The organism is Bacillus sp. NS1 (genome assembly GCF_058248265.1).
In genome coordinates, this window is record NZ_JBZAZF010000003.1 from 533,898 (window position 1) to 759,940 (window position 226,043).

General features: G+C 43.7%; 259 protein-coding genes, 1 tRNA gene, 3 pseudogenes, 3 riboswitches and 1 other annotated feature (2 of these 267 cut by a window edge). Of the genes and pseudogenes, 218 read left to right on the forward strand and 45 right to left on the reverse strand.

The genetic code is table 11. The features are described from left to right. Positions 1-252, forward strand: the 3' portion of a protein-coding gene (locus AC4CV5_RS13145; RefSeq protein ID WP_222143173.1) for a YitT family protein. It extends 630 nt beyond the left edge of the window; the window shows 252 of its 882 coding nt (coding positions 631-882); the start codon falls outside the window, past its left edge; it ends in the stop codon at positions 250-252. A gap of 138 nt (positions 253-390) precedes the next feature. Beyond that, entirely contained in the window at positions 391-828 is a 438-nt protein-coding gene (gene zur / locus AC4CV5_RS13150; protein WP_004398578.1) for a zinc uptake transcriptional repressor Zur, read from the forward strand. 42 nt (positions 829-870) lie between these two features. On the opposite strand, the gene AC4CV5_RS13155 is transcribed toward zur, so the two are convergent. Then, positions 871-1,452: a hypothetical protein gene (locus tag AC4CV5_RS13155; protein ID WP_490922971.1), complete on the reverse strand. Its 582-nt coding sequence runs from the start codon at positions 1,450-1,452 to the stop codon at positions 871-873. Between the two features lie 133 nt (positions 1,453-1,585). On the opposite strand from AC4CV5_RS13155, the gene AC4CV5_RS13160 reads away from it, so the two are divergent. Continuing rightward, a complete protein-coding gene (locus tag AC4CV5_RS13160) occupies positions 1,586-1,975 on the forward strand; it encodes a DUF308 domain-containing protein (RefSeq protein ID WP_166850743.1) in 390 nt (129 codons plus the stop codon). 24 nt (positions 1,976-1,999) lie between these two features. Here AC4CV5_RS13160 and ispG read toward each other — a convergent pair whose 3' ends face one another. From ispG to AC4CV5_RS13175, 3 genes are all read right to left on the reverse strand, one after another. After that, the gene (gene ispG, locus AC4CV5_RS13165; protein WP_222143172.1) at positions 2,000-3,133 is read right to left on the reverse strand and encodes a flavodoxin-dependent (E)-4-hydroxy-3-methylbut-2-enyl-diphosphate synthase; all 1,134 of its coding nucleotides are present in this window, start codon (positions 3,131-3,133) and stop codon (positions 2,000-2,002) included. Positions 3,134-3,254: 121 nt separating this feature from the next. Beyond that, positions 3,255-3,554 carry a LysM peptidoglycan-binding domain-containing protein gene (locus tag AC4CV5_RS13170; protein WP_490922973.1) on the reverse strand — a complete coding sequence of 100 codons (300 nt, stop codon included), beginning with the start codon at positions 3,552-3,554 and terminating at the stop codon, positions 3,255-3,257. Between the two features lie 93 nt (positions 3,555-3,647). Next, positions 3,648-4,409 carry a DUF1189 domain-containing protein gene (locus AC4CV5_RS13175; RefSeq protein ID WP_490922975.1) on the reverse strand — a complete coding sequence of 254 codons (762 nt, stop codon included), beginning with the start codon at positions 4,407-4,409 and terminating at the stop codon, positions 3,648-3,650. Between the two features lie 110 nt (positions 4,410-4,519). Between AC4CV5_RS13175 and AC4CV5_RS13180 the strand changes: the two genes are divergently transcribed. The 9 genes from AC4CV5_RS13180 to pstB (AC4CV5_RS13220) all read left to right on the forward strand — a co-directional run bounded on the left by AC4CV5_RS13180 (position 4,520) and on the right by pstB (AC4CV5_RS13220) (position 14,015). After that, positions 4,520-5,002, forward strand: coding sequence for a DUF456 domain-containing protein (locus AC4CV5_RS13180; protein ID WP_166850758.1), 483 nt, complete (start codon positions 4,520-4,522; stop codon positions 5,000-5,002). A gap of 178 nt (positions 5,003-5,180) precedes the next feature. After that, positions 5,181-5,789, forward strand: coding sequence for a superoxide dismutase SodA (sodA, locus tag AC4CV5_RS13185; protein ID WP_014114427.1), 609 nt, complete (start codon positions 5,181-5,183; stop codon positions 5,787-5,789). Between the two features lie 106 nt (positions 5,790-5,895). Further along, positions 5,896-7,188, forward strand: a complete 1,293-nt coding sequence (locus AC4CV5_RS13190) for an MFS transporter (RefSeq protein WP_456520328.1) — start codon at positions 5,896-5,898, stop codon at positions 7,186-7,188. Between the two features lie 113 nt (positions 7,189-7,301). Beyond that, entirely contained in the window at positions 7,302-9,452 is a 2,151-nt protein-coding gene (pbpA, locus tag AC4CV5_RS13195) for a penicillin-binding protein 2A (protein WP_490922976.1), read from the forward strand. A 155-nt stretch (positions 9,453-9,607) separates the two neighbouring features. Then, positions 9,608-10,510: a phosphate ABC transporter substrate-binding protein gene (locus tag AC4CV5_RS13200; protein ID WP_222143166.1), complete on the forward strand. Its 903-nt coding sequence runs from the start codon at positions 9,608-9,610 to the stop codon at positions 10,508-10,510. Positions 10,511-10,576: 66 nt separating this feature from the next. After that, positions 10,577-11,506, forward strand: a complete 930-nt coding sequence (gene pstC, locus AC4CV5_RS13205) for a phosphate ABC transporter permease subunit PstC (RefSeq protein ID WP_166850771.1) — start codon at positions 10,577-10,579, stop codon at positions 11,504-11,506. Further along, a complete protein-coding gene (pstA, locus tag AC4CV5_RS13210; protein ID WP_490922977.1) occupies positions 11,506-12,390 on the forward strand; it encodes a phosphate ABC transporter permease PstA in 885 nt (294 codons plus the stop codon). Before pstC ends, pstA begins: the two co-directional genes overlap by 1 nt. Positions 12,391-12,412: 22 nt before the next feature. Next, positions 12,413-13,222: a phosphate ABC transporter ATP-binding protein PstB gene (gene pstB / locus AC4CV5_RS13215; RefSeq protein ID WP_490922978.1), complete on the forward strand. Its 810-nt coding sequence runs from the start codon at positions 12,413-12,415 to the stop codon at positions 13,220-13,222. A 10-nt stretch (positions 13,223-13,232) separates the two neighbouring features. Then, positions 13,233-14,015: a phosphate ABC transporter ATP-binding protein PstB gene (gene pstB / locus AC4CV5_RS13220; protein WP_490922979.1), complete on the forward strand. Its 783-nt coding sequence runs from the start codon at positions 13,233-13,235 to the stop codon at positions 14,013-14,015. A gap of 29 nt (positions 14,016-14,044) precedes the next feature. Here the strand turns inward: pstB (AC4CV5_RS13220) and AC4CV5_RS13225 are convergent, their stop codons facing one another. Both AC4CV5_RS13225 and AC4CV5_RS13230 read right to left on the reverse strand, forming a co-directional pair. Then, positions 14,045-14,509: an endolytic transglycosylase MltG gene (locus tag AC4CV5_RS13225; RefSeq protein WP_490922980.1), complete on the reverse strand. Its 465-nt coding sequence runs from the start codon at positions 14,507-14,509 to the stop codon at positions 14,045-14,047. Then, positions 14,506-14,859 carry a hypothetical protein gene (locus tag AC4CV5_RS13230; RefSeq protein ID WP_003226272.1) on the reverse strand — a complete coding sequence of 118 codons (354 nt, stop codon included), beginning with the start codon at positions 14,857-14,859 and terminating at the stop codon, positions 14,506-14,508. The genes AC4CV5_RS13225 and AC4CV5_RS13230 overlap by 4 nt, the downstream gene beginning before the upstream one ends. Before the next feature lie 179 nt (positions 14,860-15,038). Here AC4CV5_RS13230 and AC4CV5_RS13235 point away from each other — a divergent pair, with 179 nt between their 5' ends. The 12 genes and pseudogenes from AC4CV5_RS13235 to AC4CV5_RS13290 all read left to right on the forward strand — a co-directional run bounded on the left by AC4CV5_RS13235 (position 15,039) and on the right by AC4CV5_RS13290 (position 25,302). Continuing rightward, a complete protein-coding gene (locus AC4CV5_RS13235) occupies positions 15,039-15,509 on the forward strand; it encodes a hypothetical protein (RefSeq protein ID WP_166850783.1) in 471 nt (156 codons plus the stop codon). Then, the gene (locus tag AC4CV5_RS13240) at positions 15,506-16,585 is read left to right on the forward strand and encodes a glycosyltransferase family 4 protein (RefSeq protein WP_166850786.1); all 1,080 of its coding nucleotides are present in this window, start codon (positions 15,506-15,508) and stop codon (positions 16,583-16,585) included. Before AC4CV5_RS13235 ends, AC4CV5_RS13240 begins: the two co-directional genes overlap by 4 nt. Before the next feature lie 83 nt (positions 16,586-16,668). Beyond that, positions 16,669-16,818 carry a 50S ribosomal protein L33 gene (gene rpmG / locus AC4CV5_RS13245; RefSeq protein ID WP_003153056.1) on the forward strand — a complete coding sequence of 50 codons (150 nt, stop codon included), beginning with the start codon at positions 16,669-16,671 and terminating at the stop codon, positions 16,816-16,818. 84 nt (positions 16,819-16,902) lie between these two features. Next, a complete protein-coding gene (locus tag AC4CV5_RS13250) occupies positions 16,903-17,466 on the forward strand; it encodes a 5-formyltetrahydrofolate cyclo-ligase (protein WP_490922981.1) in 564 nt (187 codons plus the stop codon). A gap of 66 nt (positions 17,467-17,532) precedes the next feature. Beyond that, the gene (locus AC4CV5_RS13255; protein WP_087990719.1) at positions 17,533-17,706 is read left to right on the forward strand and encodes a hypothetical protein; all 174 of its coding nucleotides are present in this window, start codon (positions 17,533-17,535) and stop codon (positions 17,704-17,706) included. An 88-nt stretch (positions 17,707-17,794) separates the two neighbouring features. Then, complete coding sequence (yqgP, locus tag AC4CV5_RS13260) at positions 17,795-19,315, forward strand: rhomboid protease YqgP (RefSeq protein ID WP_490922982.1); 1,521 nt, start codon at positions 17,795-17,797, stop codon at positions 19,313-19,315. 111 nt (positions 19,316-19,426) lie between these two features. Continuing rightward, a pseudogene (locus AC4CV5_RS13265) lies at positions 19,427-19,643 on the forward strand (YqgQ family protein). A gap of 10 nt (positions 19,644-19,653) precedes the next feature. Beyond that, positions 19,654-20,619 (forward strand): glucose kinase GlcK, encoded by a 966-nt coding sequence (glcK, locus tag AC4CV5_RS13270; RefSeq protein ID WP_166850797.1) that lies wholly within the window; start codon positions 19,654-19,656, stop codon positions 20,617-20,619. A gap of 115 nt (positions 20,620-20,734) precedes the next feature. Continuing rightward, a complete protein-coding gene (locus tag AC4CV5_RS13275) occupies positions 20,735-22,651 on the forward strand; it encodes an LTA synthase family protein (RefSeq protein ID WP_490922984.1) in 1,917 nt (638 codons plus the stop codon). Between the two features lie 81 nt (positions 22,652-22,732). Further along, positions 22,733-23,863 carry a M14 family metallopeptidase gene (locus tag AC4CV5_RS13280; RefSeq protein ID WP_222143413.1) on the forward strand — a complete coding sequence of 377 codons (1,131 nt, stop codon included), beginning with the start codon at positions 22,733-22,735 and terminating at the stop codon, positions 23,861-23,863. Positions 23,864-23,929: 66 nt separating this feature from the next. After that, complete coding sequence (locus tag AC4CV5_RS13285) at positions 23,930-24,985, forward strand: YqgU-like beta propeller domain-containing protein (protein ID WP_456520324.1); 1,056 nt, start codon at positions 23,930-23,932, stop codon at positions 24,983-24,985. Positions 24,986-24,987: 2 nt separating this feature from the next. Next, the gene (locus AC4CV5_RS13290) at positions 24,988-25,302 is read left to right on the forward strand and encodes an MTH1187 family thiamine-binding protein (protein ID WP_019714973.1); all 315 of its coding nucleotides are present in this window, start codon (positions 24,988-24,990) and stop codon (positions 25,300-25,302) included. Between the two features lie 31 nt (positions 25,303-25,333). Here the strand turns inward: AC4CV5_RS13290 and AC4CV5_RS13295 are convergent, their stop codons facing one another. Continuing rightward, positions 25,334-25,507, reverse strand: coding sequence for a DUF2759 domain-containing protein (locus AC4CV5_RS13295; protein ID WP_014114408.1), 174 nt, complete (start codon positions 25,505-25,507; stop codon positions 25,334-25,336). Positions 25,508-25,662: 155 nt separating this feature from the next. Between AC4CV5_RS13295 and AC4CV5_RS13300 the strand changes: the two genes are divergently transcribed. After that, positions 25,663-26,298: an MBL fold metallo-hydrolase gene (locus tag AC4CV5_RS13300; RefSeq protein ID WP_490922986.1), complete on the forward strand. Its 636-nt coding sequence runs from the start codon at positions 25,663-25,665 to the stop codon at positions 26,296-26,298. A gap of 39 nt (positions 26,299-26,337) precedes the next feature. On the opposite strand, the gene AC4CV5_RS13305 is transcribed toward AC4CV5_RS13300, so the two are convergent. Beyond that, complete coding sequence (locus AC4CV5_RS13305; protein WP_003226300.1) at positions 26,338-26,583, reverse strand: DUF2626 domain-containing protein; 246 nt, start codon at positions 26,581-26,583, stop codon at positions 26,338-26,340. A gap of 232 nt (positions 26,584-26,815) precedes the next feature. Between AC4CV5_RS13305 and mgsR the strand changes: the two genes are divergently transcribed. Beyond that, complete coding sequence (mgsR, locus tag AC4CV5_RS13310; protein WP_003226302.1) at positions 26,816-27,193, forward strand: transcriptional regulator MgsR; 378 nt, start codon at positions 26,816-26,818, stop codon at positions 27,191-27,193. 70 nt (positions 27,194-27,263) lie between these two features. Here the strand turns inward: mgsR and AC4CV5_RS13315 are convergent. Then, positions 27,264-27,334: transfer RNA gene (locus tag AC4CV5_RS13315), tRNA-Gln, on the reverse strand. Positions 27,335-27,423: 89 nt separating this feature from the next. Between AC4CV5_RS13315 and AC4CV5_RS13320 the strand changes: the two genes are divergently transcribed. Next, positions 27,424-28,263 (forward strand): STAS domain-containing protein, encoded by an 840-nt coding sequence (locus tag AC4CV5_RS13320; RefSeq protein WP_166850806.1) that lies wholly within the window; start codon positions 27,424-27,426, stop codon positions 28,261-28,263. Positions 28,264-28,314: 51 nt separating this feature from the next. Here the strand turns inward: AC4CV5_RS13320 and AC4CV5_RS13325 are convergent, their stop codons facing one another. After that, the gene (locus AC4CV5_RS13325; RefSeq protein ID WP_166850809.1) at positions 28,315-29,643 is read right to left on the reverse strand and encodes a hemolysin family protein; all 1,329 of its coding nucleotides are present in this window, start codon (positions 29,641-29,643) and stop codon (positions 28,315-28,317) included. A gap of 143 nt (positions 29,644-29,786) precedes the next feature. Between AC4CV5_RS13325 and corA the strand changes: the two genes are divergently transcribed. The 10 genes from corA to AC4CV5_RS13375 all read left to right on the forward strand — a co-directional run bounded on the left by corA (position 29,787) and on the right by AC4CV5_RS13375 (position 35,610). Next, positions 29,787-30,734, forward strand: a complete 948-nt coding sequence (gene corA, locus AC4CV5_RS13330) for a magnesium transporter CorA (RefSeq protein WP_490922988.1) — start codon at positions 29,787-29,789, stop codon at positions 30,732-30,734. Positions 30,735-30,796: 62 nt separating this feature from the next. Then, positions 30,797-31,207, forward strand: a complete 411-nt coding sequence (locus AC4CV5_RS13335) for a CBS domain-containing protein (RefSeq protein ID WP_166850815.1) — start codon at positions 30,797-30,799, stop codon at positions 31,205-31,207. 212 nt (positions 31,208-31,419) lie between these two features. Then, positions 31,420-32,490, forward strand: coding sequence for a competence protein ComGA (gene comGA / locus AC4CV5_RS13340; RefSeq protein WP_166850818.1), 1,071 nt, complete (start codon positions 31,420-31,422; stop codon positions 32,488-32,490). Further along, complete coding sequence (gene comGB / locus AC4CV5_RS13345; RefSeq protein ID WP_166850821.1) at positions 32,477-33,514, forward strand: competence type IV pilus assembly protein ComGB; 1,038 nt, start codon at positions 32,477-32,479, stop codon at positions 33,512-33,514. The genes comGA and comGB overlap by 14 nt, the downstream gene beginning before the upstream one ends. Before the next feature lie 13 nt (positions 33,515-33,527). Then, positions 33,528-33,824 carry a comG operon protein ComGC gene (comGC, locus tag AC4CV5_RS13350; protein WP_490922989.1) on the forward strand — a complete coding sequence of 99 codons (297 nt, stop codon included), beginning with the start codon at positions 33,528-33,530 and terminating at the stop codon, positions 33,822-33,824. After that, on the forward strand, positions 33,814-34,245 hold the full coding sequence (gene comGD, locus AC4CV5_RS13355; protein ID WP_166850843.1) for a competence type IV pilus minor pilin ComGD: 432 nt from the start codon (positions 33,814-33,816) through the stop codon (positions 34,243-34,245). Before comGC ends, comGD begins: the two co-directional genes overlap by 11 nt. Further along, a complete protein-coding gene (gene comGE, locus AC4CV5_RS13360; RefSeq protein ID WP_166850846.1) occupies positions 34,229-34,576 on the forward strand; it encodes a competence type IV pilus minor pilin ComGE in 348 nt (115 codons plus the stop codon). Before comGD ends, comGE begins: the two co-directional genes overlap by 17 nt. Before the next feature lie 25 nt (positions 34,577-34,601). Then, positions 34,602-34,985 carry a competence type IV pilus minor pilin ComGF gene (gene comGF / locus AC4CV5_RS13365; RefSeq protein WP_248602000.1) on the forward strand — a complete coding sequence of 128 codons (384 nt, stop codon included), beginning with the start codon at positions 34,602-34,604 and terminating at the stop codon, positions 34,983-34,985. After that, positions 34,986-35,360 carry a competence type IV pilus minor pilin ComGG gene (gene comGG / locus AC4CV5_RS13370; protein WP_166850848.1) on the forward strand — a complete coding sequence of 125 codons (375 nt, stop codon included), beginning with the start codon at positions 34,986-34,988 and terminating at the stop codon, positions 35,358-35,360. A 70-nt stretch (positions 35,361-35,430) separates the two neighbouring features. Next, positions 35,431-35,610 (forward strand): YqzE family protein, encoded by a 180-nt coding sequence (locus tag AC4CV5_RS13375; RefSeq protein WP_166850851.1) that lies wholly within the window; start codon positions 35,431-35,433, stop codon positions 35,608-35,610. Between the two features lie 42 nt (positions 35,611-35,652). Here the strand turns inward: AC4CV5_RS13375 and AC4CV5_RS13380 are convergent, their stop codons facing one another. Further along, on the reverse strand, positions 35,653-35,979 hold the full coding sequence (locus tag AC4CV5_RS13380) for a YqzG/YhdC family protein (RefSeq protein ID WP_222143412.1): 327 nt from the start codon (positions 35,977-35,979) through the stop codon (positions 35,653-35,655). Positions 35,980-36,250: 271 nt separating this feature from the next. Here AC4CV5_RS13380 and tapA point away from each other — a divergent pair, with 271 nt between their 5' ends. The 3 genes from tapA to tasA all read left to right on the forward strand — a co-directional run bounded on the left by tapA (position 36,251) and on the right by tasA (position 38,414). Beyond that, positions 36,251-37,009 carry an amyloid fiber anchoring/assembly protein TapA gene (gene tapA, locus AC4CV5_RS13385; protein WP_248601999.1) on the forward strand — a complete coding sequence of 253 codons (759 nt, stop codon included), beginning with the start codon at positions 36,251-36,253 and terminating at the stop codon, positions 37,007-37,009. Continuing rightward, complete coding sequence (gene sipW, locus AC4CV5_RS13390) at positions 36,993-37,565, forward strand: signal peptidase I SipW (RefSeq protein WP_166854631.1); 573 nt, start codon at positions 36,993-36,995, stop codon at positions 37,563-37,565. Before tapA ends, sipW begins: the two co-directional genes overlap by 17 nt. Before the next feature lie 63 nt (positions 37,566-37,628). Then, positions 37,629-38,414, forward strand: a complete 786-nt coding sequence (gene tasA, locus AC4CV5_RS13395) for a biofilm matrix protein TasA (RefSeq protein WP_166850876.1) — start codon at positions 37,629-37,631, stop codon at positions 38,412-38,414. Between the two features lie 91 nt (positions 38,415-38,505). On the opposite strand, the gene sinR is transcribed toward tasA, so the two are convergent. From sinR to AC4CV5_RS13415, 4 genes are all read right to left on the reverse strand, one after another. Then, positions 38,506-38,841 carry a transcriptional regulator SinR gene (gene sinR, locus AC4CV5_RS13400; protein WP_166850894.1) on the reverse strand — a complete coding sequence of 112 codons (336 nt, stop codon included), beginning with the start codon at positions 38,839-38,841 and terminating at the stop codon, positions 38,506-38,508. Positions 38,842-38,874: 33 nt separating this feature from the next. Then, complete coding sequence (gene sinI, locus AC4CV5_RS13405) at positions 38,875-39,048, reverse strand: anti-repressor SinI (RefSeq protein ID WP_166850897.1); 174 nt, start codon at positions 39,046-39,048, stop codon at positions 38,875-38,877. Between the two features lie 184 nt (positions 39,049-39,232). Then, on the reverse strand, positions 39,233-40,027 hold the full coding sequence (locus AC4CV5_RS13410; protein WP_222143151.1) for a YqhG family protein: 795 nt from the start codon (positions 40,025-40,027) through the stop codon (positions 39,233-39,235). A 20-nt stretch (positions 40,028-40,047) separates the two neighbouring features. Next, positions 40,048-41,721 (reverse strand): DEAD/DEAH box helicase, encoded by a 1,674-nt coding sequence (locus AC4CV5_RS13415; RefSeq protein ID WP_326221571.1) that lies wholly within the window; start codon positions 41,719-41,721, stop codon positions 40,048-40,050. A gap of 166 nt (positions 41,722-41,887) precedes the next feature. Further along, positions 41,888-41,989, forward strand: a riboswitch (glycine riboswitch). 172 nt (positions 41,990-42,161) lie between these two features. Here AC4CV5_RS13415 and gcvT point away from each other — a divergent pair. Genes gcvT through gcvPB form a run of 3 tightly spaced genes read left to right on the forward strand, consistent with a single transcriptional unit; the run spans position 42,162 to position 46,085 of the window. Next, a complete protein-coding gene (gcvT, locus tag AC4CV5_RS13420) occupies positions 42,162-43,250 on the forward strand; it encodes a glycine cleavage system aminomethyltransferase GcvT (RefSeq protein WP_326221573.1) in 1,089 nt (362 codons plus the stop codon). Positions 43,251-43,279: 29 nt separating this feature from the next. Continuing rightward, positions 43,280-44,626 carry an aminomethyl-transferring glycine dehydrogenase subunit GcvPA gene (gene gcvPA / locus AC4CV5_RS13425; RefSeq protein WP_222143148.1) on the forward strand — a complete coding sequence of 449 codons (1,347 nt, stop codon included), beginning with the start codon at positions 43,280-43,282 and terminating at the stop codon, positions 44,624-44,626. Then, positions 44,619-46,085, forward strand: a complete 1,467-nt coding sequence (gene gcvPB / locus AC4CV5_RS13430) for an aminomethyl-transferring glycine dehydrogenase subunit GcvPB (RefSeq protein WP_490922993.1) — start codon at positions 44,619-44,621, stop codon at positions 46,083-46,085. The genes gcvPA and gcvPB overlap by 8 nt, the downstream gene beginning before the upstream one ends. A gap of 37 nt (positions 46,086-46,122) precedes the next feature. On the opposite strand, the gene AC4CV5_RS13435 is transcribed toward gcvPB, so the two are convergent. Next, positions 46,123-46,503 carry a rhodanese-like domain-containing protein gene (locus tag AC4CV5_RS13435; RefSeq protein WP_166850914.1) on the reverse strand — a complete coding sequence of 127 codons (381 nt, stop codon included), beginning with the start codon at positions 46,501-46,503 and terminating at the stop codon, positions 46,123-46,125. A gap of 189 nt (positions 46,504-46,692) precedes the next feature. On the opposite strand from AC4CV5_RS13435, the gene lipM reads away from it, so the two are divergent. From lipM to AC4CV5_RS13450, 3 genes are all read left to right on the forward strand, one after another. After that, positions 46,693-47,529, forward strand: coding sequence for an octanoyltransferase LipM (gene lipM / locus AC4CV5_RS13440; protein WP_490922995.1), 837 nt, complete (start codon positions 46,693-46,695; stop codon positions 47,527-47,529). 99 nt (positions 47,530-47,628) lie between these two features. Next, positions 47,629-48,057, forward strand: a complete 429-nt coding sequence (gene mntR / locus AC4CV5_RS13445) for a transcriptional regulator MntR (protein WP_166850920.1) — start codon at positions 47,629-47,631, stop codon at positions 48,055-48,057. Positions 48,058-48,182: 125 nt separating this feature from the next. Beyond that, a complete protein-coding gene (locus tag AC4CV5_RS13450) occupies positions 48,183-49,058 on the forward strand; it encodes a patatin-like phospholipase family protein (protein ID WP_166850923.1) in 876 nt (291 codons plus the stop codon). Here the strand turns inward: AC4CV5_RS13450 and AC4CV5_RS13455 are convergent. Both AC4CV5_RS13455 and AC4CV5_RS13460 read right to left on the reverse strand, forming a co-directional pair. Continuing rightward, on the reverse strand, positions 49,055-49,450 hold the full coding sequence (locus AC4CV5_RS13455; RefSeq protein WP_003226367.1) for an SA1362 family protein: 396 nt from the start codon (positions 49,448-49,450) through the stop codon (positions 49,055-49,057). The two genes, AC4CV5_RS13450 and AC4CV5_RS13455, sit on opposite strands and share 4 nt — an antisense overlap. A gap of 39 nt (positions 49,451-49,489) precedes the next feature. Continuing rightward, positions 49,490-50,446, reverse strand: a complete 957-nt coding sequence (locus AC4CV5_RS13460; RefSeq protein ID WP_222143145.1) for a DUF1385 domain-containing protein — start codon at positions 50,444-50,446, stop codon at positions 49,490-49,492. Between the two features lie 225 nt (positions 50,447-50,671). On the opposite strand from AC4CV5_RS13460, the gene AC4CV5_RS13465 reads away from it, so the two are divergent. The 28 genes from AC4CV5_RS13465 (at position 50,672) to AC4CV5_RS13600 (ending at position 73,801) form a co-directional block, all read left to right on the forward strand. Further along, a complete protein-coding gene (locus AC4CV5_RS13465) occupies positions 50,672-51,208 on the forward strand; it encodes a YqhR family membrane protein (protein ID WP_166850929.1) in 537 nt (178 codons plus the stop codon). Positions 51,209-51,295: 87 nt separating this feature from the next. Further along, complete coding sequence (gene aroQ / locus AC4CV5_RS13470; protein WP_166850932.1) at positions 51,296-51,736, forward strand: type II 3-dehydroquinate dehydratase; 441 nt, start codon at positions 51,296-51,298, stop codon at positions 51,734-51,736. Positions 51,737-51,738: 2 nt separating this feature from the next. Then, complete coding sequence (gene papA / locus AC4CV5_RS13475) at positions 51,739-52,800, forward strand: aminopeptidase PapA (RefSeq protein ID WP_166850935.1); 1,062 nt, start codon at positions 51,739-51,741, stop codon at positions 52,798-52,800. Between the two features lie 24 nt (positions 52,801-52,824). Beyond that, entirely contained in the window at positions 52,825-53,382 is a 558-nt protein-coding gene (gene efp / locus AC4CV5_RS13480; RefSeq protein WP_003226377.1) for an elongation factor P, read from the forward strand. 143 nt (positions 53,383-53,525) lie between these two features. Further along, positions 53,526-53,807, forward strand: a complete 282-nt coding sequence (locus tag AC4CV5_RS13485) for a YqhV family protein (protein WP_003226379.1) — start codon at positions 53,526-53,528, stop codon at positions 53,805-53,807. Positions 53,808-53,882: 75 nt separating this feature from the next. Next, entirely contained in the window at positions 53,883-54,806 is a 924-nt protein-coding gene (gene spoIIIAA / locus AC4CV5_RS13490) for a stage III sporulation protein AA (RefSeq protein ID WP_166850938.1), read from the forward strand. After that, positions 54,800-55,315, forward strand: a complete 516-nt coding sequence (gene spoIIIAB, locus AC4CV5_RS13495) for a stage III sporulation protein SpoIIIAB (RefSeq protein ID WP_248601998.1) — start codon at positions 54,800-54,802, stop codon at positions 55,313-55,315. The genes spoIIIAA and spoIIIAB overlap by 7 nt, the downstream gene beginning before the upstream one ends. Before the next feature lie 22 nt (positions 55,316-55,337). Further along, entirely contained in the window at positions 55,338-55,544 is a 207-nt protein-coding gene (gene spoIIIAC, locus AC4CV5_RS13500; protein WP_003153142.1) for a stage III sporulation protein AC, read from the forward strand. A gap of 6 nt (positions 55,545-55,550) precedes the next feature. Next, on the forward strand, positions 55,551-55,952 hold the full coding sequence (gene spoIIIAD, locus AC4CV5_RS13505; protein WP_166850944.1) for a stage III sporulation protein AD: 402 nt from the start codon (positions 55,551-55,553) through the stop codon (positions 55,950-55,952). An 18-nt stretch (positions 55,953-55,970) separates the two neighbouring features. Beyond that, positions 55,971-57,170: a stage III sporulation protein AE gene (spoIIIAE, locus tag AC4CV5_RS13510; protein ID WP_222143144.1), complete on the forward strand. Its 1,200-nt coding sequence runs from the start codon at positions 55,971-55,973 to the stop codon at positions 57,168-57,170. 13 nt (positions 57,171-57,183) lie between these two features. Then, positions 57,184-57,804, forward strand: coding sequence for a stage III sporulation protein AF (spoIIIAF, locus tag AC4CV5_RS13515; protein ID WP_222143143.1), 621 nt, complete (start codon positions 57,184-57,186; stop codon positions 57,802-57,804). Then, on the forward strand, positions 57,797-58,486 hold the full coding sequence (gene spoIIIAG / locus AC4CV5_RS13520) for a stage III sporulation protein AG (protein ID WP_490922998.1): 690 nt from the start codon (positions 57,797-57,799) through the stop codon (positions 58,484-58,486). The genes spoIIIAF and spoIIIAG overlap by 8 nt, the downstream gene beginning before the upstream one ends. Next, positions 58,487-59,143 carry a stage III sporulation ratchet engulfment protein SpoIIIAH gene (gene spoIIIAH, locus AC4CV5_RS13525; RefSeq protein ID WP_166850956.1) on the forward strand — a complete coding sequence of 219 codons (657 nt, stop codon included), beginning with the start codon at positions 58,487-58,489 and terminating at the stop codon, positions 59,141-59,143. It begins immediately after the preceding gene. Positions 59,144-59,299: 156 nt separating this feature from the next. Continuing rightward, positions 59,300-59,782: an acetyl-CoA carboxylase biotin carboxyl carrier protein gene (gene accB, locus AC4CV5_RS13530; RefSeq protein WP_166850959.1), complete on the forward strand. Its 483-nt coding sequence runs from the start codon at positions 59,300-59,302 to the stop codon at positions 59,780-59,782. A gap of 11 nt (positions 59,783-59,793) precedes the next feature. Next, on the forward strand, positions 59,794-61,146 hold the full coding sequence (gene accC / locus AC4CV5_RS13535) for an acetyl-CoA carboxylase biotin carboxylase subunit (protein ID WP_166850962.1): 1,353 nt from the start codon (positions 59,794-59,796) through the stop codon (positions 61,144-61,146). 20 nt (positions 61,147-61,166) lie between these two features. Continuing rightward, on the forward strand, positions 61,167-61,574 hold the full coding sequence (gene yqhY / locus AC4CV5_RS13540; protein WP_490922999.1) for a fatty acid biosynthesis protein YqhY: 408 nt from the start codon (positions 61,167-61,169) through the stop codon (positions 61,572-61,574). Positions 61,575-61,838: 264 nt separating this feature from the next. Beyond that, positions 61,839-62,234 (forward strand): transcription antitermination factor NusB, encoded by a 396-nt coding sequence (gene nusB / locus AC4CV5_RS13545; RefSeq protein ID WP_222143139.1) that lies wholly within the window; start codon positions 61,839-61,841, stop codon positions 62,232-62,234. Positions 62,235-62,245: 11 nt separating this feature from the next. Then, entirely contained in the window at positions 62,246-63,097 is an 852-nt protein-coding gene (folD, locus tag AC4CV5_RS13550; protein WP_490923001.1) for a bifunctional methylenetetrahydrofolate dehydrogenase/methenyltetrahydrofolate cyclohydrolase FolD, read from the forward strand. Positions 63,098-63,234: 137 nt separating this feature from the next. Next, positions 63,235-64,581, forward strand: a complete 1,347-nt coding sequence (xseA, locus tag AC4CV5_RS13555) for an exodeoxyribonuclease VII large subunit (protein WP_166850971.1) — start codon at positions 63,235-63,237, stop codon at positions 64,579-64,581. Further along, positions 64,578-64,832 (forward strand): exodeoxyribonuclease VII small subunit, encoded by a 255-nt coding sequence (locus AC4CV5_RS13560; protein WP_003226409.1) that lies wholly within the window; start codon positions 64,578-64,580, stop codon positions 64,830-64,832. The genes xseA and AC4CV5_RS13560 overlap by 4 nt, the downstream gene beginning before the upstream one ends. After that, positions 64,822-65,712, forward strand: a complete 891-nt coding sequence (locus AC4CV5_RS13565) for a polyprenyl synthetase family protein (protein ID WP_166850974.1) — start codon at positions 64,822-64,824, stop codon at positions 65,710-65,712. Before AC4CV5_RS13560 ends, AC4CV5_RS13565 begins: the two co-directional genes overlap by 11 nt. 179 nt (positions 65,713-65,891) lie before the next feature. After that, positions 65,892-67,793: a 1-deoxy-D-xylulose-5-phosphate synthase gene (gene dxs, locus AC4CV5_RS13570; RefSeq protein WP_326221589.1), complete on the forward strand. Its 1,902-nt coding sequence runs from the start codon at positions 65,892-65,894 to the stop codon at positions 67,791-67,793. Beyond that, positions 67,790-68,635 (forward strand): TlyA family RNA methyltransferase, encoded by an 846-nt coding sequence (locus AC4CV5_RS13575; RefSeq protein WP_326221591.1) that lies wholly within the window; start codon positions 67,790-67,792, stop codon positions 68,633-68,635. Before dxs ends, AC4CV5_RS13575 begins: the two co-directional genes overlap by 4 nt. 96 nt (positions 68,636-68,731) lie before the next feature. Beyond that, positions 68,732-69,181, forward strand: coding sequence for an arginine repressor ArgR (argR, locus tag AC4CV5_RS13580; RefSeq protein ID WP_124072962.1), 450 nt, complete (start codon positions 68,732-68,734; stop codon positions 69,179-69,181). A 35-nt stretch (positions 69,182-69,216) separates the two neighbouring features. Continuing rightward, positions 69,217-70,947, forward strand: a complete 1,731-nt coding sequence (recN, locus tag AC4CV5_RS13585) for a DNA repair protein RecN (RefSeq protein WP_490923003.1) — start codon at positions 69,217-69,219, stop codon at positions 70,945-70,947. 174 nt (positions 70,948-71,121) lie between these two features. Then, complete coding sequence (spoIVB, locus tag AC4CV5_RS13590) at positions 71,122-72,402, forward strand: SpoIVB peptidase (RefSeq protein WP_166850987.1); 1,281 nt, start codon at positions 71,122-71,124, stop codon at positions 72,400-72,402. A gap of 276 nt (positions 72,403-72,678) precedes the next feature. After that, on the forward strand, positions 72,679-73,482 hold the full coding sequence (gene spo0A / locus AC4CV5_RS13595; protein ID WP_003226427.1) for a sporulation transcription factor Spo0A: 804 nt from the start codon (positions 72,679-72,681) through the stop codon (positions 73,480-73,482). A 79-nt stretch (positions 73,483-73,561) separates the two neighbouring features. After that, positions 73,562-73,801 carry a hypothetical protein gene (locus tag AC4CV5_RS13600; RefSeq protein WP_490923004.1) on the forward strand — a complete coding sequence of 80 codons (240 nt, stop codon included), beginning with the start codon at positions 73,562-73,564 and terminating at the stop codon, positions 73,799-73,801. A 216-nt stretch (positions 73,802-74,017) separates the two neighbouring features. Here AC4CV5_RS13600 and AC4CV5_RS13605 read toward each other — a convergent pair whose 3' ends face one another. Further along, a complete protein-coding gene (locus AC4CV5_RS13605) occupies positions 74,018-75,136 on the reverse strand; it encodes an NADH-dependent flavin oxidoreductase (protein WP_222143133.1) in 1,119 nt (372 codons plus the stop codon). A gap of 531 nt (positions 75,137-75,667) precedes the next feature. Between AC4CV5_RS13605 and AC4CV5_RS13610 the strand changes: the two genes are divergently transcribed. From AC4CV5_RS13610 to prpB, 9 genes are all read left to right on the forward strand, one after another. After that, positions 75,668-75,964 (forward strand): lipoprotein YqiH, encoded by a 297-nt coding sequence (locus tag AC4CV5_RS13610; protein ID WP_166851027.1) that lies wholly within the window; start codon positions 75,668-75,670, stop codon positions 75,962-75,964. A gap of 19 nt (positions 75,965-75,983) precedes the next feature. Next, positions 75,984-76,604 carry an N-acetylmuramoyl-L-alanine amidase family protein gene (locus AC4CV5_RS13615; RefSeq protein WP_166851030.1) on the forward strand — a complete coding sequence of 207 codons (621 nt, stop codon included), beginning with the start codon at positions 75,984-75,986 and terminating at the stop codon, positions 76,602-76,604. A gap of 78 nt (positions 76,605-76,682) precedes the next feature. Continuing rightward, positions 76,683-77,414, forward strand: a complete 732-nt coding sequence (locus AC4CV5_RS13620; protein WP_490923006.1) for a glycerophosphodiester phosphodiesterase — start codon at positions 76,683-76,685, stop codon at positions 77,412-77,414. A gap of 127 nt (positions 77,415-77,541) precedes the next feature. Beyond that, positions 77,542-78,723, forward strand: a complete 1,182-nt coding sequence (locus AC4CV5_RS13625; RefSeq protein ID WP_166851036.1) for an acetyl-CoA C-acetyltransferase — start codon at positions 77,542-77,544, stop codon at positions 78,721-78,723. A 25-nt stretch (positions 78,724-78,748) separates the two neighbouring features. Further along, a complete protein-coding gene (locus AC4CV5_RS13630; RefSeq protein WP_490923008.1) occupies positions 78,749-79,612 on the forward strand; it encodes a 3-hydroxybutyryl-CoA dehydrogenase in 864 nt (287 codons plus the stop codon). Positions 79,613-79,639: 27 nt separating this feature from the next. Then, positions 79,640-80,779 carry an acyl-CoA dehydrogenase gene (locus tag AC4CV5_RS13635; protein WP_490923009.1) on the forward strand — a complete coding sequence of 380 codons (1,140 nt, stop codon included), beginning with the start codon at positions 79,640-79,642 and terminating at the stop codon, positions 80,777-80,779. Positions 80,780-80,811: 32 nt separating this feature from the next. Continuing rightward, positions 80,812-81,930, forward strand: coding sequence for a citrate synthase (gene mmgD, locus AC4CV5_RS13640; RefSeq protein ID WP_490923010.1), 1,119 nt, complete (start codon positions 80,812-80,814; stop codon positions 81,928-81,930). Positions 81,931-81,951: 21 nt separating this feature from the next. Further along, entirely contained in the window at positions 81,952-83,370 is a 1,419-nt protein-coding gene (locus AC4CV5_RS13645) for a bifunctional 2-methylcitrate dehydratase/aconitate hydratase (protein WP_490923191.1), read from the forward strand. 19 nt (positions 83,371-83,389) lie between these two features. Continuing rightward, complete coding sequence (gene prpB, locus AC4CV5_RS13650) at positions 83,390-84,295, forward strand: methylisocitrate lyase (protein ID WP_166851047.1); 906 nt, start codon at positions 83,390-83,392, stop codon at positions 84,293-84,295. A gap of 42 nt (positions 84,296-84,337) precedes the next feature. Here the strand turns inward: prpB and AC4CV5_RS13655 are convergent, their stop codons facing one another. Continuing rightward, entirely contained in the window at positions 84,338-84,574 is a 237-nt protein-coding gene (locus AC4CV5_RS13655; protein ID WP_166851049.1) for a DUF2627 domain-containing protein, read from the reverse strand. 152 nt (positions 84,575-84,726) lie between these two features. Here AC4CV5_RS13655 and AC4CV5_RS13660 point away from each other — a divergent pair, with 152 nt between their 5' ends. From AC4CV5_RS13660 to AC4CV5_RS13695, 8 genes are all read left to right on the forward strand, one after another. Next, entirely contained in the window at positions 84,727-86,805 is a 2,079-nt protein-coding gene (locus AC4CV5_RS13660) for a sigma-54 interaction domain-containing protein (protein WP_166851052.1), read from the forward strand. A 124-nt stretch (positions 86,806-86,929) separates the two neighbouring features. Next, a complete protein-coding gene (gene yqiS, locus AC4CV5_RS13665) occupies positions 86,930-87,829 on the forward strand; it encodes a phosphate butyryltransferase (protein ID WP_166851055.1) in 900 nt (299 codons plus the stop codon). Between the two features lie 11 nt (positions 87,830-87,840). Beyond that, on the forward strand, positions 87,841-88,935 hold the full coding sequence (gene bcd / locus AC4CV5_RS13670) for a branched-chain amino acid dehydrogenase (RefSeq protein ID WP_166851058.1): 1,095 nt from the start codon (positions 87,841-87,843) through the stop codon (positions 88,933-88,935). An 18-nt stretch (positions 88,936-88,953) separates the two neighbouring features. Then, a complete protein-coding gene (buk, locus tag AC4CV5_RS13675) occupies positions 88,954-90,045 on the forward strand; it encodes a butyrate kinase (protein ID WP_166851061.1) in 1,092 nt (363 codons plus the stop codon). A gap of 21 nt (positions 90,046-90,066) precedes the next feature. Further along, the gene (gene lpdA, locus AC4CV5_RS13680) at positions 90,067-91,491 is read left to right on the forward strand and encodes a dihydrolipoyl dehydrogenase (RefSeq protein WP_490923011.1); all 1,425 of its coding nucleotides are present in this window, start codon (positions 90,067-90,069) and stop codon (positions 91,489-91,491) included. A gap of 21 nt (positions 91,492-91,512) precedes the next feature. Next, positions 91,513-92,505 (forward strand): 3-methyl-2-oxobutanoate dehydrogenase subunit alpha, encoded by a 993-nt coding sequence (gene bfmBAA, locus AC4CV5_RS13685; protein WP_166851066.1) that lies wholly within the window; start codon positions 91,513-91,515, stop codon positions 92,503-92,505. A 13-nt stretch (positions 92,506-92,518) separates the two neighbouring features. Then, positions 92,519-93,502 carry a 3-methyl-2-oxobutanoate dehydrogenase subunit beta gene (gene bfmBAB, locus AC4CV5_RS13690; protein WP_490923012.1) on the forward strand — a complete coding sequence of 328 codons (984 nt, stop codon included), beginning with the start codon at positions 92,519-92,521 and terminating at the stop codon, positions 93,500-93,502. Between the two features lie 21 nt (positions 93,503-93,523). Continuing rightward, positions 93,524-94,801: a dihydrolipoamide acetyltransferase family protein gene (locus AC4CV5_RS13695; protein ID WP_490923013.1), complete on the forward strand. Its 1,278-nt coding sequence runs from the start codon at positions 93,524-93,526 to the stop codon at positions 94,799-94,801. Between the two features lie 56 nt (positions 94,802-94,857). On the opposite strand, the gene bmrR is transcribed toward AC4CV5_RS13695, so the two are convergent. From bmrR to AC4CV5_RS13710, 3 genes are all read right to left on the reverse strand, one after another. Next, entirely contained in the window at positions 94,858-95,697 is an 840-nt protein-coding gene (gene bmrR, locus AC4CV5_RS13700; RefSeq protein ID WP_166851074.1) for a multidrug efflux transcriptional regulator BmrR, read from the reverse strand. A gap of 72 nt (positions 95,698-95,769) precedes the next feature. Continuing rightward, on the reverse strand, positions 95,770-96,939 hold the full coding sequence (bmr, locus tag AC4CV5_RS13705) for a multidrug efflux MFS transporter Bmr (protein ID WP_166851077.1): 1,170 nt from the start codon (positions 96,937-96,939) through the stop codon (positions 95,770-95,772). A gap of 100 nt (positions 96,940-97,039) precedes the next feature. Next, positions 97,040-97,933 carry a YegS/Rv2252/BmrU family lipid kinase gene (locus AC4CV5_RS13710; RefSeq protein WP_248601983.1) on the reverse strand — a complete coding sequence of 298 codons (894 nt, stop codon included), beginning with the start codon at positions 97,931-97,933 and terminating at the stop codon, positions 97,040-97,042. A gap of 160 nt (positions 97,934-98,093) precedes the next feature. On the opposite strand from AC4CV5_RS13710, the gene brxB reads away from it, so the two are divergent. The 6 genes from brxB (at position 98,094) to AC4CV5_RS13740 (ending at position 102,648) form a co-directional block, all read left to right on the forward strand. Further along, positions 98,094-98,531, forward strand: a complete 438-nt coding sequence (brxB, locus tag AC4CV5_RS13715) for a bacilliredoxin BrxB (RefSeq protein WP_148981947.1) — start codon at positions 98,094-98,096, stop codon at positions 98,529-98,531. Positions 98,532-98,799: 268 nt separating this feature from the next. Continuing rightward, entirely contained in the window at positions 98,800-99,567 is a 768-nt protein-coding gene (artP, locus tag AC4CV5_RS13720) for an arginine ABC transporter substrate-binding protein ArtP (protein WP_166851085.1), read from the forward strand. Positions 99,568-99,647: 80 nt separating this feature from the next. After that, positions 99,648-100,307, forward strand: coding sequence for an arginine ABC transporter permease ArtQ (gene artQ / locus AC4CV5_RS13725; protein ID WP_003236829.1), 660 nt, complete (start codon positions 99,648-99,650; stop codon positions 100,305-100,307). Next, complete coding sequence (artM, locus tag AC4CV5_RS13730; protein ID WP_166851088.1) at positions 100,300-101,022, forward strand: arginine ABC transporter ATP-binding protein ArtM; 723 nt, start codon at positions 100,300-100,302, stop codon at positions 101,020-101,022. Before artQ ends, artM begins: the two co-directional genes overlap by 8 nt. 72 nt (positions 101,023-101,094) lie before the next feature. Further along, positions 101,095-102,063, forward strand: coding sequence for an aromatic acid exporter family protein (locus tag AC4CV5_RS13735; protein WP_166851090.1), 969 nt, complete (start codon positions 101,095-101,097; stop codon positions 102,061-102,063). 51 nt (positions 102,064-102,114) lie between these two features. Beyond that, the gene (locus tag AC4CV5_RS13740) at positions 102,115-102,648 is read left to right on the forward strand and encodes a L,D-transpeptidase (protein ID WP_166851093.1); all 534 of its coding nucleotides are present in this window, start codon (positions 102,115-102,117) and stop codon (positions 102,646-102,648) included. Between the two features lie 20 nt (positions 102,649-102,668). Here AC4CV5_RS13740 and prli42 read toward each other — a convergent pair whose 3' ends face one another. Beyond that, positions 102,669-102,761, reverse strand: a complete 93-nt coding sequence (gene prli42 / locus AC4CV5_RS13745) for a stressosome-associated protein Prli42 (protein ID WP_041521370.1) — start codon at positions 102,759-102,761, stop codon at positions 102,669-102,671. An 89-nt stretch (positions 102,762-102,850) separates the two neighbouring features. Here prli42 and mce point away from each other — a divergent pair, with 89 nt between their 5' ends. From mce to AC4CV5_RS13760, 3 genes are read left to right on the forward strand one after another with little or no spacing between them, the layout of a single operon-like run. Continuing rightward, positions 102,851-103,273 carry a methylmalonyl-CoA epimerase gene (mce, locus tag AC4CV5_RS13750; RefSeq protein WP_166851096.1) on the forward strand — a complete coding sequence of 141 codons (423 nt, stop codon included), beginning with the start codon at positions 102,851-102,853 and terminating at the stop codon, positions 103,271-103,273. Continuing rightward, on the forward strand, positions 103,266-104,789 hold the full coding sequence (locus AC4CV5_RS13755; RefSeq protein ID WP_490923192.1) for an acyl-CoA carboxylase subunit beta: 1,524 nt from the start codon (positions 103,266-103,268) through the stop codon (positions 104,787-104,789). Before mce ends, AC4CV5_RS13755 begins: the two co-directional genes overlap by 8 nt. Before the next feature lie 17 nt (positions 104,790-104,806). Further along, a complete protein-coding gene (locus tag AC4CV5_RS13760) occupies positions 104,807-105,922 on the forward strand; it encodes a tripeptidase T (RefSeq protein ID WP_248601981.1) in 1,116 nt (371 codons plus the stop codon). A gap of 48 nt (positions 105,923-105,970) precedes the next feature. Here AC4CV5_RS13760 and AC4CV5_RS13765 read toward each other — a convergent pair whose 3' ends face one another. The 3 genes from AC4CV5_RS13765 to AC4CV5_RS13775 all read right to left on the reverse strand — a co-directional run bounded on the left by AC4CV5_RS13765 (position 105,971) and on the right by AC4CV5_RS13775 (position 108,012). Further along, positions 105,971-106,699 carry a YqjF family protein gene (locus tag AC4CV5_RS13765; protein WP_222143121.1) on the reverse strand — a complete coding sequence of 243 codons (729 nt, stop codon included), beginning with the start codon at positions 106,697-106,699 and terminating at the stop codon, positions 105,971-105,973. A gap of 167 nt (positions 106,700-106,866) precedes the next feature. Continuing rightward, a complete protein-coding gene (locus tag AC4CV5_RS13770; protein ID WP_222143120.1) occupies positions 106,867-107,694 on the reverse strand; it encodes a membrane protein insertase YidC in 828 nt (275 codons plus the stop codon). Positions 107,695-107,724: 30 nt separating this feature from the next. Continuing rightward, complete coding sequence (locus AC4CV5_RS13775; RefSeq protein ID WP_166854636.1) at positions 107,725-108,012, reverse strand: hypothetical protein; 288 nt, start codon at positions 108,010-108,012, stop codon at positions 107,725-107,727. 71 nt (positions 108,013-108,083) lie between these two features. Between AC4CV5_RS13775 and AC4CV5_RS13780 the strand changes: the two genes are divergently transcribed. Together AC4CV5_RS13780 and gnd are read left to right on the forward strand one after the other, a co-directional pair. Further along, the gene (locus AC4CV5_RS13780) at positions 108,084-109,328 is read left to right on the forward strand and encodes a DNA polymerase IV (protein ID WP_166851105.1); all 1,245 of its coding nucleotides are present in this window, start codon (positions 108,084-108,086) and stop codon (positions 109,326-109,328) included. A gap of 109 nt (positions 109,329-109,437) precedes the next feature. Continuing rightward, positions 109,438-110,847 carry an NADP-dependent phosphogluconate dehydrogenase gene (gene gnd / locus AC4CV5_RS13785; RefSeq protein ID WP_490923017.1) on the forward strand — a complete coding sequence of 470 codons (1,410 nt, stop codon included), beginning with the start codon at positions 109,438-109,440 and terminating at the stop codon, positions 110,845-110,847. A 124-nt stretch (positions 110,848-110,971) separates the two neighbouring features. Here gnd and zwf read toward each other — a convergent pair whose 3' ends face one another. After that, on the reverse strand, positions 110,972-112,441 hold the full coding sequence (zwf, locus tag AC4CV5_RS13790; protein ID WP_166851109.1) for a glucose-6-phosphate dehydrogenase: 1,470 nt from the start codon (positions 112,439-112,441) through the stop codon (positions 110,972-110,974). Between the two features lie 225 nt (positions 112,442-112,666). Here zwf and rnz point away from each other — a divergent pair, with 225 nt between their 5' ends. Together rnz and rpmG (AC4CV5_RS13800) are read left to right on the forward strand one after the other, a co-directional pair. Continuing rightward, positions 112,667-113,590, forward strand: coding sequence for a ribonuclease Z (gene rnz / locus AC4CV5_RS13795; protein WP_166851111.1), 924 nt, complete (start codon positions 112,667-112,669; stop codon positions 113,588-113,590). Positions 113,591-113,670: 80 nt separating this feature from the next. Then, positions 113,671-113,820 carry a 50S ribosomal protein L33 gene (gene rpmG, locus AC4CV5_RS13800; RefSeq protein ID WP_003226511.1) on the forward strand — a complete coding sequence of 50 codons (150 nt, stop codon included), beginning with the start codon at positions 113,671-113,673 and terminating at the stop codon, positions 113,818-113,820. Between the two features lie 42 nt (positions 113,821-113,862). Here the strand turns inward: rpmG (AC4CV5_RS13800) and AC4CV5_RS13805 are convergent, their stop codons facing one another. Next, positions 113,863-114,624 carry an alpha/beta fold hydrolase gene (locus AC4CV5_RS13805; protein ID WP_166851113.1) on the reverse strand — a complete coding sequence of 254 codons (762 nt, stop codon included), beginning with the start codon at positions 114,622-114,624 and terminating at the stop codon, positions 113,863-113,865. 110 nt (positions 114,625-114,734) lie between these two features. Further along, positions 114,735-115,751 carry an NADPH dehydrogenase NamA gene (namA, locus tag AC4CV5_RS13810; RefSeq protein ID WP_326221626.1) on the reverse strand — a complete coding sequence of 339 codons (1,017 nt, stop codon included), beginning with the start codon at positions 115,749-115,751 and terminating at the stop codon, positions 114,735-114,737. 172 nt (positions 115,752-115,923) lie between these two features. Here namA and AC4CV5_RS13815 point away from each other — a divergent pair, with 172 nt between their 5' ends. Continuing rightward, on the forward strand, positions 115,924-117,558 hold the full coding sequence (locus tag AC4CV5_RS13815) for a M20/M25/M40 family metallo-hydrolase (protein WP_166851115.1): 1,635 nt from the start codon (positions 115,924-115,926) through the stop codon (positions 117,556-117,558). Between the two features lie 51 nt (positions 117,559-117,609). Here AC4CV5_RS13815 and proC read toward each other — a convergent pair whose 3' ends face one another. After that, positions 117,610-118,446, reverse strand: coding sequence for a pyrroline-5-carboxylate reductase (gene proC, locus AC4CV5_RS13820; protein ID WP_222143114.1), 837 nt, complete (start codon positions 118,444-118,446; stop codon positions 117,610-117,612). Positions 118,447-118,490: 44 nt separating this feature from the next. Then, positions 118,491-118,693, reverse strand: a binding site (T-box leader). A 154-nt stretch (positions 118,694-118,847) separates the two neighbouring features. Here proC and AC4CV5_RS13825 point away from each other — a divergent pair. From AC4CV5_RS13825 to AC4CV5_RS13845, 5 genes are all read left to right on the forward strand, one after another. Continuing rightward, positions 118,848-119,807, forward strand: a complete 960-nt coding sequence (locus tag AC4CV5_RS13825; RefSeq protein ID WP_166851119.1) for an MBL fold metallo-hydrolase — start codon at positions 118,848-118,850, stop codon at positions 119,805-119,807. A 5-nt stretch (positions 119,808-119,812) separates the two neighbouring features. Next, positions 119,813-120,592 carry an SDR family NAD(P)-dependent oxidoreductase gene (locus tag AC4CV5_RS13830; RefSeq protein ID WP_490923020.1) on the forward strand — a complete coding sequence of 260 codons (780 nt, stop codon included), beginning with the start codon at positions 119,813-119,815 and terminating at the stop codon, positions 120,590-120,592. 75 nt (positions 120,593-120,667) lie between these two features. Then, positions 120,668-122,014: a D-serine ammonia-lyase gene (gene dsdA, locus AC4CV5_RS13835; protein WP_490923022.1), complete on the forward strand. Its 1,347-nt coding sequence runs from the start codon at positions 120,668-120,670 to the stop codon at positions 122,012-122,014. 71 nt (positions 122,015-122,085) lie between these two features. After that, positions 122,086-123,045, forward strand: coding sequence for a type I pantothenate kinase (gene coaA, locus AC4CV5_RS13840; RefSeq protein ID WP_003236785.1), 960 nt, complete (start codon positions 122,086-122,088; stop codon positions 123,043-123,045). Positions 123,046-123,049: 4 nt separating this feature from the next. Next, complete coding sequence (locus tag AC4CV5_RS13845) at positions 123,050-123,436, forward strand: VOC family protein (RefSeq protein ID WP_085186446.1); 387 nt, start codon at positions 123,050-123,052, stop codon at positions 123,434-123,436. Here AC4CV5_RS13845 and AC4CV5_RS13850 read toward each other — a convergent pair. Both AC4CV5_RS13850 and AC4CV5_RS13855 read right to left on the reverse strand, forming a co-directional pair. Next, the gene (locus AC4CV5_RS13850; RefSeq protein WP_490923024.1) at positions 123,433-123,591 is read right to left on the reverse strand and encodes a hypothetical protein; all 159 of its coding nucleotides are present in this window, start codon (positions 123,589-123,591) and stop codon (positions 123,433-123,435) included. The two genes, AC4CV5_RS13845 and AC4CV5_RS13850, sit on opposite strands and share 4 nt — an antisense overlap. A gap of 51 nt (positions 123,592-123,642) precedes the next feature. Next, positions 123,643-124,875, reverse strand: a complete 1,233-nt coding sequence (locus AC4CV5_RS13855; RefSeq protein WP_490923025.1) for an MDR family MFS transporter — start codon at positions 124,873-124,875, stop codon at positions 123,643-123,645. A 295-nt stretch (positions 124,876-125,170) separates the two neighbouring features. Between AC4CV5_RS13855 and AC4CV5_RS13860 the strand changes: the two genes are divergently transcribed. Then, the gene (locus tag AC4CV5_RS13860; RefSeq protein ID WP_373923166.1) at positions 125,171-125,350 is read left to right on the forward strand and encodes a hypothetical protein; all 180 of its coding nucleotides are present in this window, start codon (positions 125,171-125,173) and stop codon (positions 125,348-125,350) included. Between the two features lie 228 nt (positions 125,351-125,578). Here AC4CV5_RS13860 and AC4CV5_RS13865 read toward each other — a convergent pair whose 3' ends face one another. After that, entirely contained in the window at positions 125,579-125,785 is a 207-nt protein-coding gene (locus tag AC4CV5_RS13865) for a YqzH family protein (protein ID WP_003226541.1), read from the reverse strand. 166 nt (positions 125,786-125,951) lie between these two features. Here AC4CV5_RS13865 and AC4CV5_RS13870 point away from each other — a divergent pair, with 166 nt between their 5' ends. From AC4CV5_RS13870 to ftsW, 10 genes and pseudogenes are all read left to right on the forward strand, one after another. Beyond that, on the forward strand, positions 125,952-127,190 hold the full coding sequence (locus tag AC4CV5_RS13870; protein ID WP_166851133.1) for a DNA polymerase IV: 1,239 nt from the start codon (positions 125,952-125,954) through the stop codon (positions 127,188-127,190). Continuing rightward, entirely contained in the window at positions 127,187-127,525 is a 339-nt protein-coding gene (locus AC4CV5_RS13875) for a YolD-like family protein (RefSeq protein WP_166851135.1), read from the forward strand. Before AC4CV5_RS13870 ends, AC4CV5_RS13875 begins: the two co-directional genes overlap by 4 nt. 189 nt (positions 127,526-127,714) lie before the next feature. Beyond that, the gene (locus AC4CV5_RS13880) at positions 127,715-128,185 is read left to right on the forward strand and encodes a GNAT family N-acetyltransferase (RefSeq protein ID WP_166851137.1); all 471 of its coding nucleotides are present in this window, start codon (positions 127,715-127,717) and stop codon (positions 128,183-128,185) included. Positions 128,186-128,194: 9 nt separating this feature from the next. Next, positions 128,195-128,540, forward strand: a pseudogene (locus AC4CV5_RS13885) (antibiotic biosynthesis monooxygenase family protein). Beyond that, on the forward strand, positions 128,533-129,564 hold the full coding sequence (locus AC4CV5_RS13890; protein WP_490923028.1) for a GNAT family N-acetyltransferase: 1,032 nt from the start codon (positions 128,533-128,535) through the stop codon (positions 129,562-129,564). The pseudogene AC4CV5_RS13885 and the gene AC4CV5_RS13890 overlap by 8 nt, the downstream one beginning before the upstream one ends. Further along, positions 129,561-129,884 carry an iron-sulfur cluster biosynthesis family protein gene (locus tag AC4CV5_RS13895; protein WP_490923029.1) on the forward strand — a complete coding sequence of 108 codons (324 nt, stop codon included), beginning with the start codon at positions 129,561-129,563 and terminating at the stop codon, positions 129,882-129,884. The genes AC4CV5_RS13890 and AC4CV5_RS13895 overlap by 4 nt, the downstream gene beginning before the upstream one ends. 13 nt (positions 129,885-129,897) lie before the next feature. Further along, positions 129,898-130,137: a YqkC family protein gene (locus AC4CV5_RS13900; protein ID WP_003226554.1), complete on the forward strand. Its 240-nt coding sequence runs from the start codon at positions 129,898-129,900 to the stop codon at positions 130,135-130,137. A gap of 490 nt (positions 130,138-130,627) precedes the next feature. After that, positions 130,628-131,272 (forward strand): helix-turn-helix domain-containing protein, encoded by a 645-nt coding sequence (locus AC4CV5_RS13905; protein WP_490923030.1) that lies wholly within the window; start codon positions 130,628-130,630, stop codon positions 131,270-131,272. 15 nt (positions 131,273-131,287) lie between these two features. After that, positions 131,288-132,445: a rod shape-determining protein RodA gene (gene rodA, locus AC4CV5_RS13910; protein WP_166851148.1), complete on the forward strand. Its 1,158-nt coding sequence runs from the start codon at positions 131,288-131,290 to the stop codon at positions 132,443-132,445. Next, positions 132,441-133,586: a putative lipid II flippase FtsW gene (gene ftsW / locus AC4CV5_RS13915; protein ID WP_373923437.1), complete on the forward strand. Its 1,146-nt coding sequence runs from the start codon at positions 132,441-132,443 to the stop codon at positions 133,584-133,586. Before rodA ends, ftsW begins: the two co-directional genes overlap by 5 nt. A 40-nt stretch (positions 133,587-133,626) precedes the next feature. On the opposite strand, the gene AC4CV5_RS13920 is transcribed toward ftsW, so the two are convergent. Continuing rightward, entirely contained in the window at positions 133,627-134,544 is a 918-nt protein-coding gene (locus tag AC4CV5_RS13920) for an alpha/beta hydrolase (protein WP_222143107.1), read from the reverse strand. Positions 134,545-134,707: 163 nt separating this feature from the next. Here AC4CV5_RS13920 and AC4CV5_RS13925 point away from each other — a divergent pair, with 163 nt between their 5' ends. Continuing rightward, positions 134,708-134,932: a YqkE family protein gene (locus AC4CV5_RS13925; protein ID WP_373923170.1), complete on the forward strand. Its 225-nt coding sequence runs from the start codon at positions 134,708-134,710 to the stop codon at positions 134,930-134,932. Positions 134,933-134,962: 30 nt separating this feature from the next. Here the strand turns inward: AC4CV5_RS13925 and AC4CV5_RS13930 are convergent, their stop codons facing one another. Together AC4CV5_RS13930 and mciZ are read right to left on the reverse strand one after the other, a co-directional pair. Next, complete coding sequence (locus AC4CV5_RS13930) at positions 134,963-135,883, reverse strand: aldo/keto reductase (RefSeq protein WP_166851155.1); 921 nt, start codon at positions 135,881-135,883, stop codon at positions 134,963-134,965. A gap of 62 nt (positions 135,884-135,945) precedes the next feature. Continuing rightward, a complete protein-coding gene (gene mciZ / locus AC4CV5_RS13935; protein WP_014114281.1) occupies positions 135,946-136,068 on the reverse strand; it encodes a Z-ring formation inhibitor MciZ in 123 nt (40 codons plus the stop codon). A 73-nt stretch (positions 136,069-136,141) separates the two neighbouring features. On the opposite strand from mciZ, the gene nudF reads away from it, so the two are divergent. Together nudF and AC4CV5_RS13945 are read left to right on the forward strand one after the other, a co-directional pair. Next, the gene (gene nudF / locus AC4CV5_RS13940) at positions 136,142-136,699 is read left to right on the forward strand and encodes an ADP-ribose pyrophosphatase (protein WP_166851157.1); all 558 of its coding nucleotides are present in this window, start codon (positions 136,142-136,144) and stop codon (positions 136,697-136,699) included. Beyond that, complete coding sequence (locus tag AC4CV5_RS13945) at positions 136,696-137,859, forward strand: TIGR00375 family protein (protein ID WP_166851160.1); 1,164 nt, start codon at positions 136,696-136,698, stop codon at positions 137,857-137,859. Before nudF ends, AC4CV5_RS13945 begins: the two co-directional genes overlap by 4 nt. Positions 137,860-137,867: 8 nt before the next feature. On the opposite strand, the gene ansR is transcribed toward AC4CV5_RS13945, so the two are convergent. Continuing rightward, a complete protein-coding gene (gene ansR / locus AC4CV5_RS13950; protein WP_166851162.1) occupies positions 137,868-138,218 on the reverse strand; it encodes an HTH-type transcriptional regulator AnsR in 351 nt (116 codons plus the stop codon). Between the two features lie 181 nt (positions 138,219-138,399). On the opposite strand from ansR, the gene ansA reads away from it, so the two are divergent. From ansA to lysA, 23 genes are all read left to right on the forward strand, one after another. Further along, the gene (ansA, locus tag AC4CV5_RS13955; RefSeq protein WP_166851164.1) at positions 138,400-139,389 is read left to right on the forward strand and encodes an asparaginase; all 990 of its coding nucleotides are present in this window, start codon (positions 138,400-138,402) and stop codon (positions 139,387-139,389) included. Positions 139,390-139,433: 44 nt separating this feature from the next. Continuing rightward, positions 139,434-140,861, forward strand: coding sequence for an aspartate ammonia-lyase (aspA, locus tag AC4CV5_RS13960; protein WP_166851166.1), 1,428 nt, complete (start codon positions 139,434-139,436; stop codon positions 140,859-140,861). Between the two features lie 141 nt (positions 140,862-141,002). Further along, entirely contained in the window at positions 141,003-142,409 is a 1,407-nt protein-coding gene (gene mleN, locus AC4CV5_RS13965; RefSeq protein WP_166851168.1) for a malate-H+/Na+-lactate antiporter MleN, read from the forward strand. A 17-nt stretch (positions 142,410-142,426) separates the two neighbouring features. Continuing rightward, positions 142,427-143,746, forward strand: a complete 1,320-nt coding sequence (locus AC4CV5_RS13970; protein WP_490923033.1) for a malic enzyme-like NAD(P)-binding protein — start codon at positions 142,427-142,429, stop codon at positions 143,744-143,746. A gap of 101 nt (positions 143,747-143,847) precedes the next feature. Next, entirely contained in the window at positions 143,848-144,063 is a 216-nt protein-coding gene (brfA, locus tag AC4CV5_RS13975; protein ID WP_166851172.1) for a ribosome rescue factor BrfA, read from the forward strand. Between the two features lie 101 nt (positions 144,064-144,164). After that, on the forward strand, positions 144,165-144,809 hold the full coding sequence (gene spoIIM, locus AC4CV5_RS13980; protein WP_166851174.1) for a stage II sporulation protein M: 645 nt from the start codon (positions 144,165-144,167) through the stop codon (positions 144,807-144,809). A gap of 112 nt (positions 144,810-144,921) precedes the next feature. Then, positions 144,922-145,371, forward strand: coding sequence for a ferric iron uptake transcriptional regulator (gene fur, locus AC4CV5_RS13985; protein ID WP_003223972.1), 450 nt, complete (start codon positions 144,922-144,924; stop codon positions 145,369-145,371). 124 nt (positions 145,372-145,495) lie between these two features. Continuing rightward, on the forward strand, positions 145,496-145,723 hold the full coding sequence (locus tag AC4CV5_RS13990) for a YqzK family protein (protein WP_003223970.1): 228 nt from the start codon (positions 145,496-145,498) through the stop codon (positions 145,721-145,723). A 7-nt stretch (positions 145,724-145,730) separates the two neighbouring features. Continuing rightward, on the forward strand, positions 145,731-146,621 hold the full coding sequence (gene xerD, locus AC4CV5_RS13995; protein WP_222143101.1) for a site-specific tyrosine recombinase XerD: 891 nt from the start codon (positions 145,731-145,733) through the stop codon (positions 146,619-146,621). Positions 146,622-146,781: 160 nt separating this feature from the next. Beyond that, complete coding sequence (gene deoB, locus AC4CV5_RS14000; RefSeq protein WP_166851179.1) at positions 146,782-147,966, forward strand: phosphopentomutase; 1,185 nt, start codon at positions 146,782-146,784, stop codon at positions 147,964-147,966. 12 nt (positions 147,967-147,978) lie between these two features. Next, the gene (locus tag AC4CV5_RS14005; RefSeq protein ID WP_490923037.1) at positions 147,979-148,794 is read left to right on the forward strand and encodes a purine nucleoside phosphorylase I, inosine and guanosine-specific; all 816 of its coding nucleotides are present in this window, start codon (positions 147,979-147,981) and stop codon (positions 148,792-148,794) included. Positions 148,795-148,958: 164 nt separating this feature from the next. Beyond that, the gene (dacF, locus tag AC4CV5_RS14010) at positions 148,959-150,128 is read left to right on the forward strand and encodes a D-alanyl-D-alanine carboxypeptidase DacF (protein ID WP_166851184.1); all 1,170 of its coding nucleotides are present in this window, start codon (positions 148,959-148,961) and stop codon (positions 150,126-150,128) included. Between the two features lie 95 nt (positions 150,129-150,223). Continuing rightward, complete coding sequence (gene spoIIAA, locus AC4CV5_RS14015) at positions 150,224-150,577, forward strand: anti-sigma F factor antagonist (protein ID WP_003223957.1); 354 nt, start codon at positions 150,224-150,226, stop codon at positions 150,575-150,577. Then, positions 150,574-151,014 (forward strand): anti-sigma F factor, encoded by a 441-nt coding sequence (gene spoIIAB, locus AC4CV5_RS14020; RefSeq protein ID WP_166851186.1) that lies wholly within the window; start codon positions 150,574-150,576, stop codon positions 151,012-151,014. Before spoIIAA ends, spoIIAB begins: the two co-directional genes overlap by 4 nt. Before the next feature lie 11 nt (positions 151,015-151,025). Further along, positions 151,026-151,793 (forward strand): RNA polymerase sporulation sigma factor SigF, encoded by a 768-nt coding sequence (sigF, locus tag AC4CV5_RS14025; RefSeq protein ID WP_003223952.1) that lies wholly within the window; start codon positions 151,026-151,028, stop codon positions 151,791-151,793. Between the two features lie 126 nt (positions 151,794-151,919). Next, positions 151,920-152,540: a stage V sporulation protein SpoVAA gene (gene spoVAA, locus AC4CV5_RS14030; protein WP_166854638.1), complete on the forward strand. Its 621-nt coding sequence runs from the start codon at positions 151,920-151,922 to the stop codon at positions 152,538-152,540. Next, the gene (gene spoVAB, locus AC4CV5_RS14035; RefSeq protein WP_014114266.1) at positions 152,530-152,955 is read left to right on the forward strand and encodes a stage V sporulation protein SpoVAB; all 426 of its coding nucleotides are present in this window, start codon (positions 152,530-152,532) and stop codon (positions 152,953-152,955) included. The genes spoVAA and spoVAB overlap by 11 nt, the downstream gene beginning before the upstream one ends. A 12-nt stretch (positions 152,956-152,967) precedes the next feature. Further along, on the forward strand, positions 152,968-153,420 hold the full coding sequence (gene spoVAC / locus AC4CV5_RS14040; RefSeq protein ID WP_014114265.1) for a stage V sporulation protein AC: 453 nt from the start codon (positions 152,968-152,970) through the stop codon (positions 153,418-153,420). A gap of 12 nt (positions 153,421-153,432) precedes the next feature. Next, positions 153,433-154,449 carry a stage V sporulation protein AD gene (spoVAD, locus tag AC4CV5_RS14045; RefSeq protein ID WP_166851189.1) on the forward strand — a complete coding sequence of 339 codons (1,017 nt, stop codon included), beginning with the start codon at positions 153,433-153,435 and terminating at the stop codon, positions 154,447-154,449. A 1-nt stretch (position 154,450) separates the two neighbouring features. Further along, the gene (spoVAE, locus tag AC4CV5_RS14050; RefSeq protein ID WP_166851191.1) at positions 154,451-154,801 is read left to right on the forward strand and encodes a stage V sporulation protein AE; all 351 of its coding nucleotides are present in this window, start codon (positions 154,451-154,453) and stop codon (positions 154,799-154,801) included. A gap of 7 nt (positions 154,802-154,808) precedes the next feature. Continuing rightward, positions 154,809-155,426 (forward strand): stage V sporulation protein SpoVABEA, encoded by a 618-nt coding sequence (spoVAEA, locus tag AC4CV5_RS14055; RefSeq protein ID WP_166851194.1) that lies wholly within the window; start codon positions 154,809-154,811, stop codon positions 155,424-155,426. Next, complete coding sequence (spoVAF, locus tag AC4CV5_RS14060) at positions 155,371-156,852, forward strand: spore germination protein SpoVAF (RefSeq protein WP_166851197.1); 1,482 nt, start codon at positions 155,371-155,373, stop codon at positions 156,850-156,852. Before spoVAEA ends, spoVAF begins: the two co-directional genes overlap by 56 nt. Positions 156,853-156,958: 106 nt before the next feature. Continuing rightward, positions 156,959-158,278, forward strand: coding sequence for a diaminopimelate decarboxylase (gene lysA / locus AC4CV5_RS14065; RefSeq protein ID WP_222143409.1), 1,320 nt, complete (start codon positions 156,959-156,961; stop codon positions 158,276-158,278). Between the two features lie 29 nt (positions 158,279-158,307). Here lysA and AC4CV5_RS14070 read toward each other — a convergent pair whose 3' ends face one another. Further along, positions 158,308-159,180: a DUF1002 domain-containing protein gene (locus AC4CV5_RS14070; protein ID WP_222143097.1), complete on the reverse strand. Its 873-nt coding sequence runs from the start codon at positions 159,178-159,180 to the stop codon at positions 158,308-158,310. A gap of 257 nt (positions 159,181-159,437) precedes the next feature. Here AC4CV5_RS14070 and AC4CV5_RS14075 point away from each other — a divergent pair, with 257 nt between their 5' ends. Continuing rightward, the gene (locus tag AC4CV5_RS14075; protein ID WP_003223931.1) at positions 159,438-159,869 is read left to right on the forward strand and encodes a peptidylprolyl isomerase; all 432 of its coding nucleotides are present in this window, start codon (positions 159,438-159,440) and stop codon (positions 159,867-159,869) included. 171 nt (positions 159,870-160,040) lie between these two features. On the opposite strand, the gene AC4CV5_RS14080 is transcribed toward AC4CV5_RS14075, so the two are convergent. Beyond that, complete coding sequence (locus AC4CV5_RS14080; RefSeq protein WP_490923043.1) at positions 160,041-160,253, reverse strand: spore germination protein; 213 nt, start codon at positions 160,251-160,253, stop codon at positions 160,041-160,043. A 233-nt stretch (positions 160,254-160,486) separates the two neighbouring features. Between AC4CV5_RS14080 and AC4CV5_RS14085 the strand changes: the two genes are divergently transcribed. After that, positions 160,487-160,693 (forward strand): zinc ribbon domain-containing protein, encoded by a 207-nt coding sequence (locus AC4CV5_RS14085; protein WP_003223929.1) that lies wholly within the window; start codon positions 160,487-160,489, stop codon positions 160,691-160,693. On the opposite strand, the pseudogene AC4CV5_RS14090 reads toward AC4CV5_RS14085, so the two are convergent. Further along, positions 160,636-160,837, reverse strand: a pseudogene (locus AC4CV5_RS14090) (hypothetical protein). The gene AC4CV5_RS14085 and the pseudogene AC4CV5_RS14090 overlap by 58 nt on opposite strands. A gap of 158 nt (positions 160,838-160,995) precedes the next feature. On the opposite strand from AC4CV5_RS14090, the gene AC4CV5_RS14095 reads away from it, so the two are divergent. The 8 genes from AC4CV5_RS14095 (at position 160,996) to ribT (ending at position 166,707) form a co-directional block, all read left to right on the forward strand. Further along, positions 160,996-161,145, forward strand: coding sequence for a hypothetical protein (locus AC4CV5_RS14095; protein ID WP_248601970.1), 150 nt, complete (start codon positions 160,996-160,998; stop codon positions 161,143-161,145). Positions 161,146-161,238: 93 nt separating this feature from the next. Then, complete coding sequence (gene sipS, locus AC4CV5_RS14100) at positions 161,239-161,793, forward strand: signal peptidase I sipS (protein ID WP_490923046.1); 555 nt, start codon at positions 161,239-161,241, stop codon at positions 161,791-161,793. A 235-nt stretch (positions 161,794-162,028) separates the two neighbouring features. Further along, positions 162,029-162,373, forward strand: coding sequence for a hypothetical protein (locus AC4CV5_RS14105; RefSeq protein WP_326221663.1), 345 nt, complete (start codon positions 162,029-162,031; stop codon positions 162,371-162,373). Positions 162,374-162,493: 120 nt separating this feature from the next. Beyond that, a riboswitch (FMN riboswitch) is annotated at positions 162,494-162,638 on the forward strand. Positions 162,639-162,767: 129 nt separating this feature from the next. Next, positions 162,768-163,853, forward strand: a complete 1,086-nt coding sequence (gene ribD, locus AC4CV5_RS14110) for a bifunctional diaminohydroxyphosphoribosylaminopyrimidine deaminase/5-amino-6-(5-phosphoribosylamino)uracil reductase RibD (RefSeq protein ID WP_166851214.1) — start codon at positions 162,768-162,770, stop codon at positions 163,851-163,853. Between the two features lie 10 nt (positions 163,854-163,863). Further along, complete coding sequence (gene ribE / locus AC4CV5_RS14115; protein ID WP_019258793.1) at positions 163,864-164,511, forward strand: riboflavin synthase subunit alpha; 648 nt, start codon at positions 163,864-163,866, stop codon at positions 164,509-164,511. A 14-nt stretch (positions 164,512-164,525) separates the two neighbouring features. Continuing rightward, complete coding sequence (locus tag AC4CV5_RS14120; protein ID WP_166851217.1) at positions 164,526-165,722, forward strand: bifunctional 3,4-dihydroxy-2-butanone-4-phosphate synthase/GTP cyclohydrolase II; 1,197 nt, start codon at positions 164,526-164,528, stop codon at positions 165,720-165,722. Between the two features lie 33 nt (positions 165,723-165,755). After that, positions 165,756-166,220, forward strand: coding sequence for a 6,7-dimethyl-8-ribityllumazine synthase (gene ribH, locus AC4CV5_RS14125; RefSeq protein WP_024121911.1), 465 nt, complete (start codon positions 165,756-165,758; stop codon positions 166,218-166,220). Positions 166,221-166,332: 112 nt separating this feature from the next. Next, complete coding sequence (gene ribT, locus AC4CV5_RS14130) at positions 166,333-166,707, forward strand: GNAT family N-acetyltransferase RibT (protein WP_003223910.1); 375 nt, start codon at positions 166,333-166,335, stop codon at positions 166,705-166,707. A gap of 216 nt (positions 166,708-166,923) precedes the next feature. Here the strand turns inward: ribT and AC4CV5_RS14135 are convergent, their stop codons facing one another. After that, positions 166,924-167,448 carry a DUF309 domain-containing protein gene (locus AC4CV5_RS14135; protein ID WP_166851219.1) on the reverse strand — a complete coding sequence of 175 codons (525 nt, stop codon included), beginning with the start codon at positions 167,446-167,448 and terminating at the stop codon, positions 166,924-166,926. 291 nt (positions 167,449-167,739) lie between these two features. Here AC4CV5_RS14135 and AC4CV5_RS14140 point away from each other — a divergent pair, with 291 nt between their 5' ends. The 15 genes from AC4CV5_RS14140 (at position 167,740) to aroD (ending at position 181,616) form a co-directional block, all read left to right on the forward strand. After that, positions 167,740-168,495, forward strand: coding sequence for a segregation/condensation protein A (locus tag AC4CV5_RS14140; RefSeq protein ID WP_166854640.1), 756 nt, complete (start codon positions 167,740-167,742; stop codon positions 168,493-168,495). Next, entirely contained in the window at positions 168,485-169,078 is a 594-nt protein-coding gene (gene scpB / locus AC4CV5_RS14145; RefSeq protein WP_166851222.1) for an SMC-Scp complex subunit ScpB, read from the forward strand. The genes AC4CV5_RS14140 and scpB overlap by 11 nt, the downstream gene beginning before the upstream one ends. Positions 169,079-169,132: 54 nt before the next feature. Further along, positions 169,133-169,672 carry a YpuI family protein gene (locus tag AC4CV5_RS14150; protein ID WP_222143094.1) on the forward strand — a complete coding sequence of 180 codons (540 nt, stop codon included), beginning with the start codon at positions 169,133-169,135 and terminating at the stop codon, positions 169,670-169,672. Positions 169,673-169,794: 122 nt separating this feature from the next. Further along, positions 169,795-170,943 carry a D-alanyl-D-alanine carboxypeptidase DacB gene (dacB, locus tag AC4CV5_RS14155; RefSeq protein ID WP_490923049.1) on the forward strand — a complete coding sequence of 383 codons (1,149 nt, stop codon included), beginning with the start codon at positions 169,795-169,797 and terminating at the stop codon, positions 170,941-170,943. Continuing rightward, the gene (gene spmA, locus AC4CV5_RS14160; protein ID WP_014114249.1) at positions 170,931-171,521 is read left to right on the forward strand and encodes a spore maturation protein SpmA; all 591 of its coding nucleotides are present in this window, start codon (positions 170,931-170,933) and stop codon (positions 171,519-171,521) included. The genes dacB and spmA overlap by 13 nt, the downstream gene beginning before the upstream one ends. A 4-nt stretch (positions 171,522-171,525) precedes the next feature. Continuing rightward, positions 171,526-172,062: a spore maturation protein gene (gene spmB, locus AC4CV5_RS14165; RefSeq protein WP_222143092.1), complete on the forward strand. Its 537-nt coding sequence runs from the start codon at positions 171,526-171,528 to the stop codon at positions 172,060-172,062. 91 nt (positions 172,063-172,153) lie between these two features. Continuing rightward, positions 172,154-172,888: a 23S rRNA pseudouridine(2605) synthase RluB gene (gene rluB, locus AC4CV5_RS14170; RefSeq protein WP_166851230.1), complete on the forward strand. Its 735-nt coding sequence runs from the start codon at positions 172,154-172,156 to the stop codon at positions 172,886-172,888. A 94-nt stretch (positions 172,889-172,982) separates the two neighbouring features. After that, on the forward strand, positions 172,983-173,522 hold the full coding sequence (gene resA / locus AC4CV5_RS14175) for a thiol-disulfide oxidoreductase ResA (protein ID WP_003223892.1): 540 nt from the start codon (positions 172,983-172,985) through the stop codon (positions 173,520-173,522). Continuing rightward, a complete protein-coding gene (resB, locus tag AC4CV5_RS14180) occupies positions 173,519-175,147 on the forward strand; it encodes a cytochrome c biogenesis protein ResB (protein WP_490923050.1) in 1,629 nt (542 codons plus the stop codon). Before resA ends, resB begins: the two co-directional genes overlap by 4 nt. A gap of 19 nt (positions 175,148-175,166) precedes the next feature. Beyond that, positions 175,167-176,342: a cytochrome c biogenesis protein ResC gene (resC, locus tag AC4CV5_RS14185; RefSeq protein WP_222143090.1), complete on the forward strand. Its 1,176-nt coding sequence runs from the start codon at positions 175,167-175,169 to the stop codon at positions 176,340-176,342. Between the two features lie 81 nt (positions 176,343-176,423). Continuing rightward, a complete protein-coding gene (resD, locus tag AC4CV5_RS14190; RefSeq protein ID WP_004398187.1) occupies positions 176,424-177,146 on the forward strand; it encodes a DNA-binding response regulator ResD in 723 nt (240 codons plus the stop codon). Further along, a complete protein-coding gene (gene resE / locus AC4CV5_RS14195; RefSeq protein ID WP_166851239.1) occupies positions 177,143-178,912 on the forward strand; it encodes a sensor histidine kinase ResE in 1,770 nt (589 codons plus the stop codon). The genes resD and resE overlap by 4 nt, the downstream gene beginning before the upstream one ends. A 203-nt stretch (positions 178,913-179,115) precedes the next feature. Next, a complete protein-coding gene (gene sigX / locus AC4CV5_RS14200) occupies positions 179,116-179,700 on the forward strand; it encodes an RNA polymerase sigma factor SigX (protein WP_166851242.1) in 585 nt (194 codons plus the stop codon). Further along, positions 179,636-180,742, forward strand: coding sequence for a sigma-X negative effector (locus AC4CV5_RS14205; protein ID WP_490923052.1), 1,107 nt, complete (start codon positions 179,636-179,638; stop codon positions 180,740-180,742). The genes sigX and AC4CV5_RS14205 overlap by 65 nt, the downstream gene beginning before the upstream one ends. 112 nt (positions 180,743-180,854) lie before the next feature. After that, positions 180,855-181,616, forward strand: coding sequence for a type I 3-dehydroquinate dehydratase (gene aroD / locus AC4CV5_RS14210; protein ID WP_490923054.1), 762 nt, complete (start codon positions 180,855-180,857; stop codon positions 181,614-181,616). Between the two features lie 49 nt (positions 181,617-181,665). Here aroD and serA read toward each other — a convergent pair whose 3' ends face one another. Further along, a complete protein-coding gene (gene serA / locus AC4CV5_RS14215; protein ID WP_014114240.1) occupies positions 181,666-183,243 on the reverse strand; it encodes a phosphoglycerate dehydrogenase in 1,578 nt (525 codons plus the stop codon). A 206-nt stretch (positions 183,244-183,449) separates the two neighbouring features. Then, positions 183,450-183,584, forward strand: a riboswitch (FMN riboswitch). Positions 183,585-183,736: 152 nt separating this feature from the next. Between serA and fmnP the strand changes: the two genes are divergently transcribed. Beyond that, on the forward strand, positions 183,737-184,309 hold the full coding sequence (gene fmnP, locus AC4CV5_RS14220; protein WP_490923056.1) for a riboflavin transporter FmnP: 573 nt from the start codon (positions 183,737-183,739) through the stop codon (positions 184,307-184,309). A 38-nt stretch (positions 184,310-184,347) separates the two neighbouring features. On the opposite strand, the gene AC4CV5_RS14225 is transcribed toward fmnP, so the two are convergent. After that, complete coding sequence (locus AC4CV5_RS14225; protein ID WP_003225461.1) at positions 184,348-184,596, reverse strand: ferredoxin; 249 nt, start codon at positions 184,594-184,596, stop codon at positions 184,348-184,350. Between the two features lie 265 nt (positions 184,597-184,861). Here AC4CV5_RS14225 and AC4CV5_RS14230 point away from each other — a divergent pair, with 265 nt between their 5' ends. From AC4CV5_RS14230 to fni, 17 genes are all read left to right on the forward strand, one after another. Beyond that, the gene (locus AC4CV5_RS14230) at positions 184,862-185,920 is read left to right on the forward strand and encodes a YpbB family protein (RefSeq protein ID WP_490923194.1); all 1,059 of its coding nucleotides are present in this window, start codon (positions 184,862-184,864) and stop codon (positions 185,918-185,920) included. Continuing rightward, positions 185,913-187,403 (forward strand): RecQ family ATP-dependent DNA helicase, encoded by a 1,491-nt coding sequence (locus tag AC4CV5_RS14235; protein ID WP_166851255.1) that lies wholly within the window; start codon positions 185,913-185,915, stop codon positions 187,401-187,403. Before AC4CV5_RS14230 ends, AC4CV5_RS14235 begins: the two co-directional genes overlap by 8 nt. A gap of 26 nt (positions 187,404-187,429) precedes the next feature. Continuing rightward, positions 187,430-188,032 (forward strand): CPBP family intramembrane glutamic endopeptidase, encoded by a 603-nt coding sequence (locus tag AC4CV5_RS14240; RefSeq protein ID WP_490923058.1) that lies wholly within the window; start codon positions 187,430-187,432, stop codon positions 188,030-188,032. Next, on the forward strand, positions 187,983-188,735 hold the full coding sequence (locus AC4CV5_RS14245) for a LysM peptidoglycan-binding domain-containing protein (protein ID WP_490923060.1): 753 nt from the start codon (positions 187,983-187,985) through the stop codon (positions 188,733-188,735). The genes AC4CV5_RS14240 and AC4CV5_RS14245 overlap by 50 nt, the downstream gene beginning before the upstream one ends. 62 nt (positions 188,736-188,797) lie before the next feature. After that, positions 188,798-189,241, forward strand: coding sequence for a YpbF family protein (locus AC4CV5_RS14250; RefSeq protein WP_373923196.1), 444 nt, complete (start codon positions 188,798-188,800; stop codon positions 189,239-189,241). An 83-nt stretch (positions 189,242-189,324) separates the two neighbouring features. Further along, positions 189,325-190,104 carry a metallophosphoesterase gene (locus AC4CV5_RS14255; RefSeq protein ID WP_166851268.1) on the forward strand — a complete coding sequence of 260 codons (780 nt, stop codon included), beginning with the start codon at positions 189,325-189,327 and terminating at the stop codon, positions 190,102-190,104. A gap of 159 nt (positions 190,105-190,263) precedes the next feature. After that, positions 190,264-190,848: a genetic competence negative regulator gene (locus tag AC4CV5_RS14260; RefSeq protein WP_003225475.1), complete on the forward strand. Its 585-nt coding sequence runs from the start codon at positions 190,264-190,266 to the stop codon at positions 190,846-190,848. A 156-nt stretch (positions 190,849-191,004) separates the two neighbouring features. Beyond that, positions 191,005-192,279, forward strand: a complete 1,275-nt coding sequence (gene gudB, locus AC4CV5_RS14265) for an NAD-specific glutamate dehydrogenase (protein ID WP_166851271.1) — start codon at positions 191,005-191,007, stop codon at positions 192,277-192,279. Between the two features lie 109 nt (positions 192,280-192,388). Continuing rightward, positions 192,389-193,363: a YpdA family putative bacillithiol disulfide reductase gene (locus AC4CV5_RS14270; protein WP_490923062.1), complete on the forward strand. Its 975-nt coding sequence runs from the start codon at positions 192,389-192,391 to the stop codon at positions 193,361-193,363. A gap of 118 nt (positions 193,364-193,481) precedes the next feature. Next, positions 193,482-194,138: a glutamic-type intramembrane protease PrsW gene (gene prsW, locus AC4CV5_RS14275; RefSeq protein ID WP_222143083.1), complete on the forward strand. Its 657-nt coding sequence runs from the start codon at positions 193,482-193,484 to the stop codon at positions 194,136-194,138. A 152-nt stretch (positions 194,139-194,290) separates the two neighbouring features. Beyond that, positions 194,291-195,205 (forward strand): spore cortex-lytic enzyme, encoded by a 915-nt coding sequence (gene sleB / locus AC4CV5_RS14280; protein WP_166851280.1) that lies wholly within the window; start codon positions 194,291-194,293, stop codon positions 195,203-195,205. Positions 195,206-195,240: 35 nt separating this feature from the next. After that, a complete protein-coding gene (gene ypeB, locus AC4CV5_RS14285; RefSeq protein ID WP_373923197.1) occupies positions 195,241-196,593 on the forward strand; it encodes a germination protein YpeB in 1,353 nt (450 codons plus the stop codon). 93 nt (positions 196,594-196,686) lie between these two features. Continuing rightward, positions 196,687-197,340, forward strand: a complete 654-nt coding sequence (dgrA, locus tag AC4CV5_RS14290; RefSeq protein ID WP_166851287.1) for a cyclic di-GMP receptor DgrA — start codon at positions 196,687-196,689, stop codon at positions 197,338-197,340. A gap of 44 nt (positions 197,341-197,384) precedes the next feature. Further along, the gene (locus AC4CV5_RS14295; protein WP_166851290.1) at positions 197,385-197,561 is read left to right on the forward strand and encodes a YpfB family protein; all 177 of its coding nucleotides are present in this window, start codon (positions 197,385-197,387) and stop codon (positions 197,559-197,561) included. Positions 197,562-197,639: 78 nt separating this feature from the next. Next, positions 197,640-198,314: a (d)CMP kinase gene (gene cmk, locus AC4CV5_RS14300; protein ID WP_166851292.1), complete on the forward strand. Its 675-nt coding sequence runs from the start codon at positions 197,640-197,642 to the stop codon at positions 198,312-198,314. A gap of 243 nt (positions 198,315-198,557) precedes the next feature. Next, positions 198,558-199,706, forward strand: coding sequence for a 30S ribosomal protein S1 (rpsA, locus tag AC4CV5_RS14305; protein ID WP_003225495.1), 1,149 nt, complete (start codon positions 198,558-198,560; stop codon positions 199,704-199,706). A 12-nt stretch (positions 199,707-199,718) separates the two neighbouring features. Continuing rightward, the gene (fni, locus tag AC4CV5_RS14310; RefSeq protein WP_166851295.1) at positions 199,719-200,768 is read left to right on the forward strand and encodes a type 2 isopentenyl-diphosphate Delta-isomerase; all 1,050 of its coding nucleotides are present in this window, start codon (positions 199,719-199,721) and stop codon (positions 200,766-200,768) included. 42 nt (positions 200,769-200,810) lie between these two features. Here the strand turns inward: fni and AC4CV5_RS14315 are convergent, their stop codons facing one another. Beyond that, positions 200,811-200,942 (reverse strand): YpzI family protein, encoded by a 132-nt coding sequence (locus AC4CV5_RS14315; RefSeq protein ID WP_003225499.1) that lies wholly within the window; start codon positions 200,940-200,942, stop codon positions 200,811-200,813. Positions 200,943-201,019: 77 nt separating this feature from the next. Between AC4CV5_RS14315 and AC4CV5_RS14320 the strand changes: the two genes are divergently transcribed. The 28 genes from AC4CV5_RS14320 to aroA form a co-directional block, all read left to right on the forward strand. Beyond that, positions 201,020-201,619 carry a YphA family membrane protein gene (locus AC4CV5_RS14320; protein WP_166851298.1) on the forward strand — a complete coding sequence of 200 codons (600 nt, stop codon included), beginning with the start codon at positions 201,020-201,022 and terminating at the stop codon, positions 201,617-201,619. Then, entirely contained in the window at positions 201,616-202,509 is an 894-nt protein-coding gene (locus tag AC4CV5_RS14325) for a YIEGIA family protein (protein ID WP_166851301.1), read from the forward strand. The genes AC4CV5_RS14320 and AC4CV5_RS14325 overlap by 4 nt, the downstream gene beginning before the upstream one ends. Next, positions 202,506-202,700, forward strand: coding sequence for a capping complex subunit for YIEGIA (locus tag AC4CV5_RS14330; RefSeq protein ID WP_004398137.1), 195 nt, complete (start codon positions 202,506-202,508; stop codon positions 202,698-202,700). The genes AC4CV5_RS14325 and AC4CV5_RS14330 overlap by 4 nt, the downstream gene beginning before the upstream one ends. A 153-nt stretch (positions 202,701-202,853) precedes the next feature. Continuing rightward, positions 202,854-204,164, forward strand: a complete 1,311-nt coding sequence (gene der / locus AC4CV5_RS14335; RefSeq protein WP_166851303.1) for a ribosome biogenesis GTPase Der — start codon at positions 202,854-202,856, stop codon at positions 204,162-204,164. 17 nt (positions 204,165-204,181) lie between these two features. Further along, entirely contained in the window at positions 204,182-205,219 is a 1,038-nt protein-coding gene (locus tag AC4CV5_RS14340) for an NAD(P)H-dependent glycerol-3-phosphate dehydrogenase (protein WP_373923202.1), read from the forward strand. Between the two features lie 338 nt (positions 205,220-205,557). Next, the gene (locus tag AC4CV5_RS14345; RefSeq protein WP_003225508.1) at positions 205,558-205,761 is read left to right on the forward strand and encodes a DUF2768 domain-containing protein; all 204 of its coding nucleotides are present in this window, start codon (positions 205,558-205,560) and stop codon (positions 205,759-205,761) included. A gap of 21 nt (positions 205,762-205,782) precedes the next feature. Then, positions 205,783-206,511, forward strand: a complete 729-nt coding sequence (locus tag AC4CV5_RS14350) for a YphF family lipoprotein (RefSeq protein ID WP_248601961.1) — start codon at positions 205,783-205,785, stop codon at positions 206,509-206,511. Positions 206,512-206,699: 188 nt separating this feature from the next. Continuing rightward, positions 206,700-208,178 carry a stage IV sporulation protein A gene (gene spoIVA / locus AC4CV5_RS14355; protein ID WP_166851312.1) on the forward strand — a complete coding sequence of 493 codons (1,479 nt, stop codon included), beginning with the start codon at positions 206,700-206,702 and terminating at the stop codon, positions 208,176-208,178. A gap of 374 nt (positions 208,179-208,552) precedes the next feature. Continuing rightward, positions 208,553-208,831 (forward strand): non-specific DNA-binding protein Hbs, encoded by a 279-nt coding sequence (gene hbs / locus AC4CV5_RS14360; protein ID WP_003153447.1) that lies wholly within the window; start codon positions 208,553-208,555, stop codon positions 208,829-208,831. 188 nt (positions 208,832-209,019) lie between these two features. Beyond that, complete coding sequence (folE, locus tag AC4CV5_RS14365) at positions 209,020-209,592, forward strand: GTP cyclohydrolase I FolE (RefSeq protein WP_019714786.1); 573 nt, start codon at positions 209,020-209,022, stop codon at positions 209,590-209,592. A 21-nt stretch (positions 209,593-209,613) separates the two neighbouring features. Next, positions 209,614-209,841: a trp RNA-binding attenuation protein MtrB gene (gene mtrB, locus AC4CV5_RS14370; RefSeq protein WP_003230576.1), complete on the forward strand. Its 228-nt coding sequence runs from the start codon at positions 209,614-209,616 to the stop codon at positions 209,839-209,841. A gap of 163 nt (positions 209,842-210,004) precedes the next feature. Beyond that, entirely contained in the window at positions 210,005-210,760 is a 756-nt protein-coding gene (gene hepS / locus AC4CV5_RS14375) for a heptaprenyl diphosphate synthase component 1 (protein ID WP_064812849.1), read from the forward strand. Positions 210,761-210,766: 6 nt separating this feature from the next. After that, positions 210,767-211,468 (forward strand): demethylmenaquinone methyltransferase, encoded by a 702-nt coding sequence (menG, locus tag AC4CV5_RS14380; RefSeq protein WP_166851315.1) that lies wholly within the window; start codon positions 210,767-210,769, stop codon positions 211,466-211,468. Positions 211,469-211,493: 25 nt separating this feature from the next. Beyond that, positions 211,494-212,456 (forward strand): heptaprenyl diphosphate synthase component II, encoded by a 963-nt coding sequence (gene hepT / locus AC4CV5_RS14385; RefSeq protein ID WP_490923196.1) that lies wholly within the window; start codon positions 211,494-211,496, stop codon positions 212,454-212,456. A 115-nt stretch (positions 212,457-212,571) separates the two neighbouring features. Beyond that, positions 212,572-213,021, forward strand: a complete 450-nt coding sequence (gene ndk / locus AC4CV5_RS14390; protein WP_079287909.1) for a nucleoside-diphosphate kinase — start codon at positions 212,572-212,574, stop codon at positions 213,019-213,021. A 236-nt stretch (positions 213,022-213,257) separates the two neighbouring features. Continuing rightward, a complete protein-coding gene (cheR, locus tag AC4CV5_RS14395) occupies positions 213,258-214,028 on the forward strand; it encodes a protein-glutamate O-methyltransferase CheR (RefSeq protein WP_490923070.1) in 771 nt (256 codons plus the stop codon). A 74-nt stretch (positions 214,029-214,102) separates the two neighbouring features. Further along, complete coding sequence (gene aroC / locus AC4CV5_RS14400; protein WP_166851337.1) at positions 214,103-215,275, forward strand: chorismate synthase; 1,173 nt, start codon at positions 214,103-214,105, stop codon at positions 215,273-215,275. Further along, complete coding sequence (gene aroB, locus AC4CV5_RS14405; RefSeq protein WP_166851340.1) at positions 215,275-216,363, forward strand: 3-dehydroquinate synthase; 1,089 nt, start codon at positions 215,275-215,277, stop codon at positions 216,361-216,363. The genes aroC and aroB overlap by 1 nt, the downstream gene beginning before the upstream one ends. Further along, entirely contained in the window at positions 216,360-216,743 is a 384-nt protein-coding gene (gene aroH, locus AC4CV5_RS14410) for a chorismate mutase (protein WP_019258756.1), read from the forward strand. Before aroB ends, aroH begins: the two co-directional genes overlap by 4 nt. A 215-nt stretch (positions 216,744-216,958) precedes the next feature. Next, on the forward strand, positions 216,959-218,506 hold the full coding sequence (gene trpE, locus AC4CV5_RS14415) for an anthranilate synthase component I (RefSeq protein ID WP_490923071.1): 1,548 nt from the start codon (positions 216,959-216,961) through the stop codon (positions 218,504-218,506). Next, entirely contained in the window at positions 218,478-219,494 is a 1,017-nt protein-coding gene (trpD, locus tag AC4CV5_RS14420; RefSeq protein ID WP_222143070.1) for an anthranilate phosphoribosyltransferase, read from the forward strand. Before trpE ends, trpD begins: the two co-directional genes overlap by 29 nt. Then, entirely contained in the window at positions 219,487-220,239 is a 753-nt protein-coding gene (trpC, locus tag AC4CV5_RS14425) for an indole-3-glycerol phosphate synthase TrpC (RefSeq protein WP_222143069.1), read from the forward strand. Before trpD ends, trpC begins: the two co-directional genes overlap by 8 nt. 4 nt (positions 220,240-220,243) lie before the next feature. Then, on the forward strand, positions 220,244-220,891 hold the full coding sequence (locus tag AC4CV5_RS14430) for a phosphoribosylanthranilate isomerase (RefSeq protein ID WP_490923072.1): 648 nt from the start codon (positions 220,244-220,246) through the stop codon (positions 220,889-220,891). After that, the gene (trpB, locus tag AC4CV5_RS14435; RefSeq protein WP_166851356.1) at positions 220,872-222,074 is read left to right on the forward strand and encodes a tryptophan synthase subunit beta; all 1,203 of its coding nucleotides are present in this window, start codon (positions 220,872-220,874) and stop codon (positions 222,072-222,074) included. Before AC4CV5_RS14430 ends, trpB begins: the two co-directional genes overlap by 20 nt. Then, positions 222,067-222,870, forward strand: a complete 804-nt coding sequence (gene trpA / locus AC4CV5_RS14440) for a tryptophan synthase subunit alpha (RefSeq protein ID WP_166851359.1) — start codon at positions 222,067-222,069, stop codon at positions 222,868-222,870. The genes trpB and trpA overlap by 8 nt, the downstream gene beginning before the upstream one ends. Before the next feature lie 11 nt (positions 222,871-222,881). Further along, entirely contained in the window at positions 222,882-223,964 is a 1,083-nt protein-coding gene (gene hisC, locus AC4CV5_RS14445) for a histidinol-phosphate transaminase (protein ID WP_166851362.1), read from the forward strand. Positions 223,965-224,012: 48 nt separating this feature from the next. Then, entirely contained in the window at positions 224,013-225,128 is a 1,116-nt protein-coding gene (locus tag AC4CV5_RS14450) for a prephenate dehydrogenase (protein ID WP_490923075.1), read from the forward strand. An 11-nt stretch (positions 225,129-225,139) separates the two neighbouring features. After that, positions 225,140-226,043, forward strand: the 5' portion of a protein-coding gene (gene aroA, locus AC4CV5_RS14455) for a 3-phosphoshikimate 1-carboxyvinyltransferase (protein ID WP_490923076.1). The gene runs 383 nt beyond the window's last position; the window shows 904 of its 1,287 coding nt (coding positions 1-904); its start codon is at positions 225,140-225,142; the stop codon falls past the right edge of the window.

A 226,043-nucleotide genomic window follows, 5' to 3' on the forward strand; every position in this document is an offset into this window, starting at 1 on the left:
GTCATTATCGTGTCTGACCAGTATGATGAGATTTCCGACGCGATTTTGCACCGTCTCGGTCGCGGAACAACCAAGCTGAAGGGGAAAGGCGGATATACGGACGAAGAAAAGGACGTGATTTACGCGGTTGTCACAAGGCTGGAAGTGACTAAGCTAAAATCGATCGTGTTTGAAGTCGATCAAAATGCATTCATAACAATTATGAATACTCATGAAACGAGAGGCGGGAAATTCAAAAACGCAATCCACTAGGCTTTCATTTACTTTTATTCATTTTATGGGTATAATTTTACCTGCAGTAAAGAAAATGGCTTGCTGGTCAGACAGCTGCCATTTTCTTTTTCAATACATGTGATACGTTCTTAAGCAAAGCGAAAAGGGGGAACCTTCATGAACGTACAAGAAGCGCTGAACCTACTGAAAGAAAACGGATATAAATATACAAACAAACGGGAGGATATGCTGCAGCTTTTTGCTGATTCAGACAGATATCTTACCGCTAAAAACGTACTGTCTGCATTAAATGATGATTATCCCGGCTTAAGCTTTGATACAATCTACAGAAACCTTTCTTTATATGAAGAACTTGGTATTTTGGAAACAACCGAGCTGTCCGGTGAAAAGCTCTTCAGATTTAAGTGTTCATTTACCCATCATCACCATCACTTTATTTGTCTGGCGTGCGGTAAAACAAAGGAAATTGAATCATGTCCGATGGACAAGCTTTGTGATGATTTGGATGGTTATCAGGTTAGCGGGCATAAATTTGAGATTTACGGCACATGCCCTGATTGTACAGCGGAAAACCAAGAAAACACGACTGCATAATTGCATATATTTGAGAAAAAGGAGCCCAATTTGGCTCCTTTTTCAGTTATTGACACGTATGAAGTGATATTTGTTGTTATTTATCCATTGAACGGCTTCTAGCCAGTTGTTTACTCTGATGATGTTTGAATCAATCGGAAGCTGATTATAAGGGGAATTGAATAAAATCACCGGTATACCAGCTTCTTTCGCGATCATCATCGCGTTTCCGTGATGATCTTCAAAAAACAAGTCGATGTTGTGATTTTTGACTGCCTCAACTTTATGATGACCGCCAACAAGTTCGATGTGGTCGTAGTGAATATTTTGTCTGTCAAACCATTCATAGGTAATATCAGTTAAATGAGTCCGTCTTGCTGTAATATAAACTAGCTTGTGCTCCTCTTTGAGGAGGTCAAGTGACTGTTTTGCATGCTGTGCAAGCAATGCTTCCTTATATATGATTGCTTCATTTTGATTCATCCAATCCCAAAATTCTTCCTGCGTAATGTTTAACAGCTTTGTTAAATCATAATCCGTCATATCGTTTAATGAAATGGAAAGATTAAACGAGCGGTTTAAATAAGGGACGAATGTATCCTGAGCCGTAATTGTGCCGTCAATATCTATTCCTAAGCGTAACATGCCCACACTCCTTCAGTTTCATCCCTTCAAGTGTAACATAAACAATTGACATTAACAGAAAAGTTTAGCAAACATGAATCAGGCAAAATAGATCAAACTATAAAAGCTCCTTTAATAAAAACAGAAGGGGGAATTGAAGGTGGCAAACGATTACGAAAAACGTGATAACAACGGCTACTATGTTGATCATGGTTCTGAAGGAACAAATATAACCCGTGACAATGATGGTTTTTTTGAGGAAACGGCTGCTGAAATCGCAGAGCCTTACCGTGCTGCTGACCGCAGCAATGACCAAGACAATGACCGCAGCGGCGGCAATGTCAATGAAGGACGGGGAATAGGGTATATTGCTTTAGCCTTGTCCATTATTTCATTGTTTGTACTGCCTGTTTTATTGGGAGCTGCCGGTATTATTGTCGGCTATATCGCAAGAAGAAGAGGCGCTCAGGGCCTTGGAGCTTGGGCGATGGGTATCGGTATCGTCTCATTAGTGCTTGGAATATTTATTATTCCATTTTTCTAACACAAAAAGCTTGACGGGTTCCCGTCAAGCTTTTTGTGTTTCTTCTTTTGATTTTGCTTTTTCAGCTTCAAGTTTTGCATAGTGTTCCTCAGCAAGAATGTCGATTTCTTTCTTGAGTTCCTCTACCATTGTTTCCTCTGGAACCTTACGGACAATTTTCCCCTTCCGGAATAACAGCCCTTCACCGCGTGCTCCGGCGATACCAATATCAGCTTCTCTGGCTTCACCAGGTCCGTTTACTGCACAGCCGAGAACAGCGACTTTAATCGGCGCTTTAATTTTAGAAATATATTCTTCCACTTCATTGGCGATACTGATCAAATCAATCTCAATACGGCCGCAAGTCGGACATGAGATGAGTGTGGCAGCATTGGAGGCTAAGCCGAAAGATTTCAGAAGCTCTCTTGCTACTTTTACCTCTTCCACAGGATCTGCGCTTAATGAAATACGCAAGGTGTTTCCGATGCCCTTGCTTAAAATCGCGCCTAGTCCTGCGGCGCTCTTAACTGTGCCGGCAAACAGCGTACCTGATTCTGTGATCCCGAGGTGTAGCGGGTAATCAAATGCTTTCGACGCTTTTTCATAGGCCTCGATCGCAAGGTTGACGTCAGATGCCTTCATGCTGACAATAATATCGTGAAAGTCAAGATCTTCAAGAATTTTAATGTGATGAAGTGCGCTTTCTACCATTCCGTCGGCTGTCGGATAACCGTATTTTTCTAAAATCCGTTTTTCAAGTGAACCAGCGTTAACTCCGATTCTGATCGGAATCCCTTTTTCTTTAGCCGCTTTAACGACCGCTTCGACTTTTTCGCGGCGGCCGATGTTGCCAGGGTTGATTCGGATTTTATCTGCGCCGCCCTCAATGGCTTTTAACGCAAGTTTATAATCGAAATGTATGTCAACAACGAGCGGAATGGAAATGCGTTTTTTAATATCCGCAATGGCGTTTGCTGCCCGTTCATCCGGACATGCTACCCGGACGATTTGGCATCCGGCTTCAGCCAAACGGTTAATTTCCGCAACCGTTGCTTCTACATCATGTGTTTTTGTTGTTGTCATGCTTTGGATGACAACTTCATTGTTGCCGCCTATTGTTAAAGGTCCCACTTTGACGGGACGCGTTTTTGTACGATGTGTGATTTCACTCACTTGCAATCGCTCCTTAATTGTAGTTGCCGCTTCTAGATATAACAATTCTAGTATGGTTTATGTGAATTTATTTTACAAATTACATTGTAACAGTGTCTTCGCCGAACTGACAAGAAATTAACGTTAATTAAGGATAGACCGGGAATTTGTACGCTGTTCCAGCTTGAATGGTGTTAGCTTTCACATTCGGATTCAGTGCTTCAAAATCCTTTACAATGTCGTCGGGAGAACCTGCTGATCCGACAATTGACATAACCGTGTCACCCGGCTTTACCTTCACCGTTTTATACGCTGGTTCTTGTACAACCGTTTTTGTTGATGCTTCATAGACAGGGAGGTCCTGAATGGGTATCGTTCCAATTTTAAGATCATAAAAAAGAATAAATAGAATAAAAACAATGCTGCATACAAAAGTGAGACGCTTCATCGCTTTTCCTCCCGCATACTAAATTTATACCATAGTATGCTTGTCCAATTAGTTTCATGACAAAAGAAAAGAGACTGCGAAGGCAGTCTCGGGTTATACAGGAGCTTTTTTGGAAGGAATCTCTTTTAAAACGAGAAACAGGATGACAAAGTTGACAAACCAGTTCAGCAAAAATTCACTTGGAACTGTCACTTCTAACGCACGCATGATTGTAAAGAATACAGTCGATAGGGTGATGGAATAGGCAGAAAGCTTCCAGAGCTGGTGATAGGACAGATGTTTTTTCTGTGAATTCTTAATGATTACTCCGATAAGCGCTAAGAATGATACTTCAATAAATTTTCCTGCGGCTGTTACGAGGAAAATGAGAGCTGAGAGAACAGTTACAATCATCGCTTTATTTTGATTTAAACCTGCAATGACATCTTTTTTCTTTAACTCAGATGGCATCATTGAGTAAGGCATCTCTTGGGCTTGTCCGTCAATGGCCAAAACAAATTTGTTCTGAAGGATGCCAATCGCGTTTTGCTTTGCTTCAATTTGTTCGGTACCGTAGGCGTCTGTCGGATCAAACACGATAACGAAACCATTTGCCTGTGATTCCGTGGCTTTTTTCTCCTCAGTTTGAAGTTTGCCGTTTGAAATTGTGAAATCAGGGAAATCTTTGTTTAAAACGGTTTTAAAGCCGTTCATTGATTTTACTGTCCCTGAGCTTACATAATAAGCGGTTGGAATTGCAAAAAGGACAGAGAGCAAAAATACATAAAGAATCGCTTTTCCGATTCCTTGAAATCTTGTTTTTGCAATATCACGGGGAGAGTATGTACTTTTGATGAAAAGCTGAAATACATTCACTATCTTCACTTCCTAGCTATACTAATATATGTTGCTTATTGTATCGTTGCCAACGTGTAAATACAAGGAAGACATGAAGAAGATGGATGTAAAAAGGGAGGATGGATGCTATGGATTTGTTGTATTGGCTGGTGATTGCGGCGGTATTTATCATCGCCTTTATCGGACTGGTGTACCCAATTATTCCGAGTGTAGTATTTATTGTTGCCGGCTTTGTATTGTACGGATTTTTGTTTTCATTCAGTCCGTATTCTTATATGTTCTGGCTCGTTGAAGCTGTTTTTGCCGCAGTATTATTCGCCGCAGATTACGTGTCTAATCTGCTTGGAGTAAAAAGGTTCGGCGGAAGCAAAGCCGCCATATGGGGAAGCACGATCGGTTTATTAATCGGGCCTTTCGTCATTCCAGTTGCGGGTATCATATTAGGGCCGTTTATCGGGGCAGTTTGTGCAGAACTTATCGTCCATCAAAAGGACTTAAAGTCAGCGTTTAAAATCGGTCTTGGCTCGCTCATTGGCTTTTTAACAGGGGTTATTGCTAAGGGTATCATCCAGCTTTTGATGATCGGATATTTTTTGTGGACGGTCCTATAAGAATGTCGGGCAGCAGGTTTAATGGGGCGGATTATCGGTTAAAGTGAAATATGTCCGCTGAAATGAGCCAAAATGTGAGCATTTTCATTGATTACAAAGCATTCTTTTGTTACATTGAATGAAGAAAGGCTCGCTGTGAAGCGGCATTTCAGTACATATATATTAAGGAGGAATTATCATGGCTTACGAACTTCCAGAATTACCTTATGCGTACGATGCTTTAGAACCGCATATCGACAAGGAAACTATGACTATTCACCATACGAAACACCACAACACATACGTGACAAATTTAAACAAAGCGGTTGAAGGAAACACTGCTCTTGCAAACAAATCAGTTGAAGAACTTGTTGCAGACCTTAATTCTGTCCCTGAAAACATCCGCACTGCAGTTCGCAACAACGGCGGCGGACACGCGAACCACAAATTATTCTGGACACTATTATCTCCAAACGGCGGAGGCGAGCCGACTGGCGCGCTTGCTGACGAGATCAACAGTGTATTTGGAAGCTTTGACAAATTCAAAGAGCAATTCGCAGCTGCAGCAGCTGGACGCTTCGGTTCTGGCTGGGCATGGCTTGTTGTGAACAACGGCAAACTTGAAATCACAAGCACGCCAAACCAAGATTCTCCGCTTTCTGAAGGCAAAACGCCTATCTTAGGTCTTGACGTTTGGGAGCATGCTTACTACCTTAACTATCAAAACCGCCGTCCTGACTACATTTCAGCGTTCTGGAATGTTGTGAACTGGGACGAAGTGGCTCGTCTATACAGCGAAGCAAAATAATGACACAAACAAGGTCCTCAATATAGGGCCTTGTTTTTTTATGTCTTCTTTTTACATATCTCGGTTTGAGTGAGACAGACTAAGGGATAGTAAAGGGGAGTCAGTAATGAGCAAACTAAAAAAAGTGATTGGCGATGTAGACGTAAACAAAGGATTACTTTTTCTGCTGACCATAGGCGGGCTTTACTCGCTGGGAATTGCACTGTCCAATACATTTGTTAATGTGTATCTTTGGAAGCAGTCAGGGAAATTTATTGATTTGGCGATATACAATTTATCCATTGTGACAATGCAGCCGATAACCTTTTATTTGGCTGGACGGTTAGCCAAAAAAATAGACAGGGTGTTCATTTTAAGGTTCGGCGTCATTTTTTTAGCTGCCTTTTATTTAAGTGTGCTTTTAGCAGGAGAAACGGCGGCCAGCCGGCTCGTACTGATCGGCGCAGTGCTCGGGGTGGGGTATGGCTTTTATTGGCTTGCGTTTAACGTGCTGACTTTTGAAATAACAGAGCCGGAGACGCGAGACTTTTTCAACGGATTTATGGGCATTCTGTCTTCCTCTGCGGGAATGATCGGTCCGATTGTAGCGGGATTCGTTATCTCAAGGCTTGAAAATAATACGGGTTACACAGTGATTTTCAGTCTCTCCCTCAGTTTATTTGCCTTGGCTGTCGTAATGAGCTTTTTTTTAAAGCGGAGAGAATCAAAGGGCCGTTTTATGCTGAGCAAAGTGTTTGGAGAGCGCCATAGCAATATGAACTGGCGGAGAATTACGAATGCGCATTTTTTTCAGGGTTTGAGAGAAGGGATTTTTGTCTTTTTAATCAGTGTATTTGTATTTATTGAGACAAACAGCGAACTTGCCCTTGGCACATTTGGCCTCGTCAACTCAGCTGTTTCCTTCTTTGCCTACTACTTTGCATCGAGGCTGATAAAGAAAAAGGCAAGAAAAAAAGCGATTTTGCTGGGCGGGCTTATTCTATATGGGGCGATGTTTTTGATTCTGTTTCATATGAGCTTTACGACATTATTGACGTACGGCGTTTTTATTGCCATCGGCTATCCACTTTTGCTCGTGCCATATGTATCACTTACATATGATGTGATAGGCCGGGCGAGGCATGCCAGAAAAGCAAGAATTGAATATATCGTGCTGAGGGAAATGTTTTTAAATGCCGGCAGGATTGTCTCCATTTTATGCTTTCTCCTGATCGTGGCCCTTCTGAAAGAGGATGTGGGAATTCCTTTGTCACTTGCTATATTGGGCGTAGGACATCCGCTGATTTATTACTTTGTCAAGGATATCCGTTTTAAGGAGAAAGAAGAGGAAAATGAAACTATGGAAGAAGACGGCCAAAAACGGGTAACTGAACCGAATCTTTTAAAAGGCGAAAGATAATTTTTTGTCAAAAAGGGGTTATCTGTAGAAAAAAGTCGAAAAAACCTTTAAAATGAAAACTGGCACTCTTACTTGAGTGTCTTTTCTTTCTGTAAATAGAAAAAGGTGATGTTATGAGGAGAAATAAACCAAAAAAGCAAAATCATAAAGAGAAAAAGAAGTCGCTTCCGATCCGGCTGAATATTTTATTTTTGGCTGCCTTTGTCATATTTACCTGGATCATTGTGGAACTGGGCATCAAGCAGATTGTGCAAGGCGATGATTACAAAAATCAAGCTAATAAGCAGGAACAAAGTGAAGTTAGCTCGGCGGTGCCGCGCGGGAAAATTTATGATCGAAACTTTAACGCCATCGTGACAAATAAGGCTTTAAATGCAATCACATACACCAGATCTAAATCGACCACGCAAAAGCAACGTTTAAAGATCGCAAAAAAGCTGTCTGAAATGATTAAAGTTGACACAAAAAAAGTAACAGAACGGGATAAAAAAGATTATTGGATTTTGACTAGACCGAAAGAAGCGAAAAAGCTGATTACCTCTAAAGAAAGACAGCAGGTTGAAGACAAAAAATTATCCGATGACGATTTATATCAGCTTCAGCTAAAACGAATTACTGATAAGCAGCTGAATAAACTGACGGATAAAGACATGCAGATCCTCGCCATCAAAAGACAGATGGATTCAGGATATGCATTGACCCCTCAATATATCAAAAATGAAGATGTATCAGCGAAAGAAATGGCAGTAGTAAGTGAACATTTAGACGAACTGCCGGGGGTTGATGTCACGTCCGATTGGGAACGTGAATATCCGTATAAAAACCTTCTTCGCTCAGTGCTCGGAAGTGTTTCCAGCTCTGATGAAGGATTGCCGTCCAACTTGCTCGACCATTATCTGTCGCTTGGTTACAGCCGAAATGACAGGGTCGGAAAAAGCTATTTGGAATACCAATACGAAAGCCTTCTGCAGGGACAAAAAGCAAAGGTAGAAAATATCACAGATTCAAACGGCAATGTGACGGGAACAAAAACGGTTTCTGAAGGCAAAGCTGGTAAAGATCTCGTGCTTACGATTGATATTGATTTGCAAAAAGAAGTGGAAAAAATTATTGAGAAGAATCTAAAATCTGCTAAAGCACGAGCAAGCACTCAATTGTTAGACCGTGCTTTCGTTGTCATGATGGATCCTAGAAACGGTGAAGTGCTGACGATGGCGGGTAAGCAAATTAAACGAGAAAATGGAGCATACAAGTTTGATGATTACGCATTAGGAAATATGACTTCATCCTATGCCATGGGATCAGCCGTTAAAGGTGCAACTGTTTTGACCGGCCTGCAAACTGGTGCTATTAATTTGAATACGATTTTTAAGGATGAACCTTTGTATATCGGACAAGATAAAAAAGGGAAAAAGTCTTGGCAAAACATGGGGCCAGTTGATATTCAGACAGCATTACAGAAATCTTCTAACGTATTTATGTTTAAAACTGCGATCGCAATCGGAAAAGGTGAATATAAACCGCATCAAGCATTACCAATTGATACAACGGCCTTTGATACATTCCGGAATTACTTCAGCCAATTTGGTTTGGGTGTCAAAACTGGAATTGATCTTCCGAATGAAATGACAGGCTATAAAGGAACAAACAGATTAACGGGATTCTTGCTTGACTATGCGATCGGCCAGTACGATACGTATACACCGCTGGAACTGGCACAATACGTATCAACGATTGCAAACGGCGGCTACCGCTTGAAGCCTCAGCTAGTAAAAGAAGTCAGAGAACCTAATGCTGAAAAAGGGATTGGTGCTGTCGTGCAATCCGTTCAGCCGGAAGTGCTGAATAAAATTGACATGAAGAGTGAATACATTAAAGAAGTACAGGCCGGATTCAGACGAGTGATGACAAAAGGGACAGCTGCCAGCCAATTTGCATCAGCTTCGTATCAGCCTGCGGGCAAAACAGGAACAGCACAATCGTTCTATGACGGGCCTGATAAATCAAAAACAGGAACAGCGACATATAATACGACACTTGTCGCTTATGCACCGGCTGATAATCCTGAAATTGCAATCTCAGTAGTAGTACCTTGGGCTTATATTGATTATGGCGCTAAATATACCATTACAAACGAAATTGGCAGAGAGGTAATGGATAAATATTTTGAGCTGAAATCGAAGCAGGACAAAGAAGATACTCAGCAAAAGAATAAAGATAAAATCGAAGAGAATGCAGAAAACACAACGTCTTCTGATAACTAAAAAGAAACGCTCACATGATGTGGGCGTTTTTTTTTATACAAAAAAACGCATTGATTTACAAAACCTTAACATTCGATTCAAACCCTTTTTACACAGAACCTTTACTCTATACGTGTAGGACAAATTACACATTATACGCAGGGGGAATTCAGGAAATGAAAAAAAACAAATTGGTGCTTATGCTTCTGATGGCTGCTTTTATGATCATTGCAGCTGCATGCGGAAATGCAGGAGAAAGTGAAAAATCGAATAGCGATTCTGCAAAAGGAGAAGGAAAGGCATCAGGTTCTTTAACCATTTCTGGTTCATCGGCTATGCAGCCATTAGTACTTGCAGCAGCAGAAAAATTTATGGAAGAAAACCCTGATGCTGATATACAGGTACAGGCTGGCGGTTCTGGAACAGGGCTTTCTCAAGTCTCTGAAGGAGCTGTTCAGATCGGGAATTCAGACGTTTTTGCTGAAGAAAAAGAAGGGATCGATGCAAAAGCGCTTGTCGATCATCAAGTCGCAGTAGTTGGTATGGCAGCAGCTGTAAACCCTGATGCTGGTGTGAAGGATATTTCAAAAGATGAACTAAAAAAAATCTTCACTGGCAAAATCAAAAACTGGAAAGAGCTTGGCGGCAAGGACCAAAAGATTACACTTGTAAACCGTCCTGATTCTTCTGGCACACGTGCTACATTTGTGAAATATGCGCTTGACGGAGAAGAACCTGCAGAAGGCATTACTGAAGATTCTTCCAACACAGTAAAAAAGATCATTGCTGACACTCCGGGAGCGATTGGATATCTTGCATTCTCATATTTAACAGATGACAAAGTAACTGCTTTATCTATTGACGGCGTAAAACCTGAAGCGAAAAATGTTGCAACTGGTGAGTATCCGATCTGGGCTTATCAGCATTCTTACACAAAAGGTGAAGCAGCAGATTTAGCTAAAGAATTTCTTGATTATCTAAAGAGTGAAGACATTCAAAAAAGCATTGTTACTGACCAAGGCTACATTCCGGTTACTGATATGAAAGTGACACGAGATGCCAACGGGAAACAAAGCTGATCTTAATAAAAAGAGGAGTGCGGACAACCGTTTCTCCTCTTAACACATTCATAGGAGTGTAAAACAATGATAAACAATAGAGAAAATATGTCTGTGAGCGAGCGTTTGATCAGCTCAAGGCAAAATCGGCAATTGGATGAAGTTCGAGGAAGAATGATTGTGACAGCTTGTGCGCTTATTATGATTGCGGCATCTGTTGCGATCACTATTTTCCTCGGCGTTAAGGGGCTGCAATCTTTTCTTGTAAATGGTGTAAGCCCAATTGAATTCTTAACGAGCCTAAATTGGAACCCTACAGATACTGATCCGAAATATGGAGTACTGCCATTTATTTTTGGATCATTTGCAGTAACGATTCTTTCTGCTCTCATTGCTGCACCGCTTGGCATTGCTGGTGCGATTTTTATGACAGAAATTGCGCCCAACTGGGGAAAGAAAGTGCTGCAGCCGGTAATCGAGTTATTAGTCGGCATTCCATCTGTTGTTTATGGATTCATAGGTCTTACAGTATTGGTACCGTTTATCGCCCAGTTCAAATCGAGCGGAACAGGGCACAGTTTATTGGCGGGAACGATTGTCCTCTCTATCATGATTCTGCCGACCATCACATCGATCTCTGCTGATGCGATGGCTTCCCTTCCAAAGAGCTTAAGAGAAGGTTCTTACGCGTTAGGTGCGACTAGATGGCAGACGATCAGAAAAGTACTTGTGCCTGCAGCCTTTCCGACATTAATGACGGCTGTTGTACTTGGAATGGCACGGGCGTTTGGTGAAGCTTTGGCTGTTCAGATGGTTATTGGAAATACAAGAGCATTGCCGGAAAGCCTGTTTGACACTGCCGGAACACTGACAACGATTATCACGCTGAATATGGGCCACACCACATATGGCAGCGTTGAAAACAATACGCTGTGGTCCATGGGGCTTGTGCTTCTGGTGATGTCATTCTTGTTCATCTTGCTTATTCGCTACTTGTCATCTAGGAGGAAAGTGTAATGAACCGCAAAATAACAGATAAACTGGCGACTGGAATGTTTGGTTTGTGCGCAGCCATTATCGCTGCAATTCTAGTAGGCTTGTTTTCCTATATTATTATAAACGGTGTTTCCCAGCTCAGCTTCGATTTTATTACGACAAAATCGAGCGCCATTGCAGCTGGAGGAGGAATACGCGACCAGCTGTTTAACTCCTTTTATATTTTGTTTATTACGATGCTGATTACAATTCCGCTCGGTGTGGGCGGCGGAGTGTTCATGGCTGAGTACGCGCCTAATAACAAAGTGACTGATTTCATCAGAACATGTATAGAGGTGCTTTCATCTCTACCGTCTATTGTCATCGGGATGTTTGGATTATTGATGTTTGTCAACTTAACAGGCTGGGGATATACGATCATAGGCGGGGCGCTTGCGTTAACTGTTTTTAACCTTCCTGTCATGGTGCGTGTGACAGAAGACGCGATCCTTTCAGTACCTAAAGATCTGAAGGAAGCCTCTCTCGCTTTAGGTGTATCACGCTGGCATACCGTAAAAACGGTTTTAATTCCAAGTGCGATTCCTTCTATCATCACAGGAGCAATTTTAGCGTCAGGAAGGGTGTTCGGGGAAGCGGCGGCATTATTATTTACAGCCGGTCTGACAACGCCGCGTCTTAACTTTACGGAGTGGAACCCGTTTTCTGAAACATCGCCGCTCAATATTTTCAGGCCCGCTGAAACACTTGCGGTCCACATTTGGAACGTAAATACGCAAGGAATCATTCCGGATGCAGAAGCGATTGCCAACGGAGGTTCTGCGGTGCTGGTGATTTCTGTTCTTGTGTTTAATCTTGCAGCAAGATGGCTTGGCACGATGATCTACAAGAAGCTTACGGCAAATTAGAACGGAAAGAGGCGAAAAAAACATGTCTGTACAAATGGTAAAAGAAAAGCCTGAGCGTTCTGTTTTCGTTCCAAAACAGCGCCACGTGCTCGAAGTGAAAGATCTGTCTATTTTTTACGGCACTAAACAAGCGGTACACCATGTGAATATGGATATTGAAAAGAATGCGGTGACTGCTTTGATTGGACCGTCAGGATGCGGAAAGTCGACTTTTTTGAGAAACATTAACCGAATGAATGACTTAATTCCTTCTGCAAGAGCTGAAGGTGAAATCCTTTATGAAGGTTTAAATATACTGGGTGGCAATATTAACGTTGTCAGCTTAAGAAGAGAAATCGGAATGGTTTTCCAAAAACCGAATCCATTTCCGAAATCGATCTATGCGAATATCACACATGCATTGAAATATGCCGGAGAGCGGAATAAAGCTGTTTTAGATGAGATCGTGGAAGAAAGCTTAACAAAAGCTGCGCTCTGGGATGAGGTGAAGGATCGTTTGCATTCATCTGCACTCTCGTTATCAGGCGGCCAGCAGCAGCGTTTATGCATCGCGAGAACGCTTGCGATGAAGCCGGCTGTTCTTCTGCTGGATGAACCAGCTTCAGCACTAGATCCGATTTCAAATGCAAAAATAGAAGAATTAATTACAGAATTGAAAAGCGAATACTCGATTATTATTGTCACGCACAATATGCAGCAGGCTCTGCGGGTTTCTGACCGGACGGCATTCTTTTTAAACGGCGAGCTTGTAGAATACGGACAGACTGAACAGATTTTCACCAGTCCGAAGCAGCAAAAGACAGAGGATTATATTAACGGGAAATTCGGATAGGAGGGCGGCAATGAGTATTGCTACCGAAGCGGTAATGAAACAGGAAGTCTATCAAGTCAATGGTATGAATTTATGGTATGGACAGCATCATGCTTTAAAAAATATCAATTTGAGCATCCATGAAAACGAGGTCACGGCGATTATCGGGCCATCAGGATGCGGGAAATCGACCTTTATTAAAACTTTGAATTTAATGATTCAAATGACGCCGAATGTAAAACTTGCAGGTGAGCTGAACTATAATGGCAGCAATATTTTAAAGGGTAAAGTGGATATCGTGGATTTGCGGAAAAATATCGGTATGGTATTTCAAAAAGGGAATCCGTTTCCGCAATCTATATTTGATAATGTCGCTTACGGACCGAGAGTCCACGGCACCAAAAATAAAAAGAAGCTACAGGACATTGTGGAAAAGTCATTAAAAGATGTGGCGTTATGGGATGAGGTGAAGGATCGTTTGCATTCATCCGCTCTTTCGCTATCAGGAGGCCAGCAGCAGCGTCTTTGTATCGCCAGAGCGCTTGCGACAAATCCTGATATTTTGCTGATGGATGAACCGACATCTGCACTAGATCCAATTTCAACGAGAAAAATTGAAGAACTCTTTCTTGAGCTGAAAAATAAATATACCATTGTCATTGTCACGCACAACATGCAGCAGGCAGCAAGGGTTTCTGATCAAACCGCCTTTTTCTATATGGGTGAGCTTGTTGAATGCGACAATACCAATAAAATGTTCTCTAACCCGCAGGATCAAAGAACCCTCGATTACATTACAGGAAAGTTTGGATAAAAAAACAGGCTGACAGTCAGCCTGTTTTTTTATCGTGTTAATGTTTTTACGATCTTTTTGAAACTCATGTCTGATTTTACTTTAAACTTACCGGCGCGGATTTCTTTGTGATAGCCGGCATCAATGACATAGTCATTAAAGTCTTGAGCCGAGGAGATGATGCCTTCTTTTTCAAGAATAGCTGATACATCTGCGGTGCTCATGCCGTCTTTAATGATGAGCTTGTATGTTTTGACTTTGTCTGTTTTTGCGTCTGAGCTGCTGTCATCGTTTAAGGATTTCTCTTTTGAATCGAGAAGTTTTTGATATTCATCACGGTTAACAGAAACCATTTTTTTAGAATCAAGGTAGTTGTTCACGTCTTGTTCGGTTACTGTTTTATTTTCTTTTACAGCAGCGGCCTGATCTTCGTCTGTCAGATAAAAAACAGCTGCAAGAACGGCTGTCGCTAAAATGATACCGCCAGCAAATGCCTGAATGCCCCGTTTTGTCATACGAGCACCTTCTCGTTATCTTTGATAATCGTATTTACGTCTTCCACTGATACATGCTCAGCTTTAGCAATGGCTTCAGCGGACATGCCGTTATTATATTTAGAAAGTATTTGTTTAGCGATTTTTTGATTGATATCGCTATGCTTTGATTTGCGGATGACAAGGTTTGTTTCCAGTAATTCTTCCTCAAGCACTGTCATTTTCTTTTTGAGCTTATAAATTTCTTGCATCGCAGAAAGCTGTAGCGTTTCGAGCTCCTGTTCTACATCTTTCATCGGATCTCTTTGAGAATATGAGAATGCAATTAGCGCTATACTGACGATAAACAACGCAATAATAGCAATTTCCACGTTTCATCACCTTCTATTCTTTTTTTATCCTTCTTTTTTATACCATAAAACCAATGGATTCTAAAGGAATTCGCGAAAAAAACGAGATTTTGTCGAGAAATCTTTCTTTGCTTCCTCTCTATGTAATGGTTTAATAGGAACACTGAGTGAACGATAGGAAAGGAGAATGTTAGAAGTCCATGGATAAATACCCATTTCCCTATAATATACGACATAAGCTTTCTTTTTTTAGGGACACATTCGACATGATCATTCAAAACGCTCACACCTTGACCGTGCGATGGGAAATACCGGAAGAAACAATGCGGCTGGCTGAAGCGGTGCTTTTCGAAAAGCCGCAGGATATGATAAAAGAATTGCGCATTGTCCTTAAAAGAAAAGGCATTGAAGCTGTCAGGACAAAGCGCACAACGTATCATAAAGGGGAATGGACAATTGGACGGGCGGCAGGTGATGCTGTATATCGGGCTGAATATAGAATTGTTAACTCAATGAACGTCTCTCTCAAGCTCGCAGATACAGAGGACATCTATCTTGCGGAAAATGGGATTAGTGATATAAACAGCTTTCAGAATGAGGACGTGTTCACCTCGTGGGAGAAGCAATTTTCTGCCTATACGTGTTATGGGAGAGGAGAAAAAGAACGATGAACATTCTCATGCTTTCACTCGAACTTCCTCATGAACCGAAAAGCGGGCTCGGTGTCCATTTAAATCGTCTCATTTCCTATTTAAAACCGCATATCAACATTACGGTTTGTACTCCAAGCAGGAGGCTGTTTTCATATGCGCAGTTTGAAGATTTTATAGCTGATGCCAACTTTACAATGATTCAGGATGTGTTATCTTGCAATGAACGCTTTGATCTAATTCACGCCCATGACGACATGACAGCCCCTGCTGCCCATGATTTGAAAAAGCGTCTTGGTCTTCCGCTTGCTGCGACAATCCACGGTCTTGAAAGCGAAAGAAAGAAGGTGTGCCAAGAAGCACCGCACCCATACAGACTTCAGACCGAACGGCTCCTTATAAATTCCGCTGATGAACTGATTGTATTAAGCACCTTTATGAAACGGGCTCTTGATAAGATTGCACGTAAAAAACCAACTGTTATCCCGAGTCCTGCATCTATGGAGGAAGAAAAGAGGCAAATTCCACGGAGTATGAATAAAAGGTTTCTATTTTCATTTGGCAGGTTTGTTCCTGAAAAAGGTTTTTCTCAGCTGTTAAAGGTGTTTGCTATCTTGAGACAGCGCCAGCCTGACCTGCATTTAGTACTGGCTGGGGAAGGGCCGTCTCTGTCCTCCTATGAGAAATTGGCTGCGGAATTGAACGTAGAGGACCGTGTTATGTTCCTGCCATTTATGCATAGAAGGGACATCAGAGCATTTCTGTCTCGCTGTGAAATGGCTGTTTTCCCTAGTTTTTATGAACCGTTTGGGCTTGCCGCGCAAGAAAGCATGGAACAAGGTGTGCTGACTGCCGTTTCTCAGTCGGGTGGCTTTTGTGACTATGCCGTTCATGACAAAACGGCAATCGCCATTGAATTTACGCGTGTACAGGAAGCTGCTGATCTGCTGAACAGGTTATTAATAGATCGGGAAAAGGCCTGCCGGATAAAAGAAGCCGGCAGACAACAAGTGATCAAACTCCACCATCCTCGGCTCATTACGGAATCATATTTGCAGCTTTATAAGCGTATCATCAATAATTCAGCAATTCATTGAAAAACAGCCTAGCATTCCGTCCATTATAGTGGTATTATATATAAGTCTGAATAAGTAAATGATTTTAGTTTGGAGGGAAAATAATGCGCGTTAATATTACTTTGGCTTGCACTGAATGTGGTGAGCGTAACTATATTTCTAAAAAGAACAAACGCAACAATCCAGACCGCGTTGAATTTAAAAAATATTGCCCACGTGATAAAAAATCTACGTTACACCGTGAAACAAAATAACAGCCTAGCTGTTTGAGGTGTGAGAAAAAAGCCAGAGCTTTGAAAAAGGTTCTGGCTTTTTTTCTATTCCGAGGGGGATGAGAGATGAAATCACAATTAAGAAAAAAGACGATGGAGGCACTATCTGCTGTATCAAGTGAAGATCTTATTCGAAAAACAGCACGTATGTACAAACTTTTGTTTTCACTGCCGGAGTGGCAAAATGCCAGGACCATTGCCGTCACCATATCCAGAGGGGTGGAAATACCGACGCGTCCCGTCATTGAGCAGGCTTGGAAAGAAGGGAAACAAGTTTGTATTCCAAAATGCGACCCGGGCACGAAGAAAATGCAATTCCGCACATATCAGACTGATGCTCAGCTCGAAACCGTTTACGCCGGACTTCTTGAGCCGGTGATCGAAAAAACAAAAGAAGTGAAACCATCACAAATTGACTTGATAATCGTTCCAGGTGTTTGTTTCGATACTGATGGGTTTAGGATTGGCTTTGGCGGCGGCTATTATGACCGTTATTTAAGCGATTATAAAGGGAAGACAGCCTCATTACTTTTGGAATGCCAGCTGTTTGCACACGTTCCCCGTCTGCCGCATGACATCCCAGTACATAAGCTGATAACGGAGGATCAGATCATTTCTTGTTTTTCATAACTTTCCTGCTCCTTGTTCAAGAATAAATAAGAAAGAATGACAAACCCTATTGGCAGGAGGGATATAATGAAAAAACTTATGATTTATGCTATTTTTGCTGTTTCTGCCGTCATGTTTTATCAAAATCGCTACCGTCTTATGAATACCGTACTCAGCCAGCCGGGAATCAGACGGTCTTTTATCCATCTCTTTTTAAGAATTCCATTTATCCGTAATAAGTTTATACAGCAAGCTTTCTAAAATCCCGTGAAAAACGGGATTTTTTGCTTTCAGTAGGCGTTCGGAGCGCCAGCTGTTATAATGAGAAAAAACCATTGGAGCGGTAAACATGTATTTGCTGGAGTATACATATTGGAAAATCGCGGCGCACCTAGTGAAAAACGGGTATGGCGTCATACAAGCCGGTGAGTCAGATGAAATATGGCTGGAAGCACCGGACAAGTCCTCTCATGATCTGATTCGCCTTTACAAGCATGACCTTGATTTCCGTCAAGAAATGGCAAGAGATATCGAAGAACAGGCTGAACGAGTAGAACAAGTCAGAAAGCAACTTGGCAGACGCAAGATGAAGTTGCTGAATGTATTTTTTTCAGCGGAAGCTCCTGTTGATGACTGGGAAGAGATTGCAGAAAAGCCTCTTGAGAACGGAACTGTGTCGGTTGAACCGGCGATCGTGAGGGGAACGATGCTTCGTGATGATCTTCAAGCTGTTTTTCCATCATTTCATGCAGAAGATTGCACAGAAGCCCGTAATTCGTTTGAAGACTTGCAAATGGCGAGAGAACGCTTCCTTTCGCTAGTGCTGAAACAAGAAGAACAGAGGAAAAATGAAGCGGCGGTTTTTCAAACTGGAAAACCAATCTTTACATATTTATTCATCGCGCTTCAGGTCTTGATGTTTTTCTTGCTTGAACTAAACGGGGGCAGTACAAATACGGAGACACTGGTCGCTTTTGGAGCAAAGGAAAATAGCCTGATTGCAGCGGGAGAATGGTGGCGGCTTCTGACTCCGATTGTGCTTCACATCGGGGTTGCGCATTTAGCGTTTAACACGCTGGCTTTATGGTCGGTCGGTACAGCGGTTGAGCGCATGTACGGATCGGGCAGATTTCTGTTGATTTATCTGGCCGCTGGCATTACGGGTTCGATTGCAAGCTTTGTGTTCAGCCCGTACCCTTCAGCAGGCGCCTCAGGAGCCATATTCGGATGCTTAGGCGCACTGCTGTATGTAGCTTTGTCAAATCGGAAAATGTTTTTAAGAACCATTGGAACCAATATTATTGTCATTATTATCATCAACCTGGGCTTTGGTTTTGCGGTTTCGAATATTGACAATTCGGGACATATCGGCGGCTTGATTGGCGGCTTTTTCGCAGCTGCCGCACTGGGATTTCCCAAAGCCCGAGCCTTGGGAAAAAGAGTGTTGTCAGCAGTTATACTGATTGCTTTGGCGGCCGGATTTTTATATTACGGGCTGCATTCCCCTTCCCACCAGGAGGCAGCGCTGATTCAGCAGGCAAACGAGCTGTATCAGGATGGAAAGTATGAAGAAGTAACGGATCTGCTCAACGGAGAAGCGGAGCGAAAAGATGCCTCAGGCGATCTATTAAAAATCCTGGCTGTTTCTGATATTCAACTCGGCGAATATGATCAGGCGGTTTCCCTTTTGGAAAGAGCGGTAAAAAAAGACCCTAAAGACCATGCCTCATATTATTATTTAGCCTTATTGTATGCGGAAAAAAATGAGCTTGGTCAAGCCGAAAAGGCTATCAAGTCGGCTGTAAAACTGAAGCCGAAGAAGCAGCGCTACACAGAGCTGCAGCAGCAAATTGAAAACAATAAAGAATGATAAGGAAGGATGCCAAGGAGGGGGCTGGCTTTTTTGTCAGCGTTTTCTTCTTGACTGGCCGCTTCCATATGAATACGCTAATGATAGTTAAGATCAAGAATGGTGAGGAAAATGAATACTTTTTATGATGTGCAGCAGCTATTAAAAACGTTTGGCCACATTATTTACTTTGGGGACAGAGAGCTTGAAATTGAGTTTATGCTAGATGAATTAAAGGAATTATACATGAACCACATGATCGAGAAGGAGCAGTGGGCCGAAGCGGCAGCGGTCCTTCGAAAAGAATTGGAACAAACAAAAAAACGGAAGAGATTTATGTAAAGGCTAAGGTGATAAAAATGGACGAGATATGGTTTGCGGGCATTGATCTGGGAGGAACGACGATTAAACTCGCTTTTATTAATCAATATGGTGAAATTCAGCATAAGTGGGAAGTCCCAACTGATAAAACCGGCGACACCATTACAGTTACAATCGCAAAAACAATCGACAGCAAACTGGATGAGCTGCAAAAACCGAAGAATATCATCAAATACATCGGAATGGGCGCACCAGGACCTGTAGATATGGCAGCAGGAGTTGTTTATGAAACGGTAAATCTGGGGTGGAAAAACTATGCTTTAAAGAACCATCTGGAGACAGAAACCGGCATCCCGGCTGTGATAGAAAACGACGCGAATATTGCTGCGCTCGGGGAAATGTGGAAGGGAGCGGGTGACGGCGCGAAAGACGTCATTCTCGTGACACTTGGCACAGGAGTTGGCGGCGGCATCATTGTAAATGGCGAAATTGTACATGGCATAAATGGCGCCGGCGGGGAAATCGGCCATATTTGCAGCATTCCTGAAGGTGGGGCGCCTTGCAACTGCGGCAAAACGGGCTGTATTGAAACGATTGCGTCGGCAACGGGAATTGTAAGAATTGCAAAAGAGAAAATGGCAAATGCTAAGCAGACGACACGTTTAAAAGCAACTGAACAATTGTCAGCGCGGGATGTATTTGAAGCAGCGGGTGAAAATGACGAAATGGCCCTTGAAGTGGTTGATTATGTGGCCAAGCATCTTGGTTTGGTGCTGGGAAATTTGGCAAGCTCGCTTAATCCGTCAAAAATCGTTATTGGCGGCGGCGTATCGAGAGCAGGAGAACTGCTGAGATCAAAAGTCGAGAAAACATTCCGCAAATGCGCATTTCCGCGGGCAGCCGAAGCGGCTGATATTTCAATCGCAGCACTTGGGAATGATGCCGGCGTAATCGGAGGCGCTTGGATCGCTAAAAATGAATGGCTGAAACACCAAAATTGTTAAAATTGTGTAAATGAAATTGATTTTTTGTTATGTTCAGGTTAAGATTTAATTTGATGTGTTAATGAGAATGTTGGGAATAGACTGATTTTTTGAGCGTGCTGCATAGGAGGTTGAAATGCGAAAAACGTTTTTTTCGAAGATTTCATTTATGCTAATTGCCATTTTATTGATGTGGCTGAAAACGTATGCTGTTTACAAAACCAGTTTTCATATTAAAATCGACAATCTAACGCAGGAATTTATTCTGTTTATCAACCCGTTGAGCTTTTTGCTGCTCATCTTTGGTTTCAGCCTGTTTTTAAAAGGCAAAAACAGAAATCGCTACATTATTGCGATGAGCAGTCTTGTCACGTTTGTATTGCTGGCTAATATGGTTTTTTACCGTTTTTACAATGATTTCTTAACAATCCCTGTCCTTTTTCAAACGAGCAACATGGGTGATCTCGGAAGCAGCATCGGAACTCTTCTTGAGCCGACAGACCTTTTATTGGCTGTAGATATTGCGGTTTTAATATGGCTTCACATCCGGCAAAAAGCTTTTCAATCGGACATTCCCTCCACGAAAAATGAACGGGCGGCATATTTTCTGTTTGTTGCTTCTGTTTATTTCTTCAATTTAGGCTTGTCTGAAGCGGAAAGACCTCAGCTATTGACACGCTCATTTGACAGGGAAATGCTTGTTAAAAACATCAGCCTGTTCAATTTTCATATTTACGATGGTGTTCTTCAGTCAAAGCAGTCTGCACAAAGGGCATTGGCTGACAGTAACAGCCTGACGGAAATTGAAAACTATGTAAGCGCTAATGCGAAAGATGCCAACAAAAGCTTATTCGGCGCTGCAAAAGGAAGAAACGTCATTCTCGTATCTTTAGAGTCGACGCAAAGCTTTGTGATTAATGAAAAGGTGAATGGAGAAGAAATCACACCTTTTCTGAATGATTTTATAAAACAGAGCTACAACTTCAATAATGTATACCACCAAACCGGCCAGGGGAAAACATCAGATTCTGAATTTATCGTGGACAATTCACTGTATCCGCTTGGACGAGGTGCCGTGTTTTTTACAAATGCGGGCAATCAATACATGGCCGCACCTGAAATTTTGAAAAACAGCGGTTATTATTCAGCAGTGCTTCACGCTAATAATAAAAGCTTTTGGAATCGTGATTTAATGTATGACTCATTTGGATATGATTCGTTTTTTGATATTAACTCGTATGACGTAACTGATAAAAATTCAGTCGGCTGGGGACTGAAGGATAAAGAATTTTTTGAGCAGTCTTCAGAGCTGATGAAAAATCTGCCTCAGCCGTTTTACTCGAGGCTGATCACACTGACGAACCACTTCCCGTTTGATCTTGATGAAGAGGATCAATTGATTGATGAATATGATTCAAGCAGCCAGACGCTAAATAAATATTTCCCGACTGTGCGCTATCAGGATGAGGCGCTGAAACGGTTTATCGAAAAGCTAAAAGAAGACGGGTTATACGACAACTCTATTATCGTATTATACGGTGACCATTATGGGATATCGGAAAACCATAATGAAGCGATGGGACAGTTTTTAGGGAAAGAGATTACACCATTTGAAGAAGTGCAGCTCCAAAAAGTGCCGCTTGTCATTCATATTCCCGGTATTACCGATAAAAAGCCGCAAACCATTCAAACAGTAGGAGGGCAGATTGATATCAGGCCGACACTGATGAATCTTTTAGGAATTGATACGAAAGATCACATTCAATTCGGAAACGATCTGCTATCAGATGAAAAACTGGACTTTACGGTACTACGGGACGGGAGCTTTATTACGGATCAGATCGTTTATACAGATGGTGCTTGTTATGACAAAGAGACCGGAAAGCCGCTAAAAGAGGCAAAACAATGTGAAGCATTTGCTGATAAAGCAAAACAGGAGCTATCACTTTCTGATGAAATCATTTATGGGGATTTGTTACGATTTTATGATCAGAAAAGGCTGGACAACTCGCCAAAACGAAAAGAAGAACAAATGCTTGATCAGGCATCGTAATCACAATGTCTCCCGCATCAAAGTGAGCGGGAGGCTTTCTTTTTTTAAACACGCTGTCATATAGTAACAAAAAGGGGGATGATGATGGCGTTTATTACGGTGAAACCTGAGATCAAGCACAATTTGTCCAGAGTGGCGAGAGAGTTGAAGATAGACGAGGATTTGCTTAGAACTGCAAATCGCTCGGCACAGAAACATCAATTGTATTGTCCTGGTTATATGATTGAAGAGCGTAACGATAAGGAGTTTCAAACTATCCAGGACATAAAGAGCTTTTTACAGCATCGGCAGCTGGACCTTTCTGATAACTGGGTCGAGCAAGAAAAAATTTATGATGATACAGCTGTTGAAAAGGAAATAAAGAAGATCATTGATGTGTTTCCGTTTGTCTCATGCCGGGAAATCGGCCGTTCAGTACTCGGCAGGCCAATCTGGGAGCTGAAGACTGGTGGGGACCATGCCGAAAAAAAGGTCCATATGAACGCCTCATTTCATGCGAATGAGTGGATCACAACGTCTGTCCTGCTGAAATGGTTTAAGGAATACTGTATATCATTATGCTGCAACTCGCCTTTATTCGGCTACTCTCCCATGAAGCTGTTCAGCAGCACATCCTTGTCTCTCGTACCTCTTGTTAATCCTGATGGTGTTGATCTTGTCTTGAACGGATCAGAAGGCATGGAAGCCAGGAAAGATGAACTTGAAAGGCTAAATGAACATCGTCCGAATTTTAATGAATGGAAGGCGAACATAAACGGGGTCGATTTAAATAAACAATTTCCGTCGTTATGGGAAATTGAAAAATACCGCAAACCGGCAGCACCCAGCTACCGCGATTTTCCGGGAATCTCTCCGCTTACGGAGCCGGAATCCATTGCGATGTACCGGTTGATAACGGAGAATCCGCCTGACAGACTGCTGGCTCTCCATACTCAGGGAGAAGAAATTTATTGGGGCTATAAAGGCCTTGAGCCAGAAGAATCTGCTGCTGTCATAAAGGATTTTGAGAAGTTAAGCGGGAACATTTATAAAGGAATAAGGGATATAGACAGCTATGCGGGATTTCGCGATTGGTTTATTCACCATTATTTTAAAGAAGGGTATACGGTGGAACTTGGAAAAGGCCAAAATCCTTTACCGTTTCAGCAGTTTTCACATATTTATAACGCCACAAACGGCATTTTGTGGAGGGCGTTATTTTTTCATGAGTAACTGAAACTTTTTCTTTTTTCTGCCGAAACAAATATGAGACAATAAAGATGATCGGAGGGGAAGCTGATGAGATCAGTTTGTTTCATTCTGCTGTCGGCATTGCTGTTTAGTTTATCGGCATGCGAACCATCTCATCAGCAGCAAAAACAGGCATCGGCGGCAAAAGATGAGGAAAAGGACATCATACCGCTTTCCGCGGAAAAAGCAGACGGGGCAGAAGGATGGCTTAATAACAGCACAATTTTATATACCGCGTCTGATCCGACGAAAACGGAGCTTTTTGCATACCGCATCTTTACCGGTACAGCGAAAAAGCTCTATCAAACGGATGGTCAAATCGTTGATGTTCAAATCAATCCGAGGAAGCAGATGATTCTGCTGCAAATCACGCACAGCCAAAAGACGGCAGTGGTTTTGCTTAATGCAAATGGAGAGACGCTTTACCAAAAAGATTACGAAACGTATGAGCTTGAGGCTGCTTGGAATCAATATGATCCTTATCAAATAATGGTCACGGTATTCACTGAAAACTGGGATTTCCATACATATCAGGTGGATGCTAAAAAAGACAAGTCTTCCTTAAGTCCGGTGCAGGTTCCGTTTATTCACTGGACATCCAAAAACACGTTTGATTATGTAAAAGAGGGAAGAGACGATAAGTCAGGGCCTTTATATACGTTCGATACAGTAACCAAAGCGGAACAGAAGCTCGAGGACGACGTTCTTTTCTTGGATTCTTTCCATCAAATGAGTTTTACCGTCAAATCAGCTTCCGGAGATAAAGGGACGTATCAGTTTAAAACGCCACAAACAAAATCGCCAGTTACAGCGGAATGGCCGCTCCAAACGAAATATACAAGTTTGGCTCCGATGGAGTATGACTATGATGAAGCAAAAGGCCTGTTTTATACGTTTAAAGAAAGCGGCGATGCATATAAGCTTGCAGCTGTCAATACGGCATCGGGAAAGGCAAAAGATCTTTTCTCTCTGCCGGAAATGGAGCCGATTCAAATATCTCCGAACGGGAAATATGCATTATACGGCTTTCATTTTGAGCAGTTCATTTTTTTGAAATCACATGAAATGAAGCAACTCATCATTGATCAAAAGGAGATGGAATAACGATGGCTATCGCAGATGTAACCATTATCCCAATCGGTACCGAAACACCTAGTGTAAGTGCTTACGTGGCCGATGTGCAAAAGATTTTAGAAGAGTATAAAGCTGAAGGGAAAATCAAATATCAGCTGACACCGATGAATACGCTGATCGAGGGAGAACTCAGTGACCTTTTCACAGTCATTCAGGCAATTCACGAAGCGCCGTTTCAAAAAGGGCTGCACAGAGTGGCGACCAATATCCGCATCGATGACAGGCGTGACAAAAAAACGACGCTTGAAAGCAAAATAGAAAGTGTCAATAAACATTTACAGCAATAAAAACAAACCTGTATCCGATCGGATACAGGTTTTAATGTGCGGTTGGATAGCCGCTGTTTATCACGGTCATCACGGTAAACCAGCCAAAGACAAATAAGGTGGCTCCGGCCAATAAAAATCCAAGTATATTTCTATTTTTAACAGAACGCAAGACTCCCCATAAAGCGAAAAGAGCGACAAGGCCGAAAATCACGACAAGTAACATACGCAGCCCCCTTTACATTGAAAAACCTGCAATCCTTTCCATTTTTATTCTACCTGTTTTTTATAGGTTTGTCGATAGCGTTTTCATTGTGATTGTTTGAATATTTTTTCAAAAACCTTCATAATAAGAGCATAAAAAAGAAAGAGGTGATATAAGTGAAATGGAGACGGATGCCAGTAGGGCCGATTCAAGCGAACGCATATTTTCTCATCAATGATGATCAATGCCTGATTTTTGATCCGGGCGGCGAAGGAAATAAAATCAATCAATACATAAAAGAAAAAGGGCTGACGCCTTTAGCCATTTTGCTTACACATGCCCATTTTGACCATATAGGGGCGCTTGATGAAGTGAGAGAAAAATGGGATATCCCTGTTTACCTAAATCAGAATGAAAAGAATTGGCTTACGGATGCCTCTTTAAACGGCTCCGGTATGCTGCGAGGGATAGAAGTCACAGCTAAGCCTGCAGATCATCTGATTGAAGGAGACGGTGAGCTGAATATCGGACCGTTTCATTTGGAAACATTATTTACGCCGGGACATTCGCCAGGCAGTGTTTCTTACTACGTGAAGGATGCAGACTTGGTGATCTCCGGAGATGTCCTGTTTCAAGGCGGCATAGGGCGTACGGATTTGATAGGCGGCGATCAAGAGACGCTGCTGACCTCCATTCATGAAAAACTGCTTACGCTGCCGGAGCACACGCTAGTGTTAAGCGGCCATGGCCCTGAAACAGACGTGCAGACAGAGCAGGATCAAAATCCGTTTTTAAATGGGTTTTCATTGTAAAAAAAGAGACAAACCGATAAGGTTTGTCTCTTTTTGCATTTAATGCCCTCCGCCGCCGGGCACCATAATAAAAATCGAGTAATATGTAAAGCCGGCGAAGAAAATTGTTAAATATGCCCCGAAAATATAAATATACATGCGTTCAGTTAAGTTCAAATACGATAGGAATACAAATAAGATCGTCTGTCCAAAAAATAAAAGGGAAGCATCTTTCATATCACCTAAATAAAACATGACTGCAAAAATTCCCGTCCAAAATCCCAGCACCCGGAACATGCGATTCATTTTTATCCCCTCCCGAGAGTCCCTCTGACTGTTATTATAATAGATCACACCTATAAATGTAAACATTTTCATTATTGATATACAAATGGAATTTGTTCCTTTGATTGCGTTTTCTATTATATGAATGGTTTTTAAAAATAATCCGAAAAAAAGTTCTGTAAATGGTTTAAAGAAAAAATGATCCGGGTAGTTATTCTACAAAGAGATGGTTAACTGAGGAGGAAAAAAACGAATGGAACAATTAATTTTTTACTCATATCCGAGCTGCACGTCATGCCGAAAAACAAAACATTGGCTTAAAGCGCATCAAATCGAATTTAACGAACGGCACTTATTCAGAGAAACCCCGACAGTGGAAGAATTAAGGTACATTTTATCATTAACGACAGAAGGAATTGATGAAATTTTAGCGACAAGAAGCCAAACCTTCAAAAATTTAAATCTAAACATCGAAGAGATGACGGTAAATGAGGTGCTGGAACTTTTAATCGAGAAGCCGAAGCTTTTGCGACGTCCGATTCTTGTAGACAACAAAAAGCTGGTAATTGGTTATAATCCGGGAGAGCTGTTGAAGTTATCGAAGAAGAAAACAGTTCATCAATCTGCATGATGATGAAAAACCGAAGATCCGCTGATTTTATACGAATCAGCTTATCTTCGGTTTTTCACCTGTTCAGAAACTGGGCTAGCTGGATTCGAACCAACGATCACGGAGTCAAAGTCCATTGCCTTACCGCTTGGCTATAGCCCATTGAATGTAAACATAGTATGTGTAGAGGCAGACGCGTTATACATATGAAGCATAAATTTTTTCAAAAGAACAGGAGGTAGCTCATTAAGATGATAGCTCTTGATCAGCATGTTACAGAGCACAAAGAAGATATTATGAAACAATGGCTGGAAACTTGTACGTCAAAAGGAAGCTGGCTGCATAACGCTAAAGACCAGCAAAAATTAGAACAAAAGTTAAAAGAGCAGCACGAATCATTAGTGACCATCGTGGCGAAATCCCTTAAAAAAGCAGATGACGTAAAGGATGAGCTCAATCGATGGTCTCTTCAATGTGCGAGAGACCGTGTCGTTCATGAAGTGACTGTAACAGAAAGTGTCGGCCAATTTAACACCTTCAGACACATCATGTTTGAATGGATTCAGAAGTTCAGCGAAGCCTCATCTCAAGAAATCAGCATTCAGGACATTTGTGAGTGGAGCCAGATTTTGAATCAAACCATTGATGAGATCATCGAAGTGTTTACTGAAGAATACTACCAGGTCACCATGATACAATTAAACGCGCAAAAAGAAATGATTAATGAATTGAGTGCGCCGATTATGCCGATTTCTGAGGGAATAGGGATTCTTCCGCTTGTCGGTGAAATTGATACGTACAGAGCGAGGACGATTTTGGAGTCGGTGCTGCAGCAGTGTTCAGCGTTAAAGCTCTCGTATTTATTTTTAGATATTTCGGGCGTTCCAATCGTCGATACAATGGTGGCCTATCAAATTTTTAAAGTGATTGACAGCACTAAACTGCTTGGCATTGAGACAATTATTTCAGGTATCAGACCTGAAATTGCCCAAACCGTGGTGAAGCTGGGGCTGGATTTTTCGAATGTAAAAACCGAGCAAAGTCTTGCTAAAGCCTTGGCCAATAAAGGATTTAAAATAGAAGAGTGTTGATGTATCACCATGTTCATCCTGAAGTAAAGCAGCTGAACAGCCTCCCTCGGGCTATTCAGCTTTTTTTACTTCTATAAATAAAATGTGATGGCTGTCGATGTCTTTTACCTTAAATGAGTAGCCGTCATATTCAATGACACTTTCAGGCTCGGCGTCTATGTTTTGTGTCAGAAACCAGCCGCCCAAGGTGTCCACTTCTGCGTCTGATAAATCCGTTCCAAGCAGATTGTTTACATCGCTGATTAATAATTTTGCATTTAATAAGTAGTGATCCTTTCCGAGCTCGCGGATATGAGGCACTTCATCTGCATCAAATTCATCGCGGATTTCTCCTACAATTTCTTCTATAATATCCTCGACAGTGACCAAACCGGAAGTCCCGCCATATTCATCAATGAGGATCGCCATATGAGTGCGTTCCTTTTGCATTTTAAGCAGTAATTTATAAATAGGAATGGTCTCAATAACGTGGATAACAGGCTGAATGAAAGGTTTAATTTGCTGCTTTTTAAGTGAAAAATCTTTCGACAGCATTGAAAACAGCACTTCTTTCATATTGATTACGCCAATGACATTATCTTTATCCTCTCTGACAACTGGGTACCGGGTATATTTTGTTTGCTTCACTGTTTCCTGCAGATTTGGGATGGCATCTTCATCAAGTGACAAACTGACCATTTCATTTCGCGGCACCATGATTTCCTTTGCCATTCGCTTATCAAAGGTAAAGACATTATTCATGTATTTTAATTCACTTTTTTTGATTTCACCGCTTTTATAGCTTTCAGCCAAAAGAACCCGCAGCTCTTCCTCCGTATACGCCAGCTCATGCTCTGATGCCGGCTTCAGCCCAAACGCCCCTGTAATCAACCGGGCAGAGTGGTTCAGCAGCCAAATGAATGGAAACATGATCTTATAAAACCAAATAAGCGGTTTGGCGAGCATCAATGTAATGCTTTCTGCTTTTTGAATGGCGAAACTCTTAGGCGCCAGCTCCCCGATGACGACGTTTAAATATGTCACCGTTAAAAAGGCGATGACAAGTGAAAGAAGGTGGGTCAGAGATTCATTTAAGCCTGCTTTATGAAAAAGCGGTCGAAGCAGAGTTTGCATAGTCGGTTCCCCAAGCCAGCCCAGTCCTAAAGCTGCGACTGTGATACCCAGCTGACAGGCTGATAAATATTCATCAAGGTGAGTGATGACATGCTTTGCCGCTTTAGCACCTTTCTTTCCTTTTGCGACAAGCTGATCAATTCTGGATCGCCTCACTTTTACAATTGAAAATTCTGCGGCAACAAAAAATCCTGTTAACAAAATAAGAATAGCGACTGCTAGTAAATTGATAAATTCCAAAACAATTGCCTTCTCCAAGGAAGGCATGCACCTCCCTTTTCCGATGTCTTTCTACATTCCATACCACCTGAAATTATTCGCAAAACATGCGTAGAAGCGGCTGCATGGTTTAGTGATGCCTTTATTGGGCAATTAAAGAATAAAAGAACAAAAGTTTGGAGGAGCTTGACATGAAGGCACATACGGGAAAGGATTGGTTTTGGTACCAAATGGGCCCCCAGGAAAGAAATAAGGCGAGAGATCTGATCCATTTTTCTCACTGGCCTCAGTGTGAAAAGTGGTTTGAAAATAACCATCATATTAATTTTTTGCGCGTAGACACGACTGAAAGGGAAAATGAAGCGGTGTTTGGCTCGATTGTATATGATCAAGGGCTGGGTGAGGAAAAAGACCATACCGTTTTTCACTTTTATATAACTAGGCAATATTTTTTCACAATTAACTTTGACTTTTCGATTTTGAAGGGGATTAAGGGAAAACAAGTTGTCCAGCAAATGGAAAGAGCGGATAGTACCATGGAGGGATTTTTGATCCTTCTCGGCGAGTTAATGAATGTGTATCTAATCGGTTTAGATGAATTTGAAGTAAAGCTGAGAAAGCTCAGGTGGCAAATCAAAGACGATAATAGCAAAAGCATTTTAAATCGTGTCCATCTCCTGCACCATGAGCTGATGGTCTGGAAAAACTTAATCCTAAGCACTAAAAAAATTGAAATGGCATTGAAAGAAACCTTTTTGCCCCAAAATGAAGGGGAAAAGGTTTATCAGCGGATACAACTCAAAATTGACAGGGGGTTTACATACATTAATGAATTTGAAGGGGAGCTTAATAGTCTGTTGCATTCAGAGGAAGTCATTACCTCTCACAGGGGAAATGAAATATTCAAAGCGCTGACCATTTTCACGACGCTTTTTACGCCGGTTACAGCACTCGGTGCCCTCTGGGGGATGAACTTTTCAGTGATGCCTGAGCTGAATTGGAAATACGGATATCTCTTTTCTCTCTTATTGATTTTCACGTCTACAGTCCTGATCTACCTATACTTGAAGAAGAAAGGCTGGACGGGAGATATGCTGCAGGAGCGGAAGAAGAAATCTCGAAAAAGGCGGACACTGTAGGAGGTTTCATTTTTTGTGCAGCGGATAAAGAATAAATAGAATACGGTAAAGGAGGAATGGAAATGAAAATAAGAGACATCATGACAAAGAATGTAGAATGCTGTGAACCAACCGCTTCAATCACGGAACTAGCGAAAAAGATGAGAGACTCCAATGTCGGTTCTATTCCTATCTGTGAAAATGGCACACTTCAGGGGATTGTTTCTGATCGGGATATTGTGACGAGATGCTTAGCTGAAAGTCAGATGGATGCAAATGCAAGTGACATCATGAGCACTGACATCGTATCCGGCCATCCTGATATGTCTGCTGAAGAAGCGGGGCAGCTTATGGCAGAGCACCAAATCCGCCGTTTACCGATTATTGAGAACGAACGAATTGCCGGTATTGTTGCATTAGGCGATCTTTCAGTTGAGAAGGATACTGATCAAAAAGCCGGAGAAGCATTAAGTGAAATTTCAAAATCAGCATAATGAAAGATGGAGTGAACAGGCATGATGATTATCATGCCTGCTTTTTTATTGAGAAAATAATGAAATCAATGAGGTACATTCAGCTGAAACAATCGTTTCTGCCAGCAGGAATTGATTTTTCTACATATAACATCTCAAGAAATCACTTTTTCCCTGTTTGATTACCGGTCCTTCTTTTTCTACAATACGCATTGAAAGGAGAGGGAATCAAATTGGATTCAATAGAAAAGATAAGCAGAACCTTGATTAAAGAGGCATATATAACAAAGGCTTCTGATATTCACATTGTACCGAGGGAGCGGGACGCCATCATTCATTTTCGGGTTGATCATGCCCTACTGAAAAAAAGGAACATGAAAAAAGAAGAGTGCGTAAGATTGATTTCACATTTTAAATTTCTCTCAGCGATGGATATAGGGGAAAGGCGAAAGCCACAAAATGGGTCGCTTACGCTAAAGCTTGAAGAGGGAAATGTTCATTTAAGAATGTCAACGCTCCCCACAATTAATGAAGAAAGCCTCGTGATCAGAGTGATGCCTCAATACCATATCCCTTCGATTGATAAACTGTCGTTATTTCCGAAGACTGGAGCCACTTTACTCTCATTTTTAAAACATTCCCATGGCATGCTCATTTTTACCGGACCGACTGGTTCAGGGAAGACCACCACATTATACTCTCTTGTTCAATATGCAAAAAAACACTTTAATCGAAATATTGTCACACTGGAGGACCCTGTTGAAACAAGGGACGAGGATGTTCTTCAAGTGCAGGTGAATGAAAAAGCCGGTGTGACATATTCCGCAGGGCTGAAGGCTATTTTGCGTCATGACCCGGATATGATTATTTTAGGTGAGATTAGAGACGCGGAAACAGCTAAAATTGCGGTTCGGGCAGCGATGACGGGGCATCTGGTGCTGACGAGCCTTCATACGAGAGATGCGAAGGGTGCGATTTACAGACTGCTTGAATTCGGTGTGAATATGAATGAAATCGAACAGACTGTGATTGCAATAGCGGCTCAGCGCTTGGTTGATTTGGCTTGCCCGTTTTGTGAAAACAGATGTTCATCAGTGTATTGCCGCCAGTCACGAAACACCAGGAGAGCAAGCGTGTATGAGCTCCTTTACGGAAAAAATCTTCAACAATGTATTCAGGAGGCAAAAGGAAATCATGCAAATTACCAATATCAAACGCTACGTCAAATTATCAGAAAAGGAATTGCACTCGGCTACTTGACGACAAACAACTATGACCGGTGGGTTTATCATGAAACAGATTAGAAAAACCTGGCCGTTAAAGGATCAAGCCCAGTTATTGAAGCGGCTCGGTGAAATGACGGCGGGCGGATATACGCTTCTGGATGGAATACGCCTGATGGAACTTCAGATGAATAAGAAGCAGGCGGCTGACTTGACTGACGCGATCACTCGTTTGAGAGAAGGAGCTCCGTTTTATCAAGTATTAAAGAGTTTGTCATTTCATAAGGAAGCCGTAGGTATTTGTTATTTTGCTGAAACACATGGTGAACTGCCTGCTTCCATGATCCAGAGCGGGGAGCTGCTTGAACGAAAAATTGCACAGGCAGACCAGCTGAAAAGGGTGCTGCGATATCCGCTTTTCCTCATCTTCACAGTCGCTGTCATGTTTTATATGTTACAGTCTATCATTATTCCTCAGTTTTCCGGTATTTATCAATCGATGAATATGGAAACCACACGTTCCACTGACATGCTTTTTGCTATTTTTCAGCATATTGATCTTGTAATCATTTTGTTGGCTCTTTTTGCAGCAGGTTTCGGGCTTTATTATTGGCTTGTGTTTAAGAAAAAATCACCTGTCCGGCAAATGCTTATTTGTATCAGAATTCCTTTGGTTGGAAACCTTGTCAGGCTGTTTAACAGCTACTTTTTTTCTTTGCAGCTAAGCAGCCTTTTACAATCAGGTCTCTCAATTTATGACAGCCTTAACGCATTTAAACATCAAACGTTTCTTCCTTTTTACCGCTGCGAGGCTGAACAAGTGATTGAACGGCTAAAAGCTGGTGAATCAATTGAAACCGCTATTTGTGAAAGCCCTTTTTATGAAAATGATTTTTCAAAAGTGATATCTCACGGCCAGCTGAGCGGCCGCCTCGATCGGGAGCTTTTCACATACAGCCAGTTCATATTGCAGCGGCTGGAGCACAAGACCCAAAAATGGACAGGCATCCTTCAGCCTATGATTTATGGATTTGTTGCAGCGATGATCTTAATTGTGTATTTATCCATGCTTTTACCTATGTATCAGATGATGAATCAAATGTGAAAGGAAGAGGCCGATGAATGAGAAAGGATTTACACTTGTTGAAATGTTAATTGTGCTCTTTATTATTTCGATCTTGCTTTTAATTACGATACCGAACGTCACGAAACATAATCAAACCATTCAAAAGAAGGGGTGTGAAGGCCTGCAAAACATGATTAAGGCACAAATGACTGCATTTGAGCTTGATCATGAAGGACAGACACCGAGTCTCGCTGATTTACAATCAGAGGGCTATGTGAAAAAGTATGCAGTTTGTCCAAATGGAAAGCACATTATCATCACTGGCGGGGAAGTTAAGGTTGAACAGTAAATTAAACGAGGAGGAGGGATTTACCCTTTTAGAAAGTTTGCTTGTGTTAAGCCTCGCCTCTATCCTCTTGATTGCCGTGTTTACCACACTTCCTCCTGCTTATGACAACACAGCTGTCCGTCAGGCAGCATGGCAGCTGAAAAACGATATTATGCTTGCACAGCAAACTGCAATTTCCAGTCATCAAAGAACAAAAATTCTCTTTCAGAGAAAAGAATATCAATTAGTTATGGGGGATACGGTAATTGAACGTCCGTATGCCACGGGACTTTCTATAGAACCGCAGACATTAAAAGACCGTTTGGAATTTAATGAGAAAGGACACCCGAATGCAGGCGGGAAAATACGAGTAAAAGGGCATGCCGCTTATGACATAACAGTTTATTTAGGGAGCGGGAGAGTCAATGTGGAGAGAAAATAAAGGTTTTTCAACAATAGAAACAATGTCTGCGCTAAGTCTATGGCTGTTTCTGCTGCTGACAGTCGTTCCATTGTGGAACAAGCTGATAGCTGATGAAAATATGGCGGAATCTCGAGAAATAGGCTACCAGATGATGAATGAAAGCATTAGCAAATATATGATGACAGGTGAAGGAACTGAGGAAAAAACGGTTACGACTAACAATAATAACTATACGCTAAAGTGGGAGGAGGAGCGGGAATATCAAAACGTATGCATCTCAGCAGCAGCTTATAAAGAAAAACCATTTTGCCTCAGCATTCTGCGGACAGACTGGCTATACGCTTCTTAACGTATTATTTTCACTTTCCGTCTTTTTGCTCATATCAGGATCGTTAGCTACGATCTTCCATCTTTTTTTGTCACGGCAGCAGGAACATGACGCTTTCACACAGCAGGAATGGATGATTTCGGTGGAACAAATGATGAACGAGTGCAAGCAGTCACACGCAGTCAAGACAGCTGAGCATGGGAGCGTGTTGATCTGTACCAATCCTTCTGGGCAAGACATCCGTTTTGAAACCTATCAATCGATGATAAGAAAAAGGGTAGATGGCAAAGGCCATGTTCCGATTCTAGATCATATTACAGCCATGAGAGCCGATATTAAAAATGGTGCTGTTTTGCTGAAAATTGAGAGTGAAAGCCAAAAAGTGTATCAAACTGCTTTTCCGATTTATACATCTTTAGGAGGAGGATAAATGTACCGTTCGAAAGGGTTTATTTATCCAGCTGTTCTTTTTGTGTCTGCGCTGGTGCTGCTGATCGTAAACTTTACTGCTGCTCAATATGTTTCACGCTGCATGTTTGAAAAGGAAACAAAAGAGTTTTACACAGGAGAGAATTTGCTTCAGAATGGCGCGCTTCTATCAATTCGGCATGTTCTTGAGCAACGGAGAGGCCAAAAGGGTTCGCAGCAGTTTCCATATGGACAGGTTTCTTATTACATTCACGATACATCGATAAAAGAGCAAAAAGAAATCAACCTAAAAGCGTTGACGGAGTCTGGAACAGAAAGATCTGTACAGATCGTGTTTGATCAAAAACAGAAAAAGCTGCTGAGGTGGACAGAATAAAGCAGAGAATAGGTATAAAAAAAGTCATGTGAGCCAACACTTCATAATAATTGAATGATGAGGTGATCACGTGAAAACGAATGATTATGTCAAATATATGACTCAGCAATTTGTCAAATATATAGATACTCCGAAAGATGAGCGAAAAGAACGAAAAGAGGTGCGGAGAGAAACTAAAACTCCCGCTTCACAGCATTGGTTCGGTATTTTACCTTATGGTTTCAGGCTATGGATGAAACGGAAAAAATAATAGCAAATGTAACGAATAAGGTCCTTCAAAAAATGGAGGACCTTATTGATATTCTTCTAATATGGCAATTTTATTGACCTTTTGGCTATAGGGATCAAATGAAATCGTCACAAATACGCCGAATTCCTTTGACCCTTCCCTCAGAGTTAAATGGTATTGCTTCACTGCTTCATCTTTTCTTTTGCGGTCCCATACTTTTTGTTTGAACAGTACCTGAGCGAGCGGGTACCTTTTTTTTGCTTCTTTGACTGCAAGCTCTTCCCATTTGGACATGTGTCGGGCGGTCACAAGCGGTGCTTCTTCTGCGTGAACGGCAGAGTTACCGAAAACGAGAAGAGAAAGACAAATCACACATTGTTTGATCATTATGCTGTCACCCTTTCTTTGTGTATTATTACCAAATCATAATTGGCTATGCATTTAATTTCTCACATAACAATCCCAAAAATTTCAAAAAAATCAAAAAGGTGAGCAATACTGAGTAAGACTTTGTAATATGATGAAAACATTCTTTTAAACGAACAAAATGAACGTTTTTGGTGTTTTTCAATCAATTAAACGTTGATTATACTCTATTTGTGTGGTTCTTTAAAAAGAACGATCGTTATATCAAGTGACAGTGTTTTACAGGAGGTAAGATATGTTTCGATTGTTTCGCAATCAGCAGAAGGCGAAGACGAAACTGAAAGTTCTGCTCATTTTTCAGCTTTCAGTCATTTTCAGTCTGACTGCCGCGATATGCCTGCAATTTTCCGGTGATACAAGCGCTGCTTTTCATGATATTGAAACATTTGATGTCTCGCTTCAAACGTGTACAGACTTTCAGCATACAGATAAAAACTGCCATTATGATAAACGATGGGATCAGAGTGATTTGCACCTGTCAGATCAAACGAATACGAAAGGTACTGTATGCTCACCTGTCGCTCTATTTGCTGAGCTCGAAAATACAGGCGAGAAACTTAGGACATCAAAGTGGGAGTGGGAGCTTCATAAGCTGGAAAATGCCCGCAAACCGTTAAAGGATGGGAACGTGATCGAAAAAGGGTTCGTTTCCAAACAAATCGGCGATTCACTTTATAAAATCGAAACGAAGAAAAAAATGAAACCGGGCATTTTTGCATTTAAAATTTACAAACCGGCCGGCTATCCGGCAGACGGCCGTACATTTGAGTGGTCAGAGCCTATGACGCTTGCAAAATGCGATGAAAAACCGACGGTTCCGAAAAAAGAAACAAAGCCGGCCGTCAAAAAGGAGAAGGAAACATCACAAAAGGATCAAGATAAATCAAATAAAGAAGATACATCTCAAGAAGCGGCAACAGAAGAAAAAGAAACTCAATCAGTTCAGAAAGAAAGCGGGGAAGAGGATGAAAAAAGCAATGAAGCTGATCAGTAATATTCTCTACGTGATCATCTTTACTCTCATTATTGTGCTGACACTTGTCGTGATATCAACGCGTTCATCCGGGGGAGAGCCGGCAGTGTTTGGATACACGCTAAAATCAGTATTGTCAGGTTCAATGGAGCCGGAGTTCAACACAGGTTCCTTAATATTGGTCAAAGAGATCACTGATAAGAAGGAGCTCCAAAAGGGTGACGTCATTACATTTATGCAGGATGCAAATACGGCGGTCACCCACAGGATTGTTGACATAACGAAGCAAGGAGACCATTTGTTATTTAAAACAAAAGGGGACAATAATGCAGCAGCTGATTCAGCGCTTGTATCGGATGAAAATGTCCGCGCGCAATATACAGGTTTTCAGCTTCCATATGCCGGCTATATGCTTCATTTTGCCAGTCAGCCGATCGGAACTGCTGTTTTACTGATTGTTCCCGGCGTGATGCTGCTGGTGTACGCTTTTGTGACGATCAGCAGTGCTATTAGAGAAATTGAAAGAAAGACAAAAGCCTTGGAAACAGATGCAAAGGACAGCACCATGTCCACTTAACATCAGTTGTAAACCTGGCAACAGGTTTCGATATAATATCATTCAATAAAAGGGGAGTTTGCCATGGGTATGAAAAAGAAATTAAGTTTAGGAGTTGCTTCTGCGGCACTAGGATTAGCTTTAGTTGGCGGAGGAACATGGGCAGCATTTAACGACATTAAATCGACGGATGCTACTTTTGCGTCAGGTACGCTTGATTTATCTGCTAAAGAAAATTCAGCGAGTGTTAACCTGTCAAATCTAAAGCCGGGAGACAAATTGACGAAAGACTTCCATTTTGAAAATAACGGCTCACTTGCGATCAAAGAAGTATTAATGGCACTGAATTACGGTGAATTTAAAGCAAACGGCGGCAGCAATACATCTGCAGAAGATTTTCTCAGCCAGTTTGAAGTGACTCTATTGACAGTTGGAAAAGAGGGCGGCAATGGATACCCGAAAAATATTATTTTAGATGATGCCAATCTCAAGGACTTGTATTTGATGTCCGCTAAGAATGATGCAGCGGCTACTGAAAAAATCAAAAAACAAATTGACCCTAAATTCTTAAATGCAAGCGGTAAAGTCAATGTAGCAACAATTGACGGTAAAACCGCTCCTGAATATGATGGTATTCCAAAAACACCAACTGATTTCGATCAAGTTCAAATGGAAATCCAATTCAAAGACGACAAAACAAAAGATGAAAACGGTCTAATGGTTCAAAATAAATATCAAGGCAACTCCATTCAGCTTCAGTTCTCATTTGAAGCGACACAATGGAATGGCTTGACAATCAAAAAGGAACATACTGATAAAGACGGTTACGTGAAAGAAAATGAAAAGGCGCACAGTGAGGATAAAAATTAATAGCAGCAAAAAAAAGATGGCCCAGTATATCATGTACTGGGCCGTTTCTATGTTGATTGACAAAAGAGGAGTCAGTGCCTCTGCTCAGGCACTACTCCTCTTTTTGGGATTTTCTCCATTTTTGATAATCTAAAAATTCACGAAATTGTTTTTTCGATACCCCGGATGTCATTGCATCGCGAACCAATTTCTCCCATTCACTATCTAATTGACCATCGTATTCGGATTCATGTTTCTCATCGAGCAAAGTATGAACCGAGACGTCCAGAACAGCGGAGACTTTTTCGAGAAATTGAATGGAGGGGTTCGTTTGTAGATTTCGTTCTATTGAGCTTAAATAAGACTTCGCTACCCCAGCTTTTTCAGCTAGTTCTGATAGTGAGTAGCCTTTTTCTTTACGGTATTGTTTAATACGCTGGCCAATCAATGTCATCACCTTCCTTGTGATATTATAGCACATTCAGAAAGGATTTACGGTATGACTTCTGGCTGCCGGACCAGGATGAGCAGACTTTTTGTTTAAAAGTAAATATTTTCGTATTTCTTCCGGGCTGATATTTGCCTCTTTGGCTTTCATCATTAATTCAACCCATTCTTGATCTAATTCGAAGTACTCTTGTTTTGCATTTTTCATGCAGATTCTCCTCCTAAAATACTTGTTTATGTATTTCAGCCAGTCCGGCCATGACTCATTGTATGCTTCATTGGTCTCTGGAAGTCATTTGCCATTGAAATTGCCAGAATTTTTTTCCAATATACCTTTATTATAATCGCATTTTTTCAAAAAAAACGAGAACGATGTCGAATGGTAAAAAAAGTTAGATTGAAATATTATTTTGCAGATAAAATAATCCGCCATTTTCAATTTCAACTGATATCTTTGGTTGATACAAGGCTTTCAGTGCCTGTTTTTCTAGATGATACTCTTCTGGTTTTTCTTCTATATGCTCATAAAATTTGTCAAGCAATGACATATCATTTTTCCACCTGCTTACCGCCTGTTCTGCCCAGTCTGACGGCTCCTGCATGGCGGATTTTGCAATATAGTTTTCCATCCGCTTAAGGCCGCTTTCTGGTTTGATCATAGGCGATATGGTGAAGCAATAGTCACATATTTGAGACGTCAGTGGTAGCTGTGTCAGCTTGCTGTGAAAATCTTCAATTATGGTTCCAGAGACTAGGTGAAGGCCTAGTGACAATAGCTTATCCTTTTTCATGTCGGACTGGTATGAAATCGTGACATTTATACCAAGCCAAGGCTGAAGTGGAACTTTGGCTCCGGCTGATTCAATTTTCTCATACATTCTGGTAAATCTCCCATTTTGTTTAACAGCTTTGAACATTTGAAAAAGGCGCGGCGCCCCAAAATAAATAAATTCGCCGTCTAGGTCTTTTGGAGCAGTTTCTTTATCTGTAATAAAAGTGATTTTCATCGGATTTGGATCGCCGCCTGTCTTCTCGCGCCAGTGCCAGTAGAAAGGGCGGTTCATGATTTGTTTGTCCATTTCAACTGTAAGCTGCACGGTCATATAGCCTGAACCTTGATCAACGATTGGGCAGCTGTTTGCTTGAAAAAAACGCAGCAGAAAATCGTGAACCTCTTGCTGTCTCACTTATAAAACCTCCTTACAGGCTAAGATCCTCTTTTTTCAGCAGGCTGCTGTTTTTTATAAGACAAAAATGAGGTTAAGTTATCCATTTTTATTTTCATTTCTTCTTCAGTTGCTGAATGGTACAAAATATCGTGCAGGTGCTCTTCAAAATTGTTCACTTGAATTTTCGTTAAAATATCATCAAGTTCGCCGACCACTTTTTCAAACAAATGAATTTTTTCATATAGCAGCTTTAAAATATGCTCTTCCACTGTATGTTTTGTTGCCATGTTGTAAATGTGCACGTCACGCTCCTGCCCGAGCCTGTGAATTCTTCCGATTCTTTGCTCAAGACGCATCGGATTCCATGGCAGGTCATAGTTGATCATGTGATTGCAAAATTGCAGGTTGATCCCTTCACCGCCTGCTTCAGTTGCAATCAGGACTTGAACCTTTCCGCGGAAGAGATCCTTCATCCAATCTTTTTTCCCACGTTTAAATCCTCCTCTGAATGGCACAGAACTGATGCCGTTTTGCTGAAGAAACCATTGCAGGTAAATCTGGGTGGCCCGGTATTCTGTGAAAATGATGACCTTATCGTCTATCTTTTTGATCAGGTCAACCACTTGAAGCGCTTTAGAGTTTTGTGTCACTTGATTGATTCGATCTATTAAAACCGAAATGGTATGCTCGTCAATGGCCGGTGCTTGTTTCTCTTTTTGATCAAGCATTTTTTTCAGCGTCATATACACCGCTTCCCTGCTCGAACAGCATTCTCTTTGCAAGGTCATAATTGAGAACATGCTGGCCGGCTTATTGATGCCCTCCTTCAGGCTGGAAATTTCATCGTAAAGCGCCTGCTCTGATGGAGAAAATTCTATCGGCACTGTTTCAACATGGCGCTGTTTCCAATTCAGCCCGGTGTCATGCCGCCTGTTGCGGATCATGACTTTATTCACAAGATCTTTTAAATGCTCATGTGCTTCTATACTGGATTTCTTCTTGGCAAACTCTTCCTGGAAGTGATTCTGGCTGCCTAAATGGCCAGGCTTTAATAAGGACACCAAGTTGAAAATTTCTTCGATACGGTTTTGAATTGGCGTTGCGGTAAGAAGCAGGCAATATTTTTTTACGAGATTCCGGACAAATTCATAGTTCTTCGTTTTGCTATTTTTCAGTTTGTGTGCCTCATCAATAATGACGAGATCATATGGGATGGACAGCACAATTTCCCGGTGGGGCGAGCGCTTTGCGGTGTCGATTGATGAGACGACAATATCGCATTGCTCCCACACGTAGCTTTTCTTTTGTTCAACAGCCGGGATCAAAAATTTTTCCTGAAGCTCTTTGACCCACTGAGATACAAGGGAAGCGGGCACAAGGATCAAAATTTTTTTGGCTAAACCGCGAATCATATATTCTTTTAGAATCAGTCCGGCTTCAACCGTTTTCCCGAGACCCACCTCATCTGCTAAAATCGCTTTCCCATTCATTTTTTCTACCACTTTTTGCGCCACCTCAAGCTGGTGGGGGAGCGGTGTAAAGGAAGGCAGGTATAAAGGGGCCCGTAAGCCTTCAAATTCAGGAATGGCTAATGTTTTCTGGATTTCTGCAGAGAGCTTGTACAGTTCCCAGTTCGCCCATGGGCCATCGTTTTTCAGTCTTTCAGCGAATTCTTCAGGCCATTTTGCATCGTAGATCATTTCTGCGTTCATGCTTGTAACCGCCTTTCTTATTCTTCGATTCTTAAAATGAACAATATAAGAAAAATCTGCCCAAATTGCTGTTGCCCAGCATATAGTGATGATGGTAGGATATGAGTATGTATTTGATGTAAGATATTGCTATAGTATGTCCATAACAGCATGAAAATATGAGCGAATGACAGCAAGGGGAGAGACCTGACCGAGAACCTCGGGATACAGGCGCCGAAGGAGCAAACTGCGGAGTGAATCTCTCAGGCAAAAGAACTCTTGCTCGACGCAACTCTGGAGAGTGTTTGTGCGGATGCGCAAGCCACCAAAGGGGACGTCTTTGCAAATGCAAAGTAAACTTTCAGGTGCCAGGACAGAGAACCTTCATTTTACATGAGGTGTTTCTCTGTCCTTTTTTGTATGTGTTTTTAGCTGCGCCGTTGAAAAAGGGGAGGAATTCGATGCTGAAAAGAACGCCGTTATTTAAACTGTATAAGGAATATGGAGGGAAAACGATTGATTTTGGGGGCTGGGAGCTTCCTGTTCAATTTTCTTCCATAAAAAAGGAACACGAGGCTGTCCGAACTGCGGCCGGGCTGTTTGATGTGTCTCATATGGGAGAAGTCGAAGTGTCCGGAAACGATAGTTTGCCTTTTTTGCAAAGGCTGATGACAAATGATGTTTCCTTATTAGCGCCAGGCCGTGCGCAATATACGGCGATGTGCTACCCGGATGGCGGAACCGTCGATGATTTGCTTGTCTACCAAAAAGGAGAAAACCGCTATCTGCTTGTCATTAACGCTTCTAATATAGATAAAGACCTGGCTTGGATGAAGGAACATGCAGCAGGTGATGTTCAGATTGACAATCAGTCAGATCAAATCGCGCTCTTGGCTGTACAGGGGCCGAAAGCAGAAACCATCTTAAAAAATCTGACAGATTCAGATGTGTCTGCATTAAAGCCGTTTGCATTTATTGATGAAGCTGATATCAGCGGCTGCAAAGCACTTATTTCGCGCACCGGCTATACGGGTGAGGACGGGTTTGAAATTTACTGCCGCACGGATGATGCGGCGTATATTTGGAAACAAATCATTGATGCAGGGGCAGCATACGGACTGATTCCATGCGGACTCGGCGCACGTGATACGCTCCGGTTTGAAGCGAAGCTCCCGCTCTACGGCCAGGAGCTGACCCGGGATATTACACCGATTGAAGCAGGTATTGGCTTTGCTGTAAAGCACAAAAAAGAGTCTGACTTTTTTGGTAAGTCGGTATTGAGCGAACAAAAAGAAAACGGGGCGAAACGAAAGCTTGTCGGTCTTGAAATGATTGAAAAAGGGATACCGCGGCATGGATATGAAGTGTTCCAAAATGGCAAGTCCGTTGGAAAGGTGACAACCGGCACGCAGTCACCGACATTAGGGAAAAACGTCGGCCTTGCCCTAATTGCTGCGGAAGCAAGTGAAATGGGGACAGTTGTAGAGGTGGAGATTCGCAAAAAATTAGTGAAAGCAAAGGTTGTTAAAACACCATTTTATAAACGCTAATATTTTTTCTTGGGGAGAGGAGTCAACACATGAAGCACCGTTATTTGCCCGCAACAGAAGAGGATAAACAGGAAATGCTTGCCGCTATCGGCGTAAGCGGCATCGATGAATTATTTGCTGATATACCGGAAAACGTCAGATATAAAAAAGAGTATCAAATTAAAAAAGCGAAGTCAGAAACGGAATTAACAAGAGAACTGACAAAGCTGGCCTCTAAAAATCGTGATACGGTACAACATGCGTCTTTCTTAGGAGCAGGCGTATATGATCACTATCAGCCTGTCATTGTGGATCATGTCATTTCACGCTCTGAGTTTTATACGGCGTATACGCCGTATCAGCCGGAAATTTCACAAGGGGAACTTCAGGCCATTTTTGAATTCCAAACGATGATTTGTGAACTGACTGGCATGGATATCGCCAACTCCTCTATGTATGATGGCGGAACAGCCTTGGCGGAAGCGGCAATGCTTGCTTCAGGCCACACGAAAAAGAAAAAAATCGTTGTATCAAAAACCGTGCACCCTGAATCGAGAGAAGTGCTGAAGACGTACGCAAAAGGTCAGTATATTGAAGTCGTTGAAGTCCCCGCTGCAGATGGCGTTACCGATCTTGATGCTTTGCGCCAAACTGTTTGCGAGGACACAGCCGCAGTGATCGTTCAGTACCCGAATTTTTTTGGCCGGGTAGAGCCGTTAAAGGATATTGAGCCTATCGCTCATCAAGGGAAATCCATGTTTATTGTATCATCCAACCCGCTTGCGCTAGGACTCCTCACTCCGCCTGGAAAGTTCCAGTCTGATATCGTCGTCGGTGATGCGCAGCCTTTCGGCATTCCTTCAGCATACGGCGGCCCGCATTGCGGTTTTTTTGCGGTCACCAAAAAATTAATGAGAAAGGTGCCGGGCCGTCTCGTCGGACAAACGGAAGACGAAAACGGAAAAAGAGGCTTTGTGCTTACTTTACAAGCCAGAGAGCAGCATATCCGCCGGGATAAAGCGACATCAAATATTTGCTCGAACCAAGCTTTAAATGCGCTGGCAGCTTCTGTCGCCATGACTGCTCTCGGGAAAAACGGCGTGAAAGAAATCGCCCGCCAAAATCTCTTAAAAGCCAACTATGCAAAGCAAGAAGCAAAAAAAGCAGGCCTTACCGTTATGTTTGACGGACCGATGTTTAATGAATTTGTCATCAAACTGGATGAACCGGTGAAAGCTGTGAACCAGCGTTTGCTGGCAAAAGGCATCATCGGTGGATATGATCTTGGACTGACGTATCCGGAGCTGGAATGTCATATGCTGATTGCTGTAACGGAGCTGAGAACAAAAGAAGAAATCGACGCACTCATTCAGGAAGTGGGGGATCGCCATGAGTAATCAGGATCAGGCACTTATTTTTGAGCTTTCCAGAGAAGGCCGTATCGGCTACAGTCTGCCAGAACTCGACGTACCGGAAATCGAGTTGGAGGATCTATTATCAGACACTTATATTCGTGACGAGGACGCTGAGCTGCCGGAGGTGTCCGAGCTGGATATTATGCGCCATTATACAGCGCTGTCCAAACGTAATCACGGGGTGGATTCCGGCTTTTACCCGCTCGGTTCTTGCACAATGAAATACAATCCGAAAATAAATGAAAAAATCGCGCGAATCCCCGGTTTTGCTGCGATTCATCCCCTTCAAGATGAAGACACGGTGCAAGGCGCTTTAGAGCTTTTATATGATTTAAGCAAGCACCTTGAGGAAATAACGGGAATGGACGAGGTCACGCTTCAGCCCGCTGCCGGGGCGCATGGCGAATGGACGGGGCTGATGATGATCCGCGCCTATCACGAAGCACGCGGGGATTTCAAGCGGACGAAGGTCATTGTTCCTGATTCCGCGCATGGGACGAATCCTGCTTCAGCGACAGTAGCAGGCTTTGAAACGGTGACGGTGAAATCAAATGAAAATGGGCTTGTCGATCTGGAGGATTTAAAAAGAGCGGTGAATGAAGAAACTGCTGCTCTTATGCTGACGAATCCGAACACGCTCGGCTTGTTTGAGGAACAGATTACCGAGATGGCAGAAATTGTTCACCAAGCAGGGGGGAAACTGTATTACGACGGCGCTAATTTAAATGCGGTTTTAAGCAAAGCGAGACCGGGAGATATGGGATTTGACGTGGTGCACCTAAACCTGCATAAAACATTCACTGGCCCTCATGGCGGCGGGGGTCCCGGCTCAGGCCCTGTCGGCGTAAAAAAAGATCTGATTCCTTATTTGCCAAAACCAGTTTTAATCAAAAAGGAAGGACACTTTACATTTGATTATGACCGCCCTCACTCGATCGGGCGCGTGAAGCCGTATTACGGCAACTTCGGCATTAATGTCAGAGCGTATACGTACATCCGCTCCATGGGGCCAGACGGGCTAAAGGCTGTTACTGAGAACGCAGTGTTAAACGCGAACTATATGATGAGAAAGCTCGCGCCTTATTACGATCTTCCATTTGACCGTCATTGCAAGCATGAATTTGTATTGTCAGGGAAGCGGCAGAAAAAGCTGGGAGTGCGTACGCTTGATATTGCAAAACGGCTGCTCGATTTCGGCTATCATCCGCCTACGATTTATTTCCCGCTTAATGTTGAAGAATGTATCATGATTGAACCGACAGAGACGGAATCAAAGGAAACACTGGATGCGTTTATCGACGCTATGATTCAAATTGCAAGGGAAGCAGAGGAAACTCCGGAACTCGTCCAGGAGGCGCCGCATACGACGATTGTAAAAAGAATGGACGAAACAAAAGCTGCGAGACACCCGGTGCTCAGATATGAGAAGGAAGAAAGATAAATAAAAACAGCTGTCTGTAATAGACAGCTGTTTTGCTTTATTTCTTCGCTTTAATCTTTCCGCCCCATTTTTTAAAGCCGCCTTTTAGGTTGTAAATCTCAGTGCAGCCGTTTTTGCGCAGGGTTTGTGCCGCGCGTCCGCTGCGGACACTGTTTTGGCAGTACAGATAGACAGGCTTGTCCGGACGGATTTCATTTTTTCTCTGTTTTAGCTGGGACAGCGGGATGTTGCGGGCCCCTAAAATATGTCCGCCCTCAAACTCATTCGGTTCACGAACGTCAACGAGCTGCGCTTTGCGGTAACCCGCGCGGAATTCTTCTTCCGTAAGTGTTTTCATAATTCGCTGCTGATAAACATATGAAGCAATCATATAGACGATAAACACAGCAAAAATAATCAGAACGATCATATTAGACAATGTGATTCTACTCCTTTAGCATATAAAATCAAAACCCTGCTGCATAAAACAAGGCCATAGAGCTGTTTTCGACAAATACTATTATAGTAAAGCACAGCGCGATTGTCATCCATAATGGAACGAAAATATTTTCATTTTCCCGGCAGTTTGATAAACTGATTCTATTAAAACGGTAAGGAAGGTCTCAAAATGGAAAAAGAAACTTGGCGGTTTATAGACTCAGGCAATGCAAGTCCTGCATTCAATATGGCGCTTGATGAAGCGCTTTTATATTGGCACAGCGAAAAGAAAATTCCCCCGGTTATCCGTTTTTACGGCTGGAATCCGGCGACTCTTTCTGTAGGGTATTTTCAAAATATTAAAAAGGAAATCAATTTTGAAGCAGTACATAAGTATAATCTCGGATTCGTCAGACGCCCGACCGGCGGGAGAGGTGTTCTGCACGATCAGGAATTGACATACAGTGTGATTGTTTCAGAAGAACATCCCGAAATGCCGGCGACGGTCACTGAGGCATACCGAGTCATTTCAGAAGGCATACTCCAAGGCTTTAGAAATCTTGGTCTGGACGCTTACTTTGCGATCCCGAGAACCGAGAAAGAAAAAGAAAGCTTAAAAAATCCGCGGTCATCCGTTTGTTTCGACGCGCCTTCATGGTATGAGCTGGTGGTCGAGGGACGCAAGGTGGCAGGAAGCGCGCAAACAAGACAAAAAGGCGTGATTCTTCAGCACGGCTCCATTCTGCTTGATTTGGATGAGGACAAGCTGTTCGATCTGTTCTTATATCCAAGTGAAAGAGTCAGAGAGCGGATGCAGCGCAATTTCAAAAATAAAGCGGTTGCCATTAATGAAATCACCGATAAGCGGGTTACGATGGATGAGGCCCGTATAGCCTTTAAAGAAGGGTTTGAAACAGGCCTTAACATTCATTTGGAGCCGTACGAACTGTCCCAGGAAGAGCTTGATTTTGTTCATCACTTGGCAGAAACAAAATACGCCTCAGATGAATGGAATTATAAGCGGTAAACAGGGCTTTTGTCCCGCGAAGCATCCTTGTTTTTTCAAGTTCATTAGTGTAAACTTGTAATGGTTTATAAAGTTAAGGTGCTTTTTGGGAGGGTTTCGATGACAACACCAAGTATGGAAGATTATATTGAACAGATTTATATGCTGATTGAAGAAAAAGGATATGCACGGGTTTCCGATATCGCGGAAGCATTGGCAGTCCATCCCTCCTCTGTAACAAAAATGGTTCAAAAACTAGATAAAGACGAATATTTAATTTATGAAAAATATCGCGGTCTCGTGTTAACGTCTAAAGGGAAAAAAATAGGCAAACGGCTGGTATACAGACATGAATTGCTTGAGCAGTTTTTAAGAATCATTGGTGTTGATGAAGAGAAAATATATAACGATGTCGAAGGAATCGAACATCATTTAAGCTGGAACAGCATTGATCGCATCGGAGATCTTGTTCAATATTTTGAAGAAGATGATGCCCGTAAAAAAGATCTGAAATCAGTCCAAAAGAAAACAGAACATCATAATCAGTAAAAAGGCGGTCTCAAAGGAGGCCGTCTTTTTTGATTCACTGCGCACAGCGTCATTCGTTGGTCTATTTCTTCGCGTATTTTCTTAAAATGGTAATAAACGATTGGATGGAGGGGGAGGGGAATGAGATGTATATTGACGGTGTGTTTTCCGGCGGAGGAGTAAAAGGCATTGCGCTGGCAGGCGCTTATGAAGCACTTGAGGAAAAAGGCTTCCGGTTTAAAAGGGTTGCGGGTACAAGCGCGGGCGCAATTATTGCCGCTTTCATTGCCTCAGGTTACACCAGTAAGGAAATCCACGCTTTGATTGAAGAAGTGGACGGAGAGAAATTGCTGGACCAGAGATACTCATTTCTCCCCTTAAAGATGCTCCAGTGGGTGTCCATCTACTGGCGTCTCGGCTTATACAAAGGCGACACGATAGAAAAATGGATTGCTGATCTGTTAAGAGCGAAAGGCATAAGGGTTTTCGGTGATTTGCAGAAAGGGTCTCTGCGCCTTATCGCTTCTGATCTGACAAACGGCACCATGATTGTTTTGCCAGACGATTTGGTGCGTTACGGGCTAAATCCCGATATGTTTCCTGTTGCCAGAGCAGTAAGAATGAGCTGCAGCATTCCGTATTTCTTTGAACCGATAAAATTAAAAACGGACACAGGCACCGCCACGGTAGTTGATGGAGGGGTGTTAAGCAATTTTCCAATCTGGCTGTTTTCAAAGGAAAAAAAACGCCCTGTAATCGGTGTAACGCTTGCGCCGCGGGAAAGAGAGCGTCCGAAAAAAAATATCCGCAACGCTTTCGAACTGTTTGGCGCCCTGTTTGAAACGATGAAGGATGCACATGACGCAAGGCATATTGCGTCACGCTATGAACAAAACATCATTTTTCTGCCCGTTGACGACGTAATGGCAACCGATTTTCATTTAACACAACAAAAAAAACTAGCCCTGATTGAGCTAGGTAAAAGACAAACAGAGCAGTTTTTAAAACAGTGGACCTATTAAAAAAGCGCTCTGTTTTTCTTTTTATTTTTTTTCCCTTCTATAACAGTCAGCTGAGTCTGGCTTTTTTTCTTGAGAATCATCGGCTTAGGCTTGCTGGCGCTCGGAACGCTTCGCAGGTGGCTGACACGTCCCTTATGTCCGGCGCGGTGCTTTGCTTTTTGTTCTTTCATCCGGCGCCGCGATTGTTTCGCCGCTTTTTTGAAGGCCGCTCCTTCGCTGCCCGCATTTCGATTCATTACATATTTCACAATAAAATAAATAATGATACCTGCCACGATGACGGTTACCGCCATTTTTGCCATTTCTCCGGGATTGGTTACCAGCACATAGAGGAAACCGAATGCTCCCAGCGCAATTAATACAGCAATAATAGGTTGTACACGATGATTCATAACTGTCCACCTCCGAAAGTAATAGCAGGGCAACGGATACTAGATGACGTTGTGAGAAGGCTTCTGATTTTGTTCAGACATTTCTTCGAGTTTGAGAAGTTCGTTAAAGCTTTCGATGGCAACTTCAACCTGGTCATCCTTAGGTTCTTTTGTTGTTAACAGCTGAAGCCAGAGACCCGGGTAGCCAAGGAATTTCAGTCCGGGAATATCACGAACTTTGTTTGTCAGCTGCAGAACTTCAAAGGATATGCCGAGTACGACAGGTATCAGTGCAACACGATCTATAACACGCAGCCAAAGCGGATCTGTCGGAACAAGCAAATAGACAAACATGCCGACAATAATCGTAAATAAAATAAAGCTGGATCCGCAGCGGTAATGAAGCCGGGATTGGTTTTGAACATTCTCCACTGTAATTGGCAAATTCTGTTCATAACAGTTTATGACTTTATGTTCGGCTCCATGATATTGAAACACTCTTTTAATAAGCGGTGTCATGGACAAAAAATAAATGTAACCGAGCAGCAAAATCAACTTAAACAGGCTTTCAACCGCAATTTGCGCTATGTCCGATGAAAAAATCGGCCTTGTCAGTTCAGCTAAGAAAACAGGTACCAATGTAAATACGAACTTACTGAACAAAAATGATAAGACGCCGATTACCGCGAGGCTGAGATACATAGACAGCCCGGAGGCTTTTTTTTCTTCCTGCTCAAGTGTCTCGTCTTCAGATGGATCGAGCCCGTAACGTTCGCTCGAAAAATTCAAATGCTTTGTGCCGTTTGCGCTCGCTTCAATAATGGCCGCGATCCCCCGTAAAAACGGTATCTTTTTAACGATGTTCAGTTTCGGATTGTGTTTGCGTGGAAGCTTAAAGAAGTCAATGCTCCCATTCGTTCTTCTGATAGCCGTAACGTAATGATGCTTTCCGCCAAACATAACGCCTTCCACAACTGCTTGCCCGCCGTAAGCGGGCGGAATTTTATGTTTTGACATATTATCAACCTGCCTATTTCTTTAGGATTGCTAACCATTTCCTTTCACTCTATTGTACAGGAAACAGCGCTAAACCTCTAGATTGACAGGTTGAAAAATTGCCATAGCCATGCTTTTTCTACATGCATTATACCCGTTATTTTCAAATTTTACTCTCTGCTGTCAAAAAGTGTGAGCTTTTTTATTGACATTTTATTTTTTGGGCACACTTTAACTGGAGGTGCCATGATGACAAGCGAAAAAGATACAGAACAAGATCAACAACTGAATGAGAAGCAAGGGCCGCCTGTTCCAATGGCCGGAAGGGTGGCGGCAACAGGTTTTTGCGGAGGCGTGTTATGGAGTTTCATTGCTTATATTGCATATTTGTTTCATTTTTCTGAAATCAGTCCGAATATGATTTTGCAGCCGTTTGTGCTCGGAGAGTGGAAAAAACATGGACTGGGAACCGTAATCAGCATCATTTTGATCGGCATTCTTTCAATTGGCGCAGCGTTTCTTTATTATCTTCTATTGAAACGTTTAAAAACAATGTGGCCGGGTGTTTTATATGGCTTGCTGCTTTGGCTGCTCGTGTTTTTTGTTTTTAATCCGATTTTTCCTGATGTTCGCGCGGTGACCGAACTGAAAGCAGATACAGTTATTACAACTATTTGCATCTATTTGCTTTACGGGCTGTTTGTCGGTTATTCTATTTCATTTGAATACAATGAGCTGAATTCGGAAAAGCTGGCACGTGCGCTGGGAACGCATAGAGAATAGTGTATTATCCTTTTTCAGTATGATAAAATGTTCACGAGAAGTGAACATTTTTTACATGAGAAACCCTCGCGAAAAGGAGAGATTCATGTGCCTCATTTTTTAATTTTGAACGGGCCGAATGTCAATCGGCTGGGGAAGCGTGAGCCGGAGGTATTCGGCCGCCAGACACTGACCGATATTGAAACAGATCTTTTTCAATTTGCAGAAGCCTTACATATCCAGCTCACTTTCTTCCAGTCTAATCACGAAGGTGATTTGATAGATGCGATACATGAGGCTGAGGAGCAATACGGCGGGATTGTTCTGAACCCCGGCGCCCTGACTCATTACAGCTATGCGATCAGGGATGCTATTTCAAGTATCAGTCTTCCTGTAGTTGAGGTGCATTTATCAAACTTATACGCCAGGGAGGAGTTCAGGCATCAGTCGGTTATCGCTCCGGTTGCGAAAGGGCAGATTGTCGGTCTTGGAGCTGAAGGCTACAAGCTTGCTGTTCGCTACTTATTAAGCCAGCAAGGGGGAGAATAAAGATGAAGCTAGAGAAAATAAGAAATCTGTTTGGACAGCTGGGGATTGACGGAATGCTGATTACAAGCAGCACAAATGTACGCTATATGACAGGATTTACAGGTTCGGCGGGCCTGGCTGTTATATCAGGTGACAGGGCAGCGTTTATTACGGATTTTCGTTATACAGAGCAGGCGAAGGTGCAGGTAAAGGGCTTTGAGATCATTGAACATGGCGGCAGCTTGATTCAGACCACTGCCGACACGGTTGAAGCGTTCGGCATCAAGCGCCTTGGCTTTGAACAGAACAGCATGACATACGGCACATACGCTTCGTACAGCGCGGTTGTCAGTGAGGCTGAATTAGTGCCTGTGGCTGAATCGGTAGAAAAGTTGCGCTTGATTAAGTCTAGTGAAGAGATTAAGATATTAGAGGAAGCTGCGAAGATTGCAGATGATGCCTTCAGACATATCTTGACGTTTATGAAACCCGGCATTTCTGAAATCGCTGTTGCTAATGAGCTGGAGTTTTATATGAGAAGCCAGGGAGCTGACAGCTCTTCTTTTGATATGATTGTCGCCTCGGGCCTTCGGTCAAGCCTTCCGCACGGTGTGGCCAGTGACAAACTGATTGAAAGTGGAGACCTTGTTACGCTTGATTTCGGCGCTTATTATAAAGGATATTGTTCTGATATTACCCGTACGGTCGCTGTAGGTCAGCCCAGTGATCAATTGAAGGAGATTTATCAGGTCGTATTTGATGCTCAGGCGCTTGGCGTCGCACATATTAAGCCGGGGATGACAGGAAAAGAGGCTGATGCCCTTACAAGGGATCACATTGCTGCAAAAGGCTACGGTGAATATTTCGGCCATTCAACCGGGCACGGGCTCGGCATGGAAGTTCATGAATCGCCGGGATTGTCCGTCAGATCTTCAGCTATCCTTGAACCGGGCATGGTGGTCACAGTGGAGCCGGGCATTTACATACCAGAAACAGGCGGTGTCCGCATAGAAGATGACATCGTGATTACAGAAAACGGCAACCGGACAATCACCCATTCCCCAAAAGAACTTATTATTTTGTGATTGGAATATAGGAGGACATTAAACATGATTTCAGTTAACGATTTCCGTACAGGATTAACAATCGAAGTAGATGGCGGCATTTGGCGCGTCGTTGACTTCCAGCACGTAAAACCTGGTAAAGGTGCGGCGTTTGTCCGCTCTAAACTCCGCAACCTTCGTACTGGCGCGATTCAGGAAAAAACATTCCGCGCTGGTGAAAAAGTAGCGAAAGCGCAAATCGAAACAAAAACAATGCAATACCTATATGCAAACGGAGATCAGCACGTATTTATGGATACTTCTTCTTATGAGCAGCTTGAACTAAGCGCGACTCAAATCGAAGAGGAGTTAAAATACCTGCTTGAAAACATGTCTGTGCATATCATGATGTACCAAGATGAAACGCTAGGTATTGAGCTTCCGAACACAGTTGAGCTGAAAGTTGTTGAGACTGAACCTGGCATTAAAGGCGATACAGCATCAGGCGGTACAAAACCTGCGAAAACTGAAACAGGCCTTGTTGTCAACGTGCCGTTCTTTGTGAATGAAGGCGACACACTTGTTGTCAATACATCAGACGGTTCTTACGTTTCAAGAGCGTAGAAAGAAAAAAGAAGTCTGTTCCCAAATGGGAGCAGGCTTTTTTTTTGCCCAAAAACTGAATCTTTCTTTTATACGAAAATGACAAGACTACTTCCGCTAGCTAGAGCATATCATATAAAAAAATGGGAGGTTGGGAGAGTGCTATGAAATTTTTACTTGGAAATATTAATTCTACTGTTTTAACAATGGCTGGATTGCGAGTTTTATCCTCTATGATTGAGCTGACGGCAGCGATTATCATGCTTGTGACAAATGATGTCCGGAAGGCGGTTGTGGTTAACAGCATTCTTGCTATTGTCGGTCCGCTGATTTTTATCATCACCATGACTGTCGGAATCTATCAAATTGCCGGGCAGCTGTCGTATGCAAAGCTGATTCTGATTTTTACGGGTGTTGTTTTGATTTTGGCGGGTGTTCATAAATAAAGAGAGGCTTGTCATAAAGTCTGCCTCACGTCATACATTTTAAAGAAGCCAATCGGTAGAAAGGAGGAGGCTCCGTTGAATGAAATTGCTGAGGTTCTCCCTGAATCCATGAAAAACGCCCTTTCTGAAATACCGGAACATCAATGGCTGGAAATCGAAGAAGTCAGAATTCGGGTCAACCGCCCTGTTGAATTGATTCGAAAAGGACAACCTGTTTTTTTGTCCTATGCCGGCACGGCTGAGGATGCCCATCTGATTCTCAGCCGGCTCAGCAACTATAGCATGTATACGCTCGAAGAAGAGCTGAAGAAAGGGTATGTCACCATCAGAGGCGGCCACAGAGTCGGACTGGCAGGCAGAGTCATCACGGAAAACGGAGGTGTGAAAGGCCTCCGTGACATCACATCTTTTAATATACGAATTGCCAGGCAAAAGCTGGGGATTGCGGAGCCGCTGCTTCCATTCTTATATCGAGACAGCTGGCTGAATACGCTGATTATCGGTCCGCCGCAAACCGGTAAAACAACACTTCTTCGGGATCTTGCGAGACTCTCGAGCACCGGCAAAACCCACATGTTGCCCGTAAAGACAGGAATCGTCGACGAACGGTCAGAAATTGCCGGATGCCTGCGCGGCATTCCGCAGCATCAATTTGGACAGAGGATTGATGTATTAGACGCCTGTCCAAAGGCTGAGGGGCTGATGATGATGATTCGATCCATGAGCCCTGAGGTGATCATTGTCGATGAAATCGGGCGCATTGAAGATACAGATGCACTTCTTGAGGCCCTGCATGCAGGTGTTTCAGTAATCGTCTCGGCGCATGGCTGGAGCATATCCGATCTGATGAAGCGGCCTTCATTGAAGCGTTTGTGGGAGGAAAGAGCCTTTGACCGCTATTTGGAATTATCGAGAGCGAAGGGGCCTGGGACAGTAAGCCGCATTTATGACAAAGACGGTAATGTGCTGTCTGGAACGATGGGAGTGAAGACATGCTGAAGCTGCTGGGCGCTGTATTCATTGTGGTAGCGACAACATGGACAGGTTTTGAGATGGCGAAGATTTACACAGAACGGCCGAGGCAAATCCGCCAGCTGCGTGCGGCGCTCCAATCCCTCGAGGCTGAAATCATGTACGGCCATACACCGCTTCATACCGCTTCACAGCAGATCGCCAAGCAGCTGGCACAGCCTGTTTCAGCTCTTTTTATTACGTTCAGTGATCAGCTGGACAAGGGAAGTGATTCCGCGAAAACGGCGTGGGAGCAAAGCTTAAAGAAGGTGTGGGACACCATGTCTTTGAAAAAAAGCGAATATGAAGTGCTGAAGCAATTTGGCGAGACGCTCGGGATTCATGATCGCATCTCTCAGCAAAAGCACATCAAGCTGGCGCTGACACATTTGGAAGCCTCGGAAGCGGATGCTGAGCAGGCACAAGCGAAAAATGAAAAAATGATAAAAAGTTTGGGCTTTTTAGCGGGCTTGTTACTCATTCTTCTATTGATGTAAACGTGAGGGGAGCAAAAATAAAATGGGAGTAGACGTGAATGTTATATTTCAGATCGCTGGAGTGGGAATCGTGGTCGCATTTTTACACACGATTTTGGATCAGATGGGCAAAAAAGAATACGCGCAGTGGGTGACGCTGTTAGGTTTTATCTATATTTTATTTATGGTCGCCACGATTGTAGATGACCTTTTTAAAAAGATAAAAGCTGTGTTTTTATTCCAAGGATAGGGGGGCTTGCAGATTGACATTGTTCAAATTGTAGGTTTAGGGCTGATCGCCACCTTCCTTTCTTTGATTGTAAAAGAACAAAAGCCGACTTTTGCGTTTTTAATTGTCGTGTTTGCCGGATGTGCCATTTTTCTTTATTTGGTAGACCAAATCTACGCCATTATTCGAATGATAGAAAAAATCGCGATTAATGCAAATGTCAACATGGTCTATGTTGAAACCATTTTAAAGATTATCGGAATTGCCTATATTGCTGAATTCGGGGCGCAGCTCACAAAAGATGCCGGTCAAGGGGCCATCGCCTCGAAAATAGAATTGGCTGGGAAAATTTTAATTCTCGTTATGGCTGTTCCCATTTTAACCGTCATTATCGAAACGATTCTCGGACTTATACCTTCTATGTCATAACCGAAAGGAGGCGGTAGATTGAAGCGTTTTCAATTGGCTTTGCTTCTGGCCGTGCTGATCATAGCAGGCCGTGCAGAAGTTGTACAAGCAGCCGGTGACGCCGAACAAACGGAAGACCATGCTGAAACGGCTGAGCAATTAGCAGAAAGGACAGCGGCCTCGCTTGAAACAGACAAGATCGGTGAATTTTGGAATGACATTATGACAGAGTACGGCGGACTGCTGCCGGAAAGCCAAAAAGGCAGCTTAATTGAGTTTATCAATGGCGATAAAACATTTTCACCGCAAGAATGGCTTAAAGCTCTCTTTTCATATTTGTTTCATGAAGTGCTTGCCAACGGAAAGCTGCTTGGCACATTGATTTTGCTCACGATATTTTGCGTCATCCTGCAGCTTCTGCAAAATGCATTTCAACAAAGCACCGTCAGTAAGGTCGCTTACTCAATTGTATACATGGTGCTGATTATCCTTGCGCTGAACAGTTTTCATGTGGCAATCAATTATGCGACAGAGGCCATTCAGACGATGACCAGCTTTATACTGGCGCTCATTCCGCTCCTTTTGGCGCTTTTGGCTTCCTCAGGCGGAGCTGTATCTGCAGCCTTCTTTCATCCTGTTATCCTCTTTCTGATGAACACGAGCGGTCTCTTGATTCAGAATATTGTCATGCCGCTCATTTTCTTATCAGCAATTCTGAGCATTGTCAGCACAATGACCGAACAATACAAAGTGACGCAGCTGGCCAACCTGCTCAGAAATATTGCCATCGGGGCGCTCGCCGTCTTTCTCACCATCTTTCTCGGCGTCATCTCTGTTCAGGGAGCCTCAGCTGCAGTGACAGACGGCATTACGCTCAGGACGGCAAAATTTATAACCGGTAACTTTATTCCTGTGCTTGGCCGAATGTTTACAGACGCAACAGATACTGTGATCAGCGCTTCCTTACTTTTGAAAAATACAGTAGGAATTCTCGGAGTCGCTATTTTGATCTGTATTGCGGCTTTTCCAGCAATCAAAGTGCTTTCCCTCGCTTTTATTTATAAGCTGGCGGCCGCGATTCTTCAGCCGCTTGGAGGCGGGCCAGTCATTACCTGCCTCGACGTCATCAGCAAAAGCGTCATTTATATTTTTGCAGCTCTCGCCATTGTGTCTCTCATGTTTTTTCTAAGCCTTACCGTCATAATCACAGCCGGAAACCTCACGATGATGATGAAATAAAGGAGGCTGGCGGATGAGTTTTTTAACTGAATGGCTTACCACCATCGTGTTGTTTATCCTATTTGCAATTGTGATTGATATGCTGCTGCCAAGCTCCAGCATGCAAAAGTACGCAAAAATGGTAGTCAGCCTGCTCTTGATTGTCGTCATGCTTACGCCAATTTTTAAGCTTTTCAACACAGACCCTGCAGTCATCTTTGAATACCTCACAAAAAACGGGCAGTCAGAGTCTGCCAACATAAAAAATCAAATCAATTCAAAAAAAATAGAAATACAAGCTTCCCAACGCGCATATATTTTAGAAGAAATGGCTGTCCAACTAAAAAAGAAAGCGGAGGAGAGATTCAGTCATGATGAATACAAAGTAGACAACATCAAACTCACGGCAGGAGAAAAGGTAGATTCAGAAGAGGATATTAAAACAATCAGCGTGTATATGGCCCCGTCTTCTGAAAAAACGGTCCAAACGGTCGCGCCGGTTCACATTGATACAGACCATGCATACGTAACGAAAGAAGCAGCCGAACAAAAAGAAGCCAAACAGATCAAGTCACAGCTTGCGGACATTTGGGAAATCGGAAGTGAGAAAATTACGGTTCATATGGAAGGCGGGGAGAGTGTCGGCAATGAATAAAAACGGATTATGGAATGTATTGAAAAAGCAGTTTCTTCCGGGGCAAACGAAGGACGGTGAAAAGCCGAAGCTGACCAAATATCATTACTTTCTATTCGTTTTTGTTCTCGGAGTTTCCTTTATGCTTGTCAGCCAGCTGTTTTCGTCACCTGAGAAAACAGAAAACGCCAAAACGATAACGGCAGTATCATCACAAGATACTAAAGACAGCAAAGAGAAAACAGCCGAAGTGTTTAAAGCCTCGAAATCTGATGAACCTAAGAGCTCGATCGATGATTATGAAAAAGAATACGAAAATCAGCTGAAAGAAATTCTTGAAACGATTATAGGTGTGGACGATGTCTCTGTTGTCGTGAATGTTGATGCAACGTCGCTGAAAGTATACGAAAAAAACAAATCAAACAAAAATACAACAACTGAAGAAACAGACAAAGAAGGCGGAACAAGAAGCGTTACAGACCAGACATCAGAAGAAGAAATTGTCTTGATCAAAAACGGCGATAAGGAAACACCCGTCGTCGTTCAAACGAAAAAGCCTGATATACGCGGTGTACTCGTTGTTGCTCAAGGAGTGGACAACGTTCAAATAAAACAAACCATTATTGAAGCGGTGACACGGGTCCTGGATGTTCCAAGCCACCGGGTTGCGGTTGCCCCTAAAAAAATAAAGGAGGATTCATAAATGCTCAAAAAACAAACCGTTTGGCTATTAACAATGCTCAGTCTTGTCGTGGTGTTAAGCGTCTACTATATCATGTCGCCGGAAAGCAAAAATGCCGTTCAAATGCAAAGTGAAAAAAGCGCGTCTGACAGCGGAGAGGTCGCAACTGAAAAAACGCCTCCAAAACAAGACACAAAGGAAAAAAACGGTACAGAAACTGAAAAAGATAAAGAAGATGGAACAAAGGGCACAAAAGATTCATCAGCAGACAAGGAAACATCAGCTGAAGCTAGTGAAAAAGGAACTGTTGTAACAGAAACAGCTGATGATGATCTGTTCACGACTTACCGCCTTGATTTAGAAGATGCCAGAAGCAAAGAAAGAGAAGAGCTGAATGCCATTGTGTCAAGCGATGATGCAACAGCAAAGGAAAAGAGCGAAGCATATGATAAAATGACAGCACTCAGTGAAGTGGAAGGAACAGAAAAACAGCTGGAAACGCTTATTAAAACACAAGGCTACGAAGACGCGCTCGTGAATGCTGAAGGAGATAAAATCAACATTACAGTCAAATCAGACAAACACTCCAAATCGAAGGCGACAGCCATTATAGACCTTGTGGCAAAAGAAATCAAAACAATGAAAGACGTCGCTGTCACATTTGAACCATCCAAGTAAAAAAGAGGAAATGCAAGCCCGCTTAAACAGCGGGCTTTTTGGCGTGCCAATCATATTAGAGTTGAATTCAAAAGTCCGCTCCTGTAAGATGAACATAGTATGTACTTTTAGTAGTAACCTATAAAAAAGAAATTTCATACATAGGAGTGCGATTGAATGTTAAATATTAAAGAAATCCACGAGCTGATTAAAGCAATTGATGAGTCTACAATTGACGAATTCGTATATGAAAATGAAGGTGTATCCTTAAAACTGAAAAAACATGAAGCAGGCACTGTTCAAGTCATGCAGCAGGCGCCGGCAGCACCTGTACAGGCACAGGCTCCGCAGGCAGTTCAGCCGCAAACGCAGCAAGCAGCGCCGGCACCTGCCCAAGAAGAACCTAAGCAAGATGAGAATCTGCATAAAATTACTTCACCAATGGTCGGAACATTTTATGCCTCTTCTTCTCCGGAAGCTGGCCCGTATGTGACAGCTGGTTCAAAAGTAAATGAAAACACAGTTGTCTGCATTGTAGAAGCGATGAAGCTTTTCAACGAAATCGAAGCGGAAGTAAAAGGCGAAATCGTTGAAGTATTAGTAGAAAACGGCCAGCTGGTCGAATACGGACAACCTCTATTTCTTGTAAAAGCAGAGTAAGGAGACTTAACATGATTAAAAAGCTATTGATCGCCAACCGAGGAGAAATTGCTGTCAGAATCATCAGAGCCTGCAAAGAGCTCGGAATTGAGACTGTCGCTGTTTATTCAGAAGCTGATAAAGATGCCCTTCATGTTCAAATGGCCGATGAAGCTTTTTGTATCGGACCGAAAGCATCAAAAGACAGCTATTTAAACGTTACAAATATTGTGAGTGTTGCGAAGCTGACAGGTACGGACGCTATTCATCCGGGATATGGATTTTTAGCTGAAAATGCTGATTTTGCGGAATTATGCGAAGAAGTTAACGTCACGTTTGTCGGCCCGAGCGCTGATGCCATTTCTAAAATGGGAACAAAAGACGTCGCGCGGGAAACGATGAAACAGGCTGGCGTGCCGATCGTGCCAGGTTCACAAGGAATTATAGAAAATGTGGAAGAAGCGGTTTCGCTTGCTAATGAAATTGGGTATCCTGTAATTATAAAAGCCACTGCAGGCGGAGGCGGAAAAGGAATCAGGGTTGCTCGCACCGAAGAGGAACTGATAAACGGCATTAAGATTACACAGCAGGAAGCCGCAACAGCATTCGGTAATCCAGGTGTTTACATCGAAAAATACATAGAAGATTTTCGTCATGTTGAGATCCAAGTGCTTGCCGATAACTATGGAAATACCATCCATTTAGGAGAACGCGACTGCTCGATCCAAAGACGTCTGCAAAAGCTTTTGGAAGAATCACCATCTCCTGCGCTTGATTCAGAAATCAGGGAGCAGATGGGCGATGCCGCGGTAAAGGCTGCAAAAGCGGTTGGCTATACAGGTGCTGGAACAGTTGAATTTATATATGACTACAATGAACAGCGCTATTACTTTATGGAAATGAACACGAGAATTCAGGTAGAGCACCCAGTCACAGAAATGGTGACGGGAACTGACCTGATTAAGGAACAAATCAAAGTGGCATCAGGAATGGAACTGAGCCTCAAGCAAGAAGATGTTGTATTTGAAGGCTGGGCTATCGAATGCCGTATCAACGCAGAAAACCCAAGTAAAAATTTCATGCCGTCACCTGGTGAAATTAAAATGTACCTGCCTCCTGGCGGTTTGGGTGTTCGAGTCGATTCAGCTGCGTATCCGGGCTATTCCATCCCACCGTACTATGACAGCATGATTGCAAAAGTGATCACATACGGAAAAACGAGAGATGAAGCGATTTCCCGCATGAAACGCGCATTGAGCGAATTTGTCATCGAAGGCATTGAGACAACGATCCCGTTCCATTTAAAACTGCTTGAACACGAAACATTTGTGAGCGGAGAGTTTAATACGAAATTTTTAGAAACATATGATGTAATGGGCTCATAATTTTTACGGAGGTGAATTGAATGAAAGACAACAGCTTGCTTAAAATGGATCAAGAAGATACGCATTTGGGTAAGGTTGAGATTGCACCAGAAGTCATTGAGGTCATTGCCGGCATAGCAGCTTCAGAAGTTGACGGTGTTGCCGAAATGCGGGGAAACTTTGCGACTGGCGTCGTTGAGCGCTTCGGTAAAGTGAATCATGGCAAGGGTGTCAAAGTCGATCTGGCGGATGACGGAATTACGATCGATGTATACTGTGTCGTAGCATTCGGTGTTTCGATTCCGAAAGTTGCAGCATCCGTTCAGGAAAACATTCGTCAAACCTTATTAAATATGACGTCTCTTTCGATTAATGAGATCAATATTCACATCGTCGGCATTCAATTTGACACAAAAGCCCAAGAAGTCCAAATCGACGAAGAAATGTAAATGGCTTAACACGAAACCAAGGGGAGGGCGGCCCTTTGGTTTTTTTACACGTTACCCTTTATTTCAAAGCATGAAGAAAGCCGGCTCAAGGCAGCCGAGTTTCTTCATGAACGTGAAACCCGAATGATCATATTGAGGTGTGTGAAAATATTCGGCAATAGGGTGAAAAAACCTTGATTTCAATATGCGGATACGAAAAAAATATGTTATGATCTCTTTGTGGCTTAACGACAAGCGGATAAAGAGGATCAAAGGAGAAAGAAAATGAAAAGAAGAACAGCAAGAGAAAAAGCTTTGCAGGCACTATTTCAAATTGATGTCAGCGATATTGCAGTGAATGAAGCCATAGAACATGCACTGGATGAAGAAAAAACAGATCCTTTCTTTGAACAGCTTGTATACGGGGTATTGGAACATCAAATCCAGCTGGATGAAATGATCTCCAAACATCTGGTGAATTGGAAGCTCGATCGGATTGCCAATGTTGACCGCGCAATTTTGCGTCTGGCAGCATACGAAATGGCATATGTCGAAGACATTCCGGTGAATGTCTCCATGAACGAAGCGATTGAGCTGGCAAAACGGTTTGGTGATGACAAAGCGACAAAGTTTGTAAACGGGGTTCTTTCTAACATTAAATCTGATATTGAACAATCATAGGAGGAAAGACAATGACTGCAACAATCATCGACGGAAAAGAAACGGCTAGAGAAAAACGCGAACAATTGGCAAAAGAGGTAGAAGAGCTTAAAAAGCAAGGCGTCACTCCCGGACTGGCGGTTATTTTGATTGGAGATGATCCTGCTTCTCACTCTTACGTGCGAGGAAAGAAAAAAGCGGCTGAAACAATGGGAATGAATTTCAAGCTCGATCAATTTGACAGCAGCCTCACAGAAGCTGAACTGCTTACCATTATCGATCAATACAATCAAGACCCTGAGTTTCACGGCATTCTCGTTCAGCTTCCGCTTCCAGACCATATTTCTGAAAAAGCGGTAATCGAACGTATCTCTCCTGATAAAGATGTAGACGGTTTTCATCCGCTAAACGTAGGGAAAATGCTGCTTGGCGAAGATACGTTTCTTCCTTGCACGCCTCACGGAATTGTTGAGCTTTTGAAGAAAACCAATATCGACCTTTCCGGTAAAGAGGTTGTTGTAGTCGGCCGAAGCAATATTGTCGGCAAACCTGTCGGCCAGCTTTTACTTAATGAAAACGCAACAGTTACTTACTGTCATTCAAGAACAGAAAATATTACCGAACATACGAAAAAAGCGGACATCCTGGTGGTTGCAGTCGGCAGAGCCAACTTCATCAATGCAGACCAGATTAAAGAAGGTGCTGTTGTCATTGACGTAGGCGTTAACCGTCTGGAAAGCGGAAAGCTTTGCGGAGACGTTGAATTTGAAGGGGCAAAGGAAAAAGCCTCCTTCATCACGCCAGTTCCGGGCGGAGTAGGTCCGATGACCATCACGATGCTTGCGCATAATACTGTTAAATCTGCGAAACGTACGTTATCATAGATAATTGGAGATATTCACAGGCGAGAGATTTTGCCCGCTGTGAATATGAGCACGATACCCGCTTCTTCAGGCTCCTAAAGCCAGGGCGGGTTTTCTTTAGTTATGGTGCAGGAATGCTTATGAGAGGAGTTTGAGACATGGGCGAAACAGCGTTTGTTACCGTCTCAGCGCTGACGAAGTATATAAAACGAAAATTCGATGTAGATCCTCACCTTGAAAATATTTGGATTAAAGGCGAATTATCGAATGTAAAAATACACACAAGAGGCCACATTTATTTCACACTGAAAGACGAAAACGCCAGAATGCAGTCGGTGATGTTCGCGAGACAGAGCGAGCGTCTGCCTTTTAAACCTGAAAACGGCATGAAGGTGCTGGTCAGAGGCGGAATTTCCGTATATGAACCGAGCGGAAACTACCAATTATATGCCAAAGAAATGCAGCCTGACGGGGTCGGAGCGCTTTATTTAGCGTACGAAGAATTAAAAAAGAAGCTTGCCGGAGAAGGTTTATTTGACGAACGTTTTAAAAAACAAATCCCCGCATTTCCAGCCACAATCGGGGTTGTGACATCTCCAACCGGTGCCGCTGTCAGAGACGTCATTACAACTCTCAAAAGAAGATATCCCCTTGTAAAAGTCATTGTTCTTCCAGCGCTCGTACAAGGTGAAAATGCGAGCAGATCCATCGTTACGCGCATTGAAGAGGCAAACGAAAAAAAGGTTTGCGACGTATTAATTGTCGGAAGAGGCGGCGGTTCGATAGAGGAACTGTGGGCATTTAATGAAGAAATTGTAGCACGCGCGATCTTTGCTTCTAACATTCCGATTATATCGGCAGTCGGGCATGAGACGGACTTTACGATCAGTGATTTTGTCGCTGATATCAGAGCCGCAACGCCGACAGGAGCAGCTGAAATTGCCGTGCCGCATACCACTGATTTAATCGAACGGACAAAAACAGCGGAAGTCAGAATGACAAGAGCGATGCAGCAGCATCTCGGCCAGAAAAAAGAACGGATTCAAACGCTGCAATCCTCATATGCCTTTCGTTTTCCAAAGCGTTTGTATGCGCAAAAAGAGCAGCAGTTTGACCTTGCCTATCAGCAGTTTCAAGCACAGCTTACCGCTCTTTTAGACCGAAAAAACAGACAGCTGGAGCGTGAAACGTACAGGTTAGAGGCGCTGCATCCTCATGAACAGCTGAAGCAAGCGAGAACACGATACGAGGAACAAACAAATCAGCTGAGAAAAAATATGAATATCCAAATGAAGCATTTGCATTCCCAATTTCAAACTGTTCTTGGCAAGCTGAATGCGTTAAGTCCTCTTCAAGTGATGGAAAGAGGATACAGCTTGGCTTATAAAGAAGAGGAACTCATTAAAAGTGTCAGTCAAATAGAAGAGAAGGACCAGGTTGAGGTCAAGCTGAAGGATGGCGTGCTGACCTGTGAAGTATTAGAAAAGAGAGGGGAAGAAAAATGACAGACGTGAAAAAAAATGAAAACATGACATTTGAAGAAGCGATGAAAGGGCTTGAGAGCATTGTGTCAAAGCTTGAAGAGGGCGATGTGCCTTTAGAGCAAGCAATTAACTATTTCCAAGAAGGCATGGCTCTTTCAAAGATGTGTCATGAAAAGCTGCAAAAAGTCGAAAAACAAATGGACTTCATTTTAAAAGAAGATGGCGAACTGGCACCTTTCAGTGTTCAGGAGGAAGACGAAGGTGACAAATAAATTAACGAGCTTTTTGGCGGAGCGGAAAAAAACGATTGAAAATCAGCTTTCTGTCTATACAGAAAAGCTGGATATGCCGGACTCATTAAAAAAATCTATGCTGTATTCCCTTGAGGCTGGCGGAAAGAGGCTGCGTCCCCTCATTGTACTGGCCGTTTTAAACGCATACGGGAAAAGTGAAAAGGACGGCATTCCGATCGGGTGTGCTGTCGAAATGATTCACACGTATTCGTTAATTCATGATGACCTTCCTTGTATGGATGATGACGATTTGCGCCGCGGGAAGCCGACAAACCATAAAGTGTTCGGTGAAGCTACAGCAGTATTAGCGGGTGACGGGCTGCTGACGGAAAGCTTTAAGCTGATCACCTCCCATGTGTCAGACGAGGTGTCAGCAGAAAAGCGCCTTCGGCTTGTGAATGAACTGATTTCAGCGGCAGGCACTGAAGGCATGGTCGGGGGGCAAGTCGCTGATATGGAAGCGGAAAACCGCCAAGTCACGCTTGAAGAACTTGAATCCATTCATGAACGGAAAACCGCCAAGCTCCTCGGTTTTTGCGTAATTGCGGGTGCTATTTTGGCGGATGCGCCTGAGGAAGATATCGAAACGCTGCGTACCTTCAGCAGCCACATTGGAATCGGTTTTCAAATCAGAGACGATATTTTAGATTTAGAAGGCAGTGAAGAGAAAATCGGCAAACGTGTCGGCTCGGATACAACAAACGACAAATCGACCTACCCGTCACTTCTTTCACTGGAAGGAGCCAAACATAAATTGGATGTTCATATAAAAGAGGCGAAGCGTTTGATCGGCGGACTCTCTCTTCAAAAAGATCTTTTATATGAGCTTTGTGATTTAATTGCGGCAAGAGATCACTAAACCGATCCTAATTTGAAGCGGCTGCACGAGATATGGTAAAATGTAAGCAGTTTATATGAAAAACGAAAAGGAAAAGCGCGTTTGTCTTTTTTTATGTCTGAGATTGGCTATTGTCAAGCTCGGCATGCGGAAGACATGTATCATTGCAGAAATTCATGCTGAAAGTGAGTTGATCCGCTTTGGATCTTTTATCAATACAGGACCCGTCGTTTTTAAAAAACATGTCCATTGATGAATTAGAGAAATTAAGTGATGAAATCCGTCAATTTTTAATTACAACTTTATCCGCTTCCGGCGGCCACATTGGCCCAAACTTAGGTGTTGTAGAGCTTACTGTTGCGCTGCATAAGGAATTTAACAGCCCGAAAGACAAATTTTTATGGGATGTAGGCCATCAGTCGTATGTCCACAAGCTCCTGACAGGACGCGGAAAAGAATTTGCGACGCTTCGCCAGTACAAAGGGCTTTGCGGATTTCCAAAGCGGAGTGAAAGCGAGCATGATGTTTGGGAAACCGGGCACAGCTCAACTTCTCTGTCAGGCGCGATGGGAATGGCAGCTGCGCGTGATATTAAAGGAACGGATGAATTTATTATTCCGATTATTGGTGACGGCGCGCTGACCGGCGGAATGGCGCTTGAAGCCTTGAACCACATCGGCGACGAGAAAAAAGACATGATTGTTATCCTAAATGATAATGAAATGAGTATTGCACCGAATGTCGGTGCCATTCATTCTATGCTCGGACGGCTGCGCACTGCCGGGAAATACCAGTGGGTTAAAGACGAGCTCGAGTACTTGTTTAAAAAGATTCCGGCAGTTGGGGGCAAACTTGCCGCTACGGCGGAACGGGTCAAAGACAGCCTGAAATATATGCTCGTCTCCGGAATGTTTTTTGAGGAGCTTGGTTTTACGTATTTAGGCCCGGTGGACGGACATTCTTATCATGAGCTGATTGAGAATCTTCAATACGCCAAAAAAACAAAAGGCCCTGTTCTCTTGCATGTCATTACGAAAAAAGGGAAGGGGTACAAACCGGCTGAGACCGATACGATCGGAACATGGCACGGTACCGGACCTTATAAAATCAATACCGGTGACTTTGTAAAACCGAAAGCAGCAGCTCCTTCATGGAGCGGCCTAGTCAGCGGCACTGTGCAGAGAATGGCACGTGAGGACGGACGCATTGTAGCCATTACGCCGGCTATGCCTGTCGGCTCAAAGCTAGAAGGCTTTGCAAAGGAATTCCCTGACCGCATGTTCGACGTAGGAATCGCAGAACAGCATGCCGCAACGATGGCTGCAGCTATGGCAATGCAGGGGATGAAGCCGTTTTTGGCGATTTATTCAACCTTCCTGCAAAGGGCATATGATCAAGTGGTTCATGACATCTGCCGTCAAAACGCCAATGTGTTTATTGGAATTGACCGTGCAGGACTCGTAGGTGCTGACGGAGAGACACATCAAGGTGTGTTTGATATAGCGTTTATGCGCCACATTCCAAACATGGTCTTAATGATGCCGAAAGATGAAAATGAAGGACAGCATATGGTTCATACAGCACTCAGCTATGACGAAGGCCCGATTGCGATGCGTTTTCCGCGCGGAAACGGACTTGGCGTAAAAATGGATGAACAGCTGAAAACGATTCCGATCGGCACGTGGGAAGTGCTGCGTCCGGGGAACGATGCTGTCATCTTAACATTTGGAACAACAATCGAAATGGCCCTTGAAGCAGCTGAAGAGCTGCAAAAAGAAGGCCTTTCCGTGCGCGTTGTGAATGCGCGTTTTATTAAGCCGATTGATGAAAAAATGATGAAGGGTATCCTAAAAGAAGGCTTGCCAATTTTAACGATTGAAGAAGCGGTCTTAGAAGGCGGTTTTGGAAGCTCGATTTTAGAATTCGCACATGATCAAGGTGAATATCATACACCAATTGACAGAATGGGTATACCGGATCGATTTATCGAACACGGAAGCGTAACGGCGCTTCTAGAAGAGATTGGACTAACAAAACAGCAAGCGGCAAACCGTATTAGATTATTGATGCCGCCGAAGACACACAAAGGAATTGGATCATGACGTCAAAGAAAGAACGATTAGATGTATTACTAGTAGAAAGAGGGCTGGCGGAAACGCGGGAAAAAGCCAAGAGAGCAGTTATGGCGGGCATCGTCTATTCAAACGAAAACCGTTTGGACAAGCCTGGGGAAAAAATCGACCGCGACCTACCGTTAACCGTCAAAGGAAACCCGCTGAAATATGTGAGCAGAGGCGGCTTAAAGCTTGAAAAAGCACTGGAGGAGTTTCCTGTCTCTGTTAAAGATAAAATCATGATTGATATCGGCTCATCCACCGGCGGTTTTACGGACTGCGCTCTGCAAAACGGAGCTAAACAGTCATACGCGGTGGATGTAGGCTACAACCAGCTCGCATGGAAGCTCAGACAGGATGAACGTGTCGTCGTGATGGAACGGACTAACTTCCGTTACGCGACACCGGCAGACTTTACAAAGGGCATGCCGGAGTTTGCCACAATTGATGTGTCCTTTATTTCACTGCGGCTCATCCTGCCTGTCCTCAAAACATTGCTTGTACCGGGCAGTGACTGCATGGCTCTTGTAAAGCCGCAGTTTGAAGCGGGACGTGAATCCGTCGGCAAAAAAGGGATTGTCAGAGATCCTAAAGTGCATGCTGATGTTCTCAAGCGAATGATCAGTTTTTCTGCTGCAGAAGGCTATATTTGCAAAGGCCTGTCATTTTCTCCAATCACGGGAGGAGACGGAAATATTGAATTTCTCCTTCATTTGCATTGGCCGGGAGAGGGACAGGAAGGACAGGAGCTGCCGGAAGAAGAGATCATCCGCGTTGTAGAAGAGGCACATACGACGTTAAAAGAAAAAAAAGCAGATGTACCGGAATAATAGGGCGCTATTATTCCTTTTTTCTGCATTCATGTACAATTTGCAGAGAATCATATAACATAATAGAACAGATAAGCTGGAAATAGAGGTGCTTACATGAACAAAGGCCAGAGGCATATTAAAATCAGAGAGATCATTACAAGCAATGAAATCGAAACGCAAGATGAATTGGTCGACATGCTGAAGCAGGATGGATACAAAGTAACACAAGCCACGGTTTCACGAGATATTAAAGAACTTCACCTTGTAAAAGTGCCTACGAATAACGGCTCTTACAAATACAGTCTTCCGGCAGACCAGCGTTTCAATCCGCTATCCAAGCTGAAGCGGGCATTGATGGATGCATTTGTGAAAATAGATTCAGCAAGCCATATGATTGTGCTGAAAACGATGCCGGGCAACGCCCAGGCAATCGGGGCGCTGATGGACAACCTGGACTGGGATGAAATGATGGGGACCATTTGCGGAGATGACACAATTTTAATTATTTGCCGGACTCCTGAAGATACAGACGGCGTAAAAAACAGGCTGCTTGAGCTGCTGTAACAGAAATCTAACATAGATAAGAGGTGTAATGCTGTTTGTTAGCTGAACTATCGATTAAAAACTTTGCCATTATTGAGGAACTGACGGTTTCTTTTGAACGCGGGCTCACGGTTTTAACAGGAGAAACCGGAGCCGGCAAATCCATCATCATTGACGCCATTTCTCTTTTAGTCGGAGGCCGCGGATCATCTGAATTTGTCAGATATGGAGAGACAAAAGCCGAGCTTGAAGGGCTGTTTCTGCTGGACAGCGGCCATCCCGTTTTTGACGTATGCACTGAGCAGGGAATCGACGTTTCAGACGAAATGATCGTTATGAGAAGGGATATCAGCACGAGCGGAAAAAGCGTTTGCCGTGTTAATGGCAAGCTTGTCACGATTGCTTCACTAAGAGAGATCGGCAGACTTTTATTAGATATTCACGGGCAGCACGATAACCAGCTGTTAATGGAGGACGAAAATCATCTCCAGCTTTTGGACAAGTTCGCCGGAGCCGAAGTAGAAAGCGCACTTCATGCGTATCAGGAAGGGTATCATCGGTATATGAAGCTGCTTAAAAAGCTAAAGCAGCTTTCTGAAAGTGAACAGGAAATGGCCCACCGCCTTGACCTCATTCAATTTCAGCTCGAAGAAATCGAATCGGCAAAGCTCGAGCTTAATGAAGATGAACAGCTTCAACAAGAGCGCCAGCAAATTTCAAACTTTGAGAAGATATATGAATCGCTGCAAAATGCATATAACGCGCTTCGCAGTGAGCAGGGCGGACTGGACTGGGTCGGAATGGCATCAGCGCAGCTTGACGATGTATCTGATATTAACGAATCGCTGAAAAAACTGTCTGAAGTTGTATCGAACTCCTACTATCTTCTGGAAGACGCTACATTTCAGATGAGAAATATGCTGGATGAGCTTGAATATGATCCGGAACGCCTGAACTATATTGAGACGCGACTTAATGAAATCAAACAGCTGAAACGAAAATACGGTGCAACTGTTGAGGATATTTTGGAATACGCTTCTAAAATTGAAGAAGAGATTGACCAAATTGAAAACAGGGACAGCCATCTTCAAAGCGTGAAAAAGGAGCTTGACTCAGTCGGCAAAGATGTCGCAGTAGAAGCGGCAAATGTTTCGCAAATCCGGAAAGCATGGGCGAAAAAGCTGGCCGATGAGATTCATCGCGAATTAAAAAGCTTGTATATGGAAAAATCAACTTTTGATACAGAATTTAAGGTTAGAACAGCGTCCCGCGATGAGGAGGCGCCGATTGTAAATGGCCAGCCTGTTCAGTTGTCTGAACAAGGGATTGATCTGGTGAAGTTTTTAATTTCAACCAATACAGGCGAACCGCTGAAATCCCTTTCGAAAGTCGCTTCCGGGGGAGAGCTGTCACGGGTGATGCTTGCCTTAAAAAGCATTTTTTCTTCACAACAGGATGTAACGTCCATTATTTTCGATGAGGTCGATACCGGTGTAAGCGGCAGAGTCGCACAGGCAATCGCTGAAAAGATCCATAAAGTGTCGATAGGATCACAAGTGCTATGTATTACACACTTGCCTCAGGTGGCTGCCATGGCAGATACGCATCTTTATATTGCGAAGGAATTAAAAGACGGCAGAACGACCACACGTGTCAAGCCGCTGTCTAAGCAGGAAAAGGTGGCGGAAATCGGGCGCATGATTGCCGGAGTCGAAGTAACAGACTTAACGAAACGCCATGCGAAAGAACTTTTAAAACAAGCGGATCAAGTCAAAACAACTGGGTAAGCTGCGCGAGAAGCGCGGCTTATTTTTTTTGCTCACATCCATTCGTTCATCAGTATATCCAATGTTTTTCTTTATATGACAGTTATAAATAAGCCGTCAGAAGGCAAAATTAAATGATGTAGCAGCAAGTCATAAAGAAGGTGTGGGATAGGAGCGAGGAGAGTGAAGTAGTGAATGCCCGATAACATCAGAAAAGCAGTAGGTTTAATTCTCCTTGTTTCATTATTAAGTGTAGGTTTATGCAAACCGCTAAAAGAGTATTTACTGATTCCAACGCAAATGAGAGTATTTGAAACCCAAACACAAGCGATTGAAACGGGCCTATCGGTAAACGCTCATGCACAAGAAACATCAGAAGCGTTTACAGTAAAGAAAGACCCGCATGAAATCAAGGTGACAGGCAAAAAATCAGGTGAGTCAGAGTTAGTATACGATCTTGCCGGATTTCCAATCAAAAAAACAAAAGTGCAAGTTCTTCCTGATTTAAAGGTCATACCTGGCGGACAATCAATTGGTGTAAAACTTCATTCCGTCGGTGTTCTTGTCGTCGGATTTCATCAAATCAACACAAGTGAAGGCAAGAAATCTCCGGGAGAAACGGCCGGCATTGAAGCAGGCGACATCATTATTGAGATGAATGGACAGAAAATTGAAAAAATGAATGATGTAGCCCCATTTATTCAGAAAGCCGGTAAAACCGGAGAATCTCTAGATTTGCTCATTAAACGTGACAAACAAAAAATCAAAACAAAGCTCATCCCGGAAAAGGATGAAGCAGAGGGCAAGTACAGAATTGGTTTATACATCAGGGATTCTGCTGCTGGCATCGGCACCATGACCTTTTATGAACCGAAAACAAAAAAATACGGGGCACTTGGCCACGTGATTTCTGATATGGACACAAAGAAACCAATCGTAGTGGAGAATGGAGAAATTGTTAAATCAACTGTAACATCCATTGAAAAAGGGACAGGCGGAAATCCGGGAGAAAAACTGGCGCGATTTTCCTCAGAACGCAAAACGATCGGGGACATTAACAGAAACAGCCCATTTGGCATTTTCGGCACACTGCATCAGCCGATTCAAAACAACATTTCAGATCAAGCACTGCCGGTTGCGTTTTCTACTGAAGTCAAAAAAGGGCCTGCTGAAATTTTAACGGTCATTGATGATGACAAGGTAGAAAAATTTGATATTGAAATTGTCAGCACGACGCCGCAAAAATTCCCGGCGACAAAAGGAATGGTCTTAAAAATAACCGATCCGAGGCTGTTGAAAGAAACAGGCGGCATCGTACAGGGGATGAGCGGGAGCCCGATCATTCAAAATGGAAAAGTGATCGGCGCTGTCACCCATGTGTTTGTAAATGACCCGACAAGCGGCTACGGCGTTCATATTGAATGGATGCTGTCAGAAGCAGGAATCGATATTTACGGAAAAGAAAAAGCAAGCTGACTGCCGGAATTTCCGGCAGTTTTTTTGTTTTGATCCCCCTTCACTTCTCAGAATACATACGGTAAAATATACAAAAGAAGATTTTTCGACAAATTCACGTTTCCTTGTTTGTCAAATTTCATTTTTAGTCGAAAAACGGAGAAAAACATAGAATAACAAAGATATGCCACTAATATTGGTTATTATGATTTTTTTTAGAGGGTATATAGCGGTTTTGTCGAATGTAAACATGTAGCAAGGGTGAATCCTGTTAACTACATTTGGGGAGGAAGAAACGTGGAGAAAATTAAAGTTTGTGTTGCTGACGATAATCGAGAGCTGGTAAGCCTGTTGAGTGAATATATAGAAGGACAGGAAGACATGGAAGTGATCGGTGTTGCTTATAACGGACAGGAATGCCTGTCGTTGTTTAAAGAAAAAGATCCCGATGTCCTCGTTTTGGATATTATTATGCCGCATTTAGACGGACTTGCGGTTTTAGAGCGGCTGAGGGAATCAGATCTGAAAAAACAGCCGAATGTCATTATGCTGACAGCCTTTGGACAAGAAGATGTCACGAAAAAGGCCGTCGATTTAGGCGCGTCCTACTTTATTCTCAAACCGTTTGATATGGAAAACCTTGTCGGCCATATCCGCCAGGTCAGCGGAAATGCCAGCAGCGTGACGCATCGTGCGCCTTCATCGCAAAGTAGCATTATACGCAGCAGCCAGCCTGAACCAAAGAAGAAAAATCTCGACGCGAGCATCACAAGCATTATCCATGAAATCGGCGTCCCGGCCCATATTAAAGGCTATCTTTATCTGCGCGAAGCAATCTCAATGGTATACAATGACATTGAATTACTCGGCAGCATTACAAAAGTCCTCTATCCGGACATCGCCAAAAAATTCAACACAACCGCAAGCCGTGTAGAAAGAGCGATCCGCCATGCGATCGAAGTGGCATGGAGCAGAGGTAACATTGATTCCATTTCCTCGTTGTTCGGCTATACTGTCAGCATGACAAAAGCTAAACCGACAAATTCAGAATTCATTGCGATGGTTGCGGATAAGCTGAGATTAGAGCATAAGGCTTCTTAAGCATGAATATATTAACCGATGATTAAATCAAACGTCTTTTATTTATTAGTTTGCGCTGATAAATAGGAGGCGTTTTGTTTTGGAGACGTTTGTTTCAAGGGTGATGAATATGAAGGATCTATTTTTCGCAAGGAGGATGTTTAAAAAGTACGGACTGCCGATGGCATTATTTAGCCTGGCGCTTTGCGTCCATTCGTACATCATTACTGACACACACATACTAGGCGCACTCCTGATTGACTTTACCTCATTTGCAGTCATGGTTTTATGTGTTTTCGCTACTGGGAGCATAAAAAACAAACAATCAAGATCAACTTGAAACCCTTTCCCTGTAAAATCGTAAGTAAGGAAGCATTCATGAACAAAGGAGACGTACGAATGAAAAAGAAAAAAGCAAGAAAGCGTGACGGGCTTCTCCTAGATTTGCTTCCCGAAGCAGCTGGCGAGCTCCTTCTCTTGCTGTTTAGATGTTTACATAAATTATTTATTTAAAGTTGAAAAAAGACTGCCGAAGTGTTTCGGCAGTCTCAACACATTAATCTTTATAAGGCACCCAGCCAGGCGTGTTCACAATTGCTTGCCATAGCGGTTCAGGCAAGTGATATTTTTCTTTATCTGTGCCTTTAATTACGGTTTCGATTTGTTTTTCCCGGCCTTCTTTTACTTTCACTGTCCAGTCAGGATCAACTAAAATTTCGCGTCCCATTGCGACTAGCGGAATGCCGTTTTCGATGACAGCCAGCGCGTCATCTGCGGAATGAATGGAACCGACGGCGATCAGCGGCACTTTGTTTCCGACACGTTCATTCAATAAGTCCATGCGTGTGCGAGTCGGATCTGCACCGCGGCGCGCTTTTGAGTTCACGTCCATCAGTGAGATATGAAGGTAATCCAATTCTTTATCCCCTAAAGCATCAACAAGCGTAAAGGTTTCAGCCATTGTCAATCCTGGTGTCTCAGGTTCTTCCGGAGACAGGCGGTAGCCGACTAAGAACGCACCCTTCGCATGTTCTGCAGCTGCTTTTTTCACTTCATCGACAATAGCAAGCGGGAAGGCTAACCGTTTTTCGTCGCTTCCTCCCCAGCGGTCTGTGCGCTGATTGGTTTTCGGAGAATAAAACTGCTGAATCAAGTAGCCGTTAGCACCGTGAATTTCAACACCGTCAAAGCCTGCTTCAATGGCGCGTCTTGTCGCATCTCCAAAAGCCCTCACAATGTTTTCCGTTTCTTCTTCTGTTAAGGCACGGGCAATTTGCTTGCCGTTATCAAATACGTCACTTGGCGCTACAACATCTTGTTGCGGAACAAGCTCAGACGGGCATTCAATGCCGCCATGATGAATTTGCACAACAGCTTTAGCACCTTGCGCCTGAATGGCTTGTGCTAATTTTTTTAAACCTGGAATGTTGGAATCATCATGGATGGCCGGCTGGCCGGGAAATGCTTTTCCGTCTGGCGTGACGTTTGCGCAGGCTGTAATCACCATTCCCATCTCTTTTGAGCGGGGGATGATGTAGTCAAGCTCTGCTTCAGATATCGTACCGTCTTCATTAGAAGCGTAATGAGTCATTGGCGCTACTGTGATCCGGTTGTCGATTGTAACGCCGCTTTTAAATGTAAATGGTTCAAACAGCGGTTTATACTTAGGGTTCATTTGATCATCTTCTTTCGTTTGGATTCGCACATATTCTAGCCTATATGTAAAAATTAATGCAATTGATCTGCTTTACCGGCTGAATATCTTGAGTGCAGAGTGATGTTTTCTGCGCTCTTTTTCGGAGGCTTTTCAGCCGCTAATTTGGTGGCCGATGATGCAAGTCATGATCGCTGCAGTAAGCAACATAACGAACTTTTTCTTGGCTGTATACTTCTTTCTGTAAAGTAAATATCCTTTAAAAGGTTACGCCTGGCTGATCCACCCGTCAAACGATTTGCTCACCTCATTCTGCAAATTTTTCAAAATGAATAAAAAGTTGCTTCTTTCCGTTAATTTTTTCTAATATGTGCCTCAATTAGAGCGATCCTCATAGACAAATGAGATTGTTTTCTTTCTAACAACAGGAAAAGATCAGGTCGGATAGCCCTTTTGAAAAACTTGGAACTTCATCGCCTGCTTTCACAACATCTTTACAAAACTGCCATTCTGGTCAAAGATAAAAGCCAAACATCAGGAAGAGGTGATCATGTGAAACAAACGGCTCTTTTGCTGTTTACTGTGCTGTTTCTCTCAGGTTGCAGTATTGCAAGTGCAGATGACTCCGCCCCAAGGTTTACCGAAGAGGGAAAATACATTGGCTCGGCTGATCCTCATACAATCGCGGTTTCTCTGAATGGAGAAGAAACCATGATACAAGTTCCGAGGGATAAACGTGATGAATGTGAATCACTGCCAGATCACACAAATGTCCTGGTGAAATATATAAAAAAGGATAATGGAACTTTACAGCTGCAAGATATTCAGCTGCAGAAGAACTCGTCATAAAAAGACCGGAGGGAGAAAGTTGAGAATGTTATGGAGGAGCTTAGCCCTATGCGGATTGGCTTTGACGCTCGCGCCTTGTGCACAGGCCGCAGAGCCGATAGAAGGGAAAACAGTATACATTGATGCTGGACACGGCGGTGAAGACAGCGGAGCAGTCGGGAATGGGCTCTTTGAAAAGGATATTAATGTAGCAGTATCCGAACATGTGACGGACAAGCTGAAAGCGGAAGGAGCCAATCCTGTTGCATCCAGGTCTGACGATCATTTTCTGACCTTAGAGGACAGAGTGGCAAAGGCAAGTGCCAATCACGCCGATCTTTTTGTCAGCATTCATGTGAATTCCGGGGTTGCTTCAGCTTCAGGAACAGAAACGTATTTTCAATCTGATTATGAAGGGGAGAACAGCCGGCGTCTGGCATCCGATATTCAGTCACAGCTCGTCTCATCCTTACAGACGAGAGACAGGGGCGTGAAAGAATCAGACTTTTACGTCATTACATATTCACAAATGCCGAGTGTGCTGGCGGAGCTTGGATTTATTACTAACAGCTCTGACGCGGACAAGCTTGGAAGCGAAGAATACCAGCAAAAAGCCGCGGATGCGATTGTCACCGGCATTGATTCTTATTACGATCAGTAGATTAATACAGCCTTAATCCTAGAGTGGAACCGCCAAAATCAGTATAATGGAGAAAACTTTAGGGCTTGAGGTGAAACAATGACAAAGATTTTTGCCCATCGGGGGGCGTCAGGGCAATTTCCCGAAAATACAATGCTTGCATTTGAAAAAGGAATTGAAGCCGGGGCGGACGGAATTGAGCTTGATGTACAGCTGACAAAAGATGGACGCATTGTTGTGATCCATGATGAAAGACTCGACCGGACGACATCGCTCAAAGGATTCGTGAAGGATACAGCGTATGATGTAATAAAAACTGCGAATGCGGCAGCAAATCACAATCAAACCTACAGTGATATCAAAGTGCCGCTGCTTGAAGACGTGCTTTCATGGGCAGAAAAAAAGAATTTTCTCATCAACATTGAATTGAAAAACAGCGTGATCCGTTATGAGGGATTGGAAGAAAAAGTGCTGGAGGCAGTGAAGCGATTCAATATAGAGGAGAGAATCATCCTGTCCACATTTAACCATGAAAGCTTGGCGCTATGCGCCCGGCTTGCGCCCCATATCGAACGAGCGGCACTGACTTCAGATGTGCTTTATCAGGCTGATCGGTATATCACATCAATTCCGGCTTCCGGCTATCACCCGAAGCTGAACAGCCCGGGGGCCTCGGATGAAGTACTGAAGAAAATGAGGAACAGTTCGATCGAGGTAAGGCCGTATACAGTCAATCGGCCGGAAGATATGAAGCGCCTCTTTGAAGCGGGGGCAGATGGCATTTTCACCGATTTTCCTGCAAAGGCTTTGGCATTGTTAAAAAATAAATAGTTGTTTTAGAAGGAGGCTGTTGGCGCAGCCTTCTTTTTTCATTCATTCATGCCCGTTTCAAAGCATACATTCATAGAAGACAACTAGAAATTGTAAGCGCTGTCTATCTTCTGAATGAGGTGAAACCATGAGGAAAACAGTCATTGTAAGTGCCGCAAGAACTCCATTTGGCAAATTCGGCGGAGCGTTGAAAGAGGTGAAAGCTGCCGAGCTTGGGGGCATAGCGATGAAGGAGGCGTTACATCGCGCTGGAGTCTCTGGAGATGAGACGGAAGGTAATGTCATGGGCATGGTTGTCCAAGCTGGCTCAGGGCAGATACCTTCCCGCCAAGCTGCCCGTCTGGCTGGAATGCCTTGGAGTGTGCCGTCAGAAACGCTGAACAAAGTCTGCGCATCCGGACTGCGCGCTGTCACCTTGTGTGATCAAATGATTCGAGCGTATGATGCGGATATTCTTGTTGCCGGAGGAATGGAAAGCATGAGCAATATTCCGTATGCCGTTCCCGCCGGGCGCTGGGGAGCGCGGATGGGAGACGGTGAGCTTAGGGACTTAATGGTCTATGACGGATTAACGTGCGCGTTTGACAAGGTGCATATGGCTGTTCACGGAAATGCAGCCGCCAAGGAATATGAAATCTCACGCAGGGAGCAGGATGAATGGGCGTTAAGAAGTCATGCGCGGGCAGCTAAGGCATCCGATGAAGGAAAGTTTCAGGAAGAAATCGTTCCTGTTAGCTGGACCAACCGAAAAGGAAAAACAAATATTGTTGACAAAGATGAAGCGATTCGGCGTGAAACAAGTCTGGATCAGCTTGCAAAACTTTCTCCGATTTATACAAGTAACGGTTCTATTACAGCCGGCAATGCTCCCGGGGTTAATGACGGAGCCGGCGCGTTCGTGCTGATGTCTGAGGATAAAGCTGCTGAGCTTGGCAAGCGGCCTCTGGCTACAATTCTTGGTTTTTCAACTATGGGAATGCAAGCGCACGAACTAGCGGCTGCACCCGGGTTTGCAATCAACAAGCTCCTGAAAAAGAACGGTTTAACCGTCCAAGATATTGACTTGTTTGAAGTAAATGAAGCGTTTGCTTCTGTTGTTTTAACATGTAAAAAAATCGTCGGTTACGATCTTGAAAAAGTAAATGTAAACGGCGGTGCGATCGCGCTCGGCCACCCGATTGGCGCAAGCGGGGCGAGAATTCTCATGACGCTTGTTTATGAACTAAAGCGCCGGGGAGGGGGACTGGGAGTTGCCGCCATTTGCAGCGGTGCGGCTCAGGGAGATGCCGTCTTAGTGCAGGTTCATTAAAACAATGACGAAAAAGGGGATTTAAATGGAGATTAAACATATCATGGTGGCCGGTGCAGGACAGATGGGAAGCGGAATCGCTCTAACAGCTGCCGAAGCAGGTTTTTTTGTGCGGATGTACGATGTGAACCCGGAGGCTGCTGAGGCAGGATTGAAGCGGTTGAAGAAACAGCTCACCCGTGATGCTGAGAAAGGAAGAAAGACCGAAGCGGAAGTGAAGGATGTGATCAGCCGCATTTCGCTCTCTCAAACGCTAGAGGAGGCAAAGCATGCGGACATTGTGATTGAGGCTATTGCAGAAAACATGACAGCGAAAACCAAGATGTTTAACACACTTGATCACATTTGCCCGTCTCATACGATTTTGGCCAGCAATACATCTTCCTTGCCTATTACAGAAATCGCTGCAGTGACAAACCGGCCTGAACGAGTCATTGGCATGCATTTTATGAATCCTGTCCCTGTGATGAAGCTTGTTGAAGTGATTCGCGGCTTGGCTACATCAGAAGAAACGGCCTTAGTTGTTATGGAAATAGCGGAAAAGATGGGGAAAACACCGGTGGAAGTCAATGATTTTCCGGGGTTTGTTTCCAATCGCGTTCTTCTTCCGATGATTAATGAAGCCATTTATTGCGTGTATGAGGGGGTGGCGAAGCCGGATGCAATAGACGAGGTGATGAAGTTGGGCATGAACCATCCGATGGGCCCGCTGACATTAGCGGATTTTATCGGGCTGGATACGTGCTTATCAATTATGGAAGTCCTTTATTCCGGTCTTGGCGATTCCAAATACCGTCCTTGCCCGCTGCTCCGCAAATATGTCAAAGCGGGCTGGCTTGGCAAAAAGAGCGGACGCGGCTTTTATCAATATGAGGAGAGGACTTCCTGAAGTCAATTCCATCCGGGGGTGGCCGAGTTGCATTTAACCCAAGAGCAAGTCATGATGCGAAAAATGGTGCGTGATTTTGCCCGAAAAGAAATTGCTCCCGTTGCAGAAATCATGGAGAAAACGGACGAATTTCCGTTTCAGCTAATCAAAAAAATGGGAGAACACGGCTTGATGGGAATACCGGTGCCGGAACATTACGGCGGCGCAGGGGCGGATGTTGTTTCTTATATTTTGGCGATTCATGAGATTTCTAGAATCAGCGCGGCGGTCGGTGTCATTCTTTCCGTTCATACCTCGGTCGGCACAAATCCGATCCTGTACTTCGGCAACGAAGAACAGAAGATGAAATATATACCGAAGCTCGCTTCGGGAGACCATTTGGGCGCATTTGCACTGACAGAGCCACACTCAGGGTCAGATGCTGGAAGCCTCCGCACAACTGCAATCAAAAAGAATGGCAAATACCTATTAAACGGATCGAAAATATTCATTACGAACGGCGGAGCCGCCGATATCTATATCATCTTTGCTTTAACAGCTCAAGATCAAGGCAGGCACGGGATTTCGGCTTTTATCGTTGAAAAAAACACACCTGGTTTTACCGTTGGAAAAAAAGAAAGAAAGCTGGGGCTCTATGGCTCCAATACGACGGAACTGATTTTTGATAATGCAGAAGTGCCGGAAGAAAATTTGCTTGGCAAAGAGGGTGACGGCTTTCACATTGCCATGGCGAATTTAAATGTCGGCCGCATCGGCATTGCGGCACAAGCGCTCGGCATTACAGAGGCGGCTCTCGAGCATGCAATTGGTTACGCGAAACAGCGGGTGCAATTTGGGAGGCCTATCGCAGCCAATCAAGGCATATCATTTAAGCTGGCTGACATGGCGACAAGGGCTGAGGCGGCAAGGCATCTTGTCTACCACGCCGCAGACCTTCATAACCGCGGTTTGGCCTGCGGAAAAGAAGCGTCTATGGCAAAACAGTTTGCTTCCGATTCCGCGGTGAAGGCGGCGTTAGACGCCGTGCAAATTTACGGGGGATATGGCTATATGAAGGATTATCCGGTCGAGCGGCTGCTTCGCGATGCAAAGGTGACGCAAATCTATGAAGGGACGAACGAAATTCAAAGACTGATTATTTCCAAGCATCTGCTTGGCGGAACCTGATAAACAAAAACGTAAAAACGGGGGTTGAGGATATGGAGGAGAAACAGCGTTATTCTCCGGGTTTGGATGGTGTGATTGCGGCAGAAACTCATATTTCTTATCTTGACACGCAGTACAGCCAAATTTTGATACGAGGCTATGATTTAATAGATCTTTCTAAAACAAAAAGCTATCTGGAGCTTGTCCATTTATTGCTGGAGGGCAGGCTGCCGGAAGAAAGTGAAATGGAAGAGCTTGAAAGAAACATAAACAGCGTATCAAGCCTGCCTGCTGATCTTCTCCGTCTGCTTGAGCTGCTCCCTGAGCACACTCATCCGATGGATAGCCTGCGTACCGGCCTGTCGGCACTTGCCGGCTATGATCGGCAAATAGATGATCGGTCTCCTTCTGCAAACAAAGAACGCGCCTATCAGCTTCTCGGGAAAATGCCTGCCCTCACTGCTGCCAGCTACAGGATCATCAATAAGAAAGAGCCGATTCTTCCGCTTCAAACCCTATCCTACAGTGCAAATTTTCTATACATGATGACAGGGAAATTGCCGTCCTCACTGGAAGAACGGATTTTTGACCGGTCCCTTGTCCTGTACAGTGAGCATGAGATGCCGAATTCAACTTTTGCGGCAAGGGTCATCGCTTCTACACATTCGGATCTTTATGGCGCTTTGACAGGCGCTGTCGCCTCCCTGAAAGGGAATCTTCACGGCGGGGCAAATGAAGCTGTGATGTATATGCTTTTGGAGGCGAAAACAACGGCCGATTTTGTGCAGCTTCTGCAAACAAAACTGAAAAGAAAAGAAAAAATTATGGGGTTCGGCCACCGGGTGTATATGAAAAAAATGGACCCAAGAGCACTCATGATGAAAGAGGCACTGCAGCAATTATGCGATAAAGCCGGTGACCATCGTTTATACGAGATGTGTGAAGCGGGTGAGCGGCTGATGGAGAAAGAAAAAGGGCTATACCCGAATTTGGATTACTATGCTGCCCCGGTGTATTGGATGCTCGGCATACCAATTCCTTTGTATACGCCTGTCTTTTTCAGTGCGAGAACGTCCGGTTTATGCGCCCATGTGATCGAACAGCATTCCAATAACCGTCTCTTCCGTCCCCGTGTCAGCTATATGGGCCCGCGCCATCAGGGTGAATCATAAATCATGAAAGGAACTGGTAGAATGCTGAAAACGGATCATGTCATTGAAAAAATTGCAGACTATGTGCTTGAGAAAGAGATTACAAGTTCCGAGGCGTATACAACAGCGGGGCATGTGTTGCTGGATACGCTGGGCTGCGGGATTTTGGCGCTCCGGTATCCTGAATGCACAAAGCTGCTCGGCCCGATTGTTCCTGGAACGATTGTCCCAAATGGAAGCAAAGTGCCGGGAACATCATATGTTCTCGATCCGGTGAGAGCAGCGTTTAATATCGGCTGCATGATCCGCTGGCTCGATTACAACGACACGTGGCTTGCTGCGGAGTGGGGACATCCGTCTGATAATCTGGGAGGAATCCTTGCCGCCGCTGATTTTGTATCGAGAGTAAGGCTGTCTGAAGGAAAAGAGCCTTTAACGGTACGCGACGTACTTGAAATGATGATCAAGGCACACGAAATTCAAGGCGTACTTGCGTTAGAAAACAGCTTAAACCGAGTTGGCCTTGATCATGTGCTGTTTGTCAAAGTGGCGACAACCGCTGTAGCAGCAAAGCTGTTGGGCGGCGGAAGAGAAGAAATCAAAAATGCGCTTTCGAATGCATGGATTGACAATGCAGCCTTGAGGACATACCGTCATTCACCGAATACCGGCTCGCGCAAATCGTGGGCGGCAGGAGATGCAACGAGCAGAGGTGTTCATTTGGCGCTGATGTCGTTAAAAGGGGAAATGGGTTACCCGACAGCTTTGAGTGCACCGGGATGGGGGTTCCAAGACGTTTTATTCAATGAACAAGAGATCAAACTCGCCCGCCCGCTCAATTCTTACGTTATGGAAAATGTGTTATTTAAAGTGTCTTATCCTGCGGAATTTCACGCCCAGACAGCGGCAGAGTGCGCCGTCATACTTCACCCTCAGGTAAAGGGCCGGATTGATGAGATTGACCGTGTTGTCATCAGAACGCACGAATCCGCTATCCGAATCATTGATAAAAAAGGCCCGCTTCACAATCCGGCAGACCGTGATCACTGCCTTCAGTACATCACAGCAATCGGTTTGCTTTTTGGTGATATCACCGCGCAGCATTATGAGGCTGAGACAGCGAGTGATCCGAGAATAGATAGACTACGTGATAAAATGGAAGTGACTGAAAACAAAACATATACCGAGGATTACCTGAAACCCGACAAGCGTTCCATTTCAAATGCCGTTCAAGTTCATTTTAAAGACGGAACAAGCACAGAAATGGTGGAATGTGAATTTCCGCTCGGCCATCGTTTTCGGAGAGATGAGGCAGTGCCGAAACTGCTGGAAAAGTTTTCTGCCAATCTCAAAACTCATTATGCTGACAAACAGTACAAACATATTTATGAGCGCTGTACCAGCTATGAGACATTACAAACGATGCGCGTAAATGAATTCGTAGATATGTTCTGCATGTAAAAGAAGGAGGACTTGCGTCATGTCATGGATCGTCAATAAGCAATCGTCACAAGAGGAGCTTGCCGGGCGTTTCCGCAAGCTGATGTCAGCGCCGGACATTCTGCAAATTCCCGGCGCCCATGACGGAATGGCAGCCTTGCTTGCAAAGGAGGCCGGTTTTTCTGCTATTTATTTGTCTGGTGCGGCTTATACAGCCAGCAGGGGGCTTCCTGATTTAGGGATCATCACGTCGACAGAAATGGCTGATCGGGCCAAAGATCTTGTGCGTGCAGCTGACCTGCCTTTGCTGGTTGATATAGATACGGGATTTGGCGGTGTGTTAAATGCCGCCCGAACCGCCCGTGAGATGCTTGAAGCCAGGGTAGCCGCCGTTCAAATAGAAGATCAGCAGCTCCCGAAAAAATGCGGACATTTAAATGGCAAACAGCTTGTCCCAATAAAAGAAATGGCACAAAAAATAAAAGCGATCAAACAAGCGGCGCCCTCCCTTGTCGTTGTTGCTCGTACTGATGCCAGGGCGCAGGAAGGACTTGAGGCCGCAATGAAACGGTCAGCGGCTTACATTGAGGCTGGAGCGGACGCGATATTTCCGGAAGCGCTCCAGGCGGAGAACGAATTCAGACAGTTTGCTGAGCACATCTCCGTTCCGCTCCTTGCGAATATGACCGAGTTTGGGAAAACGCCGTATTATCGCGCCGATGAATTTGAAGATATGGGGTTTCGCATGGTGATTTATCCTGTCACATCGCTTCGAGCGGCGGCAAAAGCTTATGAACGGATGTTTGGTTTGATGAAGGAGCGCGGCTCACAAAAAGAAGGACTTCATCATATGCAGACAAGAAAAGAACTGTACGATACGATTTCTTATTATGACTATGAAGCGTTAGATAAAACGATTGCCAAGACCGTTTTGCCTGACGAATAGTTTCGATCAAAAAAGCCGGAGCATTCTCCGGCTTTTTTGCAGCTATCGTTTTCTGAATCGCGGGCTGACTTGATTGCGTTTTCTGTCTCTGTAAAAAATGAACCCGGCCAGCACATAAAGGCCGAACGCAAAAAAGATAAATCCTGACAAACCTTGGAGCCAAAGAGCTGCAAATGGCTTTATCTTATGGCCGAAAAGCGTATCCCTCATCAGTTTAATGCCTAAAGCGGAAATGGCGCCGGGGATGACTAATATCAAAAGCGCAAGAAGTCGGCTCATCCTCAGAAAACTCCTTTATCTTTTCATTTCCTTTATTGTCCAGCGGAAAAAATATTTTGTCAAGAGAAGAAAACGTGGTAACATAAGGTTGTGCAAATTATTGCAACGGAATAAATAGGTGTGCAAATTTTTTCATACAAAGGGGTAGCGGGATGCAAAAGGTACTGATTGTAGGTGCCGGGAAAAGGGGAACGGCGTTATTACATATTCTGATCAAAACAGCCATCATTGAGATCATTGCCGTGGTTGACAAAGACCCCGAGGCGCCGGGATTGAAAGAAGCAGAACAGTATGGGATTGCCGTTTCATCTGATTGGAAACCTTACATACAACTAAAACCGGATATCGTCATTCATACCACCGGCGATCAAGCCGTGTTTGACGGACTCCTTCAGGAAAAGCATGAAGAGACTATTGTTATGCCAGGGAAAATGGCGTACATCGTTTTTCAGCTGATGGAAGAAAAGCAGCACCTGATTCAAATGCTGAAAGAGCAAACATACAAACACGACCGAATTTTTAATTCCACCCATGACGGGATGATTTTTATTGATATCAATGAAGAAATCATTCTCTTTAACCATATGGCCGAAAAAATGGTCGGGAAAAAAAGAGAGGAAGTCATTGGGTGCCCGATAAAAGAAGTCATTCCGAGCACGAAGTTGCCGCGGATTTTAAAAACAAGAGTGCCTGAATACAACCAGAAGCAGCTTTTAGGCGATCATTTGCAAATTGTGACGACAAGGCTGCCGATAATCGATGAAGGCGGACGTCTGCTCGGAGCGCTCTGTGTGTTTAAAGATATTACCGATGCGGTCGAGCTGGCAGAGGAAGTGACCAACTTAAAGCAGGTCCGTACGATGCTGGAGGCGATTATTCAATCCTCCGATGAGGCGATTTCTGTCGTCGATGAAAATGGCATCGGACTCCTGATCAATAAAGCATATACAAAAATGACGGGGCTATCTGAAAAAGAAGTCATCGGCAAGCCTGCAAACACTGATATTTCTGAAGGCGAAAGCATGCATTTAAAGGTGCTTGAAACAAGACGGCCTGTCCGCGGTGTCAGAATGAAGGTCGGCCCGAATGAAAAAGAGGTCATCGTCAATGTAGCGCCGGTGATTGTAGACGGGATTTTGAAAGGCAGTGTCGGTGTGATTCACGACGTGTCCGAAATTAAAATGCTGACAGTGGAGCTGAACCGCGCCAGGCAAATCATTCGGACGCTTGAAGCGAAATACACTTTTGACGACATTATCGGCAAAAGCGAGCAAATGCTGGTTGCGCTTGAGCAGGCGAAGCTCGGGGCGAAAACGCCAGCAACCATTTTGCTGCGCGGGGAGTCAGGAACAGGAAAAGAACTGTTCGCCCATGCCATCCATAACGAAAGCGACCGGAAATATAATAAATTTATTCGCGTGAATTGTGCAGCCCTTTCTGAAAACCTGCTTGAATCAGAATTGTTCGGCTATGAGGATGGTGCGTTTTCAGGTGCGAAGCGCGGCGGTAAAAAGGGCTTATTCGAAGAAGCCAATAATGGCAGCATTTTCTTAGATGAAATCGGCGAGCTGACACAAAATATGCAGGCGAAATTGCTACGCGTCCTTCAAGAAAAGGAAATCGTCAGAGTGGGCGGCACGAAAGCGATCCCTGTTAATGTCAGAGTGATCGCGGCGACAAATGTAAATATCGAAAAGGCGATGGCGGATGGAACATTCCGCGAAGACCTATATTACAGGATCAACCGCTATCCAATCTCAATCCCGCCTTTGCGGCAGCGGCTGGAAGACATTGAAGCATTAAGCGTCAGGCTTATTCAAAAGATCAACCGGGATTATGGCAGGAATGTAAAGGGGCTCTCGCAGCAAGCCTTGCGTGCCTTATCCGCTTATCATTGGCCTGGGAATGTCCGTGAGTTGGAAAATGTCCTTGGACGAGCCATGATTTTTCTGAATCCGCATATGGAATGGATTGAAAAAGATCACTTGCCTGTATTCGAACTTGAGCAAAAAGAAAGTGGCAAAGAACAAGGTGCAGGGTTTGATTTCCCGGATATTGAAGGAGAAAAGCTGTCTGTCGCAGTAGAAAAGTTTGAAGCGCATTTGATCCAACAAACGCTCGAAAAGCATCATTTTAACCGGACAAAAACAGCGAAAGCCCTCGGTGTCAGCATTCGGAATTTATATTACAAAATGGATAAATATGGCCTTGCAAATGAAGGCATGCAATAATTTGCAGAATGAACGCAAACATCTGCACGGATTTTTCAATACATCCGTTATGACAGCGTGGCGATAAGCTGGCATGGAACTTGCATAATAAAAGGCGGAGTCGAAACAAGGAAGGTGGTAACAGATGAAGCTGAAAGATTTGATCGGCAAAGCATCGATGTACAAAAACAAAACCATTGCGGTTGCCCATGCTGAGGATGAGGAAGTGATCCGGGCTGTAAAGCTGGCAGCCGAGCACCTATCCGCCCGTTTTTTGTTAGTGGGTGACAGCAAAAAACTGAACGATTTGACGTCATCTATGCAAGGGCATCAAGTGGAAATCGTTCATGCCGATACGCCTGAGGAATCGGCAAAATTAGCAGTTCGTGCTGTGCATCACAAAACAGCGGACGTTTTAATGAAAGGGAATGTGCCGACTTCTGTTTTGCTTAAAGCGGTACTGAACAGACAGGAGGGGCTTAGATCATCCAGTGTCCTTTCCCACGTGGCTGTGTTTGATATACCGGACTTTGACAGATTGATGTTTGTGACAGATTCGGCTATGAATATTGCCCCTTCACTGGAAGAGCTTCGGCAGATTTTGCAAAATGCCGTTCATGTGGCCCATGCAGTAGGGAACAATATGCCAAAAGCAGCTGCTCTGGCAGCTGTCGAAACGGTGAACCCGAAAATGGAAGCGACAGTGAATGCAGCTGCTCTTGCTCAAATGTACAAGAGAGGCCAGATCAAAGGCTGCATTGTTGATGGACCGCTTGCTTTGGATAATGCAGTATCACAAATTGCCGCAGCCCAGAAAAAGATTTCGGGAAATGTTGCGGGCAGCGCTGATATCCTTCTCGTCCCAACAATTGAGGCCGGCAATATTTTATATAAATCATTGATTTATTTTGCGAAGGCCAGCGTGGCGGCTGTGATTACAGGAGCGAAAGCACCGATTGCCTTAACGAGCAGAGCGGATTCCGCTGAAAATAAACTGTATTCCATTGCGCTGGCGATATGCGCATCTGAAGAATACACACATTAGGAGGAACGAACATGGAACTTTTTAAATATATGGAGAAATACGATTACGAACAATTGGTATTCTGCCAAGATGAACAATCTGGCTTAAAAGCAATTATCGCAATTCACGATACCACGCTCGGCCCGGCGCTTGGCGGAACGAGAATGTGGACGTATGAAAATGAAGAAGCGGCAATTGAAGACGCGCTCAGGCTGGCAAGAGGCATGACCTATAAAAACGCGGCGGCAGGCTTGAACCTTGGCGGCGGAAAAACAGTGATAATCGGCGATCCGCGCAAAGACAAAAATGAAGAAATGTTCCGCGCGTTTGGCCGCTATATTCAAGGGCTGAACGGCAGATACATTACAGCTGAAGATGTGGGCACAACGGTTGAGGATATGGACATCATTCATGATGAAACAGACTATGTCACAGGGATTTCTCCTGCTTTTGGATCTTCTGGAAATCCATCCCCAGTTACGGCTTACGGGGTGTACAGAGGAATGAAAGCAGCAGCTAAAGCTGCTTTCGGAACCGACTCTCTTGAAGGGAAAACCATCGCTGTGCAGGGTGTAGGAAACGTGGCATACAACCTATGCCGCCACCTGCATGAAGAAGGGGCAAACTTAATCGTTACGGATATCAACAAACAATCAGTACAACGCGCAGTTGAAGACTTTGGCGCTCGTGCGGTTGATCCGGAAGAGATTTATTCACAAGACTGTGATATTTATGCGCCGTGTGCCCTTGGTGCGACAATTAACGACGACACCATTAAACAGCTGAAGGCGAAAGTCATCGCTGGTGCAGCGAACAACCAATTAAAAGAAACACGCCATGGCGATCAAATTCACGAAATGGGCATCGTTTACGCGCCGGATTATGTCATTAACGCGGGCGGCGTCATCAACGTAGCAGATGAGCTTTACGGCTATAATGCGGAACGTGCATTGAAGAAAGTTGAAGGCATTTACGGAAATATTGAGCGTGTACTCGAAATTTCTCAGCGTGACGGCATTCCGACGTATTTAGCGGCTGACCGCTTGGCAGAGGAACGGATTGAACGCATGCACCGCTCAAGAAGCCAGTTTTTGCAAAACGGCCACAGTGTATTAAGCAGACGTTAAGAAATTGATCTGGAGGTTATGAAAGTGCTACATGATGAAAAACGCATTCTCACAATTAATCCAGGCTCAACTTCAACGAAAATCGGTGTTTTTCATAACGAACGAAGTATTTTTGAAAAAACATTGAGACACAACATAGAAGAGCTGCAGCGATTTAACCATATTATTGATCAGTATGAATTTCGCAAAAACCATATACTTGAAACGCTTCATGAACAGGGAATCAATATTTCAAAATTTGATGCAGTCTGCGCCAGAGGCGGGCTTCTCCGGCCAATTGAAGGCGGAACTTACGAAGTGAGCGATGATATGATTGAGGATTTGAAAAGCGGCTATGCAGGCCAGCATGCTTCTAATCTTGGCGGCATTATCGCGCGAGAAATCGCTGACGGCTTAAATATTCCTTCGTACATCGTCGATCCTGTTGTTGTAGACGAAATGTCAGTGCTTGCAAAAATCTCAGGCATGCCTGAGATTGAACGGAAAAGCATTTTCCATGCGTTAAATCAAAAAGCTGTCGCCCGTAAGGCGGCAGCCTCTCTTGGCAAACGATATGAGAATATGAAAATGATTATTACCCATATGGGCGGAGGTATTACAATTGGCGTCCATGACCACGGGCGAGTGGTGGACGTCAATAACGGCCTTCACGGAGAGGGGCCATTCAGCCCTGAACGTGCAGGAACAGTGCCTGCGGGAGATCTTGTCGATCTATGTTTTTCAGGACAGTATACAAAAGAAGAAATTATGAAAAAACTGGTGGGCACCGGCGGGCTTTTAGGCTATCTAGGAACGAATGACGCAGTAAAAGTGGAACAGATGATTCAGGAGGGCGATGAAAAAGCCCGTTTCATTTATGATGCCATGGCGTATCAGATAGCAAAGGAAATCGGGGCAGCCAGCGCGGCATTAAAAGGCGAAGTTGAAGCGATTGTGCTGACGGGAGGCCTTGCGTACGGCAAAAGCTTTGTTTCCAGTATCAGATCATACATAGATTGGATTTCAGACGTTTTAGTCTATCCGGGAGAAAATGAACTGCAGTCTCTGGCCCAAGGGGCGCTCAGGGTATTACTGGGCGAGGAGCAATCCAAACAATATCGTATTGAATAGACAGACTAGGAGTGAGTCACCATGGCAACTGAGTATGACGTAGTCATTCTGGGCGGCGGTACCGGCGGTTATGTTGCGGCCATCAGAGCCGCTCAGCTCGGCTTAAAAACAGCCGTTGTGGAAAAGGAAAAGCTCGGAGGAACATGTCTGCATAAAGGCTGTATCCCGAGTAAAGCGCTGCTTAGAAGCGCAGAGGTATACCGGACAGCTCGTGAAGCAGATCAATTCGGAGTGGAAACGGCTGGCGTTTCCCTCAATTTTGAAAAAGTGCAGCAACGTAAGCAAGCTGTTGTTGATAAACTTGCAGCCGGTGTGAATCATTTAATGAAAAAAGGAAAAATCGACGTGTTCAACGGATATGGCCGTATCCTCGGACCGTCAATCTTCTCTCCGCTGCCGGGAACGATTTCTGTTGAACGGGGAAATGGCGAAGAAAATGACATGCTGATCCCGAAGCAAGTCATCATTGCAACAGGATCAAGACCGAGAATGCTTCCGGGCCTTGAAGCGGACGGCAAGCATGTATTGACCTCGGATGAGGCTCTTCAAATGGAGGAGCTGCCAAAATCGATCATCATCGTCGGCGGAGGCGTTATTGGTATCGAATGGGCGTCTATGCTTCATGATTTCGGCGTGAAGGTAACGGTTATTGAATACGCGGACCGTATATTGCCGACTGAGGATCAAGACATTTCAAAAGAAATGGAAAGCCTTCTTAAGAAAAAAGGCATTCAGTTCGTTACAGGGGCAAAAGTGCTGCCTGACACAATGACAAAAACGTCAGACGACCTCAGCATACAAGCAGAAAAAGACGGAGAAACCGTTACTTACTCTGCTGAAAAAATGCTCGTTTCCATCGGCAGACAGGCAAATATCGAAGGCATCGGCATTGAAAACACCGATATTGTCACTGTAAAAGGCTTTATTTCAGTTAATGAAAGCTGCCAAACGAAGGAATCTCATATCTATGCAATCGGAGACGTAATCGGTGGCCTTCAGTTAGCTCACGTTGCATCGCATGAAGGAATCATTGCCGTTGAGCATTTTGCAGGTCTCAATCCGCATCCGCTTGATCCAACGCTTGTACCGAAGTGCATCTACTCAAGCCCTGAAGCTGCCAGTGTCGGCTTAACAGAAGATGAAGCAAAGGCGAATGGGCACAATGTCAAGATCGGCAAGTTCCCATTTATGGCAATTGGAAAAGCGCTTGTATACGGAGAAAGCGACGGATTTGTCAAAATCTTGGCGGATCGTGATACGGATGATATCCTCGGCGTGCATATGATCGGCCCTCATGTCACCGACATGATTTCAGAAGCGGGTCTTGCCAAAGTACTGGACGCGACGCCGTGGGAGGTCGGACAAACGATCCATCCGCATCCGACGCTTTCTGAAGCGATTGGAGAAGCAGCGCTTGCCGCAGACGGCAAAGCCATTCATTTTTAAAAGCACAAAGGAGGGGCTTGAATGAGTACAAAACGACATCAAGCACTAGGGCTGACTGATCAGGAAGCCGTTGATATGTATAGAACCATGCTGTTAGCAAGAAAAATCGATGAAAGGATGTGGCTGTTAAACCGCTCTGGTAAAATTCCGTTCGTGATCTCTTGTCAAGGACAGGAAGCAGCGCAGGTAGGAGCGGCTTTCGCTCTTGACCGTGAAATGGATTATGTACTGCCGTACTACAGAGACATGGGCGTCGTGCTGGCGTTTGGCATGACAGCAAAGGACTTAATGATGTCCGGGTTTGCCAAAGCTGCAGACCCGAATTCAGGAGGCCGCCAAATGCCGGGGCATTTCGGACAAAAGAAAAACCGCATCGTGACAGGATCGTCTCCAGTAACAACGCAGGTTCCGCACGCAGTTGGCATTGCGCTGGCGGGACGTATGGAGAAAAAGGATATCGCAGCCTTTGTTACTTTTGGTGAAGGCTCTTCAAACCAAGGCGATTTCCATGAAGGAGCAAACTTTGCCGCTGTCCATAAGCTGCCGGTGATTTTCATGTGTGAAAACAACAAATACGCAATCTCAGTACCTTACGATAAGCAAGTCGCATGTGAGAACATTTCCGATCGTGCCGTAGGCTATGGAATGCCTGGCGTAACCGTGAATGGAAATGATCCGCTGGAAGTCTATCAAGCGGTCAAAGAAGCACGTGAACGGGCGCGCAGAGGAGAAGGCCCGACATTAATTGAAACAATTTCTTACCGCCTTACACCGCATTCCAGTGATGACGATGACAGCAGCTACAGAGGCCGTGAAGAAGTAGAGGAAGCGAAAAAAAGTGATCCCCTGCTTACTTACCGATCTTACTTAAAGGAAACAGGCCTGCTGTCCGATGAGACAGAACAAACCATGCTGGATGAAATCATGGCAATCATAAACGAAGCGACGGATGAAGCGGAGAACGCCCCTTATGCAGCCCCTGAGTCAGCGCTTGATTATGTGTATGCGAAGTAGGGAGGAAGAACAAATGTCAGTAATGTCATATATTGATTCGATTAATTTGGCGATGAAAGAAGAAATGGAACGAGATTCTCGCGTTTTCGTTCTTGGGGAAGATGTAGGAAAAAAAGGCGGTGTGTTTAAAGCCACAGCCGGCCTCTACGACCAATTCGGAGAAGAGCGTGTTATGGATACGCCTCTTGCTGAATCAGCGATCGCCGGAGTCGGTATCGGAGCGGCTATGTACGGCATGAGACCGATTGCCGAAATGCAGTTTGCTGATTTTATTATGCCGGCGGTCAACCAAATCATTTCTGAAGCGGCTAAAATCCGCTACCGCAGCAACAATGACTGGAGCTGTCCGATTGTCGTCAGAGCGCCATACGGCGGAGGCGTACACGGGGCCCTTTATCATTCTCAATCAGTAGAAGCGATTTTTGCTAATCAGCCCGGACTGAAAATTGTGATGCCTTCGACGCCATATGACGCGAAAGGACTCTTAAAAGCCGCAGTTCGTGATGAAGATCCGGTGCTGTTTTTTGAGCACAAGCGCGCGTACCGCCTGATAAAAGGAGAGGTTCCGGCAGATGATTATGTCCTGCCAATCGGAAAGGCTGATGTAAAACGGGAAGGCGACGACATCACGGTAATCACATATGGCCTGTGTGTCCACTTCGCGTTACAGGCTGCAGAACGTCTCGAAAAAGATGGCATTTCAGTACATGTGGTGGATTTAAGAACGGTTTACCCGCTTGATAAAGAAGCAATCATCGAAGCTGCATCCAAAACCGGTAAGGTCCTTTTAGTCACAGAAGATACAAAAGAAGGCAGCATCATGAGTGAGGTGGCTGCGATTATATCCGAGCATTGTCTCTTCGATTTAGACGCGCCGATCAAACGGCTTGCAGGTCCTGATATTCCGGCTATGCCTTATGCGCCGACAATGGAAAAATACTTTATGATCAATCCTGATAAAGTGGAAGCGGCGATGAGAGAATTAGCGGAGTTTTAAAGACGTAAGGAGGATACAATCATGGCAATTGAACAAATGACGATGCCGCAGCTTGGAGAAAGCGTAACAGAGGGGACGATCAGCAAATGGCTTGTCTCCCCCGGTGATAAAGTGAACAAATACGATCCGATCGCGGAAGTCATGACAGATAAAGTAAATGCAGAGGTTCCGTCTTCTTTTACCGGTACGATAACAGAGCTTGTGGGTGAAGAAGGCCAAACCCTGCAAGTCGGGGAAATCATTTGCAAAATCGAAACAGAAGGCGCCAATCCGGCTGAACAAAAAAAAGAGCAGCCGGAGGAGTCATCAGCTGCTGAGACGCCTTCCGCAGAAAACCGCGCCGAAGCAGCCAGTCAGCCTAATAAAAAACGCTACTCGCCAGCTGTACTCCGTTTGGCCGGAGAACACGGCATAGATCTTGATCAAGTGACAGGAACAGGTGCCGGCGGCCGCATTACGCGAAAAGATATTCAGCGTATCATTGAGACAGGTGGCGTGCAAGAACGACCTGAGGAGCCGAAAACAGACGCTCCTGCACCTGCCACTTCACCAAAACCGGAGCCGAAGAAGGAAGAGGTTTCATATCCTGTATCAGCAGCGGGAGATACAGAAATCCCTGTCACAGGCGTAAGAAAAGCAATTGCTTCCAATATGAAACGAAGCAAAACAGAAATTCCGCATGCTTGGACGATGATGGAAGTCGATGTCACAAATATGGTGGCATACCGCAACAGTATAAAAGATTCCTTTAAGAAGACAGAAGGGTTTAATTTAACGTTCTTCGCCTTCTTCGTTAAAGCTGTCGCTCAGGCGTTAAAAGAATTCCCGCAAATGAATAGCATGTGGGCGGGCGACAAAATCATCCAGAAAAAGGATATCAATATTTCAATCGCGGTTGCGACAGAGGATTCTTTATTTGTTCCGGTGATTAAAAACGCTGATGAAAAAACAATTAAAGGCATTGCGAGAGAAATTACCGACCTTGCCAAAAAAGTAAGAGACGGAAAACTCTCAGCAGATGATATGCAGGGGGGAACGTTTACAGTTAACAACACAGGTTCGTTCGGATCTGTTCAGTCGATGGGCATCATCAACTACCCTCAGGCTGCGATTCTTCAAGTGGAATCCATTGTCAAACGCCCTGTTGTCATGGATCATGGCATGATTGCTGTCAGAGATATGGTCAATCTGTGCCTGTCCTTGGATCACAGAGTGCTTGACGGCCTTGTTTGCGGACGATTCCTTGGACGCGTGAAACAAATTTTAGAATCGATTGACGAGAAAACATCTGTTTACTAATAAGAAAAAGAGCATTTTTTGAAACATAACTTCAAAAAATGCTCTTTTTTTATGCATCATGATTCTGCAATTCGGATTTTCATTTCGACCCGATATTCTTCTTGTTTTTTCGGTGAGTAATGAATCGGTATAATTAACTCGTACACATCACTAGCAACTGTTAATTGGTGGTCTGCGATATACTTAATAAGCTTCTGTAAGTTGAAAAAATAATGCTCGGGTGAAAAATTATACGCGATACAAACATATCTGCCTTTAGGGATCGTTGTGATTTCCATATCCGGCGTAATAGCAGAAATTTGTTTATTCGTCAATACAGGAGTAAAGATATGACGGTAGGTCATTTCATCAATGCTGGCGTACGGCTGAAACGAGAAAGTGGCACCGTAGCTATTATTCGTAAATCCATCTGCTGATTCGATAAATTTTTTTAATTTGCTGTAGGAGGCGTTGAGCACGTTTTCAGGTCCGATTCCCTCTGCCTCTGTCTGGATGATGCGTGTTTCTTCTTCATCTAAAACAAACACCTCGCCGAGCGCAGGGTATTCCATCTGCCGTTTCATCCGCTTTTTCACCAGTGAAATGGTTTGCTCCAATGCTGATAAAAAGTCTAGTTTCTCCCTGATTTGCCTCTCCTGCTCTGTATAAAAAGCAAACAGTTCTTCCATCTCTAAGTCCTGTGCCTTTTTCATCTCTTCTAAAGGTGTGCCGATATATTTTAATGATTTGATCAAATCCAGAAGAATGAGCTGAGAATCTGTATAATAGCGGTAGCTGGTATTCGGATCGACATAGGCGGGTTTAAATAAATCAATTTTATCGTAATAACGGAGCGCTTTAATCGACACGTTTGCCAATTTTGAAACTTCCCCAATTGAGTAATACGACTCCTTCATGCCATCACTCCTTATATGATCAGTATAATAAAGAAGCGCATTCTTTGCAGTACGCAAAGAATACGCTTTTTATCACGTGCTGGCTTTAAGATGTGCAGGTGCTTTCCAAGCAATGGTCAGCGCAATGCCTATCGCTAAAGCTACCGTTGCAAAGTAGAATGGATAGTTTACATCGATATCGAACAGCATTCCGCCGATAATAGGCCCGAATACATTGCCGATACTTGTAAACATTGAATTCATACCGCCGGCAAACCCCTGTTCATTTCCCGCAATCTTTGACAGATAAGTCGTTACCGCCGGCCGCATGAGATCAAATCCGACAAATACGGTGACTGTAACCAGCAGAATTGAAACATAAGAATTCACGATTGTCATCAAGAATACAAGACTCGTCGAGAGAATTAAGCTATACCGAATTAAATGGATTTCGCCAAACCACCTTGTAAAGCGGTCGAATAAGACGACTTGCGTAATGGCGCCAACAATCGCTCCTCCTGTAATCAAAATGGCAATGTCGCTGGCCGTAAATCCGAATTTATGGTCAACGAATAACGCAAATAGAGATTCAAATGAAGCTAAACCAAAAGACGAAATCAAGATGATGAGAAAAGCAATGAAATACATGGGTGCAAAAATACGTTTGAAGCCTGTCTTCTGTCCTGTTATGTCTTGGTTTTCAGGATTTCGTTCCGGCTCGCGCAGTGTGAACATAGATAAAATGGCTGCCAGCAACGCAAAGGCTGCCGCAAAGAAAAAAGGCAGACGGGAATAGATTTCCGCTAAAAATCCCCCGATACCGGGACCGATAATAAAGCCTGTTGAAATAGCAGCTGACATATAACCTAGCGCTTTCGGCCGCGTTTTAATGGTCGTGATATCCGCGATAAAAGCCGTGACTCCAGGCATAATAAAGGCAGCGCTGATACCGCCAAGCATACGGGAGATAAATAACATCTCAACTGTTTTTCCGATGCCGAATAAAAACTCTGAAATACTAAAGAACAACAGTCCGATCACGATCATGATCTTGCGTCCGAAGCGGTCAACCCATCGTCCGCCTATTGGTGAAATAATGAGCTGTGTAACAGCGAAGCAGGCAACCATATAGCCGACCGCGGTACCCGATAAATGCAATTCATTCATAATGGTAGGCGTTACCGGAATGACAAGGCCAATCCCCAAAAACGCAATAAATAAATTGGTTAATAATATTGTTAAGGTAATATTTTGTTTCTCCATGTAACTTCCCCTTTTTCGAAAGTGTATCCCTTATACTCTAAGGCCTCCTCTTAGGGGAGAGTCAACGGATTTACACCTTCTTTCTAACAGTATTCGATCTTTATTCATTGCACGGGACTAGCATATCAATGTGCTGCGGCAGCACCTGGATCACCGCGGGCGTATGAGTATAGACTTCTCCATCTGTATCAGCCTTTTTGACAGTATCAGTTTCAATTTCGATACGGGAGGCTTGGATATAGGACAGCTCTCCGGTAAACCGATCAATTGTGCCCTGCTCCATGCTCATCAGCTCCCTCAATGCGGAGAGGTTGGTGCCGCGGCAAATGAGGATATCGAGTAAGCCGTCATTTATACTGGCATCCGGCAGGGGAATTCGGTTCGTTCCAATGTATTGTCCGTTCATGACAAGCAGCATAACGGCTTCTTCTTTAATTTCTTTTCCGTCAATTTTTAATGTCATCGGAAACGATCCCGCAGATGAGACTGTTCGGAGTGCACTTGTAAAATAGCTGATTTTTCCCAGCAATGCTTTTGAGGTCTCGTTGATTTGATTTGACGTTTCTGTAATCAGGCCGATCCCCCAGAAATTTAAAAAATAACGCTCGTTCATCCGACATACATCTACACTTGTTTTTTTTCCTGACACAAGTGCTTCCGCCGCCTTTGCGAGATTTTGAGGGATGCCCAGCACTCTTGAAAAGTCATTGCACGTGCCGCCGGGCAAAATTCCGACCGCGGGCTTTCTTTCTAATGTGCTGAGGCCATTAATGCATTGATGGACTGTGCCGTCGCCGCCGAGAATAAAGACGGTGTCGACAGAATCATCAATGGATTGGCAAAAATGATACGCATCGTCTTTTTTCTTTGTCTGTCTAATGATCACCTCATCTAAAGCTTGTGATAATACCGGCACCACAGCCCCTAATGCTTTTTCTATATTTTTGTTGCCGGCATTTCCGTTATGAATCAGTAATGCTTTCCGGTGGCTCATACAAAACTGCTCCTTTATTTTACATCTGGTTATATAATCCCCTTTTTCTGTAAGCTGTAAACAGAGAGCAAAAAAAGTGTACGGCCAAGCAATGTGATTTGCCGTTATGGACGTTTCCTTGCTATCATAAGAAGAGATGATGAAAAAGGAGAGGTCTTCATTGAACATGGACTTTAATTTATTTATGAATGATATTGTCCGCCAAGCGAGACAAGAAATTGCTGCTGCCGGATACACTGAGCTAAAAACCGCTGAAGAGGTGGATGAGGCACTTACGAAAAAAGGAACGACGTTAGTCATGGTAAACTCTGTTTGCGGATGCGCCGGAGGAATTGCAAGACCGGCTGCATACCATTCCGTTCACTATGATAAAAGACCTGATCAGCTCGTTACCGTCTTTGCCGGACAGGATAAAGAAGCGACAGCGCGAGCGCGTGACTATTTTGAAGGGTATCCGCCATCTTCTCCGTCCTTTGCGATTTTGAAAGACGGAAAAATCATGAAAATGGTAGAACGCCATGAAATTGAAGGCCATGAGCCGATGGCAGTAGTGGCGAAGCTGCAAGAAGCCTTTGAAGAATACTGTGAAGAAGTATAAGACGAAAAACCCGGGTGCCTAAGCGGCTCCGGTTTTTTTTATGCATAAAATCCCAGAGAGGTATGAATAAATATTAAGAGATTATTCAATTCGATTGTACAATGAATCTATTTTTATCTAGTGATATTAAAAAGGTACCGTTGGAAAAATAAGCTTGAAGATAATTTTTAAAAATAGTATTGCATAAAAATAAGAAACTGTTTAAAATACAAATTAACGAATAAATATTCAAACACACGAAAAGTAATGAATATGGGGGAAATGGATCATGAAAAAATGGCTCTTATTACTTGTGGCTGCCTGCATCACTTTAGCACTATCGGCTTGCGGGTCAAGCAATTCAGGTTCTGAAGGCGGAAAGAAAAAGTTAATTATGGGTACTTCGGCGGATTACAAACCGTTTGAATATAAAGAAGGCGATAATATTGTCGGCTTTGATGTAGATTTGGCAAAAGCGCTTGCGAAGAAGACTGGCTACGAAATTGAAGTGCAGGACATGGACTTCAACAGCTTAATTACAGCGCTGAAATCAAAACAGGTGGATTTGGTTCTGTCAGGAATGACACCAACGCCTGAGCGTAAAAAACAAGTTGATTTTTCCGATGTGTACTACACAGCGAATCATATGATTGTCAGCAAAAAAGACAGCGGCATTACATCTCTGAAAGACCTGAAAGGAAAAACAGTCGGCGTTCAGCTTGGCTCTATTCAAGAAGAGAAGGGGAAAGAGCTTTCTCCGGAATATGGTTTTAAAACAGAAGACCGTAACAGAATTTCTGATTTGGTGCAGGAAATTAAATCTGACCGCTTCGATGCCGCGATTATCGAAGACATGGTGGCAGAAGGGTATTTCAAATCAAATGACGACCTGCAAGGCTTCGTGATTCCGGATGCGAAAGCGGAGGAAGCCGGTTCAGCGATCGCTTTCAGAAAGGACAGTGAACTGACAGACAAATTCAATAAAGCGCTCAAGGAAATGGAAGATAACGGAGAGCTCGAGAAATTGAAGAAGAAATGGTTCACTGGCGAGAAGTAAAAAAAGCGGCTCAACTTTTTCGTTGAGCCTTTTTATTGAATAGGAAATCTTTTTTCCTGTAAGAAAAGGAGACAAAGACTATGAATTTGGATTTTTCAGCAACGATCCCCCAAATTCCTTTTATATTAGAAGGCTTGGCAATTACTTTGAAAATTGTCATCGTATCAGCGATTATCGGACTTATACTCGGTATTGTGCTAAGCTTATGCAAGATCAGCACGTTCCGACCGCTTATATGGATAGCTGATTTTTATACATCAGTGTTCCGCGGTACGCCTTTAGTGCTGCAGCTTATGATTGTCTATTTCGGGCTTCCTCAGCTGCTCGGCTTTCAAATTGACCAGTTTTGGGCTGCGGTTGTCGCATTGTCATTGAATTCCGCCGCTTATGTATCGGAAATTATCAGAGCCGGAATCAATGCCATTGATAAAGGGCAAAAAGAGGCGGCTGTCGCACTGGGTGTCCCGTACGGCAAAATGATGAAGGATCTGCTGTTGCCGCAGGCCTTCAAAAATATATCACCTGCAATTGTGAATGAATTAATTACGTTAACAAAAGAATCGGCGATCGTCACCGTCATCGGCCTTGGTGATGTCATGAGACGCGCATATCAAGCTGGCGCTGCCACTTACAATTACCTTGAGCCGCTCATTATCGCCGGATTGATTTATTATGTGCTTGTCCTGATTTTAACGTTTATCGGCAAGGCTGTAGAAAGGAAGCTGAAATCCAATGATTAAGGTTGAAAAGCTGTCAAAATCATTTGGGAAACACGAAGTATTAAAAAACATTTCAACAACAATCGCTGAAGGTGAGGTTGTTGCCGTAATTGGCCCTTCAGGCTCAGGCAAATCAACGTTCCTTCGCTGTTTAAACCTGTTGGAAAAACCTAACGGCGGAACCATTACAATCAAAGACAACGAGATCACGAAGGCGAAAACCAACACATTAAAGGTCCGGGAAAACATCGGGATGGTTTTTCAGCATTTTCATCTCTTTCCGCACAAAACGGTTCTCGAAAATATCATGTACGCGCCTGTTAATGTCAAAAAAGAATCAAAACAGGCTGCACAGGAGAAAGCCGAAGAGCTGCTCCGCAAAGTCGGTTTGTTTGAAAAGAGAAATGACTATCCAAACCGCCTATCAGGCGGGCAAAAACAGCGTGTCGCTATTGCCCGGGCTCTTGCGATGAATCCGGAAATCATGCTGTTTGACGAACCGACCTCTGCACTTGATCCGGAGATGGTAAAAGAAGTTCTCCAGGTTATGAAAGAGCTGGTCGAAACCGGTATGACTATGGTGATTGTCACGCATGAAATGGGCTTCGCAAAAGAAGTGGCTGACCGCGTGTTATTTATGGATCAAGGAATGATTGTCGAGGACGGCAATCCGAAAGAATTTTTTCTTTCGCCAAAATCCAAAAGAGCGCAGGACTTTTTAGAGAAAATATTATAGAATATAGAAAAAAAGAAGAAGGCGTATCGCTTCTTCTTTTTTATTGAGAAACAAATAGAAATGGAGTCCGACATGTTTAAAATTGGTTACCGCACAATAAAGACCGCGCTTGGTACAGCTTTGGCTATTTATTTAAGCCAGCTATTGCATTTGCAAAACTTCGCATCAGCAGGAATCATCACCATTTTGTGCATTCAAATCACACAAAAACGGTCGCTTCAGGCATCGTGGGCCCGTTTTGCGGCATGCTGTCTGGCAATTCTTTTTTCTTATCTCTTTTTCGAGCTGATTGGCTATCATCCGTTTGTTATCGGAGCACTTCTCTTGATATTCATTCCGATAACGGTCCTGTTAAAAATTAACGAGGGAATCGTCACCAGTTCCGTTATTATCCTTCATTTATACATGTCCGGCGGCATTACGCCTGCTTTCATTTGGAATGAGGTTCAGTTGATTACGGTTGGTATCGGTGTCGCTCTATTGATGAACTTGTATATGCCGAGCCTTGACCGGAAGCTGATTGCCTATCGCAAAAAGATAGAGGATAACTTTGCTGTCATTTTCGCAGAAATAGAGAGGTATTTGTTAACTGGTGAGCAAGATTGGACTGGAAAAGAAATTCCGGAAACACACCAGCTCATTGCGGAGGCGAAAAACCTGGCATACCGAGATGTGCAAAACCACATTCTGCGCTACGAAAATCTGCATTATCATTACTTTAAAATGAGAGAAAAGCAATTTGAAATTATCGAACGCCTTCTCCCTAAAGTGACTTCTATCTCCATTACGGTAGATCAGGGAAAAATGATCGCTGAATTTATTCACGATTTGCGGGAAGCGATACACCCGGGAAATACGGCGTACAAATTTCTGAAAAGACTTGCTGATATGAGAAAAGAATTTGAGGAGATGCCGCTCCCGGCGACGAGAGAGGAATTTGAAGCAAGAGCAGCTCTCTTCCATCTTCTCGGGGAAATGGAACAATATTTAGTCATCAAAAGTTATTTTAAAGGAATAAAAGCACAAAAATCACTCGCATAATTCGCATGAGCTCTTCCTTCATTGGTCAACCTAATGAAAAAGGAGGAGCTTATGCGTTTTTTCTTATGTTCGATTTTTATGATGATGATTTCTCCGATTTGGCCTCTCGGCGAAAATCCGCTGCCGGGCGATCCGTATGTCATTGTCAACAAGAGAACAAACGAACTTGCTGTCATCCTCGACAATAAAATAGAAGGCGTGTACAGTGTGGCGACCGGAAAAACAGACGATCTGACGCCAGAGGGAGAATTTTCGATAACAGTTAAAGCGGTGAATCCTTACTACAGAAAGAAAAATATTGAAGGGGGATCTCCAGACAATCCGCTTGGGGCAAGATGGATCGGATTTGACGCGAAAGGAACAGACGGACGGATTTACGGAATTCATGGGACAAACCGGGAAGAATCAATAGGAAAATTTGTGTCTAACGGCTGTATACGTATGCATAACGATGAGGTCGTTCGTCTGTTTCAAACGATTCCGGTGGGAACGAGAGTGCTGATTACAGACGACACCCGTTCTTTTGAGGAGATTGCCGTTGAGCATAAAGCTCTGATAAAAAAGCAGGATGTTCCCATTCAATAAGGCCGCCTGCTTTTTTATCGTTATAAAAACATGATGATTCCTGAGAGTACAGTTGAAAGAATAAAAACTCCCAAAATCACAATCAAAACGCTTTTCATCAGTTTTTGAGACATGATTTCACTCCTTAGACAATCTGTCTATATTTTAGCGTGTTTTGAATGGGCGGACAAGCGATATCTATTGGCGGAAGGCAGGGATTGAGATGAATAGGCTTGACCATATCGCGATAGCCGTTTTTTCGATAGAAGAAGCGCGACACTTTTATGAAGATGTATTGGGGCTTGCGTTTCTTCATCAGGAAATGGTTGAAGAGCAAAAGGTGAATGTTGCTTTTTTTCAAGCGGGAAGCATCAAGCTGGAGCTGATTGAGCCGTTGACACCTGACAGCCCCGTTTGTTTCTTTTTGGAGAAGAAAGGGCAGGGACTGCATCATATTGCGTTTTTGTGCAACAACCTATCTGAAAAGCTTCAGGTATTGTCTGACCGGCAAGTTCAATTGATTGACAAGTACCCAAGACAGGGAGCAAACGGGAAAAAAATCGCATTTCTTTCTCCGCGGGAAACAAACGGCGTTCTTGTAGAGCTCTGCGAACCGAAGGGAGACCAAACCAATGAACATGAATGAGCATATTAATCATTTATTCACGAGACGCAGGCAGGCAGAACAAGGCGGAGGAGATGAAAAGCTGGCCCAGCAGCGGAAAAAGGGAAAGCTCACCGCTCGGGAAAGGATCACGTTTCTTCTTGATCAGGACAGCTTTTTCGAATTACATCCCTTCATGGAAAGTCAAGTATTAACAAGAGAACAGCGCGTGTTAGGGGATGGGGTCGTGACAGGATACGGGACGATTGATGGCCGCTCTGTATATGTATTTGCGCAGGACTTCACAGTGTTCGGCGGGGCACTTGGCGAAACCCATGCCCAAAAAATCTGCGCTCTGATGGATATGGCAGCAAAAAATAAGGCGCCGATTATCGGGCTGAATGACTCAGGTGGTGCGAGAATTCAAGAGGGTGTGGTATCATTAGATGGATACGGTCACATATTTTACCGAAACGTCTTATATTCAGGAGTCATTCCGCAAATATCGGTTATTTTAGGGCCGTGCGCTGGAGGCGCTGTGTATTCTCCGGCACTCACAGATTTTATATTTATGGCTGAACAGACAGGCCGGATGTTTATTACCGGGCCGAAGGTGATTGAAAAAGTGACAGGAGAACAGGTTGATGCGGAGAGCTTAGGCGGAGCGGGGATACATAATGCCGTCAGCGGAAACGCCCATTTTTCCGGACATACGGAGAAGGAGGTTCTGACAGGAGTGAAAAAACTGCTGTCTTATTTGCCGCTGAATGGCCAGACAGCAGCGCCGCTACCTGAGAAAGAGGCATCCAGACCATTATTAAACCGTCTTGTGCCCGCTGATACGACAAAGCCGTATGATGTTCGGACGGTGATTAAGGAGCTGGCTGATCCGCAGTCGTTTTTTGAGATTCAGCCGTTTTTTGCGAAAAACATTGTCATCGGGTTTGCAAGGCTGGGTAAAAAAACGGTCGGCATCGTGGCGAGCCAGCCAAAGCACCTGGCGGGCAGCCTGACGATTGACGCTGCTGATAAAGCAGCGAGGTTCATCCGTTTTTGCGACGCCTTTGACATACCGTTGTTAACTGTCGAGGATGTTCCGGGGTTTCTGCCCGGTGTTCAGCAGGAGCATAACGGAATTATCAGGCACGGAGCAAAAATATTGTTTGCCTATGCAGAAGCGACCGTCCCAAAAGTCACGCTCATTATCAGAAAAGCGTATGGCGGCGCCTATGTCGCTATGAACAGCAAAGCAATCGGAGCGGACCTTGTGTTTGCATGGCCGAATGCTGAAATCGCAGTGATGGGATCAGAAGGTGCGGTATCAATTTTGTATGAAAAGGAAATAAAAGCTTCAGCCGACCCGCAAAAGACAAAACGCGAAAAAACAGCTGAATACAAAAAGCAAAACGCCGGCCCATACAAAGCGGCGGCCTGCGGAATGGTCGATGACATTATTTTGCCGGAAGAATCAAGGAAAAGACTGATTCAAGCTTTTCACATGCTTGCACATAAGACAGAAGAGAGACCGAAAAAAAAGCACGGTAACATACCGCTTTAACATGGAGGGACTTACAAATGGTGAATGAAAAACGCCTGCTGGAAGAATTTTTAGAGCTTGTCCAAATTGACTCAGAAACAAAACACGAAGCAGAAATCTGCAAAGTGCTGAAACAAAAATTTTCTGATTTAGGTGTGGACGTAAAAGAAGACGATACAATGGACATCACTGGCCACGGAGCCGGAAACCTGATCTGCACATTAAAAGGAACAAAACAAACAGATACCATTTATTTTACATCCCATATGGACACAGTGGTACCTGGAAACGGAGTAAAACCGGTTGTAGAGAACGGTTATGTCAAAACAGACGGCACTACAATTTTAGGCGCTGATGATAAAGCGGGGCTGGCTGCAATGTTTGAAGCGATAAAAGTGCTGAAAGAAGAAAACATTGAACATGGCACAATTGAATTCATTATCACAGTAGGCGAGGAGTCAGGACTGATCGGAGCGAAGGCGCTTGACCGTTCTATGATCACAGCCTCTTACGGCTATGCCCTTGACTCAGACGGGAAAGTCGGAAATATCATTGTGGCCGCGCCGACACAGGCAAAGGTAAGAGCGGCAATTTACGGGAAAACCGCACACGCCGGGGTTGAACCTGAAAAAGGCATTTCAGCCATTACAATCGCAAGCAAAGCCATTTCAAAAATGCCATTGGGCCGTATCGATGAAGAAACAACAGCAAACATTGGCCGGTTTGAAGGCGGCACACAAACAAACATTGTGTGCGACGAAGTCCATATTCTTGCTGAAGCACGTTCTTTAGTTCCTGAGAAGATGGAAGTTCAGGTTCAAAAAATGAAAGCTGCTTTTGAAGAGGCCGCTGCCGATATGGGCGGACGCGCAGAAGTCGAAATTGAAGTTATGTATCCGGGCTTCAAATACCAAGACGGCGACCAAGTTGTTGAAATCGCGAAAAAAGCGGCTGCTAAAATCGGACGTCCGAGCGAGCTGCAAACAAGCGGCGGCGGAAGCGACGCGAACGTTATTGCAGGTCATGGCATCCCGACGGTCAACCTTGCTGTCGGTTACGAGCAAATTCATACAAAGAATGAAAAAATGCCGATCGAAGAACTCGTTAAAACGGCAGAAATGGTTGTTGCCATTATTGAAGAGGCGGCAAAATAAAAATAGAAAACCCGAGTGCGCTTGCGCGCATCGGGTTTTTTCTTGCATTCAGCGCCATTGCCTAAGCGGCCAAAATAACACGTCCTGTTTTTTAGCGTAATGAAGCAAAGGGTCTGACTCTTGAAGTGTAATGCCGTGAGCATCAGCCACCGTATTGACGGAACACTCGGCCTCGGCATTTTGCAGCAGCCAAGGATGATGATGAATGTCTTCGTAATAGAGCTTGTTTCGATAGGTGGTGTAGAGTCTGTATCGTTCCGTCAGCCAATAATCGAGTGAATCCTCTTCCGCTGTAAAAGGAGCTGAAATAGGCCGGTATGCGCAGCGGAATGCCGCTTCTCCGCCGTCTCTCCGCTTGCTGACATACTCAATGCCATCACCGTTTTTTTCAGCTTTCATATCAGCGTGAAAATAAGGCAAATGAAAGAACGTGCGAGCGCCCAGAACCGCCAGCCGATGATCAGCATCTAAGCTGAAAAAGTAAATGCCGGGTTTGCTTTTATAAGTGACATAGGTGCGGAGGTTAAGCTCAGGAAACGCACGCGCACCGGGAATGGCAGGGAGAAAACGCGCCCTCAGGTTCGTGAGCATAAAGGGAAGCATGCTGATCCAAGCTTGTCCGTTATATGTATCTAATTCTAAAACCGGCGGTACTAAAGCGCGAAGGATAGTAACATCAACTGGCCAGTGGGCAAATAAGACATCATTCCAGGTTTGTCTCATGATCCAGCTTCCTTCAGGTACAGAAATGTTTTTTTGCTGAGAGCGTTCCGTCACATACATGCGCTCCTTTCAGTTAGATGTGAGTATAAGGTATTCCCTGTTTCCTTCTTTTTAAACGATACGGCTGTTTTTTAGGTTTGCCATTTTCGCCTCTGCCATGACCGAAAAAGGGTGCGGGTGAAACAAAAAACAACCCCGGCTTTTCGCTCGGGGTTGTTACGCTATTTTACCGCCTCAGTAAGAGCAGCGGCGTTTTTACTTTTATGATGCGTCATCTGAAGGACGATGTTTTGTACTGTCAGGAACAGCCCGCTTGTGAACCAGTACAGCGGAAGGGCTGCCGGAACATTAAGCGAGAAAATCGTCATCATCACAGGGAAGATGAACACCATCAGTTTTGCAGATTGCTGTGCCGCCGGGTTTTGCGGGACAGCGGAATATTTCGCGCTCAGTTTTTGAGCGACATAGGCCTGGATAAAGTACATTGCTCCCGCACTAAGAGACACGAGAATGTCAGATTGTCCTAAACTGAACCATAAAAACGAGTGTGACGCAATTTCAGGTGTAGAGCGAATCGCGTAATAAAACCCAATCACAATAGGAAACTGAATCAGCATTGGGAGACACCCCATGGCAAGCGGATTGATATTGTGCTCTTGATAAAGCTTCATCATTTCCGTTTGCAGTTCTTTTTGCTTTTCCGGGTCCTTCGTTTTTTTCAATTTGGCCTGAATGCTGTCAACCTGAGGTTTAATAACTGCCATTTTCTCTTGGAATATGCGCTGTTTTTTAAACTGATTGACAAACAAAGGCAGTACAACGACACGCACAATAATGGTGACAAGAATAATAGACAGTCCGTATTCTCCGTGAAACAGCCCGGCAACACCCTTAAGCAGAGCGGAAAACGGTTCGATTAAATAATCGTGGAAAAAACCGACGTTGCTGAGGCCTCCCACCTGATTAGTCGCCGCAAACGCAGCATTGCCCGAGCATAATACGATCAAAAAGATACCCATAGCCAAAAGTTTTTGATATGTTTTTAACAATTTTGTTCTCCTCCTTTTTATAAATGCGGTTTATAAAAGAAGGGAACTGACGTCTTCATCATCATTTACAGGCGAATTCATGCGGAAGACTTTACGTATCCATGTTGTAATGCGATGATATATAATAATAAGAAAGTCTGTTCGGTTAATTTGAAAGACCGTCTGGTGTTCATCTGTTCGTTTTGATTTCCATTGCTCGCCGGCACGGCACTCTCGTAAGAGAAACGCAATCCCGATTGCCGTCAGGGTCGGAAGAATAATTGTGAAAAAATCGACTAAGAATAAAACGTCATTTATCGATTCCACAAACATTATAATCACATCCATTCAATACCTTCATTTTACTATATGTACAAGCCGTTGTCTAATAACGAAAAGGAGTTTTATTTATGCCGGGAAATGGCCGAATTATTTTCCATATTGATATGAATAGCTTCTATGCATCGGTGGAAATGGCATATGACCCGGCCCTCCGGGGGAAGCCGGTCGCAGTTGCCGGAAACGTAAAGGAGCGAAAGGGCATCGTGGTGACATGCAGCTACGAAGCAAGAGCGCGTGGCGTTAAAACAACGATGCCGGTTTGGGAAGCGAAGCGCAATTGTCCTGAGCTCATCGTTCTTCCGCCGAACTTTGACCGCTATAGAAGCTCTTCAAGAGCAATGTTTAACATCCTCCGTGAATATACTGACCTGGTGGAGCCTGTCTCCATCGACGAAGGCTATATGGACATGACCGATACACCATACAGCAGCCGCGCACTTGAGACTGCAAAAGAAATCCAAATCAGGCTGCAAAAAGAGCTGCTGCTTCCGTCAAGCATAGGGATCGCGCCGAATAAATTTCTCGCTAAGATGGCGTCTGATATGAAAAAACCGCTTGGCATCACGATTTTAAGAAAGAGACAAGTGCCTGATATCCTTTGGCCGCTTCCTGTTGGAGAGATGCACGGAGTTGGCAAAAAGACAGCGGAAAAGCTGAAGGGACTCGGCATTCATACGATTGGAGAGTTAGCTGCAGCTGATGAACACTCGCTGAAGCGCCTGCTTGGCATCAATGGGCCGCGCCTTAAAAATAAAGCAAATGGCATTCACCATGCGCCAGTTGACCCGGAGCGCATTTACGAATTTAAAAGCGTCGGCAACTCATCGACGCTTTCACATGATTCCAGTGATGAAGAAGAGCTGTTAGGCGTTTTCAGAAAACTGGCCGCTTCCGTCAGTGACCGCTTACAGCGCAAGGAAGTCATGGCTTCGAAGCTATTTATTATGATTAGATATGCAGATTGGAAAACCATCACCAGAAGCATCACGCTGAAAAATCCGATCGATCAAAAAAATGAAATTATGAAAGAAGCAGAGCACCTCTTTTTTAAACATTGGAATAAAAATCCTGTCAGGCTGCTTGGCATTACCGGAACGGATTTAGTAGAAAAAGAACAGGCCTATAAACAGCTCGACTTGTTCAGCTTTAATGAAGATGCGAAGGATGAGCCCATTCAGCAGACAATGGAAAAGCTGAATGAAAAGTACGGCTCCAAGCTGATCAGAAAAGGGGCAAGGATAAAAAAAGAGGAGAGCAAAACGAAAGGAACAAGCTTTAATAAAGATTTTTTTCAGGATGAAAAGAAAAGTTGAATAGCTTGAAAAAAGGGGGAGAAGTATGGTAATTTCTTTATTATAAATATCATTTTATTTTAATTTAAATTTTAAAATGATTAAACGTTTGCAGAAGGGACGTTAGAATATGTCAAAACAACAAATCGGCGTTATCGGACTTGCGGTCATGGGTAAAAATCTGGCTTTAAATATCGAAAGCCGGGGATTTTCTGTTTCTGTTTACAACAGATCAAGCAGTAAAACTGAGGAGTTTCTGCAGGAGGCAAAAGGTAAAAATGTTGTTGGCACATACAGCATTGAAGAGTTTGTTCAATCCTTGGAAACACCGCGCAAAATCTTATTAATGGTTAAAGCGGGAACTGCAACAGATGCGACAATTCAATCTCTTCTTCCTCATCTAGAGAAGGATGATATTTTAATTGACGGCGGAAATACATACTATAAAGACACACAGCGCCGTAACAAAGAACTCGCTGAAAGCGGCATTCATTTTATCGGAACAGGCGTTTCCGGCGGAGAAGAAGGAGCGCTTAAAGGGCCTTCTATCATGCCTGGCGGCCAAAAAGAAGCACATGAGCTTGTGAAACCGATTCTTGGAGCGATTTCTGCAAAAGTTGACGGAGAACCTTGTACGACATATATCGGTCCAGACGGTGCAGGCCATTATGTGAAAATGGTGCACAACGGTATTGAGTACGGAGATATGCAGCTGATCTCTGAATCTTACTTCATTTTGAAACAGGTGCTCGGCCTTTCAGCTGATGAGCTTCATGAAGTTTTCGCTGAATGGAATAAAGGCGAGCTTGACAGTTATCTAATTGAGATTACGGCTGACATCTTTACAAAAAAAGACGAAGAGACAGGCAAACCGCTTGTTGATGTGATTCTTGATAAAGCAGGACAAAAAGGAACAGGAAAATGGACAAGCCAAAGCGCGCTTGACTTAGGTGTTCCGCTTCCGATTATTACTGAGTCTGTATTCGCACGCTTTATCTCAGCTATGAAGGAAGAGCGTGTGAAAGCGAGCGGACTTCTTTCAGGACCAGAAGTGAAGCCTGTGACAGAAAATAAAGAAGAGCTGATTGAAGCGGTCAGAAAAGCGCTATTTATGAGTAAAATCTGTTCTTACGCGCAAGGATTTGCCCAAATGAAAGCTGCTTCTGAAGAATATAACTGGGATCTGAAATATGGCGAAATCGCTATGATCTTCCGCGGGGGCTGCATCATCCGCGCGGCATTCCTTCAGAAGATCAAAGAAGCTTATGATCGCGAACCTGAGCTTGACAACCTGCTTCTTGACAGCTACTTCAAAAATATTGTAGAAAGCTACCAAGGAGCGCTTCGCCAAGTGATTTCACTTGCCGTTTCTCAAGGTGTGCCGGTCCCATCATTCTCAAGCGCATTAGCTTACTATGACAGCTACCGCACAGCTGTACTGCCTGCAAACTTAATTCAAGCGCAGCGTGACTACTTTGGCGCTCATACTTATGAGCGTACAGATAAAGAAGGTATCTTCCACACTGAATGGATGAAGTAATCAATAGAAACCCCCAAAACCTAAGGGCTTTGGGGGTTTTTTGCTGGAATGCCTTAAGGGATATGGCAGTCTTGACAACCGCAAAAAAGCGGAAAATGCTTGTGAGCATTTTCCGCTTTTCGTTTTATATATTCCACCAGTTCAAGCCGTCTTTCGCCAAAAGATCATCTGATTCTTTCGGTCCCATAGAGCCTGATTCGTAGTTAGGAGATAAGGTTTTGTTTGCTGCCCATGTTTCAGAAATGGAATCGACAAAGCTCCAAGAAAGGGCAACTTCATCCCAGTGTGCAAAGTTTGTTGCATCGCCAAGAAGACAATCATGAATAAGTTTTTCATACGCTTCAGGGGTGTTCAACTCGTCATTGCAATTGCTGCAATAATCCAGCTTGATTGGCTGTGCGTGTGCTGCTCCGCCAAGCTTTTTAGCGTTTAAGTAAAGCGTAATGCCTTCGTCAGGCTGAATATGGATGACGAGCAAGTTTGGATTCATATTGTTTTCATTGCCGTAGTACAGGTTCATCGGAATGTCCTTAAATTGAACGACGATTTTTGTGGACTTTTCTTTCATTCGTTTTCCGGTGCGGATATAGAATGGAACGCCAGCCCATCTGAAGTTGTCGATCAAGAGCTTGCCTGCAACAAAGGTTTCTGTATTGGAGTCAGGAGCGACATTATCTTCATCTGTATAAGCAGGAACCTGCACACCATCAATTTCACCGGCTTGATATTGTCCGCGCACAAAATACTCATCCACTTCGTCTTTGGCAATAGGGCGCAGCGCTCTCAGCACCTTCACTTTTTCGCTGCGGATTTCTTCTGTGTTCAATTTGATCGGCGGCTCCATTGCAAGAAGGGCAACCATCTGCATAATATGGTTTTGCACCATGTCGCGCAGGGCGCCTGATTTTTCGTAATACCTAGCACGATCTTCAACGCCAAGTGATTCGCTTGATGTAATTTGAATATTTGAGATGTAGCGGTTTGTCCAAAGCGGTTCGAAAATCGCATTGGCAAATCGAATCACTTCAATGTTCTGAACCATTTGTTTGCCTAGATAATGGTCGATTCTGTAAATTTGATCTTCCGTAAATGCTTCGCGGATTTCTTTGTTCAGTGCCTGTGCGCTTGGCAGATCATGGCCGAACGGCTTTTCAATGACAAGGCGGGACCAGCCTGTTGTTGCTGTAACACCTTCTGATTTTAATGTTTTTGCAATTGTTCCGAAGAATTCAGGAGCCATTGCCAAGTAGAACATTCTATTGTTCGGAATTTGATATGTATCCTCCAGCTGGTTAAGCAATACGTTAAGCTCTTGATAAGAGCCAGGGTTTGTCACGTCAAACGGGTGATAGTAAAAATGAGACGTGAAATCATCTATATGTTTATCTGCAGATGAGGAAATGGATGTTTTAACGGTTTGGCGAAGATCCTCATTAGACCAAGGTCTTCTTCCAACTCCTACAACTGCAAATTCTTCTCCGATTTGTCCGTTTTGATATAAACGGTGAATAGACGGATACAGTTTTCGTTTTGCTAAATCCCCAGTTGCGCCGAATATGACAATTACTGCTTTTGGTTGTTGGTTTGTTTTCACTAAAAGTACCTCACTTTATTCGAAGCTTTATTTTAGTACACCCCGTATATTTCCTTCATTTTAAATCTAAAATTCAACGAAAGCAAACATTTAAGTCCTTTTTTTGCAGAATGCCGTAAAAATGTTTCTAGAACGAAAGGATTGTTCCTTTTAGAGGCAAGATTCACATTTTGCGCCTGATCCTGTATTCTTGTAGGTAACTAGTTCTAGTAGGAGGAAGGAAATGTGGAATTACTTTTTTTAGGGACGGGAGCAGGCATTCCTGCTAAGGCGAGAAACGTAACGTCGATGGCATTAAAATTGCTTGAAGAAAGGCGTTCGGTATGGCTGTTTGACTGCGGGGAAGCCACGCAGCACCAAATTTTACATACAACGATTAAACCTCGTAAAATAGAAAAAATCTTCATCACCCATATGCACGGCGATCATGTATACGGGCTTCCGGGTCTTCTGGGGAGCCGTTCCTTTCAAGGGGGAGAGGACGAGCTGACGGTGTACGGGCCTAAAGGGATCAAAGCATTTATTGAAACAAGCCTTGCCGTCACGAAAACCCATTTGACATATCCGCTTGTGATCAAGGAAATTGCAGAAGGAATCGTGTTTGAAGACGATCAGTTTATTGTCACAGCAGTATCTGTTATTCATGGAGTAGAAGCCTTCGGGTACCGTGTACAGGAAAAAGATGTACCAGGTTCCTTAAAGGCGGATGTATTAAAAGAAATGAACATCCCACCCGGACCTGTGTACCAAAGAATCAAAAAAGGCGAAACGGTAACGCTTGAAGACGGGCGCATCATCAATGGGAATGATTTTTTGGAGCCTCCTAAAAAGGGCAGGGCTGTGGTGTTTTCCGGAGATACGAGAGTAAGTGATAAGCTAAAAGAGCTTGCAAGGGATTGTGATGTTCTTGTTCATGAAGCAACATTCGCTAAGGAAGATCGGAAACTTGCTTATGATTATTACCACAGTACAACGGAACAAGCGGCTGTAACAGCGAAAGAAGCTGGGGCGAAGAAGCTCATTTTAACCCATATCAGCGCCAGATATCAGGGAGATGCCTCTCTGGAGCTTCAAAAAGAAGCTGCTGACGTTTTCCCTAACAGCGTGGCGGCATATGATTTCTTAGAGGTAAACGTCCAGCGGGGGTGAAGGAATCGTTTTTATTTGACAATCTTTAATTACATTGTATAATAAAACGTAATCATTACGCTTTATAAGGAGATGTTAATATGAGAGTCAATGTTACTTTAGCTTGCACTGAAACGGGAGACCGTAATTACATCACAACAAAAAATAAACGCACCAACCCAGACCGTTTAGAGCTGAAAAAATATTCACCGCGTTTAAAGAAATATACCCTTCATCGTGAAACAAAATAACAAAGAAAGACCGGGCGTCTTACGGCCCGGTCTTTTTTTATGTTAATTGACTGCCTGGTAAAGAGGAACGGCCTGCTGGCACGCTGCGCACCATACGTCATAAATGGCCAAATGAACAATATGAGGTTCATCATGATGGATGTTATGCGAGCTGTTTTTAGCTTGGATCCAGCCGCTTTGATTAGATAGAGATAATATGCCGCTGTGCATGTTTTGCCACTCCTGTTCAGCAGAGAATTTCTCAGTCCGTTCACCTGATGACAACACAAGGAGAGGCATGTTGCCTAAATGGACTTGCTGTTGTTTGAGTACCTGCAGGCTTTTTGAAAATTCTGCATGTGTGCCCTCAAGCATCATCTTTCTTGTGTATGCTTTGTGCATTTCTTCAGGAATAAAGGAGAAGCTTGTGCAATCTCCTAAAGCTGGATCAAGGAGGACCATGCCGATAATATCGCGCCTGTTTTTGCAGGCCCATAAACCGGTGATCACAGCTCCGTATGAGTGAGAAACAGCCAAATAAGGAGGTTTTACATCTGCTGCTTTAAGCAAACTCTCCAATTCTTTCACCTGTTGTTCAGCTGTTCGTTTAGTGCTGCTTTGTCCGCTTTTCCCTATTCCTGCCCGGTCATATGTGAAAATGCCAAATTCATCATCAATGTCCGCCATTAATGGTTCCCACGTCTCAGAAGAAGTACCGTAGCCGGCCTCAAAGACAATCGTTACACCGCTTGATCCTCTCCGGTGTTGTGTATGAAACGCACATCCGTCAATTGTATATGTCTTTTCCATCCAAGCTGAGTTCATTGGAGTCATCTCCTCTAATTGGTTCTACTAGGGAGACGGAGAACCTGAGCTGATCGTTTCTCTAAAAAATAAAAAAAGAGATATCCGGTTGAGGATATCTCTTTTGGACATTACCAGCCTCTTTCGTATTGAACAGGGGCCGGAATCTCTGTATTAAGCTGTTTTGCAGCAGTTCTTGCAAAGAATGGATCTCGCAGAAGCTCTCTGCCGATAAAGATAAGGTCGGCACGTCCGTTTTGCAGAATTTCTTCAGCCATTGAACCGTCTGTAATCATGCCGACAGCACCAGTTGCCATGTCAGCCTGTTCACGGATTTTCTCAGCGAAGCTGACCTGATAGCCTGGGAATACATTAATGTCTGCATGAACAAGGGCGCCTGAGCTGCAGTCAATTAAGTCAACACCTTGCTCCTTCATCCATTTTGCAAAACCGATGTGATCGGCGATGTCTAAGCCTTTGTCTGTATAGTCAGAAGCAGATACACGGACAAATAAAGGGCCGTCCCATACTTGTTTGACTTCATCGATGATTTCTCTTAAGAAACGATAGCGGTTTTCTGGTGAGCCGCCGTATTCATCTGTACGATGGTTGGATAGCGGAGATAGAAATTCGTGAATTAAGTATCCGTGCGCCGCATGAATTTCAATCACATCAAAGCCGGCTTCTTTTGCGCGGGCTGCCGCTTGTTTGAATTCTTGGATCGTTTCTTTTACTTTTTCTGCTGACATTTCTACAGGTGTTGCTGATTGTTCGTCAAACGCAATCGCAGATGGAGCGAAAATATCTCCTTCAAGCTCTGCTTTACGTCCGGCATGGGCAAGCTGAATGCCGATTTTTGCCCCCTGTTCTTTGACCTGCTCAGTCAGTTTGGCAAAGCCTTCGATATGCTCGTCGCTCCAAATCCCTAAGTCTTGGTCTGTAATTCGTCCTTGAGGGTTAACCGCTGATGCCTCCACAATAATCAGCCCGACCTGGCCGATTGCGCGTGATATGTAATGTGCCATGTGGAACGGAGTCAATTTTCCGTCCTTTTCATGAGAAGAATACATGCACATTGGCGACATGACAATGCGGTTTTTTAACGTCATATCTTTAATTGTAATAGGTGTGAATAATTTTCTGGCCATTTCTTTCGCCTCCCGTAAGGTTTTTAGAGATTGATTATATCAAGTCAATTCTTTCCCGTCATATAAACTGCTCAAAAGATCCGTTTTTGTCAAACATTTCTGTATAATAGACAGGGAGTCATTTTATTTTTCAGTTTAGAAGCGTTTTTATACATAGGAGGGGCGGAGATCGATGAATTGGCAGACGAAGGACGAATTGCTGACCCTTTTAACTTCTCTTGTGCAATACGAAAGCATCACCGGTTCGAAGGGAGAGGCAGCACTTGCAGAATATCTTTATTTTATTTTGAAGGACAAGCCTTATTTTCAAAAACATCCTGATGATGTAACACTTCATCCGATGGACGACGGCAGATCCTTTCTAACGGCTCTTGTCAAAAAGAAGAATGTCAAAAAGACAGTGCTTTTGCTGAGCCATTTTGATGTCGTGGACATAGAGGATTTCGGAGAATTCAAACATATGGCCTGTAAGCCTGCTGAGCTTTTGAGCTCTTTTCTAGAGAAAAAAGAGCTGCTTCCGGAACGTGTGAGAATAGACGCTGAAAGCGGAGACTGGCTGTTCGGAAGAGGGACGATGGATATGAAAGCGGGCCTTGCCGTTCAGCTGTCGATGCTGGAGCGGGCAATGAACGGCCAATTTGAGGGGAATTTGCTGTTGATTACCGTTCCTGACGAGGAAGTGAATTCAAGAGGCATGATTGAAGCGGTTCCTGTACTGAAGGAAATGGAGAAAAAGCGTGATATCACAATAACCGCTTGCTTGAATGCTGAACCGATGTTCGAAAAATATCCCGGCGATCAGCAGCAATATATTTATACAGGAAGCATTGGCAAGGTGCTTGCGGGATTTTTCTGCAAAGGGATTGAAACCCATGTCGGAGAGCCGTTTTCAGGCATAAACGCAAATTTAATGGTATCTGAGATTAACCGCTTGCTCGAACTGAATGCGGATTATTGCGAAAAGGTTGATAGTGAAGTCACTCCGCCGCCGGTAAATTTAATGCAAAAGGACTTGAAAGAGGCGTATTCAGTTCAGACACCGCATACGGCTGTCACGTTATTTAATGTGCTGTCAATGAAACGCTCTGCCAGTAAGCTGCATCAGATGCTGCTTAAAACAGCAGAACAGGCGGCGGAGGAAATAGCCGCGAATATTCGGAAGAAAACACAGGATTTTCAGCAATTTGAGTCATTTCAGCCGATTGAAAGGGCCGTCACTGTTTTGACATTTGATGAGCTGGTCGCGCGTGCCAAAAAGCGTGCTGGAACCTCGGAAACAGAGCGGGCTATTAATTATGTCTTTGCCAACAGGGGAGATCTTGGAGACAGGGATTTTTCGACCCAAATTGTATCTGAGCTTGCTTCGCTATGTAAAGAGGATGCGCCGCTCATTGTTCTTTTTTACAGCCCGCCGTTTTATCCGGCGGTTTCATCAAAGGACGATCAATTGATCAGAAATACAGCTGATCAGCTTATGCATTATGCGGCTGACAGATACGGCATAGCGCTACGGGAGGTGCAGTATTTTCCTGGACTTTCAGACTTAAGCTATCTACAGCTGGAAAAGCAGGAGGTTGATGCGTACACAAGCAATATGCCGCTCTTTAACAGAGGATATTCACTGCCAAGCGGCAAAGATCAGGCTTTATATGTCCCTGTTTTGAACGTTGGTCCGGCTGGAAAAGACCCGCACAAATGGACGGAAAGACTGTATATGCCTTATTCCTTTGAAGTGCTTCCAGACTTGCTTTCATTTACGATCTCCTCGCTATTAAAACAATCAGAAACTGCCGGCCAGCTGTTTTAGGAAAAACAAAAGAGAGAAGGCACTGTGCGGCTTCTCTCTTTGTGTTTTCATCTATGAATGCCTCTCTAAGGCGGCACCGGCAAACTGCTCTTTGATTTCAGCGCTGCGTTTAGCGGTTTCTTCAATACAGTAAATAATCGCTTCTTCAAAGCGGGAGTCCTGTAAAGCACGAAGACCTGCCTCTGTTGTACCCCCTGGACTCGTGATTTCCTTGCGCAGCTGTGCAGGTTGTTTGCCGCTTTGAAGGAGCATATCTGTTGCCCCTGCCATTGTCTGCAAAATGAGTGCTTTTGCGGTTTCCTTATCCAAACCTACTTTTTGCGCCGCTTTTTCCATTGCCTCGATATAACGGTACAAGTAGGCCGGACCACTGCCGGCAATCGCCGTGACAGCGTCAAGATGCCGTTCCTCAACCAGTGTGGCATCACCGATTGTTTCCAAGAGAGCTTTTGCGGCAGCCATATCATCCTGGCTTGTTTCAACGCTTGCGGAAAATCCGGTTGCTGATTTTCCGATCGCTGCTGATGTATTAGGCATGACACGAATGACTGCGAGCTTTCTGCCAAAATAGTGCTGAATGGTTTCGATTGTAAGGCCTGCAAGCACTGAAATCACGAGCTGATCCTTGAGATACGAACGGATGCTGTCGATGCTTTCCGCCGCGTCCTTCGGTTTAAAAGCGAGGATAATGATATCGGTTTGAGTAAAAAACTCATTTTTATCTCTGCATGGACGCACTCCGTACGTTTCCTTTAATTCGATCAGTCGCTCGTCGTTTGAGCGGTTTGTGATATAGATATGTTCTGGTTTTGTGATGCCGCTTTGCAAAATACCGTTAATCATTGCTTCTGCCATAGACCCGGCGCCGACAAATCCTATCTTTTTCATTGATATCCTCCTTTTATCAGAACAACAAAAAACCTTTTCATCACGTAAAGGACGAAAAGGTTCGCGGTACCACCCTCATTAGCACAGAATGTGCTCAGCTCAAATCCCGTAACGCGGGAAACGTTTAGGTTTTCCTAACCGCTCTGAGGGCAGGTTCTACAAACAAGCGGGCTGCAATACCTTTCAGCCGGGGGTATCGCTCTCTTTGGCCATTGCCTTGTATACTATTCCTCGTCATAGCGTTCCAATGGTTCTCGTTTTAGTTTGTTGTTCATTATGCAATGGCGGACAAGCTAATGTCAATAGCTTTTTCAAAAAGGGCCTTTCTCATTCGGCAATAATGACACAAGACCGAGAAAAAGCTAAAATATGAATGATGAATGAAGACAAGGAGCAATAGGATGACAATTGAAGATGTAATTGCAATCCGCGTTCCGACACCGTTTGCTGTCGGCGATGTTATCGTTTACCTCGTAAAAGGTGAAGCGCTGACACTGATCGATGCCGGGCCGAATACAAAAGAGGCTGTTAGAGCCCTTCAAGAACAGCTTGCCGCTGTAAATGTGAAAATGTCAGATATCGAGCAGGTTGTACTGACTCACCATCACGCTGATCATGCAGGCTTGCTTGATGTCTTTTCTGATGAAATCGAAGTGATTGGGCATCCGTTCAACGAACCTTATATCAGCCAAAATCAAGCTTTTATGGATTGGCAAAAATGTTTTTTTCAAAAGCTGCTGCCTGAATTAGGCGTTCCGTTTAATACGGGAAAGGCAGAAAAGCTGATTCGGTCAGCGTACGCATTTTCCTGTACAAGATCCCTGACGAAAACTGTCAGAGAAGGGATGAGTATTGATGGACTTGAGGGCTGGTCTGTTTTGGAGATGCCTGGACATGCTGAGTCGCATATCGTTCTATTCCATGAAAAAAGCGGGAAGATGCTTGGCGGCGATCTTCTGCTGGCTAACAGCTCGTCTAATCCGATTTTGGAAGCCCCGAAAACGGGAGACATAAGGTCAAAGCCTTTAGTCGATTATCAGAGGTCTTTGCGAAGGCTGTCTGAACTTGATCCAACAATCGTATACCCAGGTCACGGTGAAACGATTACCAGCGTACAGGCGCTGATTGAGAAGCGTTTTGACAAGCAGAGAAACAGGACGGAGGATGTGCGGCGCATGCTGGATGAAAAGCCGATGACAGCTTTTCAGGTTTGTCAGCAGCTTTTTCCTGCTGTGTATGAAAAGGAATTATTTTTAACGATGTCAGAAACGGCAGGGCATCTTGATGTGTTGGCGGCAGAAGAATCCATCACGTCATATTGGGAAGGAAATACTGCATACTTTAGAACAATGAAGAGGTGAAATGGGTGAAACATATAGCGGGAAAGCGGATTTGGATAACCGGCGCTTCAGGAGGGCTCGGTGAAAGAATCGCATATTTATGCGCTGCTGAAGGAGCCCATGTCCTGCTGTCGGCAAGACGTGAGGATCGTTTGATAGAAATCAAAAGGAAGATAACTGAGGAATGGAGCGGACAGTGTGAGATATTCCCTCTGGATGTCGGCCGCCTAGAGGATATCGCCCTTGTCCGCGAGCAGATCGGCTCGGTTGATGTACTGATCAACAATGCAGGCTTTGGTATATTTGAAACGGTTTTAGACTCGACACTGGATGACATGAAAGCGATGTTTGATGTGAATGTCTTCGGCTTGATCGCCTGTACAAAAGCGGTGCTTCCGCAAATGCTTGAGCAAAAAAAGGGTCATATCATCAATATCGCTTCTCAAGCGGGGAAGATTGCAACACCGAAGTCGAGCCTTTATTCCGCGACAAAACATGCCGTGCTCGGCTACTCAAACGCTTTGCGGATGGAGCTGGAGGGAACCGGCATTTATGTGACAACTGTCAATCCGGGTCCGATTCAGACGGACTTTTTTTCCATTGCCGATAAAGGCGGGGACTATGTCAAAAATGTCGGCCGCTGGATGCTTGATCCTGATGACGTGGCAGCTCAAATTACAGCTGCTATATTCACGAACAAACGGGAGATCAACCTTCCGCGTATAATGAGTGCCGGCACCAAGCTGTATCAGCTGTTTCCAGCTCTCGTTGAAAAGCTGGCAGGACGTGTGCTCATGAAAAAATAGATGGGACTGCCTGTAGTGAGAGGCTTGTTGGCATGATCACAGGCAGTTTTTTATAGAGGAAGGGAGAAATATTGAATGTCAATCAATCAAGAAGCCCTTCACGTTCTGCTCAAAGATCCGTTTATTCAGAAACTGATTGAGGCAGAGCCTGTATTCTGGGCAAATTCGGGCAAGAAAGAGGGCCCGTTATCTCATGCAGATGAGTGGGAAAGTGAGATAGAAGAGGCGAAAAAAAGGCTACGGCGGTTTGCTCCTTATATTGCCGAGGTGTTTCCTGAGACGAAAGATGCCAAAGGGATGATCGAGTCTCCGCTTTTTGAGATGCAACATATGAAGGAAAGGGTGGAAGCGGCATATCAGCAGCCATTTCCGGGAAGATGGCTTTTAAAGTGCGACCATGAGCTTCCGATTTCAGGTTCGATTAAAGCGCGGGGCGGAATTTATGAAGTATTGAAGCATGCTGAAAAGCTGGCGCTTCAAGAAGGAATGCTTCAGGAAACGGATGATTACCGCATTTTACAGGAAGACCGGTTTACCGCGTTTTTCTCCCGCTATTCGATTGCTGTCGGTTCGACAGGAAATCTAGGATTAAGCATCGGCATCATCGGTGCCACACTCGGATTTCGCGTGACAGTGCATATGTCCGCCGATGCTAAGCAGTGGAAAAAGGATCTCCTTCGCCAAAAGGGTGTCACTGTCATGGAGTATGAATCAGATTACAGTGAAGCAGTGAAAGAAGGGAGACGGCAGGCGGAACAAGATCCATTCTGTTATTTCATTGATGATGAACATTCCCGCCAGCTGTTTTTAGGATATGCTGTTGCCGCCAGCCGATTAAAAAACCAGCTTGACTGTATGAATATACAACCAAGTCTTGAGACGCCGCTGTTTGTGTATCTGCCGTGCGGTGTCGGCGGAGGGCCGGGCGGTGTTGCATTTGGGCTGAAGCTTTTATATGGAGACCATGTTCATGTGTTTTTCGCAGAACCGACTCATTCACCGTGTATGCTGTTAGGGCTTTATTCCGGCCTTCACGAGAAGATTTCTGTCCAGGATATCGGCCTGGATAATCGGACGGCTGCTGACGGGCTTGCCGTAGGGAGGCCGTCAGGATTTGTCGGCAAGCTGATTGAACCGCTGCTGAGCGGCTGTTATACAGTAGAGGACGATACGCTTTATACCTTGCTTCATATGCTGGCTGTATCTGAAAAAAAATATTTAGAGCCCTCTGCTCTTGCCGGCATGTTTGGGCCTGTTCAGCTTTTTTCGACAGAAGAAGGAAGAAGCTTTAGTCAGAAACATAATATGGAACATGCCGTACATGTCGTCTGGGGAACAGGAGGAAGCATGGTTCCAAAAGAAGAAATGGCTGCGTATAACCGGATTGGTGCGGATTTGCTGAAAAACGAAATGAAAAAATAAGCAGACAGTGAAAGGGTTTTCCGTTACAATCTTTGTAAGGGTTTTAACCTTCAGAGAGTCAGGTGTAAACAGTGAAAAATAAAGAGCTTAACTTACATACTTTATATACAAAGCACAATCGTGAGTCTTGGTCTGGTTTTGGGGGACATTTGTCGATTGCTGTTTCTGAAGAAGAGGCAAAAGCCGTGGAAGGGCTGAATGATTATCTATCTGTTGAAGAAGTGGAAACGATCTATATTCCGCTTGTTCGCCTGCTTCATTTGCATGTTAAGTCTGCGGCCGAACGCAATAAGCATGTCAATGTTTTTTTAAAGCACCCTCATTCAGCCAAAATTCCGTTTATTATCGGCATCGCCGGCAGTGTGGCAGTCGGGAAAAGCACGACGGCGCGGATATTGCAAAAGCTGCTTTCACGTTTGCCGGACCGTCCTAAAGTGAGCCTTATCACGACAGATGGTTTTTTATTTCCTACAGCCGAGCTGAAAAAGAAAAATATGATGTCACGAAAAGGGTTTCCCGAAAGTTATGACGTAAAGGCGCTGCTCGAATTCTTGAATGACTTAAAATCAGGAAAAGACAGAGTAAAGGCCCCGGTGTATTCCCATCTCACCTATGACCGGGAGGAAGGTGTGTTCGAGGTTGTAGAACAGGCCGATATTGTGATTATTGAAGGCATTAATGTTCTTCAGTCGCCCACCTTGGAGGATGACCGGGAAAATCCGCGTATTTTTGTTTCCGATTTCTTTGATTTTTCGATTTATGTGGATGCGGAAGAAAGCCGGATTTTCACTTGGTATTTAGAGCGTTTTCGCCTGCTTCGGGAAACAGCTTTTCAAAATCCCGATTCTTATTTTCATAAATTCAAAGACTTGTCTGATCAGGAGGCTGATGAGATGGCGGCCTCGATTTGGGAGAGTGTCAACCGGCCGAATTTATATGAAAATATCTTGCCGACTAAATTCAGGTCAGATCTCATTTTGCGTAAGGGAGACGGGCATAAGGTCGAGGAAGTGCTGGTAAGGAGGGTATGAAATTGTGCATCATATCGAACTGTATGTCTCTGATTTGGAGGCGTCTAGGCGGTTTTGGGGCTGGTTCTTAAAAGAACTTGGCTATAAAGAGTATCAAAAATGGAGCTCAGGCATCAGCTGGAAGAAAGATCGTTTTTACCTAGTGATTGTGCAGGCGAAAGAGCCATTTCTAGAGCCGAAATACCATAGATGCCGAGTCGGTCTGAACCATCTCGCATTTCATGCTGAATCCAAGCTTCAAGTCGATCAGATGACTGAAAAATTGACGGCAAAAGGTTATCGTGTGTTGTACCGAGACAGGCATCCTTTTGCCGGAGGAGACGGGCATTATGCAGTCTTTTGTGAGGATCCAGACCGGATTAAGGTAGAGCTCGTTGCCCCAAGCTGTTAATCGTGATCTTCGGACAGGCTGTTCAGCTTTTTCTCAGTGCGATCCAGCTGCGCTTTTCGGTTTTTCGCATACTTGAAGCCTGTAACAGCCGCAAAGATGACAGCGGCAAATATAATAAATACAAACAGCTGAAACATTATATCACCTATATTCATGTTCATCACCTCATTGTTGCGGGAGAGATTGGTTCTCTCCCGTTTTTTTATTTAAAGCGGCTTTTCCAGCCTGGATTGGTGTTTTGTGATTTCCATTTTCATTTGCCGATAGGCGAACGCTAAAAATGGCAGGCCGAGCAGGGTGATGCCGCTCAGGACAGAAAAAACAAAAATCGGCCGGCCAGCGCCAAATAGGTCTATACATATACCCCCGACCCAGGGGCCGATGACGTTTCCGAGCTGTGAAAAACCGATTGCCCCAAAATAAGTGCCTTTTAATCCTGGTTTTGCAATCTGGTCTACAAACAAATCCATCATAGAGAATAAAAGAACTTCGCCGATTGTAAATGTCACCACAATCATCACAAGTGATGAAACACCGTGTGATATGGTGAAAATGGCCAAGCTGATACTAACCATCACATTACCGAGCATCAGGGAGCAAAGCGGCGAAAAACGTTTTGCAAAATGGACGATGGGAAATTGCGTTGCCAACACAACGATTGCGTTTAATGTCAGCATCAACCCATACAGCTTCGTTCCATTACCGATCAAGGGGTTCTGCGCCATGTACTGCGGGAATGTGGAACTGAATTGTGAGTAGCCGAAGGTGCATAGTGTAATGCCGATCAAAGCAATTGTAAAAAGATGATCCTTTTGCGTTACCATAAACGCTTCCCGCACGCTCATATTTTGGGGTTGGCTTGATGCTGACAAGGATGGATGTTTTTTAAATTGGATGGCAAGCACGAGGCCGTATAGTCCGTAAATGACTGCGGGCACCAAAAAGGGTGCGGTCGATTGCGATGAGCCGAAATACAGGCCGAGCACCGGTCCGAAGACAACGCCGATATTAATAGCTGCATAGCGTAAATTAAAAACAAGCAGTCTCGTTTTTTCTTCTGTCATATCAGACAGCAAGGCCTTTGAAGCAGGCTCGAACAGTGATTTGCATAGACCGTTTAATGCGTTTACCACAAAAAACACCCAAAGATGAGATGCCCCCGCAAACCCTGCAAATACCAGCATCCAGCCTAAAATGGATACAAGCATCATGTTTTTTCTGCCGAATTTGTCTGAGATATATCCGCCGTAAAAGCTTGCAAGGATGCCGACTGATGAGCTTGCGGCAATGACCAGCCCTGCATAGGAAGCAGATGCGCCTTGAACGGCCGTTAAATAAATCGCTAAAAAAGGAATGCTCATCGATGTTGCCATTCTGCCGAAAATGGTTCCGATGATAATTGTCCAGCTGATGGGGTGGATATCTTTCCATTTCTTCATGAATCGTATTCTCTCCTGTATTGTAAGATCTTTTTCTATCATATATGAAAAAATTTCCTTCTCCAATGGGGAATTCAAAATATTTTGTTATTGGCATTCGCTTATAAAACATGTCCTACTTTATGGATTGCAATATACCATGTGTGGAGGGCGCACATGGCTGACGTTACATTGTTTGAAATTGAGGTTAAAGCATTCGGAAGGAAATGACGTTATGTCCGGCGTTTATCTGTGGTAAAAGCGTAATATTAATTGATGCTGAATGCGGGGGCATTTTAAAGTCGTTCGGCAGGACATGGAAGCAAAGGGATGTCCGTTTGAAACATTAAAGGCCGTAATTTTAACCCATCAGGGTGTGGATCAAGTTTCGGAAATGCTAGTGATGCCGGACATGAGATCAAAATTTACGCTAAAAACCGACATGAACTGGAGCACAGAAGAAGATGCCGCGTTTCTTCCGAATGAATCAAAGTAGATTTCGAAAATTAAGTGTATGACACGGCTTGAGGAATGGGCAGCTTATCCCGTTTTGAAGGGAATTCGGGTGATTTTTTTGTCAGGCATATCAATCTACGGAGTGTGAGAAATTCCTGCTTTGCTTTCTTCACAAGCCTTTTTGCCGTATGACATTGAGACTGTTTTCTGCATCACGGCGGTGTTTTCAAAGGGAAGCCGCATTAGCGGCTGACGGTGTGACCTGCGCTTAAGAGAACAGCCCTTGGTTTGTGACATAGTCATAAATGATATCTTCTATATGCGCATGCAGATCCTCATCAGGTTCTTCATTCCGTCTCTCTTCTAAGGCTGCTTTCAGGCTTTGTTTTTCATACGGGCTTAACGGATCTATGGCAACATTTCTGCCGTATTGACGCAGTGCCTGCCCCATCATTTTTTCGACAAATTTCTCCATTATGACTCTCCTATCTTTATGCTTCGCTTTCATTCTACTAAATGTTTCTCTTCTCTCAAACCCTTGGATCATATTTTCTGTCAGACAAGAATCATTTACCAGTATAAATCGAACATACTTTCGCATATAATAGAAAAACGAACATAAGTTCTTTTTAGAGGTGTGTATGATGAAAGAAAAAGTGATTTTTCTCGTTGACATGCAATCGTTTTATGCATCTGTAGAGAAAGCGGAAAATCCACATTTGAAAAATAAGCCCGTCATTGTTTCAGGTGATCCTGAAAAAAGGGGCGGAGTCGTATTGGCTGCCTGTCCGCTGGCGAAACAAAAGGGTGTGGCGAATGCTTCGCGGCTGTGGGAGGCGCAGGAAAAGTGCCCTGAAGCTGTTGTGCTCCGGCCCCGTATGCAGCGGTATATTGATGTATCACTGCAAATTACCGCCATTCTAGAGGAATATACAGACCTTGTAGAGCCGTATTCCATTGACGAACAGTTCATGGACATTACAGGCAGTCAGAAGCTGTTTGGGACGCCGGAAGAGATTGCAAAAAGCATTCAGGGCAGAATCATGCGGGAGATCGGCGTTTATGCGCGGGTCGGAATCGGTCCTAATAAAGCGCTAGCCAAAATCGCGTGCGACAATTTTGCCAAAAAGAATAAGAACGGTATTTTTACCTTAACGAAAGAAAATATGAAAACTGAAATGTGGCCGCTTCCGGTGGGCAGCATGTTTGGCGTCGGGAGCCGCATGAAGCATCATTTAAACCGGATGGGCATCAGCACGATCGGCGGGCTTGCGGCTTTTCCGCTCGATCTTTTAAAAAAGAAATGGGGCATTAACGGCCATGTGCTGTGGATGACGGCGAACGGGATCGACTATTCCCCTGTATCTACTTCATCTCTGGACGGACAAAAGGCGATTGGCCATGGAATGACTCTCCCGAGAGACTACGAACACTTTGACAAAGAAATCAAAGTCGTACTGCTGGAGCTGAGTGAAGAAGTGTGCAGGCGAAGCCGAAACGCCGGAGTAATGGGGCAGACGGTATCAGTGAGCTGCCGGGGTGCTGATTTTGATTGGCCGACGGGCTTCAACCGGCAAGTGAAGCTGGCGGAGCCGACTAATTCTACCCAGGATGTATATGAGGCTGTATGCCGGCTGTTTCTTACGTTTTGGGACGGGAAGCCTGTCCGCCGTCTCGGGGTCAATCTGTCCCAGCTCTCATCTGATGACATATGGCAGCTCAATTTATTTCAGGATTATGCAAAGAAAATGAGCCTTGGCTATGTGATGGATGGCATTAAAAACCGGTTCGGCGATACAGCCATCATCAGGGCGGCGTCACTGACAGCGGCAGGCCAGGCATTTGAACGTGCGGCTAAAATAGGAGGGCACTATAAATGAATGACCATTTAAAAAGAGGCAACCTGCTGTGGGAAGGAAGCAGGATGTTTCTGCCGGAGCATAAACAAAGCCTGCTTGAGAGAAAGCGCCATAAACAGAAGCTGCAAAAGCCGATCCTTGATCCTGATAAGCTGGAGGAAATGAATCAAACGCTTTGCGCCGCGATGGAGTTTGCCCAGAATATCACTGTCAGCTGCTTTCAGGATGGTGAAATTGTCCGCTGTACCGGGAAGATCTGCCGGTATGAAGAGTTTGAAAAAACAGTATGGATAAAAGGAGACGAAGATCAGCTTTATAAGCTGAAACTTGATCAGGTGCTTGATATTGTGCTGTAAAGTTTCTCCCTCCTGCATTGGGGGGAGAAATATGTGTAAAAATATCTAACATTGTTCCCTCGGCAAACTGCAAACGTATGATACAGGAAAGAAGGCATTTACAATTCCAGTCAGGCAAAATATAATTTTTATATTGTGAGAAAAAAGAGCTGACATTCGTTTTGCCAGACGGAGGGAGATCAAATCGTAATGGATATTCGAACAATCACGTCTTCAGATTATGAAATGGTAACGTCTGTAATGAATGAATGGTGGGGCGGCAGACAGCTGAAAGAAAAATTGCCGAGACTATTTTTTGAGCATTTTCAGGACACAAGCTTTATTACATCTGAACATAGCAGCATGACCGGATTTTTAATCGGGTTTCAATCACAATCGGATCCTGAAACGGCATACATCCATTTTTCCGGTGTGCATCCAGATTTCAGAAAAATGCAAATTGGAAAACAATTATACGATGTCTTTATTGAAACAGTAAAACAACGAGGCTGCACCCGGGTAAAGTGCGTCACTTCACCGGTGAATAAGGTGTCAATCGCGTATCACACAAAATTGGGATTTAACATTGAAAAGGGCACCAAAACGGTAAATGGCATCTCAGTGTTTGCAAACTACGATGGCCCCGGCCAAGATAAGGTACTGTTTGTCAAAAACATATGAGGGGGAAATATGATGGATTTTTTATCAAAAACACCTGAGCCTCCTTACTATGCAGTCATTTTTTCATCTGTCAAAAGCGAAAATGACCCAGGATATGGAGAAACAGCGGAGCGAATGGTATCGCTTGCGGCGGATCAGCCTGGATTTTTAGGCGTCGAAAGCGTTCGTGAAGCGGGTGGAAGGGGCATAACGGTTTCCTATTGGGACAGTATGGATGCCATTAACCACTGGAAGCATCACACTGAACATCAAGCAGCAAAAGAAAAAGGAAAAAGCATGTGGTACGAGTCGTATGCAGTCCGCATCGCAAAAGTCGAGAGGCAGCGGCTGTTTTCAGGAGAAGAGAAATGATTGAATATCTTCAGCATACGGAAGAGATCACAGCGCGTGAGATTATTGCCGTGCAGCAGCCAGCCTACATAAAAGAAGCGGAGCTTATCGGTTTTGACGGTATTCCCGCCTTACAGGAGAAGCCAAAGGATATTCAAGCATCACATGAACAGTTTGCGGGATATCGGAAAGAAGGTAAACTGATCGGTGTCATTTCATATGAGAAAAACATGCATCATCTCACCATTTGCAGGCTTGTTGTGCATCCCGACGGTTTCAGAAAAGGGATTGGACGAGCACTTTTGCAATTTGTCATCGATCAAAACGAAGACGCTGAGAAAATCGAAGTAGTCACAGCTGAGGAAAATACACCGGCCGTGTCGCTCTATACAAAGGCGGGATTTCAAAAGGCAGAAACCATCAAAGCCGCGGAGGGTCTATTGCTGTCTGTCTTTCATTTGTATCCGGAACGAAAAGTTGAGGTGGTTCCTTACAATGAAAAATGGGCGGAATATTTCAATGAAGAAAAAGAACGGCTGAAGCTTGTGCTCGGACCGGAGATCGTTGCTGTCCATCATATCGGAAGCACATCAATTCCAAACATGGCAGCAAAGCCAATCATTGATATGTTAATTGAAGTCAGAAGCATTGAAGCTGTGAGCCAATATGATATACAAATGAAGGCTATCGGCTATACACCGAAAGGGGAAAACGGCATAGCTGGCAGGCGTTATTTCCAAAAAGGCGGTAATAAACGTACTCATCATGTCCATGTGTACGAAAAGGGAAACCCTGCTATTGAAAGGCATCTGTTATTCAGAGATTATCTCAGAGCCCATCCAAAAATAGCGGAGGAATACGCCGTTCTCAAAAAACGGCTGGCTGCCCAGCATCCGGACTGCATCAATCAGTACATACAAGGGAAAGATGGTTGGATCAAGACTGCAGAAAAAAATGCGAAGCGGTGGAAAGAAGGCAGAAACAATGCGGATGGAAGCGTTGTATGCTACAATAGCGAAAATGATGAAAACGGGGGTCTCACCTTATGAACATACATGTGACAGATGCAGCAAAACAGGCACTGCAGCAGGCGTTTGACGCCAACCCGGGAAAAAAAGCCCAGCTTCGTTACGATGCAGAAGGATGCGGCTGCGCGGTAAGCGGTGTACCGACAATCTGGCTGGCAGAAGAATTAACGGGACAGTGCGAGCAGGTGGAAACGAACGGTATCCCGCTGTATATCCAGTCGTCACAAAAGGTGTTTTTTGACGATCAAATGACGATCGATTACAATGAAAAAGCCAAAACACTGGCGCTGAAAAGCCCGGCTGAAATGCTCAGCCCTAGAATGAGCATATTAGTAAAGTAGGGAGACACGAAACGTGGAACAAAAGCTGAAGGCAATGAAGAACACAGCACAGAATAAAACGTGGGTATCCTTCCTGAATCAAAACCATCCCTATACTTTGCTCCACTGGTCAATTGGAGGAGCAGAATCCGTCAAGAAAGATGTTTGGCTATTGCAGGATGAAATGACCTTCGAAACGCAGGAGTTTACAACGATAGATCTTGCGATTGAATGGATTAGAGAAAATATGGATGGCATTACCGACGTTTTATGAAATGGAAAAGCGAAAGAGCCAAAGGGGGCCTTTCGCTTTTTTATTATGAAAGAAAACCTGGTATTTTGGTTTGCCAACCAAAAGATTGCCGGAAAAGTTAGGATGCCAAAAAGACAGTAATCGTTTTAGCGCAAACAACTTGGACAGGAGGCAAGTTGTTAATGAAAATAGGACAAATACTTGATATTTTTTGTGTAAGAAAAAGTGCAAAGGCCACATCCATATGTTAATGGGCACTTCACTGAAAGAAAAAATCATTGGAGTATCGTAAGAAAACTAAGAGGTTTTTTGACGTGATAGAAAACGGAGTGAGAGTTCTAGCTCACTCTTTTTTTGTTTAATTGTCAACGACTTGAAAGCAGATAAAACAAGGTGTTTCGGGATGATTCGGTTATTCGTTGACATTTTGACAACGATTATATATCATTAAACCGTCTTAGTCTTTAGGCTGATAGATTGATAAATTTTTAATGTGAAAGGAGAACAGATCGTGGATGAAAAAAAGAAAAATCAGCTAGGAGCGCTGCTAAAAGAGCATTTGCAAAAAAATTCTTTATCTTTAAGAGAATTGAGCGAACGCACACAAATTGATAAAGCGACTATTTCGAGAATCATCAATGGCAAAAGAAAGGCCAACCTGAACCATTTACAAAGGTTTTCAGACAGTCTTGGCGTTTCTTTTGATGAGCTGATGACAGCTGCCGGCTATACAATGGAGAAGAAGCAGGACAACGGCCGTCCGGATATTCACTCATCAATGGACGAAATTGAAGACGTTTTGCAATCCTCAAATGTCTATGACCGGTCTTTTACAATGGAAGAGTTGAGTAGCAAATTGACTGAGTATCAGCAATATTCTCAGACAGAGGAAGGGAAGCGTACGATTCAGGACGAGTTTGAAGATAAAGTCGAGAAAGTCAGCGGCATCGGTCCTTTCCTGACCCGTCTGAACGACATGTATTTCCGATTTACCTCTGGTCGCGGGACGCCGCGTGAATTGCTGCTGATAGGCGGTGCTTTGTTGTATTTCATTGCTCCTGTTGATGTTATACCGGATTATATTTTTCCGATTGGCTATATCGATGACGCCGCAGCGATTCAACTTGTCTTCACCCAATTGTCACCTAAATCATAATGGAGCATGTTAAAGATGAAACAAAAACAAACCAACATTGACATCAGTCTTCTGCTCATTTTATTTAGTCTGTTTTGCATCAGTTTACTGGCTGTTTACAGCGGATCGGGGCAGTATGAAACACAGGACCCTTTTTATTTTGCTAAACGGCAGGTCATTTGGTATCTTGTCGGATTTGGCATCATGGCCGGGACAGCTTATATCGATTACGAGCTGCTCGAACGATTGGCGCTCAGGTTATTTGTAGGAGCTGTTTTTCTCCTCATTCTCGTTCATTTTTTTGGAACTTATAAAAATGGTTCACAAAGGTGGATAAGCTTGGGGGTGTTAGAAATCCAGCCTACAGAATTTATGAAGATTATTTTGATTCTTCTGTTGGCTTCGGTCCTTAATCAATATCAGCATAAAAGGTTTTCTTTCACAGAGAGCATCATTCCGACGGGTAAAATCATGGTGTACACACTGATTCCGTTTTTCTTCATATTGATTCAGCCTGATTTAGGCTCTGCATTGGTGATATTGTCGATTGCATTCACGTTAATGCTGGTCTCGGGGATTTCGGGCAGAATGATCATGTCCCTGTCACTTGGATTCATAGCATTAATCGCCTTTTTGACGTTTCTGCACAATTATTACTTTGAGATATTTTCGAAGATCATTAAACCCCATCAGCTTGACAGGATATACGGCTGGCTCAGCCCTCATCAACATGCGTCTACATATGGTTACCAGCTGACACAGTCGTTATTGGCGATAGGATCAGGTCAGCTGACAGGAAGCGGCTTTACTCATGGAGTCCAAGTTCAAGGAGGGAAAATTCCGGAGGCTCATACCGATTTTATATTCGCCGTGATTGGTGAAGAGTTCGGTTTTTTTGGTGCCGTAACATTAATCTGTCTTTATTTTCTGATGATCTACAGAATTATTAGGATTGCGATGCGGTCCAACAGTCTGTTCGGTGTTTATATATCTGCGGGGGTTGCAGGTTTAATTATATTCCAAGTGTTTCAAAATATCGGGATGACGATCGGTTTAATGCCGGTGACAGGGCTCGCTCTTCCGTTTATCAGCTATGGCGGCAGCGCGCTATTGACCAATATGATTGCTTTAGGTCTCGTTTTCAGTGTGAATATCAGATCTAAGCATTATATGTTTGGCAGGGGGTGGGATTGAAGTGCTTAAGGTGATTCTTTCCCATCTAAAGAAGCTGGATTATGTCTTGATCGCATCGGTTCTGATTTTATCCTCGCTTGGTTTGCTGATGGTTTACAGCGCCGGCTACCCCCTCGGATATATAAAGTATGGTAATGGCAGCTATTTTTTTATGAAGCAGCTGCAATGGCTGCTCATTGGTTTGACCTTTTTTTCGGCTGCCGTCTTTTTCCCTTACAAAGCTTACGGCAAACTCATCCGGTTTTTAGTAAAGCTTTCTTTTTTGATGCTGCTTCTCGTTTTGCTGCCGGGGATTGGGGTGGAGAAAAACAATTCCCAAAGGTGGATTCATTTCGGTTCGCTCATCATTCAGCCGTCTGAGGCCGTGAAGCTTGTGATGATTATTTATTTTGCTTACGTGTATGCAAAAAAGCAGAGATATATCGCCAATTTTGGAAAGGGCGTCATGCCCCCGCTGCTCATCTTGGCGGCCGTGTTTTTTCTAATTTTAAAGCAGCCGGACTTGGGCACCGCCGTTTCGATCCTGTTAAGCTGCGGAGCTGTTCTGTTGTGCGCCGGCATCAGAAAACGGCACTTATTGCTTCTCGGGACAATGGCCGGGGCCGGCATCGCATATTTTGCTATGACGGCGCCGTACCGGTTAAGAAGGCTGACATCGTTCAGGAATCCTTTTCAGGATGAAAACGGAGACGGCTACCAGTTAATCAATTCCTACCTCGCCATCGATTCGGGCGGGTTCTGGGGAAATGGATTGGGAAACAGTGTTCAAAAGCTGGGATTTCTTCCTGAAGCCCATACGGACTTTATTATGGCGGTTATTACCGAGGAACTCGGCGGGGTCGGGCTGTTGATGATCATCGGGGCCTACCTGTTAATGATGTTCAGAGGTGTTCGGATCGCTGTGCAAATCAATGATCCTTTTGGAAAGCTGCTGGCGATCGGCCTTACCTTCCAGATCATGATTCAATCGTTATTTAACCTGGGCGCTGTTTTAGGTCTTCTCCCCATTACCGGAATTCCTCTTCCGTTTGTCAGCTATGGTGGTTCTTCGTTAATGTTCATGCTGATTTCAGCCGGGATATTGGTCAATCTCTCATCACACGTTAAGAAGAGTAAAATAAGAGAGGCCTATCTTTTATAGAAAGGCCTCTCTTATGGTTGAAAAAAAACTAGGGTAGGGCTTAAGGTTTCGAGGTTTCTATTTTCTCTAAAAACTCCTGCACCGTTTTTCGGTATGTGTCCCGGTTTTTCGTATATGACATGGCATGTTCGCCGTTATCTGCAATATACAGCGCCTTCGGTCCGGGTTTCTTTTCATAAAGCCGCTCGGTAGAAGAAACGGGAATATAATCATCATCTTTACTGTGAATAAAGAGGACCGGTTTTTCGATTTTATCAATGACAGCAAGCGGAGATACGTCGCGTGCCCGATAGCCGCCCCTTAGCTTCAAAAAGAAGTCGGCGATGGGGAGCAGCGGCCAAGCCGGGAGCCTGTACTCCGCTTTCAGCCGATGGGCAAGCTGTTCATCAAAACGTGCGAATGGGCAATCGGCGATATAAAAATCAGCACCATCATCACAATGTTCACCAGCGTAAAGCAGGGCAGTCGCAGCTCCCATTGATTCACCGTGAATACCGATTAATCCGCGATGGCCTGTTTTGTTCTTGACCCAGCTGACAACCTCACTGAGATCATCCTTTTCATAAAACCCGTAGCTAGTCGTCTTTCCGCCGCTTTGTCCGTGCCGGCGATGGTCATAAACAATCACATTCCAGCCAAGATCAAGAAATAACTGCATATATTTAAGAGAATTCAGCACATTCATCGTCACCCCGTGGCAGATGATGATGGTGTTTGGTGTGTCATGCTGTGCGACATGGTATCCTTTTATATCATACCCGTAACCCGATGGTATAACAAAAGCGGTTTTCTCCATTCGTTCAAATGATTCAAACACATCATGTCCGTCGACTGTCTCTCTTTTGATAATATCTTCATCTGTTTTTTTCCTAATAAACAGAATGATATTTGAAAAAACAATTCCGATTGCGATTACAGCGGTTAAGACAGCGCCAATGGCCAAAAGGATTTTCTTCAAAAGTCACAGCACCTTTCAACTAAATACAGGAAATTTATACTTGAAATCATTATACCTAAACAGTGCTGTGCTGATCAAAAAAGTTTTCAGAAGAGAGTCCGCTTGTTCAGTCTGTATGCTCCGTGATAAACTGGCCTCAAAACAAATCACGGGGGAAGCGTACATGAAAAAACAAAAATCCGCTGAGAAACACCAGTTAAAAGACGACCTTCAATCCGACATCAAAGCAAAGCTTATGGAGATGAAGAGCCAATTGAAGGAAGAGGATGAAAAGAGGCAGGAAAGAGAAAAAGCAGAACAGATCAGAAAGAAAAAAGAGATCGAAAAAAACAAAAGCTTTGAAGAACTCCTTAATGAAAACCAAATGGATTGGCATCAATATAAATAAACCAGCACCCGTACAGTGCTGGTTTTTCTGTTATGAGCGGTGCGCTTCGTAAACGTCTTGTTTCGTATGAGATTGGAGCGCTTTGATTTCCTCTTCGCTTAAACGCCGTGCGTTTGCAGCCTGAACGTTTTCCCGTAACTGCTCAATCTTACTGGCGCCTGTAATCACTGAGGCGACAGCCGGCTGTGCTAACAGATACTGCAGAGACTTTTCTGTCATGGAAAGATCGGGCGCGACATTCTCCATCGCTCTGCGGGCATTTGTCAATTCCTCAAACGAATAGGATAAGTACCCGTTTTGTTTGATGCTGTCCGCCACTTGTTCAAGCGGTTTTTCAGTTAACAGCCCTTTTGCAACCGGACCCCTGGTGACTACGCTGATTTGATGTTCCTCTAAAAGCGGAAGCCATTCCTCGGGGCGTCTGTCAAACAGGCTGAATTGCATCATAATACTGACGATGTTGGATTTTTTCACATATTCTTTTATCACATTCGGACGAATGGAAGAAATGCCGTAGTAACGGATCACACCTTCTTGTTTTAACTCCTCAAACGCTTCAATGGTTTCATCAATGTTGTCCTCTATCGTGCCGCCGTGAAGCTGATAAAGATCAATATAATCCGTTTTCAGCCGCGCAAGGCTCTTTTTTACGGCTTCTTTTATATAAGCTTTTGAAGGATCCCAATACCAGCCTTCGCTTTCTTCATTCCAGCGGTTTCCCGCTTTCGTTGCCAAAATAATATCCTGGCGTCTGTTTTGGATCGCATCACCGACGATTTCTTCGTTGCGTCCGCGGTCATACAAATCCGCTGTGTCCAAATAATTGATGCCCAGCTCGATCGCTTCATCCAGAATGGACAAGGCTTTGTTTTTTTCAGTTCCAAGAGACATACAGCCGAGTCCGACTTCGCTTATTTCTAAATCAGAAGTACCCAGTTTGCGCTTTCTCATGTGCACACTCCTTTTTTAGGCTTTGTATTGACCGTAATATAAAGGAGCTGAAGTTTCAACTTTTACGGCTTAGAGACCCAATCTTTCACATATTGGAATGTGCGTCCGTACTCCTTTAACTTTGCCCGAATCTCCCATGCTTTTCCGACTAAGACAACACCTTTGGGCATGCGGTGCACTTTCACGAAGAAGCCCCCTTTTTTCTAGTATGATAAAATGTATGGGGCATCATATAGAGACAGAACGGGAGATGAAGAAATGAAATCATTAGAAGAAAAAACAATTGCCAAAGAACAGATCTTTTCAGGGAAAGTCATTGATCTCTATGTAGAGGACGTTGAGCTGCCAAACGGAAAAACGAGTAAACGCGAAATTGTGAAACACCCTGGAGCTGTAGCCATATTAGCTGTCACAGATGAAGGGAAAATCATCATGGTGAAACAATTCCGCAAGCCTCTTGAGCGGACGATCGTTGAAATCCCGGCAGGAAAGCTTGAGAAAGGGGAGGAGCCTGAGTACACGGCACTTCGGGAGCTTGAAGAGGAAACGGGGTATACAGCGAAAAAACTGACAAAAATCACTGCGTTTTATACATCACCCGGCTTTGCTGATGAAATTGTTCACGTGTTTCTTGCTGAAGAGCTTTCTGTACTCGAAGAAAAACGGGAGCTTGATGAGGACGAGTTTGTTGAAGTGATGGAGGTGACGCTTGAAGATGCGCTAAAGCTGGTTGAATCGCATGAAGTATATGATGCTAAAACAGCATATGCGATTCAGTATCTTCAGCTGAAAGAAGCGCTCCAAGCACAAAAATGAAAAAGATTTACGCGGATTTGCACATTCATATCGGCCGGACCTTTACAGGAAGGGCTGTCAAAATAACAGGCGCCAAAACGCTGACGCTGGACCGAATTTTGGTTGAAGCCAGTGAACATAAAGGAATTGAACTTCTTGGCATTATTGATTGTCATTCTCCGGAAGTTATCCTGGAGCTTGAGGAAGGCATTTCATCTGGAAGATATCACGAGCTTGCCGGCGGGGGGATTCGTTATCGCAGCACGACTCTTTTATTGGGAAGCGAGCTGGAGATTTATGATGAAGCCTGCAGCGGACCGATCCATGTGCTCGTCTTTATGCCGACGCTGGCTGATATGAAGCAGTTTTCAAACTGGCTGTCAGCGCGGTTGAAAAATATTCACTTAAGCTCACAGCGGATTTATGAAACGGGCTTGAATCTGCAAAAAAAAGTGAAGGAAATGGGCGGGCTGTTTATCCCCGCCCATATCTTTACACCGCATAAAAGCTTATATGGAAAAGGGGTTAAATTAAGCTTAACCGAGGTTTTTGATCCCTCTATGATAGATGCGGTGGAGCTTGGGTTAAGTTGTGATACAGACATGGCTTCTCACGTATCTGAATTGAATCAGTATACTTTTTTAACAAATTCTGATGCGCATTCGTTAGGAAAAATCGGCAGAGAATATAATGAACTATATGTACAGTCAGTTGATTTTACTGAATTTGCACTTGCATTAAGGGGACAGGGTGATAGGAAAATTACCGCAAATTACGGCTTGGACCCTCTATTGGGAAAATATTATCAGACGGCTTGCGAGGCGTGCGGAGAACCTGCTGTGAGCGGGGAAACGGCGTGCGCGAATTGCGGAAATGCCAGGTTTACCAAGGGAGTCAGTGAAAGATTGCGTGAATTGAGTGATCAGACTGAAGTTCGCGTCCCGCGTCCGCGATATATTCATCAGATTCCGCTGCAATTTGTTCCGGGTGTCGGTCCGAAAACACTGGACAAACTAAAAAAAGCCTTCGGAACAGAAATGGCTGTTCTTCATGAGGCTGCAGAAGAGGATTTGGCTCGAGTTGTCCCGCCGAAAACCGCGGCACTTATTGTAAAAGCTAGATCCGGAAAGCTGGAATTGAAAGCAGGAGGAGGAGGAACCTACGGGAAAATTAAACGGTGAGTTAAAGATTAACTCAGTTCCTCCTGTACTTTTCTTTTTGTCCGGATAAAAGTGATCAGCTGGATGATTTCGTCTTCACTTAGCGGCTTGCTATCAACAGAAATGGTAAAGTCAAGGCTGCTCCACGTGGTCAATTCAATGGTCTGAGGAGCAGTCTGCTTTTGTTTCTCGCGGCCCAAAAGTTCATCGCAGGTTGTGTCAAAGAGGTCAGCCAGCATGGCAAGTGCCTCAAGCGAAGGCCGGCGGTAGCCTGACTCGTAGCCGGCATATGTGCTTTTTGCGATACCCAGAAGGTCAGCTGTATATTGAAGTGACCAATTTTTCTTTTTTCTCAACTCAGTTAAACGATCTAGATTCATGAACTTCCGCTCCTTTTTCACGTTGAGCTGATTATATCATATAGGTATTAGGAAGTGTACGCGAATTGAATAATAATGTCTTGCGTATTTTATTTTCCGTGTCTATAATTGCATTAAAAGTATGCGAAAAGCGAATGCCTTCTCGCAACCCATCTTTAGATATAGTGAAGAGGTGCATGGTATGAAAAAATTATTGATGTTGACAACTGGGGGAACGATTGCTTCAGTTGAAGGGGAAAACGGGCTGGCTCCCGGGGTCAAGGCTGATGAATTATTAAGTTACGTATCAAAACTTGATAACGATTACACGATGGAAACTCAGTCGCTTATGAATATAGACAGCACCAATATGCAGCCTGAATACTGGGTTGAAATAGCAGAAGCCGTTAAGGAGAATTATGATGCCTATGATGGATTTGTTATTACACACGGTACAGATACAATGGCCTATACATCTGCCGCACTATCATATATGCTGCAGCATGCCAAAAAGCCGATTGTCATCACTGGTTCGCAGATCCCGATCACGTTCCAAAAAACCGATGCCAAAAAAAATATTACAGACGCGATTCGCTTTGCCTGTGAAGGCGTGGGCGGCGTTTATGTTGTGTTTGACGGCAGAGTTATCCAAGGAACGCGAGCGATCAAATTAAGAACGAAAAGCTACGACGCATTTGAAAGCATCAATTACCCATATATCGCTTTTATCAATGAAGACGGGATCGAATACAACAAACAAGTAACGGAACCTGAGAACGACACCTTCACAGTTGATACTTCACTATGCACTGATGTATGTCTTCTGAAGCTGCATCCAGGCTTAAAGCCAGAAATGTTTGATGCCCTGAAAAGCATGTACAGAGGAGTTGTCATTGAGAGTTATGGCAGCGGGGGCGTGCCGTTTGAAGGCAGAGACATTTTGTCAAAAGTGAATGAGCTAATCGAAAGCGGCATTGTCGTCGTGATCACAACTCAATGTCTGGAAGAAGGCGAAGACATGAGCATTTACGAGGTCGGCCGTAGAGTAAACCAAGACTTAATTATCCGATCCAGAAATATGAACACAGAAGCAATCGTGCCAAAATTGATGTGGGCACTCGGCCAGTCTTCGGATCTTCCAGTCGTCAAGCGTATTATGGAAACACCGATTGCCGATGACGTTGTCCTGTAAAATCACAGAAACGATGATCAACAAAGAGAAAGTAGGTTAAAGATATGTTAAACGGCCAAAAAGAATACCGCGTGGAAAAAGACTTCCTTGGAGAAAAACAAATTGAAGCTAATGTTTATTACGGAATCCAGACGCTCCGTGCTTCTGAAAACTTCCCGATTACGGGATACAAGATCCATGAAGAAATGATTAACGCGCTTGCGATTGTAAAAAAAGCTGCAGCTCTTGCCAACATGGACGTGAAACGGCTGTATGAAGGAATTGGCCAAGCTATCGTACAAGCTGCTGACGAGATTCTGGAAGGCAAATGGCACGATCAGTTTATCGTCGATCCGATTCAGGGCGGTGCCGGAACTTCTATGAACATGAATGCGAATGAGGTTATCGGAAACCGGGCGCTTGAAATCATGGGACATAAAAAGGGAGACTACATCCATTTAAGCCCAAACACACATGTGAATATGTCACAGTCTACAAACGATGTGTTTCCGACCGCTATTCATATTTCCACATTGAAGCTGTTGGAAAAACTGCTGAAAACAATGGAAGATATGCATAGTGTGTTCAAACAAAAAGCACAGGAGTTTGATTCTGTTATTAAAATGGGCCGGACACACCTGCAAGACGCTGTTCCGATTCGTCTAGGCCAGGAATTCGAAGCGTACAGCCGCGTCCTGGAGCGTGATATCAAACGGATCAAGCAATCACGCCAGCACCTGTATGAAGTCAACATGGGCGCAACAGCTGTCGGTACGGGCCTGAACGCAGATCCTGAATATATCAAACAGGTTGTGAAGCACCTTGCTGATATCAGCGGTCTTCCCCTTGTCGGTGCTGATCATCTCGTTGATGCGACACAAAATACAGATGCCTATACAGAGGTATCGGCTTCATTAAAAGTCTGCATGATGAACATGTCGAAGATCGCAAACGACCTTCGCTTAATGGCATCAGGCCCGCGCGCCGGACTTGCAGAAATTTCTCTGCCGGCACGTCAGCCGGGGTCATCCATTATGCCGGGAAAAGTCAATCCGGTTATGGCTGAGCTAATCAACCAAATTGCATTCCAGGTTATTGGAAACGACAATACAATCTGCCTTGCTTCAGAAGCCGGCCAGCTTGAATTGAACGTCATGGAGCCAGTGCTTGTCTTTAACTTGCTTCAATCCATCAGCATCATGAACAATGGCTTCCGTTCGTTCACTGACTATTGCTTAAAAGGCATCGAAGCCAACGAACAACGCTTGAAACAATACGTGGAAAAAAGTGCGGGAGTGATCACTGCAGTCAATCCGCACCTTGGGTATGAAGCGGCAGCCCGAATTGCCCGGGAAGCAATTATGACAGGCCAATCAGTCCGTGATCTATGCCTGCAGCATGATGTGCTGACAGAAGAAGAGTTGGATATCATTTTAAACCCATATGAGATGACAAAACCAGGTATTGCAGGGAAAGAACTATTAGAAAAATAAAATTTAAACAAAACACAGCTTATTCATCTCCGTATAGTCGGATGAATAAGCTGTTTACAACATAGGGATGAGGAAGTATAGTATACGTGTTGCACTATTTATTGAAAGCGTTTTAGCTTTTTACATGAAGGGGGACTTCTTTTGAAGGATGTAAGACTGCCAACACTATTCGAAATTATTATTGTACTAGGATCATTTTTAGCACTTGTCATGTCGTTTACAGTCTTTTTAGACTTGCCGATACAGCTCGCGCTCTTCATTTCCTGGTTTATCGCAATGATTCTCGGAATCAGACTCGGTTATTCTTATAAAGATATGCAAAATGCCATCCTGAATGGAATATCAAACGGTCTTGAAGCCGTTCTGATTCTTGTTTCAGTAGGAGCACTTATTGGAACTTGGATCGCCGGGGGGATTGTACCGACTCTGATTTACTATGGTTTAGAATTTATTCACCCTAGCATCTTTTTACTTGCAACGCTAATTATTTGTTCAATTATGTCTGTAGCAACAGGAACGTCGTGGGGAACAGTCGGAACTGCCGGCATTGCCATGATCGCAATTGGAGAGGGATTAGGCCTTCCGCTTCCTCTTGTAGCGGGAGCTATTCTTTCAGGCGCTTATTTCGGGGACAAGCTGTCTCCTCTGTCTGACAGCACAGTTCTTGCTTCTTCACTATCTAAAGTGGATGTGTTAGATCACGTCAGAGCAATGCTCTTTTTATCTGTGCCAGCATATGTGATTACCGCAATTTTATTTACAATTACCGGTTTTATGTACGGCGGGAAAAATATTGATCTTGATAAAGTTGAATTCTTGAAATCATCTTTGCAAAATACGTTTGACATTCATATTTGGATGCTGATCCCGGCTGTTGTCGTGATTATCTTATTGGCGCTGAAAAAGCCGTCAATGCCGGTTATCGTAATTGGCGCATTGCTTGGCGCTGTCTGGGCTGTTGTTTTCCAAGGCATGAATCCAGCGGATGCTGTTGCAACTGCCTACAACGGATTCTCTATTAAAACAGATGTGGAATTCTTGAACGGCCTGTTAAATCGCGGAGGCATCGTCGGAATGCTCGGTTCCCTTGTCGTCATTATCTTTGGTCTCGGATTTGGAGGCCTGCTTGAAAAGCTTGGCGTCTTAAAAGTGATTGTCTCTATGTTTGAAAAGAAATTAACATCACCGGGCAACGTCACTTTATCTACGCTGATTGTAGCGTTTTTAGCGAACATCTTCGGCTGTGCGATGTATGTATCTCTTATTTTGACTCCGAAGATTATGGAAAACAGCTATGATCGATTGAATCTCGATAGAAGAGTGCTATCCCGTAACTCAGAGGTCGGAGGTACATTAACTTCAGGTATGGTGCCTTGGTCTGATAACGGTATTTACATGGCGGGAATACTAGGAGTTTCTACCTTCTCTTATTTGCCGTTTATGTGGCTGAGTTTTGTTGCAATAGGTCTTGCCATTATCTATGGTTATACAGGAAAATTTATATGGTATACGAAAAACAATACAGTTAAAGAAGAAAAACTAGGCTAATAGGGGAGGATCACTGAATGATAGCGAAACACATGATTCGGACACTGATGATTGAAACGCCTTCGGTTCCCGGAAATCTTGGAAGGGTGGCTACGGCAATCGGCCTCCTGGGCGGGGATATTGGTGAAGTGGAGACGGTAAAAGTAGGACCCAATTACACAATGCGGAATATTACCGTTCAAGTGGAGAATGAAGAACAGCTTCAGGAAGTGATCGCGGCTGTACAGGCCTTGGGAGAAGGGATCAGGCTTCACACCGTATCTGATGAGGTCCTGTCCGCACATGAAGGCGGAAAAATCCAAATGAAAAGCAAAATGCCGATCCGCTCGCTGGCAGAGCTCGGACGTGTCTATACACCAGGTGTAGCAGACGTGTGCAGGCTGATCGAAAAAGAGCCTGAAAAAGCGTCTATTTATACAACGATCAGCAATTCTGTCGCGATAGTAACGGATGGAACGGCAATCCTCGGTCTTGGGAATATTGGCTCTGTGGCAGGCATGCCTGTCATGGAAGGAAAGGCTGCTCTGTTTGATCAGTTGGCGGGTATTAGCGGCATTCCGATATTGCTTGATACGAGTGATCCTGAAGAAATCATCAAAACAGTAAAGCATATTTCTCCGGGTTTTAACGGCATCCTGCTTGAAGATATCGGCTCGCCGCATTGCTTCGAAATTGAGGACCGCCTAAAAGAAGAGCTGAACATACCTGTTATGCACGATGATCAGCACGGTACAGCTGTTGTGACGCTGGCAGCTGCCATCTCGGCATGCAGAAGCGCGGGGGTTGACCTGAAAGAAGCGAAAGTGGGGCAAATCGGCCTGGGCGCAGCAGGTGTTGCCATTTGCCGGATGTTTATGGCCTACGGCGTGAAAGCTGTATACGGAACAGACAAATCAAAGGAAGCAATGAACCGTCTCGAACAATACGGCGGACAGGCAGTTGCCAGCATTGAGGAGCTCATGGAAACATGTGATATTGTCATTGCCACAACGGGCGTTCCGGGGTTAATTAAACCAGCATTTGTACGTTCTGGTCAGGTAATTTTGGCTTTATCGAATCCGAAGCCGGAAATTGAGCCGGAGGCCGCGCTGCAGGCTGGCGCCGCATATGCAGCGGACGGACGTTCTGTTAATAATGTGCTCGGTTTCCCGGGGATTTTCAGAGGGGCGCTTAATGCGAAAAGCAAAGAGATTAATCATAATATGCTTGTCGCAGCAGCAGAGGCCATCGCAGCCTGCACAAAACAAGGCGATGTGGTCCCGCAGCCGCTTGATTCAAAAGTCCATCAAGAGGTAGCAGCTGCGGTTGAGCACGCAGCACTTACAGCAGTAAAATAAATGAAGTAAAACAGCACCTGGAATAAACAGGTGCTGTTTTTTCTCGTATCATATAATGATCTGCTATAATTGCTGTGAAAATAAATAAGGGAGTGATCAGCATGGCAAAAAGCCGGGCGAAAAAGAAGCGGGATCATCTGCTTAGAAATGGCGGGCGTGACGTCTTATTATCAAGAGGCATTACATCGTCGTTCAGCACACATGAAAGAATGACAAAAAGCAAAAAAGAAATTTTTAATAAACGGAAGCATAAGAATCCTTATGATCATACGGCAGTTGATGATAAGGATTTTTTTGTGCCCAAAAAAGCCGCCTAGCATTCTTCTCTATCGTTTCTTTTTTGAAAAAGGGCATGTTTTTCCGTTTCTTTCATACAATCTATTAAATCAAATCACTAGAGCGGGCGGGAGGAAACGGTATGCGAAAAATCTCTTATAAGGACATGTTTCTCAGACATGTCAAAGATCATCTCTCTCTTTATATATTTGTCTCAGTGCTGTTTTTCATGGGTGTCATCTTTGGCGCGATTATTGTCAACAGCATGACCATCAGTCAGAAAGAAGATTTATACTATTATTTAAGCCAATTTTTCGGACAGCTTTCGGATGGAAAACAGGCAAGTTCATCTGATATGTTTGGGCAAAGTATCTTTCATAATGCAAAGTATTTAGGGTTGATGTGGATATTGGGAATTTCCGTCATTGGGATGCCGATTATTTTTATCATGATCTTTCTGAAAGGCATCGTCGTCGGCTTTACTGTCGGGTTCCTTGTCAATCAGATGGGAGTCAGTGGTTTTTTCTTATCATTTGTCTCCGTATTGCCGCAAAATGTTCTGCTGATTCCGGCTTATCTGATTATGGGCACATGTGCGATTGCGTTTTCTTTAAAGTTAATCAGGCAGCTGTTCGTGAAACGAAGCCTTCATGACGCGCCGATCCAGTGGTTCGGGCGGTATGCCTTTGTGCTTCTGGTCATTCTGGTGTTAGCACTGATCTCATCCCTCTTTGAAGCATATTTATCTCCTGTCTTAATGGAACAGCTTACTTCGAGACTTTTTTAAAATCATTATTAAAAGAAAATCGTTTTATTTATCAGTTTATAATAATTATAGTTGGAACTCTGCGCGTATTTTGTTATAATGAGTCATGGAATGCGGCGTAGGAGGGAAAGACATGGAAAACCGTATTGATCGAATTAAGAAACAACTGCACTCATCCAGCTACAAACTTACGCCTCAGCGTGAAGCGACAGTAAGAGTGCTGCTTGAAAACGAAGAAGACCATTTAAGCGCAGAAGATGTATACCTCCTCGTAAAAGAGAAATCTCCTGAGATCGGTCTCGCAACAGTATACCGTACGCTTGAATTATTAACTGAATTAAAAGTTGTTGATAAAATTAACTTTGGAGACGGCGTATCCCGTTACGACCTTCGGAAAGAGGGCGCAGCTCACTTTCATCACCACTTGGTGTGCATGGAGTGCGGAGCCGTTGATGAAATTGAAGAAGATTTGCTTGAAGACGTGGAAGAAATCATTGAACGTGATTGGAAATTTAAGATTAAAGATCATAGATTGACGTTTCACGGCATTTGCCACCGCTGTAACGGAAAAGAAACTGAATAGACGGTGCCGAGCGCGAACCTTTTCTCATGGGGAAAGGGTTTTTTGCTGTTTCTATGTATAAAACCTTTCTGATTTGGCATATGGTTTAAATAACTGGAACCATAGGGAAAGGATCGATTAGGACATGGGAAGATTCCTAAAAACAGCTCTAGATGCATTGAAAGTTTTCATCCTGTTTACCGGTTTTACCGCTCTGTTCTATTATGCTATGATATGGGTGAATCAAGAGTATGAAAACTATCATCGGTACGATAAACCGGAAGGCTCCGCTGTAAAAGTTGTTGAAATGGATCAGGATGAAAAAGGCGGATGGTTCGACCGGTTGATCTTTTTTTACCAAAACGGGGAGTAGATCATGAGTGAAAGATCAAATAAAGGATTTCATCCACTATGTCATGGTAGAGAGAGGGCTTTCCCAAAACACGGTGGTATCCTATGAACGTGACCTGAAAAGCTATTCTCTCTATTTAACAGAAACCCTTCAAGTTACAGATTGGAATCACGTAACCCGCATACATATTATCCAATATTTAAAGCACTTGAAGGACTCGGGGAAATCCGGCAAGACATCGGCGCGGCATTTGGCATCCATTCGCTCTTTTCACCAATTTCTGCTCAGGGAAAAGGTGACAGACAAGGATCCTTCCGTTCATATCGAAACACAAAAGACCGAACGGGCGCTTCCGAAGGTGCTTGCGCTCAATGAGGTCGAGCGATTATTGGACACGCCTAAGCTGACGAGCCCTTTTGGCTACCGGGATAAAGCGATGCTGGAGCTGCTTTACGCGACAGGCATACGAGTCAGTGAGATGATTGAATTGAAAACGGCAGATGTTCATTTATCCATGGGTTTTGTCCGCTGCTTCGGAAAAGGAAGAAAAGAACGGATTGTGCCAATCGGTGAAGCCGCCGCTTCCGCCATTGAGGAATATATGACAAAAGCCAGGGGAAAACTGTTAAAGAACAATGTGTCTGACGCTCTCTTTTTAAATCATCACGGCAAACAAATCAGCCGGCAGGGATTTTGGAAAAACCTGAAGAAAATCGCGCTGGAAGCTGGGATCAAAAAAGAGCTGACCCCGCATACGCTCAGGCATTCCTTTGCGACCCACCTGCTTGAGAACGGGGCTGATCTTAGAGCGGTACAGGAAATGCTCGGCCACGCGGATATATCCACGACGCAAATTTATACGCATGTGACAAAAACAAGGCTGAAGGATGTGTACAAGCAGTTTCATCCGCGCGCCTAGCCGCAGGTGGCTGCGGCTTTTTTGTTTAGAGTGCCAGAAAATATCGAAGTTTCTCATTATTTCCGAATGCATTGTCAATGGGAATGTAAACGGTTTATACTTGAGTTGTCTGACCTCTAAGCGATACAATAGACGTATAGAAAAAAAGGAGGCTTTCAAGATGCCTGCATACAAATATAATCGTGTGTTTTTAATTGTAATGGACTCAGTCGGAATCGGTGAAGCGCCGGATGCTGCTGACTTTAATGACGAAGGCGCCAATACGCTTGGGCATATTGCCGAACATATGGATGGATTACATATGCCGAATATGGCAAAACTGGGCCTTGGTCTCATCGGAGATATCAAAGGTGTAGAAAAAACAGAACATCCGCTTGCGTATTATGGAAAAATGCAAGAAGCGTCAAACGGCAAAGATACCATGACCGGCCATTGGGAGATCATGGGCTTGTACATTGATAAACCGTTTAAAGTGTTCCCGGAAGGCTTTCCTGATGAACTGCTTCAGGAGCTGGAAAAGAGATCTGGACGCAAAATTATCGGAAACAAGCCGGCTTCCGGCACAGCGATTTTGGATGAACTTGGCCAGGAGCACATGGAAACAGGGGCTTTAATTGTATACACATCTGCTGACTCGGTTCTGCAAATTGCTGCGCACGAAGAGATTGTGCCGCTTGAAGAGCTGTACCGCATTTGTGAAACAGCCAGAGAGCTGACGCTTGATCCGAAGTATATGGTAGGCCGCATTATCGCACGCCCGTTCGTCGGAGAGCCGGGACAATTCAAACGGACACCAAACCGTCATGACTATGCGCTTAAGCCGTTTGACCGCACTGTCATGAATGAATTGAAAGACAGCGGTTTAGATGTGATTTCAATTGGGAAAATCTCTGATATTTATGACGGAGAAGGCATTACTTCTTCACGGAGAACGGTTTCCAATATGGACGGAATGGACAAGGTGATCGATACGCTGGGAGAAGACTTTACTGGTCTGAGCTTTGCGAACCTTGTTGATTTTGACGCTTTATTCGGACATCGCCGTGACCCGGAAGGCTACGGACGCGCGCTTGAAGAATTTGATGCACGTCTTCCGGAAGTGTTTGAGAAAATGAAAGAAGACGATCTGTTAATCATTACAGCCGACCACGGCAATGATCCTATCCATCATGGAACCGACCATACACGCGAATACGTGCCGATTCTTGCTTACAGCAAAAAACATAAGAAATCGCAAATGCTGCCGCTTGCAGATACATTCGCTGATATCGGCGCAACGATCGCTGATAATTTCCAAACGAATAAACCGAAATACGGAAAAAGCTTTTTATCTTTATTACAATAGGGGGACTGTTTCTTGAAAGACAGAATTGAACGCGCAGCCGCTTTTATTAAGCAAAACCTGCCGGAATCTCCGAAGATCGGCCTTATTTTAGGCTCAGGTCTTGGTATTTTGGCGGATGAAATCGAAAATCCGGTCAAACTGAAATATGAAGACATACCTGAATTCCCGGTATCTACTGTTGAGGGACATGCCGGCCAGCTTGTGCTTGGCACCCTTGAAGGAGTTTCCGTCATAGCTATGCAGGGCCGTTTTCATTTTTATGAAGGCTATTCAATGGAGAAAGTCACTTTCCCTGTACGCGTGATGAAAGCGCTCGGCGTGGAAACATTGATCGTGACAAATGCCGCTGGCGGTGTCAATACTGAATTCCGTGCGGGAGACTTAATGATTATTACTGACCATATCAACTTTATGGGAACAAACCCGCTGATCGGGCCAAATGAAGCTGATTTCGGCGCCAGATTTCCTGATATGTCTTCAGCCTATGACAAAGATCTATCCAGCCTGGCTGAAAAGATTGCGAAAGACCTTAACATTCCAGTTCAAAAAGGTGTGTATACCGCTGTGACAGGACCATCTTACGAAACACCGGCAGAAGTCCGTTTCTTAAGAACAATGGGCTCTGATGCAGTCGGCATGTCTACTGTTCCGGAAGTCATTGTGGCGAATCATGCGGGAATGCGTGTCCTTGGCATTTCCTGCATCTCCAACGCGGCAGCCGGAATTCTGGATCAGCCTTTAAGTCACGATGAAGTAATGGAAGTGACGGAAAAAGTAAAAGCAGGATTCTTGCAGCTTGTTAAAGCGGTCGTCGCTCAATACGAATAAAAATAAAAAATGAATGATAGCAAGATCAAAAGACAGCTGTGTCTGATATGACGCAGCTGTCTTTTTTATGCCTAAAAAAGATACGAAACATTTTCCATCAGTGGCGTATAAAACCATCCGGCTTGGAAAAAATAAAAAGGATTATGAAATGGAGGGCTTTTAAGATGAAACGTCTTTTATCCACTTTATTGATTGGTATAATGCTGCTTACATTTGCACCGTCTGCATTTGCAAAACAAGACGGAAAAGGCACATCGGAGCTTGCTCATGAAGCGAAGTCTGCGGTGCTGATAGAACGTGACACGGGAAAAGTGCTTTACAACAAGAACAGTAATGAGAGACTGGCGCCTGCAAGCATGACGAAAATTATGACGATGCTTTTAATTATGGAAGCTTTAGATGAAGGCAAAATCAAAATGAGTGATAAGGTCCGTACGAGCGAGCACGCTGCTTCTATGGGCGGCTCACAGATTTTCCTTGAACCCGGTGAGGAAATGACTGTCAAAGAAATGCTGAAAGGCATCGCGATCGCATCGGGAAATGACGCTTCCGTAGCGATGGCTGAATTCATTTCCGGCTCTGAAGAAGAGTTTGTTAGGAAAATGAATAAAAAAGCAAAAGAGCTGGGCTTGAAAAATACATCTTTCAAAAACCCGACCGGACTGACCGAGGAAGGACACTACAGCTCTGCTTATGACATGGCAATCATGGCTAAGGAATTATTGAAATACGAATCAATAACGAAGTTTACCGGCACGTATGAAGACTATCTGCGCGAAAATACAGATAAAAAGTTTTGGCTTGTGAATACGAATCGGCTGATCAAGTTTTATCCTGGCGTAGACGGCGTAAAAACAGGCTATACAGGTGAAGCAAAATATTGTCTGACTGCTTCGGCTAAAAAAGGAAACATGCGGGCCATTGCGGTTGTGTTCGGAGCGAGCACACCTAAAGATAGAAACGCGCAAGTGACAAAGATGCTTGATTTCGCTTTTAGTCAATATGAAACGCATCCTTTATATAAACGAAATGAAATAGTAGCAAAAGTAAAGGTCAAAAAAGGCAAACAAAAATTTATCGAACTCACAACTTCTGAGCCGATTTCAATATTGACGAAAAAAGGCGAGGATATGAAAAATGTGAAAAAAGAAATCAAATTGAATGACAATGTGAGTGCTCCTGTTCAAAAAGGCCAAGAGCTTGGGACACTCGTTCTGAAAAAGGATGGAGAAGTACTCGCTGAAAGTCCTGTTGCTGCTAAAGAAGATATGAAGAAAGCCGGGTTCATAACATTCTTGAAGCGGACGATGGGAGACTGGACAAAATTTAAGTAATTATGCCGAATGACCACTAGTTTTGTCACGGTGAAGGAATTCATTCCGTCGAAATCGAAACACTCATTATCCGATCATATCAAGGAGGAATGAGCATGAGCCTTGGAATTGACATGCATGTCAAAGAATCTGTGCTTTGTATTCGATTAACAGGCGAACTCGATCACCATACGGCTGAAACCCTGAAACAAAAAGTGACTCAATCTTTGGAGAAGGATGATATTCGCCATATCGTGCTGAACCTGGAGGACCTTTCCTTTATGGACAGCTCGGGGCTTGGCGTCATTTTAGGAAGATACAAGCAAATTAAGCAAATTGGCGGGGAAATGGTCGTTTGCGCTATCTCTCCTGCGGTGAAGCGGCTGTTTGATATGTCGGGTCTGTTTAAAATTATCCGATTTGAACAATCTGAGCAGCAGGCGCTGCTGACGCTGGGGGTGGCATCATGAAAAATGAAATGCATATTGAATTTTCTGCCCTCAGCCAGAATGAATCGTTCGCCCGTGTCACAGTTGCTTCGTTTATTGCCCAGCTTGACCCGACAATGGACGAACTGACCGAAATCAAAACAGTCGTGTCAGAGGCTGTAACGAATGCTATTATCCATGGGTATGAAGAGAACTGTGACGGAAAAGTTTACATTTCAGTGACGCTGGAAGATCATGTCGTATATATGACCATTCGTGATGAAGGCAGGGGCATTACAGATCTTGAAGAAGCCCGCCAGCCTTTATTCACGACTAAGCCTGAGCTTGAGCGCTCCGGAATGGGCTTTACCATTATGGAAAATTTCATGGATGATGTCAGTATCGATTCATCACCTGAGATGGGCACAACGATTCGCTTAACAAAGCACTTATCAAAAAGCAAAGCGCTTTGTAATTAAGGAGATTTGTTATGGATGTGGAGGTTAAGAAAAACGGCAAAAACGCTCAGCTGAAGGATCATGAAGTAAAGGAATTAATCAAACAAAGCCAAAATGGCGACCAGCAGGCAAGAGACCTCCTCATAGAAAAAAACATGCGTCTTGTTTGGTCTGTCGTACAGCGGTTTTTAAACAGAGGTTACGAGCCTGACGATCTCTTCCAGATCGGCTGCATCGGGCTGTTAAAATCTGTTGACAAATTTGATTTAACCTATGATGTGCGTTTTTCAACGTATGCAGTGCCAATGATTATCGGTGAAATCCAGCGTTTTATCCGTGATGACGGAACCGTAAAGGTGTCAAGGTCATTAAAAGAGCTCGGAAACAAAATCCGGCGCGCGAAGGATGAGCTTTCAAAAACACTGGGCAGAGTGCCGACGGTGCAGGAGATCGCCGACCATTTGGAAATTGAAGCAGAAGATGTCGTACTTGCTCAAGAGGCGGTAAGGGCTCCGTCTTCGATTCACGAAACCGTTTATGAGAATGACGGAGATCCGATTACTCTGCTTGATCAAATCGCTGACAACTCAGAAGAAAAATGGTTTGACAAGATTGCGCTGAAAGAAGCGATCAGCGATTTGGAGGAAAGGGAAAAACTAATCGTCTATCTCAGATATTATAAAGACCAGACACAGTCCGAAGTGGCTGAGCGGCTTGGGATCTCTCAAGTTCAAGTTTCAAGGCTTGAAAAGAAAATATTAAAACAGATCAAGGTTCAAATGGATCATACGGATAGCTAGTCTGCGATGCAGGCTAGCTTTTTTGTGTGCAAAAGCGTGGTAATTTATGGTCTTTTCGAGCGGATGAATGAGAACAAAATCGAACCACATACTACATATATAACCACCGAAAGATGGTGATCAATGATGGAACGACGTATATTTATCCGACTTCGCCACAGGGTGCTGGCCCATCCGGGAGATATTATCACGGTTGGAGATGCCGCGCAAATTGAAGGACAGCTTCAGCTAAAAAAGAAACTGTCGGCTATGCCGCTTTATCAGGTGAGCGAAAAAGATAAAAATATCGTAATCCTGGATATCATACAAGTCCTCAGAGCCATTCATTTACAAGATCCGACTCTTGATGTTCAAACGGTAGGCGGAGCAGAAACCATTGTTGAAATTCAGTATCGGAAACGGCAATTATCAACGGTTCTGTTTATCGGTGTCTGGCTGCTTCTGTTTATCGGATCGTGTCTAGCCATTATGAACTTTCATGAGGATGTAAGCATGAGAGATGTTCATATTGCACTATATGAAATCATAACCGGAGAGAGGAATGACTATCCATATTTGCTTCAAATCCCATACAGCATCGGTTTGGGACTGGGGATGATCGTGTTTTTTAACCACATATTTAAAAAGCGCCTTAATGAAGAGCCCAGCCCGCTGGAGGTTGAGATGTTTAACTATCAGCTTGATCTCGATCAATATGTGGCCATGCATGAGAATCAAGAAACAATAAAGGACCTGCATGATCGTTAGTGTATTGTTCATTATTTTTGTCGGGCTCGGCGGAGGCATCACGGTGGGGGCTGGCTTCGTTGCTTTTTTAACCGTAATGGGAATCATTCCGCGGCTGATGCAGCTCACCAAAACAATGAGATTTGTTCAGGCTTATGAAGCGGCTGTGATTCTTGGCGCTGTTTGCGGGGGATGGGAGACGCTTCATATGAACCATCTTTTTTTAACAAAATGGATTGCCGTGCCGGTCGGGCTGCTGGCAGGTTTGTTTGTCGGGATGCTTGCAGCTGCCCTTACAGAGGTTTTAAATGTATTGCCGATTTTAGCAAAGCGAATCGGGCTCAGAAGTAAAATCATTATTCTGTTAATGGCCATCGTGATTGGGAAAATCGCGGGATCTTTATTTCACTGGCTGTATTTTATTGATCATTCATAAGGAGGTTTCAAGATGACAAACATAAAAGAAAACTACAAATCAAAAGTGAAAACATATCAGCCTAAGCCGCCTTACGTCTGGAACTGTGTAAAAGCCTTTCTGGTAGGCGGTCTGATCTGTGCGATCGGGCAAGGTCTGCAGAATTTTTATATCCATTTTTTTGATTTTAATGAAAAAACAGCAGGGAATCCAACGGCAGCAACACTGATATTGATTTCAGCCCTGTTGACCGGGTTCGGCATCTATGACAGAATCGGACAGTTTGCAGGCGCCGGTTCAGCTGTGCCGGTCACAGGTTTTGCCAACAGTATGGCAAGCGCGGCTCTTGAATATAAAAGCGAAGGGTTTGTTCTTGGAGTAGCGACAAATATGTTTAAACTGGCGGGAAATGTCATTGTTTTTGGAGTTGTGGCTGCTTACATCGTTGGAATGATTCGGTTTGCTTTTGAGAAACTGATGTCATAGGAGGAGAAGAAAATGAAATTAACAGGAAAGCAAACCTGGGTATTTGAACATCCCTTATTTGTCAACTCGGCGGGAACGGCAGCCGGACCAAAGGAAAAAGACGGGCCGCTCGGCTCTTTATATGATAAAACCTATGACGAGATGCACTGTAATCAAAAAAGCTGGGAAATGGCTGAACGCCAGTTGATGGAAGATGCTATTACTTCAGCGCTTCAAAAAAATAATCTGACAAAAGATGATATTGATCTATTGCTGGCAGGCGACTTGCTGAATCAAAACGTGACGGCCAACTATGTAGCAAGACACTTGAACATTCCGTTTCTATGTATGTTTGGCGCCTGTTCAACATCAATGGAAACAGTGGCTGTCGCATCTGCCTTAGTTGACGGCGGGTTTGCCAAGAGGGCGATTGCTGCCACCAGCAGTCATAATGCTACAGCGGAAAGACAGTTTCGTTATCCGACGGAATACGGAGGCCAAAAACCGGACACTGCCACCTCTACTGTCACAGGAAGCGGAGCAGTTGTGATCAGTCAGACACCGGGTGATATCCAAATCACAAGCGCGACTGTCGGGAAGGTTTCTGACTTAGGAATTACAGATCCGTTTGATATGGGATCGGCTATGGCTCCGGCTGCAGCTGATACGATTAAGCAGCATTTTAAAGATCTCAACAGAACGGCGGATGATTATGATCTCATTCTGACAGGTGACCTGTCCGGCGTCGGATCTCCCATCGTAAAAGACATCTTAAAAGAAGATGGCTATCCGGTCGGCACAAAGCATGATGATTGCGGGCTTCTGATTTACACTCCGGATCAGCAGGTCTTTGCCGGAGGGAGCGGCTGCGCTTGTTCAGCGGTTGTCACCTACTCTCACATTTTTAAGCAGCTGAGAGAAGGAAAATTAAACCGTGTATTTGTCGTGGCGACCGGGGCGCTGTTAAGCCCGACGATGATTCAGCAAAAAGAAACCATACCGACCATCGCCCACGGGGTTGTATTTGAGCGTGCAGGAGGTGCATCTTAACATGGACTACCTTTTGGCTTTTGTATGCGGCGGGGCCATTTGTATTGTCGGCCAGCTGCTCTTGGATATTTTTAAATTGACGCCAGCCCACGTCATGACATCATTTGTTGTGACCGGCGCGATCTTAGATGGTTTCGGCATTTACGATAAATTTATTGAATTTGCCGGAGGAGGCGCCACCGTTCCGATCGTAAGCTTCGGCCACAGTCTTCTGCACGGTGCCATGCACCAAGCGCATATACACGGATTTATCGGTATCGGCATGGGGATTTTTGAGCTGACCTCTGCCGGTATCTCAGCCGCCATTCTCTTCGCCTTTCTTGTAGCTGTTATTTTCAAACCGAAAGGATAATGCTGACATGACGACAAAACGCAAGGTCATACTGGTAACAGACGGAGATGTGTACGCCGCTAAAACAATTGAATACGCCGCAAGCCAAGTGGGAGGGCGATGTATTTCACAATCAAAAGGCAACCCTTCCATCCGCAGCGGCGCAGAGCTTGTCAAGCTGATCACCTCTGCACCATATGATCCTGTTTTTGTTATGTTTGACGACTCCGGCCTCCAAGGAGAAGGTCCGGGAGAATCCGCTCTGACCTATGTTGCCACACATCCCTCTATTGAAGTGCTTGGAGTGATTGCGGTCGCGTCAAAAACCCATCAGGCTGAATGGACCAGAGTTGATGTAAGCATTGACCGCAATGGAGAAATAACAGAATACGGCGTGGATAAAGTCGGAGAAAGGGAATTTGATGAGCACAGAATGAGCGGAGATACAGTCTATTGCCTTGATAAACTTGATCTCCCGCTTATTGTCGGTATCGGGGATATCGGCAAAATGGGCAGAAAAGACGATATCTCAAAAGGGTCGCCAATCACCATGAAAGCGGTCGAGTTTATTTTAGAAAGGAGCGGGTATCATGCCGGATCACAAGGAAGAGAAAATCCGGGTTTATCGAGATCCAGCCAAAAATGAAGCGTATTTTAAAAATCGGGTCGGAATGGGAACTAGCTATGATGTAGGGGTTCGCAAGCTTAATATTTTAGACAAGGAAATACAGCTTTACTATCTGAATGGATTATCTGACACCGCTTTTATCATTCATTTAATGAGAGAACTTGTTTTCATTAACAATCGGGATGAGGATCCAGATAATCTAATTGATATTGTCGAAAACAGGCTTCTTAATGCCCAGGTTGAAAAAGTAAAAACACTCGATGAAGCAACTGACCAAGTGCTGTCCGGTTTAGTTGCAGTCATTGTTGAAGACGCAGGCTTCGCATTTATTATTGATGTCAGAAGCTATCCGGGCAGAAATCCGGAAGAGCCTGATACAGAAAAGGTGGTCAGGGGAGCCAGAGACGGATTTGTTGAGAACATCGTCGTCAATACGGCGCTTCTCAGACGGCGGATCAGAGACGAACGGCTTCGCATCAAGATGACAAAGGTTGGCGAGCGATCAAAAACGGACCTGAGCATTTGTTATATAGAAGATATTGCAGATCCGGATCTGGTTGACATCGTGGAAAAAGAAATTGCTGCCATTGATGTCGATGGATTAACAATGGCTGATAAAACCGTAGAGGAATTCATCATTAAACAAAGCTACAACCCGTATCCGCTCGTCCGCTATACAGAAAGGCCGGATGTGGCGGCCAATCATGTGCTTGAAGGTCATGTCATCATTATGGTTGATACATCGCCAAGTGTGATTATCACCCCGACGACTTTGTTCCATCATGTCCAGCATGCTGAAGAATACAGGCAGGCGCCTGCAGTCGGTACTTTTTTAAGATGGGTAAGATTTTTCGGTATCATTGCTTCCACTATATTTCTCCCGATCTGGTTTCTATTTGTGCTGCAGCCGGACCTGCTGCCCGAGAATATGAAATTTATCGGTTTAAATAAAGATACGCATATCCCGATCATCCTGCAGATATTCTTAGCTGACTTAGGAATCGAGTTTCTCAGAATGGCTGCCATTCATACCCCGACCGCTTTATCGACAGCAATGGGATTAATTGCCGCTGTGCTGATCGGACAGATTGCCATTGATGTCGGCCTGTTTTCACCAGAGGTGATTCTATACGTCTCACTTGCAGCGATTGGAACCTTTACGACGCCTAGTTATGAATTAAGTTTGGCAAATAAAATGAGCCGACTTGCCCTCATGATACTCGTTGCCTTATTTCATGTAAAAGGGCTTGTTATCGGATTCACAGTGCTAATTATTGCCATGGCCAGCATCAAATCCCTCCAAACACCGTACTTATGGCCGCTGATGCCTTTTAACGGCAAGGCGCTGTGGCAGGTACTGGTTCGGACAGCGAAACCTGGTGCAAAAGTAAGACCAAGTATCGTTCACCCAAGAAATCGCTTAAGACAACCTACCAATTCATAATCGCATTGAAACTGACTGAAGAGTATGATAATGTATGTCTTAATTATGAAGAGACAGTTCATAAAACTGTCCTTTTCACCCATAAGCGGAGAAAGAGGGAATGACATTGTTCTTACATGGCACGAGCAGACAAAATCAACATGGGCATTTAGAAATCGGAGGTGTGGACGCTCTCTATTTAGCGGAAAAATACGGCACACCTCTTTACGTATATGATGTGGCTTTAATACGTGAGCGTGCTAAAAGCTTTAAGCAGGCATTTATTACTGCAGGGCTGAAAGCACAGGTGGCATATGCGAGCAAAGCGTTCTCATCAGTCGCAATGATTCAGCTCGCTGAGGAAGAGGGACTATCTTTAGATGTCGTGTCCGGTGGAGAGCTTTATACAGCTGTTGCGGCGGGCTTCCCGGCAGAACGCATTCACTTTCATGGAAATAACAAGAGCAGGGAAGAACTGCGGATGGCACTTGAGCATCGCATTGGCTGCATTGTGGTGGATAATTTCTATGAAATCTCGCTTCTGGAAGACTTGTGCCAAGAAACGGGACACTCCATCGATGTTCTTCTTCGAATCACGCCCGGAGTAGAAGCGCATACGCATGACTACATTACAACTGGTCAGGAGGATTCAAAGTTTGGTTTCGATCTTCATAACGGACAAACTGAACGGGCGATTGAGCAAGTATTGCAATCAGAACACATTCAGCTGCTGGGTGTTCATTGCCATATTGGCTCGCAAATTTTTGATACGGCCGGTTTTGTGTTAGCAACGGAAAAAATCTTCAAAAAACTGGACGAGTGGAGAGAATCATATTCGTTTGTATCCAAGGTGTTGAATCTTGGAGGGGGTTTCGGCATCCGTTATACGGAAGACGATGAACCGCTTCACGCTACTGAATACGTGGAAAAAATTATCGAAGCTGTGAAAGAAAATGCTGCCCGTTACGGTTTTAACATTCCTGAAATTTGGATCGAACCGGGCCGTTCTCTCGTTGGAGACGCGGGCACAACCCTTTATACGGTTGGCTCTCAAAAAGAAGTGCCGGGTGTCCGCCAGTATGTGGCTGTAGATGGAGGTATGAACGACAATATTCGTCCTGCACTCTACCAGGCTAAATATGAAGCAGCGACAGCCAACCGTATCAATGAAGCGCATGACAAAACGGTGTCGATTGCCGGAAAGTGCTGTGAAAGCGGTGATATGCTGATTTGGGATATTGACCTGCCTGATGTAAAAGAAGGCGATCTTCTTGCCGTTTTTTGTACGGGCGCTTACGGATACAGCATGGCCAACAATTACAATCGAATCCCGAGGCCTGCCGTTGTATTTGTAGAAAACGGGGAGGATCACTTAGTCGTGAAGCGAGAAACATACGAGGACATTGTGAAACTTGACCTTCCCTATAAAACGAGTGTAAAGCAATAAAAAAAGCGCCGATTTTTCGGCGCTTTTTCTTATTTGAATATAGAAACAATCGCATTCCAGATAGATACGAAGAAATCAATCACTTTCTGAATGAAGTTTTTGCCCTCATCTGATTCTATGAATTTCGTAATCTTATCTTTCGCTTTATCAAGCTGGTCACCGACCTGTCCCCAGTCGATGTCAACGTTTTTCATTTTATTGAAGAGGGAGACAAGCTGATCTTTTTGGCTGTCTGTAAGTGTGACATTTAAATCAGAAGCTGCATCATCCACTTGTTTTTCAATGTCAGCTTTATTGTCAGGCACACCGTTTTTAGCAAACTCTTCTTTGATTTTTGCAATTAGCGCAGCCGCATTTTCGTTACCGATTTTGTCTCCAAGCTCTGATGTCGTAACAAGTTCTTGGTTGGCTACTTGCTTCACATCCTCCGAGATCGCTTCATCAGAAGAAACTTCATACGCCTTAATCAATCCAGTTAAAGCCGCAGTCCCGGATACTTCAAACGGTGCTGTAACATACACCTTGGCATCTTTTACACCGGCTGTCATCAGGGCATTCAGGTACATTTCATCTGTAATGCCGCTGATATTATGTGTCTCAACATTCAGGCCAGAGCCTTTTTTGGCAATGGTGATCGACGATGATGAAATCGCTCTTGACCCAATTTGAGCATTCGATATATATTTACCTAAATATTCATGTTCTTCCTTATTGGTCACAGTTACCGTTGTGGCATTATCAGGGACATTCATTTCATCAAGCACTTTTTGTTTATCAGATTCTGACAAATCAGCACCCAGTGTTACAATGACATCTCCAACTGCGGCATCCGCGAGACTGACTTTCGGAACCGTCAGCAGCAAAACGGCCGCTGCCAGCATTCCAATCCATATTTTTTTCAAAGCAGTTTGACCTCCTTCAATTTCACAAGCAGCTGGATAGAGCTGCTTTGCGAGGACCTGAATCATGATGAAAATACAGTTCCGTTAGGTTAGACGGAGATAAAGACATCTAGGTTTCATTTTTATTTTTTAGTAAAGCCGGGAGATTCGTTTTCCCCCGAAAGGTGTGGTATAATAGCCGCGACAAGGAGAGACAGGCTATAACCTATCATACATAATCTCCTTTGAAAATTAAAATAAAGAAAGTAGGCATACAATTGAAAACAGGTTATTTTTTATTAGAAGACGGTAACAAAATTGAATTTGAACTTTACCCTGAAGCTGCACCGGGCACTGTCGCAAACTTTGAAAAGCTTGCGAACGAAGGCTTTTATGACGGGCTTACATTCCACCGAGTGATTCCAGGTTTCGTCAGCCAAGGCGGATGCCCGCACGGAACTGGCACAGGCGGTCCGGGATACACAATCAAATGTGAAACAGAAGGAAACCCGCATACACATGAAGCGGGCGCACTTTCTATGGCACACGCTGGAAAAGACACTGGCGGCAGCCAATTTTTCATCGTTCATGAGCCGCAGCCTCATTTGAACGGTGTTCACACTGTATTCGGAAAAGTAACAAGCGGACTAGAATTCGCGAAAAACATGTCTAACGGCGACGTCATGAAAGAAGTTCGTGTAGAAGGATAACAGACAGACGAAAAGCTTCCTCGTATCGGGGAAGCTTTTTTATTTGCGAAAAATATACCAATAAAAAAACGCCCGAGTGCTGGAGGCGGAAACAAACAGGTATTTATTAGGTTGAAGTGAAGACAATGCGGCGAGTGTTTCCTTGACTTTTCAATTGATGAAGAAATGAGATTAAAATGTTTTGGTCACGTTCTGATCAGTAAATTGATGGTTAATCATTTTAGCCTGGCTTATAAAGTTGTTTTCTATGACAATTCCCGTATTCAAGCCGCCCGAACCGAAAACAGATTTAGACACAGTTAATGGACTGATCATAAAAACGCCGCCTACGTTCACTACGCTGTTCCCGGAAATGTTGTTTATATTGATAGGATAATCAATCACACTATCGAGTCTCCTTTCATAGTATTCTATTTTTTATATGTATTAGTGCTAGAACTCATAAGCGTAAACTTATTGGTAAAAACATTTATCTTTTATATGATGCCGTGCAAAGGTGATCGATTCTTCAATTGTAAAATTAAGAAAACTTTAAAGTTACATGGTTCATCGAAAATGGGTTTTTGTAGTAAAATGAATCAAAACAAACGAGATGTTTTGAAAAGGAGTTTGGCATTATGAACAACAAAGGCTGTATAAAATGCGGAAGTACTGAAGCGGGACAAAAAGAAATAGCCACAACCGGCACGGGATTATCGAAGTTGTTTGACGTGCAGCACAACCGTTTTCTTGTGGTGTACTGTAAGAATTGCGGATATTCAGAGTTTTATAATAAAGAATCTTCTACCGCCGGCAATATATTGGATTTGTTTTTTGGAGGCTGATCCATGTTTTCGAGCTTCAATGGGTTTAAACATGTCATGAAAGCAAAACGGGATGCCGGTTATGTCACCTGTGATATAGGCTGCCGCAAACATTCCAGTAACCTTCGCGACGTAAATCAGTTTGTCAAGCAATATGGGTATCATGGACTGGGCGATCAATGGAATGCATAGATGAACAGAGTGCCCGTAATCTCATGACTTATATATGATCTAAAGATTTAGCATACGAGCACTCTCTTTCTTCCGAGCACATTGCTTCTGAATGATGCGATTATTTCTTTCGTTATTTTTCGGATGTCCCTGTGTACGATACGAATGCTGATGTTGATGTTCAGTCCGGCAATGTTGAACTAAGCAGATGGAGTCCAATTTCCCAAGCGATATTTGATGCAGGACAGGTTGTAATCGACAAGAAAAAGATAGGCATGATTTGGGTAGAAGATGAAGATTAACAGATTGTAAAATCACTTCAATGGTCCTGATAGGATTTCTTTTCGTTTCGTGATAACATAAATTGAAGATCGTTGTTTATTGGAGGAAATCAGTTGAAATCAGAAAATGTGTCCAAGAAAAATACAATGTTAGAATGGGCAAAAGCAATTGTGATTGCTGTCGTTCTCGCTTTGCTTATCCGCAATTTTATTTTTGCGCCATATGTCGTTGATGGTGACTCTATGTATCCTACACTTCATGACAGGGAAAGGGTTTTTGTCAATATGACAGTCAAATACATCGGTGAGTTTGATAGAGGAGACATCGTCGTATTAAACGGGGATGATGTTCACTATGTCAAACGGATTATCGGCCTGCCTGGGGATACGGTTGAAATGAAGAACGACCAGCTCTATATCAACGGGAAAAAGGTGGCCGAGCCTTTTTTGGCAGCCAATAAAAAGAGAGCGAAGCAGGACGGTTATGACCATTTGACCGATGATTTCGGTCCGGTGAAAGTGCCTGATGACAAGTATTTTGTGATGGGTGACAACCGGCGGAACTCTATGGACAGCCGAAACGGGCTTGGCCTCTTCACGAAAAAACAAATTGCGGGCAAGTCTAAGTTTGTTTTCTTCCCGTTTAACGAAATGCGTAAAACAAATTAGGATTAAGCAGCTTCCTGAACAGGAGGCTGTTTTTTATTTCTTTTTTTCGTTCATCCCCCAAAACCAGAACATAAATTCGTATAACTATAGAAAAGAATTTTTTGCAGAAATGTGAAACATATTCCCGTTATGCATCGTTATATTAATAATTTACGAGACTTTACGGTTTTTTATTCATGAAAAAAAGGAATAACTCATATGAATGAATAGATTCATATTGGCTGGAGGTTTAAAAATGGGAAGAATAAAAACCAAGATTACCATTCTGTTAGTGCTTTTGCTTTTACTTGCAGGCGGTTATATGTACATAAATGATCTTGAGCTGAAGGATGTTCCGACAGCGATTGGACAAACTTTGTCCTCGGAAGAAGAGGAATACACCATCCAGGAATATAAAGTAACGGAAATTGACGGCTCAGAGTATCATGGAGAAGCAGAAAACGGCACCAAAATCATTTTCAACGGTAAAAAATTAAATCAGGATTTGTCTGATATAAAAGAAGGCGACAAGATTAAGGCATACTTCAGCAAATCAAAGCGGATCGATGGACTAATCAAGGTTGCCAAAGTGAATGATTAATAAAACATCACCTTTCGGATCGAAGGGTGATGTTTTGTTTTTCTCAAATTGTAAGTTTATTTCATTGCGTACTTTAAGAAGGATCGCTATAATAGCCAATAAGGACAAATGAATAAAGATTGTATCCTTCGGGGCAGGGTGGAAATCCCGACCGGCGGTAGTAAAGCGAATTCGCTTTAGAGCCCGTGACCCGTGTGCATAAGCGCGCGGTGGATTCAGTTTAAGCTGAAGCCGACAGTGAAAGTCTGGATGGGAGAAGGATGATGAGCCGCTATGCAATTGGTTCAAAAATGCATAGTGTTATTTCCTATTGCGTAAAATACCTAAAGCCCCGGATTTTTTATAAATTCGGGGCTTTTTCGACGGTAAATAACAAAAGAGGGGAGGGAAACAAATGGAAGAGTATTATATGAAGCTGGCATTAGATCTTGCGAAGCAGGGCGAAGGACAGACTGAATCTAATCCGCTCGTCGGCGCTGTTGTGGTAAAGGACGGACAAATTGTCGGAATGGGCGCCCATTTAAAATATGGTGAAGCTCATGCAGAAGTTCATGCCATCCATATGGCCGGATCCCATGTAAAGGGTGCGGATATTTACGTTACACTCGAACCGTGCAGCCATTACGGAAAAACACCGCCATGTGCAGAACTGATCATCAACTCTGGCATCAAAAGAGTGTTCGTGGCAATGAGAGATCCTAACCCGCTTGTGGCCGGAAGAGGGGTCAGCATGATTGAAAAAGCCGGTATTGAAGTTAAGGAAGGCATCCTGGCTGACCAGGCGGAGAAGCTGAATGAAAAATTTCTGCACTTCATGAGGACAGGCCTCCCTTACGTCACACTAAAAGCTGCTGCAAGCCTTGACGGAAAGACAGCTACCAGTACGGGCGACAGCAAATGGATCACGTCAGAGGCTGCAAGACAGGATGCTCAGCAATACAGGAAAACACACCAAAGCATTTTAGTCGGAGTTGGCACGGTGAAAGCCGACGATCCAAGCTTAACCTGCAGGCTGCCCGATGTGGCAAAACAGCCGGTTCGGGTGATACTTGATACTGAACTCTCGATTCCTGAGGACGCCCAAGTGATTTGCGATCAGGCAGCGCCGACATGGATTTTTACAACAGCGCACGCAGACGAGGAAAAGAAAAAACGGCTTTCAGCTTTCGGTGTGAACATATTTACGCTTGAAACCGAGCGCATTCAAGTTCCCGATGTTTTGAAAATCCTTGCGGAAGAAGGCATCATGTCGGTGTACGTGGAAGGCGGTTCAGCTGTTCACGGAAGCTTTGTCAAAGAAGGCTGTTTTCAAGAAATCATCTTCTATTTTGCCCCTAAACTAATCGGAGGAACGCATGCTCCCAGCTTAATCTCCGGTGAAGGTTTTCAATCAATGAAAGATGTCCCCTTATTACAATTCACTGATATAACCCAAATTGGCCGTGATATTAAACTGACGGCAAAACCGATAAACGAGTAGGATGGTGACCATGTTTACAGGAATTATTGAAGAAACAGGCACAATCGAATCCATGAAAAAAGCAGGGCATTCAATGGCCTTAACAATCAAATGCTCAAAAATTCTAGAGGATGTTCATCTGGGCGATAGCATTGCAGTGAACGGCATTTGTCTGACTGTCACTGATTTTACAAAAAATCAATTCACAGTGGATGTTATGCCTGAAACAGTCAAAGCTACGTCATTAAATGATTTATCAAAAGGAAGCAAAGTAAACCTTGAAAGAGCGATGGCGGCAAACGGCCGTTTCGGAGGCCATTTCGTTTCTGGCCATGTCGACGGAACTGCTGAAATTACACGAATTGAAGAGAAAAGCAACGCTGTTTACTATGATTTAAAGATGGACCCTTCTTTAACAAAAACACTGGTCTTAAAGGGATCAATTACCGTGGACGGCGTGAGCTTAACCATATTTGGCCTGACAGAAGACACAGTGACAATTTCTTTAATACCGCATACGATCAGCGAAACAATTTTTTCAGAAAAAACGATCGGCTCTAAAGTGAATATCGAATGCGATATGATCGGAAAATATATGTATCGATTTTTGCATAAAGCCAATGAAAATAAGACCCAACAAACCATTACAAAAGCCTTCTTAAGCGAAAACGGCTTTTAGAGAGGAAGATTTGCATGTTTCATCCGATAGAAGAAGCACTAGACGCTTTAAAAAAAGGCGAAGTCATCATAGTTGTAGATGATGAAGACAGAGAAAATGAAGGAGACTTTGTGGCTCTTGCCGAGCATACAACTCCAGAAGTCATTAACTTTATGGCGACACACGGAAGAGGGCTGATTTGTACGCCGCTTAGTGAGGAAATCGCAGACAAGCTTGATCTTCACCCTATGGTTGAGCATAATACAGATTCTCACCATACTGCATTTACGGTAAGCATTGACCACCGTAATACGAAAACGGGTATCAGCGCTCAAGAAAGATCTTTTACCGTTCAAGCATTGCTGGACAGCGAATCCGTGCCGTCTGATTTTCAGCGTCCGGGGCACATTTTTCCGCTGATTGCGAAAAAAGGAGGTGTCCTGAAAAGAGCGGGCCATACAGAAGCTGCTGTTGACCTTGCCGAAGCCTGCGGATCTCAAGGAGCTGGCGTCATTTGTGAAATTATGAATGAAGACGGAACAATGGCAAGAGTGCCTGAGCTTATTGAAATTGCGAAAAAGCATCAATTAAAAATGATCACCATTAAAGATTTGATTCAATACCGTTACAATCTAACAACACTTGTCGAGCGTGAAGTCGACATTACGCTGCCTACTGATTTTGGCACATTTAAGGTTTACGGTTACACAAATGAGGTAGACGGAAAAGAGCATGTCGCATTTGTGATGGGAGATGTGCCCTTCGGTGAAGAACCGGTATTGGTCCGGGTGCATTCAGAATGTCTCACAGGTGACGTGTTTGGATCTCATCGCTGTGACTGCGGCCCGCAGCTGCACGCCGCGCTGACGCAAATTGCTGCAGAAGGCCGGGGAGTGCTCTTGTATTTGCGCCAAGAAGGCCGGGGCATCGGTTTAATCAATAAATTAAAAGCTTATAAGCTTCAGGAACAAGGCTATGACACCGTAGAAGCCAACGAGGCGCTTGGATTCTTGCCTGACCTTCGCAACTATGGCATCGGTGCACAAATGTTACGCGATCTCGGTGTGCGGAATATGAAGCTTTTGACGAATAATCCACGAAAAATCGCAGGCCTTGAAGGCTATGGACTCAGTATTTCAGAAAGAGTGCCGCTTCAAATGGAGGCGAAAGAGCACAATAAAAAATATTTGCAAACCAAAATGAACAAGCTGGGTCATTTACTTCATTTCTAATCACAAATATCACAAAAAAAGGATGGGAATCATATGAATATCATACAAGGAAATTTAGTTGGTACAGGTCTTAAAATCGGAATCGTAGTAGGAAGATTTAATGATTTTATTACAAGCAAGCTATTGAGCGGTGCAGAAGATGCGTTGCTCAGACACGGTGTAGACACAAACGATATCGATGTGGCTTGGGTTCCAGGCGCATTTGAAATTCCGTTTGCCGCGAAAAAAATGGCGGAAACAAAAAAATATGACGCCGTCATCACATTGGGCACTGTAATCAGAGGCGCGACAACACATTACGATTATGTCTGCAATGAAGCTGCCAAAGGCATCGCGCAAGCAGCAAACACTACTGGTGTGCCTGTCATCTTTGGAATTGTGACAACTGAAAACATCGAACAGGCAATTGAGCGTGCCGGCACAAAAGCCGGTAACAAAGGTGTAGATTGTGCCGTTTCTGCCATAGAAATGGCAAATTTAAACCGTTCATTTGAATAATTTGCTGAAAACAGTTTAAAAATATGGCGAAAATGATATAATGTGAGAAAACGGATCACCTATTCGTATCCGTTAATAGCAGACTGGACATTTTGGATATAGAGGGGTTTTTATGTTAATTCGTTATAAAAAATCGTTTGAAAAGATTGCGATGGGACTTCTTTCGTTCATGCCGAATGAAAAAGACCTTAAGCAGCTTCAGCAGACAATTAAGGACTACGAAACGGATACAGACCGCCAGCTCTTTCTTTGGAAAGAGGACGAGGATATCGTCGGAGCAATCGGAGTCGAAAAAAAGGATTCTGAGGTTGAAATCCGGCATATCAGTGTGAATCCTTCTCATCGCCATCAAGGAATCGGAAAACAGATGATGGATGCCTTAAAGCATTTATTCAAAACGCAGGTACTGGTTCCGAATGAATTAACGCAGAGCTTTTTCGAACGTTGTCAAGGTCAGCAGGATCAAGACATTTCATACAATAATTAAACAGAGGCTGTTATAGCCTCTGTTTCAGATTGGTGGCAAAATCCTAAAACAGTTTTCGTTTTAGGATTTTGCCATCCTTTTCTATCGTAATTGAAGCCCTTGAAGTCTAGGAAAGCTGAGCATTAGAGCGGAGCGAATGTTTTAATTCGTGAGCGCCAACGCACAGGCTTGACAACGAATGCGAGGGTTTGTCGACACGCTGAGCAGAGGCTGAAATCAGCCTCTGCTTTTTTTTCTGCGTTCTATTTCTTTTTCACGTTCAAGGATGACGTCAGTCCGATCCCGCAAACGGTGCTTGTCGATAAGAAATGAATCGGTGAGTGTGCTGGGCTGCCCCCATGTGTAGCCTTTTTTCTTGCATTCGATGCGGCATGCTTCCTCCAGCTTCTCATCTTTGATGGGCAGCATAATGCTTTGATAGGAAGAGCCTGTTTCGATTTGTTCGTAAACCGATTGCATAAGCTGGAGTAAACGGATATGATCAAGTCCCAAGTCTTCGACCGCTTGTCTTTCTGCTTGAAGAATCCTTATGCTGTTCGTCATCAATCTTTTTGCCCCGGCAGTATTCTGCCTTCTATAATGATACAAAGCAACCGCAAGCTGAATAAAGCCGACCCAATAAACTTTTCGTTTATTTGGAGGATCTTTCTTCCAATATTCTTCTAATATTTCATGGCATTCAAAATAATCCCGTGTCGCGTGAAATTCAACGAGATAATCGATATAAGCTTTCGGGTACAAGATGCTTCCTCCTTTAATCTGCCTTTAGTGTAACACAGGAAGGATAAAAGGAAAAAAGAACGCTAAGCCCTGATTGCTTCTTTTTAGCACGGTAATGGAAGGGGATCCGTCGCTAAGGCTTTTCCTCCTTTGTTATAGTCAAATCGAATGTCTTTGCTGTTTTGAATATTCTGTACAAACTGCTTCAAAACGGGAAATGAAATAGTATTGGACGAGAGCTTTTTGGTGGCTTATACTAAAGGGTAGCCAGTTTATTCGGCAATGAGAGTGATACTTGAAAATGGTGAGATGATGGAAGAATATCAAGTGAAAATTGATACGTTTGAGGGCCCATTGGACCTGCTGCTTCATTTAATCAATCGTCTTGAAATTGACATATATGATATACCTGTGGCGAAGATCACTGAACAATATTTATTATATGTACATACGATGCGTGTGCTTGAGCTCGATATTGCCAGCGAGTATTTGGTCATGGCTGCCACGCTGCTCAGCATTAAAAGCAGAATGCTGCTCCCGAAGCAAGAGGAGGAGCTTTTTGAAGATGAATTACTTGAAGAAGAAGATCCGCGGGAAGAATTGATTGAAAAGCTGATTGAGTATAGAAAATATAAAGATGCGGCGAAGGATTTAAAAGAACGGGAAGAAGAAAGACAAAAATCGTTCACGAAACCGCCGAGTGATTTGAGTGAATATGCCAAAGAAGTAAAACAATCGGAGCAAAAGCTCTCTGTCACGGTCTATGATATGATCGGGGCTTTTCAAAAAGTGCTGAAACGCAAAAAAATAACAAGGCCGATGGAAACAACAATTTCCAGGCAGGACATACCAATCGAAGACAGAATGAACGAAATCGTGCATAGCCTAAAATCAAGAGGAACGAGAATCAACTTTATGGACCTGTTTCCGTATGAGCAAAAAGACCATTTGGTTGTGACTTTTCTAGCCGTTCTCGAGCTGATGAAAAATCAGCTCGTTCTCATTGAACAGGAGCACAATTTTTCAGATATTTACATTACGGGGAGTGAATCCATTCATGGGGCTTGATATCGTGAATTGGAAAGCTATAGTGGAAGCCCTTCTTTATGCGGCAGGCGATGAAGGGCTCACAAAAAAGCAGCTGTTAACAGTGCTTGAAATCGAAGAGCCTGAACTGAACACCATCATGGCGGAAGTGGCGGACGAATACCGGGGGGAGACAAGGGGCATTGAACTTATTGAATATGCAGATACGTACATGCTCTCTACCAAAAAAGACTTTGCGCCTTATTTGAAAAAACTGATTGAAGTGCCGTCAAAGGGCCTTTCTCAAGCATCTTTAGAAGTGCTGGCCATTGTTTCATATAAACAGCCGATTACGAGAGCAGAAATTGAAGAAATCAGAGGCGTGAAATCAGAGCGGATTTTACACAGTCTTGTCGCGAAGGCGCTACTGTGTGAAGTCGGTCGGGCTGACGGTCCGGGACGGGCTATTTTATACGGCACAACGCCGACTTTTCTTGAACAATTCGGTCTAAAAACGCTGGACGAGCTTCCGCCGCTGCCTGAAAATGCGGAAGAAGACGTTCTCCAAGAAGAAGCAGATTTATTTTTTGAAAACTTTAACCAAACCTTCGAAGATATAAAATAGAAGTTTAATGAATCGCGCTTTTTCATCATCATAAGATATAAGGAAGAAGCCATCATGAAAGAAGTAAAATGTGAGAGACAAAGACATGAGGGGAAGATACCAAACGAAATGGGACATTCGATTGTTCGAGCGCAGACTCAAAAAACAGGCGAATTCTTATCAATGGTTGTCAATACCGTTAACGAATACCTAAATCAAACGACACTGGAGTCTTTACAGGCTGAATTACCTGTTGAAAAAGGATACTGCTGTGATGTGCTGAGCACTCTTAGAAGAATGACAGTATTTTGTGAAGGAGGCGCAGAAGCGTGTCGCCGTCTCCTGATGCAGGAGCCTTTTCAGGAAGCCAGAGCGGAAAAAACACTTTATAATGTGTATCACCAATGCATTGAAGAGTTCTTTATGCCGAAAAAAGACACGTGGTGTGAAAATAGCCGGGCATCTTATACCGGGGTCAGCGCAATTGAGTTTTACCATGCTGTTCCTGAGTCGCTTGAGCAATTATTATTGCCGCTGAGTACCGACTTTCTGAAGATGAGGGAAGAGCTGGCTCATTACGAAGCGAACGGATCAAGCATGGCACCAATCAGATAACTTTTACTCTCCCTTTTTCAGGGAGAGTTTTTTTATGTTTGCCTCAAGATATATAATTGTTATTCATAACTAGTGGACATGCGCATAAACTTGTACAAACCACCACAAGGACGTGAGCAAACATGCGCATTTTCAAAAAAGCAGTATTGATGGTCATGATTTCTTTTTTTATTGTAAATGTAAATGTGAACACAGCACATGCTGCTATAGATGTCAGTGCAAAAAGCGCAATCGTTATTGACGGAGCGTCAGGCAGAGTATTATTTACCAAGGATGAACATGAAAAAAGGCGGATTGCAAGTATCACAAAAATCATGACGGCCGTTCTCGCCATCGAATCAGGCAAAATGGATGAAACGGTGACAGTTTCGGCAAATGCTGTCAGAACAGAAGGCTCAGCCATTTATTTAACAGAGGGGCAAAAAGTGAAATTAAAAGATCTTGTGTATGGCCTGATGCTGAGATCAGGAAACGACGCCGCTGTGGCAATTGCTGAACATGTCGGTGGAAGTCTCGATGGGTTTGTTTATATGATGAATCAAAAAGCTGAGCAGCTTGGAATGGAGAATACCCGTTTTCAAAACCCGCACGGATTGGACGACCATGAAAATCATTATTCAACAGCTTATGACATGGCCATATTAACCAAATACGCTATGAAGCTGAAAGACTATCAAAAGATTTCTGGCACGAAAATATACAAAGCAGAAACAATGGAAAGCGTCTGGAAAAACAAAAATAAACTGTTGACCATGCTTTATCGATACAGTACAGGAGGAAAAACAGGCTATACAAAACTTGCAAAACGGACACTGGTCTCAACAGCTTCAAAGGACGGCATTGATCTGATAGCTGTCACCATAAATGATCCCGACGATTGGGATGATCATATGAAGATGTTTAACTATGTATTTGATCATTATCAAACCTATTTAATTGCCAAAAAAGGGGACATTCCAAAGCTGAAAGGCACATTTTATGAATCGAAGGCTTTTATCAAACGTGACATCACCTATTTGCTGACCGAAGAGGAAAAAGAAGACGTCAACATTCAAACCACGCTGCTTAAACCGAAAAAAGCGTGGGAAAAAGACGCCTCGAAAATTCCTGACATCGTAGGGCACATGAAGATCATGTTTAACGATGAAACCATTGCAAAAGTGCCGATCTATTATGAAAATGAACGACATCAAAAACCGAAGAAACAATTTTTTGAAACATTTAAATCAATATTTCTGAATGCGGCTGGCGGGGCAAAATGGTCAATATAATTTGGGTCAGCTTAACTGTGATCGGACTTGTTTTTGCGATGTGCAACGGAACTCTGCAAGATGTAAATGAAGCCGTATTTAAGGGTGCGAAGGAAGCCGTTACGATTTCATTCGGATTGATGAGCGTGCTTGTTTTCTGGCTTGGTTTAATGAAAATAGCCGAGCAGTCAGGGCTTTTGGATATTTTCAGCCGGATGTGCAGGCCTTTTATATCTAAGCTGTTCCCTGATATACCGCCGGATCACCCGGCGATGGGTTACATTTTATCTAATCTCATGGCGAACTTTTTCGGTCTCGGAAATGCGGCAACTCCGCTTGGCATAAAAGCAATGGAGCAAATGAAAAAGCTGAATGGAAACCGAACAGAAGCAAGCCGGTCGATGATTACTTTTTTAGCGGTCAATACGTCATGCATCACTCTCATTCCGACAACCGTAATCGCTGTCCGAATGGCTTATTCCTCCAAAACCCCGACAGATATCGTGGGGCCGAGTATTTTAGCGACACTCATTTCCGGAATCGGCGCCATTATCATTGACCGGTACTTTTATTACCGCCGCAAAAAGAAGGGAAGGTGAGCGGATGGAAATCATCAACTGGCTGTCTTTAGCCATGATTCCGATCATTATTGCCGGAATTCTTCTTTATGGAACTATCAAAAAGGTTCCCACATATGAATCGTTCGTTGAAGGCGGAAAAGAAGGGATAGAAATCGCCTTTTCCATTATCCCCTACTTAGTCGGAATGCTTGTCGCCATAACTGTTTTCAGGTCATCAGGCGCGCTTGATTTTATAATGGATCTTTTAAAACCGATTTTCTCCGCTATCGGCATCCCTGCTGAGGTAGTGCCGCTTGCGCTGATCCGCCCGATCTCCGGTACAGCTGCCCTCGGCATGACGACAGATTTAATTGCAGTATACGGACCCGATTCTTTTATCGGCAGGCTGGCTTCTGTTATGCAGGGATCAACAGATACAACGCTTTACGTGCTGACTGTGTATTTCGGAGCAGTCGGCATTAAAAAAATGGGTGATGCATTAAAGGTGGGACTTCTTGCTGATTTAATCGGCGTAGTTGCATCTATCATCATCGTTACGTTATTATTTGGGAGCGCCTGAAAACGGCGTTTTTTTTGGATTTTGCATAGGAATTTGAAAAAGCTTGTTTGTTAAGGTTGAAAAAAGTAAGATAATACTTGAGGTGAAAGACATGGAAAGACTGCAAAAAGTGATTGCTCATGCCGGAGTTGCATCGCGCAGAAAGGCAGAAGAGCTGATAAAAGAAGGAAAAGTAAAGGTGAATGGCAAAGTAGTAACAGAGCTTGGTGTTAAAGTCACTGGTTCTGATCAGATTGAGGTAAACGGGTTAAAGGTTGAACGCGAAGAGCCGGTTTACTTTCTCTTATATAAACCAAGAGGCGTTATTTCTGCAGCACAGGATGACAAAGGGCGCAAAGTCGTGACGGACTTTTTTAAAGAAGTCCCGCAGCGCATTTATCCGATCGGGCGCCTGGATTATGATACGAGCGGTCTTTTGCTTTTAACCAATGACGGCGAGTTTGCCAATAAGCTGATGCACCCTAAGTATGAAATCGACAAAACATACGTGGCGAAAGTGAAAGGCATCCCGCCTAAAGAGCTGCTCAGAAAGCTGGAGCGCGGCATCAGGCTTGAAGAAGGCAAAACAGCGCCTGCTAAAGCGAAACTGTTGTCTTTGGATAAGAAAAAGCAAACAAGCATTATTCAGCTGACGATTCATGAAGGACGCAACAGACAGGTGCGCCGCATGTTCGAAGCGATCGGCCATGAGGTAATCAAGCTGAAGCGTGAAGAATACGCGTTTTTAAACCTGCGTGGCTTGCACACAGGAGATGCCAGAGAACTAACACCGCATGAAGTCAAAAGACTCAGAGCGCTGGCGGAACACGGTAAAAACGCTTTCTAAATTTCACATAACCTTCAAAAAGTAAGAAATGTGAAATGAACGTGCAATGATATAATTGAATGGATCTGTAATAGGGGGAAGGGGGCAGTGGACAATGAAGAAAAAAAGGCGTTTATTCATTCGGACCGGCATCCTTCTCGTTTTAATCTGCGCACTTGGCTATACCATTTACAACGCTGTATTTGCCGGCAAAGAGAGTATATCCGAAGGGTCCGACGCACCGAATTTTGTCCTTGAAGATACGAATGGGAAACGTATCGAGCTCAGCGACTTAAAAGGAAAAGGTGTTTTTTTGAATTTCTGGGGCACATGGTGTGAACCGTGCAAAAAAGAATTTCCTTATATGGCGAACCAATATAAGCATTTTAAAGACCAAGGTGTTGAAATTGTCGCAGTAAATGTTGGGGAGTCAAAGATAGCAGTACATAATTTTATGAAATCCTACGGAGTCAATTTCCCGGTTGTTCTGGATACAGATCGCCAAGTGCTTGATGCCTATGACGTATCTCCGCTTCCGACAACCTTTTTAATCAATCCGGAAGGAAAAGTTGTCAAGGTGGTGACCGGCACTATGACAGAAAGCATGATACACGATTATATGAATCTGATAAAACCCGGAGAGACTTCGGGATGAAGCAAGTCAAATGTGAATGCGGACATGTAAACCCGGTCGGAACCGTTCTGTGTGAATCGTGCGGAAGAGCTCTCCAGGAAACTCAGCCTCCGCTTGCTGATATGAGATATGACGGAAGCGCAAGACGTTCACAAACCTATAACAAAACGATTATCGATAAAATATGGAATTTCTTTTCTTCGGTTAAGGTGGGGATATGGCTTATCGTTATAACCCTTGCCGCATCAGCATTCGGCACGATTTTTCCCCAAGAAGCCTATTTGCCTCCGGGCGCACAGGCTGATACCTACTACAAAGAGCAGTACGGCACGTTCGGCCAGCTTTATTATTTGCTCGGATTTCATCATTTATATGGCTCTTGGTGGTACCTGTTGCTCATTGCCTCGATCGGCATTTCACTTGTGATTTGCAGCCTCGATCGGGTCATTCCATTGTACAGAGCGTTAAAAAACCAAGGTGTCAGAAGGAGTCCTGCTTTTTTAAGAAGGCAGCGCTTGTTCAGTGAAACGGATACTGTACTGGTCGCGGAAGCAAAAGAAAAGATTGTTGCTCTCTTAAAGAAAAAGCATTATAGAATCAGAGAAAAAGAGGGCAGCATTCTTGCTGAAAAAGGGCGTTTTTCCCGCTGGGGCCCGTATGTCAACCACATTGGATTGATTATCTTTCTGATCGGTGCGATGCTCAGATTTGTGCCTGGCATGTACGTCGATGAGACGCTTTGGGTCAGAGAAGGTGAAACTGCAGCAATTCCGGGAACAGACGGAAAATATTATTTGAAAAATAATCAATTCAGTGTAGAGACCTATAACAGCAAAACAGAAAAAAAGGTATTCGCAGATGCCATAGACAGAGTCGGGGACGGAAGAGTGGCAAAGAATTTTCAAACAGATGCCGTTCTCTACAAGAGAGAAGGAAAAATTGTTTATGGCGAGAAACCGAAGCTGAAAAAAGTAACAGAAGAGGACATCCGTGTCAATCAGCCGCTGCGTTTTGATTCTTTTTCCGTTTATCAGGTGGATTATAAAGAGAATCAGCTAGACCAAATGGTGTTCCAGCTAATAGACAAAAATACAAAAAAATCCTTTGGGAGCTTGAAGATCAACCTTCTGGATCCAGATTCGGTTTATGATCTTGGTAACGGTTACAAAATTGAAATTGCCAGCTACCTGCCAGACTTCTATTTTAATCAGGATGGAGAGCCGAGCACAAAAACAAAAATCCCTAACAACCCGGCTTTTGTCTTTAATATCATAACGCCGGACAAACCAAAGGGTGAAAAAAGCTTTGTCGCCATCCAAGAAACAATCGAAGGCTCCGGCAACAATAAATATAAGCTGAAATTTGACCATGTCGAAACGAAAAACATTACCGGACTTACAGTCAGAAAGGATCTGACACTCTGGGTGCTTGCCGTCGGCGGAGCTATTTTTATGATCGGTGTCATTCAAGGTATGTACTGGCAGCACCGAAGAATCTGGCTGCACTCACAGGACGGCGCAGTCTTGGTGGCAGGGCATACAAATAAAAACTGGTATGGCCTGAAGAAAGATTTAGCCTTTGTATTGGTTGATTCCGGACTGACTGAACCGGAGGACCAAAAAGAATTAATCAAAACACAGAAATAGGCGAAAAGGGAGTGATGTCATGGCAGAGCTGAGCGGAAATTTTCTTTATGCGGCCTTTCTTGTGTATTTAATCGCTGTCCCGATTTTCGGCGGGGCCATACGCGGAAATAAAGATAAAAAGGGCAAGCCAAACCGATGGGCGAACATTGGAATCACCCTTTCTATTATCGGTTTTCTCTGCCACCTGGGGTATTTCATCACTAGATGGGCTGCCAGCGGCCATGCGCCAGTCAGCAATATGTTTGAATTCACCACGGCCTTTGGCATGATGCTTGTTTTGGCGTTTATTATCCTATATTTTATCTATAGATTGCCTTCGTTAGGCCTGTTTACGCTGTCAATCGCTTTATTGCTGATTGCTTACGCAAGCATGTTTCCGACGGATATCTCGCCTTTAATTCCATCGCTGCAGAGCAATTGGCTGTATATTCATGTAACAACGGCCGCGCTTGGGCAAGCTATACTTGCCATCAGCTTTGTCGCAGGTGTCATCTTTCTTTTGAAGCATGTAGACCAGACAAAACCAAGCAAAAAAACCTTCTGGCTTGAAGCGATTATGTTTATCCTGGTCACTACCGTCGCCTTTATTGCGATCACATCGGCATTTCGTCTTGCAGGCTATGAAGCGGAATTTAACTGGGTGGATAAAAATAAAGAAAAAAGCGTGATGGTGTACGAAATGCCTGCGCTTGTCGGCCCTCATCAGGGGGAGCTTTTGACCGAGGGGAGAATGGAGCCGTTTGCTGAGCTACCTGCCCTTTTCTCAGGCAGAAAGGTGAACACTGTCATTTGGTCATTTGGAGCAGGGCTTGTTTTGTACGGGGCTCTTCGTCTGATCATCAGAAAAAGAATCAGCGCTCTATTACATCCGCTGGTGAAGAACGTCAATCTTGATCTGGTGGATGAAGTTGGCTACAGGGCCGTTTCAATCGGGTTTCCGATCTTTACGCTCGGCGCGCTGATCTTTGCGATGATTTGGGCTCAGCTCGCTTGGACCAGATTTTGGGGCTGGGACCCGAAGGAAGTATGGGCGCTGATCACATTTTTGTTCTATGCCGCATATTTGCATTTAAGACTGTCAAGAGGCTGGCACGGTGAGAAGTCAGCATGGCTGGCCGTAATCGGTTTTGCTATTATTATGTTTAATTTAATATTCGTAAATCTAGTGCTTGCCGGACTTCATTCTTATGCATAGTCCTAAGAAAGCGACACAGTTCTCAAACTTTCTCACGATTTGATAAAATGAAAGTAACAGAAGGAAAGCAGGGGGAAAACGATGGACCAAACGAACGAAACCAAAATATTAGTAGTTGATGACGAAGCCAGAATTCGCCGCCTTTTAAGAATGTATCTTGAACGTGAAAATTATGTCATAGACGAAGCGGAAAATGGTGATGAAGCCATTGCCAAAGGGCTTGAAGCCAATTATGACTTAATTTTGCTTGATCTGATGATGCCGGGGACTGACGGAATTGAAGTGTGCCGGCAAGTTCGTGAAAAAAAAGCGACACCAATTATCATGCTGACCGCAAAAGGAGAAGAAGCAAACCGGGTGCAGGGGTTTGAAGCGGGAACAGATGATTATATTGTCAAGCCGTTCAGCCCGAGAGAAGTCGTGCTGCGGGTAAAGGCCCTTTTGAGAAGAGCATCCCAAACCTCTTATTTCAATGCCAATACACCGACGAAAAATGTACTCGTGTTTTCACATCTGTCCATTGACCATGATGCTCACCGTGTAACGGCTGATGGAACAGAAGTAAGCCTGACGCCGAAAGAGTATGAGCTCCTATACTTCTTAGCGAAAACACCTGATAAAGTGTATGATCGGGAAAAGCTGCTGAAAGAAGTGTGGCAATATGAGTTTTTTGGTGATCTGCGGACAGTAGACACTCACGTTAAACGCTTGAGAGAGAAGCTGAACAAGGTATCTCCGGAAGCTGCGAAAAAAATTGTCACAGTATGGGGTGTAGGCTATAAATTTGAGGTAGGCGCTGAATGAAATTTTGGAAAAGCGTAGTAGGCAAGCTGTGGTTTACGATCCTTTCACTCGTCTTGATCGTATTATTCATTTTGACGGTTCTTTTGCTTGAATTTATTGAGAATTACCATGTGGAAGAAGCCGAGAATGATTTAACACAGCTTGCGAATAAAGTTGCTGTCATCATAGAAAATCACGAGGACCAGGCACTGGCAAGATCAATTACTTGGGAGCTCGCTGATAACTTAACAAGCATTGCCATCGTTCAGGATGAGAAAAAGTATTGGTATTCTCCGAATGATAAAAATCGGCTGTCGTCCATTACGGTTGAGCAAATACAGCATGACAAAGACTTAAATAGAGCTCTCCAAGACCATAAAAAAGTAAGCAAACGAACGGGGCTGAGCAATACAGACACGGATAATGAACGCCTGATTGTAGGTGTCCCGTATGAAAAAGACGGAAAGAAAGGCATGGTCTTTTTATCCCAGTCTTTGCTTGCCGTTAAAGATACAACCAAACACACGACCCGCTATATTTTTCTTGCCGCGGGGATTGCGATTGTACTGACGACGTTTTTCGCTTTCTTTTTATCAAGCAGGGTCACGTACCCGCTCCGAAAAATGAGAGAAGGCGCACAGGATTTGGCGAAGGGCAAGTTCGATACAAAAATCCCGATTTTAACCCAAGATGAAATCGGTGAACTGGCAACCGCTTTTAATCAAATGGGCCGGCAGCTTAACTTTCATATTAATGCGCTCAATCAAGAAAAAGAGCAGCTTTCTAATATTTTAAGCAGTATGGCTGACGGCGTCATTACTATTAATATCGATGGTACAATTCTTGTGACAAACCCTCCGGCTGAACGGTTTCTTCAGGCGTGGTATTATGAGCAGAATATGAATATCAAAGAAGGCGATAACCTTCCCCCTGAAGCAAAAGAGCTGTTCCAAAACGCTGTCAGCACTGAAAAAGAACAAATGATTGAGATGACGCTGCAAGGCAGATCATGGGTGCTCTTGATGTCGCCGCTTTATGCGGAATCGCATGTCAGAGGAGCGGTTGCTGTGCTTCGTGACATGACTGAAGAACGGCGCCTTGATAAGCTTCGGGAGGACTTTATCGCAAATGTCAGCCATGAGTTGAGAACACCGATCTCTATGCTTCAGGGGTACAGTGAAGCAATTGTCGATGACATTGCAAGTTCTGAAGAAGACCGGAAAGAAATTGCTCAAATCATTTATGACGAATCGTTGCGAATGGGCCGTCTAGTCAATGATTTGCTTGATTTAGCCCGAATGGAGTCAGGCCATACAGGCTTGCATTATGAAAAAATCAATGTTGATGAATTTTTAGAGAAGATCATTCGGAAATTTTCCGGTGTTGCTAAAGAAAAAAATATTACTTTACATCAAGACATTTCTCTCACAGAAGAGGAATTTATGTTTGATGAAGACAAGATGGAGCAGGTATTTACCAATTTGATCGATAATGCACTGCGGCATACTTCATCCGGAGGCAGTGTTTCCATTGAAGTCCATACTGTGAAGGATGGATTGAAAATTGATATCAAAGACTCTGGATCGGGCATTCCGGAAGAAGATCTGCCATTTATCTTTGAGCGGTTCTACAAGGCAGATAAAGCGCGAACAAGAGGCAGAGCAGGAACCGGTCTTGGACTGGCTATCGTTAAAAATATTGTGGAGGCCCACAACGGATCAATTACGGTGCACAGTCGAATAGATAAAGGAACGACATTTACATTTTATATTCCGACAAAACCATAAAATCGAGTCTGAATTTGCCGAAGAATCTTGTTCCATAAGAAACACCCGCTAATCGAGCGGGTGTTTTTTTAAAAGCCAATATTAATAAAATTTAAGGATATGTTAATATAAATTCCCTTCCAAATTCCAGTTTCTCGTAATATAGTTGTAATGTAACTTTTCAAGCTATTAATACGACAAAAAAGTGAACGGAGGGGTTTCAAATGGAAGAAACCTTTCAATTGTTATATGACACATATCATCAAGATTTGTATCAATTTTTATTTTATATGGTAAAGGATAAAAGCCAGGCAGAAGATCTTCTGCAGGAGGTTTATATTCGGGTATTAAATTCTTATCATACGTTTGAAGGAAGAAGCAGTGAAAAAACATGGCTTTTGTCGATCGCACGCCATGTTGCAATAGATTGGTTCCGTAAACAGCAGACGATCAGACAGCGTATACTCGGCACATTTGATTGGGATACACAGGATGTCAGAGATCAGCAATTGCTTCCGGACGAACTTGCGGTTCAACATGAAAATGTCCGGGAAATTTATGCTGCGCTTGATCAATGCACGATCGATCAAAGAGCTGTGATTATCTTGCGGTTTATTCATGGATATTCAATTCAGGAAACAGCCAATGCTCTGCGCTTCTCGGAAAGCAAAGTCAAAACGACCCAACACAGAGGGCTCAAAGTACTTCGGAAACATATGGAGCTTTTGAGGGAGGAGCTAATGGATGATGAAGTCAGAATGGAACGAAGAACAGATAAAGGAGTTGTTAAGTCAACTTCCGGCAGTTAAAGACCATCGTTCGCCTCAGGATATTTACAAGCGGCTGACGATGGCAAAAAGCAAAAAAAAGCCTGCTGTTAGGTGGATTGGCCCCGCATGTGCCGCTGCAATTGCGGTTTATATCGCCTTCATTATAACTCCTCATTTCTTTGACCAGGCACAGCCTCAACAAAAAGAAGCGTCCCAAGAGAACACTGTGACAAAAACAGAGACAGCAGACAGCCCAAAAGCTGGATCATCCCTGGATCAGAATTCATTTGTTGTTCCTGAAAAGGAACATAACAATTACATCACTGTAGCAATTGCTGATGCCAAAACATCCGCAATCATACCCATCAGCATCAAAAAAACAAACGAAGACCAAACGATACAGGATATGCTGTTTCAAAGTGGTGAACTGGGTATCCTTGATCATGCCATTACGATCCCATCCTTCATAGATGAAGTGGAGGTAAAGGAAAATCAAAGGCAAAAGGAATTAAGTGTACGAGTCCATCAACCCATTGAGGCTTTTTCTGTAAAAGATGATACACTGTTAAAAAAATTGCTGAAAGAATCCCTAAAATGGAGTCCTTATGAAAAAATCAAATTTTTATCGGATCAAAATGAGGGCGGTGCCATTATTGGCTCATATGGAGCTTTTACAGAAATTCGTATTCCAAAACAGTCGAAAAGAGCCTACTACTTGTACCAAAATAAACAAGGACAAGACTTTCTCGTTCCGTCAGAAAATACATTTGATACAGTAAAAGAAGCGATTAAGGATATGGAATCGAGCAGCCAAAAAGGTACAATACCTCTAATTCAAGCGGGTGCAGTCAAATCTGTAACGAAGAAACAGAAACACTTATATATCCGCTTCTCAAAAGACTCAGAAGTTGAGGATTCTATTGCCGGTATCTTAATGCTTGAAGGACTTCTTTTAACGGCAAAAGAGTTTGGTTTTACAGAAGTGACCTTTACGGAAACCAGAACAAAAAAAATCGGCAGATATAATGTATCAGATGCAATTCCGGTACCTTCTGCTCCAAATCCGATTTCCTTAAACTAAAAAAGGGCCTTTCAGGCTCTTTTTTAGTTGCTATTCATATAATAGAAATTTTCAAAAAAATAGTTGTGCGTGTATAATAAAACAAGGTAACGATTGAAAGGATTTGAGACGAGTGAACGTGTTAACAATCAAAGGAGTTTCCATCGGAGAAGGGATGCCGAAAATCATCGTTCCGCTGATGGGAAAAACGGAAAAACAAATTTTGAACGAAGCAGAAGCTGTAAAAGTACTCAATCCGGACATTGTGGAGTGGCGAGTCGACGTATTTGATAAAGCAAATGACAAAGAAGCCGTCACGAAGATGATTTCGAAACTTCGGGAGTCTTTAGCAGACAAGCTGTTTCTATTTACATTCAGAACCCATAAAGAAGGCGGGAACATGGAAATGGATGAAAGCTCCTATATTGCTTTGCTGGAAGCGGCAGTCCAAACAAAAGACATCGATCTTATTGACGTTGAATTATTTTCAGGAGATGCAAATGTGAAAGCGTTAGTATCGCTGGCGGAAGAAAACAATGTCTATGTGGTAATGTCAAATCATGATTTTGAGAAAACGCCTGCGAAAGATGAGATTCTTTCAAGGCTTCGAAAAATGCAGGATTTAGGAGCGCATATTCCAAAAATGGCTGTCATGCCGAATGATACAGGAGATCTCTTAACACTGCTTGATGCGACGCATACAATGAAAACAAGATATGCAGACCGTCCGATTATTACAATGTCAATGGCTGCAACAGGGCTGATCAGCAGGCTGAGCGGTGAAGTTTTTGGATCAGCTTGTACTTTTGGCGCGGGAGAAGAGGCATCGGCACCTGGTCAAATACCTGTTTCTGAGCTGAGGAATGTCTTAGAGATTTTGCACAAAAACACATGAAAATAGAACAATAAAAAAACTCAAGCTTTATAGCTTGAGTTTTTTTAGATTATGGAAGATCAATGAGCTTCACAGACACAATATCAGGAACATCTGTTAGTTCTTTCACAATTTTATCTTCAAGATGTCTGTCAAAGGAAAGCATCATGATGGCCTCTCCGCCTTTTTCTTTACGGCCAACCTGCATGGTTGCAATGTTAATATCGTTATCTCCGAGAATACGTCCTACTCGGCCGATGACACCTGTTGTATCCTGATGCTGGATATATACCAGGTGACCCGTCGGATAAAAATCGATATTAAATCCGTTGATCTCGACAATACGTTCTCCGAAATGAGGAATATACGTAGCTGTCACAGTAAAGGTGCTGCGGTCTCCTGTCACTTTTACGCTGATGCAGTTATCGTATCCAGATTCAGAAGAGGAAATTTTTTCACTGAAGCTGATGCCGCGTTCTTTTGCGACACCCCCGGCATTGACTTCGTTAACAGTTGAGTCAACGCGCGGTTTTAAAAAGCCTGACAGAAGGCTTTTTGTAATGAACGATGTTTCAAGTTTGGCAATTGTACCTTCGTATTGAATGGCAACATCCTGTACGGGTTCTTTCATGCATTGGGATACTAGGCTGCCAATTTTTCCAGCGATTTGATGGTAAGGCTTAATCTTAGCGAATTCATCTTTTGTCATGGCAGGCAGGTTGATAGCTGACATAACAGGGAGACCTTTTGCGAACTGCAGAACTTCTTCTGACACTTGAGCCGCGACATTTAGCTGAGCTTCTTTAGTCGATGCTCCTAAGTGAGGAGTGGCAATGACTAATGGATGATCAACGAGTTTATTGTCAACTGGCGGTTCAACTTCAAAAACGTCAAGCGCCGCTCCGGCAACATGCCCGCTTTCCAAAGCTTCGAGAAGCGCTGCTTCATCGATAATACCGCCTCGCGCGCAGTTAATTAAGCGAACACCTTTTTTCGTTTTTGCAATCGTTTCTTTATTCAATAATCCTTTTGTTTCTTTAGTTAAAGGCGTGTGAACGGTAATAATATCCGCGCTTTCAAGCACTTCTTCAAAAGAACGGCTGTTTACGCCGATTTTTTTCGCTCTTTCTTCAGTTAAGAAAGGATCAAAAACGTGAACGGTCATACCGAATGCTCTCGCACGCTGTGCAATTTCGCTTCCGATTCGGCCTAATCCTACAATCCCAAGTGTTTTACCATAAAGCTCTGAACCGACGTAAGCTGTGCGGTTCCACTCTCTGGATTTTACTGAGATATTAGCCTGAGGAATGTGCCTCATTAATGAAGAGATCATCGCAAATGTATGCTCAGCTGTCGAAATGGTGTTGCCGTTTGGAGCGTTAATCACGATTACCCCGTGTTTAGTCGCCTCGTCAATATCAATATTATCTACACCGACACCGGCTCTTCCGACAATTTTTAAAGAGGTCATTTTTTTGAAAAGGTCTTCTGTTACTTTTGTCGCACTTCGCACCAAAAGAGCATCAAAAGTATGTAATTCATCTTCTGCATCTGCTGCGTTTTTCTGAACTATTTCAATAAAATCTGATTCAATAAGTGGCTGTAAGCCGTCGTTGCTCATTTTGTCTGAGACCAATACTCGAAACATCGTTAGATTTCCTCCTAAATTGACAAACTAAATATCTGATAATTTAACATATTCTCAATAGAGTGTCAACGTGTATTGACGCAGTAAAGGATAAAAGGAAAGCTTAAAAATCAATGTTTTTATAGCTTTCAGGTATTATATATAATTTGAAGCAATTCTCTATACAGCCAACCAGTTATCGTTTATAATGGAACTAAATTCATATGATCAATCTTCGGGGCAGGGTGAAATTCCCTACCGGCGGTGATGAGCCGATGGCTCTAAGCCCGCGAGCTGTTTTTACAGCAGGATTCGGTGAGATTCCGGAGCCGACAGTACAGTCTGGATGGGAGAAGATGGAGGTTCATAAGCGTTTTGAAATTGGATTTTCAAACGTTTCTTTGCCTAGCCTAATTTTCAAAACCCCGCTTTTATACATGAAGCGGTTTTTTTATTGGCTGGAAAAGAACCTTTCCGTTTTCGAGTAAGATGTGATCGAAAAGGAGAGAGTGAAGTGAAAGTAAAAAAATTAGTTGTGATCAGTATGCTGAGCAGCATTGCATTTGTTTTGATGCTGTTGAATTTCCCGTTTCCGGGTCTACCGGATTATTTGAAAATTGATTTTAGCGACGTGCCCGCTATTATTGCTATTCTCATTTACGGGCCTTTAGCGGGTATTGCTGTAGAGGCGATAAAAAACGTTCTTCAATATATCATTCAGGGAAGCATGGCCGGGGTTCCTGTAGGGCAAATTGCGAATTTTATCGCAGGGACACTCTTTATATTGCCGACTGCTTTCTTATTTAAAAAGCTGAATTCAACAAAGGGCTTAGCTGTCAGCCTGCTTTTAGGTACTGCAGCAATGACCATTTTGATGAGTATTTTAAATTATGTTCTGATTCTTCCGGCATACACGTTGTTTTTACATTCGCCGGCATTATCTGACAGCGCGCTGAAAACAGCGGTCGTCGCTGGCATCCTTCCTTTTAACATTATAAAAGGCATTGTGATTACGATTGTATTCTCACTGATTTTCATCAAGCTTAAGCCATGGATTGAACAGCAGCGAAGCGCACATATCCATTAAATAAAAAAAGCTCCCGCAGGGGAGCTTTTTTGTTTCTTCTATTCAAATTTAAGCGGGTCGCCTTCAAATGGCTCATCCGCCACTTTGATGGAATCAGTAGGACATCCTTCAAATGCATCAATCATATCTTCTTCCAGTACCTCAGGAACTTCGACAACGCCTTTGTTTTCATCAAGCGTTACGAACGCGATGCCTTCATCATCGTAATCGTAAATGTCTGGTGCTGCAGCTCCGCAAGCGCCGCATGCAATACATGTATCTTTGTCTACGATTGTGTACTTTGCCATGAATAAAACCTCCCAGATTGTTCTTGGTGGAACAAATGGATCAATCTTTTTATTTAATCAATTTAACACCTATTCCTCTTACTTATTGTAATGATGTTGCTGCCACATTTCAACAGAAAAATGATTGAGAATGCTTATCACATAAGGGGTTATCTACATAACATCCCCCTTAATGATGACTTTAAACGTCGATTTCTGCTTAAAATCTGTTAAAATAAAGAGAGTAAATCAACGATTTTTGTCAGGAAGAATGTGGGTGGATAGGTTGTCGTTAAATTACTTCGATATTATGGTTCTCGATTGCCTTTGGAAAATAAACGGAGAACGGTCGGGAAGCGCTGTTTTTCACCTATTCAAAGGCAAAAGATCGTCACAAACCATTCAAGATGCCGGCTTATTTCAGACTGCAAAGTATTTTGGAATGGCGGCGCAATGTTCGAGAAGCGATATTTCAGCGTCACTCACCAAGCTCGAACAGCATTCATATCTCGAATCAATGTCTGAAACAGATACATACAAAGTGACATCCAGCGGCGCAGCAGCATTAAGGCAAGCCCTTAGTGAACGGCCTTGGCCCGAACATTGCCACGGCGCTTATTATCAGCCTGCTGCCAGCGTGCTTTGGAAAAGGCTTTCGCTGCTTGTGCAGGTCTTATCTCATAAACTGCAAGGGAGCAGGCAGTATATTCCTGTCACAAAGGATTATAAGACACTTCACTGGGTAAAGAAATACCTGTCCCGGCATACGGATCATATAGAAATGGCAAGCAGTCTTTTTGCCATGCTGGAGTCTCATTTGCATAAGGTTGATGACAAAGCAGCGCAAATTTTTGTCTACTCCTTAACCTCTTACGATAGGATCGGTTATACGAGCAGGCAGCTTGCTGACACGCTGAAAGAAGATGAATGGTATGTTTATATCATGTTTTGGGCGTCGGTACATTATTTTATTCATTCTCTTCCGGAGTGTGAAGATACTTTGTTAAAGGATCTCCTTTCTGATGTACATTTAGATAATGCGCTGACAGAGTCAACGAGGAAAACATGGCAGATGATCAAACAAGGGATTCCGATACATCGTATTGCTGAAACCAGAAAGCTGAAAACAGCGACCATCGAAGACCATATTGTCGAGATTTCTCTTCACGAGCCTGCGTTTATGATTGATGACTATGTATCAGCGGAAGACCAGCTCCAAATTGCAGAGTTTGCCAAACGGATGCGGACGAACAAAATCAAACAAATTAGAGACGGGCTGGAGCAGCGGTTCAGCTACTTTCAAATCAGATTGGCATTAACAAAGCAGGTGCAGCAATATGACTAAATTACAGCAAACGTTACATCAATTTTTTGGTTTTACTTCCTTTAAAAGCGGGCAGGAGGACATTATTAGAAGCATACTCAGCGGGAAGGATACCATTGCGATGCTTCCGACTGGGGGAGGAAAATCGCTTTGCTACCAGCTCCCTGGCTATATGCTTGACGGCATGGTATTAATCGTTTCTCCATTGCTTTCTTTAATGGAGGATCAGGTACAGCAGCTAAAAGCACGGGGGGAAAAACGTGCTGCCGCTTTGAACAGCATGCTTAGCAGACAGGAAAGACAATTCGTTTTGGAGCATATTCACCGCTATAAATTTTTGTACTTGTCTCCCGAGGCTTTGCAGTCGCCATATGTATTGGAAAAATTGAAAACCGTCCCCATCAGCCTATTCGTTATTGATGAAGCACATTGCATATCTGAATGGGGGCATGACTTCAGGCCTGACTATTCAAAGCTTGGACAGCTGAGAAAAAAACTTGGGCACCCTCCGGTTCTTGCATTGACCGCTACTGCTACAAAGGATACGCTGCAGGATGTCATGAACCTGCTGGAGCTGCAGCATGCCGAACGGCATCTCAACTCAGTCAACCGCCCAAACATCGCACTCCGGGTTGAAAATGCGGCGGGTACTGCCGAAAAAATAGATAGGGTCATTCAGCTGGTTGAAAACCTGCAAGGTCCGGGAATTGTTTATTGTCCGACACGGAAATGGGCTGAAGAATTAGCGGGTGAAATTAAAAACAAGACAAGCAGCAGAGCCGACTTTTACCATGGCGGTATGGAGTCCGGCGACAGGATTTTAATACAGCAGCAGTTTATCCATAATCAGCTTGATGTGATATGTTGTACGAATGCGTTTGGAATGGGTGTCGATAAACCTGATATCAGATATGTGATTCATTTTCATATCCCGCAGACGGCTGAAGCTTTTATGCAGGAAATCGGCAGAGCGGGACGCGACGGAAAACCGAGTGTCAGCATTTTGCTGCGTGCGCCAGGAGATTTTGAATTGCAGGAGCAGATTATCCAAATGGAGAGTGTCACAGCAGCAGAAATCGCCGATGTAATCCGTGTGCTTGAAAAGACGGATGAGCGGGATGAGAGAAGACTGCGTGACGTATTAATGCAGTATGGTGTTGGAGAGACACAAGCCCGTATGATGATACATCTCTTTATGCAGGGAAAAAGATCAATTGAACTGATGAAACAGGAAATTTCATCTCGCATGGAGATGAAGCTGGAAAAAATGCGTCGTGTATCTTTTCTGCTTCAGCGTGACGGCTGTTTAAGGCAATCACTGTTAACCTATTTTGATGAATCATACGAGCCTGATGACGGAAATCTCCCGTGCTGTTCACATTGCGGTTTTGATCTATCCTTATATAAACAAAAAGGAGAACGGAGTAAAATGGCGCCATTAGACAGCTGGAGTTCGGAATTGCACCGGATATTCAGCTTGCAGACTGTAGGTGAGCTGAACTGAAACAGCAAAAGGATTTCATTCAGCATATGTCTGATCATGATATGCTAAAGCAGTTATATTTGACGCAGCTTTTGATCATCATCGCTGCAGCCTTGGCGGGATTTTTCTTTTTTGAGGATGTAGGAGATATACTAAAGCTCTGGGATATTGGCGATATGCGAATCATATGGTACGGCGTTTCTATTTCGGTTATTGTTATTTTAGCCGATATGGCCGTGATGAAATGGTGCCCGCCTCATTTATATGATGACGGCGGAATCAATAAAAAAATATTCAGTAAGAGGTCAATCCCTCATATTATATTTTTAACGCTTCTGATTGCTTTCGCGGAAGAAATGTTATTCAGAGGAGTGCTGCAGACTCATATCGGTCTGTGGGCGGCCAGCCTTATATTTGCCGTTCTACACTTTCGGTATTTGTCAAGGTGGCTGTTATTTATCATGGTGACAGCAATCAGCTTTTTGCTCGGTCTGATGTATGAATGGACCGGTAACTTATTTGTTCCGGTGACGGCGCATTTTATCATTGATGCCGTATTTGCCTGTCAGATTCGTTTTGAACATGTGAGGAGGGATAAACATGACGAACATGTCGAGAGTAGAGAGAAGAAAAACCCAGAATCTTTATGAAGATCAAAACGCCGCGTTGGCGGACGATTATGTCGATGATGATGGAGAAAGCCTTCCGACAAGACAATCTGTAAAAAATCAAAGAGAACAGAAAAAAAAGCAAGGCAAAACAAAAACGCCATTATTCACTGTACTCGCTGTATTATTTGTATTTGTGCCGGTTATCGTGTTAGTCACCTTATTTTATCTAAAAAGCCACCCGGATAATCACGACGATTATGAAGATGTTTTTATCGACAGCAGCCAAAGCAAATATGAGGTTGTGCCGAAACCAGAGGATAAAAATGATACCGCAGATAACAAAGAGGCCCAAGAGTCCAAAGAGACCGCACTGCAGCAAGAGTCAAAAAAAAAGTCTGAGGATACAAAGGCAAAAGAGCCTGCAAAAACAACAACTGATAAGAAACAGCCTGCTGTAGCGGAAAAAGAACATTCAGCAGATAAGGAGGAAGCAACCGCAGCGGCTGCTTCCTCTCCCCAACAAGAAGCAGCATCGGAAGTACAGCAGTCCGCTGAACCAGTTCAATATGAGCCGAAACGCGTTGTCAAGCACACCGTCCAAAAGAAAGAAACGTTGTACCGCATTTCTATGAAGTATTATAAAAGCCGGTCGGGAGAAGAAAAAATTCGTGTGTATAATCATCTGAACGGAAATGATGTTTACACCGGACAAGTTTTGGACATCCCCTTTATGGATGAATAGGGCATTTTTTTTATTTTCCGCTCATATATTGTAGCAATGAAAATGGACAAGGTGTGAAGCGTATGGAAACCTTATGGAATCAGATGGATCAGTATACAGACGCGCCGACCAAACAGATGCTCCAAGCGCTGGTGAAACGAAAACAAAAATTTGAAAATTATGCAACGCAATGTTGCAGATGGCGATGGACTTCACTCATCTGTTTAGGCTTATTGTGTATTATGATTATGATCAAAAGCCCGGCGCCTCAGCTCGTTCTTCAAGAAATGCTTAGCCATACCTTTTATTTATTTTGGATGATGGCAACCGCTTTTGCATACTGCACTTCATATTATTTTAAGAAAAAGGAAGAAAAAGCTGAGGGCGATTTTCATAAACTGAGATGCGAAATTATTCAGAAAAGCACTGATCTTTGGCCGCAGCCGGATAAATGGAAGGCGAGAGAATCTGTTTTTCAAATGATGAAGCACAAATATGACATTAATCTATATTTTGAAAGTAAATAAAATCGGGCGTTTTCTCAAACGATAGAAACGTCTTTTTTTATTGCCCGTCTTATTGATAAGTTCTAAAAGAATGGAGAGTTTTTATGAAGCTATCAGTAAAAATTGCCGGTGTGCTAACTGTGGCGGCAGCGGCAATGACGGCAAAAATGTATTCAACAGCAAAAGGCAACCATTTGAAAACACATACGTTTTCTTTATCAAAAATGAAGGGCAAGCCGCCTCTTACAATCTTTTTTATTTCAGACATTCACAAACGTCTCATCGATGAAGACCTTTTAGAAAAAGCGCGATGCCATGCCCCTCACCTGGTTATCATCGGCGGTGATTTAGCCGAGGGCGGAGTGCCCAGTATGAGAATCGAGGAGAACATCAAAAGGCTCGCGGCTTTCGGGGTTCCTGTCGTGTTTGTATGGGGGAATAATGATTATGAAGTCAGGCAGCATAAGCTGTATTCCATTTTCAAAGCGCACGGTGTCATCACTCTGAGGAATGAGTCAGTTCCGTTTTCGTACAACGGCCATACCATTGCGATTGCCGGAGTTGATGATATCAGGATGGAGATGGATCATTATGAGGAAGCCATTAAAGAACTCGACAAAAGCCAGCTGAATATTCTGGTTTGTCATAACCCGGAGATTCATGAACAAATTAATGAAGCTGACGGTATTGATGCGATATTCAGCGGACATACCCACGGAGGTCAGATCAGGTTTGGAAAATTCGGCCCGTATGAACTCGGGAGAACAGGCATTGTTAAAAATGCAGCGTATCTCATCAGCAACGGATATGGCACAACAAAAGTGCCTCTTCGTTTAGGTGCTGAGCCGGAAACACACATTGTGACTCTTTGTGCGCCAGAATAACTTCTCAAAAGCAAAAATCCATATGGGCAATAAAAACTGCATTGTGCTTGTCTTACTAGTGAACTCAGTGTAAACTGATAACAATTAAGAACCTATGACTCATCATCTCATATAATGTGTTATATGATTTGTGTGCAAGTAGAGGCAGGAGGGAACGTTATGCGGCTTGAGCGTCTGAATTATAATAAGATCAAAATCTTTTTGACCCTCGATGATTTGACAGACCGGGGATTGACAAAAGAAGACCTCTGGAAGGACTCATTTAAAGTCCACCAGTTATTTAAAGATATGATGAATGAAGCTAATACAGAGCTCGGCTTTGAAGCGAATGGACCGATTGCAGTGGAAGTGTATTCTCTCCAAGCACAAGGGATGGTTGTGATCGTAACAAAGAACCAAGACGCAGATTCAGAAGACGATGAGTATGATGATGATTACATCGAAATGCAAGTCAAGCTTGATGAAAGTGCGGACATCATTTATCAATTCCATTCCTTTGAAGATATCATTCAGCTTTCAGAAAGCTTACAGCGAATCGGTATCAATGGGGGAACTGTCTACCACTATGACGGACAGTACTTTTTAAGCCTTGAAGATCTGGGATCGCATACGGCTGAAGGGGTTGTGGCGGTTCTGGCGGAATACGGCAATCCGACAACTTTAACGATTTATCGCTTGCAAGAGTATGGTAAGCTCATTATGGACGGTAATGCCGTTGAGACGATACAGACTCATTTTTCATAAGAATGCAACGGAAGACTGCTGATTTCACAGCAGTTTTTTTTCGTTAAAAACATGGAAAAACATAACGTTTATTCTATGCATAGATCATATGAAGGTGTATACTATTCTCTGAAAGGGAGCATGTGAGAAACAGAAGATTCTAGGAGGTTAACTCAAATGGCAGCCGATCGAAACACCGGTCATACAGAAGAGGACAAACTTGATGTATTAAAATCAACCCAAACCGTAATACATAAGGCTCTGGAAAAATTGGGATATCCAGAAGAAGTATACGAACTGTTAAAAGAGCCAATGAGATTATTAACGGTAAAAATACCTGTTCGTATGGACGACGGTTCAGTAAAGATTTTTACAGGTTACCGTGCGCAGCATAATGACTCTGTCGGTCCGACGAAAGGCGGGATACGTTTTCACCCGAACGTAACAGAAAAAGAGGTGAAGGCGCTTTCTATTTGGATGAGTTTAAAATGCGGCATAATTGATCTTCCATATGGCGGTGGTAAAGGCGGAATTGTTTGTGATCCAAGGGATATGTCGTTTAGAGAGCTGGAGCGTCTGAGCAGAGGGTATGTCAGAGCAATCAGCCAAATTGTCGGCCCGACAAAAGACGTGCCGGCGCCGGATGTATTTACAAACTCACAAATCATGGCTTGGATGATGGATGAGTATTCAAGAATTGATGAATTTAATTCGCCTGGATTTATTACAGGCAAGCCGCTTGTGCTTGGCGGATCTCATGGGAGAGAATCTGCGACAGCAAAAGGTGTAACCATCTGTATTAAAGAAGCGGCTAAGAAAAAAGGCATAGATATTAAAGGTGCCCGTGTCGTTGTCCAAGGCTTCGGAAACGCGGGAAGCTATTTGGCGAAATTTATGCATGATGCAGGAGCAAAGGTTGTCGGTATCTCAGATGCGTATGGCGGACTTTATGATCCTGAGGGCCTCGATATCGATTACTTACTCGACCGCCGCGACAGCTTCGGTACCGTAACAAAGCTTTTCAACGATACCATTACGAACCAAGAGCTGCTGGAGCTGGATTGTGATATCCTCGTTCCTGCTGCGATCGAAAATCAAATAACAGAAGAAAATGCCCATAATATCCAGGCTAAAATTGTCGTTGAAGCGGCAAATGGGCCAACAACGCTTGAAGGAACAAAAATTCTTTCGGACCGGGACATTTTGCTTGTACCAGACGTGCTTGCAAGTGCCGGGGGCGTAACAGTTTCTTACTTTGAATGGGTTCAGAATAACCAAGGCTTCTACTGGAGTGAAGAAGAGGTAGAAGAAAAATTAGAAAAAATGATGATCAAATCATTTAACAATATTTATGAAATGGCTAAAAACCGAAGAATTGACATGAGACTCGCTGCTTATATGGTCGGCGTTCGCAAAATGGCTGAAGCTTCGCGTTTTAGAGGCTGGATATAAGTTGATGATTTGCATAAAAATAAAAAATCTCCTATGATAAAATAGGAGATTTTTTTATTCGGAAATAGAAAAATATGAAGTGAATTGCCAATCGCAGGAGTTGACGGAAATGATTCATGAAAAAGCAATAATTATAGGCGGAGGACCTTGCGGACTATCTGCTGCCATTCACCTAAAACAAATTGGCATTGATGCCCTCGTCATCGAAAAAGGAAATGTCGTTAACAGTATTTACAATTATCCGACGCATCAAACCTTTTTCAGCTCAAGTGAAAAGCTTGAAATCGGAGACGTGGCATTTATTACGGAAAACAGAAAGCCTGTCAGAATTCAGGCGTTGTCGTATTACCGGGAAGTCGTCAAAAGGAAAAACATCCGTGTAAATGCGTTTGAGATGGTGCATAAAGTAACGAAAGCGGAAAACAATACATTCGTTATAGAGACGTCAAAAGGAACCTACACGACGCCATATTGTATTATTGCAACAGGCTACTATGATCATCCAAACTATATGAATGTACCCGGTGAGGATTTGCCGAAAGTATTTCATTATTTTAAAGAAGGCCATCCATACTTTGATAAAGATGTTGTCGTCATCGGCGGGAAAAATTCAAGTGTAGACGCTGCCCTTGAACTCGTAAAATCTGGAGCGCGTGTCACAGTTTTATACAGGGGCAAGGAGTATTCGCCAAGCATTAAGCCATGGATTCTGCCTGAATTTGAATCACTCGTCAGAAACGGTACAATCCGTATGGAATTTGGCGCTAGTGTCGAAAAAATCACTGAGGATGAAGTTGTATTCCGCTCCGGCGAAAAGGAACTCATCACCATTAAAAATGATTTTGTATTTGCGATGACAGGCTATCATCCCGACCATCAATTTCTTGAAAAAATGGGTGTTGAAATTGATGAAGAAACAGGACGCCCGTTTTTCAATGAAGAAACGATGGAAACGAACGTTAAAGGTATTTTTATTGCAGGGGTCATTGCTGCAGGGAACAATGCAAATGAAATATTTATTGAAAACGGCAGATTTCACGGAGGACATATCGCAGCGGAAATCGCAAAAAGAGAAAATCATTAAAGAAGGGGAGCATATGATGAATCGTATGCTCTTTTTGTTTTTTTAAGTTCAGACAGATGTAAAATCATAAACATCATGGTAGGATAGACTTAGGAATATAAAGGAAAGAGGTTGCCTGATGTTTGCAATCATCTCTGCAGGAATTGCTCCCGGCATCGCGCTGTTAAGTTATTTTTATTTAAAAGATCAGTATGATAACGAACCTGTACATATGGTGCTTCGGTCGTTTTTTCTAGGGGTTGTTCTTGTATTTCCCACAATGTTTATCCAGTACGTGCTTGAAAAAGAGAATGTGGGAGGCGGAAGCTTTTTCGTTTCTTTTTTAACTTCAGGGTTTTTGGAAGAATCATTAAAATGGTTTATTCTGATGGTCAGTGTTTACCCTCACGCCCACTTTGATGAGCATTATGACGGGATTGTATACGGGGCAAGTGTATCGCTCGGTTTTGCTACCCTCGAAAATATTCTTTATTTAATTGGCCACGGTGTGGAGCATGCGTTCGTAAGGGCGCTCCTGCCTGTTTCGTGCCATGCCTTAATAGGCGTTATTATGGGATTTTACCTTGGGAAAGCCCGTTTTTCCACTGATAAGGCGCGTGTGAAGTGGCTTATTCTTTCTTTAGCTCTCCCGTCACTTTTGCATGGATCGTATGATTTTATCCTGACAGCACTCAGCAATTGGATTTATTATATGTTTCCATTTATGTTATTTTTATGGTGGTTTGGTTTGCGAAAAGCGAAAAAAGCCCGTTCCGTTAATATGATGCAAGTATAGAAGCCGCACAGTAATCGTGCGGCTTTTTTGTGTGTCGATTTATCAAAAGAGATTTTATGTTCTGAGGGATAACAAGGAAAGGGTGTATAAAAATAACCTCTTTACAGAAAATACGATTACACTTAAAAATTTGCTGTAGGAGGCTTGAAAAGATGAAGTCCAAAGGATCGATTATGGCATGTCTCATCCTTTTTTCCTTTACAATAACGACGTTTATCAATACTGAAACCATCTCTGCCTTTTCGAATCAGGTCATTCAAAGAGGGGCAACAGGGGATGACGTGGTCGAACTCCAGGCGCGCCTTCAGTACAACGGATACTACAACGGAAAAATTGACGGGGTTTATGGATGGGGAACGTACTGGGCAGTTCGAAACTTTCAGGATCAATTCGGGTTAAAAGAGGTTGACGGCCTTGTCGGGGCTAAAACAAAGCAAACCTTAATATCTAAATCTAAATACTATCGTGAATATGTCATGGAACAGCTTAATAAAGGGAATACCTTTACGCATTACGGAAAAATTCCGCTGAAATACCAGACGAAACCATCAAAAGCTGCAACACAAAAGGCAAGACAACAAGCAGAAGCAAGGCAGAAACAGCCTGCGGAAAAAACAACGCAGCAACCTAAAGCGGATAAACAACAGCAAAACAATACACCTGCAAAAGCAAGAAAACAGGATGCGGTCGCAGCTAACATGCCTGGCGGATTTTCCAACAATGATATCAGGCTCCTTTCTCAGGCAGTTTATGGTGAAGCCCGGGGCGAGCCGTACGAGGGACAGGTTGCCATTGCAGCAGTCATTTTGAACCGATTGAACAGTCCGTTATTTCCGAATTCTGTAGCGGGGGTTATTTTTGAGCCGCTAGCCTTCACAGCAGTAGCCGACGGGCAAATTTACATGCAGCCGAATGAAACGGCCAGAGAAGCAGTGCTGGATGCCATCAATGGATGGGACCCATCAGAGGAAGCGCTGTATTACTTTAACCCTGATACGGCTACAAGTGCTTGGATTTGGGGACGTCCGCAGATTAAAAGAATCGGTAAACACATTTTCTGTGAGTAGCAGGACATGAGAAAGCATAAAAAGAGGTGTGATAAATGATCAGAGGAATTTTAATCGCCGTGCTTGGTATTGCAATAGTCGGTACAGGCTACTGGGGATACAAAGAGCACCAGGAAAAAGACGCAGTTCTTCTTCATGCTGAAAATAACTATCAGCGGGCGTTTCATGAACTTACCTATCAGATGGATCAGCTTCATGATAAAATCGGAACAACACTTGCCATGAACAGCAAAAAATCACTGTCACCTGCATTGATAGATGTGTGGAGGATTACATCTGAAGCTCATAACAGTGTCAGCCAGCTGCCGCTTACATTAATGCCATTTAACAAAACAGAAGAGCTATTATCAAAGATCGGGGATTTCAGTTATAAAACGTCAGTCAGGGATTTGGATCAAAAACCGCTTGATAAAAACGAGTATACGTCACTAAATAAGTTATATCAGCAGTCCGAAGATATACAAAATGAACTGCGTCACGTTCAGCACCTTGTCATGAGCAAAAACCTTCGCTGGATGGACGTAGAGATGGCGCTGGCTTCTGATGAAAAACAAAGTGATAATACGATTATCAACAGTTTTAAAACTGTTGAAAAAAATGTTGGTGCATTCTCCACGGGAACAGATCTTGGCCCGAGTTTCACCAGCACCAAAAAAGAAGAGAAAGGTTTCGACCATCTGAAGGGAAAACAAATTTCCAAACAGGAAGCAAAACAAATTGCTGAGCGCTTTGCCCCGGATGACAATTATTCCATTAAAGTGGTAAAGAGCGGAAAAAAAACAAATCGCGACGTTTATAGCATCAGCATGAAAGATCCAGACCATAAAGCAGCGATTTATATGGATATTACGAAAAAGGGAGGGCATCCGGTATATTTGATCCAAAACAGAGAAGTGAAAGATCAGAAAATCAGTTTGAATGACGGATCGAACCGTGCACTCGCCTTTTTAAAGAAAAATGGATATGAGACAGATGATTTGGAAATTGATGAAAGTGCCCAATATGATAAAATCGGCGTATTTTCATATGTTCCTGTTGAAAATAAAGTCCGGATGTATCCGGAAGCGATTCGTATGAAAGTGGCCTTGGATGACGGTGAGGTTGTAGGCTTTTCAGCAAGAGATTTCCTAACAGCCCATAGAAAAAGAGATATACCTAAGCCGGCTATTACTGAAGCAGAAGCAAAATCTAAATTAAATAAAAATGTACAAGTGAGAGAGACAAGGCTCGCTTTGATTACAAATGAACTTGGCCAAGAAGTGTTATGCTATGAACTGCTCGGAACAATTGAAAATGACACATTCAGAATGTATATAAATGCCAAGGACGGATCGGAAGAAAAGGTTGAAAAACTAAAAAATGCAGAACCTATATATAAAGACCTATAAAAAACAGGAGGAAAGGACTAAATGTCTTTTCCTTTTTTTCATTACGTGCTTTAATAAAAAAGCGAGTATATTGAATACGAAAGAGTGAAGTCAATGATAGAGATTGGAGAAAATGTACTTTTAGAATATATAGAAGGAAATGAATTGAAAAAAGCAAAGAGCAAGGCAGTCAGCATGGAAAACAATGAGCTTTTGATTGCGTATCCGGTTGATATAGTGACAGGGCGAACTGTGATTTTACATAACGATATGGAAGTAATGGTAGAGTTTGTAGGCAAAGACGAAGTTCCTTATCGTTTTACAAGCCATATAAAAGGTAAAGTGAAGGACAAACTACAAATGATCTGTCTTGAAGTGCCACCCCGTGATAAAATGAAACGAATCCAGCGCCGCCAGTATGTAAGATCTGATGCGGTATTGGATGTGCACATACAGCCGGCAAATAAAGAAGAGTTCCGCACTCTTTCCTATAACATCAGCGCAGGCGGCATCGCCGTGATTTTAGCTGATGGCATTTCTTTTCAATCCGGGGAATCATTGCGACTTATCATCAGTCTGTCTGAAGAGGAGAACACGCGTCAAATAGAAACAGAAACCGTTGTCAGACGAATCTTTGATGACCCGAAATCAGGGAAACGTAAAATGACCCTTGAGTATACAGGAATCGCAGCAAGTGACCAGCAGTTCCTGCTTCAATATTGCATCCGGCGACAGTTAAATAAGAGAAGAAAGGCAAGGGTGGAATAAACATCGGCAAAGACTTCCATACTATTTGTGATGGAGGTGCTCCGATGAAAATATTTGAACGGATGCTGATTAAATTATTGTTCATTCAGGCCATCATTTTACTTGGTGTACAGATTCTTTTTCACTATGAGCATATTGAACCTTATGTATCAAAAGTGATTCAATATGAAGGGGTGGATAAAATGGAGGAGAACAATAGGATTGAAACCTTCAAACCTTAATTATTCATCAATTTTTCACCCTTTTTCATAAAGTTCGTGATACAATCCATAGAGGAGAAAAGAGCAAGGAGAGGAATTATGGAAAAGAAATTATCGATTGCAATTGACGGCCCGGCAGCTGCGGGGAAAAGCACCGTTGCCAAAATTGTGGCTGAGAAAAAATCGTACATATATATTGATACAGGAGCAATGTATCGGGCGATAACGTACACGGCTTTACAAGAAAACGTTGACCTGACAAATGAAGAAAAACTGGCTGAACTGCTAAAGCGGACGGACATTGAACTGGTTACAACAAAAGAAGGACAAAAAGTGCTTGTTAACGGCACCGATGTAACTGAGGCGATCAGAACAGACGAAGTCAGCAACCAAGTTTCAATAGCAGCTAAGCATAGAAGCGTCAGGGAAGAAATGGTGAAGCGCCAGCAGCAGCTTGGGGAAAAAGGCGGCGTCGTTATGGATGGACGTGATATCGGGACTCACGTGCTGCCAAATGCAGAAGTGAAAATTTTTCTTTTGGCATCTGTTGAAGAGAGAGCGAAACGCCGTTATGAAGAAAATGTGAAAAAAGGCTACGATGTCAACTATGAAACATTGATTGAGGAAATTGCAAGAAGAGACAAGCTTGATTCAGAGCGCGAAGTATCTCCTCTGCGCAAAGCAGAAGACGCTTTGGAAATCGACACGACATCACTTTCCATTCAAGAGGTAGCTGATAAAATCCTTGAGGCAGTGGAGCAAAAGTCCCGCTGATAATGGCGAATGCACTTTTTTTGAATTTTTCAACGAAGAAAGAATGTTATTGCTTGACAAACCTGTCCTTTTATTAGAAGTTAATACTAATAAAACTTTTTATTGATCATTCAAAAAACTTTCAAAAACTTTTTTGGATGATTCTTTAATACATATTCGGCTAAAAAGCGGGCATGTTTATATGTTCAGCTTTCAAACCGTTTTAATTAAGCTGTGTAGGTTTGGACCAAGGAGGTTATTCAAATGACAGAGGAAATGAATCAAATTGATGTTCAAGTGCCAGAGGTTGGAGATGTAGTTAAAGGGATTGTGACAAAGGTAGAGGACAAACATGTGGATGTTGAAATTATCAATGTCAAACAGTCTGGCATTATTCCAATCAGTGAATTATCAAGTCTTCATGTAGAGAAAGCATCGGATGTTGTTAAAGTAGACGACGAGCTTGACCTGAAAGTAACAAAAGTGGAAGACGATGCTTTGATTTTATCTAAACGTGCTGTTGATGCAGACCGCGCTTGGGAAGACCTTGAGAAAAAGTTTGAAACAAAAGAAGTGTTTGAAGCTGAAGTGAAAGATGTCGTGAAAGGCGGCCTTGTCGTTGATATCGGCGTTCGCGGTTTTATTCCAGCATCACTTGTGGAAGCGCATTTCGTTGAAGATTTCACTGACTATAAAGGAAAAACACTGTCTCTGCTCGTTGTAGAGCTTGACCGTGACAAAAACCGTGTCATCCTTTCACACCGTGCTGTTGTTGAAAGTGAACAAGCAAATAAAAAACAAGAACTTCTTCAGTCTCTTGAAGTTGGAAGTGTACTTGATGGCAAAGTGCAGCGCCTGACTGATTTTGGCGCATTTGTTGATATCGGCGGTATCGACGGACTTGTACACATTTCACAGCTCTCACACTCCCATGTAGAGAAGCCGTCTGATGTTGTTGAAGAGGGACAAGAAGTAAAAGTAAAAGTATTATCGGTAGACCGTGATAATGAACGTATTTCTTTGTCTATCAAAGATACACTTCCTGGACCGTGGAGCCAAATCGGCGAGAAAGTGAAGCCTGGCGATGTGCTTGAAGGAACTGTGCAGCGACTTGTCAGCTTCGGTGCCTTTGTTGAAATCCTTCCAGGTGTTGAAGGTCTCGTTCATATTTCTCAAATTTCCAATAAACACATCGGCACGCCGCATGAAGTTCTTGAAGAAGGACAGACTGTAAAAGTGAAGGTTCTTGATGTGAATGAAAATGAGGAGCGCATTTCATTAAGCATGCGTGAACTTGAAGAAGCACCTAAAGCCGATCAAGAGGATTACCGTCAATATCAGGCGAAGGAAGAAACAAGCACTGGCTTCCAGCTTGGAGACCTGATCGGAGATAAGCTGAATAAACTAAAATAATTGGTGATAAACGTGACTCGAGCAGAACGGAAAAGACAACACATCAATCATGCCCTGTCCACCGGCCAAAAGCGTGAAACAGGTCTTGATGATATTACGTTTGTTCATGTCAGTCTGCCCGATCTTGCATTAGAACAAGTAGATATTTCCACAAAAATCGGCGAACTTTCAAGCAGTTCGCCGATTTTTATCAATGCAATGACTGGCGGCGGCGGACAACTTACATATGAAATTAATAAATCTCTTGCACGAGCGGCTCGTCAAGCTGGAATACCTCTTGCTGTCGGATCACAGATGTCAGCATTAAAAGATCCCTCAGAGCGTGTTTCGTATGAAATCGTTCGAAAGGAAAACCCAAACGGACTGATTTTTGCCAATCTGGGAAGCGAGGCGACAGCTGATCAGGCAAAGGAAGCAGTTGATATGATTAAAGCAGATGCGCTGCAGATTCACTTGAATGTGATTCAGGAAATTGTGATGCCTGAAGGGGACAGAAGCTTTAGCGGCGCACTGGACCGCATTGAGCAAATTTGCAGCCAGGTCAGTGTGCCAGTCATTGTGAAAGAAGTCGGCTTTGGCATGAGCAAAGAATCAGCAGGGAAGCTGTATGAAGCTGGTGCTGCAGCTGTTGATATTGGCGGCTACGGGGGGACGAATTTTTCGAAAATCGAAAATCTCCGAAGACAGCGGCAAATCTCCTTTTTTAACTCGTGGGGTATTTCGACAGCTGCAAGTTTGGCGGAAATTCGCTCTGCGTTTCCCGCAAATACAATGATTGCCTCCGGCGGCCTGCAGGATGCGCTTGATGTGGCAAAGGCAATTGCGCTAGGGGCCTCTTGCACCGGAATGGCAGGACACTTTTTAAAAGCGCTGACAAATAGCGGTGAGGAAGGACTGCTTGAGGAGATTCAGCTGATCCTTGAGGAGTTAAAGATGATTATGACCGTGCTGGGCGCCAGAACGATTGCTGATTTGCAAAAGGCGCCTCTTGTGATTAAAGGTGAAACCCATCACTGGCTCACAGAGAGAGGGATCGATACGTCCAGCTATAGTGTGAGATAAATGATAAAAGCCCAAAACCTAATGAGTTTTGGGCTTTTTGTATTAAGATTTCCGCTTTTTAAATCTTCCGTTTTGTTCAAGGCTTGTCGCTCCGTCATAGTGAATGGACTGGTCGCGGTCTGATTCGACTCTGCCCGAAGCTTTGAGTTTTTTCTCCTGTCTGTCTTTTCCCATGATCATACTCCTTAATGTTGAGATGGATTGTTTAAAAAATGCGCCTGAACTCCATACTGGGAGTAGGAGGAAGCAAAATGGAACAATTTTATTACTATTGGTCAATGTGGTTTCTGTGGGTCCTGACAACCTTTATTTTTGCGAAGACGAAAAGACGATTTGCCGTCTCTGTCTTTATTTTAACTAATATTATTTTAAGCATACATGACATCACTTTATATTTTTCCCTGAATGCTGCTTATATGATGTTTTTCGTCTGCGGGTGTATCTATGCCGGGTATTTGGGAATGTATCGTTTTCGTTATCTCATGGTCTATTTGACGCTTGTTGCCGGATATGCGTTTGTTTATCTTTTTGCATTATATGATCCGGTTTGGTTCATCATAAAACCTGAGTGGGCTTCCGTTATTTTAATAGTGCTTTTGGCAGCTTCAGTTGAAAGGGATTTCGAGAAGCAGCTTGCCTTATTTGTCCTAGGGATGTGCCAAGGTGAACTAGTGTATTCATTTGTGATTCAAAAGTTCGCCGGGGCCTTGGCTGTCGGCGGCTTTCAATGGCTGAATGCGTGTTCTGCGGGCATGATATTGCTGTTTGGCATATCCAAATATGAACAGCTCGCAAGTCAGATTGGTCAAAAAAGCAAAAGATCAAACAAAGGAGCTACCAAAATGTCATGAGTGATTACATCTATCCGATTATTGCCGGGGTCATTGCCGGAGTCGCGACAAGGCTTTATATGCTCAAAACGGATTACCGCCAGTATCCGACCTATGTTCATGGGAAAGTGATTCACATCGCACTAGGGCTGATAGCTGCTGGGTTAGGGGCAATTATTATGCCGGCGCTTTTGCAGGAGGAATTTACGGCCATCACATTTTTAACGTTAGCAGCGACGCAATTTAGAGATGTCCGAAACATGGAGCGGAACACGCTGACGCAAATGGATTCGTATGAACTTGTCTCAAGGGGAAGCACATATATTGAGGGAATTGCCATTGCGTTTGAAAGCAGAAATTATATCGTGATCTTTACAGCGCTTTTAACAACCTCTGCGTATGTGTTTTTATCCATTTGGGCTGCAGTCATAGCGGCTATTGTTTGTTTTTTGCTGGCAATGAAATTTATGTCGGGCAGTGTGTTGAAGGATATTGTAGACATCGAGTACATAAAGCCTCACTTTGACGGTCCGGGACTGTTTGTTGATAATATTTATATGATGAATATCGGGCTTCCGGAGAAACAAGAGCTGATTTTAAAGCATGGTATGGGGTTTATTTTAACGCCAAAAAACTTTAATTCAGCAGCGACGATCGCCAATTTAGGGCAGCGTCAGGCGATTTTATTTGATGTGTCCAATGTGCTCGGGGTTTATCGGGATTCAGGCGAGCCGTCTTTGACACCCATCGCAAAACGTGATTTAAATGATGGGAGAGTGGCAGTCTTTGTACTGCCGCAAATTAACCACCCCGAAACGGCTGTTCAGATCATCAGCAATGTTCCAACATTGGAAAACGCGATCAGAATGCCGACAGAATTTATCAAGAAACAGGATAAGGTGATAGGATGAGCGAATCTCTCACAAAAGTGATTTTGTCTGTGATCACGACGAACCGAAACCGGGCTGCGGGGGGAGCGCCTGTCTTTTTTTGCAATGACCAAAAGGAGATGGAGCTTTTCGCTAAAAATCTTGAGGCGATCCTTGATGGAATAGCGCATAGAATTGGAGATGACGTGTATTTGATCGTGAAACATTTCTAAGAATAGTTGTGATCCCAGTAAAAACTGATATAATAAATGAGTTAAGCCCTTCCTCTGAAGGGTTTCTTTTCATAAAAGTGAATGAAATGATTTTAATAACCGGTTGAAAATTTATGTAAAAATGAAAGCGGCTGGATCGAAAGGAAGGGTACTATGGGTAAACCTGTCGTAGCCATTGTCGGGAGACCAAATGTAGGAAAATCCACAATCTTTAACCGGATTGCGGGAGAAAGAATTTCAATAGTAGAAGATACCCCTGGAGTGACAAGGGATCGGATATACAGCTCGGCTGAATGGCTGAATTATGATTTTAATTTGATTGATACTGGCGGTATTGATATCGGTGATGAGCCGTTCTTAGCGCAAATTCGCCAGCAGGCTGAAATCGCCATGGATGAAGCGGACGTCATTATTTTTATGGTGAATGGCCGTGAAGGCGTAACAGCTGCTGATGAAGAAGTAGCAAAAATTTTGTACCGCACGAAAAAGCCTGTTGTTTTGGCAGTTAATAAACTGGATAACACAGAAATGAGAGCGAATGTTTATGATTTTTATTCGCTTGGCTTTGGCGAGCCGTATCCAATTTCGGGAACACACGGACTCGGACTGGGTGATTTACTGGATGCCGTTGCAGAGCATTTTAAAAACATTCCCGAAACGAAATATGATGAAGAAGTAGTTCAGTTTTGCCTGATCGGACGCCCGAATGTCGGAAAGTCCTCACTTGTGAACGCGATGCTCGGCGAGGAACGCGTCATTGTGAGCAATGTGGCGGGAACGACAAGAGATGCTGTTGATACGGCATTTACGTACAACCAGCAGGAGTTTGTCATTGTCGATACTGCCGGTATGCGAAAAAAAGGGAAAGTCTATGAAACGACTGAAAAGTACAGTGTGCTGCGGGCTCTGAAAGCAATTGACCGCTCCGAAGTCGTCGCGGTTGTGCTGGATGGCGAAGAAGGCATTATTGAACAGGACAAGCGTATCGCCGGTTATGCACACGAAGCGGGCAAGGCCGTCGTGATCGTCGTAAACAAATGGGATGCTGTTGACAAAGATGAAAGCACGATGAAAGAATTTGAAGAAAATATCCGTGATCATTTTCAATTTCTTGATTATGCGCCAATCCTATTCATGTCAGCCTTAACGACAAAGCGGATTCATACGCTCATGCCTGCGATTATCAAAGCAAGCGAAAACCACTCGCTTCGAGTTCAAACGAATGTCTTGAATGATGTCATTATGGATGCTGTGGCAATGAACCCGACGCCGACTCATAACGGTTCCCGCTTGAAGATTTATTACGCAACTCAAGTGTCGGTGAAGCCGCCGAGTTTCGTTGTGTTTGTAAACGATCCGGAATTGATGCATTTTTCGTACGAACGCTTTTTGGAAAACCGAATCAGAGATGCGTTCGGTTTTGAGGGGACACCAATCAAAATATTTGCAAGAGCTAGAAAATAAAAAGGTGTGAAGCAAATATGAAAAGAGTCACTATGCTCGGAGCGGGAAGCTGGGGGACGGCATTGGCTTTAGTGTTAGCCGATAATCATCACGATGTAACCATGTGGGGGCACCGTGCAGATCTGATTCATCAAATCAATGATCAGCATGAAAATAAGGATTATTTGCCGAACGTCAAGCTTCCAGAATCATTAGAGGCAACAACGGATATAGGGAAAGCTGTTTCGGACGCAGATTTCATAATCGTTGCGGTTCCGACAAAAGCGATTCGGGAAGTGTTGAGACAGGCTGTGCCTTTTATAACGAAAAAGGCAGTCTTTGTTCATGTCAGCAAGGGCATAGAGCCGGATTCACTCCTGCGCATTTCTGAGATTATGGAAATTGAGCTCCCTAGCGATGTCAGAAAAGATATTGTTGTCCTTTCCGGACCAAGCCATGCGGAAGAAGTGGGACTGCGGCATCCGACGACAGTTACTGCATCTTCAAAGAGCATGCGGGCAGCAGAAGAGGTGCAGGATTTATTTATTAATCACAATTTCCGGGTTTACACAAACCCTGACGTTATCGGAGTTGAAATCGGGGGGGCTTTAAAAAATATTATTGCCCTCGCCGCAGGAATCACAGACGGTTTAGGGTATGGTGACAATGCCAAAGCTGCTTTGATTACTCGCGGACTTGCCGAAATCGCGAGACTTGGAACGAAAATGGGCGGGAATCCCCTGACGTTTTCTGGATTGACAGGAGTAGGCGATCTGATTGTGACGTGCACAAGTGTTCATTCCAGAAACTGGCGTGCCGGCAATTTGCTCGGAAAAGGGTACAAGCTTGAAGACGTTCTTGAAGAGATGGGAATGGTAGTCGAAGGCGTCCGCACGACAAAAGCGGCTTACCAGCTTTCGAAGAAATATGATGTGAAAATGCCGATTACAGAAGCACTCCATCAAGTACTATTTAACGGACAAAAAGTGGAAACTGCTGTTGAATCTTTAATGGCAAGAGGGAAAACCCACGAGATGGAGGATCTTGTCAATACGTTTGAAAATCAAGTGAAGTAAAAGTGTCAATCGTATAGGAGATCGCATATCTTAATTGAACGAAAGCCCGAAAAACAGAAGGACACCCAGGTCTTGGGATCTCCTGAAACATTTTGCCGATTTAGGCAATAGAGGATGCATCTGTATGCCAAGTCGCATACTATAGCATCGAAGTCCAAGAGAGTGTTTCTTAAACGTGCAGGTGAATATAGTCAAGTTGACTGAAGCGAAGGTCCCCCTCTTTGCTTCAGTTTTTTTGTTCTATCAAAGGATGGAAAATCTGGTTGATCTTTTCCCGGGCTGTATATTAAAATTAAAATATAACGCTTACATCATACATATTAGGGAGGCGCAGGTCATTGAGTCTGGCATTGATGAAAATGTGGTTTGCACTAGGGTCCATGGGTCTGATGTTTCTGGCTGTAGCTTCCATCTATTTAAGCCGTTTTAAGTGCCAAAACCGTTTTCTGAAGATTGCGGTTTCGTCATTCGCTTTCATGTGTATGCTCATATCTGGAATTATTGTGTTTGTCGTGGTATTCAGCGGCCCTGTCAATGAATAAAGCTGTAAAAGGAAGTGCTGTATGGGTAAACTGAAGTGCGCTATGATTTTTGCGGCAGTCGTGTTTTTATCAGGCTGTTTATATCCAAATGAGCGGAAAAGCAGTGTACATGCCATTCCTTATCAGGACCAGCTAAAGCAGGTCCAGTCTGCTGTTGATGAATTTCAAAAGGCAAATGGAGGGCTGCTTCCCATTCAAACAAAAGATATGTCGACACCGCTATATCAAAAGTATCCGATAGACTTTAACCGTTTAGCGCCGAGATATATGGCCGAACCTCCAAGCACGGCATATGAAAGCGGGGGAGACTATCAATACGTGCTTGTTGACGTAGAGAACGATCCAACTGTTAAATTGATTGATCTAAAGATGGCTGAAAAAATCCGCGACGTAAAAATGCGTGTCCAAATGTACCGCCAGGAGCATCAATATCCGCCTTACAAGGATGTGCTATCACGTGATTTATTTACACTTGATGAGAAGAAGCTGGGAGATGGAAGCTCTCTTACAGTGACAAGCCCAATCTCAGGGAATTCTCTGCCGCTTATGATTGACGGAGACGGAGAAATATATGCCGATTACCGGACTGAGCTGGCTTCTTGCCTCAAAAAAAGCAAAAAAACGTTTAAACCCGGGTCTGAAATCCAGGATATGATTTGGCAAGAAACCCCCTTTGTCCCCGCGTTTTCTGTGAAATATACGGTAAATGACAAACAGGAACCTGTTTTTTTAGAAAATGATATGAAATAGGAATGAACCTTTTTCCCGTGCATACAAATAGGGAGAAAGGTTTTTTTATACTTTAATAGATTGAGGATGGGAAATTTTCTAAAGTTGTCATATTGAAATAGGACAACGTCATACACATATAGTGTCCTGTGTTTGATTGAAAGAGCTTAATAAAATTGATAAGGATAGGAAGTCCGGGAGGGGATCACTTGGAAAAGGTCGATATTTTCAAGGATATCGCTGAACGAACAGGAGGCGATATATACTTAGGAGTCGTAGGTGCTGTCCGTACAGGAAAATCCACGTTCATTAAAAAATTTATGGAGCTTGTGGTGCTCCCGAATATCAGTAACGAAGCAGACCGGGCCCGTGCGCAGGATGAACTTCCGCAGAGCGCAGCCGGCAAGACGATTATGACTACCGAGCCTAAATTTGTTCCGAATCAGGCGATGTCTGTTCACGTGTCAGACGGACTCGATGTCAATATAAGATTAGTAGATTGTGTAGGTTACACAGTGCCCGGCGCAAAAGGATATGAAGATGAAAACGGGCCGCGGATGATCAACACGCCATGGTACGAAGAACCGATCCCATTTCATGAGGCTGCTGAAATCGGCACACGAAAAGTCATTCAAGAACACTCGACCATCGGAGTTGTCATTACGACTGACGGCACCATTGGAGATATCGCCAGAAGTGACTATATAGAGGCTGAAGAAAGAGTTATTGAAGAGCTGAAAGAGGTTGGCAAACCCTTTATTATGGTCATCAATTCAGTCAGGCCGTATCACCCGGAAACAGAAGCCATGCGTCAGAATTTAAGCGAAAAATATGATATCCCGGTATTGGCAATGAGCGTTGAAAGCATGCGGGAATCAGATGTGCTGAATGTGCTCAGAGAGGCCCTCTACGAGTTTCCGGTGCTTGAAGTGAATGTCAATCTCCCAAGCTGGGTAATGGTGCTGAAAGAAAACCATTGGCTGCGTGAAAGCTATCAGGAATCCGTAAAGGAAACTGTTAAGGATATTAAGCGTCTCCGGGATGTAGACAGGGTTGTCGGCCAATTCAGCGAGTTTGAGTTCATTGAAAGTGCGGGATTAGCCGGAATCGAGCTGGGCCAAGGGGTAGCTGAAATTGATTTGTATGCGCCGGACCAATTATATGATCAAATCCTGAAAGAAGTGGTTGGTGTTGAAATCAGAGGAAGAGACCATCTCCTTGAGCTCATGCAAGACTTTTCTCATGCGAAAACAGAATATGATCAAGTGTCCGATGCCTTAAAAATGGTCAAACAGACGGGATACGGCATTGCAGCGCCTGCTTTAGCTGATATGAGTCTCGATGAGCCGGAAATTATACGGCAGGGCTCACGATTCGGTGTGAGGCTGAAGGCTGTCGCTCCGTCGATCCATATGATTAAAGTAGACGTCGAAAGCGAATTCGCGCCGATTATCGGAACGGAAAAACAAAGCGAAGAGCTTGTACGCTATTTAATGCAGGACTTTGAGGATGATCCGCTCTCCATCTGGAACTCCGATATCTTCGGAAGATCACTGAGCTCAATTGTGAGAGAAGGGATTCAGGCAAAGCTGTCATTAATGCCTGAAAACGCACGGTACAAATTAAAAGAAACGTTAGAAAGAATTATAAACGAAGGTTCAGGCGGCTTAATCGCCATCATCCTGTAATACCGGAAGGCCTCTTTATTGAATGGGAGGTCTTTTTTCTTTTCTCTTAATAATGGAAAAGGATCAAGGAATAGGATGAAAAAAGGAAAAAAAGGAATATTTGTTCGATAAATCACGTTAAATCCTTGACGAGCAAGGGATTGACGCTTTAAAATGCTTGATATGGCTTTTTATATGTGTTACTCTACATACAGAAATTCTTCACTTTGTTGGACAAACATTCCTCAGAGTGCAGTTTTTCTTAAAAAGCCGTTTAATTGTCTTTCTCTTGCCTGCTCTGATTTTTTTCTGAGACAGGTTTAGAATCAGACTGAACTGTGAAGAAATGATAATAAACGAACTGAATGTATTCCTTTTGGGAGGAGGTGAAAGGCATGAACAAAACAGAACTTATCAATGCGGTTGCTGAAGCAAGCGAATTGTCTAAAAAAGACGCTACAAAAGCAGTTGACTCTGTTTTTGATACGATCTTAGATGCACTTAAAAACGGTGATAAAATCCAACTGATCGGTTTTGGTAACTTCGAGGTGCGCGAACGTTCTGCACGTAAAGGACGCAACCCTCAAACAGGTGAAGAAATCGAAATTCCAGCAAGCAAAGTACCTGCTTTCAAACCAGGTAAAGCGCTTAAAGATGCAGTTGCCGGAAAATAATTGTGAATATAGATCGTGTATGCATCTAGCTTACATACACTTTATTTCTTCACAGAAAAGCCCCTTTCTAAGGGGCTTTTCATATTTCCAAGAGCATGAGCTTCCTGACAGGGCATTCACTTTGCTTTTAGCGGGGCATGTGTGCTAGAATCGAAATTAAATGTATTCATTGGTGGAGGACATAGAACATGAAAGAAGTTAATAAAGAGCAAATCGAACAAGCTGTTCGTCAAATTTTAGAAGCGATCGGAGAAGACCCGAATAGAGAAGGGCTTCTTGATACTCCGAAAAGAGTCGCAAAGATGTACGCCGAAGTATTCTCCGGCTTAAATGAAGATCCAAAAGAACATTTCCAGACTATCTTCGGTGAAAACCATGAGGAGCTTGTTCTTGTAAAAGATATCGCGTTTCATTCTATGTGTGAGCATCACCTTGTTCCCTTTTATGGAAAAGCACACGTTGCATATATACCGCGAGGCGGAAAGGTCACAGGGCTCAGCAAACTGGCACGTGCCGTTGAAGCCGTTGCAAAGCGTCCGCAGCTTCAGGAACGCATCACGTCTACAATTGCGGAAAGCATCGTAGAAACGCTTGATCCGTACGGCGTAATGGTAGTGGTTGAAGCAGAACACATGTGCATGACGATGCGCGGTGTAAGAAAACCGGGTGCAAAAACTGTCACTTCAGCAGTCAGAGGCGTTTTCAAAGATGATGCTGCTGCCCGCGCTGAAGTATTGGAACATATTAAACGCCAGGACTAATAAAGATAGAGGGTGCTATAAATGAACCAAAAGCATTCAAGTGACTTTGTCGTCATTAAAGCGGTTGAGGACGGAGTGAATGTGATCGGCCTGACAAGAGGAACAGACACAAAGTTTCACCATTCCGAAAAACTCGACAAGGGAGAGGTAATCATCGCTCAGTTCACAGAGCATACTTCTGCCATTAAAGTCAGAGGAGAGGCACTCATCCAAACCGCATACGGAGAAATGAAAAGCGAAAAAAAATAAGCTGGCTGTCCCCGCTGTTAAAAGCAAATGTTCGCAAACAGCGGGAGGATACAGCCAATTTCTTTTTTTTATGCTATAATGATACCTGCGTAAGTGAATGAAAAAATAAAACTCATACATAGATTAAGAAATAAATGTGAATTTGGGGACAAGGGTGATATTTTTGCAAGACATCTACGGAACTTTAGCCAATCTGAACACGAAATTAAAACAAAAGCTGTCTCATCCTTATTTAGCGAAGCATATTTCTGCGCCAAAAATTGATGAGGATAAGCTTCTTCTTTTTCATGCTTTATTTGAAGAAGCTGACATAAAAAACAATGACAGAGAAAATTATATTGTAACAGCGATGCTTGTACAAAGCGCCCTTGATACCCATGATGAAGTGACGACAGCCAGAGTCATAAAACGAGACGAAAACAAAAACCGCCAATTGACTGTACTCGCAGGCGATTATTTCAGCGGGCTGTACTACTCTTTACTATCTGAAATGAAGGATATCTATATGATTCGGACGCTTGCTACAGCCATCAAAGAAATCAATGAACATAAAATTCGTCTATATGACCGTTCTTTCAAGGACGAACATGATTTTTTCGAAAGTGTCGGCATCGTTGAATCAGCTTTATTCCATCGGGTGGCGGAACACTTTAACCTCCCGCGCTGGAAAAAGCTGTCGAGTGATTTTTTTGTATTTAAGCGGCTGATGAACGGAAATGATACATTTCTGGATGTGATCGGCAGTTTTATACAGCTGGGAAAAACAAAAGAAGAGATATTAGAAGATTGTTTTAAAAAAGCGAAAAACAGCATTGAGTCACTTTTGCCTCTAAATTCACCTATTCAGCACATTTTATTAAACCGTCTGAAGACAATCAGCCAAGATCAAACCTATCATCAGAAAGTGGAAGAAGGGTAAACCATTATGCAAGAATCAAAAGAACAGCGCGTTCATGGAGTATTTGAAAAAATATCTAAAAACTACGACCAAATGAACTCTGTCATCAGTTTTCAGCAGCATAAAAAATGGCGCGAAAAAACGATGCGCATCATGGATGTAAAAGAAGGCGCCAAAGCCCTTGATGTCTGTTGCGGAACGGCTGACTGGACGATCGCTCTTGCAAAAGCAGCCGGAAAAAGCGGGGAGATCAAGGGCTTGGATTTCAGTGAAAATATGCTGAGTGTCGGACAGCAGAAAGTAAAAAACGGCGGATTCAGTCAAATTGAACTGCTGCACGGAAATGCGATGGAGCTTCCTTTTGAAGATGATACATTTGATTATGTCACGATTGGTTTCGGACTTCGCAATGTCCCTGATTACTTGACCGTATTGAAAGAGATGAGACGTGTGGTAAAGCCGGGCGGCCAAGTAGTATGCCTGGAAACGTCCCAGCCGGAAATGTTTGGGTTCAGACAGGCTTACTTTATGTACTTTAAGTATATTATGCCGTTTTTCGGGAAACTGTTTGCGAAGAGCTATAAAGAATATTCTTGGCTTCAAGAATCAGCCAGAGAATTCCCTGGAATGAAGGAATTGGCAGGCCTGTTTGAAGAGGCGGGCCTGAAAAATGTCAAATATCATTCGTTTACTGGCGGAGTCGCTGCCACGCATATCGGATGGAAATGAAAACACAGATGTTTGGGTGAATGATATGAAATTTAAAATGGCCTACTCTTTTTTAAATGACGATATTGATGTAATCGAAAAAGAACTTGAACAAACCGTACGTTCCGATTACCCGCTTTTAAGCGAGGCGGGTCTTCACCTGCTGCAGGCCGGAGGGAAACGTATTCGGCCCGTTTTCGTGCTGCTTTCCGGCATGTTTGGCGATTACGATATTAATAAGATTAAATATGTTGCCGTTACTCTGGAAATGATTCACATGGCATCTTTAGTTCATGATGATGTCATTGATGATGCGGAGCTTCGCAGAGGAAAGCCGACAATCAAAGCAAAATGGGATAATCGCATTGCGATGTACACAGGCGATTATATGCTTGCGGGATCTCTTGAAATGATGACGAGAATTAATGAACCGAAAGCCCATAGGATTTTGTCACAAACAATCGTTGAAGTTTGTCTGGGGGAAATCGAACAGATCAAAGACAAATACAACATGGAACAAAATCTCCGAACGTATCTCCGCCGCATCAAAAGAAAAACGGCTCTCCTGATCGCGGTCAGCTGCCAGCTCGGTGCCATTGCGTCCGGAGCTGATGAAAAGATTCATAAGGCGCTGTACTGGTTTGGGTATTACGTCGGCATGTCTTATCAAATCATCGATGATATCCTTGACTTTACTTCAACAGAAGAAGAGCTGGGCAAACCCGTTGGAGGAGATTTGCTTCAAGGGAATGTCACATTGCCAGTGCTGTATGCTCTGAAAAATCCAGCATTAAAGAATCAGCTTAAATTGATTAACAGCGAGACAACACAGGAACAACTTGAACCAATCATTGAGGAAATCAAAAAAACAGATGCGATTGAAGCTTCTATGGCAGTAAGCGAAATGTATTTGCAGAAAGCTTTCCAGAAATTAAACACGCTTCCGAGAGGGCGTGCACGTTCGTCTCTTGCGGCTATCGCAAAATATATCGGTAAAAGAAAATTTTAATTTTTGTAGATATTATTAAATTTCTCCGCCCCGGATTGATTAATTATCAGAAAGATGTTACGATTTCGGTGTGCAGTGTGAAAGCCTATACATACATAATGATGGGGTGGAGAATGTGATGGAAAAGACTTTTATCATGGTGAAACCAGACGGTGTCCAACGTCAGCTCATTGGGGATATTTTATCCAGATTCGAACGTAAGGGCTTACAATTAGCTGGTGCCAAGTTAATGAGAGTGACTGAACCAATGGCTGAGAAACATTACGCCGAACATCAAGGGAAGCCTTTCTTCGGAGAACTCGTTGAGTTTATTACTTCAGGACCTGTATTCGCAATGGTTTGGGAAGGCGAGAATGTCATAGAGGTAACGAGACAGCTGATCGGAAAGACCAATCCTAAAGAAGCTTTGCCTGGTACGATTCGGGGAGATTATGGCATGTTTGTCGGAAAAAACATCATCCACGGCTCTGATTCTCTCGAAAGTGCAGAACGCGAGATTAACATTTTCTTTAAGAATGAAGAATTAGTATCATATCAACAGCTCATGGCAGGCTGGATCTATTAATCTTTGTGAAAATAAGTAACAGAGCCGGCATCAAGTAACGCCGCCGGTTTTTGATTTATTTTGTAAAGGTTTACATTAAAGTGAATAAAGGGTTTAATGGCAGGATGCATCAGACTTCTGTCTTTCCCGACGATCTAAAATCAGCTGCAAAGCTGATTTTTTTATTGAAACAATACAATTTACTGATAAAACAAGCTATACTAGGACAAAAAGACAGCGAGACTGGGAGAGTAGAGATGGATACATACAGCGTATTTACAACGAAATGGAAACAATTAACCGGAGTCGATTTGACATTATATAAAGAAGCGCAAATGAAAAGAAGACTGACGTCGCTTTATGAGAAAAAGGGGTTTCAAAGCTTTAAGGACTTTGCGGAGGCATTGGAAAAAGATCAAGTCCTCTTAAATGAAACATTGGACAGAATGACGATCAATGTTTCAGAATTTTATCGTAATTATAAAAGATGGGAAGTTCTGGAGACTGCTATTCTGCCGTTAATCAAGAACTCTAAGCCATTAAAGATATGGAGTGCCGCCTGCTCAACGGGTGAGGAGCCTTACACGCTTGCCATGCTTTTGGATCAGCAAAAAGGTCTTCCTGGCTTTCAGATCTTGGCGACTGATATTGATGAAAAAGCATTGGAGAAAGCGAAAAAAGGCGTCTATCAGGAGAGGTCTTTACAGGAAGTGCCTTCATCTGTGAAGGATCGTTATTTTAATCAAAACGAAAATAGAAATTATGAAGTAAAACCCGAAATCAAAAAGAATATTACTTTCAAAAAGCACAATCTGCTGGCTGATCGTTATGAACAAGACTTTGACTTAATCGTGTGCCGCAATGTATTGATTTATTTTACAGAAAGCGCGAAGGAAGAGCTTTATTTAAAAATGGCACGAAGCTTGAAAAAGAATGGAGTTCTTTTTGTCGGCAGCACCGAGCAAATTTTCAATCCGGAGAAATTTGGTCTGGCTCCAGCCGATACATTCTTTTATCAAAAAAGATAGACTGACTTTTTGCTGAAAAATATGTTATAGTAGTTTTACTTAAAAGCGTTAATGCGATGAAGGGAGAAGAAGTCATGAGATATTTAACAGCCGGAGAATCACACGGCCCCCAACTGACAACCATTATTGAAGGTGTGCCTGCCGGGCTTTACATAACGGAGGAAGATATCAATTTTGAGCTTGCCAGACGCCAAAAAGGCCACGGCCGCGGGCGCCGCATGCAGATTGAAAAAGACCAGGCCAAAATTATGAGCGGGGTGCGCCATGCACGTACACTCGGTTCACCAATTGCTCTCGTAGTTGAAAATAACGATTGGAAGCATTGGACTAAAATCATGGGCGCCGCTCCGATTACAGAAGATGAAGAAAAGGAAATGAAGCGCCAAATTTCCAGACCAAGACCTGGGCACGCTGACTTAAACGGTGCGATTAAATATAATCACCGTGATATGAGAAATGTGCTTGAGCGCTCTTCAGCAAGGGAAACAACTGTCAGAGTGGCGGCAGGAGCTGTCGCTAAAAAGCTTCTTTCTGAGCTTGGCATTAAGGTGGCAGGTCACGTATTGCAAATTGGCGCAGTTAAAGCTGAAAAAACAGAATATACGTCAATTGAAGACCTGCAGCGTGTAACGGAGGAGTCTCCAGTAAGATGCTACGATGAAGAAGCAGGCAAAAAAATGATGGCTGCCATCGATGAAGCGAAGGCAAACGGCGATTCCATCGGCGGAATTGTAGAAGTCGTTGTCGAGGGAATGCCGGTAGGCGTGGGCAGCTACGTCCATTATGACCGCAAGCTGGACAGCAAGCTTGCTGCTGCTGTGCTGTCAATTAACGCATTTAAAGGTGTGGAATTCGGCATCGGCTTTGAAGCAGCCGGAAGAAATGGAAGCGAAGTCCATGACGAGATCATTTGGGACGAGGAAAAGGGATATACCCGCGCTACAAACAGACTCGGAGGACTGGAAGGCGGCATGACGACAGGAATGCCGATTGTTGTTCGCGGAGTCATGAAGCCGATTCCGACTTTGTATAAACCGCTGAAAAGTGTGGATATTGAAACGAAAGAACCGTTTTCTGCCAGCATTGAACGTTCAGACAGCTGTGCCGTGCCTGCGGCAAGTGTAGTAGCTGAAGCGGCTGTCGCATGGGAAATTGCGAACGCAGTCGTTGAACAATTCGGCTTAGATCAAATCGACCGCATTAGAGAAAATGTGGAGAATATGAGAAAACTGTCGAGGGAATTTTAATGAAAACACTGGATGTTCAAACCGCTTCCTCGTCGTATCCTGTTTTTATTGGACAAGGCATCAGAAAAGAGGCTTGCGAACTATTAAACTCTCTAAACAGGCCTTTAACGCGGATTATGCTTGTCACGGATGAAGAGGTAGACCGCCTGTATGGTGATGAAATGCTTCATTTGCTGCAAGAAAAATGGCCTGTGAAAAAAGTGACGGTGCCGAGCGGAGAGCAGGCGAAGTCCATGGACATGTACACAAAACTGCAGAGTGAAGCGATTCGTTTTCATATGGATCGCTCCTCATGCATCATCGCGTTCGGTGGCGGTGTTGTAGGAGATCTTGCCGGTTTTGTGGCTGCCACTTTTATGCGTGGCATTGATTTCATCCAAATGCCTACAACGCTTTTGGCGCATGACAGCGCAGTCGGAGGAAAAGTAGCTGTGAACCATCCGCTCGGAAAAAATTTAATTGGTGCGTTTTATCAGCCGAAGGCCGTGCTCTACGATACAGACTTCCTGCGTTCTCTGCCCGAAAAAGAGCTTCGGTCCGGAATGGCAGAAGTGATTAAACACGCTTTTATCTATGACAGAGCGTTTCTGGAAGAGCTGCTGAATACCCGCTCACTGCGCGATATCACCAGTGATCAGCTGAATGACATGATTTTTAAAGGCATTGCAATTAAAGCGTCTGTCGTTCAGCAGGATGAAAAAGAAGAGGGGATCAGAGCTTACTTAAACTTCGGACATACGCTCGGTCATGCCGTTGAGGCGGAATATGGATACGGACAGATCACCCACGGTGATGCCGTGGCCCTCGGGATGCAGTTTGCTTTATATATAAGCGAAAAGACAGCGGGCTGTGAAATGGACAGGAAACGTTTGGTCAGCTGGCTAAAAAGCCTCGGCTATCCAAGTCGAATTAAAAAAGAGACGGAAACATCGGTTCTATTGGACCGTATGATGAATGATAAGAAAACCCGCGGCGGAAAGATTCAGTTTATCGTGCTTAAAGAATTAGGAAAAGTTGCTGATCACACATTTTCCAGAAATGAACTTGAGAGCTGGCTGAACAAATGGCGATTGGAGGAGACATCATGATGATTCGCGGAATTCGCGGAGCAACTACAGTTGAACGGGATACTGAAGAAGAAATTTTACAAAAAACAAAACAGCTGTTAGAGAAAATCATAGAAGAAAACAAAACAAAACCTGAAGATGTTGTTCAAATGCTTCTCTCGGCGACACCTGATTTGCACTCCGTTTTCCCGGCAAAAGCCGTTCGTGAGCTTTCAGGGTGGCAGTATGTGCCGGTAACCTGTATGCAGGAAATGGATGTAACCGGCGGCCTGAAAAAGTGCATCAGAGTGATGATGACCGTCCAAACTGATGTTCCTCAGGATCAGATCAGACATGTATACCTAGAAAAAGCCGTAGTATTAAGACCCGATTTATCATTGACAAAAAATACTGAATTGTAATACGATAAGAACAGCTTAGAAATACACAAGAGTGTGTATAAAGCGATTGAATGAGTTGAGTTAGAGAATAGGGTAGCAGAGAATGAGTGTAGTTGAGCTGAGACATGTATGTTTATTCTACCCAAAAGAAGCCTTTCTTTTGGGTTTATTTGTTATATAATATTTTATCCTCTCATGCCATCTTCTCATTCTCCTTGCCATAAGGAGTGAGAGCAATGAATTTCCAATCCAACATTTCTGCATTTTTACAGGACAGCTTGTCCTACCACACCATACCGATTGTGGAGACCTTCACAGTCGATACGATGACACCCATTCAAATGATAGAGAAGCTCGACAGGGAGATTACGTATCTTCTTGAAAGCAAGGATGATACATCCAATTGGTCAAGATATTCGTTTATCGGCCTAAATCCATTCCTTACGATTAAAGAAGAGCAGAGCCGTTTTACAGCTACAGATCAGGCTGGCAGATTTCTTTACACAGGAAATGAACTTAAAGAAGTTCTGAATTGGATGAATACCATGTACAACATCAAAACGCCAGAGCTAGACATTCCTTTTGTCGGTGGAGCTGTCGGGTACTTAAGCTATGATATGATCCCGCTGATTGAGCCTTCTGTTCCTCCGCATACAAAAGAAACAGAAATGGAAAAGTGTATGCTGTTTGTTTGCCGGACATTAATTGCGTACGATCATGAAACCAAAAACGTCCACTTTATCCAATATGCAAGGCTCAATGGACAGGAGACCGAAAACGAAAAAAACGATGTGTTTCATCAAAATCATCAAGAACTTCAAGATATCATTGAAAAAATGATGGGTCAAAAAAACATAAAAGAGTTGTTTCTCTCTGCTGATTCATATAAGACACCCAGCTTTGAGACAGTATCTTCTAATTATGAAAAATCCGCTTTTATGGCTGATGTAGAAAAAATCAAAGAATATATAAAAGCGGGCGATATCTTCCAAGGCGTTCTGTCACAAAAATTTGAGATCCCGATAAAATCAGATGCCTTTGAGTTATACCGAGTGCTTAGGATCGTCAATCCTTCTCCTTATATGTATTATATGAAACTCCAAGACAGAGAAATAGTCGGCAGTTCTCCGGAACGGTTAATTCACGTTAAGGACGGTCACTTGGAAATCCATCCAATTGCGGGTACGAGAAAACGAGGCGCAGACAAAGAGGAGGATGAAAAACTCAAAGTTGAGCTGATGAAGGATGAAAAAGAAAAAGCGGAGCACTACATGCTCGTTGATCTTGCCCGGAACGATATCGGCAGAGTAGCAGAGTATGGATCTGTTTCTGTGCCGGAGTTCACAAAAATTGTCTCCTTTTCGCATGTCATGCACATTATTTCGGTGGTTACAGGCCGATTGCAGGAAGGGGTTCATCCTGTCGATGCACTGATGTCCGCTTTCCCGGCGGGAACTTTAACAGGTGCTCCCAAAATCCGTGCCATGCAGCTTTTGCAAGAGCTCGAGCCAACACCGAGAGAGACATACGGCGGCTGTATCGCCTACATCGGATTTGACGGTAATATCGACTCTTGTATTACGATTCGCACGATGAGCGTAAAGGACGGTGTTGCATCGATACAGGCAGGTGCTGGAATTGTTGCGGATTCTGTTCCGGAAGCCGAATACGAAGAAAGCTGTAATAAAGCCGGTGCGCTGCTGAAAACGATTCATATTGCAGAAGACATGTTCCATAGCAAGGAGGATAAAGGCGATGAACAAATTTCTACAATTGTGCGTTGACGGAAAAACACTCACTGCCAGAGAGGCAGAAGCGCTGATGAATATGATGATGACAGCGGAAATGGCTCCTTCTGAAATGGGCGGTATATTGTCTATTCTTGCTCATCGGGGGGAGACGCCAGAAGAGCTTGCGGGCTTTGTGAAGGCGATGCGGGCGCGCGCTCTTACAGTAGATGGACTTCCTGATGTTGTAGATACATGCGGAACCGGAGGAGACGGTATTTCCACTTTTAATATCTCAACGGCATCTGCAATTGTTGCCTCAGCAGCCGGTGCGAAAATTGCTAAGCACGGCAATCGCTCTGTCTCTTCTAAAAGCGGAAGCGCTGATGTTTTAGAGGAGCTAGAGGTTCCAATTCAAACCACTCCCGAAAAGGTCAAAAGCAGCATTGAAACAAACAACATGGGATTTCTTTTTGCGCCGCTTTATCATTCGTCTATGAAACATGTAGCGGCTACTAGAAAGGAACTAGGCTTCAGAACGGTATTTAATCTGCTCGGACCGCTCAGCAATCCTTTGCAGGCGAAGCGTCAGGTGATCGGGGTCTATTCCGCTGAAAAAGCGGGACTGATGGCAAGCGCACTGGAAACGTTTCAGCCGAAGCATGTCCTGTTCGTATCCAGCCGCGACGGTTTAGATGAGCTTTCAATTACAGCACCAACTGATGTGATTGAATTAAAGGGCGGAGAGCGCAGGGAATACACCGTTTCACCCGAAGATTTCGGTTTTACAAATGGCAGAATTGAAGATTTACAAGTGCAGTCACCGAAAGAGAGTGCCTGTCTCATTCAGAATATTTTTGAAAATAAAAGCAGCAGTTCCGCTTTATCTATTACTGCTTTTAATGCAGGGGCTGCGATATACACGGCGGGGATAACCGCCTCACTGAAGGAAGGTACGGAGCTCGCGTTAGAGACGATTACAAGCGGAGGCGCTGCTGCGCAGCTTGAACGACTAAAGCAGAAAGAGGAAGAGATCTATGCTTGAAAATATCATCAAACAAAAGAAAGAAGAAGTAAAAACACTGGTACTGCCGGAAGAGCAGCCTTTCGAAAAACGTTCATTTAAAGAGGCACTGTCAAGTCCGAATCGGTTTATCGGATTGATTGCCGAAGTGAAGAAAGCGTCACCGTCAAAAGGGCTTATTAAAGAGGATTTTGTCCCTGTGCAGATTGCAAAAGACTATGAAACTGCGCAGGCAGATGCGCTTTCCGTTTTAACAGACACTCCGTTTTTTCAAGGGAAAAACAGCTATTTATCAGACGTGAAATGCGCTGTTTCGATCCCTGTACTCAGAAAAGATTTTATTATTGATTCTCTTCAAGTGGAGGAATCGAAAAGAATCGGAGCTGATGCCATATTGTTAATCGGCGAAGTGCTAGATCCCTTACATCTTCATGAATTATATCTTGAAGCAGGTGAAAAGGAGATGGACGTGTTAGTAGAGGTTCATGATCCAACAACGCTTGAACAAATTTTGAAAGTATTTACGCCTGCTATTCTCGGCATAAACAATCGAAACCTAAAAACATTTGAAACCTCTATCAAACAGACAGAACAAATCGCTTCTCTTGCTCCAAAAGAATCACTGCTTGTCAGCGAAAGCGGAATCGGTTCTTTAGAACATTTAACATTTGTCAAAGAACATGGAGCACGAGCTGTGCTTATCGGTGAATCATTGATGAGACAAACATCACAGCAAAAAGCAATCCATGCTTTGTTTGGAGAGTGAGGATGTGAAGAAGCCGGCATTAAAATATTGCGGCATGCGGTCACTGCAGGATTTGCAGCTTGCAGCGGACTCACAGGCTGATTATCTGGGCTTTATTTTTGCTGAAAGCAAACGAAAAGTATCTCCGCAAAATGTGAAAAAGTGGCTGAGTCAAGTTCGTGTCGAAAAACAGGTTGCAGGGGTTTTTGTTAATGAATCGATAGAGACGATCTCACGCATTGCCGAAGACTTGAATCTCGACGTCATTCAGCTTCACGGTGATGAGGAACCTGCGGATGCCGATGCGCTTCGCATGCTGACAGATTGTGAAATATGGAAGGCGCTTCACCATCATGAGAACACAAGTCGAGAAATAGCCCACTTTAAAGATAATGTGGACGGCTTTGTGATTGATTCGTCTGTAAAAGGAGCAAGAGGCGGCACAGGTGTTTCTTTTTCTTGGGACTGTGTGCCGGAATACCAGCAGGCGGCTATAGGCAAACGTTTTTTTATCGCAGGCGGCGTGAATCCCGACACTGTCACAGACCTATTGAAATATCAGCCGGCAGGAATTGACCTTGCCAGCGGAATCGAAAAACACGGGAAAAAAGATCAGAATCTGATGAGGCTTTTAGAAGAAAGGATGAACCGATATGTATCCATATCCGAATGAAATAGGCAGGTACGGCGATTTTGGCGGGAAGTTTGTTCCGGAAACACTGATGCAGCCGTTAGAAGAAATTGAAACCGCATTTAAAGAGATCAAAGATGATCCTGTTTTTCGTAATGAATATTACAAGCTGTTAAATGATTATTCCGGCAGGCCGACTGCACTCACATTCGCTGATCGAGTTACTGAGTATTTCGGCGGCGCGAAAATTTATTTGAAACGGGAAGATTTGAACCATACAGGGTCTCATAAAATCAATAATGCGTTAGGTCAAGCGCTGCTCGCTAAGAAAATGGGAAAAACGAAAATCATTGCTGAAACCGGTGCAGGTCAACACGGCGTTGCTGCTGCGACAGTCGCAGCCAAATTCGGCTTTTCCTGTACCGTGTTTATGGGCGAGGAGGATGTTGCCCGCCAGTCTCTGAACGTTTTCCGCATGAAGCTTCTTGGAGCGGAAGTTGTGCCTGTAACGAGCGGAAACGGCACGTTGAAGGATGCCACAAATGAAGCGATTCGGTATTGGGTTCAACATTGCGAGGATCATTTTTACATGATTGGATCAGTTGTCGGACCGCACCCTTATCCGCAAGTGGTTCGTGAATTTCAAAAAATGATCGGAGAGGAAGCAAAGAATCAGCTGAAAAGCATTAATGGCGCTCTGCCTGATAAAGTAGTGGCGTGTGTAGGCGGAGGAAGCAATGCGATGGGCATGTTTCAGGCGTTTTTAGATGAAGATGTTGAACTGATCGGCGCTGAAGCAGCCGGAAAAGGAATTGATACTCCTCTTCATGCCGCTACTATTACGAAAGGAACCGTAGGCGTTATTCACGGTTCATTGACTTATCTCATTCAAGATGAGTTCGGGCAAATTATTGAGCCTTACTCCATTTCAGCAGGACTCGACTATCCTGGAATCGGTCCGGAGCACGCTTATTTGCATAAGAGCGGCCGTGTCACTTATGACAGTATTACAGATGAAGAAGCGGTGGATGCATTAAAACTCTTGTCAGAAAAAGAGGGGATTTTGCCGGCAATCGAATCTGCCCATGCGTTAGCAAAAGCATTCAAACTCGCTAAAGAGATGGATCGCGATCAAACCATTCTTGTCTGTTTATCAGGACGGGGAGATAAGGATGTCAACACATTAATGAATGTATTGGAAGAAGAGGTGAAAGCGCATGTTTAAATTAGATCTTCAACCATCAGAAAAATTGTTTATCCCATTTATTACGGCGGGAGATCCATCGCCTGAGGTTTCGGTTAAACTAGCGAAGTCTCTCCAAAAAGCAGGCGCCACGGCACTGGAGCTTGGTGTCGCATACTCAGACCCGCTTGCAGATGGTCCGGTGATCCAGCGGGCTTCAAAGCGGGCACTTGATCATGGAATGAATATCGTAAAGGCAATCGAATTAGGCGGAGAAATGAAAAAAAACGGCGTGAATATTCCGATTATCCTCTTTACGTATTATAATCCTGTGTTACAATTGAACAAAGAATACTTTTTCGCTTTACTGCGGGAAAATCATATTGACGGTCTGCTTGTGCCGGATTTGCCGTTAGAAGAAAGCGCCAGCCTTCAAGCGGAATGCAAAAGCCATGAAGTGACGTATATTTCTTTGGTTGCGCCGACAAGCGAAAGCCGTTTGAAAACCATTATTGAACAAGCCGAGGGCTTCGTCTACTGTGTATCTTCTCTAGGTGTGACCGGTGTCCGCCATGAGTTCAATTCATCCGTGTACCCGTTCATCCGGACAGTGAAGGATCTCAGCACTGTTCCGGTTGCTGTAGGGTTCGGTATATCAAACCGCGAACAGGTCATGAAGATGAATGAAATTTGTGACGGTGTCGTAGTGGGAAGTGCGCTCGTCAGAAAAATAGAAGAGCTAAAGGACCGGCTCATCAGCGCTGAAACGAGAGATCGAGCGCTGCAGGAGTTTAAAGATTACGCAACGGCGTTTGGCGGCTTGTACAGTTTAAAATGAGGTGACTGGATTTGCGTATCAAAGAACATTTAAAACAGCTGAAGCCTTATCAGCCTGGAAAGCCGATCGAAGCAGTGAAATTAGAATATGGCTTGGATAAAGTTGTGAAGCTTGCTTCAAATGAGAATCCGTACGGCTGTTCAGAAGCTGCAAAAGAGGCGCTTCATCATGAGATTCAACAGCTTGCCCTTTACCCGGACGGGTATAGCGCTGCTTTGCGGACAAGGCTCAGTGAGCACCTCAATGTCAGCGAAACATCACTTATTTTCGGAAACGGATCAGATGAAATCATTCAGATCATCTGCCGGGCATTTTTAAACGATAAAACCAACACGATTACTGCTGCCCCCACTTTTCCGCAATATAAACACAATGCGGTCATTGAAGGCGCTGAAGTTCGTGAAATTGCACTTCGTCCTGACGGTTCACATGATTTAGACGCCATGCTCGAAGCAATCGACGAACAGACACAAGTTGTTTGGATATGCAGCCCGAATAACCCGACTGGCACTTATACATCAGAAGGGGAATTACTCGCATTTCTGGAACACGTTCCTTCTCGTGTCCTCGTTGTTCTTGACGAAGCATATTATGAATATGTAACAGCAGAGGATTACCCGGAAACCGTGCCGCTTTTGAACAAGTATTCCAATCTGATGATTTTGCGCACATTTTCAAAGGCTTACGGTCTGGCAGCGCTCAGAGTCGGATACGGAATTGCTGATGAGAACCTGATTCGCCAGATTGAGCCGGCAAGAGAGCCATTTAACACGAGTCGTCTAGGTCAGGCTGCGGCGATTGCAGCGCTCGATGATCAAGCGTTTATTGCTTCCTGTGTCGAGCAAAATAATGCAGGCCTTCAGCAATATTATGATTTTGCGAAGACTCATGGTTTAAAGTGCTACCCTTCACAGACAAACTTTGTGTTAATTGACTTTAACCGTCCGGCCGATGAACTGTTTCAGGCTCTGCTGGAAAAAGGCTATATTGTCCGGTCGGGAAATGCATTGGGTTTCCCGACATCACTCCGGATTACGATCGGAACAAAAGAGCAAAATGAAGAAATTCTTGCAATTTTAGCTGAAATTTTATAAGAGGTGATCAAATATCACCTCTTTAGTCTATAAACCAGGTGATGACGTATGAATCGAATGAAAGATACAATATTGCTCGCCGGTCTCGGATTGATAGGCGGTTCAATTGCGTTAGCGATCAAAAAAGAGCATCCCGCCAAACGGATTATCGGAATCGACATCTCTGATGAACAGATAGTAGCCGCATTAAAGTTAGGTGTGATAGACGAGCGTGCTGATTCGTTTATTAGCGGTGCAAAAGAGGCAGCTACAGTAATCATTGCAACACCTGTCGAGCAAACCCTGCTTATGCTTGATGAGCTGGCTCATTCAGGAATTGAACATGAGCTTTTGATTACCGATGTAGGAAGCACAAAGCAAAAAGTGGTTCAGTACGCTGAGCAAGTGCTGCCTGGCCGCTATCAATTTGTCGGAGGGCATCCGATGGCGGGTTCACATAAATCAGGAGTGGCCGCTGCGAAGGAATTCCTGTTTGAAAATGCATTTTATATTTTAACACCGGGCCAGAAAACAGACAGACAAGCGGTAGAACAATTGAAAAACCTGCTGAAAGGGACGAATGCCCATTTTGTTGAAATGTCACCAGAAGAGCATGATGGCGTTACAAGCGTGATCAGCCATTTTCCGCATATTGTCGCAGCAAGCCTTGTTCATCAAACCCATCATTCGGAAGAGCTTTATCCGCTTGTTAAGCGTTTTGCTGCGGGCGGGTTCAGGGATATTACAAGGATTGCATCGAGCAGCCCGGCAATGTGGCGGGATATTCTATTACATAATAAAGATAAAATCTTGGACCGTTTTGATGAGTGGATTCATGAAATTGAAACGATCCGGACATATGTAGAACAAGAAGATGCGGAAAATCTATTTCGTTATTTTAAAATGGCCAAGGATTATCGCGATGGGCTGCCGCTTCGGCAGAAGGGCGCGATACCTGCATTTTACGATTTATACGTGGATGTTCCCGATCATCCGGGTGTGATTTCCGAGATAACAGCTATCTTAGCTGCGGAGCGCATCAGTATCACGAATATCCGCATTATTGAAACACGAGAAGATATTAATGGGATTTTAAGGATCAGTTTTCAGTCTGATGACGACCGCAAACGGGCAGAACAATGTATTGAAGCCCGGGCGGAATATGAAACTTTTTATGCTGATTGAGGTGGAAAATAATGAAAAGAGAAAAGGTGCAGGCCTTAAACGGAGAAATACACATTCCCGGCGATAAATCCATTTCCCATCGCTCCGTCATGTTTGGCGCGCTAGCGAAAGGCACAACAACTGTTAAAAACTTTTTGCCGGGAGCGGATTGTCTGAGCACAATCGATTGCTTTAGAAAAATGGGTGTTCAAATTGAGCAAAATGGCAGCGATGTAGTGATTCACGGAAAAGGAATCGATTCCCTGAGTGAGCCAGAAAGCCTTTTAGATGTCGGAAATTCAGGTACAACGATTCGCCTCATGCTCGGCATTTTGGCGGGCCGTCCTTTTTACAGCGCGGTAGCCGGAGATGAGAGCATTGCGAAGCGCCCAATGAAACGTGTAACTGAGCCTTTGAAGCAAATGGGGGCTAAAATCGACGGCAGAGCCGGCGGAGAATTTACACCGCTGTCAGTGAGCGGCGCTTCATTAAAAGGGATTGATTATGTATCACCTGTTGCAAGTGCGCAAATTAAATCTGCTGTTTTGCTGGCTGGATTACAGGCTGAGGGCACAACAACCGTCACAGAGCCTCATAAATCTCGGGACCATACTGAGCGGATGCTTTCTGCTTTTGGCGTTAAGCTTTCTGAAGATCAAACAAGAGTTTCCATTGTAGGAGGCCAGAAACTGACCGCTGCAGATATTTTTGTGCCTGGAGATATTTCTTCAGCGGCGTTTTTCCTTGCTGCGGGTGCAATGGTTCCAAACAGCAAGATTGTATTAAAAAACGTAGGTTTAAATCCGACTCGGACCGGTATCATTGACGTCCTTCAAAACATGGGGGCAAAACTTGAAGTCAAACCGTCTGCTGACAGCAGTGCAGAGCCTTATGGAGATTTGGTCATAGAAACGTCATCTCTAAAAGCGATTGAAA

Bases quoted from the DNA above. Each gene is read 5' to 3' on its own strand.
- trpC (WP_222143069.1), top strand. From the start codon at position 219,487: ATGCTTGAAAATATCATCAAACAAAAGAAAGAAGAAGTAAAAACACTG.
- spmA (WP_014114249.1), top strand. From the start codon at position 170,931: ATGGTCAATATAATTTGGGTCAGCTTAACTGTGATCGGACTTGTTTTT.
- AC4CV5_RS13295 (WP_014114408.1), bottom strand. From the start codon at position 25,507: ATGTTACTTGTCGTGATTTTCGGCCTTGTCGCTCTTTTCGCTTTATGG.
- aroC (WP_166851337.1), top strand. From the start codon at position 214,103: ATGAGATATTTAACAGCCGGAGAATCACACGGCCCCCAACTGACAACC.
- AC4CV5_RS13740 (WP_166851093.1), top strand. From the start codon at position 102,115: ATGCGTTTTTTCTTATGTTCGATTTTTATGATGATGATTTCTCCGATT.
- prli42 (WP_041521370.1), bottom strand. From the start codon at position 102,761: ATGTCTCAAAAACTGATGAAAAGCGTTTTGATTGTGATTTTGGGAGTT.
- AC4CV5_RS13880 (WP_166851137.1), top strand. From the start codon at position 127,715: ATGGATATTCGAACAATCACGTCTTCAGATTATGAAATGGTAACGTCT.
- resA (WP_003223892.1), top strand. From the start codon at position 172,983: ATGAAGAAAAAAAGGCGTTTATTCATTCGGACCGGCATCCTTCTCGTT.
- AC4CV5_RS13190 (WP_456520328.1), top strand. From the start codon at position 5,896: ATGAGCAAACTAAAAAAAGTGATTGGCGATGTAGACGTAAACAAAGGA.
- tapA (WP_248601999.1), top strand. From the start codon at position 36,251: ATGTTTCGATTGTTTCGCAATCAGCAGAAGGCGAAGACGAAACTGAAA.
- rpsA (WP_003225495.1), top strand. From the start codon at position 198,558: ATGACAGAGGAAATGAATCAAATTGATGTTCAAGTGCCAGAGGTTGGA.
- mmgD (WP_490923010.1), top strand. From the start codon at position 80,812: ATGGAGGAGAAACAGCGTTATTCTCCGGGTTTGGATGGTGTGATTGCG.
- bcd (WP_166851058.1), top strand. From the start codon at position 87,841: ATGGAACTTTTTAAATATATGGAGAAATACGATTACGAACAATTGGTA.
- AC4CV5_RS13780 (WP_166851105.1), top strand. From the start codon at position 108,084: ATGCCGGGAAATGGCCGAATTATTTTCCATATTGATATGAATAGCTTC.
- AC4CV5_RS13250 (WP_490922981.1), top strand. From the start codon at position 16,903: ATGAAATCACAATTAAGAAAAAAGACGATGGAGGCACTATCTGCTGTA.
- AC4CV5_RS13735 (WP_166851090.1), top strand. From the start codon at position 101,095: ATGTTTAAAATTGGTTACCGCACAATAAAGACCGCGCTTGGTACAGCT.
- spoVAEA (WP_166851194.1), top strand. From the start codon at position 154,809: ATGACGACAAAACGCAAGGTCATACTGGTAACAGACGGAGATGTGTAC.
- proC (WP_222143114.1), bottom strand. From the start codon at position 118,446: ATGAAAAAGATAGGATTTGTCGGCGCCGGGTCTATGGCAGAAGCAATG.
- AC4CV5_RS13870 (WP_166851133.1), top strand. From the start codon at position 125,952: ATGATGAAAGAAAAAGTGATTTTTCTCGTTGACATGCAATCGTTTTAT.
- scpB (WP_166851222.1), top strand. From the start codon at position 168,485: ATGGGGCTTGATATCGTGAATTGGAAAGCTATAGTGGAAGCCCTTCTT.
- AC4CV5_RS14450 (WP_490923075.1), top strand. From the start codon at position 224,013: ATGAATCGAATGAAAGATACAATATTGCTCGCCGGTCTCGGATTGATA.
- yqgP (WP_490922982.1), top strand. From the start codon at position 17,795: ATGTATTTGCTGGAGTATACATATTGGAAAATCGCGGCGCACCTAGTG.
- pstB (WP_490922978.1), top strand. From the start codon at position 12,413: ATGTCTGTACAAATGGTAAAAGAAAAGCCTGAGCGTTCTGTTTTCGTT.
- AC4CV5_RS13860 (WP_373923166.1), top strand. From the start codon at position 125,171: ATGGAAGCAAAGGGATGTCCGTTTGAAACATTAAAGGCCGTAATTTTA.
- AC4CV5_RS13895 (WP_490923029.1), top strand. From the start codon at position 129,561: ATGAACATACATGTGACAGATGCAGCAAAACAGGCACTGCAGCAGGCG.
- lipM (WP_490922995.1), top strand. From the start codon at position 46,693: ATGGAAAAAGAAACTTGGCGGTTTATAGACTCAGGCAATGCAAGTCCT.
- AC4CV5_RS14330 (WP_004398137.1), top strand. From the start codon at position 202,506: ATGAGCGAATCTCTCACAAAAGTGATTTTGTCTGTGATCACGACGAAC.
- spoIIAA (WP_003223957.1), top strand. From the start codon at position 150,224: ATGAGCCTTGGAATTGACATGCATGTCAAAGAATCTGTGCTTTGTATT.
- AC4CV5_RS14325 (WP_166851301.1), top strand. From the start codon at position 201,616: ATGAGTGATTACATCTATCCGATTATTGCCGGGGTCATTGCCGGAGTC.
- aroB (WP_166851340.1), top strand. From the start codon at position 215,275: ATGAAAACACTGGATGTTCAAACCGCTTCCTCGTCGTATCCTGTTTTT.
- AC4CV5_RS13200 (WP_222143166.1), top strand. From the start codon at position 9,608: ATGAAAAAAAACAAATTGGTGCTTATGCTTCTGATGGCTGCTTTTATG.
- spoVAC (WP_014114265.1), top strand. From the start codon at position 152,968: ATGACAAACATAAAAGAAAACTACAAATCAAAAGTGAAAACATATCAG.
- AC4CV5_RS13605 (WP_222143133.1), bottom strand. From the start codon at position 75,136: ATGAACCCTAAGTATAAACCGCTGTTTGAACCATTTACATTTAAAAGC.
- spoIIIAF (WP_222143143.1), top strand. From the start codon at position 57,184: ATGAGTTTTTTAACTGAATGGCTTACCACCATCGTGTTGTTTATCCTA.
- rodA (WP_166851148.1), top strand. From the start codon at position 131,288: ATGAAACAAAAACAAACCAACATTGACATCAGTCTTCTGCTCATTTTA.
- accC (WP_166850962.1), top strand. From the start codon at position 59,794: ATGATTAAAAAGCTATTGATCGCCAACCGAGGAGAAATTGCTGTCAGA.
- ansR (WP_166851162.1), bottom strand. From the start codon at position 138,218: ATGAATCTAGATCGTTTAACTGAGTTGAGAAAAAAGAAAAATTGGTCA.
- AC4CV5_RS13255 (WP_087990719.1), top strand. From the start codon at position 17,533: ATGAAAAAACTTATGATTTATGCTATTTTTGCTGTTTCTGCCGTCATG.
- corA (WP_490922988.1), top strand. From the start codon at position 29,787: ATGAAGGCACATACGGGAAAGGATTGGTTTTGGTACCAAATGGGCCCC.
- AC4CV5_RS13710 (WP_248601983.1), bottom strand. From the start codon at position 97,933: ATGAGCCACCGGAAAGCATTACTGATTCATAACGGAAATGCCGGCAAC.
- spoVAF (WP_166851197.1), top strand. From the start codon at position 155,371: ATGCCGGATCACAAGGAAGAGAAAATCCGGGTTTATCGAGATCCAGCC.
- trpB (WP_166851356.1), top strand. From the start codon at position 220,872: ATGTATCCATATCCGAATGAAATAGGCAGGTACGGCGATTTTGGCGGG.
- AC4CV5_RS13240 (WP_166850786.1), top strand. From the start codon at position 15,506: ATGAACATTCTCATGCTTTCACTCGAACTTCCTCATGAACCGAAAAGC.
- AC4CV5_RS13695 (WP_490923013.1), top strand. From the start codon at position 93,524: ATGGCAATTGAACAAATGACGATGCCGCAGCTTGGAGAAAGCGTAACA.
- bfmBAA (WP_166851066.1), top strand. From the start codon at position 91,513: ATGAGTACAAAACGACATCAAGCACTAGGGCTGACTGATCAGGAAGCC.
- AC4CV5_RS14295 (WP_166851290.1), top strand. From the start codon at position 197,385: ATGAAAATATTTGAACGGATGCTGATTAAATTATTGTTCATTCAGGCC.
- ribE (WP_019258793.1), top strand. From the start codon at position 163,864: ATGTTTACAGGAATTATTGAAGAAACAGGCACAATCGAATCCATGAAA.
- AC4CV5_RS14240 (WP_490923058.1), top strand. From the start codon at position 187,430: ATGTCTGATCATGATATGCTAAAGCAGTTATATTTGACGCAGCTTTTG.
- buk (WP_166851061.1), top strand. From the start codon at position 88,954: ATGAAAGTGCTACATGATGAAAAACGCATTCTCACAATTAATCCAGGC.
- aroH (WP_019258756.1), top strand. From the start codon at position 216,360: ATGATGATTCGCGGAATTCGCGGAGCAACTACAGTTGAACGGGATACT.
- AC4CV5_RS14205 (WP_490923052.1), top strand. From the start codon at position 179,636: ATGATGAAGTCAGAATGGAACGAAGAACAGATAAAGGAGTTGTTAAGT.
- brfA (WP_166851172.1), top strand. From the start codon at position 143,848: ATGGCAAAAAGCCGGGCGAAAAAGAAGCGGGATCATCTGCTTAGAAAT.
- AC4CV5_RS13280 (WP_222143413.1), top strand. From the start codon at position 22,733: ATGATGGCGTTTATTACGGTGAAACCTGAGATCAAGCACAATTTGTCC.
- resE (WP_166851239.1), top strand. From the start codon at position 177,143: ATGAAATTTTGGAAAAGCGTAGTAGGCAAGCTGTGGTTTACGATCCTT.
- AC4CV5_RS13855 (WP_490923025.1), bottom strand. From the start codon at position 124,875: ATGAAGAAATGGAAAGATATCCACCCCATCAGCTGGACAATTATCATC.
- spoIIIAG (WP_490922998.1), top strand. From the start codon at position 57,797: ATGAATAAAAACGGATTATGGAATGTATTGAAAAAGCAGTTTCTTCCG.
- sigX (WP_166851242.1), top strand. From the start codon at position 179,116: ATGGAAGAAACCTTTCAATTGTTATATGACACATATCATCAAGATTTG.
- glcK (WP_166850797.1), top strand. From the start codon at position 19,654: ATGGACGAGATATGGTTTGCGGGCATTGATCTGGGAGGAACGACGATT.
- gcvPB (WP_490922993.1), top strand. From the start codon at position 44,619: ATGAGTAATCAGGATCAGGCACTTATTTTTGAGCTTTCCAGAGAAGGC.
- spoIVB (WP_166850987.1), top strand. From the start codon at position 71,122: ATGCCCGATAACATCAGAAAAGCAGTAGGTTTAATTCTCCTTGTTTCA.
- namA (WP_326221626.1), bottom strand. From the start codon at position 115,751: ATGGCCAGAAAATTATTCACACCTATTACAATTAAAGATATGACGTTA.
- ribD (WP_166851214.1), top strand. From the start codon at position 162,768: ATGGAAGAGTATTATATGAAGCTGGCATTAGATCTTGCGAAGCAGGGC.
- gcvPA (WP_222143148.1), top strand. From the start codon at position 43,280: ATGAAGCACCGTTATTTGCCCGCAACAGAAGAGGATAAACAGGAAATG.
- resB (WP_490923050.1), top strand. From the start codon at position 173,519: ATGAAGCAAGTCAAATGTGAATGCGGACATGTAAACCCGGTCGGAACC.
- AC4CV5_RS13760 (WP_248601981.1), top strand. From the start codon at position 104,807: ATGGTGAATGAAAAACGCCTGCTGGAAGAATTTTTAGAGCTTGTCCAA.
- AC4CV5_RS14250 (WP_373923196.1), top strand. From the start codon at position 188,798: ATGGAAACCTTATGGAATCAGATGGATCAGTATACAGACGCGCCGACC.
- zur (WP_004398578.1), top strand. From the start codon at position 391: ATGAACGTACAAGAAGCGCTGAACCTACTGAAAGAAAACGGATATAAA.
- AC4CV5_RS13990 (WP_003223970.1), top strand. From the start codon at position 145,496: ATGGGAAGATTCCTAAAAACAGCTCTAGATGCATTGAAAGTTTTCATC.
- mgsR (WP_003226302.1), top strand. From the start codon at position 26,816: ATGGAACAATTAATTTTTTACTCATATCCGAGCTGCACGTCATGCCGA.
- AC4CV5_RS13805 (WP_166851113.1), bottom strand. From the start codon at position 114,624: ATGAACTCAGCTTGGATGGAAAAGACATATACAATTGACGGATGTGCG.
- aspA (WP_166851166.1), top strand. From the start codon at position 139,434: ATGTTAAACGGCCAAAAAGAATACCGCGTGGAAAAAGACTTCCTTGGA.
- ypeB (WP_373923197.1), top strand. From the start codon at position 195,241: ATGATCAGAGGAATTTTAATCGCCGTGCTTGGTATTGCAATAGTCGGT.
- rpmG (WP_003153056.1), top strand. From the start codon at position 16,669: ATGCGCGTTAATATTACTTTGGCTTGCACTGAATGTGGTGAGCGTAAC.
- cheR (WP_490923070.1), top strand. From the start codon at position 213,258: ATGGATACATACAGCGTATTTACAACGAAATGGAAACAATTAACCGGA.
- AC4CV5_RS13815 (WP_166851115.1), top strand. From the start codon at position 115,924: ATGAATTGGCAGACGAAGGACGAATTGCTGACCCTTTTAACTTCTCTT.
- spoIIIAH (WP_166850956.1), top strand. From the start codon at position 58,487: ATGCTCAAAAAACAAACCGTTTGGCTATTAACAATGCTCAGTCTTGTC.
- AC4CV5_RS13225 (WP_490922980.1), bottom strand. From the start codon at position 14,509: ATGACAAAACGGGGCATTCAGGCATTTGCTGGCGGTATCATTTTAGCG.
- comGG (WP_166850848.1), top strand. From the start codon at position 34,986: ATGTACCGTTCGAAAGGGTTTATTTATCCAGCTGTTCTTTTTGTGTCT.
- rpmG (WP_003226511.1), top strand. From the start codon at position 113,671: ATGAGAGTCAATGTTACTTTAGCTTGCACTGAAACGGGAGACCGTAAT.
- AC4CV5_RS13825 (WP_166851119.1), top strand. From the start codon at position 118,848: ATGACAATTGAAGATGTAATTGCAATCCGCGTTCCGACACCGTTTGCT.
- AC4CV5_RS13865 (WP_003226541.1), bottom strand. From the start codon at position 125,785: ATGGAGAAATTTGTCGAAAAAATGATGGGGCAGGCACTGCGTCAATAC.
- sleB (WP_166851280.1), top strand. From the start codon at position 194,291: ATGAAGTCCAAAGGATCGATTATGGCATGTCTCATCCTTTTTTCCTTT.
- spoVAB (WP_014114266.1), top strand. From the start codon at position 152,530: ATGATCGTTAGTGTATTGTTCATTATTTTTGTCGGGCTCGGCGGAGGC.
- AC4CV5_RS13460 (WP_222143145.1), bottom strand. From the start codon at position 50,446: ATGTCAAAACATAAAATTCCGCCCGCTTACGGCGGGCAAGCAGTTGTG.
- AC4CV5_RS14150 (WP_222143094.1), top strand. From the start codon at position 169,133: ATGAAAGAAGTAAAATGTGAGAGACAAAGACATGAGGGGAAGATACCA.
- pbpA (WP_490922976.1), top strand. From the start codon at position 7,302: ATGAGGAGAAATAAACCAAAAAAGCAAAATCATAAAGAGAAAAAGAAG.
- AC4CV5_RS13945 (WP_166851160.1), top strand. From the start codon at position 136,696: ATGAAAAAGATTTACGCGGATTTGCACATTCATATCGGCCGGACCTTT.
- trpE (WP_490923071.1), top strand. From the start codon at position 216,959: ATGAATTTCCAATCCAACATTTCTGCATTTTTACAGGACAGCTTGTCC.
- AC4CV5_RS13450 (WP_166850923.1), top strand. From the start codon at position 48,183: ATGTATATTGACGGTGTGTTTTCCGGCGGAGGAGTAAAAGGCATTGCG.
- AC4CV5_RS13850 (WP_490923024.1), bottom strand. From the start codon at position 123,591: ATGAATATAGGTGATATAATGTTTCAGCTGTTTGTATTTATTATATTT.
- AC4CV5_RS13485 (WP_003226379.1), top strand. From the start codon at position 53,526: ATGAAATTTTTACTTGGAAATATTAATTCTACTGTTTTAACAATGGCT.
- AC4CV5_RS13155 (WP_490922971.1), bottom strand. From the start codon at position 1,452: ATGTTACGCTTAGGAATAGATATTGACGGCACAATTACGGCTCAGGAT.
- mce (WP_166851096.1), top strand. From the start codon at position 102,851: ATGAATAGGCTTGACCATATCGCGATAGCCGTTTTTTCGATAGAAGAA.
- mtrB (WP_003230576.1), top strand. From the start codon at position 209,614: ATGAACCAAAAGCATTCAAGTGACTTTGTCGTCATTAAAGCGGTTGAG.
- AC4CV5_RS14235 (WP_166851255.1), top strand. From the start codon at position 185,913: ATGACTAAATTACAGCAAACGTTACATCAATTTTTTGGTTTTACTTCC.
- AC4CV5_RS14320 (WP_166851298.1), top strand. From the start codon at position 201,020: ATGGAACAATTTTATTACTATTGGTCAATGTGGTTTCTGTGGGTCCTG.
- bmr (WP_166851077.1), bottom strand. From the start codon at position 96,939: ATGGAGAAACAAAATATTACCTTAACAATATTATTAACCAATTTATTT.
- AC4CV5_RS14340 (WP_373923202.1), top strand. From the start codon at position 204,182: ATGAAAAGAGTCACTATGCTCGGAGCGGGAAGCTGGGGGACGGCATTG.
- AC4CV5_RS13630 (WP_490923008.1), top strand. From the start codon at position 78,749: ATGGAGATTAAACATATCATGGTGGCCGGTGCAGGACAGATGGGAAGC.
- AC4CV5_RS13335 (WP_166850815.1), top strand. From the start codon at position 30,797: ATGAAAATAAGAGACATCATGACAAAGAATGTAGAATGCTGTGAACCA.
- ansA (WP_166851164.1), top strand. From the start codon at position 138,400: ATGAAAAAATTATTGATGTTGACAACTGGGGGAACGATTGCTTCAGTT.
- artM (WP_166851088.1), top strand. From the start codon at position 100,300: ATGATTAAGGTTGAAAAGCTGTCAAAATCATTTGGGAAACACGAAGTA.
- spoVAD (WP_166851189.1), top strand. From the start codon at position 153,433: ATGAAATTAACAGGAAAGCAAACCTGGGTATTTGAACATCCCTTATTT.
- AC4CV5_RS13625 (WP_166851036.1), top strand. From the start codon at position 77,542: ATGAGGAAAACAGTCATTGTAAGTGCCGCAAGAACTCCATTTGGCAAA.
- serA (WP_014114240.1), bottom strand. From the start codon at position 183,243: ATGTTTCGAGTATTGGTCTCAGACAAAATGAGCAACGACGGCTTACAG.
- yqiS (WP_166851055.1), top strand. From the start codon at position 86,930: ATGAAGCTGAAAGATTTGATCGGCAAAGCATCGATGTACAAAAACAAA.
- AC4CV5_RS14245 (WP_490923060.1), top strand. From the start codon at position 187,983: ATGACGAACATGTCGAGAGTAGAGAGAAGAAAAACCCAGAATCTTTAT.
- sipW (WP_166854631.1), top strand. From the start codon at position 36,993: ATGAAGCTGATCAGTAATATTCTCTACGTGATCATCTTTACTCTCATT.
- pstA (WP_490922977.1), top strand. From the start codon at position 11,506: ATGAACCGCAAAATAACAGATAAACTGGCGACTGGAATGTTTGGTTTG.
- AC4CV5_RS13290 (WP_019714973.1), top strand. From the start codon at position 24,988: ATGGCTATCGCAGATGTAACCATTATCCCAATCGGTACCGAAACACCT.
- gnd (WP_490923017.1), top strand. From the start codon at position 109,438: ATGTCAAAACAACAAATCGGCGTTATCGGACTTGCGGTCATGGGTAAA.
- dacB (WP_490923049.1), top strand. From the start codon at position 169,795: ATGCGCATTTTCAAAAAAGCAGTATTGATGGTCATGATTTCTTTTTTT.
- AC4CV5_RS14140 (WP_166854640.1), top strand. From the start codon at position 167,740: ATGGAAGAATATCAAGTGAAAATTGATACGTTTGAGGGCCCATTGGAC.
- efp (WP_003226377.1), top strand. From the start codon at position 52,825: ATGATTTCAGTTAACGATTTCCGTACAGGATTAACAATCGAAGTAGAT.
- ribT (WP_003223910.1), top strand. From the start codon at position 166,333: ATGTTAATTCGTTATAAAAAATCGTTTGAAAAGATTGCGATGGGACTT.
- rluB (WP_166851230.1), top strand. From the start codon at position 172,154: ATGGAAAGACTGCAAAAAGTGATTGCTCATGCCGGAGTTGCATCGCGC.
- yqhY (WP_490922999.1), top strand. From the start codon at position 61,167: ATGAAAGACAACAGCTTGCTTAAAATGGATCAAGAAGATACGCATTTG.
- comGB (WP_166850821.1), top strand. From the start codon at position 32,477: ATGAAACAGATTAGAAAAACCTGGCCGTTAAAGGATCAAGCCCAGTTA.
- menG (WP_166851315.1), top strand. From the start codon at position 210,767: ATGCAAGAATCAAAAGAACAGCGCGTTCATGGAGTATTTGAAAAAATA.
- AC4CV5_RS13235 (WP_166850783.1), top strand. From the start codon at position 15,039: ATGGATAAATACCCATTTCCCTATAATATACGACATAAGCTTTCTTTT.
- AC4CV5_RS14105 (WP_326221663.1), top strand. From the start codon at position 162,029: ATGGGAAGAATAAAAACCAAGATTACCATTCTGTTAGTGCTTTTGCTT.
- ribH (WP_024121911.1), top strand. From the start codon at position 165,756: ATGAATATCATACAAGGAAATTTAGTTGGTACAGGTCTTAAAATCGGA.
- AC4CV5_RS13285 (WP_456520324.1), top strand. From the start codon at position 23,930: ATGAGATCAGTTTGTTTCATTCTGCTGTCGGCATTGCTGTTTAGTTTA.
- AC4CV5_RS13415 (WP_326221571.1), bottom strand. From the start codon at position 41,721: ATGAACGCAGAAATGATCTACGATGCAAAATGGCCTGAAGAATTCGCT.
- AC4CV5_RS13325 (WP_166850809.1), bottom strand. From the start codon at position 29,643: ATGCCTTCCTTGGAGAAGGCAATTGTTTTGGAATTTATCAATTTACTA.
- AC4CV5_RS13455 (WP_003226367.1), bottom strand. From the start codon at position 49,450: ATGAATCATCGTGTACAACCTATTATTGCTGTATTAATTGCGCTGGGA.
- prpB (WP_166851047.1), top strand. From the start codon at position 83,390: ATGTCATGGATCGTCAATAAGCAATCGTCACAAGAGGAGCTTGCCGGG.
- dsdA (WP_490923022.1), top strand. From the start codon at position 120,668: ATGTCAATCAATCAAGAAGCCCTTCACGTTCTGCTCAAAGATCCGTTT.
- dacF (WP_166851184.1), top strand. From the start codon at position 148,959: ATGAAACGTCTTTTATCCACTTTATTGATTGGTATAATGCTGCTTACA.
- AC4CV5_RS14260 (WP_003225475.1), top strand. From the start codon at position 190,264: ATGCGGCTTGAGCGTCTGAATTATAATAAGATCAAAATCTTTTTGACC.
- AC4CV5_RS14255 (WP_166851268.1), top strand. From the start codon at position 189,325: ATGAAGCTATCAGTAAAAATTGCCGGTGTGCTAACTGTGGCGGCAGCG.
- folD (WP_490923001.1), top strand. From the start codon at position 62,246: ATGACTGCAACAATCATCGACGGAAAAGAAACGGCTAGAGAAAAACGC.
- AC4CV5_RS13970 (WP_490923033.1), top strand. From the start codon at position 142,427: ATGATAGCGAAACACATGATTCGGACACTGATGATTGAAACGCCTTCG.
- AC4CV5_RS13560 (WP_003226409.1), top strand. From the start codon at position 64,578: ATGACAGACGTGAAAAAAAATGAAAACATGACATTTGAAGAAGCGATG.
- sodA (WP_014114427.1), top strand. From the start codon at position 5,181: ATGGCTTACGAACTTCCAGAATTACCTTATGCGTACGATGCTTTAGAA.
- spoIIIAB (WP_248601998.1), top strand. From the start codon at position 54,800: ATGCTGAAGCTGCTGGGCGCTGTATTCATTGTGGTAGCGACAACATGG.
- trpA (WP_166851359.1), top strand. From the start codon at position 222,067: ATGTTTAAATTAGATCTTCAACCATCAGAAAAATTGTTTATCCCATTT.
- prsW (WP_222143083.1), top strand. From the start codon at position 193,482: ATGTTTGCAATCATCTCTGCAGGAATTGCTCCCGGCATCGCGCTGTTA.
- AC4CV5_RS13645 (WP_490923191.1), top strand. From the start codon at position 81,952: ATGCTGAAAACGGATCATGTCATTGAAAAAATTGCAGACTATGTGCTT.
- AC4CV5_RS13320 (WP_166850806.1), top strand. From the start codon at position 27,424: ATGATAGCTCTTGATCAGCATGTTACAGAGCACAAAGAAGATATTATG.
- AC4CV5_RS13890 (WP_490923028.1), top strand. From the start codon at position 128,533: ATGATTGAATATCTTCAGCATACGGAAGAGATCACAGCGCGTGAGATT.
- AC4CV5_RS14350 (WP_248601961.1), top strand. From the start codon at position 205,783: ATGGGTAAACTGAAGTGCGCTATGATTTTTGCGGCAGTCGTGTTTTTA.
- spmB (WP_222143092.1), top strand. From the start codon at position 171,526: ATGGAAATCATCAACTGGCTGTCTTTAGCCATGATTCCGATCATTATT.
- AC4CV5_RS13575 (WP_326221591.1), top strand. From the start codon at position 67,790: ATGACGTCAAAGAAAGAACGATTAGATGTATTACTAGTAGAAAGAGGG.
- AC4CV5_RS13925 (WP_373923170.1), top strand. From the start codon at position 134,708: ATGAAAAAACAAAAATCCGCTGAGAAACACCAGTTAAAAGACGACCTT.
- pstC (WP_166850771.1), top strand. From the start codon at position 10,577: ATGATAAACAATAGAGAAAATATGTCTGTGAGCGAGCGTTTGATCAGC.
- AC4CV5_RS13275 (WP_490922984.1), top strand. From the start codon at position 20,735: ATGCGAAAAACGTTTTTTTCGAAGATTTCATTTATGCTAATTGCCATT.
- accB (WP_166850959.1), top strand. From the start codon at position 59,300: ATGTTAAATATTAAAGAAATCCACGAGCTGATTAAAGCAATTGATGAG.
- hbs (WP_003153447.1), top strand. From the start codon at position 208,553: ATGAACAAAACAGAACTTATCAATGCGGTTGCTGAAGCAAGCGAATTG.
- deoB (WP_166851179.1), top strand. From the start codon at position 146,782: ATGCCTGCATACAAATATAATCGTGTGTTTTTAATTGTAATGGACTCA.
- AC4CV5_RS13465 (WP_166850929.1), top strand. From the start codon at position 50,672: ATGATGACAAGCGAAAAAGATACAGAACAAGATCAACAACTGAATGAG.
- gudB (WP_166851271.1), top strand. From the start codon at position 191,005: ATGGCAGCCGATCGAAACACCGGTCATACAGAAGAGGACAAACTTGAT.
- der (WP_166851303.1), top strand. From the start codon at position 202,854: ATGGGTAAACCTGTCGTAGCCATTGTCGGGAGACCAAATGTAGGAAAA.
- folE (WP_019714786.1), top strand. From the start codon at position 209,020: ATGAAAGAAGTTAATAAAGAGCAAATCGAACAAGCTGTTCGTCAAATT.
- AC4CV5_RS13180 (WP_166850758.1), top strand. From the start codon at position 4,520: ATGGATTTGTTGTATTGGCTGGTGATTGCGGCGGTATTTATCATCGCC.
- gcvT (WP_326221573.1), top strand. From the start codon at position 42,162: ATGCTGAAAAGAACGCCGTTATTTAAACTGTATAAGGAATATGGAGGG.
- spoVAA (WP_166854638.1), top strand. From the start codon at position 151,920: ATGGAACGACGTATATTTATCCGACTTCGCCACAGGGTGCTGGCCCAT.
- resD (WP_004398187.1), top strand. From the start codon at position 176,424: ATGGACCAAACGAACGAAACCAAAATATTAGTAGTTGATGACGAAGCC.
- AC4CV5_RS13620 (WP_490923006.1), top strand. From the start codon at position 76,683: ATGACAAAGATTTTTGCCCATCGGGGGGCGTCAGGGCAATTTCCCGAA.
- artQ (WP_003236829.1), top strand. From the start codon at position 99,648: ATGAATTTGGATTTTTCAGCAACGATCCCCCAAATTCCTTTTATATTA.
- trpD (WP_222143070.1), top strand. From the start codon at position 218,478: ATGAACAAATTTCTACAATTGTGCGTTGACGGAAAAACACTCACTGCC.
- fur (WP_003223972.1), top strand. From the start codon at position 144,922: ATGGAAAACCGTATTGATCGAATTAAGAAACAACTGCACTCATCCAGC.
- dgrA (WP_166851287.1), top strand. From the start codon at position 196,687: ATGATAGAGATTGGAGAAAATGTACTTTTAGAATATATAGAAGGAAAT.
- sinI (WP_166850897.1), bottom strand. From the start codon at position 39,048: ATGAAAAATGCAAAACAAGAGTACTTCGAATTAGATCAAGAATGGGTT.
- AC4CV5_RS13660 (WP_166851052.1), top strand. From the start codon at position 84,727: ATGCAAAAGGTACTGATTGTAGGTGCCGGGAAAAGGGGAACGGCGTTA.
- AC4CV5_RS13930 (WP_166851155.1), bottom strand. From the start codon at position 135,883: ATGAGAAAGCGCAAACTGGGTACTTCTGATTTAGAAATAAGCGAAGTC.
- comGC (WP_490922989.1), top strand. From the start codon at position 33,528: ATGAATGAGAAAGGATTTACACTTGTTGAAATGTTAATTGTGCTCTTT.
- mntR (WP_166850920.1), top strand. From the start codon at position 47,629: ATGACAACACCAAGTATGGAAGATTATATTGAACAGATTTATATGCTG.
- spoVAE (WP_166851191.1), top strand. From the start codon at position 154,451: ATGGACTACCTTTTGGCTTTTGTATGCGGCGGGGCCATTTGTATTGTC.
- lpdA (WP_490923011.1), top strand. From the start codon at position 90,067: ATGGCAACTGAGTATGACGTAGTCATTCTGGGCGGCGGTACCGGCGGT.
- AC4CV5_RS13170 (WP_490922973.1), bottom strand. From the start codon at position 3,554: ATGAAGCGTCTCACTTTTGTATGCAGCATTGTTTTTATTCTATTTATT.
- hepT (WP_490923196.1), top strand. From the start codon at position 211,494: ATGAAATTTAAAATGGCCTACTCTTTTTTAAATGACGATATTGATGTA.
- spoIIM (WP_166851174.1), top strand. From the start codon at position 144,165: ATGCGAAAAATCTCTTATAAGGACATGTTTCTCAGACATGTCAAAGAT.
- argR (WP_124072962.1), top strand. From the start codon at position 68,732: ATGAACAAAGGCCAGAGGCATATTAAAATCAGAGAGATCATTACAAGC.
- AC4CV5_RS13305 (WP_003226300.1), bottom strand. From the start codon at position 26,583: ATGAATCGCATGTTCCGGGTGCTGGGATTTTGGACGGGAATTTTTGCA.
- AC4CV5_RS13755 (WP_490923192.1), top strand. From the start codon at position 103,266: ATGAATGAGCATATTAATCATTTATTCACGAGACGCAGGCAGGCAGAA.
- comGE (WP_166850846.1), top strand. From the start codon at position 34,229: ATGTGGAGAGAAAATAAAGGTTTTTCAACAATAGAAACAATGTCTGCG.
- AC4CV5_RS13655 (WP_166851049.1), bottom strand. From the start codon at position 84,574: ATGAGCCGACTTCTTGCGCTTTTGATATTAGTCATCCCCGGCGCCATT.
- AC4CV5_RS13875 (WP_166851135.1), top strand. From the start codon at position 127,187: ATGAATGACCATTTAAAAAGAGGCAACCTGCTGTGGGAAGGAAGCAGG.
- bmrR (WP_166851074.1), bottom strand. From the start codon at position 95,697: ATGAAGGAGTCGTATTACTCAATTGGGGAAGTTTCAAAATTGGCAAAC.
- AC4CV5_RS14225 (WP_003225461.1), bottom strand. From the start codon at position 184,596: ATGGCAAAGTACACAATCGTAGACAAAGATACATGTATTGCATGCGGC.
- AC4CV5_RS14270 (WP_490923062.1), top strand. From the start codon at position 192,389: ATGATTCATGAAAAAGCAATAATTATAGGCGGAGGACCTTGCGGACTA.
- spoIIIAC (WP_003153142.1), top strand. From the start codon at position 55,338: ATGGGAGTAGACGTGAATGTTATATTTCAGATCGCTGGAGTGGGAATC.
- xseA (WP_166850971.1), top strand. From the start codon at position 63,235: ATGGGCGAAACAGCGTTTGTTACCGTCTCAGCGCTGACGAAGTATATA.
- cmk (WP_166851292.1), top strand. From the start codon at position 197,640: ATGGAAAAGAAATTATCGATTGCAATTGACGGCCCGGCAGCTGCGGGG.
- spoIIAB (WP_166851186.1), top strand. From the start codon at position 150,574: ATGAAAAATGAAATGCATATTGAATTTTCTGCCCTCAGCCAGAATGAA.
- AC4CV5_RS14085 (WP_003223929.1), top strand. From the start codon at position 160,487: ATGAACAACAAAGGCTGTATAAAATGCGGAAGTACTGAAGCGGGACAA.
- AC4CV5_RS14315 (WP_003225499.1), bottom strand. From the start codon at position 200,942: ATGGGAAAAGACAGACAGGAGAAAAAACTCAAAGCTTCGGGCAGAGTC.
- pstB (WP_490922979.1), top strand. From the start codon at position 13,233: ATGAGTATTGCTACCGAAGCGGTAATGAAACAGGAAGTCTATCAAGTC.
- bfmBAB (WP_490923012.1), top strand. From the start codon at position 92,519: ATGTCAGTAATGTCATATATTGATTCGATTAATTTGGCGATGAAAGAA.
- artP (WP_166851085.1), top strand. From the start codon at position 98,800: ATGAAAAAATGGCTCTTATTACTTGTGGCTGCCTGCATCACTTTAGCA.
- nusB (WP_222143139.1), top strand. From the start codon at position 61,839: ATGAAAAGAAGAACAGCAAGAGAAAAAGCTTTGCAGGCACTATTTCAA.
- tasA (WP_166850876.1), top strand. From the start codon at position 37,629: ATGGGTATGAAAAAGAAATTAAGTTTAGGAGTTGCTTCTGCGGCACTA.
- AC4CV5_RS14120 (WP_166851217.1), top strand. From the start codon at position 164,526: ATGTTTCATCCGATAGAAGAAGCACTAGACGCTTTAAAAAAAGGCGAA.
- nudF (WP_166851157.1), top strand. From the start codon at position 136,142: ATGAAATCATTAGAAGAAAAAACAATTGCCAAAGAACAGATCTTTTCA.
- resC (WP_222143090.1), top strand. From the start codon at position 175,167: ATGGCAGAGCTGAGCGGAAATTTTCTTTATGCGGCCTTTCTTGTGTAT.
- papA (WP_166850935.1), top strand. From the start codon at position 51,739: ATGAAGCTAGAGAAAATAAGAAATCTGTTTGGACAGCTGGGGATTGAC.
- sigF (WP_003223952.1), top strand. From the start codon at position 151,026: ATGGATGTGGAGGTTAAGAAAAACGGCAAAAACGCTCAGCTGAAGGAT.